Source organism: Roseateles sp. L2-2 (genome assembly GCF_050613215.1).
GTDB classification, from domain to species: domain Bacteria; phylum Pseudomonadota; class Gammaproteobacteria; order Burkholderiales; family Burkholderiaceae_C; genus Roseateles; species Roseateles noduli.
This window is the reverse complement of record NZ_CP192509.1, coordinates 4,507,398-4,734,139: the sequence shown is the minus strand read 5'-3', so window position 1 is coordinate 4,734,139 and position 226,742 is coordinate 4,507,398. Positions and strand designations below refer to the sequence as shown.

The window sequence follows — 226,742 nt, the reverse complement described above, 5'->3', positions numbered from 1 at the left end:
CTGGTCTTCCGCAGCCGTCACGGCTGCCGCCGCTGCCCTCAGCGCCTGCGGCGGCGGGGGAGGCGGCGGCGATTCGCCGGCGACCCCGTCCGGCTCCGCGCCGACGCCCGACGGTTCCCCGAGTCCTGCACCTTCGCCTGCACCGGCCCCTGCGCCGGGTCCCGCGCCGGCGCCAGGTCCTGCCCCCGCACCCGCACCGGCACCCGAGCCGGCCCCGGCGCCCGCTCCGGCGGTCGGTGCCGCGCTCCCGTTGCCCAACGACGCCCAGGCCGCGCGTTTCCTCGCGCAGGCCGGCTTCGCCCCGACCGAGGCCGACATCGCCACGCTGAAGTCCGTCGGCTACAACGCCTGGCTGGACCTGCAGTTTCTCGCGCCGCGCACCGAGTCCCACTGGGACTGGGTGGTCCGCAACGGCTACGCGGCCGACGCCAACAAGTATTCCTTCTACGAAGGCTTCCACAACAGCGTCTGGCGCAAGTTCATCACCTCGCCGGACCAGCTGCGCCAGCGCATGGTGCTCGCGCTGTCGGAGATTTTCGTCGTCTCGGCGATGGGCTTCACCTTCCCGTGGCGCACGATGACGATGACGGCGTATGCCGACCTGCTGGAGGAGAACGCCTTCGGTACCTTCCGCGGCCTGCTGGAGGCGGTGACGCTGTCGCCGGCGATGGGGTCCTTCCTGGCGATGCGCGGGAGCAAGAAGGAGGACGGCAAGGGCCGTCAGCCCGACGAGAACTTCGCCCGCGAGGTGATGCAGCTCTTCACCATCGGCCTCGTGCAGCTGAACCTGGACGGCACCGCGCAGACCAGCGGCGGCCGGCCGATTGAGACCTACGACCAGACGGTGGTCACGCAGATGGCGCGCGCCTTCACCGGCTGGGACTACGACACCGCCGGCAACAGCGGCGGCCCGGAGTACGGCGTGATGCGCCGGCCGATGGTGAACAGCGCGGCCAACTTCTCGACCGGCACGAAGACGGTGCTGGGCGCCTCGATCGGTGCCGGCGTGGACGGCCCGACCGCGCTGCGCCAGGCGCTGGACACGCTGGCCAACCATCCGAACGTCGGACCGTTCTTCGGCCGGCAGCTGATCCAGCGCTTCGTCTGCTCGAACCCGAGTCCCGCGTACGTGAAGCGGGTCGCGGAGGTCTTCAACAACAACGGGCAGGGCGTGCGCGGCGATCTGAAGGCGGTGCTGCGCGCGGTGCTGCTCGATCCTGAAGCCCGTCTGACCGACGCCGGCGTCACCAGCTCCGGCAAGCTGCGCGAGCCGGCGCTGCGTTTCGTCCAGGTCGCGCGCAACGTCAACCTGACGTCGGCGGGGCAGTGGACCATCGGGCAGACGATGGACACGGAGAACAGCCTGGGCCAGAGCCCGTTCTTCAGCCCGTCCGTCTTCAACTTCTACCGGCCGGGCTACGTGCCGCCCAACTCGGCGATGACGGCCGAGGGCGTGACGGCGCCGGAGTTCCAGCTGCTCAACGAGGTGACGGTCACCGGCTATCTCAACTTCATGCAGAAGGTGCTGACGACCGGCATCGGCGATGCGAAGGCGGATTTCAGCGCCGACGTGGCGCTGGCCGGCGACGCGCGCGCGATGGTGGCGCGCCAGGCCTTGCTGCTAGGCGGCGGCAACGTGTCGGACGCGACGCAGCAGCGCATCGCGACGGCGGTCGGGACGATTGTCGCGGCGACCGACGCCGGCAAGCTCAACCGCGCCCGCGCCGGTTGGATGCTGCTGCTGGCCTGCCCCGAGTACCAGATCCAGAAATGACCCGACGCCGCGCGGATCGCGCGGCCGTCATCGGAGACCTCCCATGGCTCATGTTTCCAAGCTGTCCTCGCTGCATCGTCGCGAGTTCCTCAAGCGCGCTTCGGCGGCGTCCGTGGCCGCGACGGCCGCGCCCTGGGCGCTGCAGCTGGCGGCGATCGGCGACGCCGCGGCCGCCACCGGCGGCGGCGACTACAAGGCGCTGGTGTGCGTGTTCCTGCACGGCGGCAACGATTACGGCAACACGGTGATCCCGTACGACGACGCGAGCCACCAGGCCTACACGGCGATCCGTCCGACGCTGGCGATCGGCCGCGACGCGCTCGCGGCCACCGCGCTGGCGCCGACGATCGCGCTGCCCGACGGCCGCCAGATGGCGCTGGCGCCGGGGCTGTCGGCGGTCAAGCCGGTCTTCGACGCGGGCCGCCTCGCGGTGATGCTGAACATCGGCACGCTGCTGGCGCCGACGACGCTCGCGCAGTTCAAGGCGGGCTCGGCGACGCTGCCGCCCAAGCTGTTCTCGCACAACGACCAGGCCAGCCTCTGGCAGTCCTCGAACGTCGAAGGCGCGCGCACCGGCTGGGGCGGGCGGATGGCCGACATGATGCTGGCGTCCAACGGGCGCTCGGGGCTCACCTGCATCAACGTCTCGGGCAACGCCATCTTCCAGGCGGGCGAGAAGGCCTTCCAGTACCAGATGGGCGTCGGCGGCAAGCAGGCGATCGCGGGCATTGGCGGCGGCCTGTTCGGCTCGACGGCCTGCGCCAGCCTGATGAAGTCGCTGATCACCGAGGATCGTTCCCACCCGATGGAGAGCGAGCTCAACCGCGTCACCGCGCGTTCGATCGACCTGCAGTCGACGCTGAGCGGCGCGCTGACGGGCGGTGCGACGATGTCGACGGCCTTCGCCGCCGACTCGCTCGCGCAGCAGCTGCGCATGGTGGCGCGCATGATCGCGGCGCGCTCGACGCTGGGGATGTCGCGCCAGGTGTTTTTCGTCTCCATGGGCGGCTTCGACCTCCACGACGTCCTGCCGTCGCGGCACCCGGTGCTGATGCAGCAGGTGGGCGGCGCGATGGCGAGCTTCGATGCGGCGCTGCAGGAACTCGGCGTGGCGGACAAGGTCACCGCGTTCACCGCGTCGGACTTCGGCCGCACGCTGAGCAGCAACGGCGACGGCACCGACCACGGCTGGGGCTCGCATCATCTGGTGATGGGCGGCGCGGTCAAGGGCGGGCGCTTCTACGGCACGGCGCCGTCGGTGAGCGTCAACGGGCCGGACGACGTCGGGCAGGGCCGGTTGTTGCCCACGACGTCCGTGGACCAGCTCGCCTCGACGCTGGCGCTGTGGATGGGCGTACCGGCCTCGGAGCTTCGCACGGTGCTGCCCAACATCGGCAACTTCGCCGGCCCCGATCTCGGCTTCATGGCCTGACCCTCGCGGGCGGATCGCCGGGCTCCGGCGCACCATCGTGGAACTCCCATGATCCCGATGGATACGGGTTTCTCCGCGTTCGAGGGGCTCCCGGAATATCCGCGCGGAAACCGACATCGCCGTTTCCCCCAACCCTAGGGGGCACCGTCCGTCAAGTTCCACTACGCAAGACCCTGACGTTCTCCTAACATCCTGGTGAGGCCCCACGCACCCACAACGGCATGAAGACCGTGAGCAAGTCGAGGGCCGCGTTCCACGCTCGCCCACCAGGGAGGCTGATATGGATGGAATGCTGGGGAGGACCCCGGAGTTGGGTTGGCTCATGGCCTATCGTGGGCCGGAACGCCGGCGTGGATCGCCGGACCGGTGGTGGCGCCACGCGCTGGAGGAGATCGACCTCGGCGTCTGTCTCGTCGGCGGCGAAGGTCAACTGCTCTACGCCAACAGCACCGCGCGGCGACAGCTGGACCAGAACTCGCCGCTGCAGATCGTCGACGGCCAACTGATCGCGGCGGAACGCAACGATCAACTGCGACTGGACAGCGCGCTTGCGGACGTGCAGCGCGGGCTGCGGCATCTCATCTGCCTGGGACGCGGGCCGGGTCGGCTGTCGATGTCGGTGCTGCCGCTGCAGGACGGACAGGGGCGGCCGTCGCAGGCGATGGTGGTGCTGGGCAAGCGCAACCTCTGCGGAGAGCTGCCGATGCTCGCCTTCGCGCGCGAACACCAGCTGACGGCGGCGGAGCTGCAGGTGCTGCAGTCGCTGTGCTCGGGGTTGCAGCCGCAGGAGATCGCCCAACGCCACGGCGTCGCCATCTCGACGGTGCGCACGCAGATCGCGAGCGTCCGGGCGAAGACGGCGACGGAAAGCATCCGCGACCTCGTGTCGATGGTGGCGCAGCTGCCGCCGATGCAGGGCGTGCTGCGGGTGATGGAGCGGGCCTGATGGAGCGGGCCTGAGGGATCAGGCTCGCTGGGGCTCCAAGGTCTTCTTGTAGAGCGTCGAGCCCTCCAGATCCTTCAGCGTGACCGTCATCGCGCGCGTCTTCGCGTCGATGTCCACCTGGCCGAAGAACTGCGTGTCGGGCGCGGGGGCGGCGTTGGCAATGCCCGGCCCTTTCTGATACGCGACCTGCATGCCGAAGGTGCCGTCGGCCTTGTTCGGGCCGAAGCCGCCTGCGTGCAACGGTCCGGAGACGAATTCCCAGAAGGGCAGGAAGTCGGTGTACTTCGCCTTGGCGGGATCGAAGAAATGCGCCGCGGTGTAGTGCACGTCGGCGGTGAGCCAGACGATGTTGTGCAGCCGGTGGCGCTTGATCTCGCTGAGCAGGCGGGCGATCTCCAGTTCCCGTCCGCGCGGCGCGCCGTTGTCGCCGTTGGCGATGGCCTCCCACTTGTCGCGACCCTCGGCGTCCTTGCCGTCGTTGACGTGCAGGCCGATCGGCATGTCGGCGGCGATGACCTTCCACACCGCCTTCGAACGCTTCAGTCCTTCCAGCAGCCAAGCGATCTGCGGGCGCCCCATGAAGGCGCTCTCGGCGTTCTCCTCGGTCTGGAGGTTGGCGCTGTTGGGACCGCGGTAGCTGCGCATGTCGACGACGAAGACGTCGAGCAGCGGGCCCTGCGGCAGGTGGCGGTAGATGCGTTCGCTCTCGGCGTCGCCGAAGCGGCGCATCGGCGCGTACTCCTGGAAGGCCTTGGTGGCGCGGGCGACGAGCAGCGGGATGTTCTTCTCGGTGTAGCGGGCGTCGCCGGAGAGGTCCTTGCTGTCGGAGTAGTTGTTGGTGACCTCGTGGTCGTCCCACTGCCAGATCTGGGGCACGTCGGCCGACATGCGGCGGACGTTGGCGTCCATGAGGTTGTAGCGGTAGCGGCCGCGGTACTCGTCGAGCGTCTCGGCGACCTTGCTGGTCTGCTCGGTGACGACGTTGCGCCAGAGCGAGCCGTCAGGCAGCTTGATCTCGGCGGGGATGGGGCTGTCGGCGTAGATGGTGTCGCCGCTGTGGAGGAAGAAGTCGGGATTGATGCGGCGGATCTGCTCGTAGATCTTCATGCCGCCCCACTGCTCGTTGATGCCCCAGCCCTGGCCGCAGGTGTCGCCGCTCCAGGCGAAGCGGACGTCGCGCAGGCTCTTCGATCCGAACGAGGCCGGCAGGCGCAGATGCCCGGGGACGGGCTCGGAGAGGACGCGCTCGTTGTGCAGGTCCTGCAGGACGACGCGATAGAAGATCTCCTGGCCGGCGGGCAGGCCGCGCAGGTCGACGCGGCCGGTGAAGTCGGAGTCCTCCAGCAGATGGGGGCCGCGCACGCGCTGCAGGTTGGCGAAGCTGGCGGTGGTGGACCATTCGAGCCACAGCCGGCTCGGGCGGTCGCCGCGGGCCCAGACGACGGCGCCGTCGGCGATCGGATCGCCGGACTGGATGCCGTGCGGCATCTGCGGCCGCATCGCGTCGCGCGTGATGACGGCGGGCGCCTGCGCGCGCGCGCCGGTCGGCGAGAGCAGCGAAGCACCGCTCAGAAGCGTGCTGGCGTGGAGGAAGCGGCGGCGGTCCATGCGGGTCTCCCGGCGAGATCGAAGAGGCAAGAAGGGGCGAAGCCCGCGATGCTGCCGGGAGGGTGTGACGGGGAGGTGACCGGCCAGCGTCAGCCGACCGTTCTCACTGCCCCGCCGGCGGCTCCCACAGCTCGACCTTGTTGCCTTCCGGGTCGATGACCCAGCCGAACTTGCCGTACTCGGAGTCGTCGCTCTTCTCCAGGACGTTGCAGCCCTCGTCGCGCAGCGCCTTCAGCAGCGCGGCCAGATCCGCCACCCGGTAATTGATCATGAAGGGCGCCTTGTTCGGCCCGAAGCCGTCGCCGCCCTCGGCCGCACCGATGGACCAGATGGTCGAGCCGCCCGTGGGCTTGCCTGCCTCGTCCGTCCAGCTGAACGCCGCACCGCCCCACGCCTGGACGTCGACGCCCAGGTGCGTCCTGTACCAGTCGCGCAGGGCCGCCGGATCCTTGGCGTTGAAGAAGATGCCGCCGATGCCCGTGACTCGTTTCATGTGGGAACTCCCGACAAGTTGATCGATCTCAAAGACATCGACGGTGGTCTCACCGACGATGCACCGCTCCACGCTTGAGCGTCAGCAGGCACAGCAGCGCGATCAGGGTGAACAGGGCGCCGCTCCAGATCTCGTAGGGCAGACCGAGCAGCGAATACGCGGACGCTTCACTGCAGTTGGCCGTGACCATGAAGATGCTCGGGATCCGATCCTCCAGCTTGAACATCGTCAGCACGCGATCCGCGAAGGTCATGTCGCAGCTGGCCAGCTTGGAGGCGACCTCATGCTGGTAACCCGCGGCGAACAGGCCCGCCACGCCCAGCGCCGCCGACAGCAGCAGCGCCAGCACGCGCACGAAACCCACGCGCTGCAGCACCCAGCCCAGTACGCTGACCGCGGCGATCAGCAGGAAGATCCCCCGCTGCATCACGCACCACGGGCACGGCTTGACGCCGAACTGGTACTGCGCCACCAGCGCCGCCGCCACGGCGGCGAGCGAGACCAGCGCGCTGAAGGCCAGCACGCGCGAGGCGGTCAGGGCCCGCATCAGTCGGCGATCTCGGCGATCAGCTCGATCTCGACGCAGGCGCCGAGCGGGATCTGCGCCACGCCGAAGGCGCTGCGCGCATGCGCGCCCTTCTCGGGGCCGAAGACTTCGCCGATCAGCTCGGACGCGCCGTTGGTCACCAGGTGCTGCTCGGTGAAGTCGCCGGTGCTGTTGACCAGGCTCATCAGCTTCACGACGCGCTTGACCTTGTTCAGGTCGCCGACGGCCGCGTGCAGCGTGCCCAGCAGGTCGATGGCGATCGCGCGCGCGGCCTGCTGGCCGGTCTTGGTGTCGGTGTCCTTGCCCAGCTGGCCCACCCAGGGCTTGCCGTCCTTCTTCGCGATATGACCGGACAGGAACACGAGGTTGCCGGTGCGGACGAAGGGCACGTAGGCCGCGGCCGGCGCCGCCACCGGCGGAAGGTCGATGCCGAGCTGGGTCAGGCGGTCGTAGACGGAAGTGCTCATGAGGGTCTGCGCGGAAGTGGAAAAATTCGCCGCGAATCCTACACCCCGGCCTGGCGCTGGACCGTCGTCCCGCTCGCGGCCCTGCTCGGCATGGGGCTGGTCCATCTGCTGCCGGAACTGCCCGGGCCGGTCGCCTGGCGGGCCTGGACCGCGGTCGTCGTGACGCTGGCGTTCACGATGGCCCTGCCGTTCGCACGCGTGGCGAAGGTCCAGTGGCTGACCTGGTCGCTGCTCGCCGCGCTGGCCGGCTTTGGCCTCACCGCGGCGCGCGCCGAGGCGCGCCTGAGCGACATGCCCTCGGTCGAGCAGGCGGGCCAGGTCATGACCCTCACCGGTCGCGTCGACAGTCTTCCCCAACGCACCGCCGGCATCGGCGGCGTCGAGGGCTGGCGCTTCATCCTCGACGTCGATCCCGCCGCGACCGCATCGACCGCCGCGCCACCGCGCGTGCTGTTGTCCTGCTATCAGATGCCGACGCCGCCGCGCGCCGGCGAGCGCTGGCGCCTCGACGTGAAACTGCGTCGCCCGCACGGGCTGATGAACCCGCACGGCTTCGATCAGGCGCTGTGGATGCTCGACCAGGACCTGCCCGCCGCCGGCAGTTGCCGCAGCAAGGGGCAGGAGCGACTGGAGTCCGGCGGCTTCAGCGTCGACGGACTGCGGCAGTCGATGCGCGACGCGATCGACCGGCAGTTGAGCGAGCGCAGCGACCGGCGCGGCGCCGGCGTGCTCGCCGCGCTGAGCCTGGGCGATCAGGGCGCGGTCAACGCCGCCGACTGGGCGCTGTACCGCGATGCTGGCGTTTCGCACCTGCTCAGCGTCAGCGGGCTTCACGTGACGATGTTCGCCTGGCTCGCCGGGGCCGCCGCCGGCTGGGCCTGGCGGCGCAGCGCGCGTCTGTGCCTGCGGCTGCCCGCGCCGCGCGCGGCGATGTGGATAGGCGCCATCGCCGCCTGGCTGTACGCGCTGTTCTCCGGATGGGGCGTGCCGTCGCAGCGAACGGTCGGACTGCTGGTCATCCTCGCGCTGCTGCGCCAGGCCGGCGCGCGCTGGCCGTGGCCGATGAGCCTTTTCGCGGCCGCCGCCGGCGTCTGCGCCGCCGATCCGTGGGCGCTGACGCAGGCGGGCTTCTGGCTGTCGTTCTGCGCGGTCGCGATGCTGATGGCCGCGGATCACCGTGCGGATCCGGGCTGGCGCGGCGCGCTGCGCAACGCCTGGCACACGCAGTGGGTGGTGACGCTCGGACTCGCGCCGCTGACGCTGCTGCTGTTCCAGCAGCTGTCCATCGTCGGCCTGATCGCCAACGCCTTCGCCATCCCGCTGGTGTCCTATGTGATCACGCCGCTGGCGATGCTGGGCGCGCTCTGCCCACCGCTGTGGACGCTGGGCGCGTGGTGCGTCGCGCTGATGAACGCGATGCTCGAAGCGCTGCGCGTGCTGCCGATGGCGGTCTGGCACCTGCCGTGGCCGCCGGCGTGGACGCTGGCGCTCGGACTGATCGGCGGGGCCGCGCTCGCGATGCCTTGGCCATGGCGACTGCGCGCGGGTGGTCTTGCTCTTTGTCTGCCGATGCTCTGGCCCGTGACCTTCCGCCCCGGGCCGGGCCAGTTCGAACTCTGGCTCCCCGACGTCGGCCAGGGCGGCGCCGCGATCCTGCGCACGCAGGGCCACACGATGGTCTTCGACGCCGGGCCGTCCTGGGGACCGGGCTCCGATGCCGGCCAGCGTGTGCTGCTGCCACTGCTGCGCGGCCTGGGCGAGCGGTACCTGGACCTGCTGATGGTCAGCCATGCGGACCAGGACCACGCTGGCGGCGCGGCGAGCCTGCTCGCGGCGCTGCCGGTCGAACGACGTCTCGGCGCGGTGCCGGGCGGGGAGGGCTGCCGACGCGGCCAGCGCTGGACCTGGGACGGCGTGCGCTTCGAGGTGCTGTGGCCGATCGCCGAGAGCGAGCCGGGTGAGTCCGGCGCGGCGGGTCAGAAGCGCAAGGCGGTGAAGCCCAATGCCGGCTCGTGCGTGCTGCGCGTCGAGGCCGCCGGCCGCCGCGTGCTGCTGACCGGCGACGTCGAGGCACCGCAGGAGGCGCGGCTGGTGCGCGAAGACGGCGAGGAGGAGCTCCGCTCGGAAGTCCTCGTCGTGCCGCACCACGGCAGTCGGACTTCCTCGACGACGGCGTTCGTGCGGACCGTCGCGCCGCGCGTGGCGGCGGTGCAGTCGGGCTACCTGAACCGCTTCGGACACCCGAAGCCGGACGTCGTGGCGCGGTACGTCGCCGTCGGCGCGCTGCTGCTCAACACGGTCGACTGCGGCGCGTGGCTGTGGCGCAGCGATCGCTGGTCGTCGCCGATCGAGGACTGCGAGCGGGCGAAGCGCCGGCGCTACTGGCTGCGCCTGCCGCCAGGAATCGCCTCCGAGAGCGCCGCGGATCCCGATCCCGTCGAGCTGATGCCTCCATGATGCCGCTGGGCTGATGCCGAGCCGATGCCGCCTGCGCCTGGCGCCCGATCCGCGCTGCCCCCTGTCACCGGGGCTGGGCATGTCGCCGGACTGGTGCTAGCTTGCGGGGGCGACGCCGCATCCGGCGCCGACGGGAGGATCACATGCGAATGCTGTCCGACTTGAAGGTGGGGGTGAGGCTCGGTCTGGGCTTTGCCTTGCTGGTGCTGCTGATGCTGGCGATGGGCGGGTTCTCGGCGAGCCGGGTGGCGCAGGTCGAGGCCAAGGTCGACGACCTGGCCACGAACTGGCTGCCGAGTACGCGGCTGCTCGGCGCCCTGGGCGAATCGATGAACCAGATGCGCCGGGCGGAGCTGCAGATGCTGGTCGGCGGCGATGCGAAGACGGTGGCGGACGAGTCGGCCCGGTTGACCGAGCAGTGGGGCGTGCTGCCCGGGCTGCTCGCCAGCTACGAGAAGCTCATTGCCGGCGACAAGGAGCGGCAGGTCTTCGGCGACCTCGCGCGGCAGGTGCAGGCTTATCGCGCCACGCAGGAGCGCTACGTGGCCGCGCTCGGCGAGGGTCGGCGGGACGAGGCCGTGGCCCTGCTGCGCGGCGATTCGCGCGCGGCGTTCCGGGGCGCGACCCAGCGTCAGGCGGAGCTCGTGAAGATCAACGCCGAGGGCGCGGACCTCGCCCACCAGCAGGCACGCGCCGACTATCGCGTCGTGCTGACGGCGATCTGGACGCTGGTCGCCGCGGCGATGGCCCTGGGCGCGCTGGTCGGCTGGCTGCTGACGCGGTCGCTGACGCAGCCGCTGCGCGCGGCCTCCGAGACGGCCGACCGGATCGCCGACGGCGACCTGCGCGACATCGATGCGGCTTCCCGCCGCGACGAACTCGGCGACCTGCTGCGGGCGCTGGGCAAGATGCGCGACGCGCTGCATGCGTCGGTGTCGACGGTCCGCTCCAGCGCCGACCAGATCGCGGAATCCAGCCGCGAAGTCGCCGTCGGCAGCAACGACCTGTCCAGCCGCACCGAGGAGGCGGCGTCCAGCCTGGAGCAGACCTCGGCCGCGATGCACCAGTTGACCGATGCGGCGCGTCAGAGCGCCCTCAGCGCCGACGAGGCCAGCCGCATCGCGCAGGACGCGGCCGGCGTGGCCGGCCGGGGCGGGGAGATGGTCGGCCGCGTGGTGTCGACGATGGCCGGCATCCAGCAGTCGTCGCGGCGCATCGCCGACATCATCGGGGTGATCGACGGCATCGCCTTCCAGACCAACATCCTGGCGCTCAACGCGGCGGTCGAGGCGGCCCGCGCGGGCGAGCAGGGCCGCGGCTTCGCCGTGGTGGCGTCCGAGGTGCGCGGCCTGGCGCAGCGCAGCGCGCAGGCGGCGCGCGAGATCAAGACGCTGATCGCGGATTCGGTGGAGCAGGTCGAGACCGGCTCGCGCGCCGTCGGCGACGCCGGCACGACGATGACGCAGGTCGTCGACGCGGTGCGGCAGGTCAGCCAGCTGATCCGCGAGATCGCCGCGGCCACCGGCGGGCAGACGCAGAGCCTGTCGGAGGTCAATGCGGCGGTGACGCAGCTCGACAGCATGACGCAGCAGAACGCCGCGCTGGTCGAGGAGTCCGCCGCCGCGGCCGAGGCGCTCAAGGAGCAGGCCGCGCGGCTGAGCCAGGTGGTGGCGAGGTTCAGGCTGGCGAACTAGGCCACGGCCCTGGCCTGATCGGGTGTGGCCAGACCCTGGCCTTCGCGCCGGGTCGCGACCTCAGGCCGTGAACACCAGCGCGATCTGCTCCGGCTCGCGCATGGCACGGGCCTTGGCCGACGCTGCGCTCGACGTTGTCGCGCCGGGCTCCGTCGCTTTCAGGTGATCGACCAGGAAACGCGCCGTCTCCGGCGAGCGGCTCATCTCGGCCGCGACCACGGCCTCCAGCTCCGACGGACGCAGGTCCATCGCCGCGCACAGCTTGAGCAGGCGCGCTTCGGCTTCGAGGTAATGCCGCTCGACCGTCAGCTTGCGCGAGAAGAGTCCGATCACCTGGCCGACGCGCAGCAGGTGCACGTCGATCAGCGCGATCTCCTCGGACGCCGACCAGCCGCGCACGATGGCCGAGGCCGTCTTCGGACCGACGCCGGGCAGCGCCATCAGCCAGTTGCGCACCTCCTGACCCCCTTCGAAGTCCGGCGCCGACAGCAGCGCGGGCATCACCGCGGCCAGGTGTCGCGCCTTCTGCGCCGCGAAGCGGAAGGCCAGTGCCTTGCCCTCGACCTCCAGCGGCTCGCTGAGCCACGCCCCGAGCGTGAGCTCGCAGACGCCCGGCTGCACGAAGGCGCCGCGCTCGCGGATGCGCGCGAACGCGGCCAGACCCACGGCGGCCGGAATGCCCGGACCGCCGAGCAGCGACGCGCCGACCTCTTCGGCGAGCGAGCGGCCCGACGCCGCCGGCCACGCCGCGTCCGGACGATCCAGCCCGTCGAGGCGATCGAGGCGCCGTGCCAGCGCCTGCTGCATCCAGTAGGCGGGGGTGGGGAACTCCTCCAGGGCGCCCCAGCGGACGCCGCTCAGGAGGAGGTGATGAGGATCGGGAAGTTCTCTTTGAAGGGAAGCGTGTCGGGAAACGAGGGCAACGATCTGGGTCATGGGAGAAGGGGAGCGCCGCCTCTCTGGGCGGCTGGATAGGTGGTGTTCAGCCATTGGGCGAACGCGGCGCGCTCGACCGGATCCATGGCATGGACACGCTCTTGAAGGCGTTCGAGACGCCGCTTGTGGGTCTGGCGCTCGCGGAAGGTGGCTCCGCGGTGCCGGCTGTCGTGAAGCATCTCGGGCGGCTCGAAGTTGAACCACAGCGTTTCCGTGCGCACGTCGGTGTGGGTCTTCGCGCGGAACTCCGTCGTGCGCCACCCCCGCAGGAGGGCGTCGTACGTCGGATGCGCATACCCCGACACAATCACCCGGCACGGCAGCGCCGCGAGCTGCGCCAGCAGCGCCTCGTGGTCCGCCGCGCCGTATTCGTGCCGGTAGATGCGCGTCTGCCGGCGCGTCTCGGGGTGGTAGGGCGGGTCCACGTAGACCAGCTCGTCCCCCTCGAACACATGCCGCGCGAGGAAATCCTCCGCGCGACCATGAACGAGCTCGACGGCGGGAAGGGCCAGATCGCGCCAGCGCGCGATGACCCGTTCGTCGGCGTCGACGGCGATCGAACGCGCCGCCGGCAGCTTGTGGCGCAGGACCGCGCCACCGCCGACATGCGTCTCGATGTACACCCGGTGCGGAGGCATCAGGTTGATGACGTGCTGGTACGTCTTGCCCTTGCCGCCTGGATACTTCATGCGGCGGATCATCGTCAGAAGTGACGATGATGTCAAGGCGACAACACGCCGTTCGGGCGGTCGAGCGCAAGCCGGCGGAGCCGGTGCCCCTCTGCGCTCAATCTCCTCCTCGCCGCTCGGAATTCGCTCCGAGGGGCACCGGCTCCGCCGGCTTCGATGCACCCAGGCGTGCTCAGAGCGCGGTCAGCCAGTCGCAGCGAAGACGGCCCGAGCGGTGCAGTCTTTTGCGGCTGCCGGTGTAGGCCATCGGCAGCATCCAGGCCACCAGACACAACGGCAGTGCGATCCACGCCTGGATCAATAACGCGCCCGGAACACCCATGAAACCCAGCATCCAGATCGTCAGCACGATGTTCCAGACCGCCAGCTCGACCGGGTGACGGGCGCTGTGCATCACCATCCAGCGCTTCACCTGGCTGAGCTGCGTGAGAGTCATGGCGGGCTCCTGGACGACGGGGAGAGGGGCGGGGACGGGCCTGGGCGGGGCCGGGAACGAATGGGCTGAAGTGTAAGTTTGGAGTCAGGTTTTCCCCATCCCACGCTCGTGGAGCCCGACTGGAACTCCGGGTTATCCCGCCATGCGGCATGGGGGCCGGGTGCCGACCGGCACGGGTCCGGCCCGGCGCGCTCGTGTATGGTTCGCCCCTTCTCAGAAGGTGGACAGGAGTCCCGCGAATGAAACGACTGATGTGGGCCGCGCTGGCGTTGTACGCCGCGGCCGGCGCCCAGGCGCACGAAGGCATGTGGATGCCGCAGCAGCTGCCGCTGGTGGCCAAGGACATGAAGGCCCTGGGTCTGAAGTTCGATCCTTCGCGGCTGTCGCAGCCGCTGGGGTACCCGATGGGCGCGGTGGTCAGCCTGGGCGGCTGCACGGCCTCGTTCGTGTCGCCGCAGGGCCTGGTGGTGACCAACCACCACTGCGCGTTCGGCAGCATCCAGTACAACTCGACGCCGCAGAAGGACCTGCTGAAGAACGGCTTCCTGGCCGCGTCGCTGGCCGACGAGCTCCCGGCCGCGCCCGGCAGCCGCATCCTGGTCACGGTCGCGCAGACCTACGTGACCGACAAGGTGATCGACAAGAAGACCGCCGCGCTGCAGGGCAAGGCCCGCATCGACGCGATCGAGGCCAACGAGAAGTCGCTGGTGGCCGAGTGCGAGAAGGACGCCGGCCATCGCTGCTCGGTGGCCGCGTACTACGGCGGCGTGATCTATCAGCTGACCAAGCAGCTCGAGATCCGCGACGTCCGGCTGGTCCATGCGCCGGCCGAAGGCGTCGGCGTCTTCGGCGGCGACACCGACAACTGGATGTGGCCGCGCCACACCGGCGACTACAGCTTCTACCGCGCCTACGTCGGCCCGGACGGCAAGCCGGCGGACTTCAGCAAGGACAACAAGCCCTTCCAGCCGCAGCAGTTCCTGAAGATGGCGAGCTCGCCGCTGGGCGAGAACGACTTCGTCGCCGTGGCCGGTTATCCGGGCCGCACCAACCGTCATCGCCTGCCGTCGGAAGTCGACTTCGCGTTCGCGTGGGACTTCCCGCACCGCGTCAAGGCGATGGGCGAGCAGCTCGACCTGATCAAGGAAGCGACCGCCGGTCGCCGCGATGCCGAGATCAAGCTGGCCAACACCGTCGCGGGCGTCAACAACTACTACAAGAACTACCAGGGCCAGATGGCCAGCTACGCGGGCAGCGACATCCTCGCGCGCAAGCAGGCGGCTTTCAACGAGATGAAGGCCTGGGTGAACGCCGACGCCAAGCGCCGCGACGCCTACGGCGCCTCGCTGGTCGAGGTGGAACGCCTGATCGCCGAGCGCCAGGGCATCGTGCGCCGCGAGTTCCTGCTGAGCTACGCGACGCCCGCGCTGGTCAAGAGCGCGAGCGACCTGTACGAGCAGTCGCTGCAGCGCAAGAAGCCGGATGCGGAGCGCAAGGCCGGTTACCAGGACCGCGACCAGCTGCGCCGCAAGCAGGCCGTGGAGACGCTGGACCGCCGCTTCGACGAGGTCACCGAGAAGAAGGTGGTCAGCCACTTCCTGACGCAATACCTGGCCCTGCCGGCGGATCAGCTGAACGCTGCGTTCCTGAGCGCGCTGGGCGTGCGCGCGGGCATGGACGCCGCGGCCGTGACGGCGCGCGTGGACGCGCTGTATGCGGGCACCAAGCTGACCGACAAGGCCGAGCGCACCGCCTGGCTGTCGCGCGACGCCGCCGCCTTCGAAGGCAGCACCGACACGCTGGTCAAGGCCGCCGTGGCGCTGCATGCCGACGAGGAAGCGCGCGAGAACCGCGACAAGGAACTGGCCGGCAAGATGCAGCAGGCTTACGCCGCGACGATGCAGGCCGAGATCGACTTCAAGGCCAGCCGCGGCCAGCCGGTCTATCCGGACGCGAACAGCACGCTGCGCGTGGCCTTCGGTCAGGTGAAGGGCCGCACGCCGGGCGTGGACGGCACGACCTGGACGGCGTTCACGACGCTGCGCGGCATCGTGGCCAAGCACACCGGCACGGGCGAGTTCAACGCGCCCGCCGAGCAGCTCGCCGCGATCAAGGCGCGTCAGTTCGACAAGTACGGCGTGAAGGCGCTGGACTCGGTGCCGGTGAACTTCCTGGCGACGCTGGACACGACGGGCGGCAACTCCGGCTCGCCGGTGCTGAACGGCAACGGCGAACTGGTCGGCCTGCTGTTCGACGGCACGCTGGACGCGGTGATCTCCGACTGGGACTTCAACGACAACATGAACCGCAGCATCTGCCTGGATGCGCGCTACATGCTGTGGCAGATGAAGGTCGTCGACAAGGCGGACCGCCTGCTGAAGGAAATGAACGCGCTGTGATCGCGCGCGCTTTCCGCTGAGCGATCCTTGCGGTCGCTCCCGTCAACGCCCCGCCTCGTGCGGGGCGTTTTGCTTCCGGGTCTCGCTGCCTGCCTCGACCCTCACCCCAACCCCTCTCCCGCAGTGCGGGAGAGGGGCAAGAGGAGGGGGCTTACTTCGGGAAGGTGCCCGGCAGCAGGATGTCGCGGCCGACGCCGCGCAGCTCGCGGTGGCCGCAGAAGGCCATCGTCAGGTCGAGTTCGCGATGGATGATCTCCAGCGCCTTGGTCACGCCGGGGCCACCCATCGCGCCCAGGCCGTACAGGAACGCGCGCCCGATGTAGGTGCCGCGCGCGCCCAGGGCCCAGGCCTTGAGCACGTCCTGGCCCGAGCGGATGCCGCCGTCCAGGTGCACCTCGATGCGGCCGCCGACGGCCTCGACGATGCGCGGCAGCGCGCGGATGCTGGACTCCGCGCCGTCGAGCTGGCGTCCGCCGTGGTTGCTGACGATCAGCGCGTCGGCCCCGGTGGCGGCGGCGAGCTTGGCATCCTCCTCGTCGATGATGCCCTTGATGATCAGCTTGCCGCCCCAGCGCTCGCGGATCCACTGCACGTCGTTCCAGCTCAGTTGCGGATCGAACTGCTTGGCGGTCCATTCGGACAGCGAGCTCATGTCGCCGACGCCCTTCACGTGGCCGACGATGTTGCCGAAGTGCCGCCGCGGCGTGCCCAGCATGCCCAGGCACCAGCGCGGCTTGGTCGCCATGTTGATCAGGTTGGGCAGCGTCAGCTTGGGCGGCGCGGACAGGCCGTTCTTCAGGTCCTTGTGGCGCTGGCCCAGGATCTGCAGGTCCAGCGTCAGCACCAGCGCCTCGCACTTCGCGGCCTTGGCACGGTCGATCAGGCTGTGGATGAAGCCCTTGTCCTTCATCACGTAGAGCTGGAACCAGAACGGCGCCGTGGTGTTCGCGGCGATGTCCTCGATCGAGCAGATGCTCATCGTCGAGAGCGTGAACGGCACGCCGAAGGCTTCCGCGGCCTTGGCGCCGAGGATCTCGCCGTCCGCGTGCTGCATGCCGGTCATCCCGGTCGGTGCGATTGCCACCGGCATCGCCACCGGGCGGCCGATCATCGTGGCCGCGGTGCTTCGACCGGTCATGTCCACGGCCACGCGCTGGCGCAGCTTGATGGACTGGAAGTCCGATTCGTTGGCGCGGTAGGTGCTCTCGGTCCAGGACCCGGAGTCCGCGTAGTCGTAGAACATGCGCGGGACGCGGCGCTGCGCGAGCACGCGCAGGTCTTCGATGGAGGTGATGACGCTCATTCGCCAGATGCTAGGCGAGCCGCACGGGCCGTGGCCGGAAAGTTTGGCGGGCCGGGCCGGAGGATCCTTCCGATGACCTCGATGACGCTCGGTCCACCGAGGCTCCCTCTCCCGCACCGCGGGAGAGGGCGGGGGTGAGGGCTGCGGTCTCGCGAGCGTCGGTCACGCTGTGCCCGCGTCCGGCTCTGCGCTCGTGCCCTCACTGAGCGTCTGACAATGCCGGACGAGCCAGCGGGCGAAGGCACGCGCCGCCTCGCCGTCGGTGCGCCGCACCAGCCCGTAGGGCATGGCCGCCGGCACCGCGAGATCGAACAGGCGCTTGAGCGCGCCGCCGCGCAGGTAGGTGGCCGCCAGGCTGGGCCGGCCGAGCACGATGCCCTGGCCGCAGGCCGCGGCCTCCAGCGTCAGGCCGAGGTCGACGAAGCGCGTGCCCTGCGCAGGCTCGGGCCAGTCGAGCCCGGCGGCGCGCAGCCACGGCTGCCAGGGTTGCAGCGGCGTGCGCAGCAGCGGTGCGGAGGCCAGGTCCGCCGGCGCATGGATGGCCGGCAGTCGCGCGAGCAGTGACGGCGCAGCCATCGGGGTGACGACGTCGTCGAGCAGGACCTCGCCACCCACCGGGATGGTGCCGGCAAAGATCTCGATGTCCGCCGGCGGTGCGGGCTGGTCCAGGTACGGCGTCGACAGCAGCAATTCGAGCTCGATGTCCGGATGCTCGAGCTCGAAGCCGGGCAGGGCGGGCACCAGCACCTGGCGTGCGAAGGTCGGCGGGCTGGTGATGCTGAGCCGGACGATGCGCTGCTGATCGCGCCGATGCAGCGGCACGGCGGCCAGCAGCGCCAGCGCGGTCCGGACCTGCGCGAGGTACTCCTTGCCGGCGGCGGTGAGTCGCAGCGGATTGCGCGTCAGCAGCGGCTGGCCGAGGCGTTCTTCCAAGGTGGCGATGCGCTTGCCGACGGCGCTTGCGCTGACGTGGAGCACCTCGGCGGCGCGCTCCAGGCTGCCGAGCCGCGCCGCGGCCTCGAAGGCCAGCAGGCCGTCGATCGAAGGCAGGCGCAAGGAGTCGTCGATGGGCTCGCCTGGGGCGTGGCGCGAGGGATCGCTCATGGCCGCGACTGTAGCGTCCGGGGCCCTTCCTTCCCTCAGGCCGACAGGGAGGCTGGATGGCGAGCGCACGAGTTGCCTCGGAGCGCAGCTACAGTGGCGCGATGTCCGAAGTTCCCGAGAGAAGCCTGACCGCCGCTGAGGCCGCGGCCGACGACGCCACCGTGCGCGTGCTGGAACAGGCGTCCCTGTGGCGCCGTCTGCCGTGGATGGTGGGCGGCGCGCTGAGCCTGGTGCTGGGCGTGATCGGCATCTTCCTGCCGCTGCTGCCGACGACCCCTTTCGTCCTGCTGGCGGCGTTCTGCTTCGCGCGCGGGTCTGCACGTTGCGAGGCGTGGCTGGTCGGCCACCCGCGCTTCGGGCCGATGATCGTCCAGTGGCGCGCGAATCGCGCGGTGCCGCTTCGGGCCAAGCAGATGGCCTGGGGAATGATGGCGATCAGTTCGGCCATTTCCGCATTCGTCATGCCGGTCTTGCCATGGCTACCGGCCGTCTGCTGCCTGGCGGTCGGCATCTGGCTCTGGCGTCTGCCGACGGCTTGATCACCGATTCCGCTCGTTGCGGTCCAGCCAGAGCGTGACGACAGCGGCAATTGCGATCGCCGCGAGGTCCCGATAGAAGCTCTGGGGAAAGAACAAGCTGCCGCAGATGCTCAGGAAACCGCCGCCTCCCAAGGAGGTTCGGAGCACGCCGAACCAACGGTCATAGGCAGGCTGTCCGCCGGACGAAAAATGGCTGGAAAGAGGGATGAGTGGGCTGCGCATGGATCGCTCTTCATGACTGCTGGATCGATCACTTTGCGCGCCAATGGGCGTCTCAAAATGCAACCAAACGGTCATGCAGGTGTGGCCTCGGCGAGAACCTTGCGAAATATCAACTTGCGTTGCGACCTGCGTCTCACCGACGGGGCGGAGCGTCTCAGCTGAACAACTGCAGGTTCTCCGGCTTCGGCATCGTGCTCGCGGTGTCGCTCTTGCTGGCGGCGCTGCGCGTGCGTCGCACCGGCTCGACGTCCCCGGGCCGGCTGAGCTTGCCGACCCGCACGCCCAGCAGCCGCAGCCGCTGGCTCAGGTCCACGCGCTTGAGGCACAGCCCCGCCGCGTGCCGGATCGACGCCGCGTCCTGCACCGGCGCGTCCAGCGTCAGGTCGCGCGTCACCGTGCGGAAGCCTTCGAAGCGCAGCTTGATGCCGATCGTGCGCCCCAGGTAGCCCTTGCGCTGCAGGTCGGAGGCGAGCTGCTCGCACAGCGCGGTGAAGATGCGCGACAGCTCCGGCCGGTCGCGCTTGGCATGCAGGTCGCGCTCGAAGGTCGTCTCGCGGCTGATGGACACCGGCTCGCTGTAGGTCACCACCGGCCGCTCGTCGAGGCCCCAGGCCGCCTGGTGCAACCAGGCGCTATAGCCCGCGCCGAAATGCTGCAGCAGCAGCTCCGGCGCCGCGGCCGCGAGTTCGCCGATGGTGTGGATCTCCAGGCCTTCGAGCTTGGCGCCGGCCTTGGGCCCGATGCCGTTGATGCGACGTACCGGCAGCGGCCAGATCTTGGTCGGCAGGTCCTCCATCATGATCAGCGTCAGGCCGTCGGGCTTGTCGAGCTCCGACGCGATCTTGGACAGCAGCTTGTTGGGCGTCACCCCGATCGAGCAGGTCAGCCCGGTCGCCCTCTGCACCGAGTTCTTGATCTCCCGCGCGATCGCCCGCACGCCGCCGAGCGGGTCGTGACCGACCGCCTCACGCGCGCCGGGCACGTCGGTGAGGTCGATGTAGATCTCGTCGATGCCCCGGTCCTCGACCACCGGCGCGATCTCGCGCACCGCCGCCTTGAACAGCCGCGAGAAGTGCCGGTACGAGTCGAAGTCCGCCGGCAGCAGGATGGCCTGCGGCGCGCGCAGCGCCGCCTTCATCAGCCCCATCGCGGAGAACACGCCCAGGTCGCGCGCCGCGTAGGTCGACGTCGTCACGACGCCGCGCCCGGTGTAGTCGGCCAGCTTGAAGAACTCGCGCGTGCCGTCGGGCCGCTCCTGCGGCGTGTGGGCGCGCCGGCCGCCGACCACCACCGGCAGGCCCTTGAGCTCCGGATAACGCAGCAGCTCCACGGACGCGTAGAACGCGTCCATGTCCAGATGGGCGATCAGGCGATCGGGCAGCTCTGGCGTCGGCTCGGCCATGCGAAGGATTGTGAGCCCCGGCGCTGACAGTCGCTGTCAGCAGGGGCGGCGACGGTCAGTGTCCGCAGCTCGTCGAGCCACAGGCCGACACGGCCTTCTCGGCCTCTCCGACCGCGTCGGCCTTGGCCTCGGAACTTCCCGAGGCCTTGATCGGATCGCGGCATTCGCCCGTCTTCGGATCGAAGCCACGCTGTTCCATCGTGTAGACCAGCGCCGCATCCATCATCTCGGCGTGTCCGGGGAACCATTGCGACAGCTCGGTGCGCACGATGGCCAGCGGCTCGCGGTCGCCCAGGTCCTCGGCGTAGCGCACCACCTCACGCATCACGTTGAGCACCATCGCGTGCTGGCTGCTGTGGCAGTTCTCCGGCTCGAAGCCGGTCGCCGCCATCCAGCGTTCCTCCATCGCGAAGTGCTCTTCCGTGTGGGCGAGCAGTTCCTTGAACGCCGGCAGCGCGTCCTCGCCGCGATCGAGCGTGTCGGCGTAGCGGTTCAACAGCGTCACGAATTCCTCGTGCGTGTGGTCGAGCTCCGGCTGATTCAGCACGAGCTCGTCGGTCCAGGCCAGCGCGCTCATGCTCAGGCCTTCGTGTCGATGCCGGCGGCGACGCCGAGGCGGGCACGGTGACGCGCGACCTGCGCGCGCACCTGCGCCGGCGCCGTGCCGCCGAGGATGTTGCGCGCGTTCAGCGAGCCCGTCAGCGACAGCACCTCATACACGTCCTCGCCGATGCGCGGGTCGAATTGACGCAGCGCCTCCAGCGGCAGCGCCGACAGGTCGATGCCCTGCGCCTGCGCCGTCTTCACCGCGTGCGCGACGATCTCGTGCGCGTCGCGGAAGGCCAGGCCCTGCTTGACCAGGTAGTCCGCCAGGTCGGTCGCCGTCGCGTAGCCCTTGAGCGCGGCGCGTTCCATCGCGTCGGCCTTGACCGTCAGGCCGGCCATCATCTCCGCGAAGATCCGCAGCGTGTCGCTCAGCGTGTCGACGGTGTCGAACAGCGGTTCCTTGTCTTCCTGGTTGTCCTTGTTGTAGGCCAGCGGCTGGCCCTTCATCAGCGTGATCAGTCCCATCAGGTGGCCCACCACGCGGCCGCTCTTGCCGCGCGCCAGCTCGGGCACGTCCGGGTTCTTCTTCTGCGGCATGATGCTGGAGCCGGTGCAGAACCGGTCCGGCAGCGCGATGAAGCCGAAGGCCTGGCTCATCCAGAGGATCAGCTCTTCCGACAGGCGCGAGATGTGCACCATGATCAGCGCCGCCGCGGCGCTGAACTCGATCGCGAAGTCGCGGTCGCTGACGGCGTCCAGGCTGTTCTGCGCCACGCCTTCCATGCCCAGCGTGCGCGCGACGCGCTCGCGGTCCAGCGGATAGCTCGTGCCGGCCAGCGCGGCCGCGCCCAGCGGCAGGCGGTTCACGCGCTTGCGGGTGTCGAGCAACCGCTCGACGTCGCGGGCGAACATCTCGACGTAGGCCAGCATGTGATGACCGAAGGCCACCGGCTGCGCGACCTGCAGATGGGTGAAGCCCGGCAGGATCACGTCGGCGTGGCGCTCGGCCTGGTCGACCAGCACGCGCTGCAGCTCGCTCAGCAGGCCGGTCAGCGTGTCGATCTCGCCGCGCAGCCACAGGCGCACGTCGGTGGCGACCTGGTCGTTGCGGCTGCGGCCGGTGTGCAGCCGCTTGCCGGCCAGGCCGACCAGCTCGGTCAGGCGGGCCTCGATGTTCAGGTGCACGTCCTCCAGGTCCAGCTTCCACTCGAAGCGGCCCGAGCCGATCTCCTCGCGGATCTGCGCCATGCCCTTCTGGATCGCGGCCAGGTCCTCGGCGCCGATGATCCCCTGCGCGGCCAGCATGTCCGCGTGGGCCAGCGAGCCCTGGATGTCCGCGGCCCACAGGCGCTTGTCGAAGTCGACGCTGGCGGTGTAGCGCTTGACCAGCTCGCTCACGGGCTCGGAGAACAGCGCGGACCAGGCCTGCGTCTTGTTGGCGAGCTGGTTGTCGGCGACCTGGGGGGCGACCGGGGGGTTGGACGAGGCGTCAGTGAGGGAGGAGGACATCGGCTTGCAAGGCGTTACGACTTCGCGGCGCCCCGGGCGTGTCCGCATAGGAAGCGGACGGACGCCTGGGTGAGAATGAGCCGCCGATTCTAAAGGGGCGCCGCCGTGGCGCCCGAGGGGCCGCTGCAGGGAGCGGGACGGTGCGCCGGACAGGGCGCGGCACAGGGAGCGGGACAGTGCGGGGACGGGACGATCCGATGGCCACGAAGGCGACGAACGGGAAGACGACGGGGCACGCCCCGCGGCGCTCGGCCGAGCCGTCGACGCAGCCCGCGAGCACGCAGCCCGCGAGCACGCAGCCGATGAGCACGCAGCCGATGAGCACCCAGCCCTCGGACAGCCGGCCGATGCCGCTGCAGCCGGCCTGGGAGGAAACCCGCCTGGATGCACGAGCGGTCGAACCGCCGCGGCTGATCGACGCGCAGCGTCGTTTCGACGTCTGCCATGTCGGGCTCGTGCTGCGCGCCGTGCTGAGCATGCAACTGGTGCTGTCGCTGGGCCTGGCGATGACCTCCGAGACGACCGCCCAGTGGGTCTGGGCGATGGGCGGCGCGTCCGTCGCGACGCTGAGCGGCGTGCTGGCCTGGCTGCTGATCGTGTGCGCCTCCAAGCGCGTGCTGGCGCGTCTGCCGGAATGGGCGCAGTGGGTGCTGCCGATCGGACTCGGCGCGCTCTGCGCCCAGGGCGGCGCGCAACTGCTGGAGGCGGTGGAGTTCGGCAGGCTCGGGACCCTGCAACATGCCGCGGCGGTCGTCACGGGCGGGCTGGCGGCGGGCGTGCTGCTCGGCTGGCTGAAGCTGCGCGAACGCGCGCAGGCGCCCGCCGACGCGCTGGCGCGGCTGGTGGAGCTGCAGTCGCGCATCCGGCCGCATTTCCTCTTCAACACGCTGAACACCGCGATCGCGCTGGTGCGCGTCGATCCGAACCGTGCCGAGGAGGTGCTGGAGGATCTGGCGGAGCTGTTCCGCGTGGCGCTGGCCGACGCGGGTCCGACCGCCGAAGGCGTGCGGCTGGACCAGGAGGTCGAGCTGGCGCGGCGTTATCTGGCGATCGAGCAACTGCGCTTCGGCAGCCGGCTTCGGGTGCATTGGCAGCTCGACCCGCATGCGGCGGAAGCGCGCGTGCCGCCGCTGCTGCTGCAGCCGCTGGTGGAGAACGCCGTGCGCCACGGCGTCGAGCCCAACGACGGCGGCGGTGACGTAGACATCGTGACGCGGGCGCGCGGCAGCGAGATCGAGATCCGCGTCGTCAACACGGTCGGACTGCCGTCGCGCGGCGGCGGGCACGGGCTGGCGCTGCGCAACGTGCGGCAGCGGCTGCGGCTGATGCACGACGTGGCGGCGCGGCTGGAGGCCGGGCCGGGCGAAGGGCGTTTCGTCGTGCGGATCGTGATGCCGCGATGAGACCGGGATTCACCATGACGAAGAACGCGATGAGCGCAGACCGCGCAGACAGCGCATTGGGACGGGAGGGAAGGACATGCTGACGCATCCGCCGCTGAGGGTCTTGATCGTCGACGACGAGCCGCTGGCGCGCCTGCGCCTGCGCGGGCTGGTCGAGGCCAACGAGGAGCCGCGCGCCGAGGTCGTGGCCGAGGCCGGCAGCGGCGACCAGGCGCTGGCGTGGCTCAAGGACCATGCCTGCGACCTGATCCTGCTGGACGTGCAGATGCCGGGCCTGGACGGGTTGGGACTGGCGCAGGCGCTGCACGGGCGGCCGTTCGCGCCGGCCATCGTGTTCGTCACCGCGCACGCGCAGCATGCGCTGCTGGCCTTCGAGCTGGAGGCGCTGGACTACCTGACCAAGCCGGTGCGGCGCGAGCGCCTGCAGGCCAGCCTGGCGCGGGCGATGCAGCGCCAGGACGAGCGCGCGGCGGCCAAGGCGCGCGAGGACCGCGACGTCAACGGGCAGGAATCGTCGCCGGGCGCCGAGGCGCCGGTCATCAACATCACCGAACGCGGGCGCCTGCTGCGGGTGCCGCTGGCCGAAGTCCTCTACTTCAAGGCCGAGCTCAAGTACCTCACGCTGCGCACCGCGACGCAAAGCCACGTGATGGACGGCTCGCTCAGCGATCTGGAACAGCGCCTGGGCGACCGTTTCCTGCGCGTGCATCGCAATGCGCTGGTGGCACGCTCGGCCGTGCGCGAACTCGAACGCCATGTGCCGACCGACGGCCAGGCCGATGGCGACGCCGACAACGGCGGCGAACTCGGCTGGGCGGTCCGCATCGCCCATGTGAACGAGTGGCTGGCCGTCTCCAGACGGCAGGTCGCCGCGGTGCGCGAAGCGCTGGCCGGCCAGCGCTGAAACGGCGCTCGCGCCGCCGGGCGACCTCAGCCCGTATTGCGCAAGCCTGCCGCGATCCCGTTGATGGAGAGGTGGATCCCGCGCTGGACGCGTTCCAGCCGCGGATCCTCCGCGCGCTTCTCCGCCGGAATCGCGCGATAGCGTCGCATCAGCTCGACCTGCAGATGGTTCAGCGGATCGATGTACGGGAAGCGGTGCTCGATCGACCGCGCGAGCGCCGGATTGGCCGCGAGCCGGCCGCTCTCGCCGGTGATCAGCGCGATGGCTTCCTCGGTGCGTGCGAACTCGGCCTCGATCGCGCCGAAGATCTTCTTCGCCAGGCGCTTGTCCTCGACCAGCTCCAGATAGCGGCGCGCGATGTCGAGGTCCGCCTTGGCCAGCACCATGTCCAGGTTGGACAGCAGCGTCTTGAAGAAGGGCCACTGCTTGTGCATGCGCTTGAGCAGGGTCAGCTTCTCGTCGCGGCCGGCCTTGTCCTTCCCCAGGAAGTCCTGGACGCCCGAGCCGAAGCCGCACCAGCCCGGCAGCGTGATGCGCGACTGCCCCCAGCTGAAGCCCCACGGAATGGCGCGCAGGTCCTCGATCGCGCGCGTGGCCTTGCGCGAGGCCGGCCGTGAGCCGATGTTGAGCTCCGCGATCTCGCGGATGGGCGTCGTGGCGAAGAAGAAGTCGGCGAAGCCCGGCGTGTCGTAGACCAGCCCGCGGTAGGCCGCGAAGCTGGCGTCCGACAGCGCCTGCGCCGCGGTCATGAAGGCCTGCGGCGCCGTCTTGGTCGGGTGCAGCAGCGTGGCTTCGAGCGTCGCGGCGACCAGCGTCTCCAGGTTGCGCCGGCCGATCTCCGGATTGGCGTACTTGGAGTTGATGACCTCGCCCTGCTCGGTGAGGCGGATCTGGCCGTTCACCGTGCCGGGCGGCTGCGCGAGGATGGCCTGGTAGCTCGGACCGCCGCCGCGGCCCACCGTGCCGCCGCGACCGTGGAACAGGCGCAGCGTCAGCGGGCCCTGCTGGCGCAGCTCGTCGAAGAGCTGCACCAGCGCGATCTCGGCGCGGTACAGCTCCCAGCTGCTGGTGAACACGCCGCCGTCCTTGTTGGAGTCGGAGTAGCCCAGCATGATGTCCTGCTCGCCGCCGGAGCGGCGCACCAGCGCCGCCATGCCGGGCAGCTCGTAGAAGCCGCGCATGATGCCGGGCGCGTTGCGCAGGTCGGCGATGGTCTCGAACAGCGGCACCACGATCAGGTCGCTGACCGCGTCGCCGTCCAGCGTGCCGCGCAGCAGGCCGACTTCCTTCAGCAGCAGCTGCACCTCGAGCAGGTCGCTGACGTCCTCGGTGTGCGAGATGATGTAGTGGCGCAGCGCCTCGCGGCCGAAGCGCTTCAGCGACTCGCGCGCGGTCTCGAAGATCGCCAGCTCGCCCAGCGCGCGCTCGCTGTACTCGGCGCCCAGCACGCGCAGCGGGCGCGTCTGGTTCAGCAGGTCGACCAGCAGCGCGCGGCGTTCCTGCTCGCCCAGCGCCGAGTAGTCGTCGCAGACGCGCGCGTTCTTCAGCAGCTCGACGACGGTGAGTTCGTGCTGGTCGCTGCTCTGGCGCAGGTCCAGCGTCGCCAGGTGGAAACCGAAGACCTGGACCGCGCGGATCAGCGGCTTGAGCCGCGGCGCGATCAGCGCGTGCGCGTGGTGACTCTCCAGCGAGTCCTGGATCACGCGCAGGTCCGCCAGCAGTTCCTCGGGCGACAGGTAGGGATCCTGCGGCGCGACCGCGTGGCGCAGCGCCTCGGTGCCGGTCAGCGATTCCAGTGTCGCGGCCAGCCGCGCGTACATGCCGGTCAGCGCGCGCCGGTAGGGCTCGTCCATCCGGTGTTCGTTCTGGTCCGGGCTGCGCTCGGCCAGCGCCTGCATGGCGGGCGTGACGCCCGCCAGGCGCAGCGAGATCGACAGCTCCGCGCCCAGCTCGTGCAGCTCGGTCAGGTAGTGACGCAGCGCCAGTTCGCTCTGGCGGCGCAGCGCCAGGCGCATCGTGTCGGCGGTGACATTGGGGTTGCCGTCGCGGTCGCCGCCTATCCACTGGCCCATGCGCAGGAAGGGCGGCACGTCCTCGCCCGGCAGCGCTTCCTCCAGCTCGGTGTAAAGCTTGGGGATCTCGCGCAGGAAGGTCGCGTGGTAGTAGCTCAGCGCGTTCTCGATCTCGTCGGCGACGGTGAGCTTCGAGTAGCGCAGCATCCGCGTCTGCCACAACTGCGTGACGCGGGCGCGGATCAGGAGTTCGTTGGCGGCCAGTTCGCGCTCGGTGTGCAGGCGGTCGCGCGCGCCGACCAGCTCGGCCACGGCGCGCTCGGCGTCCAGGATGCTCTTGCGCTGCACTTCGGTCGGGTGGGCCGTCAGCACCGGCGACACGAAACCGTGCGCCAACGTCTTCGCCACTTCCGCGGGCCGCACGCCGGCGTCGAAGAGGCGCTCCAGCGCGTAACCCAGCGAACCCGGCTGCAGGGAGCCCTCGCGCTCGTGCACCTCGCGGCGGCGGACGTGGTGACGGTCTTCGGCGATGTTGGCCAGGTGGGAGAAATAGCTGAACGCGCGGATGACGCTCACCGTCTGCTCGCCCGACAGGCCCTTCAGCAGCTTGTCCATCTGCTTGCCGGCCTGCGCATCCCGCTTCAGGCGGAAGGCGACCGACAGCTGCCGCACGCGCTCCACCAGTTCGTAGGCCTCGCGACCCTCCTGCTCGCGGATCACCTCGCCCAGGATGCGGCCCAGCAGGCGGATGTCGTCCATCAGCGGCTGGTTCTTGTCCTTGATGGTCCGGATCGAGCGGGTGCCGGCCGCGGACTTGGCTGCCGGCTTCGTCTTCGACGCGGGACGCGTGTTGGGGGCAGGTGTTGCGGCCGGCTTGGCGCGGGCTTTGGCGGGGGCCTTGGCGCGGGACTTCGAGGCGGAGGAGTTGGTACTGGCGGGCATGGCGGCGTCAGAGGTTCGTCAGGGACCAGGGGAGGGGGTGATGTAACGAAGTTACCTTCGGTTGACTTTAGCAGTTTCTTCGTGCGCGGCTCGCCCGTTGGGGTGGCGTGACGTGGCGCTGGCGCCGCGACAAGCTCCGGGATCGCACAAGCCACGCTTCGCGGCAAACGAGCTTCCCTCCATGGAGGGACCGTCGGACCGGGGACAGGGGGCGCCGCTCGGCTAGCATGCCGGCCCATGAACCAAGAATTCGTGATCGCCACCCGCGAGAGCCGCCTGGCCCTCTGGCAGGCGGAACATGTGCAAGCCCTGCTGCGCGCGCGCGGCCTGGAAGTTCGGCTGCTCGGGATGACCACGCGCGGCGACCAGATCCTGGACCGCACGCTGTCGAAGGTCGGCGGCAAGGGCCTGTTCGTGAAGGAACTGGAAACGGCGCTGGAGGACGGTCGCGCGCAGCTTGCGGTGCATTCGCTGAAGGATGTGCCGATGGAACTGCCGGAGGGCTTCGTGCTCGCGGCGGTGCTGGAACGCGAGGACCCGCGCGATGCGCTCGTGTCGTCGAGCTATGACAGCCTCGCCGCGCTGCCGCAGGGCGCCTGCGTGGGCACGTCCAGCCTGCGCCGCGTGACGCAGCTGAAGAACCTGCGGCCGGACCTGCGCATCGAACCGCTGCGCGGCAACCTCGACACGCGGCTGCGCAAGCTCGACGAGGGCCAGTACGACGCGATCGTGCTTGCCGCCGCGGGGCTGAAGCGCCTGGACCTGGCCGGCCGCATCCGCCAGTACTTCGGCGTCGACGAGATGATCCCGTGCGCGGGGCAGGGCGCGCTGGGCATCGAGATCCGAGCCGGTCAGGCGCCGTTGACCACGCATCTCGAAGCGCTGGCCCATTCCTCGACCTGGCTGGCGGTCGCGGCGGAGCGCGCGGTTTCGCGCGAACTCGGCGGCAGTTGCTCGATGCCGCTGGCCGCGCACGCGGTCTGGACGGCCGAGGGGCAACTGACGCTCTCCGTCGCCCTGGGGCACCCGATCGAGCCGGAGCGGGCGCTCCTGCGGGCGGGTTCGCAGGCGGCGGTGGGGGATCTGGCCGCCGCCGAAGCGCTGGGCATCGCCGCCGCCGCGGCGCTGCGCGAGCTCGGCGCCACCGAGTACCTGAAGGACGTCTGATGGCGGGCGTCGCCGCCCCGGTCCGGTTGCTGCTGACCCGGCCGCAGGCCCAGGCCGACGACTGGGCCAGGCGCATGGCGACCCTGGGCGTGCCGACCGTCTCGTTCCCGCTGATCGACATCGAACCGGCCGACGATCCGGCGCCCATCGCGGCGGCCTGGTCGACCTTGCCGGTCACGGACCTGGCGATGTTCGTCAGTCCCAATGCCGTCGAGCATTTCTTCGACCGCCGGCCCGACGGCGCTCCGTGGCCGGACCGGACCTGGGCGGCGACCGTCGGTCCGGGAAGCGCGCGAGCACTGATCGAGCGCGGCGTGCCCGCGGCGCGGCTCGTGCAGCCGCCGGCGGGGTCGGACAGCCTCGACTCGGAACACCTGTGGCCGGAGCTGGTCCGCGTCGCGGGGGCGGACTGGTCCGGCCGCCGCGCGCTGCTGGTGCGAGGTGACGGCGGGCGGGAATGGCTGGGCGACCGGCTGCGCGACGCCGGTGCCGAAGTGGGCGCGGTCGGCGTCTATCGCCGCGCCTGTCCGAGGCTGTCGGCGGAGACCGGTGCGCTGCTGCGAACGGCCCTGCGGACGCCGGAGCGGCACATCTGGCTGTTCAGCAGTTCGGAGGCGATCGGCCACCTGGAGGCCCTCGAAAAGGGGACGCGGGAGACCGGTTCGGTCGGGGACCCGGCCCCCCTGACACCCCCCGCCTGGGGACGCGTGCGGGCGCTGGCCACGCACGAACGCATCGCGGTTCGCGCACAAACCCTCGGGGTGGGGCATGTGGTTTTGGTGCGACCCGAGGCGGAGGCCGTGGCGGCCGGGTTCCGGATGCTGTCAGGGTCCACCCTAGAATCGCCCACGTGAGCGAGACCACCACCCCAGCGGCCGACGTTCCGTCGCCCCACAAGCCCGCCCGGCAATCCGGCGCCACCCTGACCCAGGCCGTCGTGGCCTGCGTGGGTCTGGTGGCCCTGCTGGCCCTCGGTCTGGCCTGGCAGAGCCAGCAGCGGCTCAAGCAGGTCGAGCAGGAGCTCGTCCGGCGCCAGGACTCCAGCCAGAGCGAGGCCAACATCGCCCGCGACCAGGCGCGTCAGGCGCAGGACCTCAGCCGCGACACCGCGGCCAAGGTCGCGCTGCTGGACGCCCGGCTGGCCGAGGTCGCGGTGCAGCGCGAGCAACTCGAAGGGCTGATGCAGTCGATGAACCGCTCGCGCGACGAGAACGTCGTCGGCGACATCGAGGCCTCGCTGCGCGTGGCCATGCAGCAGAGCACGATCACCGGCAGCGCCGAGCCGCTGGTGGCCGCCCTGCGCCAGGCCGACGAGCGGCTGGGGCGCTACAAGCAGCCGCGCCTGGAAGGCGTGCGCCGCGCCGTGACGCGCGACCTGGAACGCATCAAGGCGGTCAGCGTGGTCGACGTGTCGACGCTGACGATCAAGCTGGACGAGGTCGTGCGCCAGGTCGACGATCTGCCGCTGCTGGCGGTCGCCCAGCCGGGACAGGACCCGGTCGAGGCGTCCGCGGCGCAACACCCGACCCCGTCGCCCGCCGCGAAGGCCGCCGCCCCGCGCCGGGCCGCCTCCGGCGGTGTCGCCGCGTCGGGCATCCAGGCCGGCGCATCGCAGGCCGGTACCGACGGCGAACCCGGCTGGTGGACCCGCCTCTGGGACCAGGCCGGCGAGCGGTGGACGACCTTGTCCGGCGACGTCTGGCGCGAAGCCCGCGGGCTGCTGCGCGTGACCCGGATCGACCACCCGGAAGCCGCGCTGATCGCGCCCGAACAGTCCTTCTTCCTGCGCGAGAACCTCAAGCTGCGGCTGCTCAACGCCCGGCTCGCGCTGCTGAGCCGCCAGTTCGACACCGCGCAGGTCGACCTGCGCGAGGCGCAGGCGATGCTGGACCGCTACTTCGACGGACGTTCGCGCAAGCTGACCCAGACGACGGAACTGCTGCGCCAGGTGCAGGGCCAGTCCCGGCAGGTGAGCGTGCCGCGCCCCGACGACACGCTGGCCGCGCTCAGCGCGGTCGCGCGTTGAGGAGATCGCCATGCGCATGGTGATCTGGCTGGTGCTGCTGTTCGTCGCGGCGGTGGTCGCGGCGCTCACGCTGGGCAACAACGACGGTCTCGCCAGCTTCTACTGGCGCGGCTGGCGCATGGACCTGTCGCTCAACCTGTTCCTGCTGCTGCTGGTGGCGGGCTGCTTCGCGCTGATGACGCTGATGCAGACGCTGGACGCGCTGCTGACGCTGCCCAAGCGGGCGCGCCAGTGGCGCATGGCCCAGCGCGAGCGCAGCGCCCAGATCGCCCTGCGCGAAGCCTGGGCGGAGTACTTCGGCGCCCGCTACAGCCGCGCGCAGAAGGCGGCGCAACGCGCGCTCGCCATCCAGGCGCAGACGCCCGACCTGGCGCAGGACGGCGCCTTCATGGCGCTGGCGCACCTGGTGGCCGCGCAGAGCGCCCACAAGCTGCAGGACCGCCGCAATCGCGACGAACACCTGCGTCAGGCGCTGCAGGTGGCTGCGACGTCGGCGGGCGCCCGCGTGCAGGAAGAGGGCGCCAGACTGCTGGCCGCCGAATGGGCGCTCGACGACCGCGACGCGCCGCGCGCGCTCGGACTGCTGCGCGAGCTGACGCCGGGCGTCGCGCGCCGCACGCAGGCGCTGAGATTGAAGCTGCAGGGCAGCCGTCTCGCGCACGAACCGCTGGAGGCGCTGCGCACGGCTCGCCTGCTGGCCAAGCATCAGGGCTTCTCCAAATCGGCGGCCCAGGGCCTGCTGCGTTCGCTCGCCTGCGAGGCGCTGGACACCGCGCGCGACATCGACCAGTTGCGCAGCATCTGGCAGCAACTGGACGCGTCGGACCGGCGCGACGTCTTCGTCGCCTCGCGGGCCGCGAACTGCGCGGCCGGACTGGGCGCGCCGGAAGATGGCCGCGGCTGGCTGCGCCCCTTCTGGGAATCGATCGCGGAGCAGGGCGCCGACGAGCGCCAGGCGCTGGCGGAGGCGCTGGTGCTGTGCATGCCGGGCCTCGGACCGGAATGGCTGCAGCGTCTGGAGGGGGCGGTCCTGCGTTTCCCGCGCGACGGGAAGATGGCCTTCGCCCTGGGACACGCGCTGGCGGAACGCCAGCTGTGGGGCAAGGCGCGCCTGATGCTGGAGCAGGCAGCCGAGGATCGCGAGCTGACGCTCAACGCCCGCCGCCGCAGCTGGCTGCGTCTGGCGGAGATGGCCGACCAGGACGAGGACTCGGAACGTCGCGCCCGCTGCTACGAGGCGGCCGCGCGTCTGGGCTGAGGATCTGGCAGGAAGGCCCGTGTTGCCGGGCCTCGACGAGGGATTGCGCGGTGACGCGGCGAGCGGATGGAATGTTTTTTCGTCGAGATACTTGCAGACCCTGAAAAACGCATGCTATAGTCGCAGTCTTTCAGCGGCTGTAGCTCAGTTGGATAGAGTACTTGGCTACGAACCAAGGGGTCGTGGGTTCGAATCCTGCCAGCCGCACCAGAAAAACTGTTGAATGTCCGGGTCACCGGAGATTCGGCAAGCAAAAGAAGAAGTAACAACAAAAACCTGGGATCGCTTCCACGACGGCGATTCCTGATCAGTAAAAGTCGAGCGGCTGTAGCTCAGTTGGATAGAGTACTTGGCTACGAACCAAGGGGTCGTGGGTTCGAATCCTGCCAGCCGCACCAAATAGAAAGCCAGCGTTGAAAGACGCTGGCTTTTTTCTTTGTCCGAATGAATTCCTGGTGATTCCGGATATTCATTCCCAATGGGACTTTGTGGCCCGCTTCAATCGCCTCGGGTGACATCGGGGCGAATATCGTCCGGACCGGATAACTCCTCCCGGATATCGCTGGCGCGCGCGGCGGCTCCCGGCCGGGCTGGCGTGCGCAAGAGTTTCGGCGCGGGCATCGGCCACGCGATCCCGTCCTGCATGAAGAAGTTGCGCCGGGCCTGATGGTGCGGATGCAAGGGCGCTTCGGCGGCGGTCAGCACGGGCGCGACGCAGGCGTCGCTGCCTTCGAACACGGCGACCCAATGCGCGAGCGGCTCCTGCCGGATCCGCGCGGCCACCGCATCGCGCAGGATCGGCCATTGCGCGCAATCGTCTTCCGGCCTTGCCGCCGCCGACGCGCCCTGCGCCAGGTCGAGGCGTTCCATGAGGGCCTGCTGGAACGGCGCCTCGATGGCGCCGAGCGACAGCCAGCGCCCGTCCGCGCACTCGAAGCAGTCGTAGAAGTGGGAGCGATGCAGGAAGAGGTTGCGCGTCGGATCGTCGTCCCAGCGTCCGCCGGCACGCAGCGCCTGGATGAGCGTTCCCATGTAGCCGACGCCGTCGACGATCGCGGCGTCCACGACCTGACCGCGCCCCGAGCGACGCGACTCCCACAGCGCGCACATCAGTCCGAAGAGCATCGTCAAGGCGCCGCCGCCGATGTCGCCGAGCAAGGTGGCCGGCAGTGCAGGCGGCTGCCCTGGGCGGGCCGCAAACGGCATCAGCCCGCTCAATGAGACGTAGTTGATGTCGTGGCCTGCACGCTGTGCCAGCGGTCCGTCCTGGCCCCATCCGGTGAGCCGGGCGTAGACCAACTTCGGATGCGCCGCGAGCAGGGTGTCCGGACCGAGGCCGAGCCGCTCCATCACCCCGGGCCGGAAGCCTTCGATCAACGCGTCGGCGCCGGCGACGAGCTCGCGGACCCGGGCCAGTCCCGCAGGCGATTTCAGGTCCGCCTGCACGACGGTCTTGCCGCGGTTCAGCGCCGCGCCGCCGCCGAGCCGCGTCTCGCCGCCCGGCCGCTCGACGACAGTCACCTCGGCGCCGAAGTCGGCCAATGCGAGCCCCGCGAACGGTGCGGGGCCGATGCCGGCGAACTCCACGATCCTCAATCCGCTCAGAGGCCCGCGCGCGCCCTGGTCCGTCGTGTCGTTCATGCCGCGCCCTTCTTGGAGATGTGGGATCGTCACACCATAGCGTGCCTGCGCAGCGGTCTCCGGCGTGCAGGACGAAGACCCGATCAGGGCGCGACACAATAGGCGCATGAGCAAGGCATTCACGAAGGAATCCGAGAGCGACGACGATGACGACGGCCCGTCGCTGCCCGCGTTGCCCCAGGGGTCTCGCAACTACATGACGCCGGCCGGCTACGCGCGGCTGCGCGCGGAGTTCATGCAGCTGCTGGACGTCGAGCGTCCCAAGATCGTCGAGATCGTGTCCTGGGCCGCCAAGAACGGCGACCGCTCGGAGAACGGCGACTACCTCTACGGCAAGAAGCGCCTGCGCGAGATCGACCGCCGCCTGCGCTTCCTGACGAAGCGGCTGGACATCGCCGAGGTCGTCGACCCGAGCGCGCATCACGGCAGCGACCAGGTGTTCTTCGGCGCGACGGTGACCTACGCCAATGCGAAGGGGGAGGAGCGCACCATCACCATCAAGGGCATCGACGAGTCGGACAGCCTGGCGGGCGAGGTGAGCTGGGTGTCGCCGATCGCGCGCACGCTGATCAAGGCGCGCGAAGGCGACGAGCTCCAGCTGGCCACGCCGGTCGGCGTGGAGACGATCGAGATCGTCGAGGTCCGATACCCCGAGCCGCCGGCGCCGGGCGCCTGATCAGGGTTTCACGCGCCAGGCGCGCATCACCGCGCTGGAGCGCTTGAGCGTGCGCAGCGCATCGGCCAGATGGAGGCGGTCGCGCACGGCCAGCAACAGCGTCATCTCCGCCGTCTCGCGCTGCTGCGAGTCGTCGCTCATGGCGATGTGGGTGATGTCGGCTTCCGCGCTGCTGACCGCGGTCGCGATCTGCGCCAGCACGCCCTTGCCGTTGCGCATCAGCACGCCGACTTCCGCCTCGAAGCTGCGGCTCAGTTCCTCGCCCCAGCCCACGGCGATCCAGTGCTCGCTGTCGCGCTGGAACAGGCGACGTCCCACCGAGCACTCGGCGGTGTGCACCACCAGCCCCTCGCCGCGGCCGAGGTAGCCCTTGATGTCGTCGCCGGGAATCGGCCGGCAGCAGGTGGCCAGCCGCACCGAGGCGCCCTCGCTGCCGTCGATCAACACCTGACCCTGCGCCGGCGCGTCGTCGGTGGCGAAACGGCCCATCGTCAGGAGCACGGCGTCGGGTCGCTGCCCCTGGTCGGAGAGCGTGCGCGCCAGCTTCTTCGCGACGATGGTGGCGATCTTGCGTCCGAGCCCGATCTCGACGAGCAGCTCGTCCACATGGCGGTTGCCCGCCCAGCGCGCCAGGTCCTGCCACAACGCGGCGGCGGTCTCGTCCTCGGGCTGGAGGCTGGGCAGCGCCAGGCCTTCCGCGCGCAGCGCCTGCGCCAGCATCTTGTGGCCGAGCTCGCGCGATTCCTCCTGCTCCAGGTTCTTCAGGAAGTGCCGGATCTTGGAACGCGCCCGTCCGGTCCGCACGAAGCTCAGCCAGGCCGGATTGGGCCGCGCGCCGGCGGCGGTGACCACCTCGATCACGTCCCCGCTGCGCAGTTCGGTGCGCAGCGGCACGGGCTCGCCGTTCACCTTCGCGGCGACGCAATGGTCGCCCACGTCCGAGTGGATCGCGTAGGCGAAGTCCACCGGCGTCGCGCCCTTGGGCAGGGCCATGATCTTGGACTTCGGCGTGAACACGTAGACCGCGTCGGGGAACAGGTCGATCTTGACGTGCTCCAGGAACTCGGTGGCGTCGCGGGTCTCGTCCTGGATGTCCAGCAGCGACTGCAGCCAGCGCGATCCCAGCTGCTGCGCGCCCTTGGCGTCGCCCTTGCTCTTGTACAGCCAGTGCGCGGCCACGCCCTTCTCGGCGACCATGTGCATGGCCTCGGTGCGCATCTGGAATTCCACCGGCGTGCCCAGCGGGCTCACCAGCGTCGTGTGCAGCGACTGGTAGCCGTTGGGCTTGGGAATGGCGACGTAGTCCTTGAAGCGGCCCGGCTGCGGCTTGTAGAGCTGGTGCAGCACGCCCAGCGACCAGTAGCACTGCGGCAGGTCCTGCACGATGACGCGGAAGCCGAAGATGTCGCTCACCTGCGCGAAGCTCAGGTGCTTCTCTCTCATCTTCTTGTAGATGCTGAACAGCGTCTTCTCGCGGCCCTGGATCTCCACGCGCAGGTTGGCCTCCGAGAAGGCCTTCTGCACGTCGCGCTCGATGCGCGACACCAGGTCGCGCCGGTGTCCGCGGGCCTTGGTCACCGCCTTGGCCAGCGCGCCGTGGCGCCACGGGTGGATGTACTGGAACGACAGTTCCTGCAGTTCGCGGTAGATCTCGTTGAGGCCGAGCCGGTGGGCGATCGGCGCGTAGATGTCCAGCGTCTCGCGGGCGATGCGTCGGCGCTTGTCGAACGCCATGTGCTGCATCGTGCGCATGTTGTGCAGGCGGTCGGCCAGCTTGATCAGGATGACCCGGACGTCCCGCGCCATCGCCAGCAGCATCTTGCGGAAGCTCTCCGCCTGTGATTCCTCGCGGGTCGAGAACTGCAGCTTGTCCAGCTTGGTCAGGCCGTCGACCAGTTCGGCGGTCGGCGCCTCGAAGCGCTCGATCAGCTCGGTCTTGGTGACGCCGCAGTCCTCCATGGCGTCATGCATCAGCGCGGCCATGATGGCCTGCGCGTCCAGGCGCCAGTCGGCGCACAGGCCGGCCACGGCGATCGGATGGGTGATGTAGGGTTCCCCGCTGGCCCGGAACTGGCCCAGATGGGCCTCGTCCGCGAACTTGTAGGCCTCCCGGATGCGCTTCACGTCCGCCTTGGGCAGATAGTGCAGACGATCGACGAGCGCGTCGAACGACGACGCCTCGGCGGCGGTGTCCGGCGCGGCCTTGGGGCCGGCCAGGCCGGTCAGGCCAGGAATGTGAGCGGTTGCGAAGGAGCGGAGACCCATGCGGTGCAATTTAACCGATGGCGGGAGGGGTTTCCGGCGAGTGGACTTGCCGCCTGGACCCCCCTTCAGGCCCGGGTTTAAGGGTTTATCCCTATCAAGAAAGTGCGAAAGGTGCGGATCGAGGCCTAAAGTCCGGAGATCGCCCGCCGATAAACCGAACATGCCCTGGAAGGGCGACGGCCCGGGACTGGTCCCGGCCCGGCATCCGCTGGCCGAAATGTGCGGACACCTCGCGGGAGGCTCGCCATGATTCCTGTTTCCAACAACTCAACGACTTTGAACGGTCCCGGTGCGACCACCGGGCAGTCGGCGCGCGTGCGTGAAGCAGGCGTGGACGAATCCTCGACGGCGTCGCCGGTCGAAGCCTCCGCCGTGGTGAGCCTGTCGCCGCAGGCGGCGAGTCTGGCCGCGTCCAGCCTGACCAGCGCTTCCGCGCCTGTCCAGGCGGCCACCGGACCCGCCGTGGCGGTGCGCACGGCGATCGCCGAGCCCGTCAGCGCCACGCCCGCCGCGCCGGCCGCCCAACTGGCGGCGGCCCAATCGGCGACAGCCCAATCGGCTGCTGTCCAGTCGGCGGCGGCTCAACCGTCGGTGGCCCAGACGCCCGCACCCGCGCCCGCTCCGGTGGCTGCGGCGCCCGCCAGCCCCGTGACGGTGACGGCGCAGAGCACCTCCTTCCAGCCGTCGAATGCCCGGGCAGCCGTGGTGTCCACGCAGGAGAAGTTCCCTGCGCCGATCAGCCTCGTGCCCAACCTGGTCTACGCGGAGGCCGACTCCGACCAGAACGGCGTCATCTCGCCGTCGGAGCGCCGCTCGTACGACGTTCTGCACCCCACGCTGGGCCAGCGCCCGGCGGACGTGCCGCCCAAGCGCGTCGTGGACGCCGAACTGCGCGAATACGCGTCGATCGCCAAGAACCAGTTCTGAGCCTGTCGGGCCGGGGCGGTCGCCCCGCTGGCCCGCCTTCGGCCGATATCACCCGATGGGGGGATCCGGGACGGACTCCCCCTTCCGAGGGCCCTCCTCAGTTGGGTATGCAGCGCGCGATCCAGCGCGCAAAGTGGACTCCATCGCGGCTCCGGACGAGCTGCCTGTCGTTGAAGGAGTCAGCCATGCACTTCGCCGAAATCGAGACCGGGGATTACCGCATCTACGCGGGCGCGATCGAGCGCCCCCGCCAGTTCGGCTACGTGGCGGCGGTCGTCGTGGTGAGGACCAGCTTCAACGAGGCGATGAACAAGCGCGAGGCGTTCCGGGACGAGAACCTCGCCGGCGGCTACGGCTGGGCGACACCGGCGGAGGCGCTGCGTTTCGCCATCAATGCCGGCAAGGAAGCCGTGATGTGCCGGATCGGCATGTACGCATGAGGGCCGCAACGCACTCAGGCGGCATGACTGAAGCCGCCATGTTCGGGGACGACCTGTCCGACGATGAACTGTTCGAGGATTTCCTCAGTTCGCTGCCGCGCGTGGGGGCGCAGGCCGCCCCGGCCGCCCCAGCCGCCCCGGTCGTGACTCCGGTGGTCGTGGCTCAAGCGGCTCATCCCGTGCTTCGTCGCGTGAGCGCCCGCCCGCGCTTGGATCGCGGTGTCCGGCCCGTTATCGTGCGGGCATGTCGACCCCGGTCCTCCCTGTCAGCCCGATCGAGCCCCCGCATCCGGCCTGGCACGGTTTCGTCTCCTACCTGACGCCGCAGCGCGTCCTGCTGGCGCTCGCGCTGGCCACCGTCTTCGCGCTGGCGCTGCAACCGATCTTCATCACGCCGTTCCCGGTCCTGCTGGGGCGGACGATGTTCGTGGGCATGCTGGCGCTGCTGGCCTTCTCGGCGGCCGGGCAATGGCCGCGGCGCCTGCCGGGCTGGTGGGCCCGCTGGCTGTTCCAGGTCGTCGTCGTTGCGGCGGCGGTGCCGCTGGCCACGCTGGCGGTCTACATGGTCGCCGTCGGCGGCGACTTCTCCAGCTTCGTCGAGTCCGAGTCCCGGATGCTCGGCTTCCTCTGGATCGCGGGCTCGGGCCTGGTCGTCGGCCCCTTGCTGGCGATGGGTGCGCTCTACCGGCAGCGCGACGCGGAAGCCCGCAACCAGGCGCTCAGTTTCGAACTCGAACGCAGCGAGCTGGAGCGCCAGGCCCTGGATGCCCGTCTGCGGCTGCTCCAGGCGCAGGTCGAGCCCCATTTCCTGTTCAACACCTTGGCCAACGTCCGCGCGCTGGTGGAGACCGGTTCGCCCCAGGCCGCGCCCGTGCTGAGGAGCCTGATCGCCTATCTGCGCGCCGCCATGCCGCGTCTGCAGGGCGATACCACGGCGCTGTCGGACGAGGTCGCGCTGGTGCGCGCCTACCTGGAACTGATGCACCTGCGCATGCCGGACCGGCTGGATTACCAGGTCGACCTGCCGCCCGAGCTCGACAGCCTGCGTTTCCCGCCCATGGCCTTGCTGACGCTGGTCGAGAACGCCGTGCGACACGGAATCGACCCGAGCGAGGAGGGCGGCCGCATCGAGGTCGGCGGCGCGCTGCACGACGGGCAGGTGCGGCTGTGGGTCAGCGACACCGGCGTTGGCATGACGCAGAGCATGGGCAGCGGGACCGGGCTGCGCAACCTGCGCGAGCGGCTGACGCTGTTCTACGGTCTCGGCGCCGACTTGGCGCTCACCGAGAATCTGCCCCACGGTCTGCGCGCCGAAGTGCGCTTCACCCCGCAATGACATGAGCTTGTCCTCCACCGCTCCCACCGCTCCCACCGCTCCCATCGCTCCCACCGCGCTGATCGCCGACGACGAACCGCTGCTGCGCGACAGCCTGCAGCGCAGCCTCGGCCTGCTGTGGCCGGAACTGCGTGTCGTCGCACAGGCGCGCAACGGGCGCGAGGCGGTGGAGATGTTCGAAGTCCACCGGCCCGACATCGCCTTCCTGGACGTCCACATGCCGGGCCTGAACGGGATGGAGGCGGCGCGGCAGATCGCGCGTCAGGCCCACGTCGTGTTCGTGACCGCCTTCGAGGAATACGCCTTGCAGGCCTTCGAGCGCGGCGCGATCGACTACCTCGTCAAGCCGGTCGACGACGCTCGGTTGGCCGACACGGTCGGTCGGCTGAAGGAACGTCTGTCCGAGCAGCCGCGGCACCCGCGCGGCGAGGGCAGTCAGGCGGCGCTGGAGGCCGTCATCGACGAACTCGCGCGCCGCATGGCCCGCCCGCCGGGCGCGCCCGCGCCGGCGGCCGGCGGCCTCGCGACGGACACCGGTCCGTTGCAGTGGATACGCGCGTCGGTCGGCTCGACCTTGAAACTGATTCCCGTCGACGAGATCCTGTTCCTGCGGTCGGACGAGAAGTACACGCTGGTCGTCACCGCGGAGGGGGAGGCGCTCATCCGCACGCCGATCCGCGAGCTGATCGAGCGGCTCGACGCCCAGCGTTTCGTGCAGGTGCACCGGTCGGTGGTGGTGAACCTGCACGCGATCAGCCACGTCACGCGCGGTCCCAACGAGACCGCGGACCTCCACCTGAAGGCCCGCCCGGAGGTGCTGCCGGTCAGCCGCAGCTACCTGCACCTGTTCCGGCAGATGTGAAAGGGACGGTGGGAGGGACCGGCCTCGCCGGTCCCGGGGCGCCTGCGATGCTCAGCGCGCGGGCTGCGCCTTCTCCAGCGGCTGAGGCGCGGCCGGCAGCGGCACCTGCTGGGTCTTGCCCTGCACGACGACCGGTTCCAGCTGCCACATCGGCGCGGCGACGTTGACCATCTGCACGACGGCCATCACCGCCACCGCGATGATCGCGAGCATCAACGCGGTATGCATCGCGCCGTCGGAGAAGCGGTGCATCTCGCGTTCGTCGTTGGGCGACGGCTTGTGCCGTGCCAGTGCGCGCCAGCCGTTCCACGCCTGAGAGAGTCGGGTGTCCATGGTCTCTGCTCCTCGTCGACAACCTGCAACAAGTCTAGGTCGCGCCCCGGAGCGCTTCCAGCAGGCCCGGACGTAAAAAAGCGCGGCTCAGCCGCGCTTTTCCGCAGTCCGTCGCAGGGACGGTCGCCGCCTCAACGATGCAGCGCTTGCGTGCGGGTGTTCAGCCAGGCCAGCGCCTCGCCGTCGACCAGCGGCGCCAGGCGGCGGCGCACCTCGGCGTGATACGCGTTCAGCCAGGTGAGTTCCTCTTCCGACAGGAGACCCACCGCGATGCAGCGCGTGTCGATCGGGCACAGCGTCAGCGTCTCGAACGCCAGCATCTCGCCGAACTGCCCCTTTTCGGGGGTGTCGAGACCGACGTTCAGCACCAGGTTCTCGATCCGCACCCCCCATTGGCCGGGGCGGTACAGGCCGGGCTCGATCGACGTGATCATGCCGGGTTCCATCGCCATGTTCGCGTCCGGAACGGCCTTCGAAATGCTCTGCGGGCCCTCGTGCACGTTCATGAAGTAGCCGACGCCGTGGCCGGTGCCGTGGCCGTAGTCCAGGCCGTGGGCCCACAGCGGCGCGCGGGCGATCGCGTCGAGCATCGGGCTCAGCGTGCCGCGCGGGAACGCGGTGCGCGACAGCGCGATCGTGCCCTTGAGCACCAGCGTGTAGTCGCGCTTGTGGTCATCGGTGATGGTGCCGATCGGCCAGACGCGGGTGATGTCGGTCGTGCCGCCGAGGTACTGGCCGCCGGAGTCGATCAGCAGCAGGCCGTCGCCGTCGATCTGGGAGAAGGACTCGGGCGTCGCGCGGTAGTGCGGCATCGCGCCGTTGGCGTTGAAGCCGGCGATGGTCGAGAACGACAGGCCGACGAAGCCCGGGCGCTTGGCGCGCTCGGCGGTCAGGCGCTCGTCGATGGTCAGCTCGGAGATCGCCTCGCCGCGCGCCATCGCCGCTTCGAACCACGCGTAGAACGCGCACATCGCGGCGCCGTCCTGGGCCATGGCTTCGCGGATGAACTGCGATTCCTCGGCGTTCTTGCGGCTCTTCAGCAGCGTGCTGGGGTTGATGGCCTCGACGACGGTCGCCGACGCGGGCAGCGATTCGCGCAGACCGAGCGTCACGCGGCGCGGATCGATCAGCACCTTCGCGTCCGCGGGGAGGGCGCCCAGCGTGACGCGGGCGTCGGCATAGGGGGCGAGGCGCACGCCGTCGGCCGCGAGGCGCTGCTCCAGCGCCGCGTCGATCTTTCCGGGCTGCACGAACAGCGTCGCGCCGTTCTTCTCGAGCAGCGCGTGAGCGAGGAACACGGGGTTGTAGGTCACGTCCGAGCCGCGCAGGTTGAACAGCCAGGCGATGTCGTCGACGCTGGAGATCAGGTGATGCGAGGCGCCGTGCTTGGCCATGCCGTCGCGCACCTGTTTGAGCTTGTCGGCGCGGCTGACGGTGGCTTGGGGCGAGGCGTGTTCGTAGATGGGGGCGTCGGGCAGGCCGGGGCGGTCGTCCCAGGCCTGGTCGATCAGGTCGACGGCGGTGTTGATCAGGACGCCCTTGGCGCCGAGTGCGGCGCGCAGTTGCTGCGCGACCGCGAGTCCGAGGACCTGCCCGTCGACGACCAGCGTCTGGCCGGTCTGGAGTTTCTCGGCGATCCAGGCGATGTGCTGGCTGGACGCGCCGTTGGGAATCTTGAAGAGGGAGATGCCGCTGTCGGCGAGTTCGCGTTCGGCGGAGGTCCAGTAGCGGCTGTCGGCGAAGAGTTGGGCGTCGTCGGCGGTGACGACGAGGGTGCCCATGGAGCCGGTGAATCCGGAGAAGACTTCGCGGGCTTGCCAGCGTCGCGGCAGGTACTCGGAGAGATGGGGGTCGGCCGAGGGGACCAGGATGGCGTGTGCGCCGGCGTTGCGCAGCGCGTCGCGCAATCTGGAGATGCGCAGCTTGATCTGGGAAAGGCGGGTATCCATGGTGGGCCTCGGCGGGTTGGCGAGCGGACCGTGGGTGGCCGGATAGGCCGCCCACTTCGAAGTGCCCGAATTGTAGGAGGCTCCGTCAGAGCTCTGTGCGCAGCGCCCACAGCTCTGGGAACAGCACGACGTCGAGCATCTTGCGCAGATAGCTGACCCCGCCGGTTCCGCCGGTGCCGCGCTTGAAGCCGATGACGCGTTCGACGGTGGTGACGTGGCGGAATCGCCAAAGCCGGAAGGCGTCTTCGAGGTCCACGAGTTCTTCGCCCATCTGGTACAGGTCCCAGTGTGCTTTCGGATCTCGGTAGACCTCCAGCCAGGCGGCCTTGACGCCGTCGTCGGCGGAGCGGGGCTGGGTCCAGTCGCGGTCGAGCGCATGGGCGGGCACCTCGATGCCGCGGCGCTTCATCAGGCGCAGGACTTCGTCGTACAGGGAGGGCGCTTCGTAGGCCGCCTGGACCTCGGCGAGCAGGTCGGCGCGATGCGCATGCGGCTTGAGCATCGCCGCATTCTTGTTGCCGAGCATGAACTCGATGCGTCGGTACTGCGCGCTCTGGAAGCCGCTGCTGTTGGAGAGGTAGGGTCGGATGGCCGAGTATTCCGGCGGCGTCATCGTGCTGAGCACGTCCCAGGCGTGGACGAGCTGCTCCATGATCCGCGACACCCGCGCCAGCATCTTGAAAGCTTCGGGCAACTGGTCCGATGCGACGTGCGTCACTGCGCCGTGCAGCTCGTGCAGCATCAGCTTCATCCACAGCTCCGAGGTCTGGTGCTGGATGATGAAGAGCATCTCGTTGTGGTCGGGCGAGAGCGGGTGTTGCGCGCTCAGCACCTGGTCCAGGCGGAGGTAGTCGCCGTAGCTCATGTCCTTGGAGAAGTCGAGCTGCGCGCCTTCCTCGCGGACGATGGCTTCGCCGCCTGGTCCGAGGTCTTTCCCCGCCTTGCCGTCCGCCTTGCCGTCCGCCGTGCCGTCCGCCGTGCCGGCGCCGTGTCCCATCGGGCAACTCATGTCACTGCCGCCTTCTTGTTGAAGCGCGCCTCGCGCCATTCTCCGGTGGCCAGGACCTGATGCAGGTGCTCGACCGCGTCCCAGGCGTCGGCGAAGCCGATGTACAGCGGCGTGAAGCCGAAGCGCAGGATGTGCGGCACCTCGTCGAGCCGGGCCGGATCACCCGCGCGGAAGTCGCCGATCACGCCGCGCTCGATCAGCGCCTGCACGACCGCGTAGCCGGCCGTCTCGTGCAGCGGCGCCTTCAGCGCCAGGCAGACCTGGCTGCCGCGCTGCGCGGCGTCGCGCGGCGAGACGACGTAGATGCCCTGTGCGCCGCAACGCTGCTCGGCCAGGCGCGCGAAGAGCTCGGTCAATGCGATCGACTTCTCGCGCAGCGCCGCCATGCCGCCGAAGGGCTCGGCCGCGAGCAGCGTGTCGACGCCGCATTCCAGCGCGGCTGTCGACAGGATCGCCGGCGTGCCGCAGATGTAGCGCTTGATGCCGGCGGCCGGCGCGTAATTCGAGGTGAACTGGAACGGCGACGCATGCCCCAGCCAGCCCGACAGCGGCTGCCAGAAGCGGTCGGCATGGCGCGGATGCGCCCAGACGAAGGCCGGTGCGCCGGGTCCGCCGTTGAGGTACTTGTAGCCGCAGCCGATGGCGAAATCCGCATCCGCGGCGTTCAGGTCGACCGGGATCGCGCCCGCGGAGTGCGCGAGGTCCCACACGGTCAGCGCGCCGGCTGCATGGGCTGCGACGGTCACCGCCTTCATGTCGTGCTTGCGGCCGGTCCGGTAGTTGACCTCCGTCAGCATCAACACGGCGAGTTTCTCGTTCAACAGTCCCGGGATCTCATCGACCTGATCAACGAGATGGAGCGTCATGCCGAACTGCTCGGCCAGGCTCTCCGCGATGTAGAGGTCGGTGGGGAAGTTGCTGCGCTCGGAGACGACGACCGTGCGTCGGCCGTCGGCATCGCCGGCCTTGGCGATGCGCAGCGCCGCGCTCAGCACCTTGTAGAGGTTGAGCGAGGTCGAGTCCGCGACGATGGTCTCACCCGGCTTCGCGCCGATCAGGCGGCCGATCTTGTCGCCGATGCGCGAGGGCAGGTCGATCCAGCCGGCGGTGTTCCAGCTCTTGATCAGGTCGCGGCCCCATTCGTCGGCGATCACCTGCTGCACGCGGGCGGCCGTGGACTTGGGCATCGCGCCCAGCGAATTGCCGTCCAGGTAGAGCGTGCCCGCCGGCAGCGAGAACTGGTCCTTCAGCGGCGCCAGCGGATCGGCGGCGTCCAGGGCCAGGCAGTCTTGTCTTGTCGTCATCGATGGTCCAGATGATTTCGGAAGAGGGGTCAGAGCGAGCGCAGCACCGCGCGCACCGGCGACGCGCAGGCGCCGGCGAGCTTGAGCGGCAGCGCGATCAATTCGTAGTCGCCTTCGGGCACCTCGTCGAGCACGAGGTTCTCCAGCACCCGCAGATCCAGGCGCAGCAGCCGCTGGTGGCTGTCCAGCGTCTTGCTGGTCGCGGGGTCCACGCTCGGCGTGTCGAGTCCGATCAGCTTCACGCCGCGCGCGGCCAGCCATTCGACGGTCTCGGGCGCATAGGCGCTGAACTCGGGATTCCAGGCGGTGTCCGCGCGCTCGTTGCAGCGCACCAGCACGCGCGCCGGCAGGTCCCGCGCGGCGTGTTCCAGATGCTCGACGCGGATCAGCGGTCCGCAGCCGATCGCATGGATCACGCGGCAGGGACCGAGGTAGGGATCGAGCGCCACCTCCGCCGCGCTCGCCACGCCGTCGGCGTAATGCAGCGGCGCATCGGCATGCGCGCCGACGTGCGGCGACATCGTGATCGCGCTCAGGTTCACCGGGCACTCCGGCGAAAGACGCGCGGTCCACTTCAGCGCGTAGGGCTCGTCGCCGGGAAAGATCGGCGCGTCGGGCGCCACCACCGGCGAGATGTCCCACAGCGAGCGCTGGGTGGGTCGTTCGGACGATCGTTGGGAGGATGGGCTGGTTGACTTCATCTGCTGCTCCTGCCGGGCCTTCGGCACGACGGCGCGCACCTTAGCGCGCGGTCCCGGACCGTGGTGTCGGTTAATTCCAACAAGGCCGGGTGCTTTGCGCAAGCCGCCCGGGCGGCGACGTCGACGGGCTCAGGGTTATCTCTGGAAAGGCCGGTCGCCCATATCGTTGACACCTCAACTATCCAGGCCTAAAGTGATCCCGTCAAGCAGTCCTCGCCCGACGCTCGCCGGGCTTCCCACCATGCGTATCACCTGCATAGGCGGCGGTCCCGCCGGCCTGTACTTCGCGCTGCTGATGAAGCGGCAGAACCCGGCGCACGAGGTCACGGTGCTGGAGCGCAACCGCGCCGGCGACACCTTCGGCTGGGGCGTGGTGTTCTCGGACCAGACGCTGGCCGCGCTGCGCGAGGCCGATCCGAAGACCGCCGAGCAGATCCTGCAGTCCTTCAACCACTGGGACGACATCGCCGTCCACATCGACGGCCGCACGATGGTGTCGGGCGGGCACGGCTTCTGCGGCATCGGCCGGCGCAAGCTGCTGGACATCCTGCGCGAGCGGTGCGAGGAACTGGGCGTCGTGCTGCGCTACGAGACCGACGTCGCCGACGACGCGGACATCGATGCCGACCTGATCATCGCCGCCGACGGCCTCAACAGCCGTCTGCGCCAGAAGTACGCCGCGACCTACCAGCCCGACGTCGACCTGCGCAACTGCCGCTTCGTGTGGCTGGGTACGACCAAGCTCTTCGACGCGTTCACCTTCGATTTCCAGAAGACCGAATGGGGCTGGTTCCAGGCGCATGCCTACCGCTATGACGACACGCATTCGACCTTCATCGTCGAGACCCCGGAACACGTGTGGAAGGCGGCCGGCCTGGAGGACATGAGCAAGGAAGAGGGCATCGCCTTCTGCGAGAAGCTTTTCGCCAAGGTGCTCGACGGCCATCCGCTGATCTCGAACGCGGCGCACCTGCGCGGTTCGGCGCAGTGGATCCGCTTCCCGCGCGTGGTCTGCAAGCGCTGGGTGCATCACAACGGCCGCGCGCCGGTCGTGCTGATGGGCGACGCGGCGCACACCGCGCATTTCTCGATCGGCTCGGGCACCAAGCTTGCGCTGGAGGACGCCATCGCGCTGGCACGCGACATCGAGCGCCATGGCGGCGGCGTGGACAGCCTGTCCGCCGCGCTGGAGGCATACGAAGCCACGCGTTCGATCGACGTGCTGCGCATCCAGAACGCGGCGCGCAACTCGACGGAATGGTTCGAGAACGTCGAGCGCCACGCGCGTCTGGCGCCGGAGCAGTTCGCGTATTCGCTGCTGACACGCTCGCAGCGCATCTCGCATGAGAACCTGCGGCTGCGCGACGCGCGCTATGTCGGCGAGTACGAATCGTGGCTTTCGCGGCGTGCGGGCCTGGACCGCGCCGCGCCGCCGATGTTCACGCCGTTCTCGCTGCGCGGCGTGAGGCTGAAGAACCGCGTCGTGGTGTCGCCGATGGCACAGTATTCCTGCGAGGACGGCCAGCCCGCCGAGTACCACCTGGCCCACCTCGGTGCGCGCGCGATGGGCGGCGCGGGGTTGGTGTTCGTCGAGATGACCTGCGTGTCGCCGGAGGCTCGCATCACGCCGGGATGCCCGGGCCTGTGGAACGACGCGCAACGCGACGGCTGGAAGCGCATCGTCGATCACGTGCACCGCAGTTCGACCGCGAAGATCGCCATGCAGCTCGGCCACGCCGGCGCGAAGGGGTCGACGCGCGTGGCCTGGGACGGCATCGACCAGCCGCTGGACGACGGCGACTGGCCGTTGATCTCGGCGTCGCCGCAGCAGTATCTGGACGGCGTCAGCCAGTGGTCGAGCGAGATGACGCGCGCCGACATGGATCGCGTCAAGGCCGACTTCGTCGCCGCGACGCGGCGCGCCGCCGATGCCGGCTTCGACTGGCTGGAGCTGCACTGCGCGCACGGCTATCTGCTGTCGAGTTTCCTGTCGCCGCTGACGAACCAACGTACCGATGATTTCGGCGGCTCCTTGGAGAACCGCCTGCGGTATCCGCTGGAAGTCTTCGCCGCGATGCGCGCGGTGTGGCCGCAGGACCGGCCGATGTCGGTGCGGATCTCCGCGAACGACTGGGTGCCCGGCGGCACGACGACCGAGGATGCGGTCGCCATGGCCGAGGCCTTCAAGGCCGCGGGGGCCGACCTGATCGATGTGTCCTCGGGGCAGGTCAGCAAGCAGGAGCGGCCCACCTACGGCCGCATGTGGCAGACCCCGTTCAGCGAGAGCGTGCGCAACCGCGCCGGCATCGCGACGATCGCGGTGGGTGCGATCTCGGAGGCGGACCACGTCAACAGCATCATCGCGGCCGGCCGCGCAGACCTGTGCGCGATCGCGCGTCCGCATCTGGCCAATCCGGCGTGGACGCTGACCGAGGCCGCGAAGATCGGCTACCTGTCCGGCCCCGGCCTGGACTGGCCGGTGCAGTACCTGTCGGGCAAGAGCCAGATGGAGCGCGAGTTCGAACGTCAGCGCGCCACGGGCGGCGGCGCGGCGGCGCAGGAACAGGCCAACAAGGCGCTCGGCGTCTGAAGCGGCGGTCATGACGACAAGCAATAGCGCGACAGGCAACAGCGTCAAGGAATCTCCATGAGCAACAGGTACCCGCTCGAAGGGCTGCATGCGGTCGTCACCGGCGGAGGCTCCGGCATCGGCGCGGCGATCGCGCAGGCGCTGATCGCCGACGGCGCGCGCGTCACCTTGATGGGCCGGCGCATCGAGAAACTGAAGGAACAGCGCGACAGGCTGAACGTCGGCGGCGGCCCGTCGGTCGAGCTGCAGGTCTGCGACGTCGGCGACGAAGCCAGCGTGCGCGACGCCTTCGCAGCGGCAGTAGCCGCGGCCGGTCCGATCGACCTGCTGGTCAACAACGCCGGGCAGGTCGAGACGGCGCCGCTCGCGAAGACCTCGTTGGACACGTGGCAGCGGCTGCTCAACGTGAACCTCACCGGCAGCTTCCTGTGCAGCCGCGAGGTGCTTCCCGGAATGACCGAGCGCCGCTTCGGCCGCATCGTCAACGTCGCGAGCACCGCGGCGCTGAAGGGCTACGCCTACGTCGCGGCCTACTGCGCGGCCAAGCACGGCGTGCTCGGCCTCACGCGCGCCCTGGCGCTGGAGACGGCGCGCAAGGGCATCACGGTCAACGCCGTCTGCCCGGGCTACACCGAGACCGACATCGTCGCCGGCGCGATCGAGACCATCGTCGCCAAGACCGGCCGCACGGCCGAGGAGGCGCGTGCCGAGCTCGCCTCGGTCAATCCGCAGGGACGGTTGGTCGACCCGGCGGAAGTCGCCGCCTCGGTGGCGTGGCTGGCGCGTCGCGACAGCGGCTCCATCACGGGGCAGGCGATCGCCGTCGCCGGCGGGGAGGTGATGTGATGCGCGATGCCGCACGAGATGCCACCAACGGTGCCGCGCGCGCCGCCGCCAGGGGCGCGCCGCGGGATGCCGCCGACGAGGCGGGCGCGGAGGTCGCCCCGGACATCGAGTCCCGCATGCACGACGGCGACCACCAGGCCTTGCGCGTCTGGCTGCGCCTGCTGGCCTGCACCACGCGCATCGAGGACCAGATCCGCCAGCGCCTGCGCAACGACTTCGGCACGACGCTGCCGCGCTTCGACCTGCTGGCGCAGCTCGAACGCAGTCCCGACGGCCTGACGATGCGCGAGCTGTCGCAGCGGCTGATGGTGACCGGCGGCAACGTCACCGGCATCACCGACCAGCTCGAAGCCGAGGGCCACGTGGTGCGCGAGCCGCATCCGTCGGATCGACGCAGCGTCACGGTGCGGCTGACGCCGGCCGGGCGGCGTCAGTTCAAGCGCATGGCCGCGACGCACGAGGGTTGGATCGTCGAGCTGCTGGCCGGCTGGCCGCCCGAACAGAAGACCCAGGTGTATGAGCTGCTTGCAGGACTGAAAGGTCACCTCGCGCAGCTCGACGCCGCCCGCAAATGAACGATTGATGAACGATTGAAGGAGTACCCATCGATGGACAGCCATCTCATCAGCGGCAACACGCGCAGCCTGAAGGGCTTCGAGCCTAAGCACTTCAGCTGGCGCCAGGACGGCGCGGTCGGCGTCGTCACGCTGAACCGTCCCGAGCGGAAGAATCCTTTGACCTTCGAGTCCTACGCCGAGCTGCGCGACCTGTTCCGCACGCTCTCTTACGTGGACGAGGTCCATGCGATCGTCGTGCAGGGCGCTGGCGGCAACTTCTGCTCCGGCGGCGACGTGCACGAGATCATCGGACCGCTGACGAAGATGGCCATGCCGGACCTGCTGGCGTTCACGCGCATGACCGGGGACCTCGTGAAGGCGATGCGGGCCTGCCCGCAGCCGGTGGTCGCCGCGATCGACGGCGTCTGCGCCGGCGCCGGCGCGATCATGGCGATGGCCTCGGACCTGCGCGTCGGCACCGCGCGGAGCAAGACGGCCTTCCTGTTCACGCGCGTCGGCCTGGCCGGCTGCGACATGGGCGCCTGCGCGCTGCTGCCGCGCATCGTCGGGCAGGGCCGCGCGTCGGACCTGCTCTACACCGGCCGCAGCCTGGGCGGCGAAGAGGCGCTGCAGTGGGGTTTCTTCAACCGCATCGCCGAGCCGGACGCGCTGGAATCCCAAGCCGTGGCCTGGGCCGCGGAGATCGCCGCCGGTCCGAACTTCGCGCACGCGATGACCAAGCGGATGCTGCATCAGGAGTGGACGATGGGCGTCGACGAGGCCATCGAGGCCGAGGCGCAGGCGCAGGCGATCTGCATGATGACGCAGGACTTCCACCGCGCGTATCACGCGTTCGTGGCGAAGCAGCGTCCCGAATTCAAGGGCGATTGAGGACGGCCATGAATCATCTGAAGCACCTGGACTGGCCGTTCTTCGACGACAGGCACCGCGCGCTGGCGAGCGAGCTGGACGGCTGGTGCGCGCGCCACCTCGCGCACGGCGCGGTCGATCACGACGATGTCGACGCCTCCTGCAAGGCGCTGGTGAAGGCGCTGGGCGCTGGCGGCTGGCTGACGCACGCGGTGGCGGGCGAGGGCGAGGCCATCGACACACGCGCCATCTGCCTGCTGCGCGAGACGCTGGCGAGGTACGACGGCCTGGCGGACTTCGCGTTCGCGATGCAGGGGCTGGGCTCGGGCGCGATCTCGCTGATGGGTACACCCGCGCAACGCGAGGCGTATCTGCCGCGCGTCTCCCGGGGCGAGGCGCTGGCGGCGTTCGCGCTCTCGGAGCCGGAGGCCGGATCCGACGTCGCCGCGATGCAATGTGCCGCGCGTGAGGGCGGCGACCACTACGTCCTCGACGGCGAGAAGACCTGGATCTCCAACGGCGGGATCGCGGACTTCTATGTCGTCTTCGCACGCACGGGAGAAGCCCCCGGCTCTCGCGGCATCAGCGCGTTCATCGTCGACGCCGGCACGCCGGGCTTCGAGATCGCCGAGCGCATCGATGTGATCGCGCCGCATCCGCTGGCGCGGCTGCGCTTCACGGGGTGCCGCGTGCCGAAGACCGCGATGATCGGCGCCCCGGGCGAAGGCTTCAAGGTGGCGATGCGGACGCTGGACGTGTTCCGCACCTCGGTCGCCGCCGCCTCGCTGGGCTTCGCTCGGCGGGCCTTGGAGGAAGGTCTGAACCAGGCCAAGGAGCGGGCGATGTTCGGCGCCACGCTGGCGGATCTGCCGTTGACGCAGGCCAAGCTGGCCGACATGGCCTGCACCGTCGACAGCAGCGCGCTGTTGGTCTACCGCGCGGCGTGGGAACGCGACCAGGGCCGCACGATCACGCGCGAGGCGGCGATGGCCAAGCTGATGGCGACCGAAGGCGCGCAGCGTGTCATCGACGCCGCGGTGCAGTTGCACGGTGGCCGCGGCGTGCGGCGCGGCGAGATCGTCGAGTCCCTGTACCGCGAGATCCGCGCGCTGCGCATCTACGAAGGGGCCAGCGAGGTCCAGCAGCTGATCATCGGCCGAGACCTGTTGAAGAACGGATAAGGACGCGCTCATGCACCGCACCGCCCACCAGGACACCTTCGCTCGCGACAACCTCCCGCCGCAGGACCAGTGGCCGGAGCTGATCTTCGATCTGCCGGAGCTGCAGTTTCCCGAACGCATGAACTGTTCGTGGGATCTGCTGGACCGCTGGGTCCATGAAGGGCAGGGCGGCCGAACGGCCGTGATTGGCGGTGGCAATGGCAACGGCGGTGGGCTCGGCGGTGTCGGGCGCCGCGGCGAGGAGATCCGCTGGACCTACGCCGAGCTGCAGGCGCAGGCGAACCGCATCGCCAACGTGCTGGTGAACGAGCTCGGCGTCGTGCCCGGCAACCGCGTGCTGCTGCGCGGCGCCAACACGCCGCAGTTGGCGGCCTGCTGGTTCGCGGTGATGAAGGCCGGCGCGATCGCGGTCGCGACGATGCCGCTGCTGCGCGCCAAGGAACTCGGCCAGGTCATCGAGAAGGCGCGCGTCTCGCACGCGCTGTGCGACGCGGCGCTGGCCGATGAACTGGAAACGGCGCGCGCGCAGTTCCCCGTGCTGGAGCGGGTCTGCCTGTTCCGCAGCGATGCGCCGGACGGACTCGAGGCGCTGGCTGAGCGCCAGTCCGCGAGCTTCGACAACGTCGACACCGCGTCAGACGACTGCGCGCTGATCGCGTTCACCTCCGGCACGACGGGGCAGCCCAAGGGCACGATGCACTTCCATCGCGACGTCATCGCCATCTGCCGCTGCTGGCCGGTGCACTGCCTGCGCGCCCGCGCCGACGACGTGTTCATCGGCAGCCCGCCGCTGGCTTTCACCTTCGGACTCGGCGGCCTGCTGCTGTTCCCGCTGAGCGTCGGCGCGACGGCCGTGCTGCTGGAGAAGGCGTCGCCCGACGCGCTGCTGCCGGCGATCGCGAAGCATCGCGCGACAGTGTGCTTCACTGCGCCGACGTCCTATCGCGCGATGGCAGCGCAGGCCGCGTCGCACGACCTGTCCTCGCTGCGCAAGTGCGTGAGCGCCGGCGAGGCGCTGCCCGCCGCGACACGCCAGCTGTGGAAGGACACGACCGGCCTGGAGATGATCGACGGCATCGGCGCGACCGAGATGCTGCACATCTTCGTCTCGCACACCGAGGAGACGGCGCGCCCCGGCGCGACCGGCAAGCCGGTGCCGGGCTACCGGGCGCGCGTCGTCGACGACGAGGGCAACGACGTGCCGCAAGGCAGCGTCGGCAAGCTCGCGGTGCTCGGTCCGACCGGTTGCCGCTACCTCGCGGACGACCGCCAGCTCAAGTACGTGAAGCACGGCTGGAATCTGACCGGCGACGCCTACCTCATCGACGCCGACGGCTACTTCGTCTACCAGGCGCGCACCGACGACATGATCATCTCCGGCGGCTACAACATCGCCGGTCCCGAGGTCGAGTCCGCGCTGCTCGCGCATCCGGCGGTCGCGGAATGCGCGGTGGTCGGCGTGCCCGACGACGAACGCGGCCAGATCGTGAAGGCTTTCGTCGTGCTCAAGCCCGATGCGATCGGCGGGGCCGACGACGGCGCGCTGGTCAAGGCGATGCAGGACTTCGTCAAGGCCGCCATCGCCCCGTACAAGTACCCCCGTGCGATAGAGTTCCGCGCCAGTCTGCCCCGTACCGAAACGGGCAAGCTGCAGCGTTTCCGCCTGCGTGAGCAGTAACCGCAGTCTTCCGACCGACCGTCCCCCGACCGTCCCATTTCCTGTCCGGAGAAGCCGATGAAGATGCCGTCGAAGTCCCCCGCGTTCCTGCCCGTCCAGACGGTCGTCCGTGCCGCGCTCACGACGCTTGTCGTGTTCACTGCGCTGGCTGCGGTCGTTCCCGCCGCCCGCGCGGCCGACAAGCTCAAGGTCGGCATGCTCAGCACGCTGTCCGGCGCGGGCGCTGGTCTCGGCGTGGACATCCGCGACGGCTTCGCGCTCGCGGTGCAGCAGAACGGCGGCAAGCTCGGCGGCCTGCCGGTGGAGACGGTGATCGCCGACGACCAGCAGAACCCCGAGGTCGCCAAGCAGTCCGCCGAGCGGCTGCTCAAGCGCGACAAGGTCGACGTGATGACCGGCATCGTGTTCTCCAACGTGATGCTGGCGGTCGGCCCGGGCGTCTTCGCCGCGCAGGTGCCCTACATCAGCGCCAACGCCGGCCCGTCGCAGTACGCGGGCGAGCAGTGCAACCCCTACTTCTTCAACGTCGCCTGGCAGAACGACAACCTGCATGAGGCCATCGGCAAGACGGTGATGGACAAGGGCTTCAAGAAGGTCGTGGTGCTCGCGCCCAACTACCCGGCGGGCAAGGACGCGGTGGCCGGTTTCCGCCGCTACTACAAGGGCGTGGTCGCCGACGAGATCTACACCAAGCTCGGCCAGCTCGACTACTCCGCCGAACTCGCGCAGGCGCGCGCGGCCAAGCCCGACGCGATGTACATCTTCCTGCCCGGCGGCATGGGCATCAACTTCATCAAGCAGTTCGTCGGCGCGGGGCTGTCCAAGGACGTGACCCTGTTCGGACCGGGCTTCTCCGCTGACGAGGACGTGATCAAGGCCGTCGGCGAGCCGATGCTGGGCATGTTCAACAGCTCGCACTGGGCGCACGACCTCGACAACGCCGCCAACAAGCGATTCGTCGCGGACTTCGTGAAGGCCTACGGCCGGCTGCCCTCGCTGTACGCGAGCCAGGGCTACGACGCGGCGCTGCTGATCGCCGCCGCGGTGCGCGACGTGAAGGGGAAGATCGAGGACAAGCCCGCGCTGCTGAAAGCGCTCAAGGCGGCGAAGTTCGAGTCGGTGCGCGGCCCCTTCCGCTTCAATCACAACCAGTACCCGGTGCAGGACTACTACCTGCGCGTGATCACCAAGGACCCGCAGGGCCGTGTGACCAACCGGACGCTGGGCAAGATCTTCGAGCAGCACGCGGACGCCTACGCGCCGCAGTGCAAGATGAAGTGACCTGAGCGGAACACGTCGTCGTCATGGATCTGATCCTCGTCGCCGAGCAGGCGCTCAACGGCCTGCAGTTCGGGCTGATGCTGTTCCTGCTGGCCGCCGGCCTGACGCTGGTCTTCGGCATCATGGACCTGATCAACCTCGCGCACGGCTCGCTGTACATGGTCGGCGCCTACCTCGCCGCCGCGGCGATCGCGGCGGGTGCCTCGTTCCTGGTGGCGGTCCTCGCGGCGGTCGCTGGCACGGCGATCTTCGGCATGCTGCTCGAAGTGACGCTGCTGCGCCGGCTCTACCAGCGCGATCACCTGAGCCAGGTGCTGGCGACCTTCGCGTTGATCCTGATGCTCAACGAGGGCGTGCGCATGATCTGGGGCGAGCAGCCGCTGATGCTCAACACGCCGGCCGCGCTGTCGGGGCCCGTCGAGTTGCTGCCCGGTCTGATGTACCCCGCCTACCGGCTGCTGATCATCGGCGTGGGGCTGGCCGTGGCCGTCGCGCTCTACCTGCTGGTGACGCGCACGCGCTGGGGCATGTGGGTGCGCGCCGGCGCGTCCAACCGCGCGATGACCACGGCGATGGGCGTGCCCGCGGACCGGCTGTTCACGGCGGTCTTCGGCATCGGTGCGGCCTTGTGCGCGCTGGCGGGCTCCCTGCTGGGACCCCTGTTGGCGGTGCAGGTGGGCATGGGCGAAAGCATCCTGATCCTCGCGTTCGTCGTGATCGTCATCGGCGGCATCGGCTCGATCCGCGGCGCGCTGGTCGGCGCGCTGCTGGTGGGACTGGTGGACACCGGCTCGCGCACGCTGCTGCCGGCGGCGCTGCGGCAGATCGCCTCGCCGGAGGTCGCCTCCACGCTCGGGCCGTCGATCGCGGCCATCCTGATCTACGTGCTGATGGCGGCGGTGCTGTTCTGGAAACCGCGCGGCCTGTTCCCCGCGAGAGGCTGATCCGATGACCGAGTCCCTGCGTCCGCGACGCACGCTGCTTCATCACCGCGCCGGCGGCCTGTGGATCTGGGCGGTGTTCATCGCGCTGGCGGCGCTGCCGCCGCTGCTGCAGGCGCTGGGCCTGGAGTTCTACACGGTGGTCGCGACGCGGGTGCTGATCTTCGCGATCGCGGCGGCGAGCCTGAACTTGATCCTCGGCTTCGGCGGGCTGGTGAGCTTCGGCCACGCGGCCTTCGTCGGGATCGGGGCATACACGGTGGGTGTGCTGGCGGACGCCGGCGTGGCGTCGGCGTGGATCGCCTGGCCGGCGGCGATGGTCGTCTCCGGTATCGCGGCGGCGGTGATAGGCGCCATCAGCCTGCGCACGCGCGGCGTCTACTTCATCATGATCACGCTGGCCTTCGCGCAGATGTTCCATTACCTGGCCGTCTCGCTGAAGGCCTACGGCGGCGATGACGGCCTGCCGGTGCCGTCGCGGTCGGTGTTGCACGGCCTGCCGGTGACGCTCACGGATGACGCGTCCTTCTTCTGGGTCGCGCTGGTGCTGTTCGCGCTGGTCTTCGCGGGGCTGCGGCGGCTGGTCAACTCGCCGCTTGGATGGCTGCTGCAGGCCGCGCGCGACAACGAGACCCGCGTCGCCGCGACCGGCGGCCGCGTGTTCGCGGTGCAGTGGACGGCCTTCGTCGTCGCCGGCGCGATCGCGGGACTGGCCGGCGCGCTGCTGGCCAACCTCAACGGCCTGGTCTCGCCGCATCTGATGCACTGGTCCCAGTCGGGACAGCTGATGGTGATGGTGATCCTGGGCGGCGCGGGCGCGCTGTGGGGCGGACCGCTCGGCGCGGCGGTGTTCCTGCTGCTCGAGGAACTCCTGTCCGGCGTGACCATCCATTGGCAGTTCGCGCTCGGGGCCATCCTGCTCGTCGTGGTGCTCTTCGCGCCGCGTGGATTGACGGGGCTCTTCGGTCGCTTCGGTGTGAAGAAGTCCAAGGGAGCCGCGCATGCGTGACATCGCGACGACCGCCCTGCCATCGGCGCTGCCTGAGCTTTCGCTGCTGCAGGTGCATCGACTGGTCAAGCGCTTCGGCGCGCTGACCGCGACCGACGAGGCGAGTTTCGACGTTCGTGCCGGCGAGACCCACGCGCTGATCGGCCCGAACGGCGCCGGCAAGACGACGCTGATCCACCAGATCTCCGGCGCACTGGCGCCGGACGGCGGCGGCATCTTCTTCGACGGCGAGGACGTGACCGCGCTGACGATGCCCCGACGCGTGAGCGAGGGCCTGGTGCGATCCTTCCAGATCACCAGCATCTACCGGCGCTTCACGGTGCTGGACAACGTCGTGCTGGCGGTGCTCGCACGGCGTCCGTCGGCGCCGTCGTGGTGGCGCTCCGCGCGCGCGGACGAGGCGGCGTATGCCGACGCCGAGGCGATGCTCACGCTGGTCGGCCTCGCGCCGATGGCCGACCGCGTCGCGGGCAGCCTCGCGCACGGCGAGCAACGTCAGCTGGAGCTCGCGCTGGCGCTCGCCGCGCGGCCGCGCCTGCTGCTGCTCGACGAACCGATGGCCGGCATGGGCCCCGACGAATCGGCTCGCATGGTCGAACTGCTGGCGGCGCTGAAGGCGCAACACCTGACCCTGCTGCTGGTCGAGCACGACATGGACGCGGTCTTCAAGCTCGCCGACCGGGTGTCGGTGCTGGTGAGCGGACGCGTGATCGCGACCGGTTCGCCGGACGAGATCCGCCGCGATGCGGCGGTCAGGCAGGCCTACCTCGGCGACGAGGCGGAGGAGGAGGCCGCATGAGCGACGCGCTGCTGGAGATCGACGGCCTGCGGGCCGGCTACGGCGACAGCCAGGTGCTGTTCGGCCTGGATCTGCGCATCGCGTCGGGCGAGGTGGCGACGCTGCTGGGCCGCAACGGCATGGGCAAGAGCACGACGCTGCGATGCCTGACCGGCTGGCTGGCGCCCAGCGGCGGCCGCATCCGCTTCGCGGGCGAAGACGTCACCGGCTGGCGCGCCGACCGCATCGCGCGCCTGGGCCTCGCGATCGTGCCCGAAGGCCGCCAGGTCTTCCCCAACCTCAGCGTGCTCGAACACCTGAAGGCCTTCGAGGCCAACCGCTGCCGCGCTTCTGAGCCGTGGACCGTGGAACGCGTCTTCGCGCTCTTCCCGCGGTTGAAGGAACGCGCCTCCAACATGGGCCAGCAGCTCTCGGGCGGCGAGCAGCAGATGCTCGCCATCGGCCGCGCGCTGGTGACCAATCCGCGCCTGCTGGTGCTGGACGAAGCGACCGAGGGCCTCGCGCCCTTGATCCGCGAGGACATCTGGCGCTGCCTGGACACGCTGCGCCAGGGCGGACAGACCATCCTGGTGGTCGACAAGTACGTGAAGCGCCTGATCAGGCTCGCGGACCGGCACAGCATCCTGGAGCGCGGGCAGGTGGTGTGGCGCGGTGATTCGGCCGCGCTGGCGGCCGATCACGGGCTGTGGCATCGGCATCTGGGCGTATGACCACGCATGAACGACGACGCAACGACATGACCAGGAGGACCCCATGACGGCTGCTTTCGAGCGCGAGGTGCTGATCCGCTTCGGGCACTGCGACCCCGCGGGCATCGTGTTCTTCCCGCGCTACTTCGAGATGCTGAACGCCTTCGTCGAGGACTGGTTCAACGAGGGGCTGAGCGTGCCGTATGCGGAGCTGCTTGGCCCGCGCCGCATCGGTCTGCCGACGGTGCAGTTGCAGACCAACTTCGAGCGCATCAGCCGCCAGGGCGAGCGGCTGACGCAGCGGCTGTGGATCGAGCGCGTCGGACGCAGCTCGCTGTCGCTGCGCGTGAGCTTCGACGGCGCCGACGGTCCGCGGGTGAGCTTCGGCCAGGTGCTGGTGTGCACCTCGCTGGAGACGCACCAGTCGCAACCCTTTCCCGAGGACGTCCGCGCCGCGCTGGTGCGGGCGGTCCAGCAGCAGCAATCCCATCAATCGTCAGAGCAGTAGAGGAGTCAGGACGATGAGCGACAACAACAACGAGAAGACAAGCACCGGTGCCGACGCCGGTGCCGGAACGGGCGCCAAGCGCGTGCTCCAGCCCGCGGGCTGGGCGGCGCCGCGTGGCTACGCCAACGGCGTGGCCGCGACCGGCACGCTGGTGAGCGTGGCCGGCCAGATCGGCTGGAACGGCCAATGCCAGTTCGAGAGCGACGACTTCGTCGCGCAGTGCCGCCAGGCGCTGAGCAACATCAAGGCGGTGCTGGCCGAAGCCGGCGCCGAGCCGCGCCACATTGTGCGGATGACCTGGTACCTCCTCGACAAGCGCGAGTACGTCGCGCGCGGCCGCGAGGTCGGCCAGGCCTACCGCGAGGTGCTCGGCAGCGAGTACGGCATCGCGATGACCGCGGTGCAGGTCGCGGGTCTGATCGAGGACCGTGCGAAGGTTGAAATCGAGGTGACAGCGGTGGTGCCGGCACGGGACTAGGATCGGTTTGAACGCATTCAAGAACGGAAGAGACACATGAGCCACGCATCCAAGGCCGCGAAGGCGGCATTCCATTGGGACGATCCGCTGCTGCTGGACCAGCAGCTGACCGACGACGAACGCGCCGTGCGCGACGCCGCGGCGGCCTACTGCCAGGACCGTCTGGCGCCGCGCGTGCTGGAGGCTTTCCGGCACGAGCAGACCGACGTGGCGATCTTCCGCGAGATGGGCGAACTGGGCCTGCTCGGCCCGACGATCCCGGAGGCATACGGCGGCGCCGGCCTGAACTACGTCTGCTACGGCCTGGTCGCGCGCGAGGTGGAACGCGTGGACAGCGGCTACCGCTCGATGATGAGCGTGCAGAGCTCGCTGGTGATGGTGCCGATCAACGAATTCGGCAACGAGGCCACGAAGCGCAAGTACCTGCCCAAGCTGGCCAGCGGCGAGTGGATCGGCTGCTTCGGCCTGACGGAGCCGGACCACGGTTCGGACCCGGGCTCGATGGTGACGCGGGCGCGCAAGGTCGACGGCGGGTATGCGCTGACCGGCAGCAAGATGTGGATCACCAACAGCCCGATCGCGGACGTGTTCGTGGTCTGGGCCAAGGACGACGGCGGGCAGATCCGAGGCTTCGTGCTGGAGAAGGGCTGGAAGGGCCTGAGCGCACCGGCGATCCACGGCAAGGTGGGCCTGAGAGCGTCGATCACCGGCGAGATCGTGATGGACGAGGTCTTCTGCCCGGAGGAGAACGCCTTCCCCGACGTGCGCGGCCTGAAGGGTCCGTTCACCTGCCTGAACAGCGCGCGTTACGGCATCGCGTGGGGGGCGCTGGGCGCGGCGGAGTTCTGCTGGCACACGGCGCGGCAGTACACGATGGACCGCAAGCAATTCGGCAAGCCGCTGGCGGCCAACCAGCTGGTGCAGAAGAAGCTGGCGGACATGCAGACCGAGATCACGCTGGGCCTGCAGGGCTGCCTGCGGCTGGGCCGGATGAAGGACGAGGGCACGGCGTCGGTGGAGATCACGTCGATCATGAAGCGCAACAGCTGCGGCAAGTCGCTGGAGATCGCGCGCACGGCGCGGGACATGCTGGGCGGCAACGGCATCAGCGACGAGTTCGGCATCGCCAGACACCTGGTCAACCTGGAGGTGGTCAACACCTACGAGGGCACGCACGACATCCATGCGCTGATCCTGGGGCGCGCGCAGACGGGGATCGCGGCGTTCTGAGAACGTCGGTTCCCAGAGGAAGAGAAGGGCGCCGAGGCGCCCTTTTTTACGCCCAAATCATATGCAGAACCTTGCAATTTTGCGTGGTTCTGCATATGGTTTGGGCGTGACCTCAATCGAGAAATTCCTGGATCAACGCCTGGCCTCGGGGCGGGAGACGTTCACGCGCACCGAAGTTGCTTCCGAACTGACGCTGACGACCTCGGGTTTGGAGTCCGCGCTGGCACGGCTTCGGGCACGTCAGCGCATCGCCAGTCCCTACAAGAACTTCTACGTCATCGTGCGGCCCGAGGACGTCGTCATGGGCGCCCCCGACGTGGATCGTTGGATCGACCCGCTGATGCGCCACCTTGACCTGGACTATCGGGTCTCGTTGCTGAGGGCCGCCGCGCTTCATGGCTCTTCGCACCAGGCGGTGATGATCTTCCAGGTGATCGTTCCGAAGCAATTGCGTAGCTTCGAGATCGGCCGGCAGCGCATCCAGTTCCTGACGCAGGCAGCGAGGGAATTCAATGCGGTCAATCAAGAGGAATTTCTGACTCGAATCAAGTCGCGCTCCGGTTATGCGAAGGCGGCCGGCCTCGAGCTGAACCTTCTCGATGCGGCGCGATATTGCGGGAAGGCTGGCGGCATCAACGGTGTCGCGCAGATGGCCAAGACGCTCGGCGGCCGAGCCAGTTCCCGGCGACTCTCTGCGCTGGCTGCGCATTACGAGACGCCATGTGTGCGGCGCCTCGGATTCCTTCTGGAGTACTTCAATCACAACAGGCAGGCGAGGGCCTTGGAGCCATTCGTTGCCAGCGCGAAGACGCGGGCGCCGCTGGATCCTTCGGCCATCGTGATCCACTCGTTGGGGGAGGAGTACGAGACGGACGCCAAATGGAAGATCGTGCTGAATCGCGAAGTGGAGGTCGACGATTGATCGCCTGGGCACGAGGTGAGGCTGCAGTTGAACTCGATGCGCCTTGTCGGATTTCGCCCCCCAAGTCATACGCAGAACGCTTCAGATCTGCGTCTTTCTGCATACGGGTTGGGGCGCTCCCTCTCATGGGGGAATCGTGGCTTTCCCGCTTCAGGCGAGGGGGCGACCCTCGGTAGCATCGCGCCCGACCAAGAACGACAGGCCGCCCTGCCGGGGCGGCGGCTTTCCCAGGGAGTGACGATGAAGCGATGGATGGGCGCGCCGACCACGGCGCGCGTGAAGCCGATGACGGCGTGGGCGCTGGCGGCCGCGATGGCCGTCACGACGGTGGCCGCGGCGGCGCAGACCGCCGTTGACGTGCCGAAGAAGCCACGCGACGTGCCGCCGCAGGTCTTCTTCCGCGGCGCCGACCTCGACATGACGACGCTGTCGCCGACGGGCAAGCGCCTGGCCGTGGCATCTTCCGCGGGCGCCGGATTGCGCGTCGGGGTGGTGGTGTTCGACCTCACCGACAAGATCGAGGCGCGCCGCGCCGCGCAGTTCCGCGACATCGACGTGTCCAGCTACCAGTGGGTCAACGACGACAAGATGATCGTGTGGACCTGGGATCGGCGATTGGGCTCCGGACGCTACAGCGACGACGCCAATCAATACCTCGTCAGCGCTGCCGGCGGTTCGGTGGAACACATCCGGTTCGAACGCGGCGACCAGTTGCTGGCGCTGCCCTTCCCCCATCCCGGCGAGCCCGCCAACCGCGTGCTGGTCGCCAAGACCAGCTATACCTCCGGCGCCATGTTGCAGCCGGCCTGGCTCAATGTGGAGACCGGCCGACGGACCGCCTCCGACATGGACACGCCGCAGGGCGCGACCGGCTACCTGTTCGACAGCCACGGCGTGCCCCGCGTCGCCTACATCGACGACGGCAAGCGGCGCAAGATCCTGCAGCGCCCGGCAGGCAGCAAGGACTGGACGCCGCTGGTCGAGGGCGAGCAGCTGCACATGCCCTTCGAACCGGCGGCGGTGACCGACGACGGTCAGCTGTACGTCACCTCCGCGTCCGGCCCGCAGGGTTACGACGTGTTGACGCGCTACGACCGCGAGACGCAGGCGCCGGAGCCGCGTCCGCTGGTGAGCGCGCCGGGCTTCGACTACCAGGGCGATTTCCTGCGGGACGCCGGACGCGTCGTCGGTGTGCGTCTGGTGACGGACGCCCCCGGGACCGTGTGGTTCGACCCCGAGATGAAGCGCTTCCAGGCCGTGGTCGACGCGCGCTTCCCGGAAGGCATCAACGACGTCCGCTGCCGCCGCTGCGGCAAGCCCGACATGGTGGCGACGGTGTTCAACTCCTCCGACCGCGATCCCGGTACGCACTGGGTCTACCGCGCGGCGCTGCCGGAAGCCGAGCGCTGGGCCGTGCTGGGTCGTCGCCGCAGCGACGTCGATCCGAGCCTGATGGCCTCGGTCGATTTCCATCGCATCAAGGCGCGCGACGGGCGCGACCTGCCGGTATGGATCACGCTGCCGCAAGGCGTGAAGCCGGGTCATGCCGCGCCGGCCATCGTGCTCGTGCACGGCGGACCGTGGGTGCGCGGTCGCGTCTGGGGCTGGGACGGGATGTCGCAGTTCCTGGCCTCGCGCGGCTACCTCGTGATCGAGCCCGAGTTCCGCGGCAGCATCGGCTACGGCAATGCGCACATGAAGGCCAGCTTCGGACAATGGGGTCAGGCCATGCAGGACGACGTCGCCGACGCGCTGCTGTGGGCGCAGGGCCAGAAGCTGGCGACCGACAAGGCCTGCATCGCCGGGGCCAGCTACGGCGGCTACGCGGTGATGATGGGGCTGGCGAAACACCCGTCGCTGTACCGCTGCGGCGCGGCATGGGTCGGCGTGACCGACCTCGAATTGCTGGTCAAGGGCGAACGCTGGGTGGACGACGACTCCGACCTGGCGCGCAAGTACTCGATCCCCGAGATGATCGGCGACCCGGTGAAGGACATCGAGATGCTGCGGGCGAATTCCCCGGTGCTGCTGGCCGACCGCATGAAGGCGCCGGTGCTGCTGGCCTACGGCGAGATGGACCGCCGCGTGCCGCTCGCGCACGGTGAGCGCATGCGCGATGCGCTGATCAAGGCGGGCAACACGCCCGAGTGGGTGGTCTATCCGGGCGAGGGCCACGGCTGGGCCAAGAACGTGAATCGCGTGGACTTCGCGAACCGCCTCGAAGCCTTCTTCGCCAAGCATCTGGGCGCGGGCAACTGAGTGTCTGGAGGTCAGCCGCTCGGTGTGAGCCGCTCGGTGTGAGCCAAACGAGGCCCGCGCGGGATGCGCGGGCCTCACCATTTCATTTCGCGAAAGAGTCCTTTCGACGCCGCCCGGATTCTCTTGATCCGGCCTCTCGACGAGCATTCAACCCATCGATCGGACGGGTTTGAACAGCGAGTCGATGCAAGGGGACCGCCGCCACCAAGCGGCTCCTGATGCGCCTTCAAACCGGTCCGAAGAGTTCCTCCTCTTCAGACCACGAAGGTGCATCCATGAATCGCAAATCCACCGCGACACGGGTCGCAGTCGCAACGGCCGCACTGACCTTGTCCGCCGCCGCCGCCGTCGCTGCGACCGGCACGGCGTCCTCGGCATCCGTGCGCTACCGCTCGGTGACCGTCGACGGCGTGCAGGTCGCCTACCGCGAGGCCGGCGACGCCAGCAAGCCCGCGATCCTGCTGCTGCACGGCGTGCCGAGCTCCTCCCGCATGTACGACGCGCTGATGCGTCGGCTGGGCGACCGGTATCACCTGGTGGCGCCGGACTATCCCGGCTTCGGCCACAGCGACGCGCCGTCGCCGGCGCAGTTCACCTACACCTTCGACCACCTCGCCGAGGTCGTCGGCAAGTTCACCGACGCGGTGAAGCTGGACCGCTACGTCCTCTTCATGCAGGACTACGGCGCGCCGGTCGGCATGCGCCTGGCCGAGGCGCGCCCCGGCGCGATCCAGGGCATGGTCTTCCAGAACGGCAACGTCTACGACGACGGTCTCGGACCGTTGTGGGCCAAGCGCCGCGCGTTCTGGACGGATCGCGCCGCGCATGAACAGGAAGTCCGCGCCGGCCATCTTTCGCTGGCGACCACCCGAGCCCGGCACGTCGGCACCGATCCCGACGTCGAGGCCTACGACCCGGATCTCTGGACCGACGAGCACGCCTACCTGAACCGCCCGGGCCAGGCGGAGATCCAGTCCGAACTCATCTACGACTACCAGACCAACCTGGCGAGCTATCCCGCGTGGCAGCGGTGGCTGCGTGCCCATCAGCCGCCCACGCTGGTCGTCTGGGGCAGGCACGACACGGCCTTCACCGTGCCCGGCGCCCAGGCGTTCAAGCGGGATCTGCCGCAGGCGCGCGTCGAGATCCTCGACGGCGGCCATTTCGTGATGGACACGCGACTCGACGAGGTCGCGCGTCTGACCGACGAGTACATGCAGGCCAACCGCGCTGCCTTCGATTCCCGCGCCGCTCGCAACGACGGCGCTCCTTCCACCCACCGCTGAGACCACCACCATGAACACCACCCGCCTCATCCGCGCCATCGGCGCCGCCTTCGCCGTGACCATCGCGGCGCAGTTCCCCGCGCAGGTCGCCGTCGCGGCGCCTGCCGCCACCGAGAGCGCCATCCGCGCGCCGGCGAGCGTCGACATCCAGTACCGCACCGTCGTCATCGACGGCGTGAAGGTCTTCTACCGCGAGGCCGGCCCGAAGGACGCGCCCGTGCTGCTGCTCCTGCACGGCTTCCCGACGTCCTCGCAGATGTTCCGCAACCTGATCCCGCAGCTGGCGGACCGCTACCGCGTGATCGCGCCGGACTATCCGGGCTACGGTCAGAGCGACATGCCGGCCATGGACAAGTTCCAGTACAGCTTCGACAACCTGGCCAAGGTGGTCGACAAGTTCACCGTCGCGGTGGGCGCCTCGAAGTACGCGCTGTACGTGCAGGACTACGGCGCGCCGATCGGCTTCCGCATCGCCTCGGCGCATCCGGAGCGCGTCACGGCGATCGTCGTGCAGAACGGCAACGCGTATGACGAAGGCATCGACAACGACTTCTGGGCGCCGCTCAAGCGCTACTGGGCCGACAAGTCGACGGCAAACGGCGAGAAGTTGCGTCCGACCTTCGAGCTGGCCGCGACGAAGTGGCAGTACACCGAAGGCGTGCGCGACGTGCGCCACATCAGCCCCGATGCGTGGACCGTCGACCAGGCCTACATGGATCGTCCGGGCAACAAGGACATCCAGCTGGAGCTGTTCTACAGCTACGGCACCAACCCGCCGCTGTATCCGGGCTGGCAGGCCTACTTCCGCAAGCACCAGCCGCCGATGCTGATCGTCTGGGGCAAGAACGACAAGATCTTCCCGGCCGCCGGCGCGCACCCCTACCTGCGCGACCTGCCCAAGGCCGAGCTGCACCTGCTGGACACGGGGCACTTCGCGCTGGAGGAGGATGGCGCCACCATCGGCGCGCTGATGCGCGACTTCCTGGGGCGCAAGCTCAAGTGAGCGAAGGGTCGGCGCGCAACTGCTCGATCAGCAGGTCGAGCAGCGCGCGCACCTTCGCGGTCGGGCGCCGGCCCTGTCGATGCAGCACGTGGATCGGCACGGGGCCGGATTCGTAGGCCGACAGGATGGTCTGCAGGCGGCCGTCGCGCAGCGGCTCGCGCACCTGGTAGGACATCAGGCGCGTGATGCCGAGGCCACCGACCGCCGCGGTGATCGCGGCGTCGTTGGTGGTCGTCATCATCGTGGGACGCAGCTCGTAGACGCGGGCTTCGTCCTGTTCGGCGAAATGCCAGCGCGTGGTGGGGGTCAGACCGGTCGCGGAGATGATGGTGTGCTGCGCCAGCTCCTCAGGATGCTGAGGCGTGCCGCGGCGTTCCAGGTAGTCGGGTGAGGCGCACAGCACGCGCCGGATCGTGCCGACGCGCACGGCCTGCAGCGAGGAGTCGGGCAGCTCGCCCAGCCGCACGGCCACGTCGACCGCTTCGTCGTCCATGTTGACGACCCGGTCGACGAACAGGCAGACCGCCTGGGTCTCGGGGAATCGGCCGAGGTAGTCGGTCACCACCGGCGCGATGTAGAGGTTGCCGAACATCGCCGGCGCGGTGATGGTGACGCGGCCGCGCGGCGTGCCGTTCACGCTGGCGACGGCGCCGTCGGCGTTCTCGAGATCGACGAGCAACTGCTTGCAGTCCTCGAGGTAACCGGCGCCGGCGTCGGTCAATCGCACCACCCGCGTCGTGCGCGTGAAGAGCGACGCGCCGAGGTGCTCTTCGAGGTCGAGGACGGCGCGCGTGACCGTCGCCGGCGAGAGATTGAGCTTGCGCGCCGCGCCGGCGAATCCGCCGACCTCCGCCACCGCGACGAAGACGCGCATCGAGTGCAGTTGATCCATGCGGGGATTGTCGTGCAGGGATCCTGCTCAGAAGCGGTCGACGAGAACCTGCAGTGACAAGACGGCGATGTTCTGGAGCATGTGAGGGATGAGCAGAATCAGGAAGTGTCTTGAACGTCCCGCGTCTCGCCATCGCAGCCACGCCCACGCGAAGACGGTGAACGACGCGGCCGGCCCGAAGAACCACATCGGATGGATCGCGCCGTGCGCGACGCCAGCGATCAGGCCAATCGCCAGACTGGGCACCCATACCGTCGGCGTCATGCCGCGGATCAGCGACCCGGCGGCCCAGACGAACAGTGATTCCAGAAGTGGAGAAAGAAGTCCCGCGCCGAGCCAGTCACGGACCTCCAACCCGATGCGCGGGACTGGCGGAGATGGCATCCCAGCCATGTGCACGACGAATGTCGCGACGGTCTGAAGGCTTGTTGCCGCCAGCAGCGACAGGACGGTGATCTTCAGACAGTAGACAAGCAGCTGATCAGTGATGACCGGCGACATGCGCTGCGCGCCGGGCTCCCGGATCGGTGGCGTCGCCTGCTTGATAGGCCGAGGGTCCAGGCTCATGAGGTGGCGATGTTTGGAGAAGAGCGCCAGCAAACGGTAGCAGACCGTGCTGGCGCGTTGTCGAGGTTACGCCGTCATCTGCGAGGCGCCGATCTGCTCCCAGGTCCCGTCATCAGCCCCGCCCGGGGCCTTCTCGCTCGCCCAGGAGCCAAACCCCTTGATGGCGTCCCACGCCGCTGCAGCAGCGACGCCCGCCCAGAAGCCGCCCGAGACCTGGGCAATCTCCTCGTCCATGAGCCCTTCCGAGGGCTGATGGGCGCCCCGATTCAGGGGCGACATGGCGGTCCATTTTGCGAAGAAGGTTGTCGCCTGGATAGAACTCGGATCGGCTAGATCATTGATGTCATGGGACGGTGACGCGATGCGAGCCCAGAATCTCCCATCGCGTTCACCTGTCAATCCGCAACATGAACCAGACCTCTTCGGCTGCTCGCAAGTACATCACCGTGCACACCATCAGGCGCGCGAATCTGCGCCTGACGATCGGCTGGCGCGACCATGAACCGTCGCCTGCCGTGCGCGCGCTGATGCCCAGCAGGGAGGTGATCCTGAAGGCCGCGAACATGGCGCTGGCGCGATGTATGGAACGACAAGGCGATCGCCTCAAGAGGTACTTGAGCAAACTGGACAAAGGTGCTGCCGACCTGTCGTGAATGCGACATCGACACCCAGCCTCCTGGCGCACGATCCGCCGCTGACCGGACCCGTTCGATGGTCCGGCGCGATCCGGAGACGACCATGGACGACATCACCGCCCGCATCCCCTCGCTCAAGGGCCAGGTCAGCGACGCCGAATGGCAGCTGCGCGTGGACCTCGCCGCGTGCTACCGCCTGGTCGCGCGCTACGGCTGGAGCGACCTGATCTTCACGCACATCAGCGCGCGGCTGCCCGGCGACGCGCATGAGTTCCTGATCAATCCCTACGGCCTGATGTTCGACGAGATCACGGCTTCCAACCTGATCAAGGTCGATGCGTCGGGCAACAAGCTGCAGGAGACGCCGTTCCCGGTCAACCAGGCCGGCTTCATCATCCATTCCGCGATCCACGCGGCCCGGCCCGACGTGGGCTGCGTGCTGCACACGCACACGCGCGCCGGCGTGGCGGTGTCGGCGCAGAAGGGCGGCGTGCTGCCGATCTCGCAGCAGTCGACCTTCGTGCTGGCCTCGCTCGCGTACCACGACTACGAAGGCGTCGCGATCCGCCCTGACGAGCAGCCGCGACTGCAGAACGACCTCGGCGACAAGATCTTCTATTGCCTGCGCAACCACGGGCTGCTCACCGTCGGCAAGACGATCGCCGACGCTTTCCTGTCGATGTACACCTTCGAGAGCGCCTGCCAGATCCAGATCGCGGCGCAGGCCGGAGGCGTCGAACTGACCCCGGTCCACGACGAGATCATTCGTGGCACCGCCGAGTCGATGCGCGTGCAGACCGGCGGCCTCGGCGGGGCTTTCGTGTGGCCGACGCTGCTGCGGCAGGCGAGCCGGCAGTGTCCGGGATTCGACGTGTGAGGAGGCGATTGGGCGCTGTCTACTCGTCGTAGCGCCTAGCGATCCCACGGGTCCATGAGTGGCTCTCGACGTTTTGTGGGCGGAGGTGCCCCGGTCGGCGAATCATCTTCGCCCTCAGAGAGGCGTCTCAGGGCTTGATGACCGCAAGCAATGCGATCGTACTGACGCCCACGATGGCGATGACCGGCGCATGACGGATCCAGGTTGGAGCAGGGCGCTCGCTCTGTTCGACGTGCCGGCGCAGCGTCGCCGCCAGAACGCCATGCAGTGCCGACAGCCCCACGACGATCGGCAGCTTGGCGCTCAGCCAGAGCGCGCCGAACCAGCCGCCCCGGCTCGCAAGCCCGATGCCCAGGGCCCAGGCGGCCAACATCGCCGGCACGGTCACGCGGCGATCCCACCTCAGCACGGCGGCGGCGATGCGCCTTTCGTGCGGGAGCAGGACTGCAGCCGCGGCAGGGCGCAGCGCGGTCGTCGTCACGCCGAGCAGCACCAATCCGCCCACCCAGGTGAGAACGGCTGCAAGGTGCAGACCCTTGAGCCAGAGATACATCACGTCGCGGCTCCGCGACGCAGCATGCGCCAGCTGTAGAGACCGCCCAGCGGCACGAAGGCGGCGAACAGCAGTCGCCATGCCGTCGGCCGGTCGACGGCGTGCTCCGTGGCCGCCTGCGCGAGCTGCCAGCAGAAGACGAGGAAGGCCATGCCGTGCACCGGGCCCATGACGGACACCGCGATCGGCAGACCGGCCAGGTGCTTCAGCGGGACCGCGACCAGCACCAGCGCTAGCAGCGTGAAAGCCTCCAGCAGGCAGAGGACCCGGAGCCAGGAGAGACGGGGGAGGGCGTCGGAGCGAGGCGGATGAGAACGGGACGAATGAGGCAACAGGAGCTCCGTGTGATCCGTGAAGAACAGGGCTGATTCTTCCGGTGGCACGCCGCCGCCGAAAGTGGCTGAATCGACTTCGTTCGACTGTTTTCAGCCAAGGGCGAGCAGAATGACGGACCGTCGATGTCCCATGTCCGGAGTACTTCCCCATGCCTGCCTCGCGATCTCCTCGCTCGCCGCTTCGAACTCCCTCTCCCGCACCGCGGGAGAGGGCGGGGGGTGAGGGCCAACGCCAGGTGGCCGTGCTCGCTCTGCCCGGCGTGGTGCCTTTCGATCTGACCATCGCCGGCGAGGTGTTCGGCCGCACCGTGCTGGACGACGGGCGCAAGGGCTACACGGTCACCGTCTGCGCCGAGCAGGACGAGATCGACACCGGCGGCTTCACGATCGGCGTGAAGCGCCGCCTCGCGACGCTCAGGAGCGCACACACCATCGTCGTGCCGGGCATCGAGTCGCCGACGACGGCGATCAGTCCAGCCGTGAAGCGCGCACTCGTGGCCGCGTCCGAGCGCGGCGCGCGGATCGCGTCGATCTGCACGGGCGCGTTCGTGCTCGCGCAGGCGGGACTGCTGAACGGCCTGCGCGCGACGACGCACTGGGCCGCCGCGTCCCTGATGACGCAGTACCACCCCGACGTCGATCTCGATCCTTCCGTGCTCTTCGTCGACAACGGGAACATCCTCACCTCGGCTGGCGCCGCCGCCGGAATCGACCTCTGCCTGCACATGGTGCGCGGCGACTACGGCACGGCCGTCGCGGCCCGCATGGCGCGGTTGTCCGTCGTCCCGCTGCAGCGGGAGGGCGGTCAGGCGCAGTTCATCCAGCCGGCCGACCTGCCGCCGGACCGCGACCTTCAGCCTGTCGTCGCCTGGGCGCTGCAGCAGTTGCACCGTCCGATCTCGACGATCGAGCTCGCGAGCCAGGGCTGCGTCAGTCCGCGGACGCTGCACCGGCGATTCCAGGAGCAGTTCGGCGTCGCGCCGGTGCAATGGCTGATCCAGGCGCGGGTGCGCCGCGCGCAGGAACTGCTGGAGACCGGCTCGTCGAGCATCGAGCAGATCGTCGAGGCCGTCGGCCTCGGATCGGCCGCGAACTTCCGGAGCCAGTTCCAGCGCATCGCCGGCGTCAGCCCGAGCGCCTACAGGAAGAGCTTCGGCACGCGCTGAGGGGCCGGTCCTTGCGCCGGCGTTTCATAACCTCCAGGAACGAAAGAATGATCCCGGTCGACATTCCGAGGGCTGGACGCGGGCCTAGCATGGAGCGACCCCGGCGCACGACCGGGGCCTCACAGGAGACAAGATGATTCGCAGATCCCTGATCGCCTCGGGCGTGGCAGGCGCCGCGGCGCTGGCCGCGACGCTGCTGCCGGCCGTCGCGTTCGCGCAGACCTATCCGGACCGCCCCGTCCGCCTGATCGTGCCCTACGCGCCCGGCGGCAGCGCCGACATCGTCGCGCGGCTGATCTCGGACGAATGGGGCAAGGCGCTCGGCAAGCCGCTGGTGGTCGAGAACAAGGCCGGCGCGGGCGGCAACGTCGGCGTCGCCGAGGTCGCGAAGGCCGCCGGCGACGGCTACACGATCGGCCTGCAGACGGTCTCGCTGGCGATCAATCCGGCGCTGACGCCGAAGATGCCCTACGACACGCTCAAGGACCTCGCGCCCATCGGCATGGTGGCGAGCTCGCAGCACGTGCTCGTCGTCAACGAGCAGGTGCCGGCGAAGACGGTCAAGGAACTGGTCGCGCTGGCGAAGAGCAAGCCCGGCAAGCTCTCCTACGCCTCGGCCGGCACGGGCAGCACCTTCCACATGTCGGCGGAGCTGTTCAAGGCGGTCGCGGGCGTGAGCATCGTCCACATCCCCTACCGCGGCGGCGGTCCCGCGCTGAGCGACACCATCGGCGGTCAGGTCGAGATGTCCTTCCCGGTGCTGTCGGCCGCGCAGGGGCATGTGCAGTCGGGCAAGCTGCGCGCGCTGGGCGTGACCGGCCCGAAGCGTTCGCCGCTGATGCCCGACGTGCCGACCATCGCCGAGGCCGGCGTGCCCGGTTATTCCTTCGAGACCTGGTTCATGGTCTTCGCGCCGGCGGCCACGCCGCGGCCGGTGATCGACAAGCTGAACGCCACGCTGCACGCGGTGCTGACCTCGCAGGCGGTCAAGGACCGGATGGCCCAGGAAGGCTTCGAGGCCACGCCGTCGACGGCGGCGCAGGCGCGCGCCCGGCTGGAGAAGGAACTGCCGCAGTGGGCCAGGCTCGTGAAGGAGCGGGGGATCACGGCGGATTGATCCGGCGCGCGCGCTCCCGAACGCGCCCCCGCGTGCCAGGTCTTGCGCCGTTCAGAGCCACACGCGCGGCCGGCGGCCGACGCTGGCGTCGACGAGCAGCTTGTGCGTCTTCTTGTCGATCGCCTCGGGCGGCACGTGGGCGAGCACGAGGCGGGCGAACTCCGGCAGACCGCCGAGGTTCGTCGACACGCGCGCACGGGTGCCCGCCTGGTCTTCGAGCACGAACCATTTCATCGTCGGCGAGAACCGCACGCGCCGCACGTCGGCCCAGCGCATCGTGCCGCGCCCGCCGAAGCGGCGGCCGAAGTCGATGGCGTCGTCGGACAGCAGATGCCGGGCGAAGAAGTAGTCGGCGACCATGGGCAGCGCCATCAGCCCGAGCGCGACGAAGCACAGCGTGGTGCCGAGCGTCGCCGCTGGGTGCTTGCCCGTGGCGAAGGACACCGCGGCGAGCCAGAAGAAGAACGCCGCGCTGAGCGCGCCGATCACGAGGGAGGTGATTGGAGCACGCAGAGCGATCGGCGAGAAGGCTGAAGAACTCATTGCTTGATTGTGCCCATGACCTCTGCGGCGACCTGCACGGCTGCATCGATCGTGGCGGGCGGATTTCCCTTCGCCACCAGCTGTCGATACCGGTTGCGGGACAAGGATCCATGCGTCGCGATCGATCGGACCAGTAGCACCATGTCATTGTTGTTCAGGTCTACTTGGCGATTGACAGCACGGTAGATCGCGTCGAAGCGTTTGAGGAACTCGCTCTCTTCATAGAGATCCTTGTGCAGCGCCTCCTGCGCCATGCGCAGACAGAACTCCACGCACGCGGTGGCATCCCAATATCGATACGCATCGGATTCCCCGAGGAACCGCTCCTCGAAGTCATCGTCTCCGATCATCCGCAGGTCCCATAGCTGGCGCAGCGGTCGGGCGAATGATTGCAGCGCCCGCAGGTAGTCCGCCTCATTGCGCGACATCGCAGTGGAAACCGGGAAAACGAAGCCGTTGGCGAGGCGAGGATCCGAACATGCCACCTTGTGGAAGAGAAAACGCGAGACTCGGCCGTTCCCGTCCATGAATGGATGCGCGAAGACGAAGGCGAACTTCACGATGCTCGCGCGCACCAGCGGATCCAGATCGCCGGACGTGTCGTTGCCGATCGCCATGACGGACTCCATGATGTCGGGCAACCATTTGGGTGGTGGAGGCAGGTAGGTGATGCCGAGCGCACCGCCTGAACTGTTCCTCAATCGATTCTGTGCCGCGCGGAAGCAGAATGCCTTGTTCAGCGGCGAGGCCACCATGAGGTTCTGGAGGGACACCAAATAGTCTTCCGAGATGAGCTCGCGGTCGTGAGCGCGCGACAGCAACTGAACGAAGGTCTCCGACCGATCGTGCGTAGGGTGCTCCCGCTCGATGGCGTAAGAGCTGTCGGTTTCGCTCAGATACGCCCAATGGAGTGCTCGGCTCAACAGATCTTCGTCGAGTGAGGAGGCGAATTCAGCCACCTGTGCCAGAAGGTCCTCCTGCAACAGCGTCTGGATGATCGGGCTGCGTCGCACGGTGACGCAATAGCGTGGCGAACCGATTCCGTTGAAATCGATCCGCCAACGCAGATTGCGCTGTCGACGGTCGGTCAGATGCTCGGACTCGTCGAAGACCTTCTCGAACTTGCCGCTGGCGGGCGGCAGACCGTCCAGCGCCTGCTCGTTGGCGATCTCCCAGAGGTAGCAGGCGAGCCGCGCGAACCTGCTGGAGGGCGTCTTCACGAACTGGTCGCCCACCGCCTCGGCAGGAATGCGCCGGAGCGCGGGCATCGCGATGTGCAGCTTCACGCCTTCGTGTCGAAGCGCGAAGAGCAGATGCTCAACGGGTTCCTCGGTCCGCGGCGCCACTGATGCCGGAATGCCCAACTGCTGCAGTTGACGAGTGATGACCTTGACCCGCGCCACCCGGGCCGGTCGCTCCAGGGGCACCGTCGCCAATGCCATGCTGGCCATCAGAAAACTGTATCCGACGTCGTTGCCGATCATTTTTTCTTCCTCTGAGGGAAGAAATTTATATGGATTCATGATGAGTGGAGGATTTTTGTTCCGCGAACATGAATCCTGCGGGCCTCGGTCGACGTTCGTCCTTGCGAAAAATCAAAGGCTCCGAGCGCCCGACTTCAGAGGGTGTCGAGGGATGTCTGGGCATGAGGCTCCCCCCGAAGGTAGGCCCTCCTGCTCCGGGACATCCCCCAGACCTTGCCCCCTTTCGCGCAGCTAGCATCCCTCGCCATCACAAGAGCATCCCCGGCCGCACGCGCGGCGCGGTGGAACAGGGAGATACCGATGCATCCGATCTCCGCCGCGCGCCGCTGCGCACTGTCGTTCGCCCTCGCGCTGGCCGGCTTGCAGACCGTCGCGCTGGCCCAGCCGGCGCCTGCGCCGGCCACCGTGCCCTACGAGGTGTTCTTCAAGGACACCACGCTGGCCGAGGCTAGGCTCTCCCCCACCGGCAAGCGCCTGGCCGTCGCCGCACCCGGCGCCGAGGGCCGGCGCGTCGGCCTGTATGTGTTCGAACTCGGCGCCAAGATCGAAGCCCGGCGCGTCGTGCAGTTCAGCAACGACGACGTCGGCAGCTTCCAATGGGTCAACGACGACAAGCTCGTCTTCTCGGCCACCGACCGGCGCATCGCCTCCGGCACGCACTACCAGGCCAGCGGGCTGTTCTCCGTGGCGGCGGACGGCTCCGGCGTGCGGCAACTGGTCCAGCGCGAGCACGACGCCGAGAGCGAACGCCAGGCCTTCGGCGCCGCCTTGCCTTTCAACCACGTGCTGCTGAGCGTGCCGTTCCCCCATCCGGGCGAACCCGGCAACCGCGTGCTGGTCGGCCGCTACGGCCTCAACAACTCCAATAACACCAGCGCCTATACGCCGTACTGGCTCAACATCGACACCGCCCGGGCGCAGCCCGCCACGTTCGACGAGCCGCGCGGCGCCGTGAACTTCCTCTTCGACAGCCACGGCGAGGCCCGCCTCGTCGTGACCGAGAAAGACAACGAGCGCGTCGTCCATTGGCGCGGCCCGGGCGAGAAGACGTGGTCGGAGCTGACGCGCGGCACGCTGATGGGCCTGCCGTTCGTGCCGGTGTCCGTGGACGACGGCGGCCGCCTGTTCGTGAGCCGCCTGGAAGGGCCGCAGCGCTACGAGGTCCTGACCCGTTTCGACTTCCAGACCAAGGCGCCCGAACCCCGAGCGCTGCTGAGCACCCCGGGCTTCGACGCCGACGGCGTCGTGATCCAGGACGCGGGCCGCACCGTCGGCCTGCGCTACCAGACCGACGCCTTGTCGACCGCCTGGTTCGATCCCGCGATGCGCGAGTTCCAGAAGCTGGTCGACGCGCGCTTCACCGAAGGCGTCAACGTCGTCTCCTGCGCGCGCTGCGGCAAGGCCGACATGGTGGCGCTGGTGCGCAACTTCTCCGACCGTGAACCGGGTGAGTACTGGATCTATCGCGGCTCCGCGCCGGAAGCCGACCGCTGGCAGCCGGTCGGCCGGCAGCGGCCCGAGGTCGATACGCGGTCGATGGCCGGCCAGGAACTGCACCGCATCAAGGCGCGCGACGGCGCCGATCTGCCGGTGTGGCTCACCCTGCCGCAAGGCGTCGCGCCGGGGAAACCGGCGCCCGCCGTCGTGCTCGTGCACGGTGGTCCGTTCTCGCGCGGACGGACCTGGAACTGGAACGGCTGGGCGCAGTTCCTCGCCTCACGCGGCTATCTGGTCATCGAGCCGGAATTCCGCGGCAGCGAGGGCTACGGCGACAAGCACTACCGCGACGGTTTCCGCCAATGGGGTCTGGCCATGCAGGACGACGTCGCCGACGCCTTGCGCTGGGCGCAGGGGCAGAAGCTGGCCACGGACCGCGCCTGCATCGCCGGGGCCAGTTACGGCGGCTACTCGACGCTGATGGGGCTGGCCAAGGACGGCGCGCTGTATCGCTGCGGCGTGGCCTGGCTGGGCGTGACCGACCTGATGCTGCTGGTCAAGGGCGATACCTGGGTGGACGATGACGCCGGCAGCTCCTATCGCAGTTACATGGCGCCGCAGATGATCGGCGACGCGGCGAAGGATGAGGCCATGTTGAAGGCCAACTCGCCGGTGCTGCTGGCCGACCGCATCCGCGCGCCGCTGCTGATGGCCTACGGCGAACGCGATCGCCGCGTCCCGATCGAACACGGCGAGCGCATGCGCGACGCGCTCGTGAAGGCGGGCCGTCCGCCCGAGTGGGTCACCTATCGCGGCGAAGCCCACGGCTTCGGGAATCTCGACAACAAGGTCGACTTCGCCAAGCGCGTCGAGGCCTTCCTCGCGAAGCACCTGAAGGACGCGGCGGACGCGCCAGCGGCGCAGCAGGGCGGGCAGTAAGCCGGCGCCCACGATCCTCACCCGCGCGTCATCACGGCGCGCCCTCGCGGGCGGCGGAGGCCTCAGTCCTCCGCCCGCACGCAGCCCAGCATCGCCGCCACCAGCGTGGCGGCCTGCCGCTCGCGCAGGCAGTAGAGGTACTCCCGCACCAGCGGCATGTCCTGCTCGAAGGGCAGGGCGATCAGATCCGGATGCCGGCCCGTCTCGTGCGCGGCGAAGATGCTGAGCCCCAGCCCGCGCACCACCGCCTCGCGCAGCGCCTCCCGGCTGGCGATCTCCATCTGCGCCTTCGGACGCACGCCCGTTGCGTCCAGCGCCTGCTCGCTCAGCGTGCGCGTCATCGAGCCGCGCTCGCGCACCAGCAGCGTCTCCCCGGCCAGCGCCGCCAGCGGCACCGCCGCGCGCCGAGCCAGCGCATGGCCGCGCGGCAGCAGCAGGACCAGCGGATCCGCGCCCAGCTCCACGCGGTGCAGCCGCGCGTCCTCCTCCAGGTGGCTGGAGGTGGCCAGGTCCACCTCATAGGCCAGCAGCGCATCCACCATCTGCCGTGAGTTGCCGGCTGAGATGCTCAGCTCCACCAGCGGGTGCCGTGTCCTGAAACGCTGCGCCAGCGTCAGCGTGTAGTACGGCGCCGTCGCGCCCAGCCGCAGCGTGCCGCCGCGCAGCTCGGCCGAATCGCGCAGCGCGAACTCGATGTCCAGCTCCTGCTGCAGCAGCGCGTCCACCTGCGGCATCAGCCGCCGGCCCGCGTCGCTCAGGCTCAGCCGGCCGCCGCCGCGATGGAACAGCTCCACCCCGTACTGCTCCTCCAGCGCGCGGATCTGCGTCGTCACCGTCGGCTGGGACAGCCCCAGCTGCTTCGCCGCGCCGGTGATCGACCCCAGCCGCGCCACGGCGAAGAAGGCCTTCAGCTGGTTCACGAGCACGACGGATCCCCCAAATCGGCCAATACCGGTTTCGGTGAACTTGGGCGCTCTGACGCGTCAATGACATATGCCATTCCTACAGTGTCCCCCATCGACCACCGCCCGCTGGAGCGCCCATGCCGATCACCTCCCTGTCGACCACCCGGTCTAGCCCCCTGTCCACCGTCCTGCACGCCGCCGCGGCGCTGGCCCTGGCCGCGATCGCCGCGCTGACCAGCCCCGAAGTCCACGCCCAGGCGGCCCAGGGCAAGACCGAGCTGCTGGTCTACAGCGCGCTCGAGGCCGACCAGATCAAGGCCTACAAGACCGCCTTCGAGCAGGACCACCCCGCCATCGAGCTGAAGTTCGTCCGCGAATCCACCGGCATCGTCACCGCCCGGCTGCTGGCCGAGAAGGCCAATCCGCAGGCCGACGTGGTCTGGGGCCTGGCCGCGACCTCGCTGATGCTGCTGGACAAGGAAGGCATGCTCGCCGCCTACGCGCCCAAGGGGCTGGAGCAGGTCCGCGCCACCATGCGCGACCCGCGCCCGCAGCCGACCTGGGTCGGCATGGACCTGTGGTCCTCGGCCGTGTGCTTCAACACCGCCGAGGCGGCCCGGCGCAGCCTGCCCAAGCCGACCTCCTGGAACGACCTGACCCAGCCCGTCTACAAGGGCCTGCTGACGATGCCGCATCCGGCTTCCAGCGGCACCGGCTACCTGATGGTCTCCGCGTGGCTGCAGATGATGGGCGAGGCCAAGGGCTGGGCCTTCATGGACGCGCTGCACCAGAACATGGGCGTCTATACGCACAGCGGCTCCAAGCCCTGCCGCCAGGCCGGCGCCGGCGAGTTCCCGGTCGGCCTGTCCTTCGAGTACCGCGCCAACAAGACCAAGAAGGAAGGCGCGCCCATCGACATCGTCTTCCCGAAGGAAGGTCTGGGCTGGGACGTCGAGGCCACCGCCGTCATGAAGACGACGAAGAAGCTCGACGCCGCGAAGGCGCTGGCCGACTGGTCCGTCACGCGCAAGGCCAACGAGCTCTATGCGAAGAACTTCGCCGTGCTGGCGCTGCCGTCGGTGCAGGAGCAGCTGGAGTACGTGCCGTCCGACCTCGACAAGCTGCTGGCGAAGAACGACTTCAACTGGGCCGCCGCCAACCGCGACCGCATCCTCGCCGAGTGGTCGCGCCGCTACGAGGCCAAGGCCGAGAAGAAATAAGCCGGACGTTCCCATGCTGCATCTGCGCCAGATCACCAAGCGTTTCGGCACGCAGACGGTGCTGCAAGGCATCGACCTGGAGCTGCGCGCCGGCGAGTTCGTGTCGCTGCTGGGGCCCTCGGGCTGCGGCAAGACGACGCTGCTGCGCATCGTCTGCGGCATCGAGTCGCCCGAGCTCGGCCAGGTGCTGATGCACGGCCTGGACATCACCGCCTGGCCCGCGTCGCAGCGGCGTTTCGGCGTGGTGTTCCAGTCCTATGCGCTGTTCCCCAACATGACGGCGCGCGAGAACGTGCGCTACGGGCTCGTCGACCTGCCGCGCCGCGAGGCCGCCGACCGCGCCGAGGAGATGCTCGCGCTGGTCGGGCTGCTCGACCAGGCGGGCAAGTTCCCCGCGCAGCTCTCCGGCGGGCAGCAGCAGCGCGTCGCGCTGGCCCGCGCGCTGGCGCCGGGACCGAAGCTGCTGCTGCTGGACGAGCCCCTGTCGGCGCTGGACGCGCAGGTGCGGCAGGAGCTGCGCACCGAGATCCGTTCGCTGCAGCAGCGGCTGGGCATCACCACGCTGATGGTGACCCACGACCAGGACGAGGCGCTGGCGATGTCGGACCGCGTGGTGCTGCTGGCCAAGGGCCAGATCGCGCAGCAGGGCGGGCCGCGTCAGCTCTACGACCGCCCCGCGAGCGCGCTGGTGGCGGGCTTCGTCGGCCGGATGAACTGGATGGACGGGCAGGTCGTCGCGGAAGGGCGCGTGCGCGTGGGCACCACGCTGCTGGGTTGCGATACGAGCGTCTACAAGACCGGCAGCGTCGTGCGACTGGGCATCCGGCCGGAGGCGATCCGGCTGATGGACGGGGAGGGCGCGATGCTGCGCGCCCGCATCGAGACGCTGCAGTTCCACGGCGCCGTCACGCAGGTGATGCTGCGCTGCGACGCGCTGGGGACCGGAGCCGGTGCCGGCGGCGCCTTGATGCTCGAAGTTCCCAGCGGCGAAGCCGCCGGACTCAGTGAAGGCGAGATGCGCGGCCTGCGGCTGCCGGCCGACGCGCTGCAGCTCTTCGATGCGCCGCTGTCGATGCGGAGGGCGGCGTGAGCCTGGTGTTCGACGACGCGGCCAAGGTGCCGCAGATCCCGCTTCCTCGCCCGCGTCGCGGGCAACTCGAAGCCTGGGTGCTGCGCGCGCTGCTGGCCGTCGGGCTGGTCGTGCTGGCCGTGATCATCCTGCTGCCGCTGGTGTCGCTGCTCGCGCAGAGCGTGCTCGACGGGCAGGGCCGATTCGTCGGTGCCTCGCATTTCGTCGCCTACTTCTCCACCGGCCGGTGGAGCGCGCTGTGGCACAGCGTCTCACTGTCGGCCGTCTCCGCCGTCGTCTGCGTCGCGCTCGCCTACGGCTACGCCTGGGCGCTGACGCACACCGCCTTGCCGGCGAAAGGGCTGTGGCGCGCGCTGGCGCTGTTGCCGCTGCTCGCGCCGTCCCTGCTGGCCGCCATCGGACTGGTCTACGCCTTCGGCAACCAGGGCCTGCTGAAGGCGGCGATGCAGGCCGTCGGCGTCGACAGCATCTACGGACCCGCCGGCATCGTGCTGGGCTCGGTGCTGTGGACCTTCCCGCACGCGATGCTGATCCTCGTCACCACGCTGTCCAGCAGCGACGCGCGCACCATCGAAGCCGCGCGCTGCCTGGGCGCCGGGGGCTGGCGCGTGTTCCGCACCGTGACGCTGCCGGCCAGCCGCTACGGGCTGCTGATCTCGCTCGTGGTCGTGTTCGTGCTGGTGCTGACCGATTTCGGCGTGCCCAAGGTCGTCGGCGGGCAGACCGCGATGCTGGCCACCGACATCTACAAGGAAGTCGTCGGCCAGCAACGCCTGGACCGTGGCGCGGTCGTCGCCCTGCTGCTGCTGTTGCCGGCGCTGGGGGCGTTCGTGCTGGAGCAGCGTCTGCGCGCCCGGCAGCGCGCCGTGCTGAGCCTGCGGGCCGTTCCGCACGTGCCGACGCCGAGCACGGTGCGCGACCTCGGCGCGCTGCTGTACTGCGCGCTGATTGCGACGGCGCTGGTCGGCGTCTTCGGCATCGCGGTGTACGCGTCGTTCGCGCAGTACTGGCCGTATCAGCTCGCGCCGACGCTCGCGCATTACCAGTTCGACATGAGCGATGGCGGCGGCTGGGCCAGCTATGGGAATTCGCTGCGACTGGCGGCATGGACCGCGCTCGCCGGCGCGGGCGTGAGCTTCGTGCTCGCGTGGCTGGTCGACAAGCCGCGCGGCTTCGTCGCGGCGCGCGGGCTGCTCAACGCGCTGGCGACGCTGCCGATGGCGGTGCCGGGTCTTGCGCTCGGCCTGGGCTACATCCTGTTCTTCAACGCGCCGTGGAATCCGCTGCGCGGCTGGTACGGCGGACTCGGCCTGCTGGTGTTGTGCACGGTGGCGCATTACTACTCGGTCGCGCATCTGACGCAGCTCGGCGCGCTGCGACAGCTCGATCCGGAGTACGAGCGCGTCGCCGAGTCGCTCGGCCTGCCGTTCTGGACCCATCTGCGCCGCGTGCACCTGCCCATCGCGATCCCGACGCTGGTGCAGGTGGCGGGCTACTTCTTCGTCAGCGCGCTCACGACGGTGTCGGCGGTGGTGTTCCTGTACTCGCCCGATACCGCGCTGGCCGCGATCGCGGTGCTCGCGATGGACGACGCCGGAGACACCGCGCCGGCCGCGGCGATGGCGACGCTGCTGTTCGTCACGGCGGCGGCGGGGCGCGGCGTCATCGGGCTGGTCGGGCATGTGCTCATCCAGCGCACGCAGCGGTGGCGTGCGAGATAGGACCCTCATGAACTGTGACCTTCTCGTGGTCGGCGCCGGCATCGTCGGCCTGGCCCATGCCTGGGCCGGCGCGAAGCGCGGCTGGCGCGTCGTCGTCGTCGAGCGCGACGCGGCCTGCATCGGCGCGTCGATCCGCAATTTCGGCTTCGTCACCGTGACCGGGCAGCAGCGCGGTGCGCACTGGCGCCGCGCGCGCCGTTCTCGCGATCTTTGGGCCGAGCTCGCGCCCCAGGTCGGCCTGCGCATCGAGCACGCCGGGCTGCTGCTGGCCGCGCGCTGCGTCGAATCAGAGGCGTTGCTGGACGCCTTCCTCGCCACCGAGATGGGCGAGGGCTGCGCGCGCATCGGCGCCGCGGAGGCGACCGCGCGCCAGCCCGGCCTGCGCGGCGACGGCCTGCGCGGCGCACTGGTCAGCCCTCATGAACTCCGCGTCGAGTCGCGCGATGCGATCCCGCGCATTGCCGCGTGGTTGGCGGAGCGTCACGGCGTCGAGTTCCGCTTCGGCGAATCCGTGCTGGACGTCGAGGCCCCGCACGTGCGCACGTCCCGCGCGAGCTACCGCGCCGAACGCGTCGCGGTGTGCTCGGGCGCGGAGCTGCACGGTCTCTTCGCCGACCGCTGGACGCCGCATGCGCTGTCGCTGTGCCAGTTGCAGATGTTGCGCGTGCGTCCGCCGTCGGGCTTCCGGCTGAACGCCGCGCTGATGGCCGACCTGAGCCTGGTGCGCTACGAGGGCTACGCGGCGCTGCCCGAAGCGCAGCCGCTGCTGCGCCGGCTGTCCGCCGAGCGCCGCGACGCGCTGGCCCACGGCATCCACCTGATCGCGGTGCAGAGCGCCGACGGCACGCTGGTCGTCGGCGATTCCCATCACTACGGCCCGGTGCTGCCGCCGTTCGCGAGCGAGGCGGTGGACCGGCTAATCCTCGACGAGCTGCATCGGCAGCTCGCGCTGCCGTCGCTGGAGGTGGTCGAGCGCTGGACCGGCGTCTATCCGGTCAGTGCCTCGGCGCCTTGCCTCGTCGAGGCGCCGGACGAGCGTACGCGGCTGGTGATGGTCACCAGCGGCACCGGCGCCAGCACCGCCTTCGGATTGGCGGAAGAGGTGCTTGCGGGCTGGTGAACGCTGCATCGCTGCCGCTGGCCCTCACCCCCTCTCCCTCGATGCGGGAGAGGGCGCCTTCACCGCCGCGCTTCTTCAGAGGACCGACGGCGCCAGCAAGCCCACCGGCTTCGACGCCGAGGGCGTCTGCACCGTCGACGGATCGAAGGCGATGTCGTGCCGCTCGTGGGCCGCGGCCTGCGCCAGCAGTCCGGCCTGTCGGCCCGGTGCGTCGTCGACGTCCACCGACGGGCTGTCCCGTCGGTGCCGCGTCGTCGCAGGGCGTCCGGCCTTCTCCGTCATGAACGTCACCTCGGTCCACCAACTCTCCGTCGGGAAGTAGCCGTCCTCGCCCTGCAGCCGGTAGGAGCGATACGGCACGCCGCCGGTGTCCACCCGGATCGGCTGGCCGCCGAGGCGGTCGATCTCGATCCGCCGCGCCAGGACATGCGTCCGCCCCTGATCGTCGACGGCCTGCAACTGCCAGCGACCCGTGGACTTGTCCGCCAGTTGCCGCTGGGCCAGCGGATCCGGCTTGGCGTGGATCGTCAGCGACCGCAGCGCGATGCTGTGCGCGAAGTCGAAGCGGATCGCGGTCGACGGCGTCAGCGCGATCACGCCGTCCGTCGTCGCCGCCAGCGGCGGTCGCCAGGCGAAAGCGTCCCGGTCGAGCGCGATGCCGTCGACGAGATTGGCCGGCTCGCTCCGCCCCCACCATCGCCGGCCGGGGGGCAGCGTCTCGGTGATCTTGTCGATACCGCCCGCCCGTTCCAGCAAGGCCGGCGTCCACTCGGGAACGGACGGTTGGACCTTCGGGGCGCGGTCGCCATAGCGGACCCGGAACCGGCCGCTCATGAGGTTGTGCCTGCCTTCCCAGTCCTCTTTCGCAGGCGCCGGCACGGGCGGCGCCGACAGCAGCACCTCGCCCGGCACGATGTCGTAGTGCACGCCGGACTCGCGCTTCGCATCCCGGCGCTCGAAGTCGACGCCGTCCTCGTCCAGCTTCAGGTAGCGCGTCGATCGGAACCAGGTGCGTGACGCCGGCAGCCCCACGCTGAGCGTGTCGTCGACCTCGACCTTGACCAGCTCGGACCGGTCGCTCCACCCTTCATAGCGCTGGCGCTGGAGGTTCCCCAGCAGCAGGTCCTGCGGCGAGGTCCCCGCGCGGCGAAGCGCGGCCAGCGCGTGGGCGTCGCGCACGTCCGCCCGGAGCATGCCGAGGATCCAGGCTTCGTCGCAGGTGCCGGCGTCGAGCATCGCCCCGGCGATGTCGCCGGCGGCGTCGGCGCCGCGGCCGCGCAGGCGCAGCGCGGCCTCCAGCAGCGAGCGCATCCAGGGGGCGTCGGCGAGCGTCAGGTCGCCGGTCTGACGCAGCACGCGCACGAAGTCGGCCGTCGCCGCCGCCAGCTCGGGGCGTTCCCCCGTCAGCGCGCCATGCCAGGCGACGACCGCCGTCCACTCCTCGCGGGACAGGTCGTGACGCAAGGCCGCTTCGACCTCGACCCAGGCGCGCTCCGTGGCCGCCATCTCGACCAGCAACGGGCCGTGCCGCGCCAGCCGCAGCGGCGTGACGACGTCGCCGGCCGCGTAGCCCGAGAGCCATCCCGGCGGCACCGGGAACACCCCCGCGGCGTCCGGCAGCGCGGCGTCCAGCAGCGCGAGAAACTGGTCCACCCGCAGCAAGGCCTCGAAGTCGCGAGGAAACAGCGTGTCGATGTCGTCCTCGGGCACGCCGCGCAGCACCATCCACGCGACGACGATCGCGCGCTCCGGCAGTTCGGCGGGGCCGGTGCGATCGCGCACGCGGGCATGCAGCAGCGCCGCGCCGCTGATGACGTCCTGCGCGTGGATGCCGCTCGCCTGCAGGCCCAGGGACACGTCGAACCTCAGACCGCGGCCCGGCGGCGGCGGATCGCCCGGCCAGCCCACGGGCTGGACCTGCTGGTCCAGCGCGGCCTCGCCGCCGAGCTGCGGGAAGCCGAACTGCAGGACGCCCGGGTACCGGTAGTAGTCCTCGACGAAGATCGCGGACGCGTCCTTGTCGGCGCCGGTCGTGAGCAGCAGCGAATGACCGATGCGCCGCCGGTCGTAGTCTCCGGGGTGCTTGCGCAGCCAGACGGTGCGTGCCGGGTCTCGCCTGGTGTCCGGCAGCGCGCGCGGGGGGACCATCGCCCGGATCAGATGCGTGCCGGGCGCGGTCGCCAGGTAGTCGTCCTGGAACGTGCGGGGATCGTGCACCTGCACGCCCGTCTCCGGATCGACGAGGACCTCCGCGTACCGGCGTTCCGTCTTCGCGGCCTGCGGCCCCGGGCGCGACCCACCATCGTCGCGACCATCTCCGACGTCCTTCCCGCCGCCTTTCCCGCCGCCTTTCCCGTCTGCGCGAGCGGGTGCGGGCAACGCCTCGACCGGTCCTCCCGGCGTCTTGCGATCCGGCAGCCGCAGCGGCACGAAGAGGTCGCCCTCCTTGTCGCCCTCCTTGTTGTTCCTGCCTCCTCCGCCTTTCAACGCCCAGATCGACACGCCGTCCGGCAGCGTCGCCGCCTCCGCCTCCGCCTCCGCCTCCGCCTCCGCCTCCAGGGATCCCTGCTCCCGGGACAACGCCACGGTCAGAAGCAGCGGCGTGAAGCTTGAGGACGCCCCCCCCGGCACCACTTCCTCGATCATCAGGTGGTCGCCCAGCCGCTGCTGACGCAGGCGTTCCATCGGCACGCTGAGCACGAAGACCATCGGCATGCCTGCGAGCGCCCGGGCTTTGAACGCCCCGGCGCCGGAGGCCAGGTGATACAGGACCGGCGCGTCGACCGTCAGCAGCGATCGCCGGCCTTCCAGCGTACCGGGGCCGAAGTGCAGCGAATGTGCCAGCGACGACAGGGGCTGCGCCGTGTCGTCGAGTTGCTGCGCCTCCTCCAGCGCGACCCGCACGCCGCTGGCATCGCGGATCACCAGGGTCCGCGGCGCCTCTTCGCCGGGCGGGAAGAACCGGGCGAGCGTCAGCGGCGCGCCACGGTCGCCCAGCAGCAGCAGCGCATCGCCTTGGCGCTGCAGTCTCAGCGATTCATGCAGGACGTCGGTCTCGACCAGCAGCTGCGTCGCGTCGCCTTCCATCACGATCCGTGCCGGCGTCCCCGCCTGCCAGACGGCCTGGTCGTGCGGCGAGGTGCTGACGATCTCGTTGCCGGCGCGCAGCAGGTAGCGGTTGCGGCCCGCGCCGCCGGCGATGCGCACGCCGGCGCCCGATACGTCGAACTGCTCGTCGAGCCGGCTGCCCGCGATGTCGGCGGAGGCGACGTCCCGCAGGGTCAGCGACTCGAGGTTGCCCAGCTGGAGATGGCGACCCAGGCGTCGGCCGAAGGGATCGAGCGATCCCAGGTCCGCCCTTGTGTCGGCGATCTGCACGACCCACAGCGCGGCGCCGTCCCGCTCGACCAGTGCGCGCAGGTCGACATGACTGCCCGCCGCGTCCAGCACCGCTTCGTCATGGCCGGCCTTGCCGTCGATCGACAGCGCGCTGTGGCGGTCCAGCAGGAAGACGTCGTCGCCATGCCCCCCGGCGACGGGGCGTGTCGAGCTGGCCAGTTCGAACAGCTGTCGCGGCGTGTAGTCCGACGAGTCCGCGGCCGAGTAGGACTGGTTGCGAAGATCCAGCCAGGCGGTGGCGCCCGGCGCCGTCCTGGCGCCCAGATCTCGCACGGCGACGGCGGTGCCGGCCGAGGACTGCCGGTCCTGCAGCAGGAAGGAGAAGGGCGGATCCCCGACGTCGTTGCGGAAGGTCGCGTGCGCCACATGGTGACGCAGGCGCGGATGATGGAATCGCGCGAAACCGCGCTTGGCCAACTGGTCGATCCGATGTGCGCTGCGCGCTTCGTCGTCTTCCTGCAGCGTCTGGGCGTGGCGGCCGGCCGCTTCCCGGGCCTGTTTCTCCGTTTCCGCGCGGACGAAGACGTCCGTGTCGAAGCCGAGGAACTTCGCGACGCTGGCGCCCGTCAACTTGAACCAGCCGCGGGCCGAGCGCGGTGCGCGCAGATCGTCGCCGTATTCGTCCAGCCAGACGCCGATCGAGGCGCCGCCCGCCACCGCCGTGAACAGCGCCCAGCCGGCGGGCCCCGCCAGGCGTCCGAGCAGGCCCAGTCCCGTCGCGAGCCGGCCCGCGAGCGCCACGCCCTGGAGGCCCGCCACCACTGCGGCCAGGCGCATGGTCAGGCCGGTCCCGAGGATCAGGGACGCGGTGACGGTATCGGCGACCAGCGCCTGATGCACGTAGCTGTCCTTGCCGAGGTCGCTGTCGTGGAACTGCTGCCAGCGCCGCGTCAGCATCGCCACGGCGACGCCGGCCATGGCGACGTCGACGATGGCGGGGAGTGCGCGGCCGGTCAGGCGCAGCGCGCCGCCGCCGGACTGCGGGGCGTTCCGGATCAGCCACGCCCCGACCGCTTCGGACAGGGGAGACGCCACGATGTCGGACGCGCCGGCGACGGCCAGTCCCTTGGTGGCGGCGTCCATCTGCCGCCAGTAGTAGGACAGTTGGAACGCGTCGAGCGCGGCGGAGACTTTCTGCCATCCGGCGCCTCGCACCGGATCCGCGACGGCGGACGGCGGGACCGTGCGACGCGCCGTCCGGATCTCGCGGGCGCGGCCCAGGAGGGGCCCGACGACCGGATCGTCCGCCGCCTGGCGGGCCACGCGTTCGAAGTCACCCTCCGCCAGCGCGAGCAGTGATCCGGCCACGCGCATCGAGCGGGAGAGACCGGCGGCATCGGTCGCCGTGCGCGACAGCGCGGCGGACAGACCCGGAAGGTCCAGCCGCAGGTCGCCGTCCTCGCCGAAGGCGAGTCCCCCCACGCCGCGCAGCGTGTCCAGCGCGGACCGCGGCGTGAGCCCGGCCAATCCGTCGAGTTGGAGCGGATCGTCGAAGCGCGTGCGTCGGCCGACGGTGGCGAGCAGGTCGCCGGCGGACGCCGCAGCCTTGGCGCCATCGAGACGGCCCAGGGCGGTCGCGGCGATCGCGGGCGTGATGTCGCCGGTGAGATCCCTGGTCGGGTCGATCGCCCCCGGCCGGCCTTTGCCGTACTTGTCGAGGCGACGCGGTCGCTGATTCCGTCGATCGGTCGTGAAAGTCGAATTCAGGGCCCGGTGCCGCCACTTGCCCTCCACATCGGGCGAGGCGCGGCGCGTGGATGCCGGCGAATCGTCGGGGAACAGCACGTCGCGACTGAACGCCGTCACGACGAAGCCGGCCGCCGTGAGGTGGGTGTCCGAGAAGCGCTCCAGGAAGTTCCTGGGGAAGCTCGACCTGGCCAGCGGGCTGTCCAGCGCGCACGACAGCAGCGTGGCGCTGTGGATGCGGGCGCTGCCGAGGCAGGATCTGAGAAAGTCCGCGAGCCTGCGGGCCAGCAGATCGGCGTCATACCCGCTCAGGAGCCGATCGTGGTGGGGGCTGGTCGACGCGTCGCCGACGACCATGAGCTTGATGGCGCGGTACTTGTCCGGTTCGGCCAGCAGCGCTTCGCCGGTGACGATCTTGTGGCTGCCGTGGCGGTCCAACTGGACCCAGACCGTGCTGTCCTTGCGCTTCACGGCGTGTCGCAGGGCGGCTTCGAGCGCCGCAGGAGAGTCGTTCATCTGCAGCACCAGTTGCAAGGTGTCCGGGCGCGTCCGTTTCTGCGAGGGTGGACCGGCGAAGGCGTCGTTCAAGGCTTGTGTCCATTCGGCGGACTGGGCGTGCGCCGGTGTCAGCTGATGCTTCCAGTGGGCCAGCGCCGGGGGGAACCGGTCCTCGCCCGGCCCGATCTGGCTCAGGAACGAACGGACCTGCGCCATGCCCCACACGTCCTCGCGCAGTCTGCCGTCGGCCTGCCGTTGCGCGATGCGGATCGCCGGGCTGCCGTCGGCGGCGGCGGCGTACAGGTGCCCGTCGTGGTCGACGACCATGCGGCGCAGGAAACGCGTGGTGCCGTCGCCGAGGTCGGCGGGCATCGTGCGCAGGTACCACTCGTCGAGGTCGTCCGCCAGTTGGCTGAGCGGCATCGCCGCCGTGGGCGACAGCTGGATTCGCAGTCCGGCGCAATCGGTGACGAGACTGTTTTTCGGGGTCAGCCACATCCAGGAGATCAGCCGGCGGTGAGGGTCCAGTTTCGGACCCCTGCTGCCCTGGGCGTAGGAGATCGCGGCATGGCGCATCACCTGCAGGCCGGGCATCGGGGTCTCGAACTGGGCCGGCTGCCGACCGGCCGCAAGGGCCGGGGGCGCGACGCCCAGCAGGCTGCGCACCGACGCATCGCTGACCTGAACGCCGTCCTGGCTGCGCCAGCCCGGCTCGGAGGCCGGCTGTGAGCGCGAGATGGCGACCAGGGGGCCGATGAGCCCGCGGCGGGACAGGTGCTCCAGTTCGTGCAGGAGGCGGGGGACATGGTCCGCGAAGACCTTCGGACCCTGGGCGCCCAGGACCTGGCGCATGAGGTCGATGTCGATGTGGAACGGCTGACCCAGGCGGGCAGACTGCGCGGCGTAGAGCGTCGCCTCCGCGCTCAGCCGGAAGGACGCCCAGTTCTCGTCGACCTCGCCGACGGCGGGCGCATGCCACGCGGTCAGCAGAGCGAGCGTGTCCGCGACGGACCAGTGCTCAGCGAGCGGCGGCGTCGCGAGGGTGAACGCCTGCCGGGTGTCGACGCCGAGCAGGCCGGCGACACCGGCCGGCTGCGGCGCTGGTGTCGATCCGCGCAGATCCCGCGCCAGCCGTCGCAACTGGTCGTGCAGACGCAGGAAGGCCACGGGTTCCACGATGTTGCGGCCATGGAGGTGTTCGAAAGTGCGGCTGTTCTGGTCGAAGCCCCGGAAGAGGGGGGCCAGTTCGATGGGCACGCGCTGGAGGAGCTGCGGATCGGCGTCCGTCGCCACGCCCAGGCGGTCGAGGATCCAGCGCTGCATGCCCTGGCCATCCAGACGCACGACCGGCAGCCGCAAGGGCGCCGTCCCCACGCCGTGCACGGTCAGCCGGCCCACCACCAGCGCCTCGGCGGCGAACAGGTTCTGCCAGGGAGGCAGCGCCGGAGGCGTCGACCCGTCGTCCGTCGGTGCCAGCGGCGCTCGCGGTGCTAACGGTGCCAACGGTGCCAACGGTGCCTGCGGTGAGTCAACGCGCGAGGGCCCCGACGATGTCGACGGACCGGCCTGGGGATCCTTCCCAGGCGAGAGCGGCAGGACCTTTGATCCGGACGGGCCGACAGTCGCACCCGCGCCCGGGGGGGTTGTTCCCCTGCTGTCGGACGACGGACTGAGCCAGCTGAGATCGCCGTCGTCGAAGGGGTCGGGGCTCCGACCGGTTGAGCGGCTCAGGGGCCGTCCATCGGCGCTCTTCGCGATCGTCGATCCGTCGACCTCGTCGAGGTCCAATCCGTTGTCCAGGAGATCGGAATCGAAACTGAAGTCGCTGCCCGCGTCCAGCGGAACGGAAAAGCCGAGGGACGACCTGCTGCCCGATGTCCCGGACGTCGATTTCGGAGTCACCGAGTTCGCGTCCTGCGTCGCGCCCGGCGTCACGGAAGACGGCAGGTCCACGCGCGCCACCACCGCATCGCCGGCAGGCGCGAAGTTCCTGGCGGCCTCCTGCACGAAACCCCTCCCGGCATCGAACCGCCAGGTCGGCCGGACGTGGGGCCGCACGTCGTCCTCGGTCTGGAAGCCCGACCCGACCCCGGTCCATTGCCCGAACGTGGGCAGCACGTCGGTCTCCCAGACCACGCGACCGATCACGCCGGCGTCGCGCAGGCGCAGCAGCGCGTCGTGCAGTTCCAACGAGACGCCGGCGGCGGCCGCCACCGACCGTTTCGGATACGCGGCCGGATCGACCAGATGCTCCGCCAGCGGCTTGACGAGCGTACCGCCCGGCGGACAGTCGACCGCGTCGATGAACTGCCGGGCCAGTGCGCGGGTCGTTGCGATCTCATACCCCGGCGCCCTCGGATTCAGCAGCTTCCAGGCCTTCTTCAGCAGCCGCCTGAATCCCGCCGAGGCCGCGGTCGCATCGAATGCCGCCGGGCCGCCGCCCGACCCGAGCGTCAGGTAGGCATCCCGGAAATGCACCGGATCGCCCGACAGCAGCCCGTCGACGATCTCGGCGCAGGCCCGGTCGCGCAGATCGGCGGGCAGATCGGCGGTCGACTGCGCCGCGAGGCTCTGCAGCTCGGGCAGCGCGGCTTCGCGCAGCGTCCGCTCGTCCGCCTGCCTGAGCGACCACTCGCGGACGGCGGTCTTGATCTCAGTGGCGATCGCCGTGAGACGCACGTCCCGGAGCCGTCGCGACAACGCCGACGTCACCGGCGCCAGATCCTCGTTCGGGGGCGTCCACAGACCCTCGATGAAGGCATCCAGCATGGCGTCGGCCCGTATGAAGCGGTATTCGCCGAGATCCTTGTACGCGCTGATCTGCACCAGACGCCTCAGCGCGACCAGGACGGTGAGCGGCGTCCGTTCGCGCGAGGCTGAACCGTCGAAGCCCAGCGACAGCATCTTGTAGGTCGCGACGAAGTCCGGGAGCGATCCGCCCTTGACCATGCCGTCCAGGAGGTGCCGCAACGCGCCGGTGGCGCTGTCGCGCCAGCGCGGTGTCTGGTAGCGGGACTCGAGCAGGGAGTCCAGCGGGCCCGCCAACGCCCATTCCGGGCTGGTGAGCTCGCGGTACGGGAAGTCCTGGTCGACGACGGCCGGAGCCAGTGTGTCGGCCACATGGTCCGCCCAGACGGGGGAAGGGGATGCCGCCACGCGACGGGCGTTGCGGCCGGCGGGCTGGGTCTCCGACGCGGAGGTGTCGACGGAGACGCCGGAGCGGAATGGAGCTGTCATGGGGCCTTCGCGAAGGAAGCAATGGGAGACGCTGAGTGCGACGCGGCGACGCGTCGCTCGGCGCCCTGGCGCCACACCGCCTCGCCGCCTCGCCGCCTCACCGCTTCACCGCTTCACCGCTTCACCGCTTCACCGCCTCATCGCCTCATCGCCTCATCGCTCCTTCAGACTCTCGCTGCCCGCGCGCTCCAGCGGACTCAGCAGGAAGCCGATGACGCGGCGGCTGCCGGTGCGCACCTCCGCGCTCAGCGCCATGCCCGGGCGCAGCGGCACGCGCGCGCCGTCGACCTCGATGTCGCGTGCCGCGAGCGTCAGCGTCACCGCGAAGCGCGGTCCGAGTTGTTCGTGGTCGATCGCATCGGGGCTCACGCGCGTGACCGTCGCCGGCAGCGTGCCGTGGCGCGTGAACGGGAAGGCCTCGAGCTTGATCGCCGCCGCGTCGCCCACGCGCACGAAGCCGATGTCCTTGTTCTCGAGCATCACCTCCGCCGTCACCGGCGCGTCGTCGGGCACGACCACCATCAGCGTCTGCGCTTCGGTGACGATGCCGCCGGCCGTGTGGACCGCGAGCTGCTGCACCGTGCCGTCGACCGGCGCGACCAGCCGCGTCAGCGCCTCGCGCCGGCCCGCCTTGCGGTGCTCGGCCTCGATCTGCGACAGCCGCGACGCGGCCTGCTCGCGGCTCGCATGCCAGCGCTGGCGGACCTCGGCGATCAGCGCGGCGCGGGTCGCCCGGGTCTCGTTCAACGCGGCCTCGGTCTCGCGCGCGCGGGCCTGCAGGGTCCCGAGTTCGCCGCCCAGGTCGACCCGCTCGCGCCGCCGGTCCTCCCAGGCGTGCGTGGACGCGAAGCCCTCGCCGGCGAGCGCGCGCAGGTCCTCCTCGCGCCGCGCGGCCAGCGGCAGCGCCGCGTCGAGGCGGGCCGCCGCGGCCAGCGCCGTGTCGCGTTCGGCGCGGCGCCGGTCGGCCTCGGCGTCCAGCCGATCCAGGCGCGCGCGCAGGTCGGTCCACTCGGCGCGCACCATCGCCAGCGTCTCGTCGCGGCGCGCGGCGGGCCAGTCCGGCGGCAGGTCGGCCGATGCCGCCATCGGCGCTCGCGGCACCGCGGCGGCGATGACGGCGCCGCCGTCGCGCGCCGCGAGCGCGGTCAGCGTCTCGAGCAGCCGGTCCGCCCGCCAGCGCTCGGCCGAGACGGCCAGCCGCTGCTCGTCCAGGCTCTCGCGGTCCGCGGCGGGCGCCGTCGGGTCGAGCTCGACCAGGGTCTCGCCGGCGCGGACCCGCTCGCCGTCGCGTACCCGCACGCGGTGCACCACCGCGCGCTCCAGCGGCTGGACCAGCTTGCTGCGCTCGCTGACGACCAGCTTGCCGGACGCCACGGCGAGGATGTCCACGCGGCCCACCAGCGACCACACGAGCGCGATCGCCGCCAGTGCGATCAGCACGACGACCGTGCGGCGCGGCGCCGGATGCATCGGCGTATCGCGGATCGCCAGCGCCGCGGGCAGGAAGGCGGCCTCCTCGGCGAGGCGGGCCGGTCCGGCCAGCTCGCGGCGCGCGGCCCACGCGGCGGCGAACACCTCGCGCTGGCGGTGCCAGAGCTCGGCGGGGCCGCCGAAGCGGTGCGACAGGCCGGACTTCCAGCGCCGCAGCCGCTCGCGTGCGGCGCCTGTCCAGCGGGCGATCATGCGGGCGGTCGTGCGGGCGGTCATGCGGGCGGTCATGCGGGCGGTCGTGCCGGCCGTCCCGGCTGCCTTCTCGCGGGCCTTCATGCGGGCGCTCCCGGACCGTCCTGCATCGCCCACAGCCGCCGGTACAGGCCGTCGGGCAAGGCCATCAGCGCGTGATGCGGTCCCTGCTCGACGACGCGGCCGCGGTCCATCACGACGATGCGGTCGGCGCCGCGCACCGCGCTGAGCCGGTGGGCGATGATCAGCACGGTGCGGTCGCGGCAGATGTGGGCCATGTTCCGGTGCAGCACCGCTTCGCTTTCGTAGTCGAGCGCGCTGGTGGCCTCGTCCAGGATGAGGATGCGCGGATCGGTGAACAGCGCCCGCGCGATCGCGACGCGCTGGCGCTGGCCGCCCGACAGCGAGCCGCCCTGTTCGCCGACGATCGTGTCGTAGCCCTCGGGCAGTTCGCTGATGAAGTCGTGCGCGCCGGCCAGGCGCGCGGCGTGGACCACCGCCTCGATCGGGGCGGCCGGGTCGGCCACCGCGATGTTCTCGCGCAGCGTGCGGTTGAACAGCACGTTGTCCTGCAGCACCACGCCGATCTGGCGGCGCAGCTGCGCCGCGTCGACCAGACCGGTGTCGACGCCGTCGATCAGCACGCGCCCCTCCTGCGGCAGGTGCAATCGTTGCACCAGTGTCGTCAACGTGCTCTTGCCGCTGCCGGAGCGGCCGACGATGCCGACCACCTCGCCCGCGCGCACCGCCAGGTCGACGCCGCGCAGCGCCGGCGCGGCCTCGGGCCGGTAGCGGAAGGTGACGTCGCGCAGCTCGACCGCGCCGCGCAGCGCGGGCAGTTGGGCCGCGCTGGTCGGCGGCGCCTCGGTGCGCGTGTTGAGGATGTCGCCCAGGCGCGCCATCGACAGGCCGGTCTGCTGGAAATCGGTCCACAGGTTGGCCATGCGCATCACCGGCTGCGCGACGTGCTGCGCGAACATGTTGAAGGCGACGAACTGGCCCACCGTCAGCGCGCCGTCCATCACCTCCTGTGCGCCCCACCACAGCGTGGCGGCCTGGGTCAGCTTGCCGACCAGGCCGACGCCCTCGTGCCCCCAGGCGCCGAGGTTCTGCGTGCGGAAGCTGGCCGACACGTAGGCCGCCAGCTGACGGTCCCAGCGCCGCGCGAAGGCGGGCTCCAGCGCCCCGGCCTTGACGGTCTGGATCGCGGTGACCGACTCCACCAGCATCGCTTGGTTCTCGGCGCCGCGCGCGAACTTCTCGTCCAGCCGGCGCCGCAGCACCGGCACGATCAGCACGCTGAGCAGCACGTAGCCGGGCAGGCTGGCCAGCACGATCAGCGTCAGCGGCACGCTGTAGAGCAGCATCACGGCGATGAAGGCGACCGAGAAGAACAGGTCCAGCACGACGGTCAGCGCCTGGCCGGTGAGGAAGGCGCGGATGTGCTCCAGCTCGCGCACGCGGGCCACCGAGTCGCCCACGCGCCGCGCCTGGAAGTAGGCCAGCGGCAGCGCGGCCAGGTGGCGGAACAGCCGCGCGCCCAGCTCCACGTCGATGCGGCTGGTGGTGTGGCTGAGGATGTAGTGGCGCAGACCCGAGAGCAGGCTCTCGAACAGCATCACGACCACCAGCCCCACGACGATCACGTGCAGCGTGGACAGGCCGCGGTGCACCAGCACCTTGTCCATCACGACCTGGAAGAACAGCGGATGCGCCAGCGCGAAGCCCTGCAGCACGAAGGAGATCAGCAGCACCTCGCCGAGCAGGCGCCGATGTTTCACGAGCGCGGGGATGAACCACGAGAAGTCGAAGTGGGCCATCCGGCCCACCAGGCTGGCGCGGCTGGCGACCAGCATCAGCGCGCCGTTCCAGCGCGCCAGCAGCGCCTCGCGCGTCAGCCGGGCGGGACGGCCCGCGTCGGCGGCCGGGTCGGCGACGATCGCCTCGCGTTCGCCGAAGCGGCCGATCACCACCGGCCGCGCCGGAGCGTCGGGCGGCTCGCCGTCGCCGCGCAGCCAGATCATCGCCGGCAGCGGCACGCGCGCCAGACGCGCGGCGTCGGCGTCCAGGCGTCGCGCCTTGAGGCCGAGCAGCCGCGCGGCGCGGAGCAGGTCGTCGGGCTCGACGGGATCGTTGGGCCCCAGGCCGAGCTGGTGCGCCAGCGCCTCGGGTTCGGCGGCGATCTCGTGGAAGGCCGCGATGAGGCACAGCGCCGCGAAGGGCGACACCCGAGCCGGGGCGTTCGCGGGCGGTGGGAGACGGAGCGGGGAGTTGGGATCGGCCATCGGACACTCACGGGACGCGGGAAGCGCCGTGAGTGACCGTGGGGGAGCGATGTGTCGGTGTTTGTGCTGCCGTGCCGCGGCCCGGGCGGCCTCATGACCTTCCTGTCCGTCTTCCGATCAGGCGGTCGACGCCGGCCTTCCGGCGTCCGGCCTCGTCAGCGGCTGTGCGCCGTCAGCTTGGCCAGCGGCGCGGCCAGGCTGATGCCGGGCGCGGCGCGGCGCGCGCTGGCGCGACCGTCCTCGTCGGCCTCGTCCAGGTCCGGATGAGCGGCGCCCAGCGCGAGGCCGGTCGCGCCGGCGTTGTCGCGCCGCATCGCCACGCCCACCGCCAGCATGTCGATCACCAGCAGGTGCAGGATGCGGCTGATCATCGGCAGGTGGGTGGCGACGTCCTCGACGTGGTCGACGATCAGCGCCGCGTCGGCCTTCTTGGCCAGCGGCGACTGGCTGGCGGTGATCGCCAGCACGTGCGCACCGCGTTCGCGCGCGGCGTCGGCCACCGCGATCAGCTCGGGCAGCTTGCCACTGCTGCTGATCAGCACGGCGACGTCGCCCGCCTTGAGCGTCTGCGCGGCCAGCAGCTGCAGCCGCGGCTCGACATACGCGTTGCACGCGACGCCCAGCCGCAGGAACTTGAACTGCGCGTCCTGCGCCACGACGCCGTAATGGCCGATCGCGAAGAACTCGATGCGCGAGGCGGCGAGCAGCAGGTCGATGCTGCGGTCGATCATGTCCCGGTTGAGCTGGCTGCGCACCTGCAGGATCGCCGAGGCGGTGTTGCCCAGCACCTTCTCGCCGAGCTCCACCATCGAGTCGTCCTGCGTCACCTGCGTGTGGCTGACCGGCACCGTGCCGGTCAGGCCCGAGGCCAGCCGCAGCTTGAAGTCGGACAGCCCCTCGCAGCCCAGCGAGCGGCAGAACCGGATCACCGTCGGCTGGCTGACGCCGGCGGCGCGGGCGATCTCGGCGATCGGGTCGTTGAGCACCTTGCGCGAATGCGCCAGCACGTGGTCGGCCACGCGCTGCTCGGCCGGCGACAGGCCGTCGCGCGCACGCCGGATCTGGCTGACGATGGCGGAAGCGCCGCCGCTGTTCTGCAAGGTGCGCAGCTGCGCGTCCAGGATCGCCGACGCGCCCTTGAAGGTCGCGTGCTCGGCCGTGATCACGAAGGTCGGGATCGCGGTGACGTAGTCGGAGAAGCGGCCCTTGTCCTCGAAGCGTTCGCGGAAGCGCGAGCGGTCGAAGTACTCGCCCAGCCGCGGCACGATGCCGCCGCCGATGTAGATGCCGCCCAGCGCGCCCAGCGTCACCGCCAGGTTGGCCGCCGCGGTGCCCAGCAAGGTGCAGAAGAGGTCCAGCGTCGCTTCGCAGACCGGGTCGGCGGCTTCGAGCGCGCGCGCGGTGATGTCGGGCGCGGTCAGCGGCTCCGAGGGCTGCTTGAGGTAGTCCGCCATCGCGCGGTGCATCAGCTCAAGACCCGGCCCCGACAGCAGCCGCTCGAAGGAGACGTGCTCGTATTCGTTCCAGGCGAAGCGCAGCAGCGCGATCTCGCGCTCGTCGCGCGGCGCGAAGTTGGTGTGGCCGCCTTCGGAGCCCAGCGAGATCCAGCCCTCGCCGGCCGGGATCAGGCCCGACACGCCCAGGCCCGAGCCCGAGCCCAGCAGCCCGATCACGCTGTGCGGGCGCGCCTCGCCGCCGCCGATCTGGCGGATCTCGGTGCCGCGCAGGCGGGGCAGGGCCATGGCCAGCGCGGTGAAGTCGTTGACGACCACCAGCGTGTCCAGGCCCAGGCGCTGGCGCGCCTCCTCGATCGAGAACTGCCAGTGGTAGTTGGTCATGCGCACCTGGTCGCCCTCGACCGGGTTGGCGATGGCGATGGCGGCGTGCGCCACCTTCAGCTGGCGCGGCAGCCGGTCCATGTAGGCGCGCACGGCGGCATGGAAGTCCGCATGTTCGGCGCAGCGCAGCAGCGCGATGTGCTCGAACTCTCCGGGAGTGGTCTCCAGGGCGAAGCGGGCGAAGGTGCCGCCGATGTCGGCGATCAGCCGGGGACTGTCGAATTCACGCATGAAGCGGCGATTATGGCGCGCCGCCCCGTCGCTTCCTGAAGGGGTTCGCCCTTAGGAGTAACGCACGCGATCACCCCCTGCGGCCCGGCGCCGGCCATGGCCTGCAGCAGTGCGAAGAACCCGGCCGGCGGCGTCGCGGGCGTGCCCGCCTGGGTGGGGGGCTGCGTCTTTCCCTGCCCGGCCTCGACCGTCGTGAATGCCACCTCGGTCAGCCAGGTGCCCTGCGGGAAGTGGCCGTCCTCGCCGGCCAGCACGTAGCGGCGGTAGGGGATGCCGCCGGTATCGACCGCCAGGGAGGTGTCCGCGCGTGCGTCGATGCCGACCTGTCCCGACACCGCGCGACGGCCGCCCTGCGCGTCCTGCGCCCACAGGCGCCAGCGGCCGGGCGTGCGCGCAGGCGGCGCCTTCGGCACCGGCGCGACATGCAGCGTCATGCCGCCCAGCGCCACGGCGTGCTGGAAGTCGAAGCGCAGTTCCGCCCGGCCGGCCGGGTCGCCGGTGAGCGCCGGCGGGGTCTCGGGGGTCCCGTGCGGCGACGGCACCGGTCGCCACGCCCAGGCCTCGCCGGCCCGCAGGACGCCGTCGACCAGGTGCTCCGGCCGGCTGCGTCCCCACCAGCGCTGGTCCGGCGGCACCGGCGTCTCGACCAGTTCGACATGACCCGCCTGGAGCAGCGCCCGCTGCGGCAGCCGGCGCGAGAACTTCGAGAAGTCGATGTGGCGTCGCTCGGCCATCATCGATCCGGGCTGCGCGACGCGATTGACCTCGTGGTTCGCTGCCAGCTCGCGGGCGTGGGCATCCGGGGGCTGGCCTTGCGGAAAGAGCAGTTCGCCCGGGGCGATGTCGTAGCGCACGCCCGGCGCCGGCTCGGTGTCGGCGCGGCTGAAGTGCAGGCCGTATTCGTCCAGCTTCAGGTGCTTGCGCGACACGTAGCGCCAGATCGAGGCGGGCAGCGCCTCGCCGAGCGGCCCCGCCGTGTCGACATCGATCAGCCCCGACCGGTCGCCCGAGCCGTCGTAGCGCGTCCGGTTCAGGTTGCCCAGCAGCAGGTCCTGCGCCGACACCCGCGCATGCCGCAACGCGGCCAGCATCGCGCCGTCACGCACGCCGGCCTGCAGCATGCCCACCGTCCAGGCCTCGTCGAGCGTGCCTGCGTCGAGCATGGCCTGCGCCAGCTCGGCCGCGATCGCGGCGGGGCGGCCGCGCAGGTGCAGCACGGCCTCGAGCAGGCCCCTCAGACCGGGGCGGGCGGCCAGGTCGGCGGACAGCCCGCCGTCGGCCGGCGGGCGCAGCAGCAGGACGAAATCCGCGATCGTCGCGTGGGGCCCGGCGGCCGTGGCGGGGGGCAGGCCGGCGCGCCAGGTCTCGAAGGCCTTCAGCTCGGCGAGCGACAGGTCGTGGCGCAGCGCGGCGTCGACCTCGGTCCATGCACGGTCGCCGGCCGCCAGGTGCGCCAGCACCGGTCCCTGCCGCTCGACGCGCCAGGGCAGCGGCGTGCCTGCGGCCGCATAGCCGGCGATCCACGACGCCGGCAGCGGCGGCAGCCCGGCGGCGTCCGCGAAGGCCAGCAGGTGGTCGATGCGCAGCAGCTCCTCGAAGCGCGCGGGGTGCACCGCTTTCGCGACCGCTTCGGACAGGCCGCGCAGGCGCAGCCAGGCCAGCACCACCTCGCGCGCCGGCAGCTGCGGCGGACCGGCGCGTCGACGCAGGTCGGCGCGCAACTGCGACAGGGCCAGCTCGGCGTCGGCCTCGTCCGCGTCGGGGGCAGGCAGCGTCTTCTGGAACCGGTCCGGCGTCGCCGCGAAGTAGCGTGTCTCCGTCCGCGTGTCGCCCGCGTATTCGGGGGCCAGGTCCAGGCCCAGTCGCCGTGAGACCTCGCGCAGGTTCGACGGGACGCGGAACTGGATCGTCTCCGCATGCCGGTAGTAGTCCTGCAGGAACACGGTGGCGAGGGCGCGCCCGTCGGGCGCCCGCGCGTCGGCCATCCTCGGCGCCAGCACCAGCGAATGACCGTGCCGGGCGATCCGGTAGGCGGAAAAGTCCGCGGGCAGCCAGACGGTGCGGGGGGCTTGGGCGGCGGTGCCGGGATGCGCCCGCGCCGATGGCGCGACCCGGATCAGATGCGTGCCGGCGCCGGCGACGAGGTAATCCCGCTCGGCGGCGTGCGGCCGGTGGACGCGCGTGCCGGTGAGCGGATCGATCAGGATCTCGGCGTGGCGAGGTCCGGGCTGCGGCGCGTCGCCGTTTGCCTCCGCCTCTGCCTCTGCCTCTGCCTCTGCCTCTGCCTCTGCCTCTGCCTCTGCCTGCGGGGCTACCTCGGCCTCCCGGCCGTTGTCCGCGTCGGTCGCCACCTCGGCGTCGACATCGGTCCCTCCCCGCGGGGGCTCCGCCTGAACCGTGATCGACCCTTCGGGTGCGGCATCGGGCGACGGCAGGCGCAGCGGCTTCGGGTCGGCCCGGCCGGTCGACGTGCCGCCTGCCAGTGCCCAGACCGTGCATCGGCCCGACCGCAACGACCCGGCGGCGTCGGTCCGGCCCGCGATCCCCAGCCCGGGCAGGACCAGGACCAGCGGCGCGAAGTCCGGCGCGGCGCCGTCGGGGGCGATTTCCCGGATCGTCAGCGCGTCCTCGTCGAGCCGGTAGCGCAGCCGTTCGACCGGGACCTCCAGCAGGAGGGACAGCGGGACCGCAGAGAGCGTGCCTGCACTGAAGCGGCCGCCGCCGGACGGCAGATGCCAGCGCGTGGGCGCGTCCGCCGTCAGCAGGGCGCGCCGCGCGACCGGCGTGTCGCGGGGAAGGTGCAATGTCCGCGCGAAGCGGCTCGCGGACCGCGCGTCGGCGGCGAGCTGGCGCGGATCCTCAGGCATCAGCCACACGCCGCTGGCGTCGCGGATCGCCAGCTCGCACGCCGTCGTCCCGTCGGCGCCGAAGAAGTCCTCCAGGCTGAGCGGCGCGCCGCCGGCCGACAGCCGCAGCGCGCGGCCCTCGCGTCGCAGCTGCAGCGTCTCGTGCAGGACGTCGACGTCCACCAGCAGACGCCCGGCCCCCGGCGCCATCCGGACCCGCGCCGGCGTGCCGGCCTGCCACAGCACCGCGTCCCGGCCGGAGCTGGTGACGATCTCGATGCCGGGTCGGGCGACGTAGACGTTGCGGCCCGCGCCGCCGACGACCCGGCCCGTGGTCCCCTGCACGTCGAAGCGTTCGTCCGCCGGGCCGCCCACGACGTCGGCCGACGCCGCGCCGCGCACGGTGAGCGCTTCCATGCCGTGCAGCTCCGTGGCGAAGTGTTCGCGCAGCGCGGTCGCGTCGTGCCCGTCCGCCGCCTCGCCCAGGCCGAGCCGCTGCCCGTCCACGCGCAGGATCCATCGCGGCGTGTCGCCGTCCGGCGGCAGCGTCCGCAGCACGACGTGGCGTCCGTCCGCTTCCAGCTGCACCTCGTCCCGGCCGGCGCGACCGTCGACGGCGACCCGGCTGTGCGCGTCCAGCAGGAACAGGTCGTCGCCGTCGCCGCCGTCGGGACCGTCCTGCGCGCCGTGCAGGTCGAACAGCTGGCGATGCGGATGGCCGGGCGTCCGCCAGGCCAGGCCGCCCGGCAGGTCGGCGATGTCCATCCAGGCGATGCCGCCCGGTGTGGAGCGCGCGCCCAGGTCGCGATGCCGCAGGTCCTCCCCGAGGACGAGGGGCGGCCGGTCCTGCAGGGCGAAGGAGAAGGGGAGTGCGTCGGTCCCGGCGCGCCAGGTGGCGTGGGCCGCGCCATGCCGACGTCGGGACTGCCGGATCTCCGTGTAGCCGCTCTTGGCCAGTTGATCCGCCCGGAAGTCCATCGCGGTCTCGCGTTCGCCGTCCAGGGTCGTCGCGCGCTCGCCGACGGCCCGGACGGCCAGATGCTCGGTCTCCGCGCGGTCGAAGGTGTCGGACCCGAAACCGAAGAACTTGGCGATCGTGGCGCCCACCAGCGTCGCCCAGCCCTGCGCGCCGCTGCCCCGGCGGACGTGGTCGCCGTACTGCTCGGCCCACAGGCCGGTGGTCACCGACCCCATGGCGGCCATGGACAGCAACGCAAGAGGCAGCCCGGCGCCGTTGGCCAGCGCGGCGGCCTTGCCCAGCGAGGTGCCGGCGAGCGCCGCCAGGCCGCCCTTGAGCGCCGCAGCCAGCTGGATGCCGTTCATGACCCCGGCGACGCCCATCAGCGCGCCGGCCGTCGCCGTGCTGGCGATCAGGGCATCGCGGGCGTGGTCGTCCGCATGGTCGTTCGCGTGGAAAGCCTGCCATTGCAGCGCGATCATGGCCAGCGACAGGCCCGTCATGAGGAAGTCGGCACCGCCGCCTTCGAGCACGCGCGCGGGCAGGCGCAGCAGGGCCGATCCGGACACGCGCGTCGAGGACAGCAGCCAGCGCCCCACCGCCTGGGCCAGCGGCGACACGACGATGTCGGTCATCTGCGCCACGGACAGCGCCCGCAGGGTCGTGTCCATGTGCCGCCAACCCTGCGCCAGCTGGAAGGCGCCGAGCACCGTGTTGACGCCGCCCAGGGCGAGCACGCCGGTCTGCGTCCCGTCGAGGTCGTGCCACAACCCGGTCAGCCCCGCACGCACGCGCCGGGCCTGCCGCACGAAGCGCCGGACCGCGGCCGGGGCGGACCGCGCCTGCGCGCGCAGACGGTTGAAGCCGGCATCGTCCAGCGCGATCAGCGAGGCGGCCAGCCGCATCGTGGCGACCCCGGGCGGCGACGCGTCCGACAGCGCGTCGAGCAGGCGCGCCGGCCGGATCAGGAAGCCGCCGTCCGCAGGGAGGTCGGGGTCGAGGTAGCCGGCGGCGCGTAGCGCGGCCAGCGCCGAGTCCGGCGTCAGCCGGGCGAGCGCCGGCAGGTCGAAGGGATCGTCGGCGAGCACGCGCCGTCCCAGCGCGGCCATCTCGATCTCGCTCCTCTGCGACTCGTTCATCGTCGACCCGTTCATCGTCGACTCGTTCATTGCCGCTCCGACCCGGGACCCCTCGGGACGGTCGCGCACCTCCAGCGCGGTGTCGTCGTGCGCCTGGCTGCCGGTGCCCGCGTCGCCGTCCTGGTGCACCGGTCCGTCGGGGTATTTGTCGACGGTCTCGATCTCCCGCCTGGACCCCGGCTCCCCGCGCCAGTGGCGGATCACCGTCGTGCCGCTGGCATGTCGCAGGAACGGCGCGTCGGGCCCGTCGCGGGTCGCGCGCAACGAGACATGCGGCCGGTCGTCCGGAAAGAGGATCTGCCGCCGGTAGGCCGTGACCTTGACGCCGTCGGCGACGCAGGCCAGTCTGGAGAACTCGCGCAGGAACTCGCCGGGGAAGTCCATGGCCGAGAGGCTGGTGTCGAGGGCGCAGGACAGCAGCGTGACCGCCTGGATCCGGTCGCGCCCGACCAGACCCGAGAGTTCGCGGCCGGCCCGCGCGGCCAGCTGCGGACCGGTGTATCCGCTGAGGCGGCGTGACAGCTGCAGGTCGGTCGATGCCTGGCCGACGATGATCACCTTGGCGGGACTCTCCTGCAGGACCTGCGCCGGCAGGTCGCGGCCCACCACGACCCGGCTGCCGCCCGAGGCGTCCGCCTGGATCCAGACGATGCCCTGGGGATGGCGGACGGCCAGCCGCAGGGCCGCTTCGAAGGCGGCGGGCGACGGATCCATCTGCAGCACGATCCGCACGCGGTCGGGGCGTCGCCGAGCCGCGGACGGCGGGCCATGGAAGGTGGTCTCCACGGCGTCCCGCCAGGCCGGCATCCAGGCGTGCGCTGGCGTGAGCTCATTGCGCCACTCGGACACCGGCAGCAGGGGCCGCGCGAGCGGGTCCCGGACCTCGGACAGGAAGGCGCGCACGCGCGCGGCGCCCTCCGGGTCTTCCTCCAGGCGCCCGTCCGGTCGCCGGCGGGCGACCCGCAGCGACGTGCCGCGCGGCACCGCGCACACCCGGAGATCGCCGCCGCCGTCGAGCACCAGCGACTGCGGGAAATGCTGCGGTCCGGGGGCCCCGTCCTGACCGAACAGGCGCAGGTTCCACTCGTCGAGCTCGGCGCTCAGATCCGCCGCCGAGGGACCGCCGGGAGACATGCGCAACTGGTGGCGGAACTGCGGCGCGCCCCCCGGGGCCGTGGTCTTCGATGCCGGGAGGGCCTGCCCGGGACCCAGGATCTGGCCGGACGCCGGAAGCAGCTGGATGACAGGCGGGGAGACGTCGGGCGACGGGAACATCCGACGCAGCACGGCCCAGCCCGGCATCGGCGATTCCATCGTGGCCAGTTGCGCCGGCCTCAGCGCCGCGACCTGCCCGCGGTCCAGCAGGTCGCGCACCGCCACGCGGTCGGTGCTCCAGGCCTCGCCGGCGCGGCGCCAGCCCTGGGCGACGTCGCCTGGCCGGCGCGATACCGCGACCAGCGGACCGAGGATCCCGCGCCCGGACAGGGATTCCAGCGCCGGGAGCAGCCTGAGGAAGTGCGCGCCCGGCCCGGTGTCGCCGGCCCCGTCGCCGCTCGTCAAGCGCCGCGCGAGATCGACGTCGATGTGAAAGGGCAGGCCTTGGCGCGCCGCCCGCATCGCCTCCATCGTGATCCTGGCCACGAGCAGCGTCGCCTGGGCGGAGGCGGTCACCCGGTCGCCCGAGGAGGCCAGGGCGAAGGACAGCAGCCCGAGCGTGTCCGTCGACGACCAGGCCTGGACGGCGCCGGGCCGGGCCGCCAGCAGCAGTCCGGACTCGGCGCCCAGCAGGCCGGCGATGTCGGGATCCGCGCCGCCTCGACGTCCCGGCACGAGCGTGGCGATCAGGGTCCGGAGCGCATGGTGGAAGAGAAGGAAATCGGCGGGCGTCAAGGCGGTGGCCGAGGTCGTTGCGGTCGCCGCGGCCGGCGCCGGCGTCGGGCGGGTGCCGCCCAGGACGGCCGGGAAGTGCTCGTGCAGGAAAGCCTCCAGCGCGGGTCCGATCGTGTGCGTCGAGGCGTGTTCGACCGACAGGCGTTGCAGGATCCAATCGGCCAGGGCACTGGCGGGCAGGTCGATCCGTGACCGCGGCAGGAGGGGGCCGTCGCGGACCTGGAGCGCGAGCCGGCCGGCGACCAGGGCCTCCATGGCCACGTGGTTCGTGGACGGCCGCGCGGGCGGCCCCATGTCGCCGATGTCGCCGGAGGCTGCGGACATGTCGGCGTTCACGTCGACGACAACGCGGCGGACCGGGTCGAAGCGCAGCCCCTCCGTGAGCATCGCCACATCCGCGAGACGGGCGCTGAAGCGCCCGTCGGGCAGCTTCCGCCACGCGGCGACGGGACTGCCCGGCGCGGGCTGGTCCGCGACCAGTGCCAGCGTTCCGACGACGCCTTGCGCGGAGAGCGCCTTGAGCGTTTCCAGGCAGGCGAACCACAGCCCCGCGCGTTCGCGCGCGGTGCCGGGCGAGGCGACGTCGCGCGCGTGCGTGAGGAGGGCCAGGTTCATCGTGAGCAGTCGGTTCCGGCCGCCGGACCGGAGGGCCTCGGCCATGAGCTCCGCCATCGCGCGGCCGCGCGCGGTGCGGTGCACGATGCGCAGATCGCCGTGCGCGACGAGAAAGTTGGCCGTTTCCTTGCAGAGCGCGCGGAAGGCGCGGGAGGCCCGTTCGCCGATGTCGGCGGGCGGCACGCCGTTCGCCAGTTCCGCGTCGACCAGGATCGAATAGGCGCGGCACAGTTGCCAGGGCGAGGCGTCCAGCACGGCGTTCAGCAGGCCGTCGGCCATGGCGCGGAACTCGGCGGACGGCAGCGGCACGTCGAAGCCGGGGACGGGATGCAGCCCGAAGTCCTCGCCCAGACGCGCGCGGACATCGTCCGTCCATGCGAGGGGGTGGGGCGGCCATCCCTGGGCGGCGTCCTCCAGCATCGCCGCGATCAGGTCGACCCGACGATGCTCGGGCGACAGGATCACGGGGCCCTCGGCGTCCCGGACCGGAGCGGGCGGCGGCGTCAGCATCGGCATCTCGTCGGAGGGCTGCGGCGGCGGATCATCGTGCGCAACAGGCGGCGAGAGCCTCGGCATCTGCTCGGCGAGCTGGGACGGATCCGCGCGCCGGGCGTCGGCGAACGCGTCGGCCCGGCGCGCGGCGTCGTCTCGCCGGGCGTCGTCGAATCCCAGGTCGAGGTCCATCGCGCCGAGGACCTCCGTCTTCAGGAGGCCGAACGCTTCCAGGGCCCGCGTGCGCGGCGCGGCGTCGGTCTCGGTCGCGAAGGCGTCCAGCAAGGACTGCCAGGCCTGCTCCAGCGGCGCGGGGGACGTCCCCAGCATGCCGCTCAGCATGTGGTCCAGCGCCAGCGCGAGCGGCGCCGGTCGCGCCGCAGGAAACCGGCGGACGAGACGCCCGGTCAAGGTCCCCGACCAGGCGGTCCTCACGCGCTCGACGGCGGCTTGCACAGGGGGGACGGCAGGGGGATCGACGTCTGGAATCATGGCGGCCTCACGCAAGGGGGGGAGCTCGTCAGTGCCGCCGCGCCAGGCGCCGCCGGCTGGCTCGAAAGACGATGGATGGCGCGGGTTGTGGCTGGGTGCTGTAGTGTGACTACAGTCATTGGGCAGTCTGGCGGCCCTCTGCTATCGAATGAAAACTTCATTGATGACAGGCGGTTGCAGTTCATTGCGGAAACTGGATCTGATATCGTGCGGCGCGCGAGCGGCGACCGGGTGACTTCGCTCTTGTGTGGGTGGTGTAGTTTTGCTACCTTGTGCGGAGACTGCCATCCGGCGGTCAGCGGCGCTCGGCCAATGCCGACAACAGACATCTCGCCGAACCGGCGAACCCGTCGAACCAGCAGGACAAGAACAGTGCAAGCAGAACAGGGTGTGGTGAATCAGGGCGCGGACGCTGCGGGTTATCCGTGGCTGGTGGCGGACATCGGCGGCAGCAACGCCCGCTTCGCCTGGGTCGACGGGCCGGGCAAGGGCGTCGATCACGTGCGCAAGCTGCCGGTCGCGCAGTACGAGTCGCTGCGCGCCGCCGCCGAGGCCTATCTGAAGGAACTCGCAGGCCTGGGCGTTTCGGCGCGACCGAAACGGGCCTCGCTCGCGCTGGCCACGGCCATCAACAGCGACCGCATCGAGCTGACCAACAGCCACTGGACCTTCTCGCGCAGCCAGCTGCAAGCCGAGCTGGGCCTGGATGAATTGCGTCTGCTGAACGATTTCGAGGCGCTCGCGCTGTCGCTGCCCGGTCTGCGCGCGGACCAGGTCGCGGCGGTCCCCGGGCCGAAGCTGGCGACGCCGCATGGCACGCTCGCTGTCATCGGGCCGGGCACCGGCCTGGGCGTGGGCGGCGTGATCGAAACCTCCGGCGGCTGGGTCGCGCTGGCGGGCGAGGGCGGTCACATGACGCTGGCGCCGACCAACGACTATGAGAGCGAGCTGCTGGCCGCGGCCCGCAAGGACTTCCCGCATGTCTCGGCCGAGCGTTTCCTCTCGGGCGTCGGTCTGCCGACGCTGCATGCCGCCGTGGCCGCCGTGGCCGGTCAACCGTCCGCGCAACGCCTGACGGCCGAGCAGATCGTCGAGGGCTCGCTGTCCGGCGACGTCCTCTGCGTGAAGACCATGGACCAGTTCTGCGCCTTCCTCGGCAGCTTCGCCGGCAGCGTCACGCTGGCGCTGGGCGCGCGCGGCGGGATGTACATCGGCGGGGGCATCGTGCCCCGGCTGGGCGAGCGATTCTTCCAGTCGTCCTTCCGGGAACGCTTCGAGCAGAAGGGTCGTTTCGCGCCCTATCTGGCCTCGGTGCCCTGCGTGCTGATCACCGACACGCTGACGGCATTGGCGGGTGCCGCCTTCGCGCTGGAGCAGTCGGTGCGCTGACCTGTTGTCGATGTTGTCGGCTGGTTGTAGTCCAGCTACATAACGTGCTCTGAACGGCGGCCCTCGTGGCCGCCGTTTTTCATTTCATCTCCCTAATTTGCTGGTTTCTCGGTAGAAACCCGAAGTAACTTCGTCGTTTTCGCGCCATGGAGGGTGTGATTTCGAGCGTCCAGGGTTTGCGAGGGCTTGGATCGTGATCTAGTTTTAGTACAGAATTCTTCCAGAACGTTGGGTTCCGCCGTTCATACAGGAGACAAACAAATGAAGACATCGCACGCCTCGCGCGAGTTGTTCCGGATGCAGCCCGTCGCTGCCGGTTGCCTGGTGACGCTGGCCCTGATGGCCGGCGCCGCCCATGGGCAGCAGGCTCAGGCCCAGAACCAGGCCGCCGCGCCGGCCCCGGCCCAGACCGAAGCCGACAAGCAGGCGGCCGCCAAGGCCGCCGCCGACCGCCAGCTGGAAACCGTGACCGTCACCGGCATCCGCCGCGGCATCGAGGCCGCGATTTCGGTGAAGAAAAACTCCGACGCCATCGTCGAGGCCGTGTCGGCCGAAGACATCGGCAAGCTGCCCGACGTGTCGATCGCCGAATCGATCGCGCGCCTGCCCGGTCTGTCGGCGCAGCGCGTCGCGGGACGTGCGCAGGTGATCTCGGTGCGCGGCCTGTCGCCCGACTTCGCCACCACGCTGCTCAACGGCCGCGAGGTGGTCTCCACCGGCGACAACCGCAGCGTCGAGTTCGACCAGTACCCGTCCGAACTGCTCAGCGGCGTGGTCGTCTACAAGACGCCGTTCGCCGACCTGGTGGGCCAGGGCCTGTCGGGCACCATCGACATGCAGACGGTGCGTCCGCTCAACTTCAGCACCCGCGTCGTCACGCTGAACGCGCGCGGCCAGCGCAACTCGCTGGGCAAGGCGGCCAACGCCGACGCCACCGGCAACCGCCTGAGCGCCAGCTACATCGACCAGTTCGCCGACCGCAAGGTGGGCGTGTCGCTGGGCTATGCGCACCAGGAGACGCCGACCCAGGAAGAACAGGTCGGCCTGTACGAGCCCTGGGACCAGTCCGGCCGCACCGGCCTGCCGACGGGCACCTACAACTCCGGCGGCATCAAGGCGCTGCGCCGCACCGGCAAGACCGAACGCGACGCGCTGATGGGCACGATCGAGTTCCGTCCCACGCAGAACTGGACCAGCGTCGTCGACGGCTTCTGGACCAAGGCCAAGCAGGAAGACACGGCCAACCAGTTCGAGATGAGCATGACCTGGAACGGCAACAACGCGCCGCTCGACTGGTCCAACCCGACGGTCAACAACAACGGCACGCAGACCGGCGGTACGCTGCTGAACGCCTACCCGCTGGTGCGTGGCATGTACAACAAGCGGGACGACAAGATCGTCGCCGCCGGTTGGAACAACAAGCTCAAGTTCGAGAGCGGCCTGACGCTGACGGCCGACGTGAACTACTCCAAGGCCACCCGCAAGGAACTGAGCCTGGAGAACAACACGCAGCTGCTGGCCGCGCCGGGCGCGATCCCGCTGGACAACGTCAAGCTGGCCTTCAGCTCGGGCGACTTCTCGCAGATCGTGCCGGGACGCAGCTACTCGGATCCGACGCAGCTGTACCTGCAGAACACGATCTACGGCTCGGGCTACGGCAAGCTGCCCAGCGTCAAGGACGACCTGGCCGGCTTCAAGCTGGTGGGCAACATGCCCGCGCCTGAGGCGATGTCGGGCTGGTTCTCGGACTTCGAGGCGGGCCTGAACTACGCCGACCGCTCGAAGAAGAAGCGCCAGCCGGAAGGCAACATCAACGTCGGCGCGCAGGGCAACACGGCGATCGGCTCGGAGTTCCAGTACAGCCCGGTGGACCTGAGCTTCGCGGGCCTGGGCCTGATCCCGGCGTGGAACGTGCCGGGCGCGGTGGGTCGCTACATGACCTTCCAGCCGACCGAGTCGCTGAACTACCTGATCCCCAAGGCCTGGGACGTGAAGGAGAAGAGCACGACGGTCTTCCTGCAGGCCAACATCGACTCGTCGACCTTCGGCATCCCGATGCGCGGCAACGTCGGCCTGCAGGCGGTGCACACGGACCAGTCCTCGCAGTCCAACTACTGGGACAGCACGCTCAACGGCGGCGCGGGCGGCGTCAAGCCGATCGACGGCGGCAAGAAGTACACCGACTACCTGCCGGCGCTGAACCTGTCGTGGCAGCTGCCGGGCGACCAGACGGTGCGTTTCGCGCTGGCCAAGCAGATGGCGCGTCCGCGGGTGGAGCAGATGAACGCGGGCATCGAGTTCGGCGTCGACGGCGCGACCGGCAAGCCGGGCGCGTCGGGCGGCAACCCGACGCTGAACCCGTGGCGCGCCAACGCGGTCGACCTGTCCTGGGAGAAGTACTTCGGCAACAAGGCCTACGTGGCGGTGGCGGGCTACTTCAAGGACCTGCGCAGCTACATCTACAAGCAGACGGTCGACAACTACGACTTCTCGCGCTTCGTCACGGACTACGTGCCGCAGCCGGGCCAGCCGCCGGCGCAGCTGACGGGCAACTTCACGGCACCGTACAACGGCCAGGGCGGCCAGCTGCGCGGCCTGGAGCTGACCGCGTCGCTGCCGCTGGAGCTGGTGACCCCGGCGCTGAAGGGCTTCGGCATCACGGCCAGCGGGACCTTCAACAGCAGCAACATCACGATCCGCGATCCCGACAGCGCCAGCAGCGTGGGCAGCGGACCGATCACGCTGCCGGGCCTGTCCAAGCGCGTGTACAACCTGACCGCGTACTACGAGGCCAACGGCTTCGAGTTCCGCGTCAGCCAGCGCAAGCGTTCGGACTTCATCGGCGAGATCGGCAACTTCAACGGCGCGCGCACGCTGCGCTACGTGGTCGGCGAAAGCATCGTCGACGCGCAGATCGGCTACAACTTCACCGACGGTCCGCTGAAGGGACTGGGCCTGCTGGCGCAGGTCAACAACCTGACCGACGAGGCCTATCGCACCTACGCGGGCACGAAGGACCGGCCGTTGGAATACGTCAAGTGGGGTCGCACGTTCCTGCTGGGCGCGACCTACAAGTTCTGATGAACGGCTGAGCCGGAGCAATCCGGTTCAACGCAGGCTCAGCGAATGAAACAGCCCCGTCCGGCGTGAGCCGGGCGGGGCTGTTTGCTTGAGGGTGTCCGACGGCATCTCACGGGCTGCCGGCCCTCTGACAACGATGTTCGCGAATCAGGCAAACTCGTGCAGCGAGAAACCGCCCAGCGCCGTTGCTGGCGCTTCGGCGATCCACGAGAGATCTCATGTCGTTCAGCTCCAACCGGAAGGCAGTGTTTGACGAGTCGCTGCCACTTGAGCACCGGGCCTCGCACGCGAGGTCCTGCGCGCTGCATGTCGCCAACAAGCTCGGAGTGCCCCGAAGCGCCGTGTTCGTCGAGGTTGCGCGTCGAACCCGTATTGATCTCGATCACCCGGCGAGCGTCGCCGAGGTGCTCCGCGCGTTTGCATTGCTGGAAGAACTCAGGCAGGGTCAGGCGTTGCTCGCCAGTTCCCACGAAGGCGGCTGACCCGCCGCCTACGTCGGCGAGATCAGCGACTTCAATGGCGCGCGACGCTGCGCGCAACGAAAGATGCAGCCCCGTCCGGCGTCAGCCGCGTGGGGCTGTCTTCATTGTGGAACGATAGACTTCTCCCGCTTGAAAAAACATAGATATTCATGAAATCATGAATGTATTAATATCTATGTTATGCCGAAGAGACCCGTTGCGATTGATCAGATGCCTGTTGCAGTACTTGCCCATCTGCGTGAACTGGGGGAGAACTTGTCGCTCGCACGCAAGCGCAGACAAGAGCCGTTGAAGTCCTGGGCGCAAAGAATCGGCGTCTCTCAGCCCACCTTGATGCGCATGGAAAAGGGGGATCCCACCGTCTCGATGGCGGTTTACGCGACAGCGCTGTGGCTCATGGGGCGGGATACGGCGCTGCCGGAGCTGGCTGCGCCCGAACATGACCGCGGTGCATTGGAGCAAGCGGTGCGAGTCGCCAAGCAGAGGGCGGTCAGGAAGCGCACAACGATCGACGAGCGGCTTGCCGCTGTGGATGCCGCTGCACGCGCGAGCTCAAAACACGGGAAGGGTGAGGCATGACGGTCTACCGCGAGGATTACGAACCCACCGACATGCTTTGGCTGTGGGAACTCACGAATGCGTCGTCGCCACGGTTGATTGGCGAACTCCGCCTCGTGCGTTCGCTCAAAGGCGTGTCTTTGACCTACGCGAATGCCTGGCTCAATCACGGGTTTGCGCTCAGTGAGGATCTGCGCCTGGACAAGGGCGAGATCCTGCCTGCAGAGAAGGAAACGGCGGTCGGCGCGGTTGACGACGCGCGACCTGATCGTTGGGGCGAGCGCGTGATCCGCTTCCTCGATCGCCCCAAACGTCTGTCGGTGCTCGATTACCTGTACTACGCCGGCCATGAACGCTTCGGCGCGCTCGGGGTCTCCACGTCGCCCGACGTTTATCTCCCTCGCCGCTTTGGCCCCCTGCCGCAACTGGCAGACGTCGCAACGATGGAAGACCTCGCACGGCGAATCCTTGTCGGGGAACCTGTGGACGAGGCGAATCGGCGTCTGATCGCCCCGGGTGTGACCCTCGGTGGCGCGCGGCCGAAAGGTCTGATCAACATCGATGGCCATCAATGGGTCGTCAAGTTCTCCGAGCCAGGCGAGGACTTCGACATGCCACTGGTCGAGCACGCGACGATGACGCTGTGCGCATTGGCTGGTATCGAAGTCGCCGAAACGCGTGCGATTCGAATGCCGCAGGGGAATGCAGTCGCAGTTCGTCGGTTTGATCGATCTGGCGATCGTCGTCTACATGCCATGTCCGCCAACGTGGCGCTGAAGGCGATGAAAGCCGAACTCGGTTATCCGGAACTGGCTCAACTGCTGCGGCGTCGAGGAGGGACGGGGGATGGAAGGGCAATGGAGCAGATGCGCGAGCTGTTCCGTCGCATGGTGTTCAATATCCTGATCGACAACACTGACGATCATGAAAAGAACCATGTGCTGCTGAACACGCAGGGCGGGGAACTCAGGCTGTCGCCGGCTTTCGACGTGCTGCCGTCGGGACAGGCGTTGGGCTACCAGCAACTGCGCGTCGGGACCGAGGGGCACGACGCGACGATCGACAACGCAATGACGGAGGCTCGACTGTTCGGTCTCAAGGATCACGACGCCAGCGCGGAAGTTGCTCGTGTTGCTCGCGTTGTTGCAGGATGGAAGGAACACTTCCGCAAGACCGGAGTCGCTTCACGCGACATCGATATGCTCGCCCAGCAGATCGATCGCCCGCACCTCGCCTCGCAGCGCGCGGCGCACGGCGGCTGACATCAATCCCCCACCAGCACCCGCCCCGTCATCGGCCCGATCTCCACGAGCAGCTTGCCGTTGGCCGCTGCCTTCATCGGCGCGCCCGGTGTCATCGCATCGATGAAGGGCGTGCCGCGCAGCGCGGGCGGGAGCGTCAGCTCGACGCGCAGCGGCTGGTCGGCGTTGTTCATCGCGACGATCGCGTTGCGCTGGCCGTCCTGGCGCAGCAGCACGATGACGTGCTCGTCGAGCCATAGCGGTGCCGACAGGGTGCCGTGTCGCAGCACGGGCTGCGCGTGGCGCATCGCCACCAGACGCTTGAACTGGTCGCGCAGCGCCAGATCCGGCTGGCCGCCTTCGTCGGCCCATGGATACGGCGCGCGGTTGTACGGATCCTCGCCGCCGCCCAGGCCCACCTCGTCGCCGTAGTAGATCGTCGGCGCGCCCGGGTAGCTCATCTGGAAGAAGACCGCCAGCAGCAGGCGGCGCTTGGCCTCGGCAACCTTCTCCGGCGGGCTGTCGTCGCGCACGCCGAAGTGATGCAGCGCGCGCGGCTGGTCGTGCGAGGACAGCAGCGTCATCGACGCGAACAGCGACGGCGCCGGGTAGGACTCGCGCAGCAGCTCGAGGTTCTGGTAGAGGCGCTCCGCGTTGCCGCCGGCCGCGTAGTCCAGCACCGTGTTGCGGAAGATGTAGTTCATCGTCGCGTCGAAGGTGTCGCCGAGGAAGAACTTGCTCGCATCGAACCAGGTCTCCGCGATCGTCAGCGCGCCGGGCTGATGGCGCTTCACCGCGACGCGCCACGCGCGCCAGAAATCGTCCGGTACCCACGGCGCCACGTCCATGCGCCAGCCCGCCGCGCCGCGGTCCAGCCAGAACTGCATCACGCCGTCGCGACCGAAGGCGTAGTCCCGGAACGCGCGGCTGGACTTGTCGAGCTCGGGCAGGTCCTTGATGCCGATCCAGGCGGCGTACTGGTCGTCGGGGTGGGGCTTGGAGAGGTCGAACTTGAACCAGCTCGCATAGGGCGACGCGGGGTTGGGCTTGCCGTTGTCGAAGGCGCCGCCGGCGGGAAAGTTGCCGAAGCGGTTGAAGTAGGGCGAGTCCGCGCCGACGTGGTTCAGCGAGGTGTCCGGGATCACGCGCAGGCCGCGCTTGCCGGCCTCGCTGGTGAGGCGCTCGAAATCGGCGTTGCTGCCGAAGGCCGGATCGATGCGCTTGTAGTCGCCGGTGTCGTACTTGTGGTTGCTGGCGGCCTGGAACACGGGCGTCAGGTAGAGCGCGTTGGCGCCCAGGTCGCGCAGGTCGTCGAGCTTCTCGATGATCCCGGCGAGGTCGCCGCCGAAGAAGTCGTTGTTGTAGACCGCGTCCGAACCGTCGCCGCTGCCGGGCTTGTACGGCCGGTCCAGCCAGCGCGGGTGGCGCTCGATGCCGTGGTCCTGGTACTTCGCCTTCCCGACCTCCGGGTCGTTGGTCTTGTCGCCGTTGCGGAAACGCTCCGGGAAGACGTAGTAGTAGACGAGATCGCGGGCGAAGTCCGGGACGGCGAAGTCGGAGGCGTGGATGGTCTGCCGGTAGCGGCGGATCGCGAAGGGCGGGATGGTTCCCTTGGCATCGGGACCCTTGCCATCGGCACCCTGAGGCAGCGGCGCGACGGTAGCCGGCCCCATCGACCCCTTTTCCTTGGTCCAGTAGATGGGGTCGGCGTTGTTCTGCACGACGTAGCGTGCGCCGCCGATCGTGGCGACGAAGTAGTAGCCGTAGACGCCCGGGCCGCCGAAGCGGTGACGCGCTTTCCAGACGTCGCGGCCGGCGGCGGCCCCGACACCGGTGCCGGCCTTGTGCAGCGGCACGCGGGCTTCTTCGGCGTAGGCGATCAGGTCTTCATTGCCTTCGACGCGGCGGCGCTCGACGACGAGCTCGAGCTTGTCGACGCCGGGCAGGGCGGTCAGCTGGAAGTCGACCCAGGTCTTGGCGGGCTGGGCGCCGAAGGGCTTCTTGAACTCGGCGAGGCGCGAGTCGTAGCGCAGGCTGGCGGCGATGGGCGACAGCGCCGCCGCGGCGGGCGATGAGGCCGATGACGCCGATGACGCCGATGACGCTGGCGCTTCGTCCCGCGGCGGCGACGACATCTGACCGGAGGCGAGCAGCGGCGTCAGCAGCGCGGCGCACGAGACGCGGCGAAGAAGTCGGGGCAGGGAGGTCATGGACCGACGCTATCGCGAAGCGAGGCCGGTGGATGCTGGTGTTTCCTCCGGACCCCCGGCCTGGCAGCGCCGGCGCCCCTCATCGGAGGGCGGTCACCCGCCGCTGGCCGATCCCGACGCCGGTGTCGCCCCGGTCGCCTTCCTCCAACTCGCCAGCGTGTTGGCGAACTCGATGACCGCCATCGCGTAGTAGCTGCTCTGGTTGTAGCGGGTCACCGTGTAGAAGTTCTGCGTGCCGGCGACGTAGACCGGCGCGGCGCCGCCCATCTGGAGCTCGATCAGCGCCAGCGGCCCGTTGTGCGCGCGGCCCTGCGGCGAGAGCTGCGCGCCGACCGATTCGAACTGTCGCGCGTCCAGCTGCGGCAGCACGTCGCTGATCAGCAGCTGCGCGCGCGCCGCCGTGTCGTTGGGGACCTGCACCTCGTAGTGCGTCGGCATGCCGCGCTGCCAGCCGTGTTCCTTGAGGAAGTTGGCCACCGAGCCGATCGCGTCGACCGGGCTGTTGATCAGGTCGACGTGGCCGTCGCCGTCGAAGTCGATCGCGTAGCGGCGCCAGCTGCCGGGCATGAACTGGCCCCAGCCCATCGCGCCCGCGTACGAGCCCTTCATCGCCATCGGATCCAGGCCGTTCTCGCGCGCCAGGATCAGGAACTGGCGCAATTCCTCGCGGAAGAACGGGCTGCGGTCGCGTGCGCCGGGCGGCAGCGGCGAGGGGTAGTCGAAGGCCAGGGTCGCCAGCGCGTCCAGCACGCGGAAGGAGCCCATGATGCGGCCGTAGAAGGTCTCCACGCCGATCACCGAGGCGATGACCTCCGCCGGCACGCCGTAGGTCGCTTCGGCGCGCGCCAGCGTCGCCTCATGCGTGGCCCAGAAGGCCAGGCCGGCCTGCAGCCGCTGCGGTTCGACGAAGCGCTGCCGGTACGCGCCCCAGTCCTTCGCCTGCCCCGGCGGGCCGGGCAGGATCAGCCGCTGCACCGTCGGCTGCGGCCGCGCCAGCGCCAGCACCGCGCGCAGTTCCTCGCGCCGATAGCCCAGCGACTCCGCCTGCGCGTCGGCGAAGGCCATCACGTCGGCGCGGTCGCCGTACTCGGGCAGCACAGCCGGTTTCTTCGCGGGCTTCTTCGCCGGTTTCGTCGCCTTGGCCTTCGATGCGGCATGCGCAGCCGCATGCGGCCTGGCCGGCGAGGGCGTCGATGTCGGGGCCGTGGATTGCGCCATCGCCGGCGTCGCGACCAGAGCGGCCATCAGCGGTGTGGCGGCCATCGAGGCCTGCAGGAGCGTGCTCAGGAACACGCGGCGGGGGGAGGAACTGCGGGTACGGCGGGAAACAGTCATGCGGGCGGTCATGCGTGCGGAGTTGCGGGCGGCAACGCGCGGGGCGTGGCGGTGAGGCGTGGACGCGGGAAGACGGAGCGCAAGCGGATCGATCGATCAACGGGCCAGCGCCTGCCGGAGCTCGGCGCATTGCGCCGCGAACTGGCGTTGCCATTGTGACGTGGCCGCGGCGAGGTCCTGTCGATAGCGCTGCGCTTCCAATTGCAACAGCGACGCCGCCACGGCCTGGGCAGGCGCGCCGTGGCGTTCGACGAGCGAAGCCGCCCAGCGACGCGGGGTCTCGTCGTCGCGGGTGGGCAGGCCCAGCCGGTCGAGTTCGCGCCGCACGCGCAGGCGCTGACGCGACCAGGGATCGTGAGGGCGGCGCTGCCACGCGGCCGCGCCGGCGCCGATCGCCGCGGTGGCCGTCAGCAGGGCGCCGGCGACCTGGCCGAGCGTGGTCCAGTCCGGGTTCTCGAAGCCGAGCCGCTTGAGCAGGCTCATCTGCTCGCCGGTCGAGAAGTTCAGCACCGCTTCGCGCCAGCGGTGGTTGAGGCCTTCCCAGACCGCGCGCAGATCGTTCAGCAGGCCGGGTCTGAGCTGGTTGATCGCGCCGGTGATCAGACCGGGGTCCGGACGCAGCAGCCGGCCCTGGACCCGCTCGGGGGCGACGGCCGAGGTCGGGTCGGCGCGCTGCCAGCCGCCCGACGGCGTCCAGAACTCGGCCCAGGCGTGGGCCTGGCTCATGCGCACGACGAGGTCGCCGTCCTGCAGGTTCTGATCGGCGCCTTGGAAACCGGTGACCACGCGGGCCGGCACGCCCGCCGCGCGCATCAGCACGACGTAGGCGGAGGCGAAGTGCTCGCAGAAGCCGAGCTTGCGGTCGAACCAGAACTCGTCGATGGCATCCGGGGTCGTCTCGCCGTAGACGCCGGGGGTGAGCGTGTAGCCGTAGCTCTCGCGGCGGATCTTCGTCAGCAGCTCGCGACTCGCCGCCTGGGCGCGGGCGTCCTCGTCCAGTGCGGCGAAGCGCTCCCGCAGCGTCGCGCCGTAGGCCCGGGCGCGCGGGTTGAGGTCGGGCGGCAGGCTCAGCGATTCATTGCGGTCGGCGGTGCTGAGCCGCGTGCTGGGCGCCGCGCGCGGCCACGCCTCGTTCCTGAAGCGCAGCACTTCCGCGACGGGCGTCGGCACCTGCCACTGGCCTTGCGGCGCGCGGGTCGCGGTGAGGCGTCCGAGCGGCAGGCGCGCGCCGGAGGCGCCGGGGGCGAATTCCAGCATCGGGATCGCGGTCACGCGCAGCGGATCCATGGTGACCTCGTAGCGGAACACGGGGCCCTGGAGCGTGGGTGCGTCGTCGCCGGGCGACCAGTTCACGCGAGACGCGGTCCAGGTCCGGCCGTCGAAGCGCGACAGCACCTGGGCGCGGAAGTACAGCTGCGGCTGGGCGGGCGGCGCGCCGTCGAAGCGCAGCCGCATCGCGATGGTCTCGTCGCTGGCGACCTCCGCGAAGGCGCCGAAGGTCATCGAGTCCGACAGCCCGGTGCGCGCGCCCGAATCCTTGGGCAGTCCCCACAGCGGCGGGAAGCGCGGGAAGAGCACGAACAGCGCGACCATCACCGGCAGTCCGATCAGCGTGTTGCGGGCGGCGATGCGCGCGGCGAGCTTCAGGCTGGGCACGCCTTGCGGCATCTGCGCCAGCACCAGGGCCGACAGCAGGGCCCAGACGCAGCCGATCATCCAGATCGCGACCAGCGGCGACTGCGAGTACAGGAACTGAGTCAGCACCAGGAAGAAGCCGAGGAAGAACACGACGAAGGCGTCGCGCCTGGCGCGCAGCTCGAGCGTCTTGAGCGCCATCAGCATCGCCAGCATCGTGATGCCGGCCTCGCGGCCGAGGATGGTCTTGTGGGTGGCGAAGGTCAGGCCGATCACGAGCGCCAGCACGGCCAGCAGGCTCCACCGGCCGGGGAGCGCCTCGCTGCGCCAGGCCAGGCGCGCGCGCCAGCCGAGCATCAGGGCGGTGAGCAGGCTGCACCACCACGGCAGATGGCCGGCATGCGGCAGTAGCGTGGCCGCGATGATGGCGAGCAGGAACAGCGTGTCGCGCGCTTCGCGGGGCAGGGGGCTGCGGTGCTTGATCGAGCCGCCTGCGGCGGTCGCCGGGTTCATCGTCCGTCCTCCGCGATCAACGCCAACGCTTCCATGCACACCCGGAAATGGTCCGGGCCCAGGTCCGGCTCGATGGCGACGTCGCGCAGCTTCAGGCCGTAGGGCAGGCCTTCTTCCTCGGCGCGCTGCACCCAGGCGGTCAGGCGCGAGACGCGGAGCTCGAACGGCAGCCCGCGCGTGGCCGCCAGGTCCAGCCATTGCTCGCTGGCGCGGCTGCCCAGGCGCTCGCGCACGAGCAGCGCCGCGCCGCCTCCGCCGCTGCCCGACGGCGGCTGCGGTTGCGCCAGCGCGAGCGCCGACTTCTTCCACAGGATCTGACGCGGCGAATCGCCGTGCCGGTACGGTCGCAGTCCCGGGTCGTCGCCCAGGCCCGGCTGGCCCTGGCCTTGCGGCAGGCCTTCCTCGACCGCGGCGGCCGGCGGCGCGTCCAGTTCCGGCGTCGGATAGACCCAGGCCTGCGCCGCCGGGCGCCAGTAGCTCCAGGTCACGAACAGGCCGAAGGGGAAGTGCGATTCGATGCGCAGCCGCGGCAGCGCATGCCGGCCGCGGGTCGCGAAGGTCACCTGCAGGTGCAGTTGCGCGTGGCCTTGCGCGGGGACGTCCGCGTAGGCCGTGTCCGCCGACTTGGATTCGGGCAGGCGCAGTCCGATGCCGAAACGCGCCGCGCCGGTGTTGTGCAGCCGGATGTCCAGCGCGAGCGGCTGGCCGGCGTGGGTCGCGGGCGGCGTCTTCAGGTCCAGCTTCAGGCCGCGCAGGTTGGCGTGCGTCGCGTTCATCGACGCCATCCCGGCGCCCGCCAGCACGAAGGTCAGCAGATAGCCCAGGCTCAGCTGGTCGTTGATCGACGCGAGCAGCAGCACCCCCAGCGTCGCGACGAAGGCGGCGCCCGGCCGGCTCGGGATGATGTACAGGTTGCGCTGCGTCAGCGCGGTGGTGTCGCTGGGGGGATGGCGGCCCTGCCACCACGCGTCCCAGCGGCGCTGCCACGGCCAGCGGATCGCCGGCAGCTTCAGCGAGGGGAGCTTCACGGCAGCGGCACCGCGGCCATCATCGCGCGCACCTGCTCGCGCGCGCCCCGCGCGCTGCCGCCGCGCGGCCGCAGGCGGTGCGCGATGGTCTGCGGCAGGATCGCCTGCACGTCGTCCGGCGAGACGTAGTCACGCCCGCTCAGCAGCGCCTTCGCCCGCGCCGCGCGCAGCAGTGCGAGACCGGCGCGCGGGCTCAGGCCTTCCTGGAACCACTCGCCGGAGCGTGTCGCCTCCAGCAGCGCCTGCAGGTAGTCCAGCAGCGCCGGCGAGGCGTGGATGCGCAGCACCTCGCGCTGCAGCTCGCGCAACTGGTCCGGCGTCATCACCGGCTTGAGCGCGCGCAGCAGCTCGCGGCTGTCGCCGCCCATCAGCAGCTCGCGCTCGGCCTGGCGGTCCGGATAACCGAGGCTGATGCACATCAGGAAACGGTCCAGCTGCGACTCCGGCAGCGGGTGCGTGCCGAGCTGCTCGCTGGGGTTCTGCGTCGCGATGACGAAGAAGGGCAGCGGCAGCGGATGGGTCGTGCCGTCGACGCTGACCTGGTACTCCTCCATCGCTTCGAGCAGCGCGCTCTGCGTCTTCGGACCGGCGCGGTTGATCTCGTCGGCCAGCAGCACCTGGCTGAACACGGGGCCCGGGTGGAACTGGAAGGCGCTGCCGCCGGCCGCCTGCGCGCCCGGCTGGTAGATGTTGACCCCGAGCAGGTCGGACGGCATCAGGTCGGTGGTGAACTGCACCCGCGAGAAGCGCAGCCCCAGCGAGATCGACAGCACGTGCGCCAGGGTCGTCTTGCCGACGCCGGGCAGGTCCTCGATGAGCAGGTGGCCGCCGGCCAGCAGGCAGGCCAGACAGTCCTCCGTCTGCGCCTGTTTGCCTTTGATGATCGTGCTAATCTGCCGGCGCAGGTCGGCCAGCGGTTGGGAGGCGAGGGTCGGCGCGTCGGAACTCATCGGCGCACGATATCTCAGAATCGGTTCGCTCCGCTGGAGCGCCGTGCATGCCCCGACCGCTCGCTGAACGTGTCCCGACCGTGCCCTGAATGTGCCCTCGACCGCGCCAGCCCCGACCATGAGCACCGCCTTCATCAGCCATCCCGACTGCCACCGCCACGACATGGGCGCCGGCCATCCGGAATGCCCGCAGCGCCTGGGCGCGATCGAGGACTGGCTGATCGCGCACGGCGTCGATGTCGCGCTGGACCGCCATGAGGCGCCGCGCGCCGAGCTCAAGTCGCTGGAACGCGCGCACTCCGCCCGTTACGTCGCCGAGCTGAAGGCGGAACTCGAGGATCTGGAGCAGCAGGCGAACCAGGGGGTGCCCAACCCCATGAAGGCGCTGGATCCGGACACCTGCGCCAACGCGTTCACCTGGTCCGCGGCGCTGCGCGCGGCGGGTGCGGCGGTGGCGGCGACCGACCTGGTCGTCGACGGCCGGGCCGAGAACGCCTTCTGCGCGGTCCGCCCGCCCGGCCATCACGCGACGCGCGACCAGGCGATGGGCTTCTGCTTCTTCAACAACGTGGCCGTCGCGGCCCGGCATGCGCTGGACGTGCGCGGCCTGGACCGCGTGGCGGTGATCGACTTCGACGTCCACCACGGCAACGGCACCGAGGACATCCTGGCCGGCGACGACCGGGTGCTGATGGTCAGCATCTTCCAGGACCCGCTGTACCCGTACTCCGGCAGCGAGCCCAAGGGCGCGAACATGCTCAACGTGCCGGTGCCGCCGTACACGCGCGGCGCCGAGGTGCGCGAGATGATCGAGTCGCTGTGGATGCCTGCGCTGGAGCGTTTCAGGCCGCAGATGATCTTCGTGTCGGCCGGTTTCGACGCGCACCGCGACGACGAGCTGGCGCAGCTCGGCCTGGTCGAGGCGGACTACGAATGGATCACGCTGCGCATCATGGACGTGGCCCGCCGCCACGCGAAGGGGCGCATCGTGTCCTGCCTGGAAGGCGGTTACGACCTGGGCGCGCTGGCGCGCAGCGTGGGCGTGCACCTGCGCACGCTGGCCGGCATCTGAGCGGCGACCTCCGAGGTCGCCTGAGCCGGATTCAAGGCCGACCTCGGGCCGGCGCGACAATCGCGCCCGCAACCGTCGGCGGACCGGGGCGCACACAGTCGGTCCCACGACTGAACGACCCGGCCAGGACCGGCTCCCGAATTGCATTCCTTCTTGAGTTCCATCTTGGGCAACACCACTCCCCTGAACCACACCCTGAGCCTGCGCGAACTGGAATCGCTGCTCACGATGCTCGCCCGCCCGCAGGCGCTGATCGAAGTCGGCCTGGTGCTGGCCTGCCTGGCGCTGTCCTGGCTGATCGTCTACCGCATCAGCAAGCACGTGACGGCCGCGCCGGGGCATCACTCGGTGCTGCTGGGGCACCGCGTGTTCGACGGCGTGCTGTTCCCGGTCATCGCGCTGCTGCTCGCGCTGGGCGCGCGGCGCGTGATGCCGCTGCTGGGCGAGCCGGTCGCGCTGTTCCGCGTCGTCATCCCGGTACTGCTGTCGCTGGTCGTGATCCGGCTGGTGGCGCGCGTACTGCGGGCCACGATGCCCGATTCCATCGGCATCAAGCTGCTGGAGCGCAGCGTCTCGTGGGTGGCGTGGCTGGGCTCGATCCTGTGGATCGTCGGCGTGCTGCCGATCCTGATCGAAGAGTTGCAAGACGCGGATCTGACCTTCCTCCCGAAGAACGGGAAGGCGTACATCACGGTCTATGACGTTCTCCTCGGCGTGCTGCAGGTCGGTGCGGTGCTGCTGGTCGTGCTGTGGCTGTCGTCGATCATCGAATCGCGTCTGCTGCGCGGCAAGTCAGTCCTCGATCTGTCGATGCGCAAGATCGCGGTGAACCTGACGCGCACGGCGCTGCTCGTCATCGGCGCGATGGTGGCGCTGAACACGCTGGGCCTGAACCTGAGCGCGCTGTCGTGGCTGGGCGGTGCGGTCGGCGTGGGTCTGGGCTTCGGCCTGCAGAAGATCGCGGCGAACTACGTCTCGGGCTTCATGATCCTGGCCGAGCGCTCGCTGCGCATCGGCGACATGGTGAAGGTCGACAACTTCGAAGGCCGCATCAGCGACATCAAGACGCGCTACACGGTGATCCGCGCGCTCAACGGCCGCGAGGCGATCGTGCCCAACGAGTCGCTGATCACGACGCGGGTGGAGAACCTCTCGCTCGCCGACCCGCAGGTGAACGTGTCGACGGTGGTGCAGGTGGCCTACGGCACCGACGTGGACGCGCTCTTCCCGCAGCTGATCGAGGAAGTGAAGCGCGTCCCGCGCGTGCTGTCCGAGCCGTCGCCGTCGGTGTCGCTGAGCAACTTCGCCGCCGACGGGCTGGAGCTGACGATCGGGTTCTGGATCTCGGACCCGCACAACGGGCAGGGCGGGGTGCGCTCGGAGGTGAACCTCGCGATCCTGCGGCTGCTGAATCGCTTGAACATCGATATTCCGTTCCCGCAGCGCGTCGTGCGCACGGTCGCAGAAGCTCCGGTCGCCGAAGCTCCGGTCGGGCCCGTCGTTCCCACGGAGAAGTGACTGCCTGCGTCGGGGAGGGCTACGCCGCGGTGAAACGGATGACCCGATGGGAGGCCGGTTTCTCGCGCAGGCGGACCGTGGTGATCCCCTCCGGAGCGGCCTGCCACCGCGCGCGGCCGAGCGTCGCGAGGTCGTCGTAGCCGCCCAGCCGCTCGAAGCGCTCGAACACGAACGGCAAGCCTTCACCGGCGTTCGGCGTGCCTTCGTCGCAGAGGTGCAGATGCAGGTGAGGGCCGGTGGAATCGCCGGTGAATCCCAGCTCACCCAGCACCTGGCCTTTGCGAACGCGGTCGCCGGGCCGGACGGTCAGGCTGCCCGGGCGCAGATGCTCGTAGAGCACGTGCCCTTGGCCGGCCAGCGAGAGGATCACGTGATTGCCCGGCGCATCGATCAACGGATGTCGGCGGTTGGCGGCGATCGAGGGCGCTTCGGCCATGTCGTTGCGCGCGGTGCTCACGATGCCGTCCGCGACGGCGAGCACCGGCGCGCCGTAGCCGAAGTGGTTGTCGGGGCGATCGGCGTCGCCTCGCGCGATGCGGCCGTCCGCGTCCACCTGGACGAAGTCGATGGCGTGTCGGCCGGGGATCGTCCGGCGGTCTCCTTGCTGGAAGCCGACGCGTCGATGGCCGCGCTCCCAGGCGGGATCGTGGATTGCGACCCACAGGCCGTCCCGCAGCGGCGGACCGAAGACCGTCGCGCCCTGGGCGGAGACGACGTGCATCTCGCCTTCCGCGTTCCGCTCCGTGCTCCACATGACGACGGGCCTCAACCGGATCGGAAGCGGTCGCCCCGGGCGCGAACGCAACTCCACATGGACAACGATCCGGTCGTCGTCGATGCGCGAGAGGCGCCGCTTCAACTCGGCTTCGTCGAACAGCGCGAAGGTGTCGCCACGATCGGTGTCGACCAGTCGCAAGGCCGTCGGTGAAGGCGCGCCGACGGGGCAGGCGAGGTGGATCTCGCCGACGAGCTCGTCCGCGCCCTCCACGCGCACGGGGCCGCCCGGTGCGATCAGCCGCGGTCGGCTCCGTGGTGCGGCCGGAACGGCGTCCGTCGCTGACGCCGTCGCCTTCGCGGACGCCAGCGGCGCGGCCAGCATCGCCAGGGCGGCGCCCGTGAAGGTCCGGCGTGGAAGGCGTGCCACGCCGTCGTTGTGATCGCTCATGTCCGCAGTGATACGCGGGAAGTGGCCGCGATGCGGAGTGCCGGAAGGCATCGCCAATGAAAAAGACCACCCGAGGGTGGTCTTGTCGCCGCTGATCGCGCCGGCAAGGGCGCAGGTGATCGAGTGGGTGTTGAGAGGAGCAGGCCGCTCAGCCCGCCGCCACCGGGATCTTGATCGGCTTGCCTGCGGCGATGCGCTGCTGCCACTCGGCCGGGCCGGTGATGTGGGCGCTGTTGCCGCCGGCGTCGACCGCCACCGTCACCGGCATGTCGACCACGTCGAACTCGTAGATCGCTTCCATGCCCAGGTCCTCGAAGCCGACGACCGTCGCGTGCTTGATCGCCTTGGACACCAGGTAGGCCGAGCCGCCCACGGCCATCAGGTAGGCCGACTTGTGGTTCTTGATCGACTCGATCGCGACCGGGCCGCGCTCGGCCTTGCCGATCATCGCGATCAGGCCGGTCTTCTCCAGCATCATGTCGGTGAACTTGTCCATGCGGGTCGCCGTCGTGGGACCGGCCGGGCCGACCACTTCATCGCGCACCGGATCGACCGGGCCGACGTAGTAGATGACGCGGTTGGTGAAGTCCACCGGCAGCGGTTCGCCCTTGGCCAGCATGTCCTGGATGCGCTTGTGCGCGGCGTCGCGGCCGGTGAGCATCTTGCCGTTGAGCAGCAGCGTGTCACCCGGCTTCCAGCTGGCGACTTCGTCCTTGGTCAGCGTGTTCAGGTCGACGCGCTTGCTCTTGTTGTAGTCCGGCGCCCATTGGACGTCGGGCCACAGGTCCAGGCTGGGGGGCGTCAGGTAGCTCGGGCCCGAGCCGTCGAGCACGAAGTGCGCGTGGCGGGTGGCGGCGCAGTTCGGGATCATCGCGATCGGCTTGGAGGCCGCGTGCGTCGGGTAGGTCTTGATCTTGACGTCCAGCACGGTCGTGAGGCCGCCCAGGCCCTGCGCGCCGATGCCCAGCGCGTTGACCTTCTCGTACAGCTCGATGCGGAGTTCCTCGAGCTTGTTCTGCGGGCCGCGCTCCAGCAGCTCGTACATGTCGATGTCGTCCATCAGGGCTTCCTTGGCCAGCAGCGCGGCCTTCTCGGCCGTGCCGCCGACGCCGATGCCCAGCATGCCCGGCGGGCACCAGCCCGCGCCCATGGTCGGGACGGTCTTGAGCACCCAGTCGACGATGTTCTCGCTCGGGTTGAGCATGTAGACCTTGCTCTTGTTCTCCGAGCCGCCGCCCTTGGCCGCGACGATCACGTCGACGGTGTTGCCGGGCACGACGTCCATGAAGATCACCGCGGGCGTGTTGTCCTTGGTGTTCTTGCGCTCGAAGATCGGGTCGCTGAGCACGGAGGCGCGCAGCTTGTTGTCGGGGTGGTTGTAGGCCTGACGGACGCCTTCGTTGACGGCGTCCTGGATCGAGCCGGGGAAGTCGCCCCAGCGCACGTCCATTCCGATCTTCAGGAACACGTTGACGATGCCGGTGTCCTGGCAGATCGGACGGCGGCCTTCGGCGCACATCTTCGAGTTGGTCAGGATCTGGGCGATCGCGTCCTTCGCGGCCACGCTCTGCTCGCGCTCGTAGGCGCGCGCCAGATGCTGGATGTAGTCGGCCGGGTGGTAGTAGCTGATGTACTGCAGCGCGGCGGCGACGCTTTCGACGAGGTCGGCGTAGCGGATGGTGGTCATGGTCGTGGACAGGCTGGTCACGGGAGACCGCGATTATCCGTTACTCGATGAAATCCCCGGCGCCGTGGGCGCCAGCGGGACGCGGTGCGCACGGATGTGCGAACGGGCTGCACCGTTCGGGCGTCCGCACCGCTCCCGGCTACGATGTTGCCCGCCGCGAGTGACTGGTCAACGGATGAGACGTTGATCATCACCACGCGGCCACGATCACCACAACAAGCGATCCCGCCCGAGCGGGGTCAGAGGGAGTTCCCTTGAAGACATCCATCGCGGCCGTGCTGGCCGCGTCAGCCTTTGCCGTGCCCGCGGCGCATGCCGAGTTCAGCCTCCAGGCCGACGTCGGCGGCAGCAAGTTCTCGAAGTCGCTCTGCCAGGGCGCCGATCCCTGCGACCGGCGCGGCGGGTTCGACCGCCTGCTGGCGGGTTACCACTTCGACAACGGGCTCGGCATCGAGATCGGTCGCGTGGACTACGGCACCGTCTATGTCGCGTCCGACAACTGGATGTGGGGCGTGCTCAAGAGCACGGCGGTCACCGCCGGCGTGTCGTACCGCCGACCGGTGTGGCGCACGCTCGGCGTGGTGGCGCGCGGCGGCGTGTCCTGGCAGAAGGCGGAACTCATGAACCCCGTCTTCGGCCCGTTCTCGCGGACCTCCGCGCAGCCCTACGCGGGCCTGGGGCTGACCGTCGCCATCAAGCCGTACTGGGGTGTCGAACTCGGCGCCGACGTGAGTCGCGCCAGGCAGTTCGACCTCTATGTCGACGACAAGCGCACCCTCAGCGCCTGGTACTTCGGGACGCGCGTCAACTTCTGAAGCTGGCGCCAGGAGGCGCCGACGCTCAGCTGCCCGGCGCCGTGATGCCGCGCGGCTTGACCATGTTGCCCACCTCGTTGGCCAGGCGTCGGCGGTCCTCGTCGCTCAGCGCGGCCGGCGTGCACTCGCGCTTGCCCAGCATCGAGCCGGTGCGCTGTTCGCGTTCGCAGACCACCTTCTGGGCAGGCTCGGCCTGCGCGGTCTGTGTCGGCTGCGCGGTGACGCCGTCGCTGGCGCAGGCGGCGAGCGCGAGCAGGGGAACGGCGGCGAACAACAGTCGGATCATGGTGGGCTTCCCTGGAAGGTCCGGGTCGATGCCGCGGACGGCTGATGAAGCGGGGGATGCTAGCAACGCGCCCTTCGCGGTAGCCTTGGGGAGAACGCGACCGGCCGCTCGTGCAGGCGCGTCCTGCGCACCGACAATGATGCCGTCTTCACGCGACTTCCGACTCAGCCTCGGATTCGCGCTGTTCGCCCTTGGATTTGCCTTTCAGGAGGACCCTTCTTGACCCCAGGACTCAAACGCTTCTTCGCCAGCGAATCGGCCGGTGGCATCGTGCTCGCCATCGCCGCGGTCGCCGCGCTGATCCTGTCCAACTCCCCCTGGCGCGAGCTCTACGCCGCCTTCACCCGCATCGAAGGCGAGGTCCGCATCGGCGGCGACTGGCTGGTGCTGGCCAAGCCGCTGCTGGTCTGGGTCAACGACCTGTGGATGGCCGTGTTCTTCTTCCTCGTCGGCCTGGAGATCAAGCGCGAGTTCGTCGGCGGCGAGTTGTCGGACCGCTCGCAGGCTGTCCTGCCCATCGTCGCGGCGTTCGGCGGCATGGCCGTGCCGGCGCTGATCTACGCGGGACTCAACCTCGGCGATCCCGTCGCGCTGCACGGCTGGGCCATCCCGGCGGCGACCGACATCGCCTTCGCCATCGGCATCGTGATGCTGCTGGGCTCGCGCGTGCCGGCCTCGCTGAAGGTCTTCCTCACGGCCGTCGCGATCATCGACGACCTCGGCGCCATCGTCGTCATCGCGCTCTTCTACACGAGCCAGCTGTCGCTCGCGATGCTCGCCGCGGCCGCGGCCTGCCTCGTGGTCCTGTTCGCGCTGAACCGCGCGAAGGTGCGACGCGCCGACGTCTACATCGTCGTGGGCCTCGTGCTGTGGACCTGCGTGCTGAAGTCCGGCGTCCACGCCACGCTGGCGGGCGTCGCCACCGCGCTGTTCATCCCGTCCGACAGCGACGGCCACGGCCATTCGCCCGCCGAGGACCTCGAACATGCGCTGCATCCGTGGGTGGCCTTCCTCGTCCTGCCGATGTTCGCGTTCGCCAATGCGGGCGTGTCGCTGCTCGGCCTGCACGCGGGCGATCTGCTCCATCCGGTGTCGCTGGGCATCGCGCTCGGGCTGCTGCTGGGCAAGGCGATCGGCGTGTTCGGCAGCTCCTGGCTGATGATCCGCGCCGGCTTCGCGCAGAAGCCGGGCGGCGCCGACTGGGTCCAGTTCTTCGGCGTCTGCGTGCTCTGCGGCATCGGCTTCACGATGAGCCTGTTCATCGGCGGCCTCGCCTTCGAAGGGCACGGGCCGGACTGGGAAACCCGCGTGAAACTGGGCGTGCTCGGCGGGTCCATCCTCTCGGGCATCGCGGGCACGCTGATCCTGCTGCGCAAGCGCGGCTGAGCGCGCGGATCCGGCAACGACAAAGCGGCCCGCGGGCCGCTTTGTCGTTTGCAAGGGGTGCTGGCGTAGGGCCGTGCCCCGGCGCACTCCGGGACTCAGTGCTTCTCGCTCGGTCCGTGCGAGAGCAGCTTGTCCGTCATCGCGATCGCCAGGGCCGACAGCAGGAAAGCCAGGTGGATGACGGTCTGCCAGATCAGCGTCTGTTCCTGCAGGTTCTGGACATTGATGAAGGTCTTGAGCAGGTGGATTGACGAGATGCCGATGATGGCCGTCGCCAGCTTGACCTTCAGCACCGAGGCGTTGACGTGGTCCAGCCATTCGGGCTGGTCGGGGTGGTCCTCCAGATGAAGCCGCGACACGAAGGTCTCGTAGCCGCCCACGATCACCATGATCAGCAGGTTGGAGATCATGACCACGTCGATCAGCGCCAGCACGGCCAGCATGATGATGGTCTCGTTGAGCTTGGGGACCGTGGCGTCCGCCTTGTAGCCCACGCTGTCGACCAGCAGCTTCAGGGCCTCCTGGTTGCCGAAGGCGGCCTCGACCAGATGCACGAGCTCCGTCCAGAACTGGAAGACGTACACGCCTTGCGCCACGATCAGGCCGAGGTACAGCGGCAGTTGAAGCCAGCGGCTGCCGAACATGATGGTGGCCATCGGATTGCGGCGGCGCTTCGGGCTGTCGGTCATCGGGGTAAGTCCTTCAAGTCGTAACTGGCGGGAACCGCCAAACCGGGTGATTTTAGTGAGAGCATCGTCCCGACGAACCGTTCCGAGTTCGGAGGCGCCGGCGCTCCTCTAAGCGAATGCCGAGCATGCGCAGGCGATTGAGCGCAGAGGGGCGCCGGTGCCTCCGGACGAGCGAGGTGCACGACAGCTCTTCTACAAGAGTAAGCACATCGTCAGTGTGAAAGTGGAGAGTTCGGACCAGTCTGAACCCGAGTTCGAAGATCCCTGCCTGTACGGAGACATAGGCCATGAGTGACAAGATCTACAACCCCCCCGCATCCGCCGTCCAGGGCGCCCATGTGTCCGGCATGACCGCCTATGAGGCGCTGTGCAAGGAAGCGGAGACCGATTACGAGGGCTTCTGGGCCCGCCAGGCGCGCGAGCTGCTGAGCTGGAAGCAGCCCTTCACCAAGGTGCTCAACGACACCGACGCGCCGTTCTTCAAGTGGTTCGAGGACGGCAAGCTCAACGTCTCCTACAACTGCCTGGACCGCCACGTCGAAGCCGGCCGCGGCGATCGCGTCGCGATCATCTTCGAGGCCGACGACGGCACCGTCACCCGCGTCACCTATGCCGAGCTGCTCGCCAAGACCGCGCAGCTGGCCAACGCGCTGAAGGCGCGCGGCGTGAAGAAGGGCGACCGCGTCGTCATCTACATGCCGATGTCGGTCGAAGGCGTGGTCGCCATGCAGGCCTGCGCGCGCATCGGCGCGACGCACTCGGTGGTGTTCGGCGGCTTCTCGGCGCAATCGCTGAGAGACCGCGTCCAGGACGCCGGCGCCGTGATGGTCCTGACCGCCGACGAGCAGGCCCGCGGCGGCAAGTCGCTGCCGCTGAAGTCCATCGTCGACGAGGCCCTCGCCGACAACAGCTGTCCCACCATCAAGCACGTCATCGTCTACAAGCGCACCGGCGGCAACATCGCCTGGGTCGCCGGTCGCGACGAATGGCTGCACGATGCCGTCTCCGGGCTGGCCTCCAGCTGCGAGCCGGAATGGGTCGAGGCCGAGCATCCGCTGTTCCTGCTCTACACCTCGGGCTCCACCGGCAAGCCCAAGGGCGTGCAGCACAGCACCGGCGGCTATCTGCTGCACGCCGCGCTGACCACGAAGTGGACCTTCGACCTGAAGGACTCCGACGTCTTCTGGTGCACCGCCGACATCGGCTGGGTGACCGGCCACACCTACATCACCTACGGCCCGCTCGCGCTGGGCGGCACCGAGGTCGTCTTCGAAGGCATCCCGACCTTCCCGGACGCCGGCCGCTTCTGGCAGATGATCGAGAAGCACAAGGTCACCATCTTCTACACCGCGCCGACGGCGATCCGCTCGCTGATCAAGGCCGCAGAAGCCAACGAGGCCGTGCATCCGAAGCGCTCCGACCTGAGCTCGCTGCGCATCCTGGGCTCGGTCGGCGAGCCGATCAACCCGGCCGCGTGGGAGTGGTACCACCAGCACGTCGGCGGCGGCCGCTGCCCCATCGTCGACACCTTCTGGCAGACGGAGACCGGCGGCCACATGATCACGCCGCTGCCGGGCGCAACGCCGCTGGTGCCGGGTTCCTGCACGCTGCCGTTCCCCGGCATCACCGCCGCCATCGTCGACGAGACCGGCAACGACGTGCCCAACGGGCAGGGCGGCATCCTGGTCGTCAAGAAGCCCTGGCCGTCGATGATCCGCACGATCTACGGCGATCCGGAGCGCTTCAAGAAGAGCTACTACCCGCCCGAGCTCAAGGGCTACTACCTGGCCGGCGACGGCGCCATCCGCGACGCCGAGACGGGCTACTTCACCATCACCGGCCGCATCGACGACGTGCTGAACGTGTCGGGTCACCGCATGGGCACGATGGAGATCGAGTCCGCGCTGGTCAGCTGCACCGAGCTCGTGGCCGAGGCCGCGGTCGTGGGGCGTCCGGACGACACCACCGGCGAGGCGATCTGCGCCTTCGTCGTGCTCAAGCGCCCGCGTCCGAGCGGCGACGAGGCCAAGGCCATCGCCAAGCAACTGCGCGACTGGGTCGCCAAGGAGATCGGTCCGATCGCCAAGCCCAAGGACATCCGCTTCGGCGACAACCTGCCCAAGACCCGCAGCGGCAAGATCATGAGACGACTGCTGCGCTCGGTGGCGAAGGGGGAGACGGTCACCCAGGACACCTCCACGCTCGAGAACCCCGCGATCCTGGAGCAGCTGGGTCAGGCCTATTGAGCACCGTGGCACCGGAGGCCTCGCGCGGGATGCGCGTGGCATCCCGGTTGTCATCGGTTCATCGGCTGTTTCTCCTCTGAAACACGCCCATCCTCCCCCTTTTGGGGGTCAGTTTTTGCGCTTGCGCAAGTCGACAACCCAGTCGCCCTCCCGGAAGTGCGGGAGCGGCTGACCTTCTCATGGCAACAGGCGCCACATCCCCGCAAGCTCGGGTTGTGGAGCTTGGGCGCGCCTGGGCCAAGAATGCCGGCTCCGTTCCTCCAGGAGCGGTGCCCGCGTTCATGGCGGGGCCCGGGCGACACGGCGCGCCGGCTGCCGCCCTCACAGAAGGAGTCGTTTGTGGAATATTCGTTCACGCTCAAGTACCAGATGCCGCCGCAGGACTGCGAGGAGGAGCCGTTGAAGCAGCGGCTGGGCTCGATCGGCTGCAAGGATGCGCGGGTCGCCGTGGGCCTGCGCGGCAGGCTGATGCTGAGCTTCGTCAGGACCGCCGAACGCGCCGACCAGGCCCTGCTGGGCGCCTTGCGCGAGGTCCGCAAGGCCGTCCCCGGCGCGCGGCTGATCGAGGCGGGGCCCGACATGGTCGGCCTGACCGACGTGGCGACGCTGGTGGGCGTGTCCCGCCAGAACATGCGCAAGCTGATGCTCACGCATCCGATGAGCTTCCCGTCGCCGATCCACGAGGGCAACTCGTCCTCGGTCTGGCACCTGTGGGACGTGCTGCGCTGGATGCAGGGGCGCGGCGGCTACCGGATCGACGAGTCGGTCCTCGAGCTCGCGACGGTGGCCAAAGCCGTCAACCTCGCCCGCGAGAGCCGGCACCTGGACGAGCGGCGGCGGGAGGAGCTGCTCAAGCTCGTGGCCTGACAATGGGACGGGCCGCGCAAGGGCCCCGGAAAGCAGAACAGGCCCCGAAGGGCCTGGAAAGCGATCAGGCCCCGAAGGGCCTGGAGAGCGATCAGGCCCTTGGGGGCCTGACCGTGCGGGTGCGGCGGGACGGCCCGCCGACGCTCACTTGATCGACAGGATCCACTTGGCGAGCTGCTCGGACTCCGCCGCGCTGACCTGCGTGTTGGCCGGCATCGGCACCGGACCCCAGACGCCGGAACCGCCCTTGACGATCTTCTCGGCCAGCTTCTTCACCGCGTCCTTGTCGCTGGCGTACTTGGCCGCGACGTCCTTGTAGGCCGGGCCGACCAGCTTCTTGTCGACGGCATGGCAGGCCATGCAGTTCTTCTTCTGGGCCAGCTCGGGGCTGGCGAAGGCGCTGGGCGCGCTCAGCATGGCGGCGAGGGCCGCGGAGATGAACAAGGCGTTTCTCATGGCATCCTTTCAGGTGTCGCCGGGCGCTCCATCCGCGTCACAATCTGGCCGCCGCGACAGGAAAAGTCGCGATGCAGGTCGTCGAGTGGCTGGGGAGGCTCCGGGCTCGCGCGATTGTAGTGGTGGGGGATGCGGCGCCCGAGGCGCGCACGAGGAGAACGACGATGTGGTTGATGGTGATCGGTGTCTTGTTGATTCTTCTCAAGCTGGGGGATGTCGGCCCGTTTGAAACGCTCAGCTGGTGGTGGGTGCTGTCGCCCTTCCCGGTGGCCGTCGTGTGGTGGGAATTCGCCGACAAGACCGGCTACACCAAGCGGCGCGAGATGGACAAGATGGACGAGAAGAAGGAGGCGCGCCGACAGCGTCAACTCGACGCCATCGGCCAGGGCGACAAGGCGCGCAAGAAGCGCTGAGCGCACTTCGCGCGTTTGCCGCGCTTCCCCCTCACTCGAACTTGTCGAGCACCGCGCCCGAGCTGGCGCTCGACGCGTTCCTGGCGAACTTCGCCAGCACGCCGCGCGTGTAGCGCGGGGCGGGCTGCTTCCAGGCGGCCTTGCGGCGCGCCAGTTCCGCGTCGTCGACGTTGAGCTGCAGCAGCAGTTGCAGCGCGTCGATGGTGATGGAGTCGCCCTCCTGCACCAGCGCGATCGTGCCGCCGGCATAGGCCTCCGGCGCCACGTGGCCGACGACCATGCCCCAGGTGCCGCCCGAGAAGCGGCCGTCGGTGATCAGGCCGACGCTTTCGCCCAGGCCCTGGCCGATCAGCGCGCCGGTGGGCGCCAGCATCTCCGGCATGCCCGGACCGCCCTTGGGGCCCAGGTAGCGCAGCACCATCACGTCGCCGGCCTTGATCTGGTTGGCCATGATGGCCGCCAGCGCCGACTGCTCGTCGTCGAAGACGCGCGCCGGGCCGGTGATGACCGGATTCTTCAGGCCGGTGATCTTGGCCACGCAGCCTTCGGGCGAGAGGTTGCCCTTCAGGATGGCCAGGTGGCCCTGCGCGTAGATCGGGTCGGCCACCGCGCGGATCACCTCCTGCTCCGGCGACAGGTCCGGCACGTCGGCCAGGTTCTCGGCGACGGTCTTGCCGGTGATGGTGATGCAGTCGCCGTGCAGCAGGCCGGCCTTCAGCAGCTGCTTCATGACGGCGGGGATGCCGCCGGCCTTGTGCAGGTCCACGGCCAGGAAGCGGCCGCTGGGCTTGAGGTCGCACAGCACCGGGATCTTCGTGCGCATGCGTTCGAAGTCGTCGATGGTCCAGTCCACTTCGGCCGCGTGCGCGATCGCCAGGAAGTGCAGTACCGCGTTGGTCGAGCCGCCGGTGGCCATGATCACCGCGACGGCGTTCTCGATGGCCTTCTTCGTCACGATGTCGCGCGGCTTCAGGTCGGCCTTGACGGCGGCGACCAGGTAGTCGGCGGCGCGCTTGGTGTTCTCGACGACCTCGTCCTCCACGTTGGACATGCTCGACGAGTAGGGCAGCGACATGCCCAGCGCCTCGAAGGCCGAGCTCATCGTGTTGGCGGTGTACATGCCGCCGCAGGAGCCGCTGCCGGGGATGGCGCGCTTCTCGATCTGGCAGAAGTCCTCTTCGCTCATCTTGCCCGCGCTGAACTGGCCGACCGCCTCGAAGACGCTGACGATGTTCAGGTCCTGGCCCTTGTAGTGGCCGGGCTTGATGGTGCCGCCGTAGATGTAGATCGCCGGCACGTTGGCGCGCAGCATGCCCATCATGCCGCCGGGCATGTTCTTGTCGCAGCCGCCGATCACCATCACGCCGTCCAGCCACTGGCCGCCGACGCAGGTCTCGACGCAGTCGGAGATGACCTCGCGCGAGACCAGCGAGTACTTCATGCCCTCGGTGCCCATGGCCATGCCGTCGGAGATCGTCGGCGTGCCGAAGAGCTGCGCGTTGGCGCCGGCGGCCTTCAGGCCGATGACGGCGGCGTCGGCCAGCTTCTGCAGGCCGGAGTTGCAGGGCGTGATCGTCGAGTGTCCGTTGGCCACGCCGATCATCGGCTTGCCGAAGTCGCCCTCCTGGTAGCCCATGCCGTAGTACATCGAGCGGTTGGGCGCGCGCGCGACGCCCTCGGTGATGTTCTTCGAACGGCGGTTGGGCGCGTCGTCGTGGGGTGCCGTGGCGGCGTTGTTCTTCGGGTCGGTCATGGTGTCGTCCTGGCGAGCGAGGCTTGGAGCGCGCCAGTATGCGTCGCCCCTTCCTGCGGGTCCAATATATAGTTGACGCCGTTTTGATTCATGTCGTGTATCGATGATCGAGCTCCGTCCCTTGCGCCAGTTCCTGGTGCTGGCCGAGGAACTGCACTTCGGCCGCGCCGCCGAGCGGCTGCACATGACGCAGCCGCCGCTCAGCCTGGCCGTGCAGAAGCTGGAGGCGCAACTGGGCGTCCAGCTGCTGGAGCGCCGCCGGCGCACCGTGGCGCTGACGGCGGCCGGATTGGCGCTCGTGGAGGCGTCGACCCGGCTGATCGAGCAGGCCGACCAGGTGCCCGCCCGGGTCCGCGCGGCCGCCAGCGGCGAGGCCGGACGGCTGAGCCTGGGCTTCGTGTCGACCGTCGGTTACGGCGACATGCCGCGCTGGCTGCGGCTGTTCCGCGAGGCGCTGCCCGAGGTGCAGCTCGCGCTGCGGGAGGCGACGCTCGACGTGCAGCTGCGCGGCTTCGAGACGGGCGAGCTCGACGCCGGATTCGCGATCCACGCACCCGGCGCCGAGCCGGCCGGTTTCGAATGCCTGACCGTGTCGACCGAGCCGCTGGTGCTCGCGCATGCCGAGGACTGGGCGCTGGCGCGACGCGGCGGTCCGTCGCTGGAGGACGTGCTGCGGGAGCCGCTGGTCGTGTTCCCGCGCGAGATCGCGCCCTCGCTCTTCGACGCCTTGCTGGGCTTCTACCGCGCGCACGGCGCCACGCCGCACATCGCGCAGGAAGCCATCCAGATGCAGACCATCGTCAATCTGGTGTCGGCCGGCATGGGCGTGGCCTGGGTGCCGCAGTCGGTCTGCGCGCTGCAGCGGCCGGGCGTGCGCTACCGGCCGTGGCCGTCGGCGCGTGTGCCGGCCTGCGACACCAGCCTGATCTGGCGCCGCGACGCCTCGCCGGTGGTGCACCGCTTCGTGGACCATGTCCGCGGGCAGGTGAAAGTCAAGGCGTGACCCCGTCCGGAACGGCGCCGAAGGGGCAGGTCCGGCCTGCAGCTTGCCGATGGTGAACACGAAGGTGAAGTTCCGTATCCGGCATGCCGCGGGCATGCAGGCCCGGCGGACTTCTGCGACCATGCGTCGATGAAAGGACGTTCCCTGTGACAGCACCCCGCAACAACGACGACGACCGCCGCCGCGGCATCTGGCGACGCCTGATCGGTGCGATCTGCGTCATCACCGGGTTCTCGATGGTCATGAGCGTGGCCTTCGCGACGCCGGCGCGCGCGGCCGTGCTCAAGGACGCCGAGCTGCAGGCGCTGCTCGACGCGGGCCGCGCGGACGATCTGGAGAAACTCGCCGCGCAACGCGTGAAGGCCGATCCGGACGATCCGCAGGCGGGGGCCGCGCTGGCGCTGGCGCAGCTGGATCTGGCCGACGGCGCGGTGTTGAAGCAGAACACGCAGCGGCTGGAGCAATGCGTGCAGCGCACGCCGAACGAAGGCGCGTGCCACTACGCGCTGGCGCTCGCGCTGGTGATGCAGGCGCGGGGTGGCAGCAAGCTGAAGGCGCTGGGCTCGCTGGGCCGGGTGAGCGAGCTGGCGCAGCGCGCCATGACGCTGCTGCCGGATGCGCCCGAGCCGCGCAGCGCGCTGCAGCAGTACTACCTGGCGCTGCCGAGCTTCGTCGGCGGCGGGGAGTCGAAGGCGCGCGTGCTGGAGCAGGACGTGAAGGACCCGGCGCAGCTGAGCCTGATGCGCGCGCGGGTGGCGGCGTCGAAGAAGGACTGGCCGGCGATGGAGAAGGCGCTGCGCGCCGTGAAGACGCAGCGGCCTGAGCTGCTGCTGGAGCTGCGCGTGCTGTGGAGCGACTACGGCCGCAACCTGTTCTTCAGCGATCAGAAAGAGCGGGCGGTGCCGTGGTTCGAGGAGCTGCTCAAGAGCCAGCCGAACCAGGCGATGGGCGCCTACGGTCTGGGCCGTGCGTACGACGCGCTGGGCCAGTACGACAAGGCGGTGGCCGCTTTCGAGCGGGCCCGCGGCATGACGGGCGCGGAGCAGCTGGGTCTGGACCGGCGCCTGGGCAGTGCGTTGGCGGGCAAGGGTGACAAGGCCGGCGCGCGCGCCGCGCTGCAGCGCTGCGTCGACAACCGTCGCGGCAGCAGCGGCGACATCGAGGACTGCCGCAAGCAGCTGGCCGCGCTGGGGAACTGACGGGCAGCTTTATGATTCGCGCCTTCTCGACGCGGTAAAGCTCCTTCATGTTGGTCCATCCCCAGTTCGACCCTGTCGCCATCAACATCTTCGGATGGCCGATCCATTGGTACGGGCTGATGTACCTGACGGCCTTCGGCCTGTTCCTATGGCTGGGCAACCGCATGGTCCGCAAGCCCTGGAACGCGGCGCGCGGCTGGACCCGGCGCGACATCGACGACCTGCTGTTCTACGGTGTGCTCGGCGTGGTGCTGGGCGGCCGGCTGGGCTACGTGTTCTTCTACAAGCCCGGCTACTACATGAGCCATCCGGGCGAGATCCTGGCGGTGTGGCAGGGCGGCATGTCCTTCCACGGCGGGCTGCTGGGCGTGATCGTCGCGCTGGCCTTCTTCGCGTGGCGGCGTGGTTTCAACTTCCTGGAAGTCGGCGACATCGTGGCGCCTTGCGTGCCCACCGGCCTGGCCGCGGGACGTCTGGGCAACTTCATCAACGGCGAGCTGTGGGGACGCGCGGCCGATCCCAGCCTGCCCTGGGCGATGGTGTTCCCGCAGGCCAACGACGCGGTGCCGCGTCACCCCTCGCAGCTGTACCAGTTCCTGGGCGAAGGCGTGCTGCTGTTCATCGTGCTGTGGCTGTTCGCGCGCAAGCCCAGACCGATGGCGGCGGTGTCGGGGCTGTTCCTGGTCGGCTACGGCGTGGCGCGATTCGTCGTCGAGTACTTCCGCGAGCCCGACAGCTTCCTCACCCTCGACAAGCAGCCGCTGCACCTGAGCCAGGGCCAGTGGCTGAGCGCGCCGATGATCGTCATCGGCCTCCTCATGATGCTGTGGGCCTACCGGCGCGCGGCACGACTGCAGGCGTCGCCCGCGACGCGTTGAGACTTCCCATGCGTCAGATCTTCTTCGATACCGAAACCACCGGCCTGAATCCCGAATCGGGCGACCGCGTCGTCGACATCGGCTGCGTGGAGATGGTGAACCGTCAGCTGACGGGGCGTCATCTGCACTTCTACCTGAACCCCGAGCGCGACATGCCCGAGGAGGCGTTCCGCGTCCACGGCCTGAGCGCGGAGTTCCTGTCGGACAAGCCCAAGTTCGCGCAGATCGTCGACGAGTTCCTGGAGTTCATCCGCGACGCGGAGCTGATCGCGCACAACGCGGCCTTCGACGTCGGCTTCATCAATGCCGAGCTCAAGCGCTGCGGCAAGGCGCCGCTGCACGAATGCGTGGAGAGCGTGCGCGACACGCTGCTGATGGCGCGGGACATGTTCCCGGGCAAGGCGAACTCGCTGGACGCGCTGTGCCGCCGGCTGGAGGTCGACAACAGCAACCGCGGCCTGCACGGCGCGGTGAAGGACGCGGAGCTGCTGGCGGAGGTCTTCATCCGCCTGACGCGGGGTCAGGACTCGCTGGTCATCGACGACAGCGCGTCCTCGTCGTCGGGGGAGGGCGGTCAGCTGGAGGTCGTGGCCATCGACTTCAGCGCCTTCGACCTGCCGGTGATTCCGGCTACGGCCGAGGAGTTGGTATTGCACGAGAAGTCGCTGGCGGACATCGACAAGGCCAGCGGCGGCAAGCGCATCTGGCAGGTGCCGGCGGCGGCCTGAACGTCAGGCTGAACAGGAGCCTGTGCAACGACGCGTGCGATGAGAGTCAAAGAGTTCTTGAATCGCGTCAAATTCTCATGGCATAATCTTCGACTTTCCCGGACATCCAAAACTGCAGCGCAAGCAGCAATGCGAGCAGTGGTTGAGGACGACAAGACCGGGCGGTTAGCTCAGCGGTAGAGCACTGCCTTCACACGGCAGGGGTCGCAGGTTCGAACCCTGCACCGCCCACCAAAGTCTCTTCATCGAAGTTTTCTTCGGAGTCGCTTTGGATTCTTGTTGGAAGTTTGAGGAAGACCCGGTCCAGATACCGGGCGGTTAGCTCAGCGGTAGAGCACTGCCTTCACACGGCAGGGGTCGCAGGTTCGAACCCTGCACCGCCCACCAGATCAACCCCGTCAACGCAAGTTGGCGGGGTTTTTTCTTTGGTGCCCATCTCAAGGATGGATGAACTTGATCATGCCGAACATGAGCGTGATTGAAGCGACTTGCCCACCAACGATCCATAGGACCAGCGAGTTCCGCATCTGCGCCATCTCGCCTCGCCAGTCGGCGATGTCGCCGCGCAGCCCCGCGATCTCTTGCTTCAGCTCGGTGCGAAGCAGGCCAATCTCGCTTCGGACGCCAGCAAACTCTGATTTCAAATCCGTCAATTCCACTGTCATTGAGCGGCTCCTTCGCGTTGTGTACTGCGAGTTCGTGGATGGGGTGGGCAGGGATCATCCTGCGTTCAAGGGGTCTCGTCTCTCGCACATTTCAGTCATTGATGGGGGAGGCGCGGAGAGAATCAGCACATGCCTTCGCTGCTGCCGCCATCGCTCATCGTCGTCATTCCGCGCTGTCTGCAACTCGCGAGTCAGCCGGTGCCGGACGGACTCATTCCGTTGCGAATGGGCGGCCTCACGATCGGTCGCGTGCACCCGATGCGCCAGGTCTTGCTCGCCGAGCTCTGGCCCGAACTTGAGCGCCGTGATGGGGCGTTGTGCTGGGATGCCGAGGCGCTCGATGTCGAGGCTCGTTCGATGCGCATCGGCGAGGTCGCACTCGCGTTGAAGGAACGCGGCGCGATCACCGGCTGGCGCGGCGAGCGCTACGCCTGCGAGCGGCCCGTCGACGATCCTTGCGCCGAACGAGGCGAGGTGCTGTTCCGCCTGGAGCGCGCCGCCTTCCGCTTCTTCGGGCTCATGAGCCGTGCGGTGCACATCAACGGCTTCCTGCCCGGCGCGCGGCTCGTGTGCGGTCGGCGTGCGCTGTCGAAGGCGACCGATCCCGGCAAGCTCGACAACCTCGCCGCCGGCGGGCTGACCGCCGATGAAGACCTGGTTGACTGCGCGCGTCGCGAGTTGCGCGAAGAGGCGGGCGTGCCGATGACGATCAGCGCCGCGGTGCAGGCGCGCGGTGCGTTGCGCAGCACGCGCATGGAGCCCGAAGGCCTGCACGACGAGGTGCTGCACGTGTTCAGTCTTCAGTTGCCCGCCGGCTTCTCGCCGCGCAACGGCGACGGCGAAGTCAGTGAGTTCCTGACGCTGGATCTGGAGACCCTCGCGCATCGACTCGCCGCGGGCGAGTTCAGTCATGACGCGGCCGCGGTGAGCGCGTTCGGGCTCCAGCATTCGCACGCGCTCGCCGATCTGCGCGCCTGATCGTCGACCCAGCGCGGACGGGACGGGCGAGGCTGGTCACAATCGCTCGCATGGATCAAGTCGATGCAGTGGTGATCGGGGCCGGCGTCGTCGGCCTCGCGGTCGGCCGGGCGCTGGCGATGCGCGGTCTGGAAACGCTGGTGCTCGAACGCGAGCTCGCCATCGGCACCGGCGTGAGTTCGCGCAACAGCGAGGTCATCCATGCCGGGCTCTACTACCCGGCGGGGTCGCTGAAGGCGCGTCTGTGCGTGCGCGGCAAGCAGCTGCTCTATGCGCACTGCGAATCGCATGGTGTGCCGCACCAGCGTTGCGGCAAGCTCGTTGTCGCCACGTCGGCGGATCAACTGCCCGGCCTGCACGCGCTGCAGGCAAAGGCCTCCATCAACGGCGTCGACGACCTGCGCTGGCTCACGCGCGAAGAAGCCCTTGCGCTTGAACCCCAGTTGCAATGCGAGGCTGCGCTGCTCTCGCCGTCGACCGGCATCGTCGACAGCCATGGGCTGATGCTGTCGCTGCAGGGTGATCTCGAACGCCACGGCGGCGCGGTCGCCTTCGGCGCGGCGGTGACCGCGGTGCGTCGCGACGGCGCCGGGCACGTGGTCCACACTGACGACATCACGCTCGGCGCCCGCATCGTCGTCAACGCGACTGGGTTGCATGCACCGATGCTCGCTGCCTCGATCGAGGGCCTGCCTCCGCCGCCCGCCGCGCGCTTCAGCAAGGGCTGCTACTTCGCGCTGCAGGGACGGGCGCCGTTCTCGCGCCTCGTGTATCCGATGCCGCAGGACGCATGGTTGGGTGTGCATCTGACGCTGGACCTCGGCGGCCAGGCGCGGTTCGGACCTGATGCGCAGTGGCTGGACGTCGAGAACCCCGAAGACATCGACTACGCCGTCGATCCCGTCCGCGCCGACGTGTTCTACGACGACGTGCGCCGCTACTGGCCTGCGCTGCCGGACGGCGCGCTGCAGCCGGCCTACAGCGGCGTGCGGCCGAAGATCCATGGGCCGCACGAGCCCGCGCCCGACTTCCGCATCGACGGTCCCGCGCAGCATGGCGTGCCGGGACTCGTGAACCTGATGGGCATCGAGTCGCCTGGGCTCACGAGTTCGCTGGCGATTGCCGAGGAAGTCGTCGCACGTTGCGGTCTCGAGTGAGTTCGCGGTCGTTCAGGGACGGCAGGGCGTGAGGTTTGGACGCTTGCCGGCCGGGCCTCATGCCCTGGCGGCCAAGCGCTCAGTCAGGGAAGGTGGAATGGCCCCGGCTCAATCCGCCGGCACGCGCAGCGCGCGGTCCCGTTCCTTCGCGATGCGCGCGGCGAAGTCTGCTGATGAGCCACCGGTCGGCAGGTTGCTGACGTCGAGGATTTTCGAGCGGATCTCGGGCATGCGCAGCGCCTCGTTGATCACCGTGTTGATCAGGCGCAGCCGGTCTTCGGGCACGCCTCTCGGCGCGAAGAGGCCGAAGGTCGACACCAGGTTCGCGTCGGGGAATCCGAGCTCCGCCAAGGTCGGCACATCGGGCAGCACCGGCAGTCGCACCGGCGAGCCGATCGCGAGCGCCTTGAGCTTGCCCTGGCGAACGAACTGCAGCTGCTGCGAGGCGACGTTCGAGGACAGCAGCTCGAACTGCCCGCCGATTGCATCGGTCAGCTGTTGCCCGCCGCCCTTGTAGGGTACATGGATGATGTCGACGCGCGCTGCGGTGCGCACCTGGGCCAGCACCATGTGGCCGACCGTCGCGTTGCCAGAGGTGGCCCATCGCAACTGACCCGGCGCGCGGCGCGCGGCGGCGATCATGGCGCCGAAGTTCTTCGGCTTGAACGATGGGTGCGCGAGCACGAGGACCGGCGTGTCCATGATGCTGACGACCGGGGCCACGTCGGGCGTCGGCAAGGCGCTCGAGACCGGCACGAACACCAGCGGCGAGATGGCGCAGTAGGCCAGCGTGTGGCCGTCGGGCGCGGCGCGTGCGAGCGACTCCAGCGCGGTCAGTCCGCCGGCGCCGGCGCGGTTCTCGACGATCACCGGCACCTTCAGCCGGGTGCTCATGTGCTGTCCGAGCGCGCGCGCGGTCTCGTCGCTGACGCCGCCGGGCGGGTAGGCGACGAGGAGATGGATGGGGCGGGTCGGCCAGGCGTCTCCCGCCACGGCCGACTGGCCGTGGGCCGCAACACTCATGCCCAGTGCCGTCGCCATCGGCATGAGGCGCGGTACGCCGCCGCCGACCGCGGCTTTCAACAGATCGCGCCTACGCATCGCGGTGCTCCATCGCGATGCGACGCGCCAGCGCCAGGAAGGTCGCCGTCGGACCTTCCTGATCGTGCGAGCGGTAGGCGATCGTCAACGGCGCCTCCAGCCGCGCGTGTTTCTCCAGCGGCCGGAACACGATTGAATGCGCATGCACCCCGCGCATCGACGCCGGCACCACGGTGATGCCCGCGCCGGCCGCGACCAGGTTCAGGTTCATCATCATCCGGTCGACCTCGACGAAGCTGCGCGGCTTGACGCCGTCGCGCTCGCACAGCGCCAGCAGGTTGGCGTAGAGGCCCGGCGCGCCGGGGCGGCGCACGAGGATCAGGTCCTCGTCCTCCAGCTCCGCCAGCGGCACCGGCGTCGACCCGGCGCGCGGCACCTTCGCCAGCCGGTGGTCCAGCGGCAGTGCCAGCAGCGCGGGCTCGGTCAGCAGCGTCTCGAAGCTCACACCCTCGGGCTGCGCGACCGGCACGCGCAGGAAGGCGCAGTGCAGCCGCGACTTCACGATCGCCTCGATCAAGCCGGCGGCGTGGTTCTCGGTCATCGTCAGCGCGATCCCGGGGTGCTCGCCGCGGCATTCGCGCAACACCGCCGGCGTGAACGCATGCGCCGCCGCCGAGCTGGTGAACCCGATCGCCAGCAACCCGTGCTGCCCGCCGGCCAGGCGGTCCATCCGGTCCCGCATGTCGTTGTAATCGCGCAGCAGTCGTCGCGCCTCGTCCAGGAACTGGCGGCCGCCGTCCGTCAGGCTCACGCCCTTCGGATGGCGGTGCAGCAGGGCGATGCCCAGCTCCTGCTCCAGCGTCTTGATCTGCTGGCTCAACGGCGGCTGCTGCATCCCGAGCAGCGCCGCGGCGCGCGTCATGTGGCCGGTCTCCGCGACCGTCACGAAATAGCGCAGATGTCGGAGGTCCATGTCTGCGTTGTCTCCTGGTCCTCGGGCTCGCCGCGGCTTTCCTCTGCGGAAGCTACGTACGTCCCATATTCAAAACGTCTCGGACTCTGCGGATCAGTGTATTTGACGCTATGGAGGGCGGTCACTAAGGTCCGGCCCGGATACCGAAGAAACCTGCCAAGAAGGCAATCCAAGAACCGTCCAAGAACGGTCCCACTGCGGTCGGGTGAGCAGTACGACGAGCGGTCCCGAACGAGGACACGACGACAACCAGACGGAGACAACGTTGATGAATACGAAACGACACTCGAGGAACGCGGTGAGCGTGCGCAAGGCCTTGGTCCTGGCCGCCGCCGCGGTGGGAGCAGCCGGCGCCGCGCAGGCGCAGAGCGGCAGCAGCGTGCAGGTGTTCGGCCTGCTCGACATCGGTGTGCAGGCGCTGAAGTCCAGCGGCACCGACACGCGCTACCTGGTCAACAGCGACGGCAACACGTCCAGCCGCTTCGGCGTGCGCGGCACCGAGGACCTGGGCGGCGGGCTCAAGGTCGGCTTCTGGCTGGAGTCGGCGGTGGCCGTCGACGACGGCACCAGCGGCGCGACCAGCACCAACAACAAGGACTCGGTGAGCGGCGGCCTGACCTGGGGCCGGCGCGCGACGGTGCAGATCTCCTCGGCCGACTGGGGCGAGCTGCGCCTGGGCCGCGACTACGTGCCGTCCTTCGGCAACCTGACCACGTCCATGCATCCGTTCGGGACCAACGGCGTCGGCAGCTCGGGCCTGCTGTTCTACCCGGTGCCGGCCGGCGGCACGACCGCGCGCACCAGCGTGCGGGCGTCCAACTCGATCGGCTATTTCACGCCCTCGGGCTTGAACGGCTTCTACGGCCACGCGATGCTGGCCCTGGGCGAGCAGGGCGCGGGACCGACGCGCAAGGACGGCCAGTTGACGGGCGTGCGCATCGGCTGGCGCAACGAGGTCTTCAACACCTCGGCGGCGATCTCCAAGACCCGCTACGCGACCGGCGACTACACGCAGAGCAACGTGGGCGTGGCCTACACCTGGGGCCCGGCCAAGCTGATGGCGCTGTGGGGCCGCAACGAGATCGGCATCAGCAGCACCACGGCCACCATGCTGGGCACGCAGTGGCAGGTCTGGCCGCAGGGCGAGGTCCGCTTCGCCTACACCTGGCTGAAGGCCAAGAACGTCGCCAGCGACGCCAACCAGATCGCGATCGGCTACGTGCACGACCTGTCCAAGCGGACGGCGCTGTACACCAACCTGTCCAAGATCGATAACAAGGGCCGCGGCGTGCGCTTCAACGTCGGCCTGGCGACGACCCAGCCCGGCGGCGACAGCGGCGGCTTCGAGGCCGGCGTGCGCCACAACTTCTGATCCTTGCCTGATCCCTGTCCGACCCCGGTCGGACAGTCGCCTCACCTCGGCTTCAACCAGCAGCAACGAAGGAGCACGACCATGTCGACCACCATGCTCTCCCAACCCCTGAGCCGGACCCGCGCGGTCGTGCTCGCCTTCACCGCCCTGGCGGGCCTCGCGGCGTTCGCGCCGACGGGCGCCCACGCCGAAGCGACGAAGATCCTCTTCGTCGGCAACAGCTACACCTTCGGACGCGTCGATCCGGTGATGAGCTACAACGCCGCCAACGTCCACGACCTGACGGCCGCGATGTACGCCAGCAACCCGAGCGGCGCCAACAGCTTCGAGCCCCACCCGTGGGGCGGCGTCGCCGGCATCTTCAAGCAGTTCACCGTGCAGGTCGGGCTGGACTACGACGTGTCGATCTCGGCGCGCAACGCGGCCTCGCTGCGCGGGCAGTTCCTCAACACCAACAACGCCGGCTGGGACCTGCGCGGCAACATCGGTTCGCAGGCCTGGGACAAGGTCGTGCTGCAGGAGCAGAGCGACGAGCCGCTGACCAAGCAGCCGGGTCTGGCCTCCAACCCGGCCTACTTCAACACCTACACCAACCTGATCGAGAACTGGATCCACCAGGGCAACGCGCTGAGCTACCGCGAGCGCGACCTGATCGGCGGCACGAACGCGAAGTGCGCGGAGATCACCGGCGCGTCGACGGGCACCTGCTCGCTGCTGCGCAATGTGCCGGCGAACGCCAATGCCAACGCGAATGCCGATGTCTATCTCTATCAGACCTGGGCGCGGCCCAATCTGGTCAACGCGCCCAGCAAGACGGTCACCGACGAGAACACCGGCGAAGTGACACCGACGGGGCAACCCGCGCCCTCGTTCTACCCGTCGCTGCAGGCGATGACGGACGACCTCAAGCAGGCCTACACGGCCGCCGCGCTGATGGCGGGCGCGGACGGCTCGGGCGGCATCGCGGGCGTCGCGCCGGTGGGCGAGGCCTTCATGCGCGCGATCGCCGCGGGCGTCGCGACGCCCGACATGTATGCGTCGACGGCGGCCACGGACGGTCTGCTCGACCTGTGGTTCGACGACGGCACCCATGCGAGCAAGTACGGCTCCTACCTGAGCGCGCTGACGCTCTTTGGCACCATCACCGGCCTGGATCCGGCGGTGCTGGGCCTGAACGAGATCGCCGCGCGGGACCTCGGCATCAGCGCGGCGCAGGCGCTGCTGCTGCAGCGCGTGGCGAGCGACCAGCTCGGTTTTGCCGCGGCGGTGCCGGAGCCGGAGACGCTCGCGTTGGCGGGCCTGGCTCTGGGCCTGTTGTGGATGATGCGCCGCGGTCGCCAGCAGCGACTGTCGGCCGGGGGCACGATGCCCGCAGTGCCTGCATGACCGCCACCGCGGTCCGGGCGTGAACCCTGAAGGGAGATGAAGGGATGAGGATGCTGATGACACAAGGGGCCGGCAGCGGCGCGTGGAAACCGGCTGTGCGCACGGCGACGATGGCGGCCGCAGCCGCGTTGGCGCTGGGCGTTCTCGGCCTGACGGGCTGTGCGCCCGTCGCCGTGGCGAAGAAGCCGCAAGGTCCTGTCTTCGACATGGCGCGTGAAGCCGCGCCGACCCCGACGGCCTGTCCGTCGGGCGTCGGCGACGGCGCGAGCTGCCTGTCGGGCACGGACAGCGCCGGAGCGATCTACATGATCGTGATGCCCAAGCAGTGGAACGGCGACCTGGTCGTGCACGCGCACGGCGGGCCCTTCCTGGGGGCGCCGACGGTCAAGCGCGTGACGGAGGACGTCGAGCGCTGGACCATCATGCCGCGCCTGGGCTACGCCTTCGCGTCGTCGAGCTACCGCCAGGGCGGCGTCGCGGTGAGCGCCGCGGCCGAGGACAACGAGCGCCTGCGCCGCCTGTTCATCGACAAGGTCGCCAAGCCCAAGCATGTGTACCTGCACGGCCAGTCCTGGGGCGCCAGCGTCGCGGCGAAGGGCGCGGAGCTGTTCGCCGACGGCAAGCCCTATGACGCGGTGCTGCTGACCTCGGGCGTGCTGGGCGGCGGGACGCGGAGCTACGACTTCCGTCTGGACCTGCGCGTCGTCTACCAGTACCTCTGCCACAACCACCCGCTGCCGAGCGAGCCGCAGTACCCGCTCAACATCGGGCTGCCGGCGGACTCGCCGATGAAGCAGGCGGACCTGGCCAAACGTGTCGACGACTGCCTGGGCCTGAACAAGCCGGCGGCGGAGCGGTCGGCGGAGCAGACGGCGAAGATCAAGACCATCGTCGACGTGATCCACATTCCGGAGCGCAGCATCCAGTCGCATCTGAACTGGGCGACCTGGCACTTCCAGGACATCGCGCAGAAGCGCACCGGCGGCGCGAGCCCCTTCGGCAACGTCGGCGCGGTGTATGCGGGTTCCAGCGACGACGCGGCGCTGAACGCCGGTGTGCTGCGCTACAAGGCTGACGCGAAGGCCGTGGCGACCTTGTCCGCCGATGCGGACCTGGGCGGGAAGATCCCGGTGCCGGTGCTGACGGTGCACGCGATCCACGACCCGACGGCGATGGTCGAGCTGCAGGAGAGCTTCGGCCGCACGATGGCCGCGGCGGGACGCGGTGACGCGCTGGTGCAGACCTTCACCGGCGACCGGGACCACAGCTACCTGAGCGACCCGACCTATGCGGCACTGATGGACGCGCTGACGACCTGGGCGACGCAAGGGAAGAAGCCCACGCCCGAGTCCATCGCCGCCGGCTGCGAGAAGGCGAAGGAGAAGCTGGGTCAGACCTGCCGCTTCGAGCCGAAGTACCAGGTGAAGGCGGTCGAGACGCGGGTGCCGAAGCGCGACCGGCCCTGAAAGCGCTGAGCGCCGAGAGGAATGCGATGAGGCGTCGGGACGACGCCTCATCGCGGCTCATTCGGCGAGTCCTTGTGGGGGACGACAGAGCGAGAGGAAGATGGCTGCGAGGTCCTTTTCGTCGAGATGCCCTTGAGCGACATCGACCATGACTTCTTCAAGATCCCTGCTCCGTTGAAGCAGGACTCCTTCCGAGTCGAGGTGTGCCAAGGCGCTCAAAAGCGCCGTTCGCTTGTTGCCATCGTTGAAGACATGTCCGCGAGCGATGGCCACTGCATACATGGCGGCGGTCTCTCAAAGACGTCGGTCATGCCTGCGAACTGCATCCTGTTGATGACACGCGCCAGTGCGCTTTCCAGCGCGCCCGGTCCGAGCACACCGGGCAATCCACCTTCATCCCGAAGGATTGAATCGTGGATTCGGAGAACCTGGTCTGCGTCCAGCATGCTTCAGCGCTTCGCAAGGGCACGCAGCACGTCTCGGTGCTCTGCGATGAGTCGATCGACGGTGGCGATGAACTCCGGACTCACGCCGCCGGAGGAGCGGTGTTCTTCTCCTGGAGGCGGAAGATTCTTCGCAGGGTAGATCTGCGTCCGCTCGTGATAGGGGATGCCGTATTTCTCATGTATCTCGCGTGGTGACTTCATGAACAACTCCTTGGGTACCCAGCGTATTCGGCCCTCGGCGTCTCTCGCAATCACCTCTACGTAGGTATCGCATCCCCCATTGGTGTCCCCCCTTTCGGGAGAGGCCCGTCGCGACAATCCGGCGAAGAATCGGCCGGTCCTCACGCACAGGAGCCTGCCATGTTCACCGACCTGATCCGCACCGGCCGCGAGGACGCGCCGCAGGGCAGCCGCCGCGATTTCATGGAGGCCGCCGCCGCGCTCGGGATCAGCGTGATGGCGGGACCGGTGCTCGCGCAGTCGGGGAAGGGCGGCGCGCCCGAAATGATCCTGCGCAACGGTCGCATCACGACGATGGACCCGGCGAAGCCCGAGGCCACCGCGATCGCGCTGCGCGACGGCGTCGTGATGGCGGTCGGCACGGACGCGGAGATCGCGAAGCTCGCCGGCGCGAAGACCCGCGTCGTCGACGTCGAGAAGCGCCGCGTGATCCCGGGGCTCACCGACTCCCACATGCACATCATCCGCGGCGGGCTCAACTTCAACATGGAGCTGCGCTGGGACGGCGTGCGCTCGCTGGGCGCGGCGCTGCAGATGCTCAAGGACCAGGCCGCGCGCACGCCCGCGCCGCAGTGGGTGCGGGTGGTCGGCGGCTGGAACGAATTCCAGTTCGACGAGAAGCGCATGCCGACGCTCGCCGAGCTCAACGCCGCCGCGCCGGACACGCCGGTGTTCGTGCTCAACCTCTACAACCAGGCTTTCCTCAACCGCGCGGCCCTGCGCGCCGTCGGCTACACGAAGGACACGCCGCAGCCCGCCGGCGCCATCATCGAGCGCGACGCGCGCGGCGAGCCCACCGGGCTGCTGCTGGCCGAGCCCAACGCCTTCATCCTCTACAACACGCTGAACCTCGGACCCAAGCTCGACCCCGAGCAGCAGCTCAACTCCACGCTGCACTTCATGCGCGAGGAGAACCGGCTCGGCGTGACCTCGGTCGGCGACGCGGGCGGCGGCTTCCAGAACTACCCCGACGACTACGCGATCATCGACAAGCTCGCCAAGGAGAACCGCCTCACGGTGCGCATCGCCTACAACCTGTTCCCGCAGAAGGCGAAACAGGAACTGGCGGACTTCCAGCGCTGGGCCAGGATGGGCAGGCCCGGCGACGGCAGCGATTTCTACAAGCTCAACGGCGCGGGCGAGATGCTGGCCTTCAGCGCGGCGGACTTCGAGGACTTCCTCCAGCCGCGACCCGAGATGCCGGCGGCGATGGAGAACGACCTGGAAGGCGTTGTGCGTTTCCTCGCCGGCAACGGCTGGCCGTGGCGCATGCATGCGACCTACAACGAGACGGTGTCGCGCAGCCTGGACGTGTTCGAGAAGGTCCACCGCGACCATCCGATCGACCAGCTCGGCTGGTTCTTCGACCACTGCGAGACGGTCACGCCGCAGAACCTCGAACGCATCAGGCGGCTGGGCGGCGGCATCGCGGTGCAGAACCGGATGTCGATGCAAGGGGAGTACTTCATCCGCCGCTACGGGCTGAAGGCGACCGCCGAGACGCCGCCGGTCAAGCGCATGCTGGAGATGGGCATCCCCGTCTCGCTGGGCACGGACGCGACGCGCGTCAACAGCTACAACCCGTGGCAGGCGCTGTACTGGCTGGTGTCGGGGCGCACCATCGGCGGCACGCTGCTGTATCCGGAGGAGCGGCGGCTGGACCGCGTCGCCGCGCTGCGCCTGATGACCGCCGACGGCGCCTGGTTCTCGCGCGAGACGGGGAAGAAGGGCGTGCTGAAGCCGGGCGCGTTCGGCGACCTGGCGGTGCTGGACCGCGACTTCCTGACCGTGCCGGAGGACCAGATCCAGGACATCACCTCCGTGCTGACCGTGGTGGCCGGCAAGCCGGTGCACGGCAGCGGCGCGTATGCGTCGCTCGCACCCGCGCTGCCGCCCGCGATGCCGGACTGGTCGCCGGTGAAGACCTACGGCGGCTACCAGGCGCGCAAGTCGGCGGTGGCCTCATCGCTGAGCGATGCCGAGCGCCGCTACCAGTACGCCGCGCAGTGCGCCTGCGCGAGCGGCTGCGGCGTGCATGGCCACGATCACACGGCAGTCGCCAGCGCGGCGCGCGATGCGACGTCGGCGCAGGCGTTCTGGGGCGCGATGGGGTGCAGCTGCTACGTGTGATGCCGTGTTCCGGCGTCGAGTCTGCAGGCCGGCCTGGCCTCAGCGCCGCTGCGCGCAGGTGAAGGGCTTCAGTCGGGCAGGCCGAAGAGCTTCGCCGCGTTGCTCCACGCGATCCCGCGTGCGACATCCGCCGGCAGATCGCCGAGCCAGACGCGGTAGCCCTGCATCGTCGCTTCGTAGTTCTGCCAGCGCTGGTTGACCCAGGTGTCGGAGCCCACGAGGAAACGATCCGGGTACTTCAGGATCAGCGCGCGCCACTCGGCGCAGAGCTTGCCGTCGTCGCAAGTGAGGCCGGGGCGATAGGACAGCTCGCCCATCAGCCGCGGGTACTTCGCGAGCAGCGCCTCGACGCGCGCGATCGGTGCGCCGTTGATGCCGGTGTGCGCCCAGATCAGGCGTGCCTCACGCCCCTTGCTCGGGGTCGCCTCCATCAGCAGATCGATCGCTTCGTCGTCGACGTGCGCGAGGACGACGAGCGACTTCTCTTCCGCCAGCGCCATGAGCTTGCGGGCGACCGGACCGCGCGCGTTGGCGCTGTCGTAGAGGTGGAATTCGCCGAGCCCGCGATACGGACTCGAAGCAGTCCCGCGCGCCAGCTCCTCCTGGACCATCTTGTAGATGCTCTCGTCGCGGAACCAGTTGTCGTAGTCGGCGCGATTCCGGTAGAGGCGGATGAAGGGCACCACGGTCACGCCCGCCGCCCGCGTCTCAGGCCACTGCGCGAGAGTGCGCGTGCCGTCGTTCGGCCGCGAGTTGGAGAGGATCGCCTTCACGCCGCTGCGCTTCATGCGCGCGAGCACATCCGCTGGCGGATGCGGACCCTCGCGACCGTTCCAGGCTTCCTCGTTGTAGTGGAGGTGGGCGTCGAAGATCGGGCCGGCGTAGTCGGCCGCGCGGGCCGCGCCGCCGCCGGACAGACACATCGCCAACGCGGCGCACATCGGCATCAGCAGGCGGAGGGCAGGGCGCATGGGCGGCTCCAGTCGAGGGGACCGGGGCCGATTCTCACCCAGTCGCCGACCCGCCCGGTCGGCGGTCACGCGTTCATTCGATCGACAGCAGCGTCACGGAGCGGGCCGGCAGCGTGAGGGTCCTGCCCAGCGTCCTGCGCTCGCCGGTCAGGACGTCGACCGCCGTGTCGCCTGCGCGCAGCATCTCGGGGAAACGCGTCAGGTCCAGTTCGCGCGCTTCCTTCGCCTTGCTCATCACCAGCATCAGGCGCTTGCCGCCCAGGCCCTTCGCGGCGTCGTAGCGGAACAGCACGTAGGTCTCCGCCAGCGGCGCGTACTGCATCAGCGCGCCGTCGTGCACCAGCGTCTCCGCCTTGCGCCAGTTCAGCAGCCGCTTCAGCCACGCCTGCGCGCCGGCCTGGCGTTCGCCCAGCCCCGCGCCGGTGAAGGCGTTCACCGCGTCCCCGGCCCAGCCGCCGGGGAAGTCCCCCCGCACCGCGCCGTCGTCGCGATGGCGCGGGCTGGTCATCAGGATCTCCGAGCCGTAAAAGAACTGCGGGATGCGCCGCACGAAGGACAGGTAGGCCCAGGCCATCTTCGTCAGCTCGAGGTCGTCGTGCAGCACGCTGTAGACGCGCGGCGTGTCGTGGTTGCCTTCGAAGAGCACCAGGTTGGCCGGGTCCGGGTAGACGAAGTCGTGCGCCAGCGCCTCATAGATCTTCATGAAGCCGCCGTCGTGCGCGTCCTGCTGGTTCAGGCCGGCGAGCAGCGCCTCCTGCAGCGGGAAGTCCATCAGGCTGGGCAGCGACGACACGTAGCCGTCGTGGTTGCGCTTGCCCGCCTGCCAGTAGGACACCACGGCCGGGTGCGGGCTCCATTCCTCGCCGACGATGTTCAGCTTCGGGTACTCGTCCTTCAGGCGCTTCGACCATGCGGCCAGGAAGTCCTTGTCGGAGTAGCTGTAGGTGTCGGTGCGCACGCCGGCCAGGTCGGCGGTCTCGATCCACCACAGGCTCATCTGCGTCAGGTAGGTCGCCACCAGCGGCTGGCGCTGGTTGAGATCGGGCATGCCGGGGCTGAACCAGCCGTCGCTGAAGCGCTGGCGGTCGCTGGGCGCCGCGTACGGGTCCTGCAGCGACATCCGCGCGTGATGGGTCTCGGTGTACTGGGGCCAGGTGTTGACCCAGTCCGCCGTCGGCAGGTCGGCCATCCACCAGTGATGCACGCCGATGTGGTTCAGCACGATGTCCTGGATCAGGCCGATGCCGTGGCGCTTGGCCTCGGCGCCGAGCCGCACGTAGTCGGCGTTGCTGCCGAAGCGCGGATCGACCTGGTAGAAGTCCGTCGCGCCGTAGCCGTGGTAGCTCCACTTGGGGCTGTCGTTCACCGACAGCGGCGTGGGCCACAGCATCGTGAAGCCCATCGCGGCGATGTAGTCGAGGTGGGCCGTCAGGCCGGCGAGGTCGCCGCCGTGGCGGCCGCCCGGATCGGCGCGGTTCAGGCCTTCAGCCAGACCCGGCACGACGTCGTTGGACGGGTCGCCGTTGGCGAAGCGGTCCGGCACCACCAGGTAGATCGCGTCCTTGGGGCCGAAGCTCGCGCGCTGCGCCGAGCCCGCCGTGCGCTCGCGCAAGGCGTAGGGATGTTCGAGGACGACCTTGCCGTCGCGCTTGAGGCGAAGCGTCAGCGTGCCCGGCCTGGCCGACGCCTCGATCCGCAGGTCGACGAACAGGTAGTTGGGGCTGTCGCCGCGACGCGTGCCGACCAGCGTCACGCCGGGGGCGGGGGCGAGTTCAACTTCCAGGGCGCCGATGCCGGCACCATGCAGCATCACCTGCAGGTCGGGCGACTTCATGCCGACCCACCAGTCCGGCGGCTCGACGCGAGCGATCGTGAGCGCGGTGGAAGGCGAGGCGGAAGCAGCGGGAGCGGCCGTCGCGGCGGCGGCGGGGGCGTTGGTCATGACGAGGAGGCTCGAGGCGAGGGAAGCGAATGAGACGAATGAGGCAAGGGAGGCGAAGGTCGACATCGTGCACGCCCTTCAGCGAACGCGGAAGACCTGCACGGACAGGGGCGGGGAACTGAGCGTCACCTGTCCGCGAGCATCCGCTTTCGCCGTAGTCGCCGAGGTCGCCGCGGACGACGTGCGCAGCGGCTGTCGCGGGTACAGCGGACGCAGGCCTGCCTTTGCCGGCAGGCCGGGCAACGAGACCTCGACAGCATCGCGGCCGTAGTTGATGACGACTAGCACGCGTTGGCCCTGGTAGGCGCGCTGGAAGCTCAACACCTGACCCTGCGCGAGCGGCGCCTCGTAGTGGCCGCGCGCGATGGCCGGCTGGCTGTTGCGCAGCGCCAGCATCGCCTTGTAGAAGTTCAGCAGCGAGCCCGGATCGGCGGCCTGCGCCTGCGCGTTGTGCGTGGCGATGTTCGGCGAGGCAGGACGGAACGGCGTGCCCGTCGAGAAACCGGCGGATGTCGCGCTCCAGCTCATGGGCGCGCGCAGCGGCGCGTCGCCCGGCAGTCCGGCGACGCCGGCCTGGCCGATCTCCTCGCCGTAGTAGATGAACGGCGTGCCGGGCAGCAGCAGATAGGTCGCGGCGGCGAGCTTGTAGCGCGCCTCGTCGCCCTCGAACTGGTCCCACGCACGCTTGCCGGCGAAGATGTCGTGATTGCTCAGCATCGTGGCCATGGCGGTCGGCGCTTCGGTGAAGAAGCGCGCGACCTTGGCCACCGCCTCGGTCGAGCCCTCGCCGCCCTTGGCCGCGTCGATCACCGCGCGCTCCAGCCCGAACGCGAACGCGCTGCCGCAGATGTCGTCGCGGGTGTAGACCTTGGGCTCGGCCGTCGCCTCGCAGACGACGAAACGATGCGGGTAGCGCTTGATCAGCCGCGTGAACTCGCCGGTCAGCGCGCGGCTCTCCGGCTGGTCGTTCCAGTCCTTCGCGCTGTTCTCGATGAGATGCGGCACGGCGTCCAGCCGGTAGCCGTCCAGCCCGCGGTTGAGCCAGAAGCGCAGGCTGTCCGCGTGGTACTTCACCACCGCCGGGTTGCGCATGTTGTAGTCCGGCATGTGCGGCCCGAACACCGCGAAGTAACGCGGCGATCCGGCCGGCGACCGCGCGGTCGATTCCGGCTTGGGCGGCGCGCTGGCGCCTTCGGGAAGATCCGGGACTTCCTCGCCCGGCAGGTACCAGGGCGTCTTGCCCCAGATGTCCCAGCCCTTCAGCCCGGCCAAGGGCTGCGAGGTCCACACGAACCAGTCGCGCCAGGGGCTCGCCGGATCCGCCTCCGCCGCGCGGAACAACGGATGCTCGCGCGCGCTGTGGTTGATGACGTAATCCATGACCACGCCGATGCCGCGCTGGTGAGCTTCGCGGATCAACTCGTCGAAGTCAGCCAGCGTGCCGTACTGCGGCTCGATCGCGCGGTAGTCCGTCGTCGCGTAGCCGTGGTCGCGGTCGGCGCTCGCGGTGATCGGCATCAGCCAGATGCCCTTCACGCCGAGGTCCTTCAGGTAGTCCAGCCGCTGCGTCACGCCGCGCAGGTCCCCGATGCCGTCGCCGTCGCTGTCCTGGAAGCCGCGCACGAAGATCTCGATGAACGCGCCGTGCTGCCAGCCCTCGGGCAGCGTGCTGCGTCCGCGCACTTCCTTCACCGGCGAGAGGTCGACCGGCGACGCGGCAGCGGCAGGCGCCGCGTGCACCGTCGGGCTCGACAGTCCGGCGGCCAGCGCGGCGGCCAGCACCGTTGCTGCGCTGATGGCGGTGGGGCGACGCGTCATCTCTGGGTCTCCTGATCTTGTTGTCTGATCTGTAGCAAAAGTACAGATTTTAGTGACGCTTGAAAGAATCTCGAAAGCGTCGCCGCGCCGAAGCATAGAAGGTATGACCTATGAAGGGAAGTCCTGATCCTCCTGGTATGTAGTTTTGCTACCATCTAAAACACATCGCCGGTACACGCGCCAAGAAGCGCGGTGCTGGCGTCAGAACAACACCTCGATGGAGATCCGATGGGCGTGCGCTCGACCTTGTCCCCTGCCTGGCCGCTTCTGGCGGCATGGATGCTGAGCGGCGTGGCCGGGATGCCGTTGGCGATGGCGGCGGTCGATCCGTCGCTCGCCGCCTGCGACGTCGGGCCGGTGACGGTGCTCACGCCCCAGGCGTCGACGTTGGCGACGCCAACGGTGACTGCGACGGCGACAGCGACGGCGACGTCAGCCGCGCCGCAGCCCGTGTGGCTCGATGCGCGCCGTCTGCGGTGGCCGGGCTTGTCGCTGGTCGCCGGCGAGGTCGTCCGCTGGCATCACTCGACGTCGGGCGGATTGGCCTTGGTCGACGGACGTGTGAGCGGCAGCGACCGCAGCCTCACGCTCCGGACGGTCGACGCCACGCGCGAGCCGTTGAGCGCGGAGACGGCCGCCCAAGCCGCCTACCTGGGCGCCGGCGCGGAGTTCGCGTTGGAGGCGGACGTCGATCCCGCGACGATGCCGCGGGGGCAGGCCTTGATCGCGGTCGAAGACGCGCAGGGGCGCGTGCTGCGCTGGAGTCCGTCGCAGACGGCGCGTGCGCTCGATGCGATCTTTGCCGCCGCCGAAGCCGAGACGGCGCTCGGGGTGACGGTGACGACTAAGGGCGCCGCCTTCAAGCTGTGGGCGCCGACGGCCGATCGCGTCGAGCTCTGCGCCTACGACGGCCCCGACAGCGCCGCCCGCGCGCGCCTCCCGCTGTCGCGCGACGACCGCACGGGGATCTGGAGCGTCGACACGGCGAGCGGGCCTGCCGTGTCCGCGGCTTCCGGCGCTACGGCCGTGCGCAGCGGCGCGTACTACCGCTACCTCGTCGAACTCTTCGTGCCGGGCGTCGGCCGCGTGCGCAACCTCGTGACCGATCCGTATTCCGTGAGCCTGTCGGCGGACTCGGCGCGCAGCTACGTCGCCGACCTGTCCGAGCCGCGTCTGCAGCCGCGCGGTTGGTCGAGCAGTCGCATCCCCGACCGTGTGAAGACGCCGACCGACATGGTCGTCTACGAGTTGCACGTGCGGGACTTCTCCCGCGACGACCGCAGCGTGCCTGCCGCGCAGCGCGGCAAGTACCTGGCCTTCACGCAGTCCGGCTCGGCCGGCATGCGCCATCTGCGCGCGCTCAGCCGTGCGGGTCTGACGGACGTGCACCTGCTGCCGGTCTTCGACCTGGCCACCGTGCCGGAGCGCGGCTGCGTGATCCCGAGCGTGCCCAAGGCCGCGCCCGGCAGCGACGCGCAGCAGGCGGCCGTCATGGCCGTCGCCGACAAGGACTGCTTCAACTGGGGCTACGACCCCTTCCACTACAGCGCGCCCGAGGGCAGCTTCGCCAGCGACGCCAACGACGGCGCGGTCCGCGTGCGCGAGCTGCGCGCGATGGTGATGGGCCTGCACGCGGCCGGACTGCGCGTGGGCATGGACGTGGTCTACAACCACACGACCGCGTCGGGTCAGCATCCGCATTCGGTGCTGGACCGCATCGTGCCGGGCTACTACCAGCGTCTGGACGCGCTGGGCCGCGTCGAGCGCTCCACCTGCTGCGACAACACCGCCACCGAGCACCGCATGATGGGCAAGCTGCTCGTCGACTCGGTGGTGTTGTGGGCGCGGGAATACAAGATCGCGTCCTTCCGCTTCGACCTGATGGGCCACCAGCCGCGCGCGGTGATGGAACAGCTGCAGGCGCGTCTGAAGCGCGAGCTGGGCCGCGAAGTGCAACTGATCGGCGAGGGCTGGAACTTCGGCGAGGTCGCCAACGGCGCGCGCTTCGTGCAGGCCTCGCAGTTGTCGCTGAACGGCACCGGCATCGGCACCTTCAGCGATCGCGGCCGCGATGCGGTGCGCGGCGGTGCGGCGGGCGACGATGCGGCCACGTCGGCGCGTCGGCCCGGCTTCATCGTGCCTGCGGACGCCGCAGTCGACGGCCGCGCAGGGAACGCCGCACGCCGCGAGGAACTGCTGCGTCAGGGCGACCTGCTCAAGCTCGCGATGGCGGGCACGCTGCGCGGCTTCGAGCTGGAGACTGTCGACGGCCGCCGCGTCGCCGGCGACAAGCTGCCCTACGGCGACCAGCCGGCGGGCTACGCGTCGGTGCCGGCGGAGGTCGTCAACTACGTCGAGAACCACGACAACCAGACGCTGTTCGACGCGCTCGTGCTGAAGCTGCCGCGCCACACCAGCGCCGACGACCGCGCCCGCACGCAGGCCGTGGCGCTCGGCATCAACGCGCTGAGCCAGGGCGTCGCCTACTTCCACGCCGGCGGCGAGCTGCTGCGTTCCAAGTCGATGGACCGCAACAGCTATGACTCCGGCGACTGGTTCAACCGCCTGGACTGGACCGGCCGCGACAACGGCTTCGGCGCCGGGCTGCCGCCGGCGCGCGACAGCGGGTCGGACTACGCGCTGCTGCGACCGCTGCTGGCCGATGCCGCGATCAAACCCGGCCCGGCGCAGATCGACTGGACGCGGCGCGTGTTCCTCGACCAGCTGCGCATCCGCGCGAGCACGCCGCTGTTCCGTCTCGCCGATCCGGAAGAGATCCGGCGCCGGCTGGTCTTCCACAACACCGGCCCGGACCAGCAGGCGGGCGTGATCGTCGGCCGGCTCGACGGCGCGGGGCGTGCGGACGCGGTCTTCGAGCGTGTGCTGTACGTCGTCAACGCGAGCGCCGGGGAGGCCGCGCTGACGCTGCCCGCCGAAGCCGGCTTCGCGTGGCGCCTGCATCCGGTACAGCGCGCCGCCGGCGCGGCGGATGCGCGGGTGCGAACCGAGGCACGCATCGACGCCGCCCAAGGCGCATTCCGGGTGCCGGCGCGCAGCGTGGCGGTGTTCGTCGTCGAGCGGCGTTGAGCCTGAGGCGGCGCGCCGCGCATCCCGGGCGTGACGTGCGCCACCGCGCTGACGCTTCGCCGGACGGCTTTCAAGCCCGGGATCACCCCATCCGTCGCACGGGCCCGCACGTGCCGCGCGGCGGAGTAGCATGACTCGTCAGCGGCCCTGTCAGAGGTCGCATCGGAGACGGTCATGGGAACGATCCAGGTTGTCCACTCGGTCCGCCAGGCGTTGATGCTGGGCGCGACGATGTTGTCCGCGCTGGCCTTCACGGGATGCGCCACGGCGCCCGAGGTCCCCGTGACCAGCGCCGACACGGCGCCGCTGATCCACGACGAGCTGTTCGCGCCGTCGCGCGACGTGATCGATCCGGAGCGGGTCATGGCGATCACGCCGAAGATGCGCGAGTTCATCCGCGCGCGGATCCCGAACGCGACCGGCTCCGCGCTGGTGATGGACACGCGCGACCTGCGCCACCTGCTGCTGGACGCGCTCTACAACCGCAACGAGCTGCAGCTCGAGTACGACGCCGAGACCACGCGCACCGCCGCCGAAGCCTTCGACGCCAAGGCCGGCAACTGCCTGTCGCTGGCGATGATGACGGCGGTGTTCGCGCGCGAGATGGGGCTGCCCTTCGTCTTCCGCCAGATCTACGACGAGGAGCAGTGGAGCCGCGTCGGCGACCTGCAGGTCGTTTCCGGTCACGTCAACATCGCGCTGGGCCGGCGGCGGACGGATTTCCGCGTGGTGGGCAACGACGAGCCCTCGCTGGTGGTGGACTTCCTGCCCGGCGCGCAGATCCAGCGCCAGCGCGCGATGCCGGTGGACGAACGCATGATCGTCGCGATGTACATGAACAACCGGGCCGCGGAACTGATGGCGCAGGCCCAGATCGACCGCGCCTACTGGTGGGCCCGCGCGGCCTGGCTGCACGATCCGCGGCTGCTGACGGCGCTCAACACGCTGGGCGTGATCTACCGCCGCCACGGCGACACGGCGCTCGCGGAACGGGCCTTCCGCTTCGTGCTGGCGCGCGAGCCGGCCAACGTGCAGTCCATGGCCAACCTGGCCCAGGCGCTGCGCCTGCAGGGGCAGCTCGCCGAGGCGCAGAAGTACGAGGCGCAGCTGGCGCTGCTGCAGCCGTATCCGCCGTTCAAGTTCTTCGACCTCGGCATCGCCGCGATGAAGGCGGGCGAGTACGCCAAGGCGCGCGACCTCTTCGCCAAGGAGATCGACCGCTCGGCCTACTACCACGAGTTCCACTTCTGGATGGCCCTGGCCAACGTGGGCCTGGGCAAGTGGGACGTCGTGCGCACCGAGCTGGCGAAGGCCGAGGAATACAGCGTCACCGCGCCGCAGCGGCAGCTCTATGCGGCCAAGCTGGAGAGTTTGAAGGCCAAGATGCAGCCGGCCAAGGTGATGCGCTAGCGCGCCACCGTCGAGGGTTCAGGCGCTCAGCGGCGGCAGTCCGTGGCGCGCGCGGGCACGCGCGCAGGCGTCGTCGCCGATGCCCAACGGCGCGCGCATGCCGAAGTCGCGGCACGGCGACGGCCGCCATTCGTAGATGCCACAGCCGGCACGCTCGCCGACCTTGCCCTGCAGGGCGGCGCAACGTGGCCGCGCGTGGTCGGTGCCGCGCATGCGGCAGGTGGAGTCCGTGACCTCCACCGTCAAGCCGTCCGGCACCGTGCCACCTTCGCTCAGCAGTTCCTGGCGCGAGAAGTCGACGCGGAAACTCGCGCAGCAGGCACCGCAGCGGGTGCAGGGGTTGTCGGCGAAGGCGGACATGGCGGTCAGTTCGACGCCGACGGGCTGATCAGCGTGCTGTCGGGCGGCGGCGGGTCGTCGGGCAGCACGGGTTCGCGTACGACGGTGACGGTGCAGGCGCACTGCGAGACGACCTGCGCCGACACGCTGCCCAGGTAGCGCCGCATCATCGAGTTGGCGCGCGCGCCCATCACGACGTGGTCGACGCCGGTCTTGGCGGCGAACTCGATCAGGGCGTCGGCGGCGTCCGGCGCCTCCAGCACGTGGAAGGTCAGGCGGCCGTCCTCGAGCGCCAGTTCCCGCGTCATCGGGTGCGCCCAGTTCTTCAGCGCGATCAGCTGCTGCACGTGATGGCTGCGGCCCTGCGCGTCGGTCAGCTCGTCCATGCCGATGCGGTTGGTCTTCATCACGCCGACGCACGCGAGCCGCGCGCCGGGTTCGGTCTGCATCAGGCGGCGCACGACCTCGCGCAGCTCTTCGAGCAGCGTCGGCGTCGCGCCCAGCACGTCCACCGCGGCCATGATCACCGGGCTGCGCGCCACCTGCGCCCCGACCGAGGCGGGCGCTTGCGGTTCCTCGCCCATCGCCAGGAACCAGCGCTTGAAGCGCCGCACCATGCCGCTGCGCTGCAGCTTGTGCGCGCGCGCCGTCAGCGGTACCGCGTCGGGGCGCTGCAGGTCCAGCGCGAGCTGCGCGGCGCTCTGGTAGCGGCGCTCGGCGCGGACCTCCAGGCAGTGCAGCACGATCTCCTGGAACCACGGCGGCAGCTCGGGCCGGATCGCGCGCGGCGGGATCGGGTCGACGTAGAGTCGGCGCCGCAGCTGCCGCACCGAGGTCGGCTGGCCGAAGGGCCGCTCGCCGGTGGAGAGGTGGTACAGCATGACGCCCAGCGCGAAGAGGTCGCTGCGCGGGTCGTTGCGGACGAACTGGACCTGCTCCGGCGACATGTACGGGCCGGTGCCCATGGGCAGGGAGAACTCCTCCTCCAGCAGGTCGGGCAGGAAGTCGTGCCGCGACAGGCCGAAGTCGACCAGCACCACGGTGCCGTCGGGCCGCAGCAGGATGTTGCTGGGCTTGATGTCGAGGTGGACCAGGTGCTGGCGGTGCAGGTCGGTGAGCGCGTGCGCGACCTGGATGCCGATCTCCACGACCTCCACCAGCGGCAGCGGGGCCAGGTCCAGGCGCGGACGCAGGCTTTCGGCCTCGATGCGCTCCATGACGATGTAGGCCTGCCGGCGCCAGTCGCCGCGCGCGACGAAACGCGGCACGTGCGGTCCCTTGAGCGCGGGCATGATCATCTGCTCGACCTCGAAGCCGACGATGCTGGCCGGGTCCTCGCCGCCCTTGATGCGGGGCACCTTCATGATCAGCGGGAAGTCTTCCGCCGGATGCGCGGGATCCGCCGGATCCTGTCGCCGCACCTGCCACAGGTTGGCCATGCCGCCCTGGTGCAGCCTCGCCTCGAGCACGAAACCGTCCAGCACCTGGCCGGGTTGCAGCGGCGAGGTGATCGGGACCGGGACTGATGTTGAAGCGTGCGTCGAGTGGGCGTCGTTCATCGATTCATCGGCCGGCGACGAGCCGTTGCGCGAGACGGTCCGCGAGGCCGGCGGGCAGGCCGGGTGCGGCGCGCAGCGCGGCGGCGGCGGCTTCGACATCGTAGGGCACGCGCTGGAAGCTGAGTTCCTCGCTGTCGTGATCGAACAAGGCGTAGGCGGCGGCCGGGTTGCCGTCGCGCGGCTGGCCGCAGGCGCCGGGGATCACGAGCCACTGCCGGTTGGGCAGCAGGGGGATCGGCACGCCGGGCTGCGGCTTGAAGTCGCCCGCCTTGCCGGTGCCGGAGAGGTGGTACAGCATCGGCTCGTGCATGTGGCCGCAGAAGGTATAGCGGCACTCGGTCGCGTGCAGGCTGCGCATCGCCTCCAGGCGCCCCTGCACGTAGGCGAAGCCGGTCGGGTCGAACGCGTTGGCGTGGACGTAGAGGCAGTCCTCCTCTTCCTCCGACATCGGCAGCGAGGCCAGAAAGGCCAACTGGTCGTCGGTGAGTCTCGCGCGGGTCCAGGTGATGGCGGCGCGGGCGTCCTCGTTCATCGTGGGGCGGGGCCCCTGCGTCACGCCGAGGTCGTGGTTGCCGGCGACGGCGATCGCGCCTTCCGCGCGCAGCGCCCGCACCTGATCGACCACCCAGCCGGGATCGCTGCCGTAGCCGACATAGTCGCCCAGGAGTGCGAAATGCCGCGCGCCCTGCCGCCGGGCATGGTCGAGGACGGCCTCGAAGGCCTGGCGGTTGGCGTGCAGGTCGGAGATCAGTGCGGTCTTCATGGCAACAGGCGGATGCGAACGGCAAGGATGCCACGCGCGGCTGACGTCAACCTTCGCAAGTTGGCGAGGGGCGGACGGCGGACGCCCCGAAGCGCGTCCTCGCCCCCCCCCGAAGCGGAGGGGCTCGTCCCCTCCGGATGGGTGAGGAAGGGGGCAGTCGCGGGTTTGACGCGTTGTGGCGGGCCGGGGCTTTGCTAATCTGGCCGGCGACACGGGACGCCAGGAGGCGATGTGACGAGCGCGCACCGCCGCCGGCAGTTCCGGCATGGGAGAGAAAAAAGATGAAGACGTTGGAAATCGGGGCGCTGGCGCTGGGCCTGCTGCTGGCCGCGACGGCCGCGCGGGCGGATTGCTCGCGGCCGATCCGGGTGCCGCTGGCGCCGATCGGCATGAGCGTGGTGACCTCCGGCGGCGAGGTCAGCGGGGTCTATCCGGACCTGCTGCGCAAGGTCGCGGCGGAGACCGGCTGCCAGTTCGATTTCGGCGTCGTGCCGCGGGCGCGGGTCGAGGCGATGTACGCCGGCGGCGGCGCGGACCTGCTGGTGCCGGCGACGCGGACCACGCAGCGCGACCTGCACGGCGACTTCATCCCGATGATGAAGGCGCGGGCGATGCTGATCTCGATCTCGTCGGACCGCGCGACGGTCGACAGCCTGGCCGAGCTCGGCGAACGGCGCGAGCTGCGCGTGGTCGTGGTGCGCGGCTTCGATTACGGCGAGCCCTACCAGCAGCTGCTGACGACGCTGAAGGCGCAACGCCGGCTGGTGGTGGAGGCCGACGTGGCGGCGGTGGTGCGCGCGCTGGAGCGCAACCTGGCGGACGTGACGGTGATGGCGCCGTCCATCCTCGCGGGCACCTTGCTGCAGGACTCGAAGACGCGGCCGCTGCTGGACCGGCTGCGGCTGGAGCCGATGTCGGAGCTCGGCTGGACGGACAGCGGGATCTACCTGTCGCGGCACCTGCCGGCGAAGGACCGCGAGGTGCTGAGCGACGCGCTGGAGCGGAACTCGCGCTCCGGCGCCGTCTGGAAGACGCTGCAGAAACATTACCCGGCCGGGTCCTACGAGGACGGCCTGAAGGCGATCGTGGCGCCGAGGTAGCGCCACCGAGCCTGAGGAAAGAACAAGGCCCGCACTCGGCGGGCCTTGTCACTTCAGGGGCGGGGCAGGGCGCTCAGCCGATGCGTCCGAGCAGCAGGTACTCCATCAGCGCCTTCTGCACGTGCATGCGGTTCTCGGCCTCGTCCCAGACGACCGATTGCGGACCGTCGATGACGTCGGCCGCGACCTCTTCGCCGCGGTGCGCCGGCAGGCAGTGCATGAACAGCGCATCCGGCTTGGCCTGCGCCATCATGTCCTTGTCCACGCACCAGTCCGCGAACGCCGTGCGACGCGCTTCGTTCTCGGCCTCGTAGCCCATGCTGGTCCAGACGTCCGTGGTCACCAGGTCCGCGCCGCGGCACGCTTCCTTCGGGTCCTTGAAGACCTTGTAGCAGCGCGTGTCCTTGATGCCTGCGACCGCCGGGTCGATCTCGTAGCCGCTGGGCGTGCTGACGTGCACGGTGAAGCCCAGGATCTCCGCCGCCTGCAGCCACGTGTTGGCCATGTTGTTGCCGTCGCCGACCCAGGCCACCACGCGTCCTTTCAGGCAGTCCATGTCGATCGCGCCGCGTCGGTCCATGCCGCGCTGCTCGATGAACGTGAACAGGTCCGCCAGGATCTGGCACGGGTGGTACTCGTTGGTCAGCCCGTTGATCACCGGCACCCGCGAGTGCGCCGCGAAGCGCTCCAGCTTGGTCTGCTCGTAGGTGCGGATCATCACGATGTCGACCATGCGGCTGATCACGCGCGCGCTGTCCTCGATCGGCTCGGCCCGGCCCAGCTGGCTGTCGCCGGTGGTCAGGTGCACCACCGAGCCGCCCATCTGGTACATGCCCGCCTCGAAGCTCACGCGGGTCCGCGTCGACGCCTTCTCGAAGATCATCGCCAGCGTGCGGTCCTGCAGCGGCTGGTATTTCTCGTAGTTCTTGAAGCGTCGCTTGATCGTCGCCGCCCGTTCGAACAGGTGGGTGTACTCCTCCGCGCGCAGGTCCTTGAACTGCAGGTAGTGACGCATGAGCGTGTTCCCCGGTTTCATGGCGCGGGCGCGGCCAGGAAGGCCTTCACCAGCGGCACCAGGCGCGCGGCGATCTCCGCCGCTTCCGCGCTCGTGAGGACCAGCGGCGGCACCAGGCGGACGACCTTGTCGGCGGTCACGCTCAGCAGCAGGCCGGCTTCCATCGCCTGCGTCAGCAGCACGCCGCAGGGACGGTCCAGCTCGATGCCGATCATCAGGCCGTGGCCGCGGACTTCGACGAGGCCGGACTCGCCCGCCAGGCCGTGCTCGATCGCGGCCTTCAGCTCGGCGCCCACGGTCGCGGCGTTGGCCAGCAGGCCGTCCTCCTCCATGACCGCCAGCGTCTCGACGCCCGCGCGCATGGCCAGCGGATTGCCGCCGAAGGTCGTGCCGTGGTTGCCCGGTCCGAAGACCTTGGCGGCCTTGTCGCCGCACACCACCGCGCCGATCGGCACGCCCGAGCCCAGGCCCTTGGCCAGCGGCATCACGTCCGGCACGATGCCGGCCCACTGGTGCGCGAACCACTTGCCGGTGCGGCCGATGCCGCATTGCACCTCGTCCAGCATCAGCAGCAGATCGTGCTCGTCGCACAGCTTGCGCAGGGCCTTCAGGAAGTCGATGTGCGCCGGGTTGATGCCGCCTTCGCCCTGGATGGTTTCCAGGAAGATCGCGGTCACGTTCGGATGTTCGGCGACGGCCTTGCGGATCGCCTCGATGTCGTTCAGCGGCACGCGGACGAAGCCCGGCACCAGCGGACCGAAGCCCGCCTGCACCTTGGGGTTGCCGGTCGCCGACAGCGTCGCGATCGAGCGGCCGTGGAAGGCCTTCTCGAACACGATGACCTCGGGGTTGTCGTTGCCGCGGTCATGACCGTACTTGCGTGCGATCTTGAGCGCGGCCTCGTTGGCTTCCAGGCCGGAATTGCAGAAGAAGGCGTTGGTCAGCCCCGACAGCGCGCAGAGCTTGGCCGCGAGCTGCTCCTGCAGCGGGACGTGGTAGTAGTTGCTCGTGTGGATGAGCTTGCCCACCTGGTCCCGCAGCGCCGCCACCAGCCTCGGATGGTTGTGTCCGAGCGTGTTGACGGCGATCCCGCCGAGGCCGTCCAGGTATCGTCGGCCGGCCGTATCCCAGACCCAGACGCCTTCGCCGTGCGACAGGGCGATCGGCAGGCGGCCGTAGGTGTGCATCACGTGGGGTTCGGTCGGTGCGGCGAACGAGGAGTCCGGGGCGTTCATCAAGTCTCCAAACAGGGGAGGGGTTGGGGGAGCAAATGATTCTACGGGTCGACCCCGGCGGGCGAGGAGATTCCTCCTGCACAGGCATGCAAGCCCTCCTGACCAGCAGGGTGGTCTGCGGGGCGAGCAGAAGCCCACGTGTGCTGCGGCGCAACACATCCAAGGCACAATAGCGGTTTTGCCGGGACGCGTGAGACCGTAGCCAATGACTGAGCAGCCCAAGCCGCGAGAAGTGTTCATCCAGGGGATCACCACGGATGGCCGCACCTTCCGCCCGAGCGACTGGGCCGAACGTCTGGCTGGCGCGATGTCCTGCTTCCGGCCCGGCGGCACCCGCAGCGGGCGCGACGCCTACCTCGGCTACTCCCCCTACTGCGTGCCCCGCGTCATCGACGGGGTCAAGTGCGTCATCGTCAACGAGGCGCTGAAGTCCGTCGAACCGATGGCCTGGGAGTTCGTCATGAACTTCGCCCGCGACAACAAGCTGCAGGTCGTCGACGCCTGCCTGCTGCCCGACGGGCGCGAGGCCGGCAAGACCTGAGCATCCCGGCCCGATCGGGCCATCGCCGACCTGCGTCCATGCGTCTACGCTGACGGGTTCGCCGCGACCTCCCCACCGGGCTCCTGGACATGGCCGTCTTCACCGCCGATGCGGGTCCTCGGGCCGCCACCGTCCTGCCGGAACTGCAGCAGCTGCTGCGCCTGATCGATCAAGGCGGATCGATGCTGAACGCCCGCGAGCTCGCGACGGTGACGACGGCCGGCGGCACGCTGCCGGTGATCGGGCTGACCTTGGGCAATCCCGACCCTGCCGTTCCCGCGCTCGGTTTCATCGGCGGCGTCCACGGGCTGGAGCGCATCGGCGCGCAGGTCGTGCTGGCCTATCTCGCCAGCCTCGTGCGGCGGCTGCGATGGGACCTCAGCCTGCATCAGCAACTGGAGTCGCTGCGGCTCGTGTTCCTGCCGGTCGTCAATCCGGGCGGGGTGCTGGCGGGCTCGCGGGCAAATCCCCGAGGCATCGACCTGATGCGCAACGCGCCGCAGGACGCGGACCGCGGCGTGCCGTTCCTGGTCGGCGGTCATCGGCTGACGCGGCTGCTGCCGTACTACCGCGGACGGGCCGACGAACCGCTCCAGGTGGAGAGCGATGCGCTCTGCCGTTTCGTCCGCGAGGAACTGCTGGGTCGTCCGGTCTCCATGGCCATCGACTTCCACAGCGGCTTCGGCCTGCGCGACCGCATCTGGTTCCCGTATGCGCGCACGCGCCATCCGATGCACCACCTCGCCGAGATCCACGCGCTGTGCGAGGTGCTCGATCAATGCCTGTCCCCGCATCCCTACGTCATGGAGCCGCAGAGCCGGCATTACCTGACCCACGGGGACCTGTGGGACCACCTTTACGATGAGTCGCTCTCCCTTGATCGAGGGATCTTCCTGCCGATGACGCTCGAAATGGGGTCATGGTTGTGGGTGAAGAAAAACCCGCGCCAGCTACTCTCCCGGCACGGCATGTTCAATCCGCTCATCGAACACAGACAGCAGCGGGTATTGCGACGGCACATGGCCTGGATGGACTTCATGACGCGCGCGACACAGGGCGCGTTGCGCTGGTTGCCGGGGCCGGACACAAGAATCGATCACGGGGAGCAGGCGTTGATTCGCTGGTATCGGAGGACCGCCGGATGAGCGGCCACACCTGGGTGCTGCTGCGCGGACTGACGCGCGAGAGCGGCCATTGGGGCGACTTCCCCACGCGACTGATACGCGCCTTGCGTGTCCAGCAGCCGGACGCGCGGCTGGAGCTGCTCGATCTGCCGGGCAACGGGGATCAGCATCGGCAGAGCAGTCCGACCCATGTCGACGCGATGATGGAGGCCTGCCGTGCGGAGCTCCGGCGTCGCGGCGTCGCCCCGCCGTATCAGGTGCTGGCGATGTCGCTGGGCGCGATGGTCGCCAGCGAGTGGGCGGCCCGGCATCCGGGCGAGCTCGACGGCATCGTGCTGATCAACACCAGCCTGCGGCCGTTCAGCGCCTTCTTCCGGCGGCTGCGCCCGTCGAACTACTGGGCCTTGCTGATGCTGAGCCTGACGCGGCTGAGCCTGCGCCGGCGCGAGGCCAAGGTACTGCAGATGACGACGCGTCTGCAGCGTCAGCCGGACCAGGTGATCGACAGCTGGGTCTCGATCCAGCGCAAGCATCCGGTGCGGCGCCGCAATGCGCTGCGCCAGCTGCTGGCCGCGGCGCGTTATCGCGCCAGCCTGGCCAAGCCGCAGCCGCCGATGCTGCTGCTGTGCAGCCAGGGGGACTCGCTGGTCGACTGGCGCTGCTCGCAGGCCATCAGCCGGGCCTGGGGCGCGCCCTTGCGGCTGCACCGGCACGCGGGGCACGACCTGCCGCTGGACGATGGGGATTGGGTGGCGCGCAATGTCGTGGACTGGCTCCACGTGCGCGAGGTCGTCGGACAGGTCACGACGCCGATGCCGCTCTGACCGGCCGCTCTGGCCGATTCAGCAATGAAAAAGCCCGCCTCGCGGCGGGCTTCCTCTGCACCAGAGCTGGATCTGTCTATCAGGCGGCGAGCGCCTTGATCTTCGAAGACAGGCGGCTCTTGTGGCGAGCAGCCTTGTTCTTGTGGAAGATGCCCTTGTCGGCGACCGAGTCGATCACGGGCTGGGCGGTCTTGAACAGGTCGGCGGCCTTGGCCTTGTCACCCGTGACGATCGCCTTTTGCACGTTCTTGATGACCGTGCGGAACTTCGAACGCAGCGCCGAGTTGGCGGCGTTCAGCTTGACGTCTTGACGTGCGCGCTTGCGGCCCGAGGCCAGACGCACGGTTTTCTTCTTGGCTTTGGAAGAGCTTGCCATTGTCTTATTGGTCCAGTTGGTGCAAAGACGGCGAGTATAGCAGCCAGGATTGGAAAAACCAAACCCGAGGTATTGCGCTCGCGGCAGGGCACCCATAATGCGCGGTCGTTTGCTGGGGCGCCAGCCCCGGGGGGGCGTCCCCATGCCGTTCCGCCTCGTTCCCCGCATCGTTTCCCGTACTGCCTCCGCGCCGCGCCTGAATGAACCTGCTCCGCACCGCCTCCGTCGTTTCGGTCTTCACGCTGCTGTCCCGCATCACGGGCCTGGTCCGCGAACAGATGGTGGCGGGGCTGTTCGGCGCCAACGCGATGACCGACGCCTACAACGTGGCGTTCCGCATCCCCAACATGCTGCGGCGGCTGTTCGCCGAAGGCGCGTTCTCGCAGGCCTTCGTGCCCTCGCTGGCCGCCGCGCGCGCCAAGGACGGCGACGAGGCCACCCGCCACCTGATCGACGCCGTCGCGACCGTGCTGCTGTGGGCGCTGGCGGCGACCTGCGTGATCGGTGTGATCGGCGCGCCGGTGCTGGTCTGGGCGCTGGGCGCGGGGCTGTCCAAGGATGCGCACGAGGCCGCGGTCGTGATGACGCGCTGGATGTTCCCGTACATCGGCTTCATGTCGCTGGTGGCGCTGTCGGCCGGCATCCTGAACACCTGGAAGCGCTTCATCGTGCCGGCGGTGACGCCGGTGCTGCTGAACCTCGCGTCGCTGGCCTGCGGCTACGGGCTGACGCCGGTGCTGGCGGCGCACGGCTACGAGCCGATCTACTCGCTGGCGCTGGGCGTCATGGTCGGCGGCATCCTGCAGCTGGCCGTGCAGGTGCCGGCGCTGCGGCGCATCGGCCTGATGCCGCGCTTCTCGCTGAACTTCTCCGGCCTGCGCCGCGCCGCCGGCGACGAGGGCGTGCGCCAGGTCTTGCGCAAGATGGGTCCGGCGCTGCTGGGCGTGGGCGTGGCGCAGCTTTCGCTGCTGATCAACACGCAGATCGCCATCGCGGTGGGCGAGGGTGCCGCCTCCTGGCTGACCTACGCGGACCGGCTGATGGAATTCCCGATCGCGCTGCTCGGCGTCGCGCTGGGCGTGGTGCTCACGCCGCAACTGGCGGCCAGCACGGCCAAGGGCGAGACGCAGAAATACTCGGGCCTGCTCGACTGGGGCCTGCGCCTGACCCTGCTGCTGGCGCTGCCCTGCGCGGTCGCACTGCTGGTCTTCGCCGAGCCGCTGGTGGCCGTGCTCTACCAGCGCGGCGCCTTCCAGGCGGCCGACGTCGCCCACACCGCCCAGGCCGTGATGGGCTACGGCCTGGGCCTGATGGGCCTGGTGTCGATCAAGGTGCTGGCCCCCGGCTTCTACGCGCGCCAGGACATGCGCACGCCGGTGCGCATCGCCGTCGGCGTCCTGATCCTGACGCAGGTGTTCAACGCGATCTTCGTGTTCGGCTTCAAGATCGGCGTGGCCGGCCTGTCGCTGTCCATCGGCCTGGGCGCCGTCGTCAACGCGCTGCTGCTGCTGCGCGGACTGCGCAAGCTGGGCACCTACACGCCGGAGGCCGGCTGGATGCTGTTCCTGCTGCGCGTGGTGATCGCCAGCGCCGCCATGGGCGCGCTGCAGTGGTGGCTGGCCGGGTACTTCGGCTGGGTCGGCGGCAAGGGCTTCCAGTTCGAGCTGGCGCGCGCCGGCTGGATGGCGCTGAGCCTGGGCGCTTCCGCGCTGCTGTATTTCGGCGTGCTGCTGCTGCTGGGCGTGAAGCTGCGCCAGTTCGCCCGCCGGGCCTGAAATCAGGGGCGCCGGGCTCCCGCTGGAGCGGCGGCGGCGGGCGTAGACTTCGACGCATGAGTTCGCCCTTGCAGTGGACGGTGCCGTCGGCGCTGGACTATTTCTCGACGCTGGTTGCCGACGACGACACGCTGAACCTGGCCGAAGCCGCCGCCGCGATCGCGCTGGACGACGTGCCCCGGCTGGACGTGCAGCAGGTAATGGCCGAACTGGACCGGCTCGGCGAGCGGCTGCGCCACCGCCTGCCCGCCGACGCGCCGCCCAGCCACCGGCTGCGCATGCTCAACCAGTACTTCCACGGCGAGCTCGGCTTCGCCGGCAACGTCAACGACTACTACGCCGTCGGCAACAGCTACCTGCACCAGGTGCTCGCCACGCGCCGCGGCATCCCGATCTCGCTGGCCATCATCTACATGGAGCTGGCGTCGCACGTCGGGCTGCGGGTCAAGGGCGTCAGCTTCCCCGGCCACTTCCTGATGAAGCTGAGCCTGCCGCAGGGCGAGGTCGTGCTGGACCCGTTCAGCGGCCGCTCGCTGGGGCGCGGCGAGCTCGACAAATTCCTCAGCCCCTGGCGCGAGCGCGCCGGCCTGATGCCGCAGGAGCCGATGTCGCTGGACACCTTCCTGGGGACGGCGCCGCCCCGGCAGATCCTGGCCCGCATGCTGCGCAACCTGAAGCAGATCCACATGGACCAGGCGGACCTGCCCCGGCTGCTGGCCGTGCAGCGCAAGCTGGTGGCCCTGCTGCCCGACGACCGCGTCGAGCGCGCCGACCTGGAGCAGTGCCTGCAGCAGCTGCGCGACGCCGGCGGCGGACCGGCCACCCTCCATTGAGGGAACGAGCGGGGGAGGGCGCCTCGGGCGACGCTTAGAATCCCCCTCTTTCCGAGGGTGCGGCCTTCCCCTGGCCGACGTCGCCCCGCCATCCAACGCTGAAGTGGTTTGAAGCAGATCCCGCTGTCGCTCGGTCCCGAGCCCGACTACACCTTTGACACGCTCCTCACCGGTGCCAATACCGCGGCCCTCACGCATGTGCTGGGGCTGGGAACGGGCTCGCCGCCGGTGTTCCTGTGGGGGCCGCCCGGCAGCGGCAAGACGCACCTGATGCGCGCGCTGGCGCGGCACTGGCAGCAGGCCGGCGCGCAGGTCGGCTGGTACGACGCCGACACCCCCCTCCCGTGGGAGCTGCCCACCCATCCGAGCCTGCTGCTGCTCGACGACGCCCAGCGCTTCGATCCGGGCCAGCAGCATGCGGCCTTCGCGCTCTTCGTCGAGGCGGCGACGCTCGGACTGGCGGTCGTCTCGACCGGCACCGCGCCGCCGGTGGACCTGGACCTGCGCGAGGACCTGCGCACGCGGCTGGGCTGGGGCCCGACCTTCGCGCTGCAGCCGCTGTCCGAGTCCGAGGTGCGCGCCGTGCTGCGCCGCGAGGCCGACCGCCGCGGCATCGCGCTGACCGACGAGGTCATCGACTACCTGCTCACCCGCTACGCCCGCGACCTCAAGCACCTGATGACGCTGCTGGACGGGCTGGACGAATTCTCGATGGCCAGCAAGCGGGCGGTGACCGTGCCGCTGCTGCGCCAGATGCTCGCCGACCAGGGGGCGATCGCCTGAGGGGCGACGCCGCCGGTTGCAACGTTTTCAAGGTTTTTCAAGGACAAGACCCGTGGACCTGACCCTGTTCGACCTCGACGGCACGCTGATCCCGCAGGACTCGGACCACGCCTTCGGCGGCTACATGGTGGAGATCGGCTGGGCCGACGGCGCCGCCTGGGCCGCCCGCAACGACGAGTTCTACGCCGACTACCAGCGCGGCGACCTCGACCTGGACGAGTACGTCGACTTCGCCACCTCCGTCTGGCGCGCCCGGCCGCTGGCCGAGGCCGAGGCGGCCCGCGCCGAATTCATGGCCCGGATCGTCGCGCCGATGTTGCGCGACAATGCGCGCGCACTCGTGCAGCGCCACCTGGACGCCGGGGATCTGGTGGTCGTGGTGACGGCGACCAACGAATTCGTGACCGCGCCGATCGCCAAGGCCTTCGGCGTCGATCACCTGATCGCCGTGCAGCTGGAGCGCGACGCGACCGGGTCGTTCACCGGGCGCGTGCACGGGACCCCGTCCTTCCAGGCGGGCAAGATCGTGCGCGTGAACGCATGGCTGGCGGCGCAGGGGCGCCGCTGGGAGGATTTCGAGCGCGTGCATTTCTACAGCGACTCGATGAATGACCTGCCGCTGCTGGAGCGGGTCAGCCATCCGGTGGCGACCAACCCCACCTCGGCCCTCGAGGCGCTGGCGCGCGAGCGCGGCTGGCCGATACTGAAGCTGTTCGAATGATCAAGAAATTCATCAACAAGTTGTTGGGCAAGCCCGAAAGTACCGCCACGCCGCTGGGCAAGCGCGTGGAAGTCACCGCGGAGGAACACCGCATCGACCCGGCCCTGCTCGATGAGCGCGGCGTCAAGGTCGTCAAGGGGCTGACGGATGCGGGCTACGAGGCCTTCATCGTCGGCGGCGCCGTGCGCGACCTGCTGCTGGGCCGCCGGCCCAAGGACTTCGACGTCGCCACCGACGCCACGCCGGAACAGGTCAAGAACCAGTTCCGCCGCGCCTTCATCATCGGCCGGCGCTTCCGCATCGTCCACGTGGTCTACGGCCGCGGCCGCGAGCACGAGGTGATCGAGGTCTCGACCTTCCGCGCGCTGCTCAAGGAAGACGACGCCGAGCAGGTGCAGGGCAACGAGAAGACGTCCAAGGGCGCGCTGGAGGGCAAGTCGCACGTCGTCGACGCGTCCGGCCGCGTGCTGCGCGACAACGTCTGGGGCCCGCAGATCGAGGACGCCGCGCGACGCGACTTCACCGTCAACGCGATGTACTACAACCCGGAACGCGAGCTGGTGGTCGACTACCACGGCGGTCTGGCCGACGCGCGCAAGAAGGTGCTGCGGATGATCGGCGACCCCGAGAGCCGCTACCGCGAGGACCCGGTCCGCATCCTGCGCGCCGTGCGCTTCGCCGCGAAGCTGGGCTTCACCATCGAGCCCAAGACGCGCGCGCCCATCGCCGCGATGGCGCCGCTGCTGGCCAACGTGCCGCTGTCGCGCATGTTCGACGAGATGATCAAGCTGCTGCAGACCGGCCATGCGCTGGCCAGCATCGACGAGCTGCGCAAGCAGGGCCTGGCGCGCGGCGTGTTCCCGATCCTGGACGCGGTACTCGACAAGGACGGCGCGCTGCCGGACAACGTGCACGGCAAGTTCGTCCGCCTGGCGCTGGAAGACACCGACAAGCGGGTCGAAGAGGGCCGCTCGGTCGCGCCGAGCTTCATGCTCGCCTGCATGCTGTGGGGCGAGGTCCAGCAGCGCTGGACGCGCCTGATCGACGGCGGCGAGGGCGCGGTGGCGGCCCTGCAGCAGGCGATCGACCTGGTCTTCGATGCGCGCGTGGGCGACATCTCCGGCCGCGGCAAGCTCGCGGCGGACATGCGCGAGATCTGGATGATGCAGCCGCGCTTCGAGCGCCGGACCGGCAGCGGTCCGCACCGCCTGATCGAGCAGCCGCGCTATCGCGCCGGCTTCGACTTCCTGGCGCTGCGCGCCGAGGCGGGCGAGATCGATCCGGCCCTGGCCGACTGGTGGGAAGACTTCGCGCTGGGCACCGAGGACGAGCGCCGCGCGCTGCTGGACCTGGCGCGCGAGACGCAGCGCCAGGGCGGCCCGCGCAGCAAGCCCAAGGCGGGCGGCGGACGCGTGCACTCGGTGCCGCGCGGCGCCGTGAGCACGCCGTCGACGATGCCGGTCAGCGGCGAATCGGCGGCCGTGCTGCCGATCGATGCCGACGCGGTGGACGTCATGGAAGGCGAGGGCGGCGTGGGCCATCCCGCGAAGAAGCGCCGTCGTCGTCGCAAGCCGAAGGCCGCGGGTGCTGCCGGCGGCACGGGTGCGTCGACGGAGACCGGTTCGTCCGGCGACGAGTAAACCTCGACGCGACACACTCGACGCGGCAGGCTCGACGAATGATCACGGCCTATGTCGGCCTGGGCGCCAACCTCGGCGACCTTCGGCGCACGCTGGAAGCGGCGCTGGCCGACCTCGCCGACGTGACGGACGTGGTCCTGGAGGCTGTCTCCTCCGCCTGGCGCAGTGCGCCGGTCGGCTGCGAGGGCCCCGATTACCTGAACGCGGTCGCCCGCGTGACCACGACGCTGCCGCCGCTGAGCCTGCTGGCGGCGTTGCAGGCCATCGAGCTGCGTCACGGTCGCGAACGGCCGTTCGTCAACGCGCCGCGGACGCTCGACCTCGACCTGCTGCTCTACGGCGACCAGACCATCGCCCTGGACCGGCTGATCGTTCCGCATCCGCGCCTGCATCAGCGCGCCTTCGTGCTGCGCCCGCTGCTGGAGCTGGCCCCGACGCTGGAAGCACCAGGACTGGCGGCACTGGCAAGCCATTTGCCATCGGTCGCCGACCAGGTCGTCGAGCGCGAGAACGCGCCGCTGCGTCTGCCCTGACGACCCGCCCACCCCCTTCAACCTCTTCCGGGAGTCCGACTCATGTTCGCAACCGCCGCCGGCTGGCAGATGGTCGCCCTGCTGACGCTGTCCAATGTCTTCATGACCTTCGCCTGGTACGGCCATCTGAAGGAGCTGGCGTCCAAGCCGTGGTACGTCGCCGCGCTGATCAGCTGGGGCATCGCGCTGTTCGAGTACCTGCTGCAGGTCCCGGCCAACCGCATCGGTTACGACGGCGGGTTCACGCTCGCTCAGCTGAAGATCACGCAGGAGGTGATCACGCTGGGTGTGTTCGTCCCGTTCTCGATGCTGTTCATGAACCAGCCGTTCAAGACCGACTTCATCTGGGCCGGCCTCTGCCTGATGGGTGCGGTCTACTTTATCTTTCGTAGCTGAGATCGGGAAAGCGGTCGAAATGGCTCGAACGAGCCATGGGCGGCTACACTCGCGGGTTTTCCGTGACACGGAAATGAATCAATTGTGACGATCCGGCGCCGAACGATGGCGATCCGGCGCGGATCGCACGGCGCGGAGCCTCCCCCATGTTTTTCGGCAAGCTGCTGCCCCGAGAGGGCAATTTCTTCGAACTCTTCAATGAGCACGGCACGCAGATCGTGGAAGGCGCGCGCGCCTTCATGCTCATGATCCAGAACTACAACGACCTCACGCTGCGCGAGAAGTACGCGGCCGAGGTCGACCGGGCCGAGCACCACGCCGACCGCGTCACCGCCGAGGTGAACCGGCTGCTGCACCGCACCTTCATCACGCCGATCGACCGCGAGCAGATCCACGGCCTGATCAACGCGATGGACGACATCCTGGACCTGCTGCAGGACTCCAGCGAGACCATGCAGCTGTACGACGTGCGCTCCATCCCCGACGAGGTGCTGCGTCTGGGCGAGCTGTCGGCGAAGTGCTGCGAGCGCGTCAAGCACGCCGTCACGCTGCTGCCCAAGCTGAGCGAGCCCAAGACCGCCGAAGCCGCCATCAAGGCCTGCGAGGAGATCGACAAGCTCGAGTCCGACGCCGACCGCGTGATGCGCGCCGCGATGTCCAAGCTGTTCCGCGAGCAGGAGGACGTGCGCGAGCTGATCAAGCTCAAGGCGATCTACGAGCAGCTGGAGTCCATCTCCGACCGCTGCGAGGACGTCGCCAACCTCATCGAGGGCATCGTCCTCGAGAATTCCTGATCCGGTCGCGGAGCGTCTCCCATGGGAACGATGCACGTGGCCTTCTGGGTCGTGGCCATGCTGGTGGTGCTGGCCGTCGCCTTCGACTTCATGAACGGCTTCCACGACGCGGCCAACTCGATCGCGACGGTGGTGTCGACCGGCGTCCTCAAGCCGCAGCAGGCCGTGCTGTTCGCGGCCTTCTTCAACGTGATCGCGGTGCTGTTCTTCGAGCTGAAGGTGGCGGCCACGATCGGCAAGGGATCGATCGACGCCAACATCGTCGATCACCACGTGATCTTCGGTGCGCTGATCGGCGCGATCGCGTGGAACGTGATCACCTGGTTCTACGGCATCCCGTCCAGCTCTTCGCATGCGCTGATCGGCGGCCTGGTCGGCGCGGCGATCGCCAAGGCAGGTACCAAGGGCCTGATCATGAGCGGCATCGGCAAGACGGTGCTGTTCATCTTCGTCTCGCCGCTGCTGGGCTTCCTGCTGGGATCGCTGCTGATGGTGGCGGTGGCCTGGCTGTTCAGACGCAGCTCGCCGCTGCGCGTGGACAACTGGTTCCGGCGGCTGCAGCTGGTCTCGGCCGGGCTGTACAGCCTGGGTCACGGCGGCAATGACGCGCAGAAGACCATCGGCCTGATCTGGATGCTGCTGATCGCCTCGGGCTACGCAGGCGCCGGCGAACATTCGCCGCCGACCTGGGTCATCGTCGTCTGCTATCTCGCCATCGGCATGGGCACCATGTTCGGCGGCTGGCGCATCGTCCGCACGATGGGGCAGAAAATCACCAAGCTCAAACCGGTCGGCGGCTTCTGCGCCGAAACCGGCGGCGCGATCACGCTGTTCCTGGCGACAGCGCTCGGCATCCCCGTGTCCACGACGCACACGATCACCGGCGCCATCGTCGGCGTGGGCTCGACGCAGCGCGCGTCGTCGGTCCGCTGGGGCGTGGCAGGGAACATCGTCTGGGCCTGGATCTTCACGATCCCAGCCTCGGCGTTCATCGCCGGGTTGTTCTACTGGATCAGCTTCACGCTGTTCTGAGTGCGGCGCGCTACTGGCTGATCTCGCGGGCGGCTTCCACCTGCGATTCGAAGTAGCGCTGCGCCGAGAAGGCGATCGTGGCCATCAGGCAGGCGCCGCCGACCATCAGGCATGCAATGACGCCCAGGATCGGCAACCAGCCGGTCTTGCGGAGCACCCCGCGGTTGAAGCGGTCGGCCCAGCGTTCGTCGGGCATCAGGCCGTAGACGATGCCCGCCAGCATGCTCTGGGCGATCATCAATCCGAGCAGCGGGATCAGGAACCAGGCGGTGACGTCGTCCTGGCCCAGCGTGTCCATGCGATGCACCCCGTACAAGCCGAGGAGCGTGGGCAGCGGGTGCAGCCAGGCCAGCTTGTCGCTGAACCCGTGCAGATAGAAACGATGCGCCCCGAGGCTGCCGAGCGCGAAGCTCAGCCAGGTGGCGACGGTCTTGGACTTGAGGTCCGCCGCGCCGCCGGCGTCAGGGGCGACGGCGCTCATGCGGCCGGGGTCTCGGCGGGCGCGGAGGGGGCAGCCGGCGAAGCGGTCGCGGAGGCGGTCGCTGCGGTCGCCGGCGTCGCTCCGGTGGGCGAACTGGTGTCGCCCTGGCCCAGTTGGCGTTGCATCAGCACGACATCGAGCCACTTGCCGAATTTCCAGCCGGCGGACTTCATGACGCCGACGTCCTCGAAGCCGTGGCTGCGGTGCACGCCGATCGAACCGAGGTTCTGCGAGTCGCCGATCACCGCGATCATCTGGCGCGCACCGGCGGCTTCGCAGCGGGCGATCAGTTCGGCCAGCAGCAGGCGGCCGACGCCCTGGCCCTGGGCCTGGGGCGAGAGGTAGATCGAGTCCTCGACGAAGTAGCGGTAGGCCAGGCGCGGACGGAAGTAGTTGGCGTAGGCGAAGCCCAGCACCTGCCCGTCGCGCTCGGCGATCAGGTAAGGCAGGCTGCGGCTGAGCACCTCGGTGCGGCGACGGCCCATCTCGGCGCGGTCGGGCACGTCGGTCTCGAAGGTGCCGGTGCCGTGCAGCACCGCGTGCTCGTAGATCTGCTGGATGGCGGCGATGTCACCCTCCAGGCTGGGGCGGATCAGGAGGGGGGAGGAACTGCTGGTGGTCGTCGTCATTGGGGGAGGAGGACAAAGCGTCAAACGCGAGTTTATAATGCTTGGTTTTGGCGCTGGCCCCTGGGTGTGGCTGTCACGCTTCGAAGCTCCCTGAAACGGAGCATGCGGGCGAAGGACGGACCGGGGGCGTATCTACGGAGCCAGCTGTCGACCTGCCGTTGGGAATCGATGCGCGACGCACGCGTACCCGACGAAGAGTCGATCCAATCTCTGCTTGCCCCTGTGTGTCTCCCTGGTGCGGTGGAACGCTCAAAACCTGAAGGATAGATCATGGTCGTTATTCGACTCTCCCGCGGTGGCTCCAAGAAGCGTCCGTTCTACAACCTCGTCGTGACGGACAGCCGCAACCGCCGTGACGGCCGCTTCATCGAGCGCGTCGGTTTCTACAACCCCGTGGCCACCGGCAATGCCGAAGGCCTGCGCGTCGCGCAAGACCGCGTGGCCTACTGGGTCGGCACCGGCGCCCAGCTGTCGCCGGCCGTCGCCCGTCTGGTCGACGTGGCCAAGAAGTCGGCTGCCGCTCCGGCCGCCGCCGTCGCTGCCTAATCCTCCGGATCGCAGTCGATGAAGCAAGCGCCTGACGACGTCGTCGAGAGTTCCCCGGCTTTCCCGGAGGACGCCATCGAGGTCGGGCGCGTGCTGGACGCCTGGGGCATCAAGGGCTGGCTGAAGATCCTCAGCCATTCCCCGGATGCCCAGGCGCTCTTCGCCGCTCGCCGCTGGTTCATGAAACCGAGCGAGAAGGCATTGCCGGGCAAGCCGCATGTCGTGCCCCCCGTGCTCAAGGTTCTGTCCGTCCGCGACCACGCGGACGGCATCGTCGCCCAGGTCGAAGGCCTGGCCGACCGCAACGGTGCGGAGGCGCTCAAGGGCGCCCGCATCTTCGTCTCGCGCAGCGTGTTCCCGGATACCGCCGAGGACGAGTTCTACTGGATCGACCTCATCGGCATGAGCGTCGTCAACAAGGACGGCCAGACGCTGGGCGAGGTGATCGACCTGATCGACACCGGCCCGCACTGCGTGCTGCGCATCCTGCCCGCCGGCAAGACCGCGCCGGTCAAGCCGGACGAGGAAATCCTGATCCCGTTCGTGAACGCGTTTGTCGGCGATGTCGACAAGGCCGCGCGCGTCATCCCGGTCGACTGGGACCTGGACTACTGATCCGGACTCGCCATCAGGGCGATGGCGGCGTTGCTTCGGCCTCGCCGTGCCCATGGCACTGTCTTCGGCCTCGCGCCTTGCCCTCGCCCTGATGGCGAGCCCGGATTCGTCGCTGCGACACTGCTGTCATGAGATTTGACGTCCTCACCCTGTTCCCTGAGCTCTTCGACCCCTTCCTGCGGGTCGGCGTGACGCGTCGCGCGTACGAGAGCAAGCAGGTCGACGTGCGCCTGTGGCAACTGCGCGATCACGCCGAAGACAACTACCGTCGTGTCGACGATCGCCCCTTCGGCGGCGGCCCCGGCATGGTGATGCTGGCCGCGCCGCTGGAGCGCGCATTGGCCGCGGTGAAGGCCGACCGCGCGACCACGCATCCCGGTGCGCCCGCCGTGATCCATTTCAGTCCGACCGGACGCAAGCTCGATCAGGCGCTGGCCCAGGAGCTGGCGCAAGGCGAGGGCGCCATCCTGCTCTGCGGCCGCTATGAAGGCATCGACCAGCGCGTGCTGGACCGTCACGTGACGATGGAGATCAGCCTCGGTGATTTCGTGCTGTCCGGCGGCGAACTGCCGGCCATCGCGATGCTCGATGCGATCGCCCGTCTGCAGGAAGGTGTCCTGAACGACGCCGCCTCGCACCAGCAGGACAGCTTCTCGGATGGACTGCTGGACTGCCCGCACTTCAGCCGTCCCGAAGTTCTCGAAACGCCTGAAGGCCCGATGCCGGTGCCGCCGGTGCTGCTGTCGGGCCACCACGCCGAGATCGCCCGCTGGCGTCGCGAGCAGTCGCTGGCGCTGACGCTGCGTCGCCGGCCCGAGCTGATCGAGGCCGCGCGCCGCGAGGGCAAGCTCGACAAGAAGGACGAGAAGTTCCTCGCCTCCCTGGAGGCTGCGCCGGGCGAAACACCAAGCAGGGCGCCAGGCAAGGCGCCCCGCAAAACGGGGGGCGGTATGGGTGGCGGTTCGGGCGAAGTTTGACGATCGTCCAACCCCGTCTATAATCGCCGGTTTTCCGATCCTCTACTGGGCTGATGGGGCAAGGGCGGTGCTTTGACACCGTTGGTTGAATCCCCACGCGGGCGGCGCCGAAGAAATCCTTCGAAGGTGTCCTGTCCTGGAATCATCCTGATTCGCGCCGGCAAGATCACAGGAGATCCTCGTGAATCTGATCCAGACCCTTGAGCAAGAAGAAATTGCTCGCCTGAACAAGACCATCCCCGCGTTCGCCCCCGGCGACACGGTGATCGTGAACGTGAACGTCGTCGAAGGCACCCGCAAGCGCGTGCAGGCCTACGAAGGCGTCGTGATCGCCCGCCGCAACCGCGGTCTGAACTCCAACTTCATCGTCCGCAAGATCTCGAGCGGCGAAGGCGTTGAGCGTACGTTCCAGCTGTACAGCCCGCTGATCGCTTCGATCGAAGTGAAGCGCCGCGGCGACGTCCGTCGCGCGAAGCTGTACTACCTGCGCGAGCGTTCGGGCAAGTCGGCACGTATCAAGGAAAAGCTGGCCATCAAGACGGTCGCCTGATCCTCGGCGTCCGCCACCCCCAAAGCCGCTCCAAGGCCCTGCCCGGAGCGGCTTTGTCGTTTCTGGCGTCCAATCGGGGCTTCGCGCCTCGGGCGCCCACGAACAAGTCCGGCGCACCGGACGCTCCTGCCGCATGCCGACGCTCCCCACCAGCCGTCCCGCCAGCCGTCCCGCCAGCCGCCCCGCCATCCAGGATCCCCGCGCCATCCCCGTCACCGGCACCGATGCGCATCTCCCCGCCGTTGCGCGCGAGCACCTGACGCCCGCCGCCCTGCGCGAGCGCTTCCTGCACCCGACGACGACCGAACCTGAGCTTCCGGGCGACGGCGGCATCTTCCCGGGCCGCACGACGACGCAAGCCGCGGTGCTGATTCCGCTCGTGGAGCGCCCCGACGGCCTGCACGTGCTGCTGACGCAACGCACCGCCCATCTGCGCGACCACGCCGGTCAGATCAGCTTTCCCGGCGGCCGCGCTGAACCGGAGGACGGTTCCCCCGAACGCACCGCGCTGCGCGAGGCCGAGGAGGAGATCGGCCTGGACGAACGTTTCGTGGACCTGATCGGTCAGCTCCCCGTCTATCGCACGGTGACGGCCTACGAGGTCACGCCGGTCGTGGGTCTGATCCGTCCGGGCTTCTCGCTGCGACTGGACGCCTTTGAGGTGGCCGAGGCCTTCGAGGTGCCGCTGGCCTTCCTGATGGACCCCGCGCACCACCAGCGCCACACCTATGAATTCGACGTCCCCGGCGAGGCCGCGGGCAATGGTGCGGACGATGGCGGCCCGCTGAAGGGGCGTCGCCAATTCCTGTCGATGCCGTGGACGGGGCCAGGTCTTGCGGTGTCGAACGCGGACCCCGATGTGACGCTGACCGCGGAGGCTTCGAAGGAGTTCTTCATCTGGGGCGCGACCGCTGCAATGTTGCGCAATCTCTACCGCTTCCTGCAGGTCTGACCTTTGGTGACGGGGCAAGGGCGGGCTAACCCCCTTCGGAGGGGGTGAGGGCCGCTATCATCCCGGGCCATGAACTTCTTCGCGGTCTTGCTGGCGCTGGTGTGCGAGCAGCTCAAGCCTCTGCCGCACGGGAACCCGGTCCACCAAGGCATGATCGCCTGGGTGCGCTGGACCGGGCGCAACTTCGACGCGGGGCGGTCGCATCATGCGGCCGTCGTGTGGACGATCACCGTCGTCGGTCCGGCCCTGCTCGTCGGGGCGATCTACGCGCTCGTGCGTCCGTACAGCCTGCTGCTGTCGCTGGCGATGGACGTGCTGGTGCTCTACCTGACGCTGGGCTTCCGCCAGTTCAGCCATTACTTCACTGACATCCGTGACGCCCTGGAGCGCGGCGACGAGCTCGAAGCCCGCCGCCTGCTGGCCGAATGGCGCCACCTCGACGCCAGCGAACTGCCGCGCACCGAGCTGCTCCGGCACGTGCTGGAGCATTCGCTGCTGGCGGCGCACCGGCATGTCTTCGGCGTGTTCTTCTGGTTCGTGCTGTTCTCGACGCTGGGTCTGGGACCGGCCGGCGCGGTGCTGTACCGGATGGCCGAATTCGCCGGCCGTTACTGGGCCTTCAAGAGCCGCACGCTGGACGCGCCGACCAACGAGCGCCTGATGGAGCTCTCGCGCAAGTTGTTCGGGATGATCGACCACATCCCCGCGCGCCTGACGGCGACGGGATTTGCGATCGTCGGCAACTTCGAGGAGGCCGTCAGTTCCTGGCGTCGTGACTCGACGCTGTGGGCGCATGACAACGAGGGCATCATCCTCGCGTCCGCTGCGGGAGCGGTCGGCGTGCAACTGGGCGGTAGTGCGGCGCCGGGCGTCACGCCGGACCGCAGCAAGACCTTCGACTCCGGCGGTGACATTGATGCGACGCGCGCCGAGGGCTCCACGGGCGGCGTGCCGCCGCAGCTGGGGCACTTGCAGAGCGTCGTCGGACTCGTCTGGCGCTCCGTGGTGCTGTGGTTGCTGCTGCTGGCGCTCCTGACGCTGGCCAACCTCGTCGGCTGAAGGATCCGAGAGCTTGGCCGGGACCGGCGGCGAAGCCGAGCGTTCAAGACTGACTTGAGCGCCGTCTGTCTGAGCGGCGTGAACCGAAGGTGAACAGAGCGAGTTGGCGCGACCTCGCGAGGCGTGAGCCGCCGGTCCCGGCCAAGCTCGGCGCACGCCTCAACTGCAATCTCAAGCGTCCCGCACATCGGCCAGCACTTGCTGGCCGAAGTCGTTTCTGGCGAGGAACTTCAGCACCCGCGTGGCGGTGTCCTCTGCGCTCACGAGTTGTCCTTCCGCCTTGAACGCGGCGAAGAGATCCCGGTCCGGGAACTTCGACGAATCCCCGCTGCGCAGTTGTGCCTGCATGTCGGTGTCGATGATGCCGGGTGCCAGCGAGACCACGCGCGCGGCGCGTTCGCCCTTGGTGGCTTTGTGTTCCTCGTCCAATGCCATGGCGCGGCTGAGGTTGTCCATGCCGGCCTTGGCGGCGCAGTAGAGCGCGCTGCCGGCCATGGCGCGGCGGCCGAGGCCGGAGGAGATGTTCAGCACCTTGCGATCGGCCGGCCAGGCGCGGGTGGCGTCCAGGAAGGCGGCGCTCAGCAGCACCGTGGCTTCGAGGCCGACGCGCAGCCCGGCGGAGAGCGTCTCCAGTGATTCGCCGTCGATGGGTCCGGGCGTCGTGACGACGCCGGCGTTGTTGATCAGCGTCGCCGCGGCCCAGTCGCTGGACTGCGTGCGCAGCCAGTCGGCCAGATGCTGGGCGATCGTCAGCGGGCTGGCCAGGTCGGCCTGCCATTGCTGCAGCGGCAGGCTGCGCTCGTGGGCGAGGCGTTCCAGCGCCTCGCTGCGGCCGCGGGCGATGCCGACGACCAGATGGCCCGCTTCGAGCGACTGGCGCGCCAGCGCCTCGCCCAGGCCGCGCGAACTGCCGGTGATGATGGTGAGGGAACGAGGCTGGGCGGCGTCGTTGGAAGCGACGTTGGCGTCGGTCGTGGACATGAGAAGCGCTCCTTGATCGGATGGTGGGATGTGCGCGTCGCGCGCTCAGAAATCGGGTGGGGAATGCAGTGACAGCGCCGGCGCGTCGAGCGCCGCCGGCAGGCTGAGGTCCCGCGCGTGGAGCAGCAGGCGCGGTGCCCGCGTGAGGACCTCCGGGGGCGCGTACAACGCGTCGCCGAGGATGGGATGCCCCGCGGCCAACAGGTGCACGCGCAGCTGATGCGAGCGACCGGTGACCGGCTCCAGCTCCACGCGCGTAGTGCCCGCCGCGACATCGCGATGCAGCACCCGCACGCGGGTCAGGCTCGGTTTCCCGCGCTCGTGATCGATCATCTGCCGCGGGCGGTTCGGCCAGTCGACGATCAGCGGCAGGTCGATCTCGAAGTCATCGCGTTCGACGAGGCCCGCCACGACCGCTTCATACCGCTTGTCGACGAGCCGGGCGGCGAAGGCTTCGCTCAGCGCGCGCTGCATCGCCTGACCGCGTCCGAAGACGATCAGGCCGGAGGTCGACTGGTCCAGGCGATGCACGATCAACGCGTCCGGGAATTCGGCGGCCACGCGCGCCCAGGCGCAGTCCTGCTTGTCCTCGCCGCGGCCGGGCACGGACAGCAGGCCCGACGGCTTGTCGACGACGACGCGCCACGCATCGGCATGGCGCACGGGCTGGTGGAGGGAGGACGGGAGCATCGACGCCTGCATCGCCGCATTGTCGCGTCGCCTCCGTATCATCGGCGGCCATGCTGCAAGTCCTCGCCGTCTCCGGTTACCGCTCCCTGCGCGAATTGCGCCTGCCGCTGGGGCAGCTCACGCTGATCACCGGCGCCAACGGGAGTGGCAAGTCCAGTCTCTATCGTGCCTTGCGGCTGCTGGCCGACGCGGGGCAGAACCGGGTCTTGCCCGCGCTGGCAAACGAGGGCGGTTTCGCCTCCACGCGCTGGGCGGGTCCGGAGGAGATCACCCGCGCCATGCGCGCCGGCGAGCAGCCCGTCCAGGCGACCGTGCGCAAGGGGCCCGTGGCGCTCAAGCTCGGCGTTGCCGGCGACGACTTCGGGTATTCGATCGAGCTCGGGCTGCCGCAGAAGGGCGGCCCGGCGCTGTTCGAGGACGACCCGCAGATCAAGCACGAGGCGCTCTGGGCCGGCGCGTTCTACCGGCCGGCAGCCGCGCTGGTGGAACGGCGCAATGCGCTGCTCCAGGTGCGCGACGGGCGCGAATGGGTCGTGGTGGACACGCCGCTGGCAAGCTTCGACAGCATGTTGTCCCAGCACGCCGATCCGTCGCAGGCGCCGGAGATGATCACGATGCGCGAGCGCCTGCGCGGCTGGCGCTTCTACGACAGCCTGCGCACCGACGCCGAGGCGCCGGCGCGGCGTGTGCGCGTGGGCACCTTCACGCCGGTGCTGGCGGGCGACGGCGCCGATCTGGCGGCCGCATGGCAGACCATCGTCGCGATCGGCGACGTGGAGATGCTGGAGCGCTGCCTCGACGATGCGTTCCCGGGCGCGTCGGTGGAGGTCGACCGCACCGAGGCGGGCTTCCGGCTGTCGATGCGCCAGCCCGGGCTTCTGCGGCCGCTGGAAGCCGCCGAGCTGAGCGACGGGACGCTGCGCTACCTGATGCTGCTGGCCGCGCTGCTGAGCCCGCGGCCGCCCGAGCTGATGGCGCTCAACGAGCCCGAGAACAGCCTGCACCCGGACCTGCTGCCCGCCTTGGGGCGGCTCATCGCGGCGGCCAGCCGCCAGACCCAGACGATCGTGGTCTCGCACGCGAAGCGGCTTATCAGCGCGCTGGAAGCGCAGCCCGAATGCCGCTCCTGGGAGTTGCGCAAGGAGTTCGGCGAGACGCGTCTGCCGGACATGCCGCTCGACGAGACGCCGCCGTGGCGCTGGCCGGAGCGCTGAAGCCCTGAGGCTCTGAAGCGTTGACGGCGCGTCAGCGCGCCGCCGGGCGACGGGGCTTCCGTCTTCAGACCTCAGAACTGGTGGATCCAGCCTGACTGCAGCGCCGATTGCGGATTCGATCCTGCCGCAGTGACCGCTTCAAGCGCCTCGGAGGCGGGCGCGCCCAGCCGCTTGAGCACGCACGCGGCCATCGTGCCGGTGCGGCCCATGCCGGCGGCGCAGTGCAGCAGCACGCGGTCGCCCATGCGCAGCCCTTGCGCGATGTGTTCGACGCCTTGCCGGAAGGCGGCGCTGTCCGACGCGAGCCCGAAATCGCGCATCGGCACGTGCAGCCAGCGGAAGGGCAGCCGGCCTTCGGCGATCGCCTTGTGGTACGGCGGCGAGAGCTCGGCGACTTCCTCGAGCGGGTTGAGGCAGACCACCACGTTGAGCTGGTTCTGGCGCGCCTCGTCGAGGAAGGCGCCCCAGGACTCGCGGCGGCCCGGCATCGACTGCAGCCACAGCCGGCCCGGGATGGCGTCGGGGAGGGGGAGGGGTCGGAAAGCCATGTCCCGATTGTCGGGTCTCCCTGCTGATCGAGATGTTAATAAACTAAAAGTTTATTTATTTGGAAGTCGGCGCGATCATGGCGGCAACAACAAAGCAAGCAGAAGGAGCTCGCCATGATCAGGATCCAAGGACTCGACCACCTCGTGCTGCGCGTGCGCGATCTGCCGGCCGCGCTGCATTTCTACGTGGACCTGCTGGGTTGCACGGTCGAGCGGCGTCAGGAGGAGATCGGCCTGGTGCAGCTGCGCGCCGGCGCGCAGTTGATCGACCTCGTGCCGCTGGACGGCAAGCTGGGACGCATGGGCGGCGCGGGACCCGGCGCGGAGGGGCGCAACGTGGACCACTTCTGCCTGCGGGTGGAGACGCTCGACGAACCCGCGCTGCGCCGCTGGCTGACGGCCAAGGGCGTGACCGTCGACACCTACGGCTCGCGCTACGGCGCGGACGGCGAAGGCCCGTCGCTGTACCTGTTCGACCCGGACGGCAACGCCCTGGAACTCAAGGGCCCGCCGTGGCCGGCCGGTCTGCATGAGGCGCTGGACCAGTCGGTGAAGTTCGGCCCGATGTATGGCACCGAGGCGCTGCCGCTCTTCAACCATCTGCCGATGGCGCTGGGCGCGCTGGCCCGGCTGGACGCACCGCGCGAGGCGATGCAGCGTCACATCGACCACTGGACGCCGCTGTCGCGTCCCGCGGACGACGACGGCGTGCCGCCGCCCGCCGTCGAGGAGGCGCTGCGCACCGTGCTGGCCGCGCCCGAGGCGCAGGCCTTCCATGTCGCGATCCGGCTCGCGTACGCCTTGCAGTCGGGGCATCGTGGGGAACTCGATGCGGCGCTGAAGACGACGATCGGCGTACGGAGCCCGCTGGGCGCGCCGGTGCCGGCGGGGGAGGGCAGGGAGAGTCTGCGCGACGTGATCGACGCCGTGCGCGCCGACCCCGCGCTGGCGATGCCGCCCATGCCGGGCACGCTGATCACGACCCGGATGCAGCATGCGCTGGCGCTGCCGGGCTTCGACGGCTACGTCGAGCGTCCCCGGTTGACGCTGGACGCGCTGGCCGAGGCCTCGCTGGCGGCTTATCTGTCGCGGCATCAGTTCGCCTCGCTGCACCTGGTGACCGGCACGCACGCGGTACGCGTGCTGCTCGAAGCCGCCGCCTCGCGCGGGGTCGGGATCGACGAGGGCCAGGTCTTGCGAACCGTCTGGCGCGCGTGGCTGGGCACGTATCTGTCCGAGCTCCGCCCTGCGCCGGCCTGGGCGCTGGTGCATGCGGGCCAGGCGTCGGAGGACGACTGGGCCCGGGAACTGTCGTCGCTGCACGCCTCGATGAACGACCACCGCATCAAGGTCGCCGATGCCGCGCGCGAGGAATGGCGCCATCGCGGCTGGCCCGGCTATGCCTTGTGTCTGCGCCGGGAAGGGGCCGCACAATGAGCGCCGTGCTGTCCTCCACCGAGTCCTCCGGGTCCGCCACGACCCCTGCGCCGCCGACGCCGCTGCGCCACCCGCACCTGCTGCTCTGGGCCGTCTGCGCGCTGGCGCTGATGAGCACCGCCGGCGTCGCGTTGCCGTACCCGATCCTGGCGCCGATCTTCGTCGGCGGGCCGGTCGACGACTTCACCCACTTCCTCGGTCTGCGGCCCGAGCTGCTGATGGGCCTGGCGCTGGCGGTGAACCCCGCCGGCATCCTGGTCGGCAGTCTGGTGATCGGGCCGATGTCCGACCGCTACGGCCGGCGCCGCGTGCTCAGCGTCACCATCACCGCGACGCTCGTCGGCTACGGGTTGAGCGCCTTCGCGCTGGCGTCGCGGGACTATCCGCTGTTCGTGCTGTCGCGTTTCGCGACGGGGCTGACCGAAGGGAACGTCGCCGTCGTGCGGGCGCTGCTGGCGGACTGGCATCCGCAGCTGGAGCGCACGCGCAGCTTCGCGTGGCTCAACGCGAGCCTGTACATCGGCTGGCTGGTCGGGCCGCTGCTCGGCGGGCTGACGCTGCCGTGGGGCGAGGCGGTGCCCTTCATCGTCGCGGCGGTCGTGATGCTGCCGTGCCTGGTGCTGCTCGGCTTCGGCCTGCCCGACGATCGTCCGGCCGCGAAGCCGGAAGGCGGCATGCTCGCCGCGATGCGGCGACAGCAGTCGCTGGGGCTGATCGCGCAGGATCCGGTGTTGCGTCATCTCGCGCTGCTGCAGCTGGCCTACACGCTGGGCGTCAACGCGCTGTACGAGTTCGCGCCGCTGTGGATGCTGCAGCAGGCCGGGCTCGACAGCCGTGGCATCGCGCTGGTGACCGCGGTGCAGTGCGCGGCGATGACGGCGGCGAGCATCTTCGCCGCGCGCATCGGTTCGGGCCCGACGCCGCTGCACCGGGCGGCGCGGTTCGCCGTCGTCGCAGCCATCGGACTGCTGGCGCTGAGCCTGGCGCCGTCGTGGATGGGGCTGGCGTTGATCCCGTTGCTCGGCGTGCCGCTCTCGTTCTACAACGCGCTGATGCCGGCGTGGATGTCGGACCGATTCGCGGCGTATGGACAAGGCCGTGTGATGGGGCTGCTGACGACGGTGTTCTGTCTGTCCAACACCTTGATCGCGCTGATCGGCGGCGCGCTGGGCATGCTGTCGGCGCGCTGGATCATGCTGCTGGGCGGGACCATGTGCCTGGGGGCGGCGATCGGCTTCATCCGCTTTGCGAGGCGACATTCATGAGCCAGGGCAACGAGGAACGGCTGCTGTTCGAGTTGAAGAGCCGCGGGCCGCAGGCTGCCGCGGCATTGGCGGCGACCGTCGCCATCACGCCGATGGGCGCGCACAAGCTGCTCGCGCGGCTGGAGGAGCAGGGGCTGGTCGAGGCGCAGGACGACCAGCGCGGCGAGGCGGGAAGGCCGCGCAAGCTGTGGTCGCTGACGGCCGCGGGGCATGGGCGGTTTCCCGATCGGCATGCCGATCTGACAGTGCAACTGATCCAGCAGGCGCGCGCGGTCTTCGGTGAGGCGGGGCTCGATCAGTTGATCCTCGCGCGGGAGCGCGACAGCGAGCTGCGCTACCGCGCGGCGATCGACCGCTGCCGCACGACGGGCGACCGCGTGCGCGAGCTCGCCCGGCTCCGCGCTGAAGAAGGCTACATGGCGCGCGCCGAGCGCGTGGGCAAGGACTGGCTGCTGGTGGAAGACCACTGCCCGATCTGCGCGGCCGCGCAGAGCTGCCAGGGGTTCTGCCGTTCGGAGCTGGCGCTGTTCGAGCGCTGCCTCGGCCCCGGACTCACCGTCGAGCGCACCGAGCATCTGCTCGCCGGCGCGCGGCGATGTGCGTATCGGATCAGCGCGGTGTAGTGGACTGCTCAGGCCGCTGGCCCTCACCCCCGCCCTCTCCCGCAGTGCGGGAGAGGGAGTGAGAATGCACCGAGGCATTCGGGGCAGGAGGAAGAGCGCGCCATTCGGAGCAGGAGCACTGGGGTGGCCCCCTCTCCCGCACTGCGGGAGAGGGTGGGGGTGAGGGCCGGGGTCGTCGCAGTGCGGATCACGACACGATGTACGCCGCCGCTCCCGTCGCCAGCAATCGTCCCTGTTCATCGGTGAACGCCATGCGCGTGTTGGCAACGCGGCTGCCCAGTCGCATCACTTCCGCCTCGCAGCGGAACATCGCGCCGATGGCGGGGCGCAGGTAGTCCACTCGCAGGTCGATGGTCCCGAGCTTGGCGAAGCGCTGCAGCCGCTGCTGCGGCGGCTCGTCGAGGTGTCGCGCGCCGATTGCCGCCATCACCGCCAGACCGCCCATGGAATCGAGCGTCGCGCTGATCACGCCGCCGTGCAGCCGGTTGTGGGCGTAGTGCCCGACCAGGTCCGGCCGCATGGGGATGTGCGCCCGCACGATCTCATGCTGCAGTTCGTCGATCTTCACGCCGAGCACCTGGTTGAAGGTGATCAGCTGCTCGAAGATCTCGCACAGCGCGGTGGTGAACTCGGGCTCGAAAGGGCTCTTCACGTCGGTCATGGGCGCGGACCATAACGCAAGGCTGCGCGCGGTAGGAGAGCGCTCGCCCTAATCCACGCGCGCGCCCGACGCCTTCACGATCGGCTCCCATCGGGCGATGTCCTGCTTCAACATGGCCGCCAGCGCGGTCGGGCCGCCGCTCAGGGGCTCCACGCCGAGCGCCTTGAGCTTGGCGAGCGCATCGGGCGCGTTCATCACCAGGGTGACGTCCTCGGCCAGCTGCTTCGTGATCGCGTCGGGCGTGCCGTGCAGCGCGAAGAGTCCGACCCACAGTTCGCCCGCGAAGCCCGGGAGGACCTCGCCGATCGCGGGCACGTCGGGCAGCGCCGAGGAGCGTTTGGGGGAGCTCACGCCCAGCGCCACCAGCTTGCCGGCGCGCACGAATTCGAGGCAGGACGGCAGGCTCGCGAACCCGACGCTCACCTGTCCGCCCAGCATGTCGGTCAACGCGGGACCGACGCCCTTGTACGGCACGTGTTCGAGCTGCAGCCCGGCGGAGCGGTTGAGCATCTCGCCGAGCAGATGGTTCAGCGAGCCGTTGCCCGCCGAGGCGTACTGGTAGGACGGGCTCTTCGCCTTCGCCGCCGCGATGAAGCCCTTGAGGTCCTTCGCCGGGAAGCTCGGATGCACGACCAGCACGTTGGGCACGACACCGATCGGCGCGATGGGATCGAAGTCCTTCACCGGGTCGAAGCCGGTGCGCCGGTACAGCGCCGGGTTGATCGCCTGCGTGCTGCTGATCGTCAGCAGCAGCGTGTAGCCGTCCTTGGGCGCGCGCGACGCGAGCTCCGTGCCGATGTTGCCGCCCGCGCCGGCGCGGTTGTCGATGTTGAAGACCTGCCCGTATTTCTCGGTGAGCTTCTGCGCCAGGATGCGCCCCACTGCATCGTTCGTCCCGCCCGGGGCCTGCGGCACGACGATCGTGACCGGCTTGCCCGGATAGGCCTGCGCGCGCGCCGCGGGCAGGACCGCGCTGAGCGCCGTGACGGCGCAGAACTCTCGTTTCGTCAGCATGACCTTGTCTCCTGTTGTTGTCTTTGAAAGTCGTCGGGCGAGGGCGCTCAGCTGTCGCTGGCGGAATCGAGTCCGGCCTCGATGAGCAAGGCCTTCGCGCGCAGCACCACGGGCTTGTCGATCATCAGATCGCCGAGCTTGGTCGCCCCCAGGCCGTCGCGATCGGCGACCTCGAAGGCGGCGACGACGGCGCGCGCCTGCGCCACCTGCTCGGGCGTGGACGTGTAGCAAGCGTTGATCGCATCGACGAACTTCGGATGCACGACCACCGCGCCGCGGAAGCCGAGCGTGCGGGCTTCCTGCAGCAGCCCCTCGAATTCCTCGACGCTGCCGAGGTTGGCGATGGAGCCGACGAAACCGATCGGCAGCACGCCGGCCGCGCGGGCCGCGTACAGCACCATCAGGCTGGGGGCGAGCAGCGCCTGCGGTGTCGGCAGGCCGCCGACATCGAGCGAGAAGTCCTCGCTGCCGAGCATCATCGAATGCACGCGTGGCGACGCCGCGGCGATGTCGTGGAGCCGGGGCAGGGCCGCGGCGGACTCGATCTGGAGGAGGAATCGGACCTCGCCCGCGGGCAGGCCCGCCGCCCGTTCGAGGTCGTCGACGATGCCGGCCAGCAACTGCACATCGCGAGCGTGCTCGACCTTCGGCAGCACCAGCAGGCGCAGGCCCGGCGACACGGCGGCGCGCAGGTCGTCGACGGCGGTGTTCAGCGCGCCGTTGATGCGCACCGCGGCGACCTTGCCGCCGGCATGCACGCGGTCGATCGCGGCCGCCACGCCGGCGCGAGCGGCGGCCTTCCGGCTCGGATGCACGCCGTCTTCGAGGTCCAGGATCACGACGTCGGGGGTCTTGTTCAGCGCGCTCTGCAGCAGGCGTTCGTTGTCGGCCGGGACGAAGAGGTAGGAGCGATAGACGCGGGCGCTCATCATTGATCCTTCAGCCACTTGTCGTTGTCCTGGCCGAGGGTCGGCGCCGGTCGACGCACGGGCGGCCGCGCGCCGTTGATCTTGAACGGCACGGCATGCACGGACACCCTGCGGCCGTCCGGCGTGGGCGTGTCCAGCAGCAGCTCGCGCTCCTGGATGTACGGGTGCTTGAGCAGGTCCTCGATGTCGCACACCTCCCCGGCGGTGATGTCTCGGTCCTCGAAGAAGACCAGCGCCTCGGCCAGCGTGAGCGTCGACAGATGCCCCTGGATCAGGTCGTCGAGCGCATCGATGTTGGCGAGCCGCGCCTCATGCGTGGCGAAGCGCGCATCTTTCAATGCGTCGGGGTGGCCGATGCCCGCGAAGAGCCGTTGCAGCGTGCCCGCCATGCCGGCGGACAACGCGACCCAGCGTCCGTCCTTCGTCGCGTAGACGTTGCGCGGCGCGTGGGTCGGCGAGCGACTGCCCGAACGCTGCGTGGCCTGGCCGGTGAGCTGGAACTCCGAGGCCTGCGGGCCGAGCATCGAGAACAGCGGCTCGAAGAGCGAGAGGTCGATCTCCTGGACCGTGGGCGACGGGTTCGCGCGCTGACGGTGCAGCGCGGCGAGCGCGGCGGTCGAGCCGTGCAGGCCCGCCACCGAGTCGGCGAGCGAGAAAGGCGGCAGCACCGGCGGACGGTCCGCGTGGCCGTTCATCGCGGCGAAGCCGCTCATCGCCTCGATCAGCGAGCCGAAGCCGCCCTTCTTCGCGAACGGGCCGGTCTGGCCCCAGCCGGAGATGCGCACGACGATCAGCTTCGGATTCAGGCGCTGCAGCGCGTCATAGCCCAGCCCCATCTTCTCCAGCGTGCCGGGACGGAAGTTCTCGACCAGGATGTCGGCCCGCGCGATCAACGAGCGCAGCGAGGCCATGCCCTCGTCCGAGCGCAGGTCCAGCGCGACGCTGTCCTTGTTGCGGCTGTACTCCATCCAGTAGGTGCTCACGCCCTGGCGCTGCCAGGCGCGCAGGTCGTCGCCGCGCTCGGGCGACTCGACCTTCACGACCGATGCGCCGAGGTCGGCCAGCACGTGCGTCAGCACGTTGCCCGACACCAACCGCGACAGGTCGATCACGAGGACGTCCGACAGCGGCTGGCGCTCGTCGGGGAGGGACTGCGGAGAACTCATGGAGGCGCTTCCTTTCATGGAAGCAGCCTACGGACGCGCGCCCTCGCTGGGAAATACGGATGTCGGTTAGGCGCTAGTCGGATCCGGACTAGCGGCGGACCCGACGAAGACCCTGACGAGGGTCAAGCCTTGCAAGCTTGCTGAAACCTTCCGGCGCACCGGGCGGCCATACTCGGTCTTCTGATGGCGGGACGGCTCTTCGAGCCGCCCCGCGTTTGACGTTCATCTTGGGCCCGGACGACGGGCCGTTTCTTTGTTCGGGAACAACAATGAGTCGCACTCACGACGATCCGCGGACCGCACATCGGATCGTGCGCCAGCTCTTCACGGCTTGTCTGCTCTTCCTCGGCCTGGTCGTCGGCGGCACCGCGAGCGCCGCGGAAGCCGACGTGCGGCGCGTGTGGCAGATCCTCGACTACCTGGCCGTCGACTACGCGGGCGCGGTGCAGGACGGCAAGATCGTGGCGCAGTCCGAGTACGACGAGATGCGCGAGTTCGCGCAGACCGCGCACGACAAGATCGCTGCCTTGGAAGACAAGCCCGAACGCGCCGCGTTGCTGCGCGAGAGCGAGGCCCTTCAAGCCGAGATCGCCGCCAAGTCCGATGTCGCCAAGGTCGGCGGTCTGGCCAAAGCCTTGGCGAATCATCTGATCGCGGTCTACCCGGTCCCGCTCGCGCCGACGGCGCTGCCCGACCTGAAGCTGGGCGCGTCGGTCTATGCGGCGAATTGCGCGGCCTGCCACGGCGCGTCGGGCAACGGCGACGGCCCGCTGGCCAAGCAGCTCGATCCCAAGCCGATCGCGTTCACCGACCACGACCGTGCGCGCCAGCGCAGCGTGTTCGCGCTGTACCAGGCGGTGAGCCAAGGCATCGCGGGAACGGCCATGCCGGCGTTCGGTCAGCTTTCCGAAGAGGATCGATGGGCCGTGGCGATGTATCTGGGCGGCTTCGCGCATGACGACAAGCAGCGCGAGCAGGGGCAGCAGCTCTGGAAGGAGTCGCAGAAGGTCCGCGACGAGGTCACCGGGATGGACCACTTCGTCCGTCTTACGGAAACCGAGCTCGCCGCCTCGCTCGGCGAAGAGCAGGCCGCCGCCACGATGGCTTACCTCCATGCGCATCCCGAGGCGCTGGTCGCGCCGCGCGGAAACCGCCTGACCCTGGCGCGCGAGCGGCTGCATGAGAGCGTCGCCGCGTTCAAGGCCGGCCATCCCAAGGAGGCCGCCGAGCTGGCGTTGTCGTCCTATCTCGACGGCGTCGAGCCCTACGAACAGGCGCTGGCGGCCCGCGAAGGCGCGCTGAAGGACCAGATCGAGGTGGCCATGGGCCAGTACCGCTCGCTCATCGCGGCCCAGGCGCCGGTGTCGGACGTCGAAGCGGCTGCTGCCCGCGTCGACGGGCTCTTCAACGACGCAGACCACGTGCTGGCGGCCTCGGGTGCCGATGCGACGGCGGCGTTCTTCGGCAGCCTGACGATCCTCCTGCGCGAAGGCATCGAGGCGCTGCTGGTCGTCGTCGCGATGATCGCGTTCCTGCGACAGGCCAAGCGCCCGGATGTCCTGCCGTATGTCCACGCGGGCTGGATCGGCGCCCTGGCGGCGGGCGGCGTCACCTGGGCCATCGCGACCTACGCGGTCTCGATCAGCGGCGCCAACCGCGAAGTCACGGAAGGACTGTCCAGCCTCTTCGCCGCCGCCGTGCTGCTGAGCGTCGGTGTCTGGATGCATCAGAAGAGCGTGGCCGGTCAATGGCAGGCCTACCTGCGCGAGCGCATGTCCGCGGCGCTGGGCCGCCGCTCCGCGTTCTTCATGTTCGGCCTGGCCTTCGTGGCGGTGTACCGCGAGGTCTTCGAGACCATCCTGTTCTACGCGGCGCTGTGGGGCCAGGGCAATGACGGCGCGATCCTCGCCGGTCTGGGCGTGGGCGTGATCTGCCTGGTGGTCATCACGGTGCTCCTGCTGCGCTACAGCGCCCGCTTGCCCATCGGCAAGTTCTTCTCGGTGAGCTCGTGGCTGGTGGCCGTGCTGGCCGTCGTCCTGACGGGCAAGGGCGTGGCCGCGTTGCAGGAGGCGGGATGGATCGCGCCGAGCGCGTTGTCCGCGCCGCGTCTGGAGCTGCTGGGCATCTATCCGTCGGTGATCGGCCTGACGGCGCAGGCGATCGTGCTCCTGCTGGTGCTGGGCTTCTTCCTGCGCAATGCGAAGGCGAAGCCTGCGAGCGCTGGACGATGAGGGCGAAGAGTCAGGGCAAGACCGGCTGACCTGCCAGCGTCGCCGGCCACTGCCCGGTCAGCACCAGCTCCCGGATCACTTCGTCGACGAGATCGCTCACGGCGCGCGCCGCGGGGCCGGGCGAGCGCGTGAGCGCGAAGCAGCTGCAGATGGTCCGCCTGATCTCGGGATCGCGGATCACGGCCTGGCGCAGGTGACCCTGTCGCAGTTCCTCGCTGACCGAGCCCGGCGAGAGGATCGTGTACGCGAGGCCCGCGGCGACCGCTGTCTTCACGGCGGGCAGCGAGTCGATCTCGGCCACGACGTCCAGGTCGACGCCGTTCGCGCGGCAGGCGGCGTCGATGATGCGGCGCAGGCCGTGTTCGGTATTGGGCAGGATCATCGGCAGGCGGCTCAGCTCGCGCAGCGGGACCTCGCGCGCCAGCGGCGGCGCACCGGCACCGGCGGCGCTCACGAGCACCAGTTGCTCCGTCAGCAGCTGGCGCTGCGACAACCATGGCTCCTGGCGATCCTCGAAGAGGATGCTGAGCTCCAGCCGACCCGTCTGCAGCCATTCGCGCAGGAAACCGCTGTGGCTCTCGACGATGCGCAGCCGCACCAGCGGCAGCCGCGCGCGCACCAGTCGCAGCAGCGGCACCGTCGCGGCCAGCGCGACGGTCGTGGGCAGACCGAGGATCACTTCGCCGGTGAGGTGTTGACCGTCGGCCAGCACCGAGGCCTTCGCCGCTTCGAGTTCCGCCAGCACCTTGCGCGCATGCTCGACGAAGCGTCGGCCGTTGTCCGTCAGCGCCATGCCGCGGCTGGAGCGGACGAACAGCGTCGCGCCGAGTTCCTCCTCCAACGCGACGATGTGCTGCCCCAGCGCCGGCTGCGCCAGATGCAGCAGCTTGGACGCCTTCAGCAGGCTGCCGGCGTCGGCGACGCCGATCAGGTACCTCAGCTGGCGCAGTTCCACGACAGGATCTCCGGTGATGCGGGACGTCCCCGGCGGGAGGGGGACCGTCGCACGATACCTTCGCACCACGGCGATGTGCGCGAGCTGCGGTCTTGCGCCGCTGCGCCCAGCGCGCACCGACGGCCTTGGCACAATGCGTGGCATGAGCGACACGACCTCTCCCGCACCAACCGCCGCGACGTTCGCAGCGACGGACACCGCCCGCCCCGACGGTTTCCTCCGTGTGAGCGCCGCCCTGCGCGCGCTGTCCCATGAACACGAGCCGCGCTGGCTGGAAGTCTCCGCGCGCAGTTCGCAGGAGGCGGCCGACGCCCTCGGCGTCGCGCTGGGGCAGATCGCCAAGAGCGTCGTGTTCAAGCGCAAGGCTGACGGCGCCGCCGTGCTGGTGATCGCCTCCGGCGACAAGCGCGTGGACGAGCGCAAGCTCGAAAGCCACACCGGCAAGCTCGGCCGCGCCGACGCCGATTACGTGAAGGCGCGCACCGGCTTCTCGATCGGCGGCGTGTCGCCGCTGGGCTTCCAGCCGGCAGAGGAGGGCGCCCATCCGCAGCTGTTCATCGACCAGGAGCTGTTCCGCTTCGACGCGATCTGGGCCGCGGCCGGGCATCCGAACGGGGTGTTCCTGATGACGCCGCAGCAGCTCGTCGCGCTGACCGGCGCGCCGGTGATCGAGGTGGCGCAATCGTGAGCACCTCGACCTTGGCACCCATCACCGCCGACAACGTCGCGCGCACGCCGGAAGGCCGCGTCGCGTCGCCCTGCATCAACATCTGCAAGATGCACGAGCCCACCGCGCTGTGCCGCGGCTGCGCGCGCACGATCCCTGAGATCGCCGGATGGAGCAAGTCCGACGACGAGTCGCGGATCCGGCTGCTCAACCTGCTGCCGGAGCGGCGCGCGTTGCTGGCGTCGCACGGCGCCCTCGCCACCGAGCCGCTGCCCAAGGTTTGAACGGAGTGACGATGCGCACGATCGATTTCTACTTCGACCCGATCTCGCCTTACGCCGCGCTCGCCTTCGAGCGGCTGCCCGAGGCGCTGGCCGGTCGCAGCGTCGCGGTCCGCTACGTGCCCGTGCTCTTCGGCGCGCTGCTGAAGTCGCTCGACAACAAGGGACCGGCGGAGATCCCCGGCAAGCGCGACTGGACCTACCGCCAGGTGTCCTGGCTCGGGCATCGGCTCGGCGTGCCGCTGGACCTGCCGGCGTCGCATCCGTTCAACCCGCTGCCGCTGCTGCGCCTCCTGTGGGCCACGGCGCCCACCGGGCAGACGCCGGGCCGCTATGCGGTCGAGCGCGTCTTCCACCACATCTGGCGCGGCGGGCTCGACGCGGCCGATGCGCAGCGGCTCGCCGAACTGACAACGGACCTCGCGCCGATGCGCGACCCGGCCTCCGCCGAGGTCAAGACCGCGCTGCGCGAGGCCACCGACGCCGCCGTCGCACGCGGCGTCTTCGGTGTGCCGACGATGGCCGTCGACGACAAGCTCTTCTGGGGGCTCGACGCGATCGACATGCTCACCGGCTACCTCGACGGCGACGCGTGGTTCGACGGTCCTGCCTGGGACCTCGCGAGGACCTTGCCGGTGGGCGTGCAGCGCGGCTGAGCGCGACCCGTCGTCGTGACGACGACACGGTGCCGACGACGGATCGACGGTGGCGCTACCAGAGGGAGGCGAGGGCGCTTTCCCCTCAAATGTCGCCGTAGGGACATACCCTCTGCTGCGGCGCAAAGACCCCGAAATTCCGCATCGAGAAATACGAAGCGAGGGTTGCACCCGGGTTTGTCAGCCAGGGGCAAGCAAGTCGTCAGAAACGGGTCAGAGCGCGCTCGGATAGTCGCCCCCCAAGGGCCATCGGTCGATGGCCCTGGGAATCCCGAGGAGACAATCCCATGGCAACTGCAAGCGCAGTGACCACCAATGCGCCGATGACGGCCGAAGAGAAGAAGGTGATCTTCGCCTCTTCGCTGGGCACGGTGTTCGAGTGGTACGACTTCTACCTGTACGGCTCGCTCGCCGCGATCATCGGCAAGCAGTTCTTCACCGGCCTCGATCCGACGGCGCAGTTCATCGCGTCGCTGATGGCCTTCGCCGCCGGCTTCATCGTGCGCCCGTTCGGCGCGCTGGTGTTCGGCCGGCTCGGCGACATGATCGGACGCAAGTACACCTTCCTGGTGACCATCCTGATCATGGGCCTGTCGACCTTCATCGTCGGCGTGCTGCCCACCTACGACACCATCGGTCCCGCCGCGGCGGTGATCCTGGTCGGCCTGCGCCTGTTGCAAGGCCTGGCACTGGGCGGTGAATACGGCGGCGCCGCGACCTACGTCGCCGAGCACGCCCCGCACGGCAAGCGCGGCGCGTACACCTCGTGGATCCAGACCACGGCGACGCTGGGCCTGTTCCTGTCGCTGATCGTCATCCTGGGCACCCGCACGGCGCTCGGCGAGGCGACCTTCGCGGCCTGGGGCTGGCGCATCCCGTTCATCGTGTCCATCCTGCTGCTGGCCATCAGCGTGTGGATCCGGCTGTCGATGAACGAATCGCCCGCCTTCCAGAAGATGAAGTCCGAGGGCAAGACCTCCAAGGCGCCGCTGTCCGAGTCCTTCGGCCAGTGGAAGAACCTGAAGGTCGTGCTGCTGGCGCTGTTCGGCCTGGTGGCCGGCCAGGGCGTGGTCTGGTACACGGGCCAGTTCTACGCGCTGTTCTTCCTGCAGAGCGTGGTCAAGGTCGATCCGGCCGCGGCCAACATCATGGTGGCCGTCGCGCTGCTGATCGGCACGCCGTTCTTCGTCGTGTTCGGCACGCTGTCCGACAAGATCGGCCGCAAGCCCATCATCATGGCGGGCCTGCTGCTGGCGATCCTGACCTACTTCCCGCTGTTCAAGGCGCTGACCAACGCGGCCAACCCGGACCTGGCCCGCGCGCAGGAAACCGCGCAGATCACGCTGACGACCGATCCGGCGCAATGCTCGTTCCAGGGCAGCCCGATCGCGCGCGACGTGGACTTCGTGACGCCTTGCGACATCGCCAAGCGCGCCCTGGCGCAAGCCGCGGCGAACTACGAGACCGTGCCCGGCGCGGCCGGCTCCGGCCAGGTCAAGATCGGCGACAAGGTCATCGAGGCGCCCACCGCCACGCTGACCGCCGGCGGCCACAAGTTCGACGAGGACAGCGCGAAGAAGATCGCCGCGTTCAAGAAGGACCTGGGCGACGCGATGAAGGCCGCGGGCTACCCGGCCAAGGCCGATCCGGCCAAGGTCAACACGCCGCTGGTGATCGCGATCCTCGCGGTGCTGGTGCTGTACGTGACCATGGTCTACGGCCCGATCGCCGCGATGCTGGTGGAGCTGTTCCCGACCCGCATCCGCTACACCTCGATGAGCCTGCCGTACCACATCGGCAACGGCTGGTTCGGCGGTCTGCTGCCCTCCATCAGCTTCGCGATGGTGGCGCAGAACGGCAACATCTATCACGGCCTCTGGTACCCGATCGGCATCGCCGCCGTCACCCTGGTGATCGGCCTGCTGTTCGTCCGCGAAACCAAGGACGTGGACATCTACGCCCGCGACTGAGCGAGCGCAGGCACGATGGCATCGGCGCTCCGGCGCTGATGCCGCCAACGACAAGGGCGGCCTTTCGGCCGCCCTTGTTCATTTCGGCGATCGGCCCGCGCGAGGCGGGCCGAGTGGCGTGTCGCGCCTGTCGGCGTCAGCCCGCCGCCTTCATCTGCTGCGCCTTCGCGAGAACCGACGACGCGTACTCGGCGGCCTTGATCTCGCGGCCGTAGGAGTCGGTCGCGCCCGGCGCCCAGTTGTCGCCGCCGTTGTACTTCTGCAGCATGTTGGTGGCGTCGCCGCCCTTGTCCGCGAGGATCACGCCGGCCATCGCGATCTGGTCCTTCGGATCGTTGTGGTCGTAGGCGTGTCCCATCTTTTCCTGGAACTTGCCGGCGTACGCCTGACGCGTGCCCGGCTCGACCTGCATCAGGCCGTCGCCCGCGCTGGGGCTGCCGTTGAGGCCCTTGCCGAACTGGCTTTCCTTCTCCATCTGCGCGGCCAGGATGTAGGGGTCGACGCCGGTCTTCTTGCCGGCCTCCTGGCAATCCTTCCAGAGCTCCGCCGGCATGCCAGACGGGCCTTTGCCGCCGCTCGTCGAGGACACATCGCCCACGTTCGACGGCGCGCCGGAGCCGGACACCGGCGGGGCGTACGACGGCTGCTGGGCCTGATAGGCGTTGTTGGGCTGGTAGGCGTTCGAGGCGCCTTGCGGGCCGCAGGCACCCGATGCGCCTTGAGGACCGCCCACGCCCTGCGGCGCGCCCGCGCCGGAAGCGGCCGAGGGTCCACCGCCGCCGCCGCCACCTCCACCGCCGCCACCGCCGCCGCCTTGAGCCCCCTGCTGCTGTTGCTGTAGCGCCTTCATGATCTCGTTGATCAGGAGGTTGAGGATCTGGAGGATCACCTCGGTCAGCTTGGCCTGGATCTCGGCCGCGCCGCCCGGCGCCTGCGACAGGCCGGAGAGGCCTCCGGGTCCGCCGAGGGCGTCGAGACCGCCTGGGCCTCCGAGTCCGCCTAGGGGTTGGTTCTGGAAGCTCACAGACATGGCAGGTCTCCTTCAGGGTTGGGGTGGCTGACGACAAAAGGCCATCTTGGGCACTGGTCCGCGCGGCGCCAGCCAGATCCGAAGCAGCGTCCGGAACCGCGAAGACAGGCGAAGGCGTGACGCAGGCCGGGGGCGAATGGGCGCCGTCCCCGCGACTTCGCGTCGATGCGCGCTGCTTCGCGAAGTGCGGCGCGGGCATGCGGGGCGCGTGCAAGGCTGTTCGTGAGCGGCCCGTCTCAGCCACCGTGAGCACCCCACCATGTTCCTGCAGTCCCCGCCTTCCTTCGACAGCGCCGCGCCCTTCGATCCGATGTCGGGCAGCGGTGGCGGCTTCCCTTCCGTGCTGCCCGCGCCGGAAGCGTCCTGGTCCGGGCGCCGCATCCTGTCGGCCTGCCTGCTGCTGGCCTGCCGGATCGGCCGTCACGACGAAGCCGCGGCGATCGGGGCGGCGCTCGCGCGCGAGCTCGGCGACGAGCGCGCCGTCACGGTGCTGATGGCCGTCGGGGCGCTGCTGGGCGGGGACGTGTCGGTCGGCCGCGCGCAACTGGCCGCCGAGCAGCATTCCGGCGAAGCCGACGCCGCCACGCTGGTGTTCGCGATGGTCGATCGTCTGGGAGGCGGCCAGCACGCATGGCGGCCGCTGGTCGAGCGCGTGCTGTCCACCAGCAGCGATCCGACCTGGCGCGCGATCGCTTATGCGATCGAGCAGATCGGCTGAGCCTCACCGCATTCCTCACCGCATTCCTCACCGCATTCCTCACCGCATTCCTCACCGCATCTTGCGGGATTCACGCCTGGATACAGCCCGCGCTCAGCCTGCTGTCAGGCTGGCTTCCCACAATGGCCTCCGATCCGGTCAGTCTGTCGCGACCGGCAACCTCAAGAGGATTTCGGAACCATGTGGAAAATCGTCGTTGGATTCATCGTCTTCGCTGCCATCGCGCTGTTCGTGCTGATGAAGAGCGGCGGCAACATCGACCTGACCGGCGAGAAGCACGATGTGACCGGCGGTCACGCGGACCAGGCCGCCAGCGATGCGGCCTCGGCGGCGATGGCGGCGGCCTCCGCGGCGCTGCCGGCTGAAGCGGCGTCGGTCGCCGCCTCCGGCGCCTCGCAGTAAGCGAGGGCTTCGGCGACGCAGCGCGCGTCGCCGATCCCGGGGACCGGTCAACCGATCCGATCGGCCGATCCGATCAACCGATCCGGTCCTCGCTGGCGGCGCGCAGGGGCGCGTCGACCGGCAGGCGCATCATCATCCAGGTGCCTTCGCCCGGACGCGAGATCACCTCGATCTGACCGCCCAGCACGTTGGTCACGATGTTGTGCACGATGTGCATGCCCAGTCCCGATCCGCCCTTGCCGAGCTTGGTCGTGAAGAAGGGATCGAAGATCCGGCGCACGATCGAGGCGTCCATCCCGTGGCCGTTGTCGTCGACGCAGAGTTCCACCATCGCGTCGTCGAGCCGGTGGCAGCTGACCCGCACTTCGCCTTGCGTCTCGCCCTCGAAGGCGTGGACCAGCGTGTTCATCAGCAGGTTGGTGAGCACCTGGCCGAGCGCGCCGGGATAGCTGCTCATGCGCAGGTCCGGCTGCAGGTCGGTGACGATGCGGAAGGGCGTGTGCTTGAAGCTGGGCTCGACCATCACCAGCACGTCCTCGCAGACCTGCGCGAGCTCGAAGTCGCGCCGCGTGTCGCTGGTCTGGTCGATGGCGACCTGCTTGAAGTCGCGCACCAGGTCGGCCGCCTTCTGCACGTTGCGGTGCAGGATGTCCTGGCCGCGCCGCGTGTCCTTGACGAGTTCCTCGAGCTGGCTGCGCCGCATCGGCGTGTTGTCGGTGAGCATGCGGTCGAGCTTGCCCCAGCGGTCTTCGAGCGCGGACACCACCGTCAGCGCGTTGCCCAGCGGCGTGTTGAGCTCGTGCGCGACGCCCGCGACCAGGCGGCCGAGCGAGGCCAGCTTCTCCGACTCGACCAGTTCGCGCTGCGCGGTCTTGAGGTTGGCCAGCGCCTGCGTGAGCTCGACGTTGGCCTCGGTCAGCTCGACGGTGCGCTGCGCCACCTGCTCCTCCAGCGTGCTGGCGTGACCGCGCAGGTCGTCGAAGGCCTTCAGCAGCGCGAGCCGCATGCGTTCCATGGCCTTGCCGACGCGGGCGATCTCGTCCTCGCCGCCGAAGGCCAGCGGCCGGTCGAGCTGACCGGACGCCAGTTCGTCGGCGGCCTCGGACAGCCGCGCGATCGGGCGCAGCACGCGACGCTGCATCACGACGAGGATCAGCCCCAGCGACACGGTCAGCGTGAGCAGGCTGCGCCACAGCGCGTTCCAGAGGTCGTCGCGCTTGCGCGCCATCAGGGGCTCGGCGCTCATGACGACGGTGAGCCTGGCGATCTCGCGGCCGTCGCGCAGGACCGGCCGCGTCTCGGTGAGCGTCATCGCGTCGTCGGGCGTGCCGCGGTGGAATTCGACGAAGGCCTGCTGCGCGGCGTTCTCGGTCACGACGACGGAGACGAAGCGCGGATCGTCGACCTGGGCCTTCACCATGGGCTCGGCCAGGTCGGGCGAGACCTGCCAGATCGGCTCGGCCAGCGACAGCGCCAGCACTTCCGACACGCGCGACAGGTCGCGCTGCAGGTCCTCCATCACGACGCGGCGGCTGAGCTGCTGCTCGTACAGCAGCACGCCGCCGGTCGGCAGGGCCAGGCCCGCCACCAACGCCAGGATCACGGCGTTGCGCAGAGAAGTCTTCATCAGGGCCACGTCCGTCCCTCTGTCCCACCCTTGTTCCGGCCGATTATGCGGGTCGACGGTGACGGGCTCATGCGGCGAAACGCTCATCCGCCGCCAGCACGGTCACGCGGTTGCGCCCCTGGGCGCGGGAGGCCTGCAGCGCCTGGTCGGCCCGGGCGATGAAATCGCGCGCGCTCTCGCCCTGGCCGAGCTGCGTGACGCCCACCGAGAGGCTCAGGCGCCGGTCGGTCTCCGCCTGCAGCTGGCCGACGCCGTGGCGCAGCTGCTCCGCGAGGGTGTAGGCCTCGTGCAGGCCGGCGCCCGGGATGAGCAGCGCGAACTCGTCGTCCTCGATGCGCGCGGCGACGTGGTGGCTCTGCGCGATGCTGCGCACGGCGTTGGCGACCTGCTGCAGCGTGTCGTTCAGGCGCGCCTCGCCCAGGCGCTCGCGCAGCGCCGGGAAGTCGTCGATGTCGCCCAGCAGCAGGCAGGGCGCGGTCGGCGTGCCGGCCTCGGGGCTGTGCAGGCAGTCGGCCAGCGCGCGGTCGAAACCGCGCCGGTTGCTCAGACCCGTCAGCGGGTCCAGCAGCGCCTCGCTGCGGGCGCGGTGGACCTCCTGGCGCAGCGAGGCCACTTCCTGCCGGCTCGCCTCCAGCTTCGCCACCAGACCGTGGACCGCGTGGCGCATGTCCTGCGTGCCCTGCAGCGCGGCGGACAGCACCTGGACATGCTGTCCCGGCGCCGCCTCGCGCAGCGAGCGCTCCCAGCCCTGCAACGCGCGTGCGTACTGCTGCACCTGCTGACCGGCCTGGTCGGTGCAGTCGGACACGCCGCGCAGCACGTCGCCGACGTCCTGCGCCAGCGTGACGGCCATCTGCTCGTCCAGCTCGGCGATGTGCCTGCGGTAGAGCGCCCAGGTCTGGGGCTCGTCCAGCGTGCCGCCGTCCTGGGTCAGGCTCATCAGCTCGCGGCTCAACGCGCCGTTCATCGCGGTCACATGCTCGTACCAGACGGCGTACGTGACCGGATGCAGCGCGGCGCGCTGTCTGGACATCAACGGCAAGGCGGTGCGCAGCGCCTGCGCGCTCGCGGCGATGCTCTCGGTGTATCTCATCGGCAGGGTCCCTCTCAGGTCCGGAACCTGTCGCGTCCGTCGACGCGCGGTCCCTTGTCGTTTCCTTTTCCCCACTACCACCGGCCGCTTCGAGGCGGCCGGCGCCTCCGGACTTCGGCGTCCCGGTGCCAGGTCTTGAGGGCGCGTCCGCACATCGGGAGTGAGGGGAACAACTATTCACGCGGGATGGGACAGGGGAAGGGACACGCCTGCGATCACCGAGCAGAAGCCGGCAGCGCCGGTGCCCCTCTTCGCTCAATCTCCTCCTCGCCGCTCGGAATTCGCTCCGAGGGGCACCGGCGCCGCCGGCTTCGAGACATCGGGGCGTTTCGTGGGGCGAGCTGCAAGCGAACGTTGCCCCTTCGCGAATGCGTGCCGCGTGTCGATTCCTAGAATCGACCGCATGAGCAGTTCCCCCTCCGCGGCGCCGGTCGCCCCCGCCGATCCGGCTTCGGCACGCGTGCCGCTCAGCGGCCTGCTGCTGGCCGTCGGCGGTGCGATCGGGTTCTCCGGCAAGGCGATCATCGTCAAGCTCGCCTACCGCCACGATGTCGACGCCGTCACGCTGCTGATGCTGCGCATGCTGCTCGCGCTGCCGCTGTTCCTGCTGCTGGCCTGGTGGGCCGGCCGCGGCAAGCCGGCCCTGACCGGCCGCGAGAAGCTCGCCGTGCTGGGCCTGGGCTTCAGTGGCTACTACCTCGCCAGCTTCCTCGACTTCGCCGGTCTGGCCTACGTCAGCGCCAGCTTCGAACGGCTCATCCTGTACCTCAACCCGACCATCGTGCTGCTGCTGTCCTGGGCGATGTTCGGACGCCGCGTGACGCTGCGCCAGGCGGGCGCGCTGGCCGTCAGCTACGCCGGCGTGCTGCTGGTCTTCGGCCATGAGCTGCAGGTCGCCGGCGCGAACGTGTGGCTGGGCGGCGGACTCGTCTTCGGCAGCGCCGTCGCCTACGCGCTGTACCTCGTCTACAGCGGCGAATGGGTCCGGCGCCTGGGCGCCATGCGGCTCACCGGGCTGGCCACGTCGGTCGCGTGCGGCTTCTGCATCGCGCAGTTCCTGCTGTTGCGGCCGGTGTCAGGGCTCGCGGATCTCGCGCCGGCGGTGTGGTGGCTGTCGGTGCTGAACGCGCTGGCCTGCACCTTCGCGCCGGTGCTGATGGTCATGATGGCGATCGAGCGCATGGGGGCGGGTATCGCCGCGCAGACCGGCATGGTGGGCCCCATGTCCACGATACTGATGGGCGTGCTGATCCTCGACGAGCCGCTCACCGGCTGGGTCGTCGCGGGCACGGTGCTGGTGCTGGGCGGCGTGTGGCTGCTTGCGCGCCAACGCCGTTGACGCCCTGCGCCCCTCTTGCTCCCTCTCCCGCTTGCGGGAGAGGGCAGGGGTGAGGGCCAGCGGCGGCGGCAGTGCGCCAGCCCTCTTGCAATGAAGAACGGAGATCGACATGGACTTGGGACTGACGGGCAAGTGGGCCCTGGTGTGCGCGGCGTCTAAGGGCCTGGGCGCGGGCTGCGCCGAGGCGCTGGCTGCTGAAGGCGTCAACGTGGTGATCACCGCGCGTGGCGAGGACGCGCTGCAGGCGCAGGCCGCGAAGCTTCGCGGCATCAACCCTTCGGTGCAGGTCGTGGCCGTGGCCGGCGACATCACCACCGAAGCCGGCCGTGCCGCCGCGCTGGCCGCCGCGCCGCAGGTGGACATCCTGATCAACAACGCCGGCGGCCCGCCGCCCGGCGATTTCCGCGATTGGGAACGCGAGCAGTGGCTCGCCGCGCTGGAAGCCAACATGCTGACGCCGATCGCGCTGATCAAGGCGACGGTGGACCAGATGTCGGACCGCGGCTTCGGGCGCATCGTCAACATCACCTCGGGCGCGGTGAAGGCGCCGATCGACGTGCTGGGCCTGTCCAACGGCGCACGCTCGGGCCTGACCGGCTTCGTCGCCGGCATCGCGCGCCAGTCGCGCATCGCCGGCCGCAACGTGACGATCAACAACCTGCTGCCCGGCGCCTTCGACACCGAACGCCTGCAGAAGACGATGGCCGCCGGCGCGCAGAAGTCGGGCCAGCCGGTCGACGACGTGCGCGCCAAGCGCATGTCGGCCATCCCCGCGCAGCGCTTTGGCAGCGCGGCGGAGTTCGGCGCGATCTGCGCACTGATGTGCTCGTCCCACGCGGGCTACCTGACCGGACAGAACATCCTGCTCGACGGCGGGTCGTACCCCGGCACGTTCTGACCGGGCGAGCGGAGATCCTCTGCCGAAACCTCTGCCGAATCCTCAGCGCTTGGCCGAGGACACCAGGATCCCCGCCGCGATCAGCGCGAAGGCCGCGCCGTGGAACCACGCCGGCCATTCGCCCAGCAGCGCGGCCGACATCAGCGCCGCGAAGACCGGCGTGAGGTTGCCGAAGAAGGCGGCCAGCGTCGGCCCCGCCTGGGCGACGCCCAGTCCCCAGCAGCGGTACGCGATCAGCGAGGGCCCGATCGCCACATAGACGAGCGCCGCCGCCAGCGGCCAGCCCCACTGCACCGGCGGCACGCCGACCGCCTGCTCCACGCCCGCCGAGCCCCAGCCGAAGGCCACGCCGAACAGCATCTGCGCCATCAGCAGCGCGGACCAGTCCCAGTCGGGCCGGCGCTCGCCCTGCATGTGCGCGGGCGGCCGCGCCAGCAGCCAGCTGTAGAAGGCCCAGCTCAGCACGGCCAGCAGCATCATCAGGTCGCCCGCGACGAACGCCACCTGCGCCAGCCGTTCGAGGTGGCCGCGCGAGATCACCAGCGCCACGCCCGCCAACGACAGCGCGGCGCCGGCGAGTTGGCGGCGCGTCGGCCACACGCGGTAGAGCAGGGCACCGACGGCCAGCATCCAGACCGGCAGGCTCGCGGCGATCAAGGTGACGTTGAGCGCCGTCGAGCTGTGCAGCGCCTGGTACTGCAGCGCGTTGTAGCAGCCCATGCCGAGCACGCCGGTCAGCGCGAAGTAGCCCCAGCGCGCGCGCAGCGGGGTCAGGTCTTGCAGCAGCGCCCGCGCGGGACGCGCGATCAACACCAGCAGCACGAAGGCCAGCGTCCAGCGTGTCGCGTTGAGCAGCAGCGGCGACACCAGCGGCACGACCGAACGCCCGACGACCGCGTTGCCCGCCCACAGCAGCGGCGGCAGCGTCAGCATCAGGGCCAGTCGTGGGGTCAAGGTCATTGCGACGATGCACCGGAAACGCGAGACTGGCACGATAGCCGCGATCGACGCGTCGGGCGACGCGCGAGCGACACACCCCCATGAGGAGAACCCTGATGAGCGACAGAGCCGTGCGCATCTCGCAACCCGGCGGACCGGAGGTCCTGACGATAGCAACCGTCGAGGTCGGCGACCCGGGCCCCGGCGAGATCCGCATCCGACACGCGGCCTGCGGCCTCAACTACATCGACATCTACCACCGCAGCGGCGTCTATCCGCTGCCGTCGCCCACCGGCCTGGGCATGGAGGGCGCCGGCGTCGTCGAGGCGGTCGGCGAAGGGGTCACCCACCTGAAGCCCGGCGATCGTGCCGCGTACGCGAGCCAGCCCATCGGCGCCTACGCGACCGCGCGCGTGATGCCCGCGAAGTGCGTCGTGAAGCTGCCGGACTTCCTGAGCTTCGAGCAGGGCGCCTCGATGATGCTCAAGGGCATGACGGTGCAGTACCTGCTGCAGCGCACGTTGCCGCAGGGCGGGCTGCAGCCCGGCGATCACGTGCTCTTCCACGCCGCGGCCGGCGGCGTCGGCCTGATCGCCTGCCAGTGGGCGAAGGCGCTGGGGCTCCGGCTCATCGGCACCGCCGGCAGCGATGCGAAATGCCGGCTCGCGCTGGACCACGGCGCGGAGTTCGCGATCAACTATTCGACCGAGAACTTTGCGGAGCGCGTCAAGGAGATCACCGGCGGCCAGGGCGTGAAGGTCGTCTACGACTCGGTCGGCGCGTCGACCTGGGAAGGCTCGCTCGCGAGCCTGCGACCCTTCGGCCTGATGGTCAGTTTCGGCAACGCGTCCGGCGTGGTGCCGCCGGTGTCGCTGAAGGCGCTGGCGGCGTCGGGGCTCTACCTGACGCGGCCGTCGCTGTTCGTGCACCTGTCCTCGCTGGCGGTCACGCAGGAGATTTCTGGCGCGCTGTTCCAGGCGGTCGAAAGCGGCGCGGTGAAGATCGAGGTCGAACAGCGTTATCCGTTCGACGAGGTCCAGCGCGCCCATCGCGAGCTGGAAGCCCGCACGACGACGGGCTCAGGCGTGCTGCTGGTTTGACCCGGCGGCGGCGAGCGGCGGATCCAGATCCGCCGCCACCGTCTCCGCGTCCAGCAGCGCGTCGTTGGCGCTGTCGTCGGTGACGATGCGGCGCGGCGCCGGCAGGTCGTCGAGGTCCGCCGGCACGGTGTCGGCGCCGAAGTCGGTGGCGGGCTCGTCGTCCAGCGATCCGGCCGTCGTCTCGTGGACGTCGACGTCCACGGTCTCGGTGCGCAGCACCTCGTCCAGCACCAGCGGCTGCGACACCTTGACCTCGAAGCTGAAGCAGGAGCCGGCGCCGGGCTGGCTCTCCACCTGCACCTCGCCGCCCATCAGCTCCACCAGGCGTTTGACGATGGTCAGGCCCAGACCGGTGCCGCCGTAGCGGCGCGTGATGCTGCCGTCGGCCTGCGTGAACGGGCTGAAGATCTGCGCGATCTGCTCGCGCGTCATGCCGATGCCGGTGTCGTGCACCGCGATGCGAAGACGCAGCGGGCCCGCATGGGCAGGTTCGTCGCCGCCGTCGGCGTCCACGCGCTGGATGTCGACGCGGACCTCGCCCTTCTCGGTGAACTTCAGCGCATTGCCGACCAGGTTCACCATGATCTGGCGCAGCCGCAGCGCGTCGCCCAGCAGATGCTGCGGCACGCCCGGCTGCACGCGCGCATGCAGCTGCAGGCCCTTCTCGTGCGCCTGCAGCAGCAGCGGGTGCAGCGCCTCGCGCAGGCAGTCGTGCAGGCTGAACGGCGCCTGGTCGATGATCACGCGGCCGGCCTCGATCTTGGCGATGTCCAGCAGGTCGTTGATGATGACCATCAGCCCCTTGGCCGAACTGTGCGCGAGTTCGATGAACTTGCGCTGGCGTTCGTTGAGCTCGGTCTGCAGCACCAGCTCGGTCAGGCCCAGCACGCCGTTCATCGGCGTGCGGATCTCGTGGCTCATGTTGGCCAGGAAGGAACTCTTGGCCTGGCTGGCGGCTTCGGCGGCTTCGCGCGCGGCTTCGAGTTGCGCCTGCGTGGCCTTGAAGTCGCCGATGTCGCGCGCATTCAGCTGCAGCACGACTTCGCCGCTGACCGGGTCGCGCATCGGGCGTGCGTCGACGGCGTGCCAGCGGCGGCCGTTGGCGGTGTTGATCTCAAGTTCGGCGCCGAAGGTCTGGCCGCCGCGCACCTGCGCGACGATGCGCCGCGCCAGGTCGGGTTCCGGGAAGATCGCGCTGAAGTCGGTCGCGCCTATGGTCTTGCGCAGGCCGTTGAAGCACATCGCCGCGGCCGGGTTGCGCATCAGCGTGCTGCCGTCGCGCAGCGAGAACACCGCGATCCGCACGGAGGTGTGCTGCAGCGCCTCGACGCCGCGCAGCAGGCTCTTGTCGACGCCGCTGACCAGCGAGTCCGCCGCGAACAGCATCACCTGGCGCTTGTCGGGCGTGCGGATGCCGCGGGAGACCAGCATCACCGTCGCCGGCTGGCCCTTGGGATAGAGCGTCCATTGCTCGCGCACGAGCTTGCCCTGCGTGTGGTCGGCGGCGGTCACCGCCAGCCGCTCGGCCACCGAGGGGCTCATGTCGCTGAGGTCGCGGGAGAGGAATTCCTCGGCGCTGTCGGCGCGCCAGAAACCCAGCGCGGCGGCATTGGCCCAGAGGTTGCGCTGACGCTCCTGGTCGTAGACCCACATGGGCACATCGAGCCAGTCGTAGTGGGTCAGGCAGGAGAAGTCGAGCATGGAGACGAGGCCCTTGTCGGCCCTGTTCTTGGTTACGTTTGGTCGCAGCGGATTGTCGCCGTGGGCCGTGTCCTGTCCATGGCGGCGATGTCCACTTCGTCACGTCGAAGGCCCAGGCGTGCCGAACCCCTGCGCACCTGCGTGACGGCCTCCCTCTTCAGGACAAAGGCTATGCGGGCGGACGTGGCGACGCCAGCCTCGTTTCTCCGGAGGAACCCTTGGTCCGAACGGCGCGGGGGGGCGTGTGCGGTGGGCGCGCTCCCGCGCGCCCGGTGATCAGCCGCTCAGCTGCTCAGCTGCTCAGCTGCTCATCAGCCCCGTTTGACGCGGCGCAGCTCGTCCCAGATCAGCAGGACGGCGCCGATCGTGATCGCGCTGTCGGCGATGTTGAACGAGGGGTAGTACCAGCCGCCCCAGTGCAGCTGGATGAAGTCGACGACGTAGCCGTGCAGCAGCCGGTCGACGATGTTGCCGACCGCGCCGCCCAGGATCAGGCTGAGCGCCCAGGCGAACTGCGTCTGGTGGCCGTGGCGGCGCAGCATCCAGACGATGAAGATCGTCGCGACCACGCCCAGTCCGACGAAGAACCAGCGCTGCCAGCCCGAGGCGCCGGCCAGGAAGCTGAACGCCGCGCCGGTGTTGTGGACCCGCACCAGGTTGAAGAAGGGCAGGACGTAGTGGCTGTCCCCGTACTGGAAGCTGTGCAGGATCAGGACCTTGGTGAACTGATCGGCCACGATCACCAGCAGGGCGATCGCCAGCCACTGGATCAGGCGGTTGTTCGACGAGGACGGGGACTTGGTGGCCATGGATGCTGCGCGGAGGGAAGGGCGTGCCCGGCGGATATCCTCCGGGCGCGGAACCCGCAACTGTAGCGCCCGCCGCGCCGGCGCCGTGCGGCTACAGTGCGGGCCCGTTGAGGATCCGATGAGGACCCCATGAGGACCCCATGAGGACCCGATGAGACTGCGCCTGAAGATCCTGCTGCTCGCGCTGCTGCCGCTGGTGGCCTCGCTGCTGCTGATCGCGGTGGCGGTGCGCCAGCAGGAGCGCGAGCTGCTCGCCCGCGAGCACGCCGCCGTGCAGCGCGCCTACATGGACGCGCGCCGCGACGAGCTGCGCCATTACGTCGAGCTGGCGGTCAGTACGCTGCAGCCGCTGTACGAGCGCTCGCCCGGCGCGGCCGCCCGGACCAGCGACGCCGATGTCGAACGCGACAAGCGCGAGGCGCTGCGGCTGCTGTCCTCGCTCGACTACGGCGAGGACGGCTACTTCTTCGTCTACGACCTGCAGGGCAGGGTGCTGATGCACTCGCGCCAGCCGGAACTGCTCGGACGCGATCTCTGGGGCCTGCGCGATCCGCTGGGCCGGCCGACGATCCAGCAGCTGGTCGGCCAGGCCCGGGCCGGCGGCGGCTATGTCGAGTACCTCTGGCGCAAGCCGTCCAGCGGCGAGATGGCGCCCAAGCTGGGCTACGTCGTCGCGATGGAGCGCTGGAACTGGATGCTGGGCACGGGCCTGTACCTGGACGGCATCCGCGCGACGCTGGAGCAGCTCGACCGCGAGGCGCAGGCCAACATCGCCCGCACGATGTGGGGCATCGCGGCGATCGCGGTGTTCGGCGTGGCGCTGATCAGCGCCAGCGCGCTGGCGCTCAACCTCAGCGAGCATCGCCAGTCCGAGGCCCGGCTGCGCGCGCTGGCGCACCAGGTCGTGCGCTCGCAGGAGGACGAACGCGCGCACCTGTCGCGCGAGCTGCACGACGGCGTCAGCCAGACGCTGGTGTCGACCAAGCTGCTGATCGAATCGGCGCAGCAGGCGGGCTCGACGGCGCTGCTGCCGCGCGCGCTGGAGCGGCTCAACGCCAGCCTGAGCGAAGTGCGCGGGCTGTCCCACCGCCTCCGTCCGGCGCTGCTCGACACGCTGGGCCTGCCGGCGGCGCTGGAGCACCTCGCGCGCGAGTTCGACGAGGCCGGCGCCGTGCCCGTCTCGATGCGCGTGGCCGGCACGCCGCGCGAGCTGCCCGAGTTGCTCAATACCGTGCTCTTCCGCGTCGCCCAGGAGGCGCTGACGAACGTCGCCAAGCATGCGGGCGCGGCGCGCGTGGAGATGTCGCTTGAGTTCGCGCCCGAGGACGCGCGAGGCGATGCCGCCGCCGTGCTGCTGCGGGTGCTGGACGACGGCGCGGGCTTCGATCCCGCCGACGCCGAACACGACGATCCGAGCCACGGCATCGGCCTGCGCAACATGCGCGAGCGGATGGCGTCGGTCGACGGTGTCCTCGACCTGCAGTCCAGCCCCGGCCACGGTACGCAGGTCGAGGCCGTCGTGCCCGCGTCGGCGATCCGCCGCCTGGCGCGCGACAATCCCGTCCCATGAGTTCCGAGCCTTCCCCCGGCGCCGCCGAGTCCGGCACGGCCGCGCCCGTGCGCATCCTGCTGGTCGACGACCACCCGCTGGTCCGCGAGGGCGTGCGTTCGCGGCTGCAGGGCGAGGCGCGCTACCTCGTCGTCGGCGAGGCCGGCAACGCGGAGGAGGCGATGATGATGCTGATCGCCACGCAGCCGCAGGTCGTGCTGCTGGACGTCGGCCTGAAGGGGCACAACGGCATCCAGCTCGCGCAGACGATGCTGGAGCGCGTGCCCGACCTGCGCGTGCTGATGTACAGCATGTATGACAACCCCGAGTACGTGCAGCGCGCGCTGCAGGCCGGTGCCCGCGGCTATGTGCTCAAGGACGCGCCGGCGGCCGAGATCGTCGCGGCCATCGACGCGGTCGCGGCCGGCGGCACTTTCCTCAGCCCCGGCGTCTCCAAGCGCATGTTCCGCAGCCAGCAGCCGCGGCCCATCCTCTCGCCGCGCGAGAGCGAGATCCTGTCCGCGCTGGCCCGCGGCGAATCGAGCAAGCAGATCGCCCGCACCCTCGACCTGTCCGTGAGGACCGTCGAGACCCACCGCCAGAACATCAAGCGCAAGCTCGAGCTCGAAGGGCAGGCGGAGTTGATCCGTTACGCGGTGGAGCATGCACGCGGTCTCCATCGCGACGAGGTCTGAGGGCGCAAGCGTCCGAGGGCGGCACGCCCCGCGGCGCCCCGGCGCCGCGGCGGACACGGTGCCAGGCCGGCCTGGCGGCTGTCATGCGACCGGTGCCCAGGGTTTCCACTTAAGCGCTCCTACGCCGGTCGGCTAGTCCCCGCGACGGATGTGCGAAACCGCACAGGAACGGAAACTGCCGCCGCAAGACAGCCCGCGCGTGTCGTCGTCCTTCGTGGTCGCCGTGGCGCGCGACCATAAAAGGAGACATCGATGTCGAACATGAGTCGCCACCTCGCCTGGGCGGGCGTGGCCATCCTCGGGGCTTTCGCCCTGGCCACCGTCGCCCTGGCGAACGGCGAGGCGGTCAGCGCGCTGTGGGTCGTCGTCGCGGCGATCTGCGTGTACCTGATCGGCTACCGCTACTACAGCCTGTTCCTGGCCACCAAGGTCCTGGGCCTGGATCCCACCCGCAAGACGCCGGCCTGGAAGCACAACGACGGCCTGGACTTCGTCCCGACGCACAAGTACGTGCTCTACGGCCACCACTTCGCCGCGATCGCCGGCGCCGGTCCGCTGGTCGGCCCGGTGCTGGCCGCGCAGATGGGTTATCTGCCGGGCCTGCTCTGGATCCTGGCCGGCGTGATCTTCGCCGGCGCGGTGCAGGACTTCATCGTGCTGTTCATCTCGACGCGCCGCGACGGCCGCTCGCTGGGCGACCTCGTCAAGCAGGAGATGGGCACGGTGCCCGGCGTGATCGCGCTGTTCGGCGCGTTCATGATCATGATCATCATCCTGGCGGTGCTGGCGCTGATCGTCGTGAAGGCGCTGGCCGGATCGCCCTGGGGCACCTTCACCGTGGCGGCGACCATCCCGGTCGCGCTGTTCATGGGCGTGTACCTCAGATTCATCCGCCCGGGTCGCATCGGCGAGGTGTCCATCATCGGCTTCGTGCTGCTGATGCTGGCCATCGTCGGCGGCCAGTGGGTGCATGAGAGCCCCGCCTGGGCGCCGCTGTTCACCTACGACGGCAAGGCGCTGACGTGGATGCTGATCGGCTACGGCTTCGTCGCCGCCAGCATTCCGGTGTGGCTGCTGCTGGCGCCGCGCGACTACCTGTCGACCTTCCTGAAGATCGGCACCATCATCGCGCTGGCCGTCGGCATCGTGATCGTCGCCCCGCCGATGCAGATGCCCTCGTTCACGCAGTTCGCGGCCGGCAACGGCCCGGTGTGGTCGGGCAACCTGTTCCCCTTCCTGTTCATCACCATCGCCTGCGGCGCGGTGTCGGGCTTCCATGCGCTGATCAGCTCGGGCACCACGCCCAAGATGCTGGACAACGAGGTCAACGCGCGCTTCATCGGCTACGGCGGCATGCTGGCGGAATCCTTCGTCGCGGTGATGGCGCTGGTGGCGGCCTCGTGCATCGAGCCGGGCGTCTACTTCGCGATGAACAGCCCGGCGGCGCTCGTGGGTTCCACCCCCGACGCGGTGGCGGCGACGCTGTCCACGTGGGGCTTCGTGATCACGCCGGAGATGCTGGTGCAGACGGCCAAGGACGTCGGCGAGAACACCATCCTCGCGCGCGCCGGCGGCGCGCCGACGCTGGCGGTGGGCATGGCCCACATCCTGCATCAGGTGGTGGGCGGCAAGGCGATGATGGCCTTCTGGTACCACTTCGCGATCCTGTTCGAGGCGCTCTTCATCCTGACCGCCGTCGACGCCGGTACGCGCGCCGGCCGCTTCATGCTGCAGGACCTGCTGGGCACCTTCGTCCCGGCGCTCAAGCGCACCGAGTCGCTGCCGGCCAACCTGATCGCCACCGGCCTGTGCGTGGCGGCGTGGGGCTACTTCCTGTACCAGGGCGTGGTGGATCCGCTGGGCGGCATCAACACGCTGTGGCCGCTGTTCGGCATCGCCAACCAGATGCTGGCTGCGGTGGCGCTGCTGCTGGGCACGGTGGTGCTGTTCAAGATGAAGAAGGACCGCTACGCCTGGACGACCATCCTGCCGGCGGGCTGGCTGCTGATCTGCACGATGACGGCGGGCTGGCAGAAGATCTTCAGCGACGACCCGAAGGTCGGCTTCCTGGCGCATGCCGCGAAGTACGCGGACTCGCTGGCGGCGGGCAAGGTGCTGGCGCCGGCCAAGAGCCTGGAGGCGATGGAGCGCGTCATCTTCAACGACCGGCTGGATGCGGCGCTGTGCGCGCTGTTCATGTTCGTGGTCGTCAGCGTGCTCGTGTACAGCGTGAAGGCGGTGCTGAAGGCGCGCGCGGAGCGCAAGCCCTCGGTGAGCGAGACGCCGTTCGAACGCATGCCGGAAGGTGCGACGGCGGGCGGTCATGCTTAAGCAGGCGGCGGAAGCGGCCCAGGCTGCGCTGTCGGCGGCCTCGGACGTGCTGCAGGCCGGGCGCTACATGGCGCGCGGCGTGCGCCAGCAACTGATCGGCGCGGACTACGGCGCCTATCTGGCGCACATGGGCCGCACTCATCCGGACCAGGCGCCGCTGAGCTACGAAGCCTTCTTCCGTGAACGGCAGGAGGCCCGCTACAGCTCGCGCACTGGTCGCTGCTGCTGAGCCTCGCGCCGGGCTCGGTGACACTACGCCGCATGCCCCGCTTCGCTGCCAACCTCAGTTTCCTGTACCAGGAGGTGCCGTTCCTGGAACGCTTCGATGCTGCGGCCCGGGACGGGTTCGCGGGTGTGGAGTGCCTGTTCCCCTACGACGTGCCGGCGGTGGAGTTGCGTGCTCGCGCCGAAGCGCTGGGCTTGAGCATCGTGCTGATCAATGCCCCGCCGGGGGACTGGTCGACGGGTGAGCGCGGTCTGGCTTCCATCGAGGGCAGGGAAGAGGACTTCCACGATTCCATCGAGCGCGCGCTTGCCTATGCCTCGGCGGTCGCAGCGCCGCGCGTGCATGTGCTGGCCGGCGTGCTGGGCGCCGAAGACGAGCGCAACGCGGCGATCGCGCGCTACGAGGAGCGCTTGCATTGGGCGGCGATGCAGGCTGCTCGATCGGGCATCGATCTGATGATCGAGCCCATCAATCCGCAAGACATGCCCGGCTACCTGCTGCAACGGCAGGACGAGGCGCATGCGATCGTCGAGCGTATCGGTGCGTCCAATCTGAAGGTTCAGATGGATCTTTACCACTGCGGGCGTGTCGAGGGCGACGTGGTTGCGCAGGTGCGTCGCCATCTGCCGTCGGGGCGCGTGGGTCATTTCCAGATCGCCGGCGTGCCCGACCGGCATGAGCCGGACGACGGCACGCTCGACTGGCGGGGCGCGCTTGCTGCGATCGATGAGATCGCGGTGACGACGGGATGGGAGGGGTGGATCGGCTGCGAGTACCGGCCACGCGACGCCACGTCGGGCGGCACCTCTCGCGGGATCCGTCGATGGCGAAATAGCAAAGATTAGTTGCGCAGCGTCGGGGAACTCACGTTCGCGGATGGCGTGCATCGATGCACCGGCTGTGGGCTACGGCGCCTGGCATATGGGCACGCGGCAATGAAAAAGGCCGACGGTCCTTGCGGATCGTCGGCCTGTCTGCGCCAGCGGCGACGCGCCGCAGGGATCAGGCGATCACGCGCGTCTCGCCCTCGCCGTAGAGGTTGCTCTCGCAGCGACCGCAGATCGTCGGATGCGCCGGGTTGACGCCGACGTCCGCGCGGTAATGCCAGCAGCGCTCGCACTTCTGGTGCGACGACGGCGTGACCGTGATGGTCAGTTCACCGGCCAGCGCGACGCTCGCCGCGGACGTAATCAGCACGAACTTGAGGTCGTCGCCCAGGCTCTGCAGCAGGGCCAGGTCCTCGGCGTTCACGCCCAGCGCGATCTCGGCCTGCAGCGACGAGCCGATCGCGCCGGTCGTGCGGACCTCCTCGATCGCCTTGTTCACCGCGTCGCGGATCTCGTGGATGCGGTTCCACTTCGCGATCAGGCCGTCGTCGTGCGCGACACCCGTCGACCAGTAGGTCTCGGTGAAGATCGTGTCGCCGGCCTGCTTGCCCGCGAAGACCTTCCACGCTTCCTCGGCGGTGAAGCTCAGGAACGGCGCCATCCAGCGCAGCATCGCGTTCGTGATGTGCCACAGCGCCGTCTGCGCCGAGCGGCGCGCGGCCGACTTCGGCGCGCTGGTGTACAGGCGGTCCTTCAGCACGTCCAGGTAGAACGCCCCCAGGTCCTCCGAGCAGTACACCTGCAGCTTGGCCACGACCGGGTGGAACTCGTAGCGCTGGTAGTGCGCCAGGATCTCCTCCTGGAACTGCGCCGCGCGAGCCAGCGCGTAGCGGTCGGCTTCCAGCAACTGGTCCAGCGGCACGGCGTCCGTCGCCGCGTCGAAGTCCGAGGTGTTGGCCAGCAGGAAGCGCAGCGTGTTGCGGATGCGGCGGTAACCGTCCACGACGCGCGCCAGGATCTTCTCGTCGCCGGCGATGTCGCCCGAGTAGTCGGACGCCGCCACCCACAGCCGGATGATCTCGGCGCCCAGCTTCTTGCTGGTCTCCTGAGGATCGACGCCGTTGCCCAGCGACTTGCTCATCTTGCGGCCCTTGCTGTCCACGGTGAAGCCGTGGGTCAGCAGGCCGCGGTAGGGCGCGCGACCGTTGATGGCGCAGGAGATCAGCAGCGACGAGTGGAACCAGCCGCGATGCTGGTCATGGCCTTCGAGGTAGAGGTCGGCTTCCGGGCCGGTCTCGTGCGCCGCGCCGGCGTGCGAGCCCTTGAGCACATGCTGGAAGGTGGAACCCGAGTCGAACCACACGTCCAGGATGTCCTGCCCCTTCGAGTACTGCTCGGCTTCCGCCCCCAGCCACTCGGCCGGATCCAGCTTGGACCAGGCCTCGATGCCGCCGGCCTCGACCAGCTGCGCGGCGCGCTCGATGAACTCCAGCGTCTTCGGATGCGGCTGGCCGCTGTCCTTGTGCAGGAAGATCGGCAGCGGCACGCCCCAGCTGCGCTGGCGCGAGATGCACCAGTCCGGCCGGCCGGCGATCATGTCGTGCAGGCGCGTCTTGCCGTTCTCGGGATAGAAGCTGGTCTGCTCGATCGCGTCCAGCGCCAGCTGGCGCAGGGTCTTGTCGGCCTTGTCGACGGTGAACACGCCGTCGCCTTCGTCCATGCGCACGAACCACTGCGCCGCCGCGCGGTAGATCACCGGCGACTTGTGGCGCCAGCAGTGCGGGTAGCTGTGGCGGATCTTGCTGTGCGCCATCAGGCGGCCGGCGTCCTGCAGCGCCGCGGCGATGACCGGGTTGGCCTTCCAGATGTGCTGGCCGCCGAACAGCGGCAGCTCGGCCTCGTAGACGCCGTTGCCCTGCACCGGGTTCAGGATGTCCTTGAACGCCAGGCCGTGCGCGATGCACGAGTTGAAGTCGTCCACGCCGTAGGCCGGCGCCGAGTGGACCACGCCGGTGCCGTCGTCGGCCGTGGCGTAGTCGGCCAGGTACACCGGGCTCTCACGGTCGAAGCCCGGATGCACGTGTGCGAGCGGGTGCTTGAACTTCAGCAGTTCGAGCGACTTGCCCGGCGTGACGGCGACGGCCTTGCCTTCGATGCCCCAGCGGGCGAGGCACTTCTCGACCAGGGCCTCGGCCACTACGAAGTAGCCGCGCTCGGTGTCGACCAGCGCGTACGGCAGCTCGGGGTTGAGATTCAGTGCCTGGTTGGCGGGGATGGTCCAGGGCGTCGTCGTCCAGATGACGGTGAACGCCTCCTTGTCCAGCTTGGGCAGGCCGAACGCGGCGGCGAGCTTCTCCGGCTCCGCGCTCAGGAAGGCGACATCGACGGCCGGGGAGTCCTTGTCGGCGTACTCGATCTCGAACTCGGCCAGCGAGGAGCCGCAGTCGAAGCACCAGTACACCGGCTTCAGGCCGCGATAGACGAAGCCGCGTTCGAACAGTCGCTTCAGGACGCGCAGTTCACCCGCCTCGTTCTTGAAGTCCATCGTCCGGTACGGATGGTCCCAGTCGCCGAGCACGCCCAGCCGCTTGAAGTCCACGCGCTGCTGGTCGATCTGCTCGCCGGCGTAGGCGCGGCTCTTGGCCTGCACCTCGTCGCGCGGCAGGCCGCGGCCGAAGGTCTTCTCGATCTGGTTCTCGATCGGCAGGCCGTGGCAGTCCCAGCCGGGGATGTAGGCGGCGTCGAAGCCTTCCAGCTGGCGCGCCTTGACGATCATGTCCTTCAGGATCTTGTTGACCGCGTGACCCATGTGGATCTGGCCGTTGGCGTAGGGCGGGCCGTCGTGCAGCACGAACTTCGGCTTGCCCTGGCGCGCGACGCGCAGGCGCTGGTAGATGCCCTGGTCTTCCCATTCCTTCACCCAGCCCGGCTCGCGCTTGGGCAGGTCGCCGCGCATCGGGAACGGGGTGTCGGGCAGGTTGAGCGTCGAGCGGTAGTCGGACTTGGAGTCGTCGGTCATGGCGGCGGCAATCGAAGGAGCGGCCAGGGGGAGGGGCCGCGAGAGAACAGGGGTGGCGCGCTGGGCAGGGTGCCGGAGAGGCAGGGCCGCGCGCCGGCTGAGCGGTCGAGATGAGCAGTCGGGTGCTCAGCCCTTCAAATTCGGTCGCGGGTGGTCTGTCTGCGGACGGCGGCGTGGGTGGTCGCCGGTTCGGCGAAGTACGCGCGTGCCTGGCGGACGTCCTCGCGGATCGCGGCGGTCAGGGCGTCCAGGCCGTCGAAACGGGCTTCGTCACGCAGTTTGTGCAGGAGTTCCACGCGCACGAGTTTACCGTAGGCCTCGCCCGGACCCAGGCGGTCGGCCAGCGCCGCCGGCCAGTCCAGTGCGTGGACCTCCAGCAGCACGCGGCCGGCGTCCTCGACCGTCGGCCGCACGCCCAGCGAGGCGACGCCGTCCAGCACGATGCCGCCCGCGATACCGTCGGCCATGCTGCCCGCCGCCCCCGCGCCGCGGTCCTGGCCGTCGAGCCCGTGCACCCGCACCGCGAAGATCCCGTGCGCCGCCGGCTTGTCGTGGTCGAACTTCAGGTTCAGCGTGCGGAAGCCGTCGCCTCGGCCGGGGCCGGTCTCCGCCAGCTGTCGCCCCAGCTTCTGGCCGTGGATCACGTGGCCCGAGATCGCGTACGGCCGCCCCAGCAGCCGCGCCGCGCCGTCCATGTCGCCGGCGGCCAGCGCCTCGCGCACGGCCGAGCTCGACACCCGCAGCCCGTGCACCTCGTAGCTCATCATCCGCGCGACGTCGAAACCGAGCCGTTGGCCGGCGGCGTCCAGCGTCGCGTAGTCGCCCTGGCGCTTGGCGCCGAAGCGGAAGTCGTCGCCGACCAGCACGTACTTCGTCCCCAGGCCGTCGATCAGCACGCGCTGGATGAAGTCCTGCGCCGGCAGCGAGGCCAGCGCCTCGTCGAAGCGCAGCACCACGACCTGGTCGATGCCGCAGCGCTCCAGTTCCTGGAGCTTGTCGCGCAGCGTGGCGATGCGCGCCGGCGCCAGCTCGGGCTTGCCCAGTTTTGCGGCGAAGAAGTCGCGCGGATGCGGCTCGAAGGTGAGCACGCAGGTCGGCAGGCCGCGGTGGCGGGCCTCCGACAGCAGCAGCGCCAGCATGGCCTGGTGGCCGCGATGGACGCCGTCGAAGTTGCCGATCGTCAGCGCGCACTGCGCCGCGATGCCGGGATGGTGGAAGCCGCGGAAAACCTGCATGGGCCCGGATTATCAGCCGCCGCGCGCGACCGCGCCGCGATCAGGCCGCGATCAGTCAGCGTTCATGCCGCCTCGGCGGCCGGCGGGGCGGGCAGGTGCTGCGTGACCACGTCCAGCAGCTCGTCCATCTCGAAGGGCTTGACCAGGTGGTCGTCCATGCCGCTGGCCAGGCAGCGTCGGCGGTCGTCGTCGACGGTGCTCGCGGTCAGCGCCACCACCGGCGTGCGCGGCAGCAGCCGGCGCGCTTCCTCCTGCCGCCACGCGGTCGTGGCCGCATAACCGTCCATCTCCGGCATCTGGCAGTCCATCAGGACGAGGTCGAAGCGCTGCGCGCGCAGCAGCTCCAGGGCCTGGCGTCCGTGCTCGGCCGGCACCACGCGCAGGCCGCAGCGTTCCAGCATCGTCGTGGCGACCAGCAGGTTGACCGGGCTGTCGTCCACCAGCAGCACACGGCCTTCCAGGCGGGGCAGCGGTCGCGGCGACGCGGCGGACGGGGCGCGCAGTGCGACGCCCCCGGCGTCGGCGGCGGCCTCCGCCGCGCAGATCTGCAGCGGCAGCGTGAACTCGAACACCGAGCCCTGGCCCGGCGTCGACGCGCAGCGCAGGTCGCCGCCCATCGCCCGGGCGATCTCCCGGGAAATCGTCAGGCCCAGGCCGGCGCCGTCGCGGCGCGCCCGGTCGGAGCCGGCGCCGGTGCCGGTGCCGGTGCGCTCTGCCTGCTCGAAGGGCGCGAAGATGCGCTCCAGCTGGTCCGCGGGGATGCCGTCGCCGGTGTCGCGGACCGCGAAGCGCAGCAGCGTGCCGGCGCGCATGTCCAGCACCGACGAGACCTCGACCGCCACCAGGCCGTGATCGGTGAACTTGATGGCGTTGCCCACCAGGTTGTGCAGCACCTGCTGGATGCGGGACGCGTCGCCCATCGCCCGCGCCGGCAGCTGCGGCGCCACGCTCAGCGTGAAGTCCAGTCCTTTGACCCGGGCGGACTCGCCCAGCAGCCGCGCGACGTCGCCCGCGACCTCGCGGAGGTCGAAGGGCCGGGACTCGACGACCAGCTTGCCGGATTCGATGCGCGCCAGGTCCAGGATGTCGTTGACCAGGGTCAGCAGGTGCCGCCCCGAGCGGCGCACGATGTCGACCTGCTCGCGCTGCTGCGGGCTGAGCTCGCCGCGTTCCAGCAGCTGCGTCATGCCGATGATGCCGTTGAGCGGCGTGCGGATCTCGTGGCTCATCACCGCGACGAAGCGGCTCTTGCTGCTGCTCGTTTCCTCGGCGGCGTCGAGCGCCAGGCGGCGCTGCTCGGCCAGGCGCGCCTGCTCGAAGCGCAGGCGCAGCAGTTCCAGCGACCCGGCCTCGATGCGTCGCGACTCCAGCACCGTCAGCAGCCAGAACATGACCAGTCCGCCGACGCTGAGCCAGCCGGTGACGCCGCCCTGCAGCGCCATCCGGATCGCCAGCGGCGCGATCACCAGCGAGGCGAACAGCGCCTGCCCGCGCGCCCAATGGCCCAGCGACACCATCGTGAAGGCGACCAGGCCGACCAGCGTCGTCATGACCGCCCCGTCGATTTCGGGCAGGTTGGGGGTGGCGAACAGCGCACCGATCACGCCCCAGGCCAGACCGTCCATGCCCAGCCCGACGAGGTAGCGGCGCTCCTCGCGCACGGAGGCGCGTTCCTGCAGCGGAAGTTGGAGGAAACGCCGCGCCTGCAGCGTGCGCCACAGCGAGACGCTCCAGCGCGCGCCCAGCCAGCCGAGCAGGTCGACCGCGGGCAGGTGCGGCCACAGCAGCACGACCGGCAGCAGGCTGAAGAGCGCGCCGACGGCCGCCGGCATGGCCACGCGGGCCTGCAGGCTGCTCAGGCGTTCGGCCCGGACCTGGATCGCCACGCTGGGGGCGGCGATGTCCTCGTGATGTTTGTTTTCTGAGAATCCCATACGACACGGCCGGCGAGGTTCCGACCGTTGCGCCTCCTGGCTGCTGGCGCCGCTCACAGGCGGCGCTTCGGTGGGGCGTTTCTACCGAAGGATGATTGACAGCGGTGTCGGGGACTTCCCGGGTGTGACTTCTGAGCGCACGAACCGATCCAGCGGGGGTCAGTTGACATCCGTCAAGTCAAGGCCCTGCCAGGCCGCGAGACAGCGTGTCAGGCGTTCACCAAGAGCACTTCATCATTCTTCAGGAAGTTGCCATGCCCGCTCTTCTCCATCGACTGCGTGCGATGACTTCGCGGACCGAGTGCTCGCAGAGTCCGGATGCGTCGGCTCCCGGTGCCGACATGCTCGCGAAGCTGGATGGATGCAGTCGGAGTTTCGATCGCGATTGCTTCCAGATCGGCACCCACGAGCGTTCGCTTCAGGTGAACGTGGACGGGCTGTTGGACATCCAGGGGACGGGCAAGCCGGGCGGCCGGGTGCTCGACGCGAGCCGCGTGTCATCGAGCAGCGCGGTGATGGCGGCCCCGGTCGGGCGTATGGAGACCGCGGGCTTCGTGGAGGCATGTGTCAACCACCGGGTGGCGCACATGATCGACCTGACCGGTCCGAACGATGGCCACGCCCCCGCGTGGTCCGGCGCGACAGGGTGGGGTGAGTCCTGCGGCGGCGCCAGGAGCGTGCGCTGCCAGCCGGTGGTCAAGCCGTCTGCCAGTGTGGATCCGGGACTGGGCCAGGAGGCCAGCAGCCAGTTGATCCGGCTGGAAGTGAAAGACGAAGAGGACGTCGCCTCGCAGCAGCTGACCTGGACCCGCATGCCGCGCGTCACGACGCAGGGCCTGCCGCAGGCGCTGCTCGCCGCCGCCCGCAAGACCATGGCGCATCAGTTGCCGCAGGGCGCCACGGTGGCCTTCATGGACGGCAACGGCGGCAATCTCGCCGCCACCTTCGCCGCGGCGAATGCGATCTTCCGCAGCCACGAGCGTCGGCCCCTGACCGTCGGCGATGTGGCCGACGAGGTGGTCCGGGCCTGCGCGCTGCTGCGGTCGCGCCGCAGTCCGGAGCTGTTTGCCGGCCGGCCGGACCTTCTGAAAGCCCTGGCCGAGTTCGCCCAGCTCTTGATCAGGGAGGGGGCGGCTCATCCGACCACCTTCCGGACGGCGGACGCCGACAAGACGCCGGCGTCGGGGACGGGCGCGGCTGTCGCGCCCATGGTGGTCTTCGACGAGCCGCCGGCGGCGAAGAAGTCCAATCTGCGCGATACGCGCGTTGCCTGCTGGAATCGCCCCGAGGCGCGAGGCCCGGTACCGCGCCGGCCGGTGATCCGCTTCGACACACAGGTCAAGGCGTCAGCCCTCGAACCGCGGCGGCCCGTCGACGAGACCGATCGGCTGGGTGATCAGGATCGGCTCAACGACAGTGAAGACAGGCCGGTGACCAGGGACCTGCGCCGGAAGATGGAGGCCGAACGGGATCCCGAGATCCGCCGCGATCTCGCGCAGCGTCTGGTCAATCGCCAGGACGCCGCGCGCGCAGAGGAGACCGAGCGCGAGGAGGGCTCCGCGCTCAGGCAGGCGGGCGACGGGACCGCCTGACCCTCAGGCGTCGGGCGCCGACATCGCCAGCTCGCGCTGGGCGTCGTCCAGCCACATCCACCCGCCTTCCTTCAGCTCGGCCGGCAGTTCCAGCGCGCCGATGCGCTGCCGGTGCAGGCTCAGCACGCGGTTGCCCACGGCCGCGACCATCCGCTTGGCCTGGTGGTAGCGGCCTTCGGTCAGCGCCATCTGCAGGCGGCCGTCGGGCAGGCGCTCGGCGGAGACGGCTTGCACCGGCTCCTCGGCCAGCTTCGGGTTGCGCTCCTCCAGCAGCACGCCTGCCACGAGCTTGCGCAACTGCGCGTCGTCCACCTCGGCCTTGCAGACCGCCTGGTAGAGCTTGGGCACGTGGTACTTCGGGCTGGTGAGCTTGTGCTGCAGCGGACCGTCGTCGGTCAGCAGCAGCAGGCCGGTGGTGTCCTCGTCGAGGCGGCCCACCGGCTGGATGTCGCGATTGCGGACGGGCTCGGGCAGCAGCGAGAACACGCTCGGGTGATGGCTCGGCTTGCGCGAGCACTCGTAGCCGGCCGGCTTGTACAGCAGGATCAATGCCTTCTCGTGGAAGGGCCAGGTCTGGCCTTCCACCTCGAAGATGAGGCCGGCGGTCTGGAAGGTCTGGTCCGGATCCTCGACGACCGTGCCGCCGACCGAGACCAGCCCGTGCCGCAGCAGCGCGGCGCAATGCCGGCGCGTGCCGAAGCCTTGGCTGAAGAGGATCTGGGCGATGGCGACCGGCTTGGCGGAGTTCTTGAGCGTCATGGAACCGGATTGTCGTTCGTGGGAGAACCGAATCCTTCAAGTTGTCGCACGAGGGGATCCGCGGCGGCATCCGTCTTGGATGGGCATCGCCGAGACCGCATCCACGATCGCTCGCGCCACCACCTCCGCCGCCACCGCGCCCAGCAGCGTCATGTCGCCGTCGACGTCCGCGGCGCCGGTGGCGAGCGCGAACATCACGTCGCCGTCCATCACGGTGTGAACGGGATGGATCGCACGCGCCAGACCGTCGTGGGCGATCTGCGCGAGCTTGGTGGCCTGCGCCTTCGTCAGCCGCGCGTCGGTCGCGATGACGCCGATGGTCGTGGCGCTGCCCTGCAGCGCGCCGCCGGGGCGCTCGCCGTCGAGCAGCGCCTGGACCGTGGAGCGCGGGCGACCGTCCGCGCCGCGCGAGCCGGCGATCACCTCGCCGCCGTGCGGATCGACGACGTCGCCCACCGCATTCACGGCCACCATCGCCGACAGCGTCATGCCGCCGATGCGGACCGATGCCATGCCGAGTCCTCCCGGCATGGCGCGCTCGACGCCGAGCAGCTTGCCCACCGTCGCGCCGGCGCCGGCGCCGACGCGTCCGCGCGAACGTTCTGCGGCCGAGGCCGCCTCGCAGGCCGCGCGGCCTGCATCCGCATCGGGCGCGGTGGACGCGTCATGCCGCCACAAGTCGAAAAGCACCGCCGCCGGCACGATGGGCACGCGCACCTGACCGACGGCGAAGCCGTGTCCGCGTTCCGCCAGCCAGCGCATCACGCCGTCCGCGGCCGCGAGGCCGAACGCGCTGCCGCCGGTGAGCAGGATCGCGTGGACCTGCTGGACGGTGTTCTCGGGACGCAGGAGGTCCAGATCGCGCGTGCCCGGCGCGGCGCCTCGCACATCGACGCCCGCCGTCGCGCCGGACTCGCACAGCACGACGCTGCAGCCGGTGGGCACCGACGGATGCGTGAAGTGACCGACCTTCAGGCCGGCGACGTCGCAGAGCGCGCCGGCGTCCGCGCGGGACCCGGTCGCGGTGCGGCTCAAGCCGGCATTCACAGGCTCGCTCAAGGCTTGGCGCCTTGCGGCTTCAGCGAGCCGCAATCGCTGC

Annotated in this window: 190 protein-coding genes, 4 tRNA genes and 1 pseudogene (1 of these 195 only partly in view); 113 read left to right on the top strand and 82 right to left on the bottom strand. The window is 69.7% G+C overall.

Translation table 11 applies throughout. The features are described 5' to 3' along the window. Window positions 1-250: 250 nt before the first annotated feature. The 3 genes from ACQZ13_RS21040 (at window position 251) to ACQZ13_RS21030 (ending at window position 4,152) form a co-directional block, all read left to right on the top strand. Complete coding sequence (locus ACQZ13_RS21040) at window positions 251-1,774, top strand: DUF1800 domain-containing protein (RefSeq protein WP_431047815.1); 1,524 nt, start codon at window positions 251-253, stop codon at window positions 1,772-1,774. A 43-nt stretch (window positions 1,775-1,817) separates the two neighbouring features. Continuing rightward, the gene (locus ACQZ13_RS21035) at window positions 1,818-3,206 is read left to right on the top strand and encodes a DUF1501 domain-containing protein (RefSeq protein ID WP_431047813.1); all 1,389 of its coding nucleotides are present in this window, start codon (window positions 1,818-1,820) and stop codon (window positions 3,204-3,206) included. Between the two features lie 322 nt (window positions 3,207-3,528). Beyond that, entirely contained in the window at window positions 3,529-4,152 is a 624-nt protein-coding gene (locus ACQZ13_RS21030; protein WP_431047811.1) for a helix-turn-helix transcriptional regulator, read from the top strand. 18 nt (window positions 4,153-4,170) lie between these two features. Here the strand turns inward: ACQZ13_RS21030 and ACQZ13_RS21025 are convergent, their stop codons facing one another. The 4 genes from ACQZ13_RS21025 to ACQZ13_RS21010 form a co-directional block, all read right to left on the bottom strand. Continuing rightward, window positions 4,171-5,760 carry an alkaline phosphatase D family protein gene (locus ACQZ13_RS21025; protein WP_431047809.1) on the bottom strand — a complete coding sequence of 530 codons (1,590 nt, stop codon included), beginning with the start codon at window positions 5,758-5,760 and terminating at the stop codon, window positions 4,171-4,173. Window positions 5,761-5,863: 103 nt separating this feature from the next. Further along, window positions 5,864-6,253, bottom strand: a complete 390-nt coding sequence (locus ACQZ13_RS21020; protein ID WP_431047807.1) for a VOC family protein — start codon at window positions 6,251-6,253, stop codon at window positions 5,864-5,866. 49 nt (window positions 6,254-6,302) lie between these two features. Then, the gene (locus ACQZ13_RS21015; protein ID WP_431047805.1) at window positions 6,303-6,800 is read right to left on the bottom strand and encodes a disulfide bond formation protein B; all 498 of its coding nucleotides are present in this window, start codon (window positions 6,798-6,800) and stop codon (window positions 6,303-6,305) included. Further along, a complete protein-coding gene (locus ACQZ13_RS21010) occupies window positions 6,800-7,267 on the bottom strand; it encodes a RidA family protein (protein WP_431047803.1) in 468 nt (155 codons plus the stop codon). The genes ACQZ13_RS21015 and ACQZ13_RS21010 overlap by 1 nt, the downstream gene beginning before the upstream one ends. A 90-nt stretch (window positions 7,268-7,357) precedes the next feature. On the opposite strand from ACQZ13_RS21010, the gene ACQZ13_RS21005 reads away from it, so the two are divergent. Further along, complete coding sequence (locus ACQZ13_RS21005) at window positions 7,358-9,724, top strand: DNA internalization-related competence protein ComEC/Rec2 (RefSeq protein WP_431047801.1); 2,367 nt, start codon at window positions 7,358-7,360, stop codon at window positions 9,722-9,724. A 143-nt stretch (window positions 9,725-9,867) separates the two neighbouring features. Continuing rightward, window positions 9,868-11,418 carry a methyl-accepting chemotaxis protein gene (locus tag ACQZ13_RS21000; RefSeq protein ID WP_431047799.1) on the top strand — a complete coding sequence of 517 codons (1,551 nt, stop codon included), beginning with the start codon at window positions 9,868-9,870 and terminating at the stop codon, window positions 11,416-11,418. 60 nt (window positions 11,419-11,478) lie between these two features. On the opposite strand, the gene ACQZ13_RS20995 is transcribed toward ACQZ13_RS21000, so the two are convergent. The 3 genes from ACQZ13_RS20995 to ACQZ13_RS20985 form a co-directional block, all read right to left on the bottom strand. Then, window positions 11,479-12,354 carry a hypothetical protein gene (locus ACQZ13_RS20995; protein ID WP_431047797.1) on the bottom strand — a complete coding sequence of 292 codons (876 nt, stop codon included), beginning with the start codon at window positions 12,352-12,354 and terminating at the stop codon, window positions 11,479-11,481. Further along, window positions 12,351-13,043 (bottom strand): DNA adenine methylase, encoded by a 693-nt coding sequence (locus ACQZ13_RS20990; RefSeq protein WP_431047795.1) that lies wholly within the window; start codon window positions 13,041-13,043, stop codon window positions 12,351-12,353. Before ACQZ13_RS20990 ends, ACQZ13_RS20995 begins: the two co-directional genes overlap by 4 nt. Window positions 13,044-13,215: 172 nt before the next feature. Further along, on the bottom strand, window positions 13,216-13,479 hold the full coding sequence (locus tag ACQZ13_RS20985; protein ID WP_088405293.1) for a hypothetical protein: 264 nt from the start codon (window positions 13,477-13,479) through the stop codon (window positions 13,216-13,218). 239 nt (window positions 13,480-13,718) lie between these two features. Between ACQZ13_RS20985 and ACQZ13_RS20980 the strand changes: the two genes are divergently transcribed. Beyond that, window positions 13,719-15,878: a S46 family peptidase gene (locus ACQZ13_RS20980; RefSeq protein WP_431047793.1), complete on the top strand. Its 2,160-nt coding sequence runs from the start codon at window positions 13,719-13,721 to the stop codon at window positions 15,876-15,878. A gap of 151 nt (window positions 15,879-16,029) precedes the next feature. Here ACQZ13_RS20980 and ACQZ13_RS20975 read toward each other — a convergent pair whose 3' ends face one another. Continuing rightward, entirely contained in the window at window positions 16,030-17,181 is a 1,152-nt protein-coding gene (locus tag ACQZ13_RS20975) for an alpha-hydroxy acid oxidase (protein WP_431047791.1), read from the bottom strand. 162 nt (window positions 17,182-17,343) lie between these two features. Further along, a complete protein-coding gene (locus ACQZ13_RS20970) occupies window positions 17,344-18,285 on the bottom strand; it encodes a LysR family transcriptional regulator (RefSeq protein ID WP_431047789.1) in 942 nt (313 codons plus the stop codon). 101 nt (window positions 18,286-18,386) lie between these two features. On the opposite strand from ACQZ13_RS20970, the gene ACQZ13_RS20965 reads away from it, so the two are divergent. Then, complete coding sequence (locus tag ACQZ13_RS20965; RefSeq protein ID WP_431047787.1) at window positions 18,387-18,824, top strand: YbaN family protein; 438 nt, start codon at window positions 18,387-18,389, stop codon at window positions 18,822-18,824. Here the strand turns inward: ACQZ13_RS20965 and ACQZ13_RS20960 are convergent, their stop codons facing one another. The 4 genes from ACQZ13_RS20960 to argH form a co-directional block, all read right to left on the bottom strand. Continuing rightward, complete coding sequence (locus ACQZ13_RS20960) at window positions 18,825-19,046, bottom strand: hypothetical protein (RefSeq protein ID WP_431047785.1); 222 nt, start codon at window positions 19,044-19,046, stop codon at window positions 18,825-18,827. Between the two features lie 154 nt (window positions 19,047-19,200). Further along, window positions 19,201-20,448: a DNA polymerase IV gene (dinB, locus tag ACQZ13_RS20955; protein WP_431047783.1), complete on the bottom strand. Its 1,248-nt coding sequence runs from the start codon at window positions 20,446-20,448 to the stop codon at window positions 19,201-19,203. A 55-nt stretch (window positions 20,449-20,503) separates the two neighbouring features. Then, a complete protein-coding gene (locus ACQZ13_RS20950; RefSeq protein ID WP_431047781.1) occupies window positions 20,504-21,025 on the bottom strand; it encodes a hemerythrin domain-containing protein in 522 nt (173 codons plus the stop codon). A gap of 2 nt (window positions 21,026-21,027) precedes the next feature. Next, the gene (gene argH / locus ACQZ13_RS20945) at window positions 21,028-22,503 is read right to left on the bottom strand and encodes an argininosuccinate lyase (RefSeq protein WP_431047779.1); all 1,476 of its coding nucleotides are present in this window, start codon (window positions 22,501-22,503) and stop codon (window positions 21,028-21,030) included. Window positions 22,504-22,700: 197 nt separating this feature from the next. On the opposite strand from argH, the gene ACQZ13_RS20940 reads away from it, so the two are divergent. Together ACQZ13_RS20940 and ACQZ13_RS20935 are read left to right on the top strand one after the other, a co-directional pair. Beyond that, window positions 22,701-23,906 (top strand): sensor histidine kinase, encoded by a 1,206-nt coding sequence (locus ACQZ13_RS20940; RefSeq protein WP_431047777.1) that lies wholly within the window; start codon window positions 22,701-22,703, stop codon window positions 23,904-23,906. Window positions 23,907-23,982: 76 nt separating this feature from the next. Continuing rightward, complete coding sequence (locus ACQZ13_RS20935; protein WP_088405302.1) at window positions 23,983-24,810, top strand: LytR/AlgR family response regulator transcription factor; 828 nt, start codon at window positions 23,983-23,985, stop codon at window positions 24,808-24,810. 26 nt (window positions 24,811-24,836) lie between these two features. On the opposite strand, the gene ppc is transcribed toward ACQZ13_RS20935, so the two are convergent. Then, the gene (ppc, locus tag ACQZ13_RS20930; RefSeq protein ID WP_431047774.1) at window positions 24,837-27,764 is read right to left on the bottom strand and encodes a phosphoenolpyruvate carboxylase; all 2,928 of its coding nucleotides are present in this window, start codon (window positions 27,762-27,764) and stop codon (window positions 24,837-24,839) included. A gap of 237 nt (window positions 27,765-28,001) precedes the next feature. On the opposite strand from ppc, the gene hemC reads away from it, so the two are divergent. From hemC to ACQZ13_RS20900, 6 genes are all read left to right on the top strand, one after another. After that, window positions 28,002-28,931 carry a hydroxymethylbilane synthase gene (gene hemC, locus ACQZ13_RS20925; RefSeq protein ID WP_431047772.1) on the top strand — a complete coding sequence of 310 codons (930 nt, stop codon included), beginning with the start codon at window positions 28,002-28,004 and terminating at the stop codon, window positions 28,929-28,931. Next, on the top strand, window positions 28,931-29,785 hold the full coding sequence (locus ACQZ13_RS20920; RefSeq protein ID WP_431047770.1) for a uroporphyrinogen-III synthase: 855 nt from the start codon (window positions 28,931-28,933) through the stop codon (window positions 29,783-29,785). Before hemC ends, ACQZ13_RS20920 begins: the two co-directional genes overlap by 1 nt. Beyond that, the gene (locus ACQZ13_RS20915) at window positions 29,782-30,957 is read left to right on the top strand and encodes a uroporphyrinogen-III C-methyltransferase (RefSeq protein WP_431047768.1); all 1,176 of its coding nucleotides are present in this window, start codon (window positions 29,782-29,784) and stop codon (window positions 30,955-30,957) included. The genes ACQZ13_RS20920 and ACQZ13_RS20915 overlap by 4 nt, the downstream gene beginning before the upstream one ends. Window positions 30,958-30,967: 10 nt before the next feature. After that, the gene (locus ACQZ13_RS20910; RefSeq protein ID WP_088405306.1) at window positions 30,968-32,215 is read left to right on the top strand and encodes a heme biosynthesis HemY N-terminal domain-containing protein; all 1,248 of its coding nucleotides are present in this window, start codon (window positions 30,968-30,970) and stop codon (window positions 32,213-32,215) included. Window positions 32,216-32,348: 133 nt separating this feature from the next. Beyond that, window positions 32,349-32,425, top strand: a tRNA-Arg gene (locus tag ACQZ13_RS20905). A 111-nt stretch (window positions 32,426-32,536) separates the two neighbouring features. Further along, a tRNA-Arg gene (locus ACQZ13_RS20900) sits at window positions 32,537-32,613 on the top strand. A gap of 100 nt (window positions 32,614-32,713) precedes the next feature. On the opposite strand, the gene ACQZ13_RS20895 is transcribed toward ACQZ13_RS20900, so the two are convergent. Beyond that, window positions 32,714-33,856 carry a CaiB/BaiF CoA transferase family protein gene (locus tag ACQZ13_RS20895; protein ID WP_431047766.1) on the bottom strand — a complete coding sequence of 381 codons (1,143 nt, stop codon included), beginning with the start codon at window positions 33,854-33,856 and terminating at the stop codon, window positions 32,714-32,716. 106 nt (window positions 33,857-33,962) lie between these two features. Between ACQZ13_RS20895 and greB the strand changes: the two genes are divergently transcribed. Continuing rightward, the gene (gene greB / locus ACQZ13_RS20890; protein WP_431047764.1) at window positions 33,963-34,532 is read left to right on the top strand and encodes a transcription elongation factor GreB; all 570 of its coding nucleotides are present in this window, start codon (window positions 33,963-33,965) and stop codon (window positions 34,530-34,532) included. Here the strand turns inward: greB and ACQZ13_RS20885 are convergent, their stop codons facing one another. Then, window positions 34,533-36,797 (bottom strand): RelA/SpoT family protein, encoded by a 2,265-nt coding sequence (locus ACQZ13_RS20885; RefSeq protein ID WP_431047762.1) that lies wholly within the window; start codon window positions 36,795-36,797, stop codon window positions 34,533-34,535. It lies immediately after the preceding gene. Window positions 36,798-37,043: 246 nt separating this feature from the next. Here ACQZ13_RS20885 and ACQZ13_RS20880 point away from each other — a divergent pair, with 246 nt between their 5' ends. Together ACQZ13_RS20880 and ACQZ13_RS20875 are read left to right on the top strand one after the other, a co-directional pair. After that, entirely contained in the window at window positions 37,044-37,724 is a 681-nt protein-coding gene (locus ACQZ13_RS20880; RefSeq protein ID WP_431047760.1) for a hypothetical protein, read from the top strand. Between the two features lie 185 nt (window positions 37,725-37,909). Beyond that, entirely contained in the window at window positions 37,910-38,164 is a 255-nt protein-coding gene (locus tag ACQZ13_RS20875) for a hypothetical protein (RefSeq protein ID WP_088405312.1), read from the top strand. Between the two features lie 14 nt (window positions 38,165-38,178). On the opposite strand, the gene ACQZ13_RS20870 is transcribed toward ACQZ13_RS20875, so the two are convergent. Continuing rightward, window positions 38,179-38,331: a hypothetical protein gene (locus tag ACQZ13_RS20870; protein WP_431047757.1), complete on the bottom strand. Its 153-nt coding sequence runs from the start codon at window positions 38,329-38,331 to the stop codon at window positions 38,179-38,181. 77 nt (window positions 38,332-38,408) lie between these two features. Between ACQZ13_RS20870 and ACQZ13_RS20865 the strand changes: the two genes are divergently transcribed. Both ACQZ13_RS20865 and ACQZ13_RS20860 read left to right on the top strand, forming a co-directional pair. Continuing rightward, the gene (locus ACQZ13_RS20865; protein ID WP_431047755.1) at window positions 38,409-39,500 is read left to right on the top strand and encodes a sensor histidine kinase; all 1,092 of its coding nucleotides are present in this window, start codon (window positions 38,409-38,411) and stop codon (window positions 39,498-39,500) included. 7 nt (window positions 39,501-39,507) lie between these two features. Next, a complete protein-coding gene (locus tag ACQZ13_RS20860) occupies window positions 39,508-40,362 on the top strand; it encodes a LytR/AlgR family response regulator transcription factor (protein ID WP_431047753.1) in 855 nt (284 codons plus the stop codon). Window positions 40,363-40,413: 51 nt separating this feature from the next. On the opposite strand, the gene ACQZ13_RS20855 is transcribed toward ACQZ13_RS20860, so the two are convergent. From ACQZ13_RS20855 to kynB, 5 genes are all read right to left on the bottom strand, one after another. Further along, on the bottom strand, window positions 40,414-40,695 hold the full coding sequence (locus ACQZ13_RS20855) for a hypothetical protein (protein ID WP_431047751.1): 282 nt from the start codon (window positions 40,693-40,695) through the stop codon (window positions 40,414-40,416). A 131-nt stretch (window positions 40,696-40,826) separates the two neighbouring features. Then, window positions 40,827-42,644, bottom strand: a complete 1,818-nt coding sequence (locus ACQZ13_RS20850) for an aminopeptidase P family protein (protein WP_431047749.1) — start codon at window positions 42,642-42,644, stop codon at window positions 40,827-40,829. Between the two features lie 85 nt (window positions 42,645-42,729). Further along, the gene (gene kynA, locus ACQZ13_RS20845; protein WP_431047747.1) at window positions 42,730-43,653 is read right to left on the bottom strand and encodes a tryptophan 2,3-dioxygenase; all 924 of its coding nucleotides are present in this window, start codon (window positions 43,651-43,653) and stop codon (window positions 42,730-42,732) included. Further along, a complete protein-coding gene (kynU, locus tag ACQZ13_RS20840; RefSeq protein ID WP_431047745.1) occupies window positions 43,650-44,957 on the bottom strand; it encodes a kynureninase in 1,308 nt (435 codons plus the stop codon). Before kynU ends, kynA begins: the two co-directional genes overlap by 4 nt. 29 nt (window positions 44,958-44,986) lie before the next feature. Further along, the gene (gene kynB / locus ACQZ13_RS20835) at window positions 44,987-45,658 is read right to left on the bottom strand and encodes an arylformamidase (RefSeq protein WP_431047743.1); all 672 of its coding nucleotides are present in this window, start codon (window positions 45,656-45,658) and stop codon (window positions 44,987-44,989) included. Window positions 45,659-45,899: 241 nt separating this feature from the next. Here kynB and ACQZ13_RS20830 point away from each other — a divergent pair, with 241 nt between their 5' ends. The 18 genes from ACQZ13_RS20830 to ACQZ13_RS20745 all read left to right on the top strand — a co-directional run bounded on the left by ACQZ13_RS20830 (window position 45,900) and on the right by ACQZ13_RS20745 (window position 65,785). Further along, on the top strand, window positions 45,900-48,248 hold the full coding sequence (locus ACQZ13_RS20830) for a bifunctional salicylyl-CoA 5-hydroxylase/oxidoreductase (RefSeq protein ID WP_431047741.1): 2,349 nt from the start codon (window positions 45,900-45,902) through the stop codon (window positions 48,246-48,248). A 57-nt stretch (window positions 48,249-48,305) separates the two neighbouring features. Further along, a complete protein-coding gene (locus ACQZ13_RS20825) occupies window positions 48,306-49,094 on the top strand; it encodes an SDR family NAD(P)-dependent oxidoreductase (RefSeq protein WP_431047739.1) in 789 nt (262 codons plus the stop codon). After that, window positions 49,094-49,669: a MarR family winged helix-turn-helix transcriptional regulator gene (locus ACQZ13_RS20820; RefSeq protein WP_431047737.1), complete on the top strand. Its 576-nt coding sequence runs from the start codon at window positions 49,094-49,096 to the stop codon at window positions 49,667-49,669. The genes ACQZ13_RS20825 and ACQZ13_RS20820 overlap by 1 nt, the downstream gene beginning before the upstream one ends. 33 nt (window positions 49,670-49,702) lie before the next feature. After that, window positions 49,703-50,542, top strand: a complete 840-nt coding sequence (locus tag ACQZ13_RS20815; RefSeq protein ID WP_431047735.1) for an enoyl-CoA hydratase family protein — start codon at window positions 49,703-49,705, stop codon at window positions 50,540-50,542. Between the two features lie 8 nt (window positions 50,543-50,550). Continuing rightward, a complete protein-coding gene (locus ACQZ13_RS20810) occupies window positions 50,551-51,702 on the top strand; it encodes an acyl-CoA dehydrogenase family protein (RefSeq protein WP_431047733.1) in 1,152 nt (383 codons plus the stop codon). Window positions 51,703-51,712: 10 nt separating this feature from the next. After that, on the top strand, window positions 51,713-53,380 hold the full coding sequence (locus tag ACQZ13_RS20805; protein WP_431047731.1) for a benzoate-CoA ligase family protein: 1,668 nt from the start codon (window positions 51,713-51,715) through the stop codon (window positions 53,378-53,380). A gap of 57 nt (window positions 53,381-53,437) precedes the next feature. Beyond that, entirely contained in the window at window positions 53,438-54,661 is a 1,224-nt protein-coding gene (locus tag ACQZ13_RS20800) for an ABC transporter substrate-binding protein (protein WP_431047729.1), read from the top strand. A 23-nt stretch (window positions 54,662-54,684) separates the two neighbouring features. After that, window positions 54,685-55,605 (top strand): branched-chain amino acid ABC transporter permease, encoded by a 921-nt coding sequence (locus ACQZ13_RS20795; protein ID WP_088405327.1) that lies wholly within the window; start codon window positions 54,685-54,687, stop codon window positions 55,603-55,605. A gap of 4 nt (window positions 55,606-55,609) precedes the next feature. Beyond that, the gene (locus tag ACQZ13_RS20790) at window positions 55,610-56,611 is read left to right on the top strand and encodes a branched-chain amino acid ABC transporter permease (protein WP_431047726.1); all 1,002 of its coding nucleotides are present in this window, start codon (window positions 55,610-55,612) and stop codon (window positions 56,609-56,611) included. Further along, window positions 56,604-57,410, top strand: coding sequence for an ABC transporter ATP-binding protein (locus tag ACQZ13_RS20785; protein WP_431047724.1), 807 nt, complete (start codon window positions 56,604-56,606; stop codon window positions 57,408-57,410). The genes ACQZ13_RS20790 and ACQZ13_RS20785 overlap by 8 nt, the downstream gene beginning before the upstream one ends. Next, entirely contained in the window at window positions 57,407-58,120 is a 714-nt protein-coding gene (locus ACQZ13_RS20780) for an ABC transporter ATP-binding protein (RefSeq protein ID WP_431047722.1), read from the top strand. The genes ACQZ13_RS20785 and ACQZ13_RS20780 overlap by 4 nt, the downstream gene beginning before the upstream one ends. A gap of 43 nt (window positions 58,121-58,163) precedes the next feature. Continuing rightward, window positions 58,164-58,607 (top strand): acyl-CoA thioesterase, encoded by a 444-nt coding sequence (locus tag ACQZ13_RS20775; protein WP_088405330.1) that lies wholly within the window; start codon window positions 58,164-58,166, stop codon window positions 58,605-58,607. A 13-nt stretch (window positions 58,608-58,620) separates the two neighbouring features. After that, window positions 58,621-59,085: a RidA family protein gene (locus tag ACQZ13_RS20770; RefSeq protein ID WP_431047720.1), complete on the top strand. Its 465-nt coding sequence runs from the start codon at window positions 58,621-58,623 to the stop codon at window positions 59,083-59,085. A gap of 36 nt (window positions 59,086-59,121) precedes the next feature. After that, complete coding sequence (locus ACQZ13_RS20765; RefSeq protein WP_431047718.1) at window positions 59,122-60,315, top strand: acyl-CoA dehydrogenase; 1,194 nt, start codon at window positions 59,122-59,124, stop codon at window positions 60,313-60,315. A 106-nt stretch (window positions 60,316-60,421) separates the two neighbouring features. Beyond that, window positions 60,422-61,237: a type IV toxin-antitoxin system AbiEi family antitoxin domain-containing protein gene (locus ACQZ13_RS20760; protein WP_431047716.1), complete on the top strand. Its 816-nt coding sequence runs from the start codon at window positions 60,422-60,424 to the stop codon at window positions 61,235-61,237. A 240-nt stretch (window positions 61,238-61,477) separates the two neighbouring features. After that, on the top strand, window positions 61,478-63,496 hold the full coding sequence (locus tag ACQZ13_RS20755) for an alpha/beta hydrolase family protein (RefSeq protein ID WP_431047714.1): 2,019 nt from the start codon (window positions 61,478-61,480) through the stop codon (window positions 63,494-63,496). 275 nt (window positions 63,497-63,771) lie between these two features. Next, on the top strand, window positions 63,772-64,782 hold the full coding sequence (locus ACQZ13_RS20750) for an alpha/beta fold hydrolase (RefSeq protein ID WP_431047712.1): 1,011 nt from the start codon (window positions 63,772-63,774) through the stop codon (window positions 64,780-64,782). Between the two features lie 10 nt (window positions 64,783-64,792). Continuing rightward, window positions 64,793-65,785, top strand: a complete 993-nt coding sequence (locus tag ACQZ13_RS20745) for an alpha/beta fold hydrolase (protein WP_431047710.1) — start codon at window positions 64,793-64,795, stop codon at window positions 65,783-65,785. On the opposite strand, the gene ACQZ13_RS20740 is transcribed toward ACQZ13_RS20745, so the two are convergent. The 3 genes from ACQZ13_RS20740 to ACQZ13_RS20730 form a co-directional block, all read right to left on the bottom strand. Beyond that, the gene (locus tag ACQZ13_RS20740; RefSeq protein WP_431047708.1) at window positions 65,778-66,677 is read right to left on the bottom strand and encodes a LysR family transcriptional regulator; all 900 of its coding nucleotides are present in this window, start codon (window positions 66,675-66,677) and stop codon (window positions 65,778-65,780) included. The genes ACQZ13_RS20745 and ACQZ13_RS20740 overlap by 8 nt on opposite strands. A gap of 27 nt (window positions 66,678-66,704) precedes the next feature. Then, the gene (locus ACQZ13_RS20735; RefSeq protein WP_431047706.1) at window positions 66,705-67,244 is read right to left on the bottom strand and encodes a hypothetical protein; all 540 of its coding nucleotides are present in this window, start codon (window positions 67,242-67,244) and stop codon (window positions 66,705-66,707) included. Between the two features lie 66 nt (window positions 67,245-67,310). After that, window positions 67,311-67,478, bottom strand: coding sequence for a hypothetical protein (locus tag ACQZ13_RS20730; RefSeq protein ID WP_431047704.1), 168 nt, complete (start codon window positions 67,476-67,478; stop codon window positions 67,311-67,313). 173 nt (window positions 67,479-67,651) lie between these two features. Here ACQZ13_RS20730 and ACQZ13_RS20725 point away from each other — a divergent pair, with 173 nt between their 5' ends. Both ACQZ13_RS20725 and ACQZ13_RS20720 read left to right on the top strand, forming a co-directional pair. Further along, window positions 67,652-67,897 (top strand): hypothetical protein, encoded by a 246-nt coding sequence (locus ACQZ13_RS20725; protein ID WP_431047702.1) that lies wholly within the window; start codon window positions 67,652-67,654, stop codon window positions 67,895-67,897. Between the two features lie 85 nt (window positions 67,898-67,982). Continuing rightward, complete coding sequence (locus ACQZ13_RS20720) at window positions 67,983-68,756, top strand: class II aldolase/adducin family protein (RefSeq protein WP_431047700.1); 774 nt, start codon at window positions 67,983-67,985, stop codon at window positions 68,754-68,756. A 127-nt stretch (window positions 68,757-68,883) separates the two neighbouring features. Here the strand turns inward: ACQZ13_RS20720 and ACQZ13_RS20715 are convergent, their stop codons facing one another. Beyond that, window positions 68,884-69,309, bottom strand: coding sequence for a CopD family protein (locus ACQZ13_RS20715; protein WP_431047698.1), 426 nt, complete (start codon window positions 69,307-69,309; stop codon window positions 68,884-68,886). Then, window positions 69,309-69,641, bottom strand: a complete 333-nt coding sequence (locus ACQZ13_RS20710) for a DUF3817 domain-containing protein (RefSeq protein ID WP_431047696.1) — start codon at window positions 69,639-69,641, stop codon at window positions 69,309-69,311. Before ACQZ13_RS20710 ends, ACQZ13_RS20715 begins: the two co-directional genes overlap by 1 nt. Before the next feature lie 239 nt (window positions 69,642-69,880). Between ACQZ13_RS20710 and ACQZ13_RS20705 the strand changes: the two genes are divergently transcribed. Together ACQZ13_RS20705 and ACQZ13_RS20700 are read left to right on the top strand one after the other, a co-directional pair. Continuing rightward, on the top strand, window positions 69,881-70,810 hold the full coding sequence (locus ACQZ13_RS20705) for a GlxA family transcriptional regulator (protein WP_431047694.1): 930 nt from the start codon (window positions 69,881-69,883) through the stop codon (window positions 70,808-70,810). Window positions 70,811-70,943: 133 nt separating this feature from the next. Further along, entirely contained in the window at window positions 70,944-71,927 is a 984-nt protein-coding gene (locus ACQZ13_RS20700) for a tripartite tricarboxylate transporter substrate binding protein (RefSeq protein ID WP_431047692.1), read from the top strand. A gap of 51 nt (window positions 71,928-71,978) precedes the next feature. On the opposite strand, the gene ACQZ13_RS20695 is transcribed toward ACQZ13_RS20700, so the two are convergent. Both ACQZ13_RS20695 and ACQZ13_RS20690 read right to left on the bottom strand, forming a co-directional pair. After that, complete coding sequence (locus ACQZ13_RS20695; RefSeq protein ID WP_431047690.1) at window positions 71,979-72,470, bottom strand: hypothetical protein; 492 nt, start codon at window positions 72,468-72,470, stop codon at window positions 71,979-71,981. Further along, window positions 72,467-73,954, bottom strand: coding sequence for a Fic family protein (locus ACQZ13_RS20690; RefSeq protein ID WP_431047688.1), 1,488 nt, complete (start codon window positions 73,952-73,954; stop codon window positions 72,467-72,469). The genes ACQZ13_RS20695 and ACQZ13_RS20690 overlap by 4 nt, the downstream gene beginning before the upstream one ends. A 300-nt stretch (window positions 73,955-74,254) precedes the next feature. Between ACQZ13_RS20690 and ACQZ13_RS20685 the strand changes: the two genes are divergently transcribed. After that, the gene (locus ACQZ13_RS20685) at window positions 74,255-76,330 is read left to right on the top strand and encodes an alpha/beta hydrolase family protein (protein WP_431047686.1); all 2,076 of its coding nucleotides are present in this window, start codon (window positions 74,255-74,257) and stop codon (window positions 76,328-76,330) included. 62 nt (window positions 76,331-76,392) lie between these two features. Here ACQZ13_RS20685 and ACQZ13_RS20680 read toward each other — a convergent pair whose 3' ends face one another. Then, window positions 76,393-77,256 carry a LysR substrate-binding domain-containing protein gene (locus ACQZ13_RS20680; RefSeq protein ID WP_431047684.1) on the bottom strand — a complete coding sequence of 288 codons (864 nt, stop codon included), beginning with the start codon at window positions 77,254-77,256 and terminating at the stop codon, window positions 76,393-76,395. Window positions 77,257-77,411: 155 nt separating this feature from the next. Here ACQZ13_RS20680 and ACQZ13_RS20675 point away from each other — a divergent pair, with 155 nt between their 5' ends. Genes ACQZ13_RS20675 through ACQZ13_RS20660 form a run of 4 tightly spaced genes read left to right on the top strand, consistent with a single transcriptional unit; the run spans window position 77,412 to window position 82,386 of the window. Continuing rightward, the gene (locus ACQZ13_RS20675; protein WP_431053320.1) at window positions 77,412-78,455 is read left to right on the top strand and encodes a putative 2-aminoethylphosphonate ABC transporter substrate-binding protein; all 1,044 of its coding nucleotides are present in this window, start codon (window positions 77,412-77,414) and stop codon (window positions 78,453-78,455) included. Window positions 78,456-78,468: 13 nt separating this feature from the next. After that, on the top strand, window positions 78,469-79,545 hold the full coding sequence (locus ACQZ13_RS20670) for an ABC transporter ATP-binding protein (RefSeq protein ID WP_431047682.1): 1,077 nt from the start codon (window positions 78,469-78,471) through the stop codon (window positions 79,543-79,545). Beyond that, window positions 79,542-81,266 (top strand): putative 2-aminoethylphosphonate ABC transporter permease subunit, encoded by a 1,725-nt coding sequence (locus ACQZ13_RS20665; protein ID WP_431047680.1) that lies wholly within the window; start codon window positions 79,542-79,544, stop codon window positions 81,264-81,266. Before ACQZ13_RS20670 ends, ACQZ13_RS20665 begins: the two co-directional genes overlap by 4 nt. Before the next feature lie 7 nt (window positions 81,267-81,273). Then, the gene (locus tag ACQZ13_RS20660; protein WP_431047678.1) at window positions 81,274-82,386 is read left to right on the top strand and encodes a TIGR03364 family FAD-dependent oxidoreductase; all 1,113 of its coding nucleotides are present in this window, start codon (window positions 81,274-81,276) and stop codon (window positions 82,384-82,386) included. 75 nt (window positions 82,387-82,461) lie between these two features. On the opposite strand, the gene ACQZ13_RS20655 is transcribed toward ACQZ13_RS20660, so the two are convergent. The 5 genes from ACQZ13_RS20655 to ACQZ13_RS20635 form a co-directional block, all read right to left on the bottom strand. Further along, on the bottom strand, window positions 82,462-91,206 hold the full coding sequence (locus ACQZ13_RS20655; RefSeq protein WP_431047676.1) for a C80 family cysteine peptidase: 8,745 nt from the start codon (window positions 91,204-91,206) through the stop codon (window positions 82,462-82,464). A gap of 153 nt (window positions 91,207-91,359) precedes the next feature. After that, complete coding sequence (locus tag ACQZ13_RS20650; protein ID WP_431047674.1) at window positions 91,360-92,973, bottom strand: HlyD family type I secretion periplasmic adaptor subunit; 1,614 nt, start codon at window positions 92,971-92,973, stop codon at window positions 91,360-91,362. Continuing rightward, window positions 92,970-95,174, bottom strand: coding sequence for a type I secretion system permease/ATPase (locus ACQZ13_RS20645; RefSeq protein WP_431047672.1), 2,205 nt, complete (start codon window positions 95,172-95,174; stop codon window positions 92,970-92,972). Before ACQZ13_RS20645 ends, ACQZ13_RS20650 begins: the two co-directional genes overlap by 4 nt. 155 nt (window positions 95,175-95,329) lie before the next feature. Beyond that, window positions 95,330-97,243, bottom strand: coding sequence for a glucokinase (locus ACQZ13_RS20640; RefSeq protein ID WP_431047670.1), 1,914 nt, complete (start codon window positions 97,241-97,243; stop codon window positions 95,330-95,332). After that, window positions 97,216-105,675 carry a C80 family cysteine peptidase gene (locus ACQZ13_RS20635; protein ID WP_431047668.1) on the bottom strand — a complete coding sequence of 2,820 codons (8,460 nt, stop codon included), beginning with the start codon at window positions 105,673-105,675 and terminating at the stop codon, window positions 97,216-97,218. The genes ACQZ13_RS20640 and ACQZ13_RS20635 overlap by 28 nt, the downstream gene beginning before the upstream one ends. A 372-nt stretch (window positions 105,676-106,047) precedes the next feature. On the opposite strand from ACQZ13_RS20635, the gene glk reads away from it, so the two are divergent. The 5 genes from glk (at window position 106,048) to ACQZ13_RS20610 (ending at window position 112,447) form a co-directional block, all read left to right on the top strand. Beyond that, window positions 106,048-107,064 (top strand): glucokinase, encoded by a 1,017-nt coding sequence (gene glk, locus ACQZ13_RS20630; protein WP_431047666.1) that lies wholly within the window; start codon window positions 106,048-106,050, stop codon window positions 107,062-107,064. A 261-nt stretch (window positions 107,065-107,325) separates the two neighbouring features. Then, window positions 107,326-110,145, top strand: coding sequence for a TonB-dependent receptor (locus tag ACQZ13_RS20625; RefSeq protein ID WP_431047664.1), 2,820 nt, complete (start codon window positions 107,326-107,328; stop codon window positions 110,143-110,145). Between the two features lie 218 nt (window positions 110,146-110,363). After that, the gene (locus tag ACQZ13_RS20620) at window positions 110,364-110,627 is read left to right on the top strand and encodes a hypothetical protein (protein ID WP_431047662.1); all 264 of its coding nucleotides are present in this window, start codon (window positions 110,364-110,366) and stop codon (window positions 110,625-110,627) included. A gap of 180 nt (window positions 110,628-110,807) precedes the next feature. Next, entirely contained in the window at window positions 110,808-111,206 is a 399-nt protein-coding gene (locus ACQZ13_RS20615; RefSeq protein ID WP_431047660.1) for a helix-turn-helix domain-containing protein, read from the top strand. Next, window positions 111,203-112,447, top strand: coding sequence for a type II toxin-antitoxin system HipA family toxin (locus ACQZ13_RS20610; RefSeq protein ID WP_431047658.1), 1,245 nt, complete (start codon window positions 111,203-111,205; stop codon window positions 112,445-112,447). The genes ACQZ13_RS20615 and ACQZ13_RS20610 overlap by 4 nt, the downstream gene beginning before the upstream one ends. A gap of 2 nt (window positions 112,448-112,449) precedes the next feature. Here the strand turns inward: ACQZ13_RS20610 and ACQZ13_RS20605 are convergent, their stop codons facing one another. From ACQZ13_RS20605 to ACQZ13_RS20585, 5 genes are all read right to left on the bottom strand, one after another. After that, a complete protein-coding gene (locus ACQZ13_RS20605; protein WP_431047656.1) occupies window positions 112,450-114,636 on the bottom strand; it encodes a glycoside hydrolase family 13 protein in 2,187 nt (728 codons plus the stop codon). A 93-nt stretch (window positions 114,637-114,729) separates the two neighbouring features. Next, a complete protein-coding gene (gene mltB / locus ACQZ13_RS20600; RefSeq protein WP_431047654.1) occupies window positions 114,730-115,971 on the bottom strand; it encodes a lytic murein transglycosylase B in 1,242 nt (413 codons plus the stop codon). Window positions 115,972-116,067: 96 nt separating this feature from the next. Then, the gene (locus ACQZ13_RS20595) at window positions 116,068-118,119 is read right to left on the bottom strand and encodes a transglutaminaseTgpA domain-containing protein (protein WP_431047652.1); all 2,052 of its coding nucleotides are present in this window, start codon (window positions 118,117-118,119) and stop codon (window positions 116,068-116,070) included. After that, window positions 118,116-119,147, bottom strand: coding sequence for a DUF58 domain-containing protein (locus ACQZ13_RS20590; RefSeq protein WP_431047650.1), 1,032 nt, complete (start codon window positions 119,145-119,147; stop codon window positions 118,116-118,118). The genes ACQZ13_RS20595 and ACQZ13_RS20590 overlap by 4 nt, the downstream gene beginning before the upstream one ends. Continuing rightward, complete coding sequence (locus ACQZ13_RS20585) at window positions 119,144-120,097, bottom strand: AAA family ATPase (RefSeq protein ID WP_431047648.1); 954 nt, start codon at window positions 120,095-120,097, stop codon at window positions 119,144-119,146. Before ACQZ13_RS20585 ends, ACQZ13_RS20590 begins: the two co-directional genes overlap by 4 nt. Before the next feature lie 118 nt (window positions 120,098-120,215). Between ACQZ13_RS20585 and ACQZ13_RS20580 the strand changes: the two genes are divergently transcribed. Both ACQZ13_RS20580 and ACQZ13_RS20575 read left to right on the top strand, forming a co-directional pair. Beyond that, entirely contained in the window at window positions 120,216-121,169 is a 954-nt protein-coding gene (locus ACQZ13_RS20580) for a histone deacetylase family protein (protein WP_431047646.1), read from the top strand. Window positions 121,170-121,322: 153 nt separating this feature from the next. Then, complete coding sequence (locus tag ACQZ13_RS20575) at window positions 121,323-122,687, top strand: mechanosensitive ion channel family protein (RefSeq protein WP_431047644.1); 1,365 nt, start codon at window positions 121,323-121,325, stop codon at window positions 122,685-122,687. Between the two features lie 19 nt (window positions 122,688-122,706). Here ACQZ13_RS20575 and ACQZ13_RS20570 read toward each other — a convergent pair whose 3' ends face one another. After that, entirely contained in the window at window positions 122,707-123,852 is a 1,146-nt protein-coding gene (locus tag ACQZ13_RS20570; protein WP_431047642.1) for a M23 family metallopeptidase, read from the bottom strand. Between the two features lie 148 nt (window positions 123,853-124,000). Further along, a complete protein-coding gene (locus ACQZ13_RS20565) occupies window positions 124,001-125,539 on the bottom strand; it encodes a fumarate hydratase (protein ID WP_431053318.1) in 1,539 nt (512 codons plus the stop codon). Between the two features lie 254 nt (window positions 125,540-125,793). On the opposite strand from ACQZ13_RS20565, the gene ACQZ13_RS20560 reads away from it, so the two are divergent. Next, a complete protein-coding gene (locus tag ACQZ13_RS20560) occupies window positions 125,794-126,354 on the top strand; it encodes an outer membrane beta-barrel protein (RefSeq protein WP_431047640.1) in 561 nt (186 codons plus the stop codon). A gap of 25 nt (window positions 126,355-126,379) precedes the next feature. Here ACQZ13_RS20560 and ACQZ13_RS20555 read toward each other — a convergent pair whose 3' ends face one another. Beyond that, window positions 126,380-126,640 (bottom strand): hypothetical protein, encoded by a 261-nt coding sequence (locus tag ACQZ13_RS20555; RefSeq protein WP_431047638.1) that lies wholly within the window; start codon window positions 126,638-126,640, stop codon window positions 126,380-126,382. 219 nt (window positions 126,641-126,859) lie between these two features. Between ACQZ13_RS20555 and nhaA the strand changes: the two genes are divergently transcribed. Then, the gene (gene nhaA, locus ACQZ13_RS20550; RefSeq protein WP_431047636.1) at window positions 126,860-128,026 is read left to right on the top strand and encodes a Na+/H+ antiporter NhaA; all 1,167 of its coding nucleotides are present in this window, start codon (window positions 126,860-126,862) and stop codon (window positions 128,024-128,026) included. A 95-nt stretch (window positions 128,027-128,121) separates the two neighbouring features. On the opposite strand, the gene ACQZ13_RS20545 is transcribed toward nhaA, so the two are convergent. Next, a complete protein-coding gene (locus ACQZ13_RS20545; protein WP_431047634.1) occupies window positions 128,122-128,715 on the bottom strand; it encodes a TIGR00645 family protein in 594 nt (197 codons plus the stop codon). A gap of 287 nt (window positions 128,716-129,002) precedes the next feature. Between ACQZ13_RS20545 and acs the strand changes: the two genes are divergently transcribed. Together acs and ACQZ13_RS20535 are read left to right on the top strand one after the other, a co-directional pair. Then, complete coding sequence (acs, locus tag ACQZ13_RS20540; protein WP_431047632.1) at window positions 129,003-130,961, top strand: acetate--CoA ligase; 1,959 nt, start codon at window positions 129,003-129,005, stop codon at window positions 130,959-130,961. Between the two features lie 339 nt (window positions 130,962-131,300). Next, window positions 131,301-131,828 carry a helix-turn-helix transcriptional regulator gene (locus ACQZ13_RS20535; protein ID WP_431047630.1) on the top strand — a complete coding sequence of 176 codons (528 nt, stop codon included), beginning with the start codon at window positions 131,301-131,303 and terminating at the stop codon, window positions 131,826-131,828. Window positions 131,829-131,972: 144 nt separating this feature from the next. On the opposite strand, the gene ACQZ13_RS20530 is transcribed toward ACQZ13_RS20535, so the two are convergent. Continuing rightward, window positions 131,973-132,284 carry a c-type cytochrome gene (locus ACQZ13_RS20530; RefSeq protein ID WP_431047628.1) on the bottom strand — a complete coding sequence of 104 codons (312 nt, stop codon included), beginning with the start codon at window positions 132,282-132,284 and terminating at the stop codon, window positions 131,973-131,975. 71 nt (window positions 132,285-132,355) lie between these two features. Between ACQZ13_RS20530 and ACQZ13_RS20525 the strand changes: the two genes are divergently transcribed. Then, window positions 132,356-132,697, top strand: coding sequence for a TIGR04438 family Trp-rich protein (locus ACQZ13_RS20525; protein ID WP_431047626.1), 342 nt, complete (start codon window positions 132,356-132,358; stop codon window positions 132,695-132,697). Window positions 132,698-132,728: 31 nt separating this feature from the next. On the opposite strand, the gene ilvD is transcribed toward ACQZ13_RS20525, so the two are convergent. Beyond that, window positions 132,729-134,450, bottom strand: coding sequence for a dihydroxy-acid dehydratase (ilvD, locus tag ACQZ13_RS20520; RefSeq protein WP_431047624.1), 1,722 nt, complete (start codon window positions 134,448-134,450; stop codon window positions 132,729-132,731). A 103-nt stretch (window positions 134,451-134,553) separates the two neighbouring features. Here ilvD and ACQZ13_RS20515 point away from each other — a divergent pair, with 103 nt between their 5' ends. From ACQZ13_RS20515 to ACQZ13_RS20490, 6 genes are all read left to right on the top strand, one after another. Next, the gene (locus tag ACQZ13_RS20515; protein WP_431047622.1) at window positions 134,554-135,453 is read left to right on the top strand and encodes a LysR family transcriptional regulator; all 900 of its coding nucleotides are present in this window, start codon (window positions 134,554-134,556) and stop codon (window positions 135,451-135,453) included. Between the two features lie 146 nt (window positions 135,454-135,599). Beyond that, entirely contained in the window at window positions 135,600-136,652 is a 1,053-nt protein-coding gene (locus tag ACQZ13_RS20510) for a tetratricopeptide repeat protein (RefSeq protein WP_431047620.1), read from the top strand. A 47-nt stretch (window positions 136,653-136,699) separates the two neighbouring features. Then, window positions 136,700-137,530, top strand: coding sequence for a prolipoprotein diacylglyceryl transferase (lgt, locus tag ACQZ13_RS20505; protein WP_088405372.1), 831 nt, complete (start codon window positions 136,700-136,702; stop codon window positions 137,528-137,530). Window positions 137,531-137,538: 8 nt separating this feature from the next. After that, the gene (dnaQ, locus tag ACQZ13_RS20500; protein ID WP_431047618.1) at window positions 137,539-138,258 is read left to right on the top strand and encodes a DNA polymerase III subunit epsilon; all 720 of its coding nucleotides are present in this window, start codon (window positions 137,539-137,541) and stop codon (window positions 138,256-138,258) included. 159 nt (window positions 138,259-138,417) lie between these two features. After that, window positions 138,418-138,492: transfer RNA gene (locus tag ACQZ13_RS20495), tRNA-Val, on the top strand. A 78-nt stretch (window positions 138,493-138,570) separates the two neighbouring features. Next, window positions 138,571-138,645, top strand: a tRNA-Val gene (locus ACQZ13_RS20490). A gap of 50 nt (window positions 138,646-138,695) precedes the next feature. On the opposite strand, the gene ACQZ13_RS20485 is transcribed toward ACQZ13_RS20490, so the two are convergent. Beyond that, on the bottom strand, window positions 138,696-138,923 hold the full coding sequence (locus ACQZ13_RS20485) for a hypothetical protein (protein WP_431047616.1): 228 nt from the start codon (window positions 138,921-138,923) through the stop codon (window positions 138,696-138,698). Window positions 138,924-139,052: 129 nt separating this feature from the next. Here ACQZ13_RS20485 and ACQZ13_RS20480 point away from each other — a divergent pair, with 129 nt between their 5' ends. Continuing rightward, the gene (locus tag ACQZ13_RS20480) at window positions 139,053-139,901 is read left to right on the top strand and encodes a DUF4743 domain-containing protein (RefSeq protein WP_431047614.1); all 849 of its coding nucleotides are present in this window, start codon (window positions 139,053-139,055) and stop codon (window positions 139,899-139,901) included. A gap of 50 nt (window positions 139,902-139,951) precedes the next feature. Then, complete coding sequence (locus tag ACQZ13_RS20475) at window positions 139,952-141,058, top strand: NAD(P)/FAD-dependent oxidoreductase (RefSeq protein ID WP_431047612.1); 1,107 nt, start codon at window positions 139,952-139,954, stop codon at window positions 141,056-141,058. A gap of 108 nt (window positions 141,059-141,166) precedes the next feature. Here the strand turns inward: ACQZ13_RS20475 and ACQZ13_RS20470 are convergent, their stop codons facing one another. Together ACQZ13_RS20470 and ACQZ13_RS20465 are read right to left on the bottom strand one after the other, a co-directional pair. Then, window positions 141,167-142,159: a Bug family tripartite tricarboxylate transporter substrate binding protein gene (locus tag ACQZ13_RS20470; protein WP_431047610.1), complete on the bottom strand. Its 993-nt coding sequence runs from the start codon at window positions 142,157-142,159 to the stop codon at window positions 141,167-141,169. Continuing rightward, window positions 142,152-143,072: a LysR family transcriptional regulator gene (locus ACQZ13_RS20465; RefSeq protein ID WP_431047608.1), complete on the bottom strand. Its 921-nt coding sequence runs from the start codon at window positions 143,070-143,072 to the stop codon at window positions 142,152-142,154. The genes ACQZ13_RS20470 and ACQZ13_RS20465 overlap by 8 nt, the downstream gene beginning before the upstream one ends. A gap of 268 nt (window positions 143,073-143,340) precedes the next feature. Between ACQZ13_RS20465 and ACQZ13_RS20460 the strand changes: the two genes are divergently transcribed. The 3 genes from ACQZ13_RS20460 to ACQZ13_RS20450 all read left to right on the top strand — a co-directional run bounded on the left by ACQZ13_RS20460 (window position 143,341) and on the right by ACQZ13_RS20450 (window position 147,296). Next, complete coding sequence (locus ACQZ13_RS20460) at window positions 143,341-144,444, top strand: porin (protein ID WP_331615080.1); 1,104 nt, start codon at window positions 143,341-143,343, stop codon at window positions 144,442-144,444. A gap of 81 nt (window positions 144,445-144,525) precedes the next feature. Continuing rightward, window positions 144,526-145,830, top strand: a complete 1,305-nt coding sequence (locus ACQZ13_RS20455; RefSeq protein ID WP_431047605.1) for a PEP-CTERM sorting domain-containing protein — start codon at window positions 144,526-144,528, stop codon at window positions 145,828-145,830. Between the two features lie 110 nt (window positions 145,831-145,940). Further along, a complete protein-coding gene (locus ACQZ13_RS20450) occupies window positions 145,941-147,296 on the top strand; it encodes a hypothetical protein (protein WP_431053316.1) in 1,356 nt (451 codons plus the stop codon). Window positions 147,297-147,353: 57 nt separating this feature from the next. On the opposite strand, the gene ACQZ13_RS20445 is transcribed toward ACQZ13_RS20450, so the two are convergent. Both ACQZ13_RS20445 and ACQZ13_RS20440 read right to left on the bottom strand, forming a co-directional pair. Continuing rightward, entirely contained in the window at window positions 147,354-147,578 is a 225-nt protein-coding gene (locus ACQZ13_RS20445) for a type II toxin-antitoxin system death-on-curing family toxin (RefSeq protein WP_431047603.1), read from the bottom strand. Window positions 147,579-147,745: 167 nt separating this feature from the next. Then, a complete protein-coding gene (locus ACQZ13_RS20440; protein WP_431047601.1) occupies window positions 147,746-147,943 on the bottom strand; it encodes a hypothetical protein in 198 nt (65 codons plus the stop codon). A 255-nt stretch (window positions 147,944-148,198) separates the two neighbouring features. Between ACQZ13_RS20440 and ACQZ13_RS20435 the strand changes: the two genes are divergently transcribed. Beyond that, complete coding sequence (locus tag ACQZ13_RS20435; protein ID WP_431053314.1) at window positions 148,199-150,112, top strand: amidohydrolase; 1,914 nt, start codon at window positions 148,199-148,201, stop codon at window positions 150,110-150,112. 68 nt (window positions 150,113-150,180) lie between these two features. Here ACQZ13_RS20435 and ACQZ13_RS20430 read toward each other — a convergent pair whose 3' ends face one another. The 3 genes from ACQZ13_RS20430 to ACQZ13_RS20420 all read right to left on the bottom strand — a co-directional run bounded on the left by ACQZ13_RS20430 (window position 150,181) and on the right by ACQZ13_RS20420 (window position 154,843). Next, window positions 150,181-151,059: an amidohydrolase family protein gene (locus tag ACQZ13_RS20430; RefSeq protein ID WP_431053312.1), complete on the bottom strand. Its 879-nt coding sequence runs from the start codon at window positions 151,057-151,059 to the stop codon at window positions 150,181-150,183. 97 nt (window positions 151,060-151,156) lie between these two features. Next, window positions 151,157-153,025: a glycoside hydrolase family 13 protein gene (locus ACQZ13_RS20425; RefSeq protein WP_431047599.1), complete on the bottom strand. Its 1,869-nt coding sequence runs from the start codon at window positions 153,023-153,025 to the stop codon at window positions 151,157-151,159. Between the two features lie 78 nt (window positions 153,026-153,103). Beyond that, window positions 153,104-154,843, bottom strand: coding sequence for an alpha-amylase family glycosyl hydrolase (locus tag ACQZ13_RS20420; RefSeq protein ID WP_431047597.1), 1,740 nt, complete (start codon window positions 154,841-154,843; stop codon window positions 153,104-153,106). 228 nt (window positions 154,844-155,071) lie between these two features. Here ACQZ13_RS20420 and ACQZ13_RS20415 point away from each other — a divergent pair, with 228 nt between their 5' ends. Next, window positions 155,072-157,930: an alpha-1,6-glucosidase domain-containing protein gene (locus ACQZ13_RS20415; protein WP_431047595.1), complete on the top strand. Its 2,859-nt coding sequence runs from the start codon at window positions 155,072-155,074 to the stop codon at window positions 157,928-157,930. Between the two features lie 174 nt (window positions 157,931-158,104). Further along, window positions 158,105-159,340, top strand: a complete 1,236-nt coding sequence (locus ACQZ13_RS20410; RefSeq protein ID WP_431047593.1) for a tetratricopeptide repeat protein — start codon at window positions 158,105-158,107, stop codon at window positions 159,338-159,340. An 18-nt stretch (window positions 159,341-159,358) separates the two neighbouring features. Here ACQZ13_RS20410 and ACQZ13_RS20405 read toward each other — a convergent pair whose 3' ends face one another. Genes ACQZ13_RS20405 through ACQZ13_RS20395 form a run of 3 tightly spaced genes read right to left on the bottom strand, consistent with a single transcriptional unit; the run spans window position 159,359 to window position 162,001 of the window. After that, a complete protein-coding gene (locus ACQZ13_RS20405) occupies window positions 159,359-159,700 on the bottom strand; it encodes a YkgJ family cysteine cluster protein (RefSeq protein WP_431047591.1) in 342 nt (113 codons plus the stop codon). A gap of 5 nt (window positions 159,701-159,705) precedes the next feature. Next, entirely contained in the window at window positions 159,706-161,238 is a 1,533-nt protein-coding gene (locus ACQZ13_RS20400; RefSeq protein ID WP_431047589.1) for a protein kinase domain-containing protein, read from the bottom strand. 4 nt (window positions 161,239-161,242) lie between these two features. Then, window positions 161,243-162,001: a metallophosphoesterase family protein gene (locus tag ACQZ13_RS20395; protein WP_088405389.1), complete on the bottom strand. Its 759-nt coding sequence runs from the start codon at window positions 161,999-162,001 to the stop codon at window positions 161,243-161,245. 281 nt (window positions 162,002-162,282) lie between these two features. On the opposite strand from ACQZ13_RS20395, the gene ACQZ13_RS20390 reads away from it, so the two are divergent. After that, window positions 162,283-163,101: a transporter substrate-binding domain-containing protein gene (locus tag ACQZ13_RS20390; protein ID WP_431047587.1), complete on the top strand. Its 819-nt coding sequence runs from the start codon at window positions 162,283-162,285 to the stop codon at window positions 163,099-163,101. Window positions 163,102-163,174: 73 nt separating this feature from the next. On the opposite strand, the gene argF is transcribed toward ACQZ13_RS20390, so the two are convergent. Further along, a complete protein-coding gene (gene argF, locus ACQZ13_RS20385) occupies window positions 163,175-164,137 on the bottom strand; it encodes an ornithine carbamoyltransferase (RefSeq protein ID WP_431047585.1) in 963 nt (320 codons plus the stop codon). After that, complete coding sequence (locus tag ACQZ13_RS20380) at window positions 164,134-165,351, bottom strand: aspartate aminotransferase family protein (RefSeq protein ID WP_431047583.1); 1,218 nt, start codon at window positions 165,349-165,351, stop codon at window positions 164,134-164,136. The genes argF and ACQZ13_RS20380 overlap by 4 nt, the downstream gene beginning before the upstream one ends. Before the next feature lie 205 nt (window positions 165,352-165,556). On the opposite strand from ACQZ13_RS20380, the gene ACQZ13_RS20375 reads away from it, so the two are divergent. The 3 genes from ACQZ13_RS20375 to ACQZ13_RS20365 all read left to right on the top strand — a co-directional run bounded on the left by ACQZ13_RS20375 (window position 165,557) and on the right by ACQZ13_RS20365 (window position 167,840). Beyond that, window positions 165,557-165,892 carry a DUF3579 domain-containing protein gene (locus tag ACQZ13_RS20375; RefSeq protein WP_431047581.1) on the top strand — a complete coding sequence of 112 codons (336 nt, stop codon included), beginning with the start codon at window positions 165,557-165,559 and terminating at the stop codon, window positions 165,890-165,892. An 89-nt stretch (window positions 165,893-165,981) separates the two neighbouring features. Beyond that, entirely contained in the window at window positions 165,982-167,037 is a 1,056-nt protein-coding gene (locus ACQZ13_RS20370) for a M14 family zinc carboxypeptidase (RefSeq protein ID WP_431047579.1), read from the top strand. After that, a complete protein-coding gene (locus ACQZ13_RS20365) occupies window positions 167,034-167,840 on the top strand; it encodes an alpha/beta fold hydrolase (RefSeq protein ID WP_431047577.1) in 807 nt (268 codons plus the stop codon). The genes ACQZ13_RS20370 and ACQZ13_RS20365 overlap by 4 nt, the downstream gene beginning before the upstream one ends. A gap of 79 nt (window positions 167,841-167,919) precedes the next feature. Here ACQZ13_RS20365 and rpsT read toward each other — a convergent pair whose 3' ends face one another. After that, window positions 167,920-168,216 carry a 30S ribosomal protein S20 gene (rpsT, locus tag ACQZ13_RS20360; protein WP_067269869.1) on the bottom strand — a complete coding sequence of 99 codons (297 nt, stop codon included), beginning with the start codon at window positions 168,214-168,216 and terminating at the stop codon, window positions 167,920-167,922. A 200-nt stretch (window positions 168,217-168,416) separates the two neighbouring features. Here rpsT and murJ point away from each other — a divergent pair, with 200 nt between their 5' ends. From murJ to ACQZ13_RS20315, 9 genes are all read left to right on the top strand, one after another. Further along, on the top strand, window positions 168,417-169,991 hold the full coding sequence (gene murJ / locus ACQZ13_RS20355; RefSeq protein ID WP_088405398.1) for a murein biosynthesis integral membrane protein MurJ: 1,575 nt from the start codon (window positions 168,417-168,419) through the stop codon (window positions 169,989-169,991). A gap of 56 nt (window positions 169,992-170,047) precedes the next feature. Next, window positions 170,048-170,824 (top strand): SirB1 family protein, encoded by a 777-nt coding sequence (locus tag ACQZ13_RS20350; RefSeq protein ID WP_431047575.1) that lies wholly within the window; start codon window positions 170,048-170,050, stop codon window positions 170,822-170,824. A 108-nt stretch (window positions 170,825-170,932) separates the two neighbouring features. Beyond that, the gene (hda, locus tag ACQZ13_RS20345; protein WP_088405400.1) at window positions 170,933-171,607 is read left to right on the top strand and encodes a DnaA regulatory inactivator Hda; all 675 of its coding nucleotides are present in this window, start codon (window positions 170,933-170,935) and stop codon (window positions 171,605-171,607) included. A 52-nt stretch (window positions 171,608-171,659) separates the two neighbouring features. Then, the gene (locus ACQZ13_RS20340) at window positions 171,660-172,328 is read left to right on the top strand and encodes an HAD family hydrolase (RefSeq protein WP_431047573.1); all 669 of its coding nucleotides are present in this window, start codon (window positions 171,660-171,662) and stop codon (window positions 172,326-172,328) included. Next, complete coding sequence (pcnB, locus tag ACQZ13_RS20335) at window positions 172,325-173,968, top strand: polynucleotide adenylyltransferase PcnB (protein WP_431047570.1); 1,644 nt, start codon at window positions 172,325-172,327, stop codon at window positions 173,966-173,968. Before ACQZ13_RS20340 ends, pcnB begins: the two co-directional genes overlap by 4 nt. 38 nt (window positions 173,969-174,006) lie before the next feature. Continuing rightward, on the top strand, window positions 174,007-174,501 hold the full coding sequence (gene folK / locus ACQZ13_RS20330; protein ID WP_431047568.1) for a 2-amino-4-hydroxy-6-hydroxymethyldihydropteridine diphosphokinase: 495 nt from the start codon (window positions 174,007-174,009) through the stop codon (window positions 174,499-174,501). 42 nt (window positions 174,502-174,543) lie between these two features. Continuing rightward, a complete protein-coding gene (locus ACQZ13_RS20325) occupies window positions 174,544-174,897 on the top strand; it encodes a DMT family protein (protein ID WP_067269881.1) in 354 nt (117 codons plus the stop codon). Between the two features lie 146 nt (window positions 174,898-175,043). After that, window positions 175,044-175,691 (top strand): DUF47 domain-containing protein, encoded by a 648-nt coding sequence (locus ACQZ13_RS20320; RefSeq protein ID WP_431047566.1) that lies wholly within the window; start codon window positions 175,044-175,046, stop codon window positions 175,689-175,691. Between the two features lie 21 nt (window positions 175,692-175,712). Next, the gene (locus ACQZ13_RS20315; protein ID WP_431047564.1) at window positions 175,713-176,723 is read left to right on the top strand and encodes an inorganic phosphate transporter; all 1,011 of its coding nucleotides are present in this window, start codon (window positions 175,713-175,715) and stop codon (window positions 176,721-176,723) included. Between the two features lie 10 nt (window positions 176,724-176,733). Here ACQZ13_RS20315 and ACQZ13_RS20310 read toward each other — a convergent pair whose 3' ends face one another. Then, window positions 176,734-177,204, bottom strand: coding sequence for an NINE protein (locus ACQZ13_RS20310; RefSeq protein ID WP_431047562.1), 471 nt, complete (start codon window positions 177,202-177,204; stop codon window positions 176,734-176,736). Next, window positions 177,201-177,833, bottom strand: coding sequence for a GNAT family N-acetyltransferase (locus ACQZ13_RS20305; RefSeq protein WP_431047560.1), 633 nt, complete (start codon window positions 177,831-177,833; stop codon window positions 177,201-177,203). The genes ACQZ13_RS20310 and ACQZ13_RS20305 overlap by 4 nt, the downstream gene beginning before the upstream one ends. 270 nt (window positions 177,834-178,103) lie before the next feature. Here ACQZ13_RS20305 and rpsP point away from each other — a divergent pair, with 270 nt between their 5' ends. The 6 genes from rpsP to ACQZ13_RS20275 all read left to right on the top strand — a co-directional run bounded on the left by rpsP (window position 178,104) and on the right by ACQZ13_RS20275 (window position 182,532). Continuing rightward, window positions 178,104-178,379 carry a 30S ribosomal protein S16 gene (gene rpsP / locus ACQZ13_RS20300; RefSeq protein ID WP_088405407.1) on the top strand — a complete coding sequence of 92 codons (276 nt, stop codon included), beginning with the start codon at window positions 178,104-178,106 and terminating at the stop codon, window positions 178,377-178,379. A gap of 18 nt (window positions 178,380-178,397) precedes the next feature. Further along, a complete protein-coding gene (rimM, locus tag ACQZ13_RS20295; RefSeq protein WP_421036593.1) occupies window positions 178,398-178,994 on the top strand; it encodes a ribosome maturation factor RimM in 597 nt (198 codons plus the stop codon). A gap of 128 nt (window positions 178,995-179,122) precedes the next feature. After that, window positions 179,123-179,971, top strand: coding sequence for a tRNA (guanosine(37)-N1)-methyltransferase TrmD (gene trmD / locus ACQZ13_RS20290; RefSeq protein WP_431047557.1), 849 nt, complete (start codon window positions 179,123-179,125; stop codon window positions 179,969-179,971). Between the two features lie 181 nt (window positions 179,972-180,152). Next, window positions 180,153-180,521 (top strand): 50S ribosomal protein L19, encoded by a 369-nt coding sequence (rplS, locus tag ACQZ13_RS20285; protein WP_431047555.1) that lies wholly within the window; start codon window positions 180,153-180,155, stop codon window positions 180,519-180,521. Between the two features lie 133 nt (window positions 180,522-180,654). Then, window positions 180,655-181,473, top strand: a complete 819-nt coding sequence (locus ACQZ13_RS20280; protein ID WP_431047553.1) for an NUDIX hydrolase — start codon at window positions 180,655-180,657, stop codon at window positions 181,471-181,473. A 69-nt stretch (window positions 181,474-181,542) separates the two neighbouring features. After that, window positions 181,543-182,532, top strand: coding sequence for a CobD/CbiB family protein (locus ACQZ13_RS20275; protein WP_088405411.1), 990 nt, complete (start codon window positions 181,543-181,545; stop codon window positions 182,530-182,532). A gap of 171 nt (window positions 182,533-182,703) precedes the next feature. Here ACQZ13_RS20275 and ACQZ13_RS20270 read toward each other — a convergent pair whose 3' ends face one another. Continuing rightward, the gene (locus ACQZ13_RS20270) at window positions 182,704-183,513 is read right to left on the bottom strand and encodes an SDR family NAD(P)-dependent oxidoreductase (RefSeq protein ID WP_431047551.1); all 810 of its coding nucleotides are present in this window, start codon (window positions 183,511-183,513) and stop codon (window positions 182,704-182,706) included. Between the two features lie 45 nt (window positions 183,514-183,558). Further along, entirely contained in the window at window positions 183,559-184,203 is a 645-nt protein-coding gene (locus ACQZ13_RS20265; RefSeq protein WP_431047549.1) for a pseudouridine synthase, read from the bottom strand. Between the two features lie 50 nt (window positions 184,204-184,253). On the opposite strand from ACQZ13_RS20265, the gene ACQZ13_RS20260 reads away from it, so the two are divergent. Beyond that, window positions 184,254-185,417 (top strand): AAA family ATPase, encoded by a 1,164-nt coding sequence (locus ACQZ13_RS20260; protein WP_431047547.1) that lies wholly within the window; start codon window positions 184,254-184,256, stop codon window positions 185,415-185,417. Window positions 185,418-185,488: 71 nt separating this feature from the next. Here the strand turns inward: ACQZ13_RS20260 and ACQZ13_RS20255 are convergent, their stop codons facing one another. Further along, the gene (locus tag ACQZ13_RS20255; protein ID WP_088405414.1) at window positions 185,489-185,965 is read right to left on the bottom strand and encodes a protein-tyrosine phosphatase family protein; all 477 of its coding nucleotides are present in this window, start codon (window positions 185,963-185,965) and stop codon (window positions 185,489-185,491) included. Window positions 185,966-186,079: 114 nt separating this feature from the next. Between ACQZ13_RS20255 and ACQZ13_RS20250 the strand changes: the two are divergent. The 4 genes and pseudogenes from ACQZ13_RS20250 to ACQZ13_RS20235 form a co-directional block, all read left to right on the top strand. After that, window positions 186,080-186,487 (top strand): annotated as a pseudogene (locus ACQZ13_RS20250) (VOC family protein); the annotation flags it as partial. 42 nt (window positions 186,488-186,529) lie between these two features. Further along, entirely contained in the window at window positions 186,530-187,402 is an 873-nt protein-coding gene (locus ACQZ13_RS20245) for a questin oxidase family protein (protein WP_431053310.1), read from the top strand. Then, window positions 187,399-188,667 carry an MFS transporter gene (locus tag ACQZ13_RS20240; protein WP_431047544.1) on the top strand — a complete coding sequence of 423 codons (1,269 nt, stop codon included), beginning with the start codon at window positions 187,399-187,401 and terminating at the stop codon, window positions 188,665-188,667. Before ACQZ13_RS20245 ends, ACQZ13_RS20240 begins: the two co-directional genes overlap by 4 nt. Further along, entirely contained in the window at window positions 188,664-189,290 is a 627-nt protein-coding gene (locus tag ACQZ13_RS20235; RefSeq protein WP_088405417.1) for a helix-turn-helix transcriptional regulator, read from the top strand. Before ACQZ13_RS20240 ends, ACQZ13_RS20235 begins: the two co-directional genes overlap by 4 nt. A gap of 187 nt (window positions 189,291-189,477) precedes the next feature. Here ACQZ13_RS20235 and ACQZ13_RS20230 read toward each other — a convergent pair whose 3' ends face one another. From ACQZ13_RS20230 to ACQZ13_RS20215, 4 genes are read right to left on the bottom strand one after another with little or no spacing between them, the layout of a single operon-like run. Continuing rightward, window positions 189,478-189,951 (bottom strand): thioesterase family protein, encoded by a 474-nt coding sequence (locus ACQZ13_RS20230; protein WP_431047542.1) that lies wholly within the window; start codon window positions 189,949-189,951, stop codon window positions 189,478-189,480. Between the two features lie 48 nt (window positions 189,952-189,999). Continuing rightward, a complete protein-coding gene (locus ACQZ13_RS20225) occupies window positions 190,000-190,965 on the bottom strand; it encodes a Bug family tripartite tricarboxylate transporter substrate binding protein (protein ID WP_431047540.1) in 966 nt (321 codons plus the stop codon). Between the two features lie 47 nt (window positions 190,966-191,012). After that, the gene (locus tag ACQZ13_RS20220) at window positions 191,013-191,894 is read right to left on the bottom strand and encodes an HpcH/HpaI aldolase/citrate lyase family protein (RefSeq protein WP_431047538.1); all 882 of its coding nucleotides are present in this window, start codon (window positions 191,892-191,894) and stop codon (window positions 191,013-191,015) included. Continuing rightward, window positions 191,894-193,060: a CaiB/BaiF CoA transferase family protein gene (locus tag ACQZ13_RS20215; RefSeq protein ID WP_431047536.1), complete on the bottom strand. Its 1,167-nt coding sequence runs from the start codon at window positions 193,058-193,060 to the stop codon at window positions 191,894-191,896. Before ACQZ13_RS20215 ends, ACQZ13_RS20220 begins: the two co-directional genes overlap by 1 nt. A gap of 269 nt (window positions 193,061-193,329) precedes the next feature. Between ACQZ13_RS20215 and ACQZ13_RS20210 the strand changes: the two genes are divergently transcribed. Further along, window positions 193,330-195,291, top strand: a complete 1,962-nt coding sequence (locus tag ACQZ13_RS20210; protein WP_431047534.1) for an FTR1 family protein — start codon at window positions 193,330-193,332, stop codon at window positions 195,289-195,291. A 10-nt stretch (window positions 195,292-195,301) separates the two neighbouring features. Here the strand turns inward: ACQZ13_RS20210 and ACQZ13_RS20205 are convergent, their stop codons facing one another. Beyond that, window positions 195,302-196,246 (bottom strand): LysR substrate-binding domain-containing protein, encoded by a 945-nt coding sequence (locus ACQZ13_RS20205; protein WP_431047532.1) that lies wholly within the window; start codon window positions 196,244-196,246, stop codon window positions 195,302-195,304. Window positions 196,247-196,388: 142 nt separating this feature from the next. Between ACQZ13_RS20205 and ACQZ13_RS20200 the strand changes: the two genes are divergently transcribed. The 4 genes from ACQZ13_RS20200 (at window position 196,389) to ACQZ13_RS20185 (ending at window position 199,820) form a co-directional block, all read left to right on the top strand. Next, a complete protein-coding gene (locus ACQZ13_RS20200; protein ID WP_431047530.1) occupies window positions 196,389-196,934 on the top strand; it encodes a YbaK/EbsC family protein in 546 nt (181 codons plus the stop codon). Beyond that, window positions 196,931-197,197: a DUF1289 domain-containing protein gene (locus ACQZ13_RS20195; RefSeq protein ID WP_431047528.1), complete on the top strand. Its 267-nt coding sequence runs from the start codon at window positions 196,931-196,933 to the stop codon at window positions 197,195-197,197. Before ACQZ13_RS20200 ends, ACQZ13_RS20195 begins: the two co-directional genes overlap by 4 nt. Window positions 197,198-197,208: 11 nt before the next feature. Next, a complete protein-coding gene (locus ACQZ13_RS20190) occupies window positions 197,209-197,850 on the top strand; it encodes a 2-hydroxychromene-2-carboxylate isomerase (RefSeq protein WP_431047526.1) in 642 nt (213 codons plus the stop codon). Between the two features lie 287 nt (window positions 197,851-198,137). Next, a complete protein-coding gene (locus ACQZ13_RS20185) occupies window positions 198,138-199,820 on the top strand; it encodes an MFS transporter (protein WP_431047524.1) in 1,683 nt (560 codons plus the stop codon). A 136-nt stretch (window positions 199,821-199,956) separates the two neighbouring features. On the opposite strand, the gene ACQZ13_RS20180 is transcribed toward ACQZ13_RS20185, so the two are convergent. Beyond that, on the bottom strand, window positions 199,957-200,850 hold the full coding sequence (locus ACQZ13_RS20180) for a transglycosylase SLT domain-containing protein (RefSeq protein ID WP_431047522.1): 894 nt from the start codon (window positions 200,848-200,850) through the stop codon (window positions 199,957-199,959). Between the two features lie 259 nt (window positions 200,851-201,109). On the opposite strand from ACQZ13_RS20180, the gene ACQZ13_RS20175 reads away from it, so the two are divergent. After that, a complete protein-coding gene (locus tag ACQZ13_RS20175; protein WP_431047520.1) occupies window positions 201,110-201,568 on the top strand; it encodes a hypothetical protein in 459 nt (152 codons plus the stop codon). Window positions 201,569-201,748: 180 nt separating this feature from the next. Next, window positions 201,749-201,970, top strand: a complete 222-nt coding sequence (locus ACQZ13_RS20170; RefSeq protein WP_377156019.1) for a hypothetical protein — start codon at window positions 201,749-201,751, stop codon at window positions 201,968-201,970. A gap of 73 nt (window positions 201,971-202,043) precedes the next feature. On the opposite strand, the gene ACQZ13_RS20165 is transcribed toward ACQZ13_RS20170, so the two are convergent. Both ACQZ13_RS20165 and ACQZ13_RS20160 read right to left on the bottom strand, forming a co-directional pair. Further along, window positions 202,044-203,597: a sensor histidine kinase gene (locus ACQZ13_RS20165; protein ID WP_431047517.1), complete on the bottom strand. Its 1,554-nt coding sequence runs from the start codon at window positions 203,595-203,597 to the stop codon at window positions 202,044-202,046. A gap of 67 nt (window positions 203,598-203,664) precedes the next feature. Then, complete coding sequence (locus ACQZ13_RS20160) at window positions 203,665-204,690, bottom strand: GGDEF domain-containing protein (protein WP_431047515.1); 1,026 nt, start codon at window positions 204,688-204,690, stop codon at window positions 203,665-203,667. A gap of 403 nt (window positions 204,691-205,093) precedes the next feature. Between ACQZ13_RS20160 and ACQZ13_RS20155 the strand changes: the two genes are divergently transcribed. Both ACQZ13_RS20155 and ACQZ13_RS20150 read left to right on the top strand, forming a co-directional pair. After that, the gene (locus ACQZ13_RS20155; protein ID WP_431047513.1) at window positions 205,094-206,029 is read left to right on the top strand and encodes a DMT family transporter; all 936 of its coding nucleotides are present in this window, start codon (window positions 205,094-205,096) and stop codon (window positions 206,027-206,029) included. 109 nt (window positions 206,030-206,138) lie between these two features. Beyond that, the gene (locus ACQZ13_RS20150; protein ID WP_431047511.1) at window positions 206,139-206,927 is read left to right on the top strand and encodes an SDR family NAD(P)-dependent oxidoreductase; all 789 of its coding nucleotides are present in this window, start codon (window positions 206,139-206,141) and stop codon (window positions 206,925-206,927) included. A 42-nt stretch (window positions 206,928-206,969) separates the two neighbouring features. On the opposite strand, the gene ACQZ13_RS20145 is transcribed toward ACQZ13_RS20150, so the two are convergent. Then, entirely contained in the window at window positions 206,970-207,887 is a 918-nt protein-coding gene (locus ACQZ13_RS20145; protein WP_431047509.1) for a DMT family transporter, read from the bottom strand. Window positions 207,888-207,982: 95 nt separating this feature from the next. Between ACQZ13_RS20145 and ACQZ13_RS20140 the strand changes: the two genes are divergently transcribed. Continuing rightward, window positions 207,983-208,966, top strand: coding sequence for a quinone oxidoreductase family protein (locus tag ACQZ13_RS20140; RefSeq protein ID WP_431047507.1), 984 nt, complete (start codon window positions 207,983-207,985; stop codon window positions 208,964-208,966). Here the strand turns inward: ACQZ13_RS20140 and ACQZ13_RS20135 are convergent. Together ACQZ13_RS20135 and lspA are read right to left on the bottom strand one after the other, a co-directional pair. Then, window positions 208,946-210,667: an ATP-binding protein gene (locus tag ACQZ13_RS20135; RefSeq protein WP_431047505.1), complete on the bottom strand. Its 1,722-nt coding sequence runs from the start codon at window positions 210,665-210,667 to the stop codon at window positions 208,946-208,948. The two genes, ACQZ13_RS20140 and ACQZ13_RS20135, sit on opposite strands and share 21 nt — an antisense overlap. Window positions 210,668-210,978: 311 nt before the next feature. Next, complete coding sequence (lspA, locus tag ACQZ13_RS20130) at window positions 210,979-211,476, bottom strand: signal peptidase II (protein ID WP_088405436.1); 498 nt, start codon at window positions 211,474-211,476, stop codon at window positions 210,979-210,981. 151 nt (window positions 211,477-211,627) lie between these two features. On the opposite strand from lspA, the gene ACQZ13_RS20125 reads away from it, so the two are divergent. From ACQZ13_RS20125 to ACQZ13_RS20105, 5 genes are all read left to right on the top strand, one after another. After that, window positions 211,628-213,046: a cache domain-containing protein gene (locus ACQZ13_RS20125; protein WP_431047502.1), complete on the top strand. Its 1,419-nt coding sequence runs from the start codon at window positions 211,628-211,630 to the stop codon at window positions 213,044-213,046. Beyond that, window positions 213,043-213,720: a response regulator transcription factor gene (locus tag ACQZ13_RS20120; RefSeq protein ID WP_431047500.1), complete on the top strand. Its 678-nt coding sequence runs from the start codon at window positions 213,043-213,045 to the stop codon at window positions 213,718-213,720. Before ACQZ13_RS20125 ends, ACQZ13_RS20120 begins: the two co-directional genes overlap by 4 nt. A gap of 252 nt (window positions 213,721-213,972) precedes the next feature. After that, window positions 213,973-216,051 (top strand): carbon starvation CstA family protein, encoded by a 2,079-nt coding sequence (locus ACQZ13_RS20115; protein ID WP_088405439.1) that lies wholly within the window; start codon window positions 213,973-213,975, stop codon window positions 216,049-216,051. Then, complete coding sequence (locus ACQZ13_RS20110) at window positions 216,044-216,280, top strand: YbdD/YjiX family protein (RefSeq protein WP_431047498.1); 237 nt, start codon at window positions 216,044-216,046, stop codon at window positions 216,278-216,280. Before ACQZ13_RS20115 ends, ACQZ13_RS20110 begins: the two co-directional genes overlap by 8 nt. Before the next feature lie 32 nt (window positions 216,281-216,312). Next, complete coding sequence (locus ACQZ13_RS20105; protein WP_431047496.1) at window positions 216,313-217,122, top strand: hydroxypyruvate isomerase family protein; 810 nt, start codon at window positions 216,313-216,315, stop codon at window positions 217,120-217,122. A 157-nt stretch (window positions 217,123-217,279) separates the two neighbouring features. Here the strand turns inward: ACQZ13_RS20105 and ileS are convergent, their stop codons facing one another. The 3 genes from ileS to ACQZ13_RS20090 form a co-directional block, all read right to left on the bottom strand. Continuing rightward, entirely contained in the window at window positions 217,280-220,123 is a 2,844-nt protein-coding gene (ileS, locus tag ACQZ13_RS20100) for an isoleucine--tRNA ligase (protein ID WP_431047494.1), read from the bottom strand. Window positions 220,124-220,257: 134 nt separating this feature from the next. Further along, window positions 220,258-221,358, bottom strand: coding sequence for a bifunctional riboflavin kinase/FAD synthetase (locus ACQZ13_RS20095; RefSeq protein WP_431047492.1), 1,101 nt, complete (start codon window positions 221,356-221,358; stop codon window positions 220,258-220,260). Window positions 221,359-221,420: 62 nt separating this feature from the next. Beyond that, a complete protein-coding gene (locus ACQZ13_RS20090; protein ID WP_431047490.1) occupies window positions 221,421-223,292 on the bottom strand; it encodes an ATP-binding protein in 1,872 nt (623 codons plus the stop codon). A gap of 341 nt (window positions 223,293-223,633) precedes the next feature. Between ACQZ13_RS20090 and ACQZ13_RS20085 the strand changes: the two genes are divergently transcribed. Then, on the top strand, window positions 223,634-224,884 hold the full coding sequence (locus ACQZ13_RS20085) for a hypothetical protein (protein WP_431047488.1): 1,251 nt from the start codon (window positions 223,634-223,636) through the stop codon (window positions 224,882-224,884). Between the two features lie 3 nt (window positions 224,885-224,887). Here the strand turns inward: ACQZ13_RS20085 and ACQZ13_RS20080 are convergent, their stop codons facing one another. The 3 genes in view from ACQZ13_RS20080 to ACQZ13_RS20070 are tightly spaced (at most 36 nt apart) and all read right to left on the bottom strand, a layout consistent with a single transcriptional unit that may run on beyond the window. Further along, complete coding sequence (locus ACQZ13_RS20080) at window positions 224,888-225,643, bottom strand: pseudouridine synthase (protein WP_431047486.1); 756 nt, start codon at window positions 225,641-225,643, stop codon at window positions 224,888-224,890. A 36-nt stretch (window positions 225,644-225,679) separates the two neighbouring features. Then, a complete protein-coding gene (locus tag ACQZ13_RS20075) occupies window positions 225,680-226,678 on the bottom strand; it encodes a P1 family peptidase (protein ID WP_431047484.1) in 999 nt (332 codons plus the stop codon). A gap of 20 nt (window positions 226,679-226,698) precedes the next feature. Beyond that, on the bottom strand, window positions 226,699-226,742 hold the final stretch of the coding sequence (locus ACQZ13_RS20070) for a DUF3617 domain-containing protein (RefSeq protein WP_431047482.1). The gene runs 505 nt beyond the window's last position; the window shows 44 of its 549 coding nt (coding positions 506-549); the start codon falls outside the window, past its right edge; it ends in the stop codon at window positions 226,699-226,701.

Coding starts and splice junctions, on each gene's coding strand:
- ACQZ13_RS20430 (WP_431053312.1), bottom strand. CDS start 151,059: ATGCCGATGTGCGCCGCGTTGGCGATGTGTCTGTCCGGCGGCGGCGCG.
- ACQZ13_RS20160 (WP_431047515.1), bottom strand. CDS start 204,690: ATGAGATACACCGAGAGCATCGCCGCGAGCGCGCAGGCGCTGCGCACC.
- ACQZ13_RS20650 (WP_431047674.1), bottom strand. CDS start 92,973: ATGAAGGCCCGCGAGAAGGCAGCCGGGACGGCCGGCACGACCGCCCGC.
- ACQZ13_RS20370 (WP_431047579.1), top strand. CDS start 165,982: ATGGCCGTCTTCACCGCCGATGCGGGTCCTCGGGCCGCCACCGTCCTG.
- ACQZ13_RS20145 (WP_431047509.1), bottom strand. CDS start 207,887: ATGACCTTGACCCCACGACTGGCCCTGATGCTGACGCTGCCGCCGCTG.
- ileS (WP_431047494.1), bottom strand. CDS start 220,123: ATGACCGACGACTCCAAGTCCGACTACCGCTCGACGCTCAACCTGCCC.
- ACQZ13_RS20725 (WP_431047702.1), top strand. CDS start 67,652: ATGAACCAGACCTCTTCGGCTGCTCGCAAGTACATCACCGTGCACACC.
- ACQZ13_RS20980 (WP_431047793.1), top strand. CDS start 13,719: ATGAAACGACTGATGTGGGCCGCGCTGGCGTTGTACGCCGCGGCCGGC.
- ACQZ13_RS20120 (WP_431047500.1), top strand. CDS start 213,043: ATGAGTTCCGAGCCTTCCCCCGGCGCCGCCGAGTCCGGCACGGCCGCG.
- mltB (WP_431047654.1), bottom strand. CDS start 115,971: ATGACTGTTTCCCGCCGTACCCGCAGTTCCTCCCCCCGCCGCGTGTTC.
- kynB (WP_431047743.1), bottom strand. CDS start 45,658: ATGAAGTCAACCAGCCCATCCTCCCAACGATCGTCCGAACGACCCACC.
- ACQZ13_RS20920 (WP_431047770.1), top strand. CDS start 28,931: ATGGCGGGCGTCGCCGCCCCGGTCCGGTTGCTGCTGACCCGGCCGCAG.
- ACQZ13_RS20735 (WP_431047706.1), bottom strand. CDS start 67,244: ATGAGCCTGGACCCTCGGCCTATCAAGCAGGCGACGCCACCGATCCGG.
- ACQZ13_RS20350 (WP_431047575.1), top strand. CDS start 170,048: ATGAGTTCGCCCTTGCAGTGGACGGTGCCGTCGGCGCTGGACTATTTC.
- ACQZ13_RS20380 (WP_431047583.1), bottom strand. CDS start 165,351: ATGAACGCCCCGGACTCCTCGTTCGCCGCACCGACCGAACCCCACGTG.
- ACQZ13_RS20415 (WP_431047595.1), top strand. CDS start 155,072: ATGGGCGTGCGCTCGACCTTGTCCCCTGCCTGGCCGCTTCTGGCGGCA.
- ACQZ13_RS20830 (WP_431047741.1), top strand. CDS start 45,900: ATGCGTATCACCTGCATAGGCGGCGGTCCCGCCGGCCTGTACTTCGCG.
- argF (WP_431047585.1), bottom strand. CDS start 164,137: ATGAAACCGGGGAACACGCTCATGCGTCACTACCTGCAGTTCAAGGAC.
- ACQZ13_RS20475 (WP_431047612.1), top strand. CDS start 139,952: ATGGATCAAGTCGATGCAGTGGTGATCGGGGCCGGCGTCGTCGGCCTC.
- ACQZ13_RS20970 (WP_431047789.1), bottom strand. CDS start 18,285: ATGAGCGATCCCTCGCGCCACGCCCCAGGCGAGCCCATCGACGACTCC.
- ACQZ13_RS20095 (WP_431047492.1), bottom strand. CDS start 221,358: ATGCAGGTTTTCCGCGGCTTCCACCATCCCGGCATCGCGGCGCAGTGC.
- ACQZ13_RS20235 (WP_088405417.1), top strand. CDS start 188,664: ATGAGCCAGGGCAACGAGGAACGGCTGCTGTTCGAGTTGAAGAGCCGC.
- ACQZ13_RS20850 (WP_431047749.1), bottom strand. CDS start 42,644: ATGGATACCCGCCTTTCCCAGATCAAGCTGCGCATCTCCAGATTGCGC.
- ACQZ13_RS20825 (WP_431047739.1), top strand. CDS start 48,306: ATGAGCAACAGGTACCCGCTCGAAGGGCTGCATGCGGTCGTCACCGGC.
- dnaQ (WP_431047618.1), top strand. CDS start 137,539: ATGCGTCAGATCTTCTTCGATACCGAAACCACCGGCCTGAATCCCGAA.
- ACQZ13_RS20110 (WP_431047498.1), top strand. CDS start 216,044: ATGCTTAAGCAGGCGGCGGAAGCGGCCCAGGCTGCGCTGTCGGCGGCC.
- lgt (WP_088405372.1), top strand. CDS start 136,700: ATGTTGGTCCATCCCCAGTTCGACCCTGTCGCCATCAACATCTTCGGA.
- ACQZ13_RS20435 (WP_431053314.1), top strand. CDS start 148,199: ATGGCGGGACCGGTGCTCGCGCAGTCGGGGAAGGGCGGCGCGCCCGAA.
- rimM (WP_421036593.1), top strand. CDS start 178,398: ATGAAGCAAGCGCCTGACGACGTCGTCGAGAGTTCCCCGGCTTTCCCG.
- ACQZ13_RS20810 (WP_431047733.1), top strand. CDS start 50,551: ATGAATCATCTGAAGCACCTGGACTGGCCGTTCTTCGACGACAGGCAC.
- acs (WP_431047632.1), top strand. CDS start 129,003: ATGAGTGACAAGATCTACAACCCCCCCGCATCCGCCGTCCAGGGCGCC.
- ACQZ13_RS20595 (WP_431047652.1), bottom strand. CDS start 118,119: ATGAACCCGGCGACCGCCGCAGGCGGCTCGATCAAGCACCGCAGCCCC.
- ACQZ13_RS20390 (WP_431047587.1), top strand. CDS start 162,283: ATGAAGACGTTGGAAATCGGGGCGCTGGCGCTGGGCCTGCTGCTGGCC.
- hemC (WP_431047772.1), top strand. CDS start 28,002: ATGAACCAAGAATTCGTGATCGCCACCCGCGAGAGCCGCCTGGCCCTC.
- ACQZ13_RS20215 (WP_431047536.1), bottom strand. CDS start 193,060: ATGAGTTCTCCGCAGTCCCTCCCCGACGAGCGCCAGCCGCTGTCGGAC.
- murJ (WP_088405398.1), top strand. CDS start 168,417: ATGAACCTGCTCCGCACCGCCTCCGTCGTTTCGGTCTTCACGCTGCTG.
- ACQZ13_RS20610 (WP_431047658.1), top strand. CDS start 111,203: ATGACGGTCTACCGCGAGGATTACGAACCCACCGACATGCTTTGGCTG.
- ACQZ13_RS20275 (WP_088405411.1), top strand. CDS start 181,543: ATGAACTTCTTCGCGGTCTTGCTGGCGCTGGTGTGCGAGCAGCTCAAG.
- ACQZ13_RS20895 (WP_431047766.1), bottom strand. CDS start 33,856: ATGAACGACACGACGGACCAGGGCGCGCGCGGGCCTCTGAGCGGATTG.
- ACQZ13_RS20875 (WP_088405312.1), top strand. CDS start 37,910: ATGCACTTCGCCGAAATCGAGACCGGGGATTACCGCATCTACGCGGGC.
- lspA (WP_088405436.1), bottom strand. CDS start 211,476: ATGGCCACCAAGTCCCCGTCCTCGTCGAACAACCGCCTGATCCAGTGG.
- ACQZ13_RS20800 (WP_431047729.1), top strand. CDS start 53,438: ATGAAGATGCCGTCGAAGTCCCCCGCGTTCCTGCCCGTCCAGACGGTC.
- ACQZ13_RS20940 (WP_431047777.1), top strand. CDS start 22,701: ATGGCCACGAAGGCGACGAACGGGAAGACGACGGGGCACGCCCCGCGG.
- ACQZ13_RS21035 (WP_431047813.1), top strand. CDS start 1,818: ATGGCTCATGTTTCCAAGCTGTCCTCGCTGCATCGTCGCGAGTTCCTC.
- ACQZ13_RS20280 (WP_431047553.1), top strand. CDS start 180,655: ATGCCGACGCTCCCCACCAGCCGTCCCGCCAGCCGTCCCGCCAGCCGC.
- ACQZ13_RS20950 (WP_431047781.1), bottom strand. CDS start 21,025: ATGAGCGCGCTGGCCTGGACCGACGAGCTCGTGCTGAATCAGCCGGAG.
- ACQZ13_RS20405 (WP_431047591.1), bottom strand. CDS start 159,700: ATGTCCGCCTTCGCCGACAACCCCTGCACCCGCTGCGGTGCCTGCTGC.
- ACQZ13_RS20580 (WP_431047646.1), top strand. CDS start 120,216: ATGAGCACCGCCTTCATCAGCCATCCCGACTGCCACCGCCACGACATG.
- ACQZ13_RS20090 (WP_431047490.1), bottom strand. CDS start 223,292: ATGGGATTCTCAGAAAACAAACATCACGAGGACATCGCCGCCCCCAGC.
- ACQZ13_RS20640 (WP_431047670.1), bottom strand. CDS start 97,243: ATGCGTGAATTCGACAGTCCCCGGCTGATCGCCGACATCGGCGGCACC.
- ACQZ13_RS20635 (WP_431047668.1), bottom strand. CDS start 105,675: ATGATTCCAGACGTCGATCCCCCTGCCGTCCCCCCTGTGCAAGCCGCC.
- ACQZ13_RS20210 (WP_431047534.1), top strand. CDS start 193,330: ATGAGTCGCACTCACGACGATCCGCGGACCGCACATCGGATCGTGCGC.
- ACQZ13_RS20465 (WP_431047608.1), bottom strand. CDS start 143,072: ATGGACCTCCGACATCTGCGCTATTTCGTGACGGTCGCGGAGACCGGC.
- ACQZ13_RS20180 (WP_431047522.1), bottom strand. CDS start 200,850: ATGTCTGTGAGCTTCCAGAACCAACCCCTAGGCGGACTCGGAGGCCCA.
- rpsP (WP_088405407.1), top strand. CDS start 178,104: ATGGTCGTTATTCGACTCTCCCGCGGTGGCTCCAAGAAGCGTCCGTTC.
- ACQZ13_RS20985 (WP_088405293.1), bottom strand. CDS start 13,479: ATGACTCTCACGCAGCTCAGCCAGGTGAAGCGCTGGATGGTGATGCAC.
- ACQZ13_RS20795 (WP_088405327.1), top strand. CDS start 54,685: ATGGATCTGATCCTCGTCGCCGAGCAGGCGCTCAACGGCCTGCAGTTC.
- ACQZ13_RS20965 (WP_431047787.1), top strand. CDS start 18,387: ATGTCCGAAGTTCCCGAGAGAAGCCTGACCGCCGCTGAGGCCGCGGCC.
- ACQZ13_RS20200 (WP_431047530.1), top strand. CDS start 196,389: ATGAGCGACACGACCTCTCCCGCACCAACCGCCGCGACGTTCGCAGCG.
- ACQZ13_RS20695 (WP_431047690.1), bottom strand. CDS start 72,470: ATGAGTTCTTCAGCCTTCTCGCCGATCGCTCTGCGTGCTCCAATCACC.
- ACQZ13_RS20240 (WP_431047544.1), top strand. CDS start 187,399: ATGAGCGCCGTGCTGTCCTCCACCGAGTCCTCCGGGTCCGCCACGACC.
- ACQZ13_RS20185 (WP_431047524.1), top strand. CDS start 198,138: ATGGCAACTGCAAGCGCAGTGACCACCAATGCGCCGATGACGGCCGAA.
- ACQZ13_RS20105 (WP_431047496.1), top strand. CDS start 216,313: ATGCCCCGCTTCGCTGCCAACCTCAGTTTCCTGTACCAGGAGGTGCCG.
- ACQZ13_RS20155 (WP_431047513.1), top strand. CDS start 205,094: ATGAGCAGTTCCCCCTCCGCGGCGCCGGTCGCCCCCGCCGATCCGGCT.
- ACQZ13_RS20690 (WP_431047688.1), bottom strand. CDS start 73,954: ATGATCGGCAACGACGTCGGATACAGTTTTCTGATGGCCAGCATGGCA.
- ACQZ13_RS20615 (WP_431047660.1), top strand. CDS start 110,808: ATGCCGAAGAGACCCGTTGCGATTGATCAGATGCCTGTTGCAGTACTT.
- ACQZ13_RS20470 (WP_431047610.1), bottom strand. CDS start 142,159: ATGCGTAGGCGCGATCTGTTGAAAGCCGCGGTCGGCGGCGGCGTACCG.
- ACQZ13_RS20230 (WP_431047542.1), bottom strand. CDS start 189,951: ATGACCGACGTGAAGAGCCCTTTCGAGCCCGAGTTCACCACCGCGCTG.
- ACQZ13_RS20805 (WP_431047731.1), top strand. CDS start 51,713: ATGCACCGCACCGCCCACCAGGACACCTTCGCTCGCGACAACCTCCCG.
- ACQZ13_RS20780 (WP_431047722.1), top strand. CDS start 57,407: ATGAGCGACGCGCTGCTGGAGATCGACGGCCTGCGGGCCGGCTACGGC.
- ACQZ13_RS20715 (WP_431047698.1), bottom strand. CDS start 69,309: ATGTATCTCTGGCTCAAGGGTCTGCACCTTGCAGCCGTTCTCACCTGG.
- ACQZ13_RS20555 (WP_431047638.1), bottom strand. CDS start 126,640: ATGATCCGACTGTTGTTCGCCGCCGTTCCCCTGCTCGCGCTCGCCGCC.
- ACQZ13_RS20530 (WP_431047628.1), bottom strand. CDS start 132,284: ATGAGAAACGCCTTGTTCATCTCCGCGGCCCTCGCCGCCATGCTGAGC.
- ACQZ13_RS20400 (WP_431047589.1), bottom strand. CDS start 161,238: ATGAACGACGCCCACTCGACGCACGCTTCAACATCAGTCCCGGTCCCG.
- ACQZ13_RS20440 (WP_431047601.1), bottom strand. CDS start 147,943: ATGAAGTCACCACGCGAGATACATGAGAAATACGGCATCCCCTATCAC.
- ACQZ13_RS20565 (WP_431053318.1), bottom strand. CDS start 125,539: ATGACCACCATCCGCTACGCCGACCTCGTCGAAAGCGTCGCCGCCGCG.
- ACQZ13_RS20910 (WP_088405306.1), top strand. CDS start 30,968: ATGCGCATGGTGATCTGGCTGGTGCTGCTGTTCGTCGCGGCGGTGGTC.
- ACQZ13_RS21025 (WP_431047809.1), bottom strand. CDS start 5,760: ATGGACCGCCGCCGCTTCCTCCACGCCAGCACGCTTCTGAGCGGTGCT.
- ACQZ13_RS20170 (WP_377156019.1), top strand. CDS start 201,749: ATGTGGAAAATCGTCGTTGGATTCATCGTCTTCGCTGCCATCGCGCTG.
- ACQZ13_RS20645 (WP_431047672.1), bottom strand. CDS start 95,174: ATGGCCGATCCCAACTCCCCGCTCCGTCTCCCACCGCCCGCGAACGCC.
- ACQZ13_RS20460 (WP_331615080.1), top strand. CDS start 143,341: ATGAATACGAAACGACACTCGAGGAACGCGGTGAGCGTGCGCAAGGCC.
- kynA (WP_431047747.1), bottom strand. CDS start 43,653: ATGAGTTGCCCGATGGGACACGGCGCCGGCACGGCGGACGGCACGGCG.
- ACQZ13_RS20620 (WP_431047662.1), top strand. CDS start 110,364: ATGTCGTTCAGCTCCAACCGGAAGGCAGTGTTTGACGAGTCGCTGCCA.
- ACQZ13_RS20270 (WP_431047551.1), bottom strand. CDS start 183,513: ATGTCCACGACCGACGCCAACGTCGCTTCCAACGACGCCGCCCAGCCT.
- ACQZ13_RS20305 (WP_431047560.1), bottom strand. CDS start 177,833: ATGACGACGACCACCAGCAGTTCCTCCCCCCTCCTGATCCGCCCCAGC.
- ACQZ13_RS20445 (WP_431047603.1), bottom strand. CDS start 147,578: ATGTATGCAGTGGCCATCGCTCGCGGACATGTCTTCAACGATGGCAAC.
- ACQZ13_RS21015 (WP_431047805.1), bottom strand. CDS start 6,800: ATGCGGGCCCTGACCGCCTCGCGCGTGCTGGCCTTCAGCGCGCTGGTC.
- ACQZ13_RS20420 (WP_431047597.1), bottom strand. CDS start 154,843: ATGACGCGTCGCCCCACCGCCATCAGCGCAGCAACGGTGCTGGCCGCC.
- ACQZ13_RS20220 (WP_431047538.1), bottom strand. CDS start 191,894: ATGAGCGCCCGCGTCTATCGCTCCTACCTCTTCGTCCCGGCCGACAAC.
- ACQZ13_RS20815 (WP_431047735.1), top strand. CDS start 49,703: ATGGACAGCCATCTCATCAGCGGCAACACGCGCAGCCTGAAGGGCTTC.
- ACQZ13_RS20775 (WP_088405330.1), top strand. CDS start 58,164: ATGACGGCTGCTTTCGAGCGCGAGGTGCTGATCCGCTTCGGGCACTGC.
- ACQZ13_RS20140 (WP_431047507.1), top strand. CDS start 207,983: ATGAGCGACAGAGCCGTGCGCATCTCGCAACCCGGCGGACCGGAGGTC.
- ACQZ13_RS21030 (WP_431047811.1), top strand. CDS start 3,529: ATGGCCTATCGTGGGCCGGAACGCCGGCGTGGATCGCCGGACCGGTGG.
- ACQZ13_RS20190 (WP_431047526.1), top strand. CDS start 197,209: ATGCGCACGATCGATTTCTACTTCGACCCGATCTCGCCTTACGCCGCG.
- ACQZ13_RS20525 (WP_431047626.1), top strand. CDS start 132,356: ATGCAGGTCGTCGAGTGGCTGGGGAGGCTCCGGGCTCGCGCGATTGTA.
- ACQZ13_RS20410 (WP_431047593.1), top strand. CDS start 158,105: ATGGGAACGATCCAGGTTGTCCACTCGGTCCGCCAGGCGTTGATGCTG.
- ACQZ13_RS20245 (WP_431053310.1), top strand. CDS start 186,530: ATGTATGGCACCGAGGCGCTGCCGCTCTTCAACCATCTGCCGATGGCG.
- ACQZ13_RS20395 (WP_088405389.1), bottom strand. CDS start 162,001: ATGAAGACCGCACTGATCTCCGACCTGCACGCCAACCGCCAGGCCTTC.
- ACQZ13_RS20975 (WP_431047791.1), bottom strand. CDS start 17,181: ATGAGCGTCATCACCTCCATCGAAGACCTGCGCGTGCTCGCGCAGCGC.
- ACQZ13_RS20480 (WP_431047614.1), top strand. CDS start 139,053: ATGCCTTCGCTGCTGCCGCCATCGCTCATCGTCGTCATTCCGCGCTGT.
- ACQZ13_RS20990 (WP_431047795.1), bottom strand. CDS start 13,043: ATGAAGTATCCAGGCGGCAAGGGCAAGACGTACCAGCACGTCATCAAC.
- ACQZ13_RS20135 (WP_431047505.1), bottom strand. CDS start 210,667: ATGCTCGACTTCTCCTGCCTGACCCACTACGACTGGCTCGATGTGCCC.
- ACQZ13_RS20785 (WP_431047724.1), top strand. CDS start 56,604: ATGCGTGACATCGCGACGACCGCCCTGCCATCGGCGCTGCCTGAGCTT.
- ACQZ13_RS20750 (WP_431047712.1), top strand. CDS start 63,772: ATGAATCGCAAATCCACCGCGACACGGGTCGCAGTCGCAACGGCCGCA.
- kynU (WP_431047745.1), bottom strand. CDS start 44,957: ATGACGACAAGACAAGACTGCCTGGCCCTGGACGCCGCCGATCCGCTG.
- ACQZ13_RS20740 (WP_431047708.1), bottom strand. CDS start 66,677: ATGGATCAACTGCACTCGATGCGCGTCTTCGTCGCGGTGGCGGAGGTC.
- ppc (WP_431047774.1), bottom strand. CDS start 27,764: ATGCCCGCCAGTACCAACTCCTCCGCCTCGAAGTCCCGCGCCAAGGCC.
- ACQZ13_RS20660 (WP_431047678.1), top strand. CDS start 81,274: ATGAACTGTGACCTTCTCGTGGTCGGCGCCGGCATCGTCGGCCTGGCC.
- dinB (WP_431047783.1), bottom strand. CDS start 20,448: ATGGCCGAGCCGACGCCAGAGCTGCCCGATCGCCTGATCGCCCATCTG.
- pcnB (WP_431047570.1), top strand. CDS start 172,325: ATGATCAAGAAATTCATCAACAAGTTGTTGGGCAAGCCCGAAAGTACC.
- folK (WP_431047568.1), top strand. CDS start 174,007: ATGATCACGGCCTATGTCGGCCTGGGCGCCAACCTCGGCGACCTTCGG.
- ACQZ13_RS20670 (WP_431047682.1), top strand. CDS start 78,469: ATGCTGCATCTGCGCCAGATCACCAAGCGTTTCGGCACGCAGACGGTG.
- trmD (WP_431047557.1), top strand. CDS start 179,123: ATGAGATTTGACGTCCTCACCCTGTTCCCTGAGCTCTTCGACCCCTTC.
- ACQZ13_RS20605 (WP_431047656.1), bottom strand. CDS start 114,636: ATGACCTCCCTGCCCCGACTTCTTCGCCGCGTCTCGTGCGCCGCGCTG.
- ACQZ13_RS20765 (WP_431047718.1), top strand. CDS start 59,122: ATGAGCCACGCATCCAAGGCCGCGAAGGCGGCATTCCATTGGGACGAT.
- ACQZ13_RS20515 (WP_431047622.1), top strand. CDS start 134,554: ATGATCGAGCTCCGTCCCTTGCGCCAGTTCCTGGTGCTGGCCGAGGAA.
- ACQZ13_RS20995 (WP_431047797.1), bottom strand. CDS start 12,354: ATGACCCAGATCGTTGCCCTCGTTTCCCGACACGCTTCCCTTCAAAGA.
- ACQZ13_RS20260 (WP_431047547.1), top strand. CDS start 184,254: ATGCTGCAAGTCCTCGCCGTCTCCGGTTACCGCTCCCTGCGCGAATTG.
- ACQZ13_RS20450 (WP_431053316.1), top strand. CDS start 145,941: ATGGCGGCCGCAGCCGCGTTGGCGCTGGGCGTTCTCGGCCTGACGGGC.
- rpsT (WP_067269869.1), bottom strand. CDS start 168,216: ATGGCAAGCTCTTCCAAAGCCAAGAAGAAAACCGTGCGTCTGGCCTCG.
- ACQZ13_RS20730 (WP_431047704.1), bottom strand. CDS start 67,478: ATGGACGAGGAGATTGCCCAGGTCTCGGGCGGCTTCTGGGCGGGCGTC.
- ACQZ13_RS20820 (WP_431047737.1), top strand. CDS start 49,094: ATGCGCGATGCCGCACGAGATGCCACCAACGGTGCCGCGCGCGCCGCC.
- ACQZ13_RS20570 (WP_431047642.1), bottom strand. CDS start 123,852: ATGAGCGATCACAACGACGGCGTGGCACGCCTTCCACGCCGGACCTTC.
- ACQZ13_RS21020 (WP_431047807.1), bottom strand. CDS start 6,253: ATGAAACGAGTCACGGGCATCGGCGGCATCTTCTTCAACGCCAAGGAT.
- ACQZ13_RS21000 (WP_431047799.1), top strand. CDS start 9,868: ATGCGAATGCTGTCCGACTTGAAGGTGGGGGTGAGGCTCGGTCTGGGC.
- ACQZ13_RS20755 (WP_431047714.1), top strand. CDS start 61,478: ATGAAGCGATGGATGGGCGCGCCGACCACGGCGCGCGTGAAGCCGATG.
- ACQZ13_RS20455 (WP_431047605.1), top strand. CDS start 144,526: ATGTCGACCACCATGCTCTCCCAACCCCTGAGCCGGACCCGCGCGGTC.
- ACQZ13_RS20165 (WP_431047517.1), bottom strand. CDS start 203,597: ATGAAGACTTCTCTGCGCAACGCCGTGATCCTGGCGTTGGTGGCGGGC.
- ACQZ13_RS21010 (WP_431047803.1), bottom strand. CDS start 7,267: ATGAGCACTTCCGTCTACGACCGCCTGACCCAGCTCGGCATCGACCTT.
- ACQZ13_RS20080 (WP_431047486.1), bottom strand. CDS start 225,643: ATGACGCTCAAGAACTCCGCCAAGCCGGTCGCCATCGCCCAGATCCTC.
- ACQZ13_RS20255 (WP_088405414.1), bottom strand. CDS start 185,965: ATGGCTTTCCGACCCCTCCCCCTCCCCGACGCCATCCCGGGCCGGCTG.
- ACQZ13_RS20365 (WP_431047577.1), top strand. CDS start 167,034: ATGAGCGGCCACACCTGGGTGCTGCTGCGCGGACTGACGCGCGAGAGC.
- ACQZ13_RS20880 (WP_431047760.1), top strand. CDS start 37,044: ATGATTCCTGTTTCCAACAACTCAACGACTTTGAACGGTCCCGGTGCG.
- ACQZ13_RS20150 (WP_431047511.1), top strand. CDS start 206,139: ATGGACTTGGGACTGACGGGCAAGTGGGCCCTGGTGTGCGCGGCGTCT.
- ACQZ13_RS20425 (WP_431047599.1), bottom strand. CDS start 153,025: ATGACCAACGCCCCCGCCGCCGCCGCGACGGCCGCTCCCGCTGCTTCC.
- ACQZ13_RS20865 (WP_431047755.1), top strand. CDS start 38,409: ATGTCGACCCCGGTCCTCCCTGTCAGCCCGATCGAGCCCCCGCATCCG.
- ACQZ13_RS20960 (WP_431047785.1), bottom strand. CDS start 19,046: ATGCGCAGCCCACTCATCCCTCTTTCCAGCCATTTTTCGTCCGGCGGA.
- ACQZ13_RS21005 (WP_431047801.1), top strand. CDS start 7,358: ATGGGGCTGGTCCATCTGCTGCCGGAACTGCCCGGGCCGGTCGCCTGG.
- ACQZ13_RS20225 (WP_431047540.1), bottom strand. CDS start 190,965: ATGCTGACGAAACGAGAGTTCTGCGCCGTCACGGCGCTCAGCGCGGTC.
- ilvD (WP_431047624.1), bottom strand. CDS start 134,450: ATGACCGACCCGAAGAACAACGCCGCCACGGCACCCCACGACGACGCG.
- ACQZ13_RS20115 (WP_088405439.1), top strand. CDS start 213,973: ATGTCGAACATGAGTCGCCACCTCGCCTGGGCGGGCGTGGCCATCCTC.
- ACQZ13_RS20325 (WP_067269881.1), top strand. CDS start 174,544: ATGTTCGCAACCGCCGCCGGCTGGCAGATGGTCGCCCTGCTGACGCTG.
- ACQZ13_RS20585 (WP_431047648.1), bottom strand. CDS start 120,097: ATGAGTTCCGACGCGCCGACCCTCGCCTCCCAACCGCTGGCCGACCTG.
- argH (WP_431047779.1), bottom strand. CDS start 22,503: ATGTCCTCCTCCCTCACTGACGCCTCGTCCAACCCCCCGGTCGCCCCC.
- ACQZ13_RS20085 (WP_431047488.1), top strand. CDS start 223,634: ATGCTCGCGAAGCTGGATGGATGCAGTCGGAGTTTCGATCGCGATTGC.
- ACQZ13_RS20770 (WP_431047720.1), top strand. CDS start 58,621: ATGAGCGACAACAACAACGAGAAGACAAGCACCGGTGCCGACGCCGGT.
- ACQZ13_RS20685 (WP_431047686.1), top strand. CDS start 74,255: ATGCATCCGATCTCCGCCGCGCGCCGCTGCGCACTGTCGTTCGCCCTC.
- ACQZ13_RS20625 (WP_431047664.1), top strand. CDS start 107,326: ATGAAGACATCGCACGCCTCGCGCGAGTTGTTCCGGATGCAGCCCGTC.
- ACQZ13_RS20745 (WP_431047710.1), top strand. CDS start 64,793: ATGAACACCACCCGCCTCATCCGCGCCATCGGCGCCGCCTTCGCCGTG.
- ACQZ13_RS20935 (WP_088405302.1), top strand. CDS start 23,983: ATGCTGACGCATCCGCCGCTGAGGGTCTTGATCGTCGACGACGAGCCG.
- ACQZ13_RS20125 (WP_431047502.1), top strand. CDS start 211,628: ATGAGACTGCGCCTGAAGATCCTGCTGCTCGCGCTGCTGCCGCTGGTG.
- ACQZ13_RS20855 (WP_431047751.1), bottom strand. CDS start 40,695: ATGGACACCCGACTCTCTCAGGCGTGGAACGGCTGGCGCGCACTGGCA.
- ACQZ13_RS20175 (WP_431047520.1), top strand. CDS start 201,110: ATGTTCCTGCAGTCCCCGCCTTCCTTCGACAGCGCCGCGCCCTTCGAT.
- ACQZ13_RS20700 (WP_431047692.1), top strand. CDS start 70,944: ATGATTCGCAGATCCCTGATCGCCTCGGGCGTGGCAGGCGCCGCGGCG.
- ACQZ13_RS20720 (WP_431047700.1), top strand. CDS start 67,983: ATGGACGACATCACCGCCCGCATCCCCTCGCTCAAGGGCCAGGTCAGC.
- ACQZ13_RS20320 (WP_431047566.1), top strand. CDS start 175,044: ATGTTTTTCGGCAAGCTGCTGCCCCGAGAGGGCAATTTCTTCGAACTC.
- ACQZ13_RS20885 (WP_431047762.1), bottom strand. CDS start 36,797: ATGGGTCTCCGCTCCTTCGCAACCGCTCACATTCCTGGCCTGACCGGC.
- ACQZ13_RS20655 (WP_431047676.1), bottom strand. CDS start 91,206: ATGACAGCTCCATTCCGCTCCGGCGTCTCCGTCGACACCTCCGCGTCG.
- greB (WP_431047764.1), top strand. CDS start 33,963: ATGAGCAAGGCATTCACGAAGGAATCCGAGAGCGACGACGATGACGAC.
- ACQZ13_RS20265 (WP_431047549.1), bottom strand. CDS start 184,203: ATGCTCCCGTCCTCCCTCCACCAGCCCGTGCGCCATGCCGATGCGTGG.
- ACQZ13_RS20375 (WP_431047581.1), top strand. CDS start 165,557: ATGACTGAGCAGCCCAAGCCGCGAGAAGTGTTCATCCAGGGGATCACC.
- ACQZ13_RS20545 (WP_431047634.1), bottom strand. CDS start 128,715: ATGACCGACAGCCCGAAGCGCCGCCGCAATCCGATGGCCACCATCATG.
- ACQZ13_RS20485 (WP_431047616.1), bottom strand. CDS start 138,923: ATGACAGTGGAATTGACGGATTTGAAATCAGAGTTTGCTGGCGTCCGA.
- ACQZ13_RS20310 (WP_431047562.1), bottom strand. CDS start 177,204: ATGAGCGCCGTCGCCCCTGACGCCGGCGGCGCGGCGGACCTCAAGTCC.
- ACQZ13_RS20315 (WP_431047564.1), top strand. CDS start 175,713: ATGGGAACGATGCACGTGGCCTTCTGGGTCGTGGCCATGCTGGTGGTG.
- ACQZ13_RS20790 (WP_431047726.1), top strand. CDS start 55,610: ATGACCGAGTCCCTGCGTCCGCGACGCACGCTGCTTCATCACCGCGCC.